The following is a 230,686-nucleotide window of genomic DNA, read 5'->3' on the forward strand; positions in this document are numbered from 1 at the left end:
TAGAGATCGATTGACCATTAATAATTACTTCACCTGATGTAGGGGACTCAAGTCCATTTAGCATACGTAATAACGTACTTTTCCCTGCGCCGCTATATCCGATCATGCCAAAAATTTCACCTGCTTCAATATTTAAAGAAACATTTTGTACTGCGGTAACTGTGCCTTTTTTACCTTTGTAAGTTTTGCTTACATTATTTATTTGAATCATACACTTGATCTCCTTTCAAAACATTCTAACAACTTATCTTTCAATTTTTTGTAAGTAAGTACTTTTTTAGTCGGATAAAACAAAAAAACCTTTCAACTCACATGAGCAGAAAGGTTTAACATACAAAAAGTATTCCTTTCTCTCATCTCTCAAAGCATATGCTTTGCAGGAATTAGCACCATTTCAATGACGAACATTGACGGTTGCTGGGTTTCACAGGGCACAGTCCCTCCACCTCTCTCGATAAGAGTTAATCTTACGATCTATTAAGTTGTTTAACGTAATTTCTTTAACGTAAGTCCAATTCTACAAACTTAGATACTAGTTGTCAACAATTTTCTAAAAGTTTTTTTTCGTTTTCAACGCTCGTATATTGAAAAATCGTTTCCATTAGTAGTAATAATCGATAATTCCCTTCAAAAGAAGCATCATTCAGTTTTAATAAAAGTCCTAACCTTTGCGAACCTGAATATAGATATTCCCATCCATCTTTTGAAAAATTAACTCTAAGTTGCGGAATCGAACGTTCAATTACCTCGATAAAAGGAGCCTTTTTACTTAACTTTATAAATACTTTTTCATTTAGACAGTTAAACTCTACAACTCTTTCTTCGATTGGTAAAATGATTTGTAAATATTCCTTTTTTATAAATAAGTTTCTTGCTTGTCCTATCCACTCCTTGATTTCCATATTAAACACCTCTTCCGATTTCTTTAATCTTATTTTCTCATAGATAAGAGGTGTATTCTTTATATTTCGCTCGACATTTACCTTGATAAAAATCTATATTTTAATTTTATTTCTACAGCATTCAACTCATTTCCCGAGAAATATGTCTAAAATCAGGAAATATTTTAAGACATATAAAAAGAGTGCAACATACTGTATGCACTCATCGTTTAATATATAAATTATATTTTTTTAACAATTCATGTAAATATGGTACCGATTGGAAAGCGTAGATTTTTTGTCTCATTTCCCCATTCTCAAAAATAAGTAAACAAGGTACACTTTCAACCTTCCAACTTTGAGCTTCTTCCACTATTTCATTAATATTCACCTTACTTATTGGTAAGTTTGGCAGAATCTCATTTACAACTTCTAGCATTTTAGAAGCTACTTGGCATGTACCACACATTGCGGTATAGATATAAATAACTGTAGTCTCTTTTGATTGAACTCTTTGCATTATTTCATTCTTTGTCCATTGCTGCATGATCTTAATTCCTCTTTAATTTGTACGTAAATAATCTGTAAATACCGAAATATCCGCTCCTAATAATACACTAGCTAAATGTTGACTCGGAGCTGTTGCCACTTCTCGATAACTTCTATCAATGTACAGATGCTCTGCCTGTGGAAATTCTCTTTTTAACAATCTTCTAAGTTTTTCACCAGCCTCATCCGCATCGACTAATACATAAATTTCTCTTAAATCTAACATTTCAGCAAGCTCATCTAGCTTTGAAGTACCAACTGTACCATTCGTACAGATAATATCTACAGGCTCCTTTATGATTGTCTGTATTTTCCTCTTATCAGTAGTACCTTCGACAATGATAACTTTTCTTTGATCTTCAATATTCACTGGGCATCACCTAATGTATAAGACTCAAAAACTTTTGACTAAAAATCTTTTGTATATAGTATATTCGATTTTGCCTTTCTTGTTTCCTTTTTTTCCCTAAATGAAAATGTCCCTTTAAATTATGTTTTATGTAAATAAGTTAAGCTTTATTACTTTTATTATACACATAAAATAAAAAAGCGCCCAAAAAGGACGCTTAATTAGATAATTAATCTTGATTAATCATTTCTTCGTATTGACCAGCAGTCATTAACTCATCAAGCTCTGAAGCATTTGTTGCTTCAACAACTACCATCCATGCTTTTTCGTATGGAGATTCGTTTACGAATTCAGGATTTTCATCTAGATCAGAGTTTACTTCAATTACTTTACCACTGATTGGAGCATATAGTTCAGATACTGTTTTTACAGATTCAACACTACCGAATGGCTCATTAATAGTAAGTTCATCGCCTACTTCTGGTAGCTCAACAAATACGATATCTCCAAGCTCTGATTGAGCAAAATGAGTAATACCGATATAGTATTTATTACCTTCAACTTTTACCCACTCATGTTCTTCTGAATAACGTAGTTCATTTGGAATTGACATTGTGAAATCCTCCTCTGATTAATTACCTTAAATTATATAGTTATTTTATAACCAAACCTTTTCAAATACTTCCTCATTAAAACCAATTGTCGCTTGATCTCCATTAAAAAGTAGAGGTCTTTTAATTAGTTTACCATCTGTACTTAATAGTTCTAAAAGCTCGTCCTCTGTTTTTGTTGGAATAACATCCTTCAATCCAAGCTCGCGATATTTAACGCCACTTGTATTAAATAATTTATTTATTGAAATTCCACTTGCTTTAAAAATATCAGCAAGTAATTCCTTTGAAGGTGGATTTAATGTAATATCAACTGCTTCTACTGGAATATTATGCTCTTTAAGCCATGAAGCAGCTTTTCGACAAGTTCCACATTTTGGATATGTATAAAAAATGATACTCATTTAGCAACTCCTCCCAAAATCTATTTTATCACAGGGAATAAGTTAGTTTAAATAGTTCCGTTCGAAAATTCTGTAATAATTTGTCGTCCAACCCATTATAGCAATATTAGTAGTACTAAACCAGTAGAACGTTCGTGTTTTTCGGTGTATTTCAACAAAAAATTTACTTTTTTAAAAAATACTAAGTAATTCCTTGATTTGCCCCAATATAGTTAAATATTATTCAACATATACTAGTATGGCACAACTCATGGGAAAAATATCCTATCTATCGAATGAATTAAGAAAAAACTGCCAATCAACAGATCGGCAGTTTTTTTAGATTAAACAGTATAACGCTCATCAGCTAATACATTAGCTGCAATTTCACGCTTCTTCGCAATTACATTAATTGGCGTATGACGTGTAAACTTACGAAGTGCTGAAGTCATCATTCTTAATGTATCACCAGTCTCAACAGCAACAAGTGTTTCCTTCGCATGAGCTTCGATTTCATTAAATGCTTCTTGGCAGAATACTTGAGTATAAAGTAATTTTTGGTTTGATTTTGCTAAGCCTACTTTATTGATCGCTTTTTCAGTACGTAGAACTGTAGATTCCATCGCGTAAATATTGCTTACGATATCTGCAATATTGACTAGGATTTCTTGCTCATTACTTAATGCTTTACCGAATTTTTGAACGGCTAATCCAGCAATCATGATTGCGATTTTTTTCGCATTACGAACTAAATATTTTTCTTGCTCTAGAGGTGCGTCTCCAACTTCCTCAGGCATTAACATCATTAGTTCTTCTTGAATTTGTTGTGCTTGTTGAAGTAATGGTAGTTCTCCGCTCATTGCTTTTCGTAGGTAAGTGCTTGGTACGATTAAACGGTTAATTTCATTTGTTCCTTCAAAGATTCGGTTAATACGAGAATCACGGTAAATACGCTCAATTTCATATTCAGCCATGAAACCATATCCGCCATGGATTTGTACACCTTCATCAGCTACATAGTCTAATACTTCTGAACAGAAGAATTTATTTAGTGAACATTCAATTGCATACTCTGCTACAGCAGCTGCTACTGCTTTTGGATCTTTTGCTTGCTCTTCAGTTAATTGACTGAAGCGATCCTCAAAAAGTCCTACAGTACGATATGCTGAACTTTCACTTGCATAAATTTTGGTAGCCATACTTGCTAATTTTTCTTGAATTAAACTAAATTTTGCAATTGGTGTTTTGAATTGTTGGCGTTGGTTAGCATACGTTGCTGATAATTCTAATGCACGTTTTGAGCCACCAACTGTACCTACTGCTAATTTATAGCGACCAATATTTAAAATATTAAATGCAATAACATGACCTTTTCCAATATCACCTAAAAGGTTTTCTACAGGAACTTTCACATCTTCTAAAATCAATGTACGAGTTGAAGATGATTTAATTCCCATTTTCTTTTCTTCTGGACCAGTCGAAACACCTTCATAATCTCTCTCAACGATAAATGCTGAGAAGTGCTCTCCATCAATTTTTGCATAGACAACAAATACATCTGCAAAAGCAGAGTTTGTAATCCATTGTTTTTCACCGTTTAAAATGTAGTGAGTTCCTTCAGCATTTAATTTAGCGACAGTTTTTGCTCCTAATGCATCTGATCCTGAACCTGGCTCAGTTAATGCATAAGCTGCAAATTTCTCACCTGATGCTAATCCAGGTAAATAACGTTGCTTTTGATCATGATTTCCAAATAATACGATCGGAAGTGTACCGATCCCTACGTGCGCTCCTTGAGAAAGTGAGAATCCACCACCACGTGCAATTTTTTCTGTAATTAATGCTGAGCTAATTTTATCTAATGCGATTCCACCATACTCTTCTGGAACATCTGCAGCTAATAATCCTAGCTCACCAGCTTGTTTTAATAATCTTACAGTGCGATCAAATTCGTGTTGCTCTAAATATTCTAATTCAGGTAAAACTTCATTAATTACAAAATCTTCAGTTGTTTTTGCAATTAATTTATGCTCATCCGTAAAATCCTCTGGTGTAAAAACTTTATCAAAAGTCACTTCTGTTGTTAAAAAGCTTCCGCCTTTAAGTAAGTTACCGATTGTTTTTTCCATCAATAATTCCTCCTATTTTCTATTTACTAGTTTGAAGACATGATACTAACAATCTATTTCCGTACATCTATTAAACTAATTCAAATACTCCGGCAGCACCCATTCCGCCACCAACACACATCGTTACGATACCAAACTGCTCTCCACGTCGCTTCATCTCATGTAATAGAGATAAAGTTAATTTAGTGCCAGTACAGCCAAGTGGATGCCCTAATGCTATCGCTCCACCATTTACATTTACTCGGTCTTCATCAAGACCTAAGTGACGAATAATTTGAATTGATTGAGAAGCGAAGGCTTCATTTAATTCAAAAATTCCAATGTCAGATAAACTTAATCCTGCTAATTTAAGAGCTTTTGGAATTGCTTCAACTGGTCCAATTCCCATCACTTCAGGAGCTACTCCGGCTACTGCAAAAGAACGGAATTTTAATAACGGACTTAGTCCTTCAGCTTCTGCTTTTTCACGATCCATTACTAATACTGCTGCTGCCCCATCACTTGTTTGTGAAGAGTTTCCAGCAGTTACAGAACCTCTCACATTAAATGCTGGTCTTAATTTAGCTAATACTTCAGAAGAGGTTCCTTCACGAACACCCTCATCTTGAGAGAAAGTAAAATTCTTCTCTTCTAATTTATTGTTTGAGTTAACCGAACGTAGCGTTACATCAACTGGAACGATTTCGTCTACAAAACGCCCTTCTTTAATAGCCGCTGCTGCGCGCTGATGACTACGTACCGCAAAAGCATCTTGATCTTCTCTTGAAATACCGTAGCGATTGGCAACTTGCTCAGCAGTATGCCCCATACCCATATAATACTCTGGTGCATTTTCTACTAATCTACTATTTAAACGAGCAACATGCCCTCCCATTGGAAGTAAACTCATTGATTCTGCTCCCCCTGCAATTATAGCTTCAGAATGACCTAGCATAATTCGTTCACTTGCATAAGCAATACTTTGTAGACCTGAAGAACAATAACGGTTCACTGTAATTCCTGGAACTGAATGCGGTAATCCAGCTAGTGCTCCAATATTACGCGCCATATTAAATCCTTGCTCGGCTTCCGGCGATGAGCAACCAAAAATGATATCATCGATTGGACCATCGTAATTTCCCGCACGTTTTAATGTTTCTTTTACAACTAATGCCCCTAAATCATCTGGACGTACAGTTGCAAGTGATCCTTTTTTCGCTTTACCTACAGGTGTTCTCGCACCCGCTACAATAACAGCTTCTCTCATGTTCTTCCCTCCATCTTTCGATTAATTACGTAACGGTTTTCCTTTTACAAGCATGTGTTGCATACGAGCTTGAGATTTCATTTCTGAAATTAAACTTAAAAATGCTTCACGTTCAATATTTAATAAATACTCTTCGTCTACTAATGTTCCGAATGGTACTTTTCCACCTGCAATGACATACGCTAGTTTCTTAGCAATTGTTAAATCATGTTCACTAATATAGCCAGAATAGTACATTGAGTTTGCACCAGCTAATAATGTTGCATAACCAGACTCACCAACTACTGGTACTTTCTCACGAATTGGCGCGCTATAACCTGCTTCATATAACTCAAGTACTCGTTGTTTTGCTTCATAAATTAAGTGATCTGCATTAAATACTTTGCGATCATCATGATTTAAGAATCCATTTTCAAATGCTTCTTGAGCAGAAGTCGATACTTTTGCCATTGCAACAGTTTCAAATACTCGATTTGCAAGACTTTGCAAGTCAAACTCAACACCTTCTGGGAACTGTTTTAATTGTTTAATATAAAGCTCTTTACTACCGCCCCCACCTGGGATTAAGCCTACGCCAACTTCAACTAAGCCCATATAAGTTTCAGAAGATGCAACTACGCTAGCAGCTGGTAAACAAATTTCAGCACCGCCGCCCAGTGTCATACCGTAAGGAGCTACAACTACCGGTTTATCTGAGTACTTAATTTTCATCATTGCTTGTTGGAATCCTTTAACAACCATTTCAATTTCAAAATAGTTGTCATCTTGCGCCTCCATTAAAATCATTGCTAAATTAGCACCGACGCAGAAGTTCTTAGCTTGATTACCAATAACTAAGCCTTTATAATTTTTTGAAACTTCATCAACTGCGAAGTTAACCATTTGCGTAATATCCATGCCAATTGCATTGCTCTTTGTATGGAATTCTAAACATGCAACTCCATCTCCAAGGTCAATTAAACTCGCACCTGAATTTTGTTTAATAATTCGACCTTGTTCTTTTAAAACACTTAATTTAACTTCTTTATCATTTCTTACTAGCTCTTCAAATTGGCCATTATGATAGAAGCTAGTCACTCCATTGTCGTTTTTATAAAATGTTTCGTTACCACTATCGATCATATTCTTAACCCAGTTCGGTACAGTTAAGCCTTCGCTTTCCATTCGTACGACTGATTTAGACACACCAATTGCATCCCAGATTTCAAATGGTCCTAAATCCCAGCCAAATCCCCACTTCATTGCTTGATCAATTCCGACGATGTTATCAGAAATTTCACCAGACAATTCAGCTGAATAGACTAATACCGGGCTAATAATGCTCCATAAGAAATTACCAGCACGATCATCAGCGTATACAAGCGCTTTCAACTTATTCGCTAAACCTTTAATTTGCTTGATGCTTTCAGTTGAAGCTGTTTTCAAGCTTTTTCTTTCTCCATATTCAAATGTGCTTGGATCTAATTCTAAGATTTCCCTACCTTGCTTTAAGAAAAATCCTTGCCCAGACTTACTTCCAAGCCAATTACGATTAGCCATTTCCTTCATAAATTCTGGAACTTTAAATACTTCTTTCTCTTCGCCTTCTACTAGCTCATAAACATTGTTTGCAACATGGATAAATGTATCTAGTCCAACTACGTCCAATGTACGGAATGTAGCACTAGAAGGACGCCCAATCATTGGACCAGTAATTGAATCAACTTCTCCAACACTGTATCCGCCTTTTAGCATTTCTTGTACAGTTACAAGTAATCCGTAAGTTCCGATACGGTTTCCAATAAAGTTTGGAGTATCTTTTGCTAATACAACGCCTTTACCTAAAACGTCTTCTCCAAAACTTTTCATAAATGTAAGTACTTCTTCAGATGTATGTTTAGTAGGAATAACTTCTAATAATTTTAAATAACGTGGTGGGTTAAAAAAGTGAGTGCCTAAGAAATATTTCTTGAAGTCATCTGAACAATCTTCAGACATTGCTTCAATTGAAATACCTGATGTATTTGAGCTCACGATTGAGCCTGGTTTGCGGTATGCATCAACACTAGCTAATACTTGTTTTTTAATTGCTAAATTTTCAACAACTACTTCAATAATCCAGTCAACTTCGCTTAAACGACTCATGTCATCTTCAAAGTTACCTGCTTGAATTAACGTTAAGTTTTTCTTAGATGCAAGAGGAGCTGGCTTTTGTTTCAATAATTTCTGAATAGCCGTTTGACTAAATCGATTACGAAATTCTTTGGAGTCTGTAGAAAGACCTTTTGCAGTATCTTCCTTAGATAGTTCTCTTGGGACAATATCAAGTAGTAATGTTGGAATACCTATGTTTGCCAAGTGTGCAGCGATACCAGATCCCATCACACCAGAGCCGAGTACAGCGGCTTTTTTAATTTTTTGGATCATATGCATTTCTCCTCCTCATATCTTGAATGAATACTCATTCACTTTCTGGATAAAACAATCCATTATCAATGAGCCCTCTTCTTCCACTATATGATAAATTCTTATTTTTCGCAATAAACAAAAAGTTCAAATTAATAAAATTTTATTTATGATGTAAAATCCTCCCTCTGCTTTTTTTATCACAATCCATTTTTTACTAATAAGTTTATTTAAATAGGTTAGTCTAAGAAATGGAGGTGATAAGATATGAAACGTGAAAGAAATCCATCAAAGGGTGGAGTTAGTGCAGCAAGTGTTCAAGGTAATGCAAGTCATGGAGATCAAAAAGAAGAAAAAGGTAGACAAAGTAACAATCAGCAGTACGGTAAAAAAAATATGGGTCAGTAAGCTTTTTTCACTCAAGTTTAATATTAAAACTAGGACCTCGTGTCTAAAGCAATTATAAGAATAATGTTGTTTTACTAATAACTACTTATCACAAAAAATCCTGTATAAAGAGAAAAAGGCTGACTAAAAAGGATCCTCACTCAATCCTTTTTAGTTAGCCTTTAATTTTAAAATTATTTACTAAACATACCTTTTAATACGAACGCAACGTTTGCAGGACGTTCTGCAAGACGACGCATGAAGTATCCGTACCAGTCAGTACCATAAGGAACATAAACTCGCATATTATAGCCTTCTTTAACAAGCTCTAATTGACGCTCTGTACGAATTCCGTATAACATTTGGAACTCAAATTGATCGTTTGGAATATTATGTTCTTTTACTAATTGTTTTGTATACTCAATCATTGCTTCATCATGTGAAGCGATTGCAGTAAAGTTGCCGTTTAATAAGTGCATTTTAATGATTTTTTTGAAGTTTTCATCCACATCTTTTTTCTCTGGGAATGCTACTTCAGCAGGCTCTTTATAAGCACCTTTTACTAAACGTAAATTTGGTTTTAAACTGTTTAAATCTGTAATATCGTTTTCAGTTCTGTATAAATAAGCTTGGATAACTGTTCCGATATTATCGTACTCAGATCTTAATTGCTTAAAGATACGAATTGTTTTTTCACAACGAGTGAAATCTTCCATATCAATTGTAACGAATACACCATTCTTTTTAGCTGCCTCTAAAATACGACGCATGTTTGATAAAACTAACTCGTCAGAAATATCAAGACCCATAGAAGTCATTTTTAGAGAACATTGTGAATTTAATTTTTCTTTTCCAATCGCTTCAATCGCTTCGATACAGTGATCAGCCATTTCATTTGCTTCTTCAACTGTGTCAACGAATTCCCCAAGATAATCAATTGTTACTTTTAAATTCTTTTTATTTAAGTCCTGAATAACTTTTGTAGCTAAATCGATTGTTTCGCCTGCAACAAAACGTCCTGCACCAAATCTTAGGCCATATTTTTTAGCCATTTTAGTCAAAAACTTATTTTTAGACATAAATAAAAAAGCATTCTTCATAACTTGTTCCATTACTCTACCCCCAAAATTAAACTTTACTTTTCTCTCTATATATTACTAATGTATCATCTATTGAAATTTGTTAAAACAATTATTTAATAATTTGTCGAATTTTGTTTATTGAAAAATGTATGCCCTTACTTAATATTATATTATCATAATTTATATGTGCCGTCATCTTTGAAAATTATGGATAAATATTATTGCTTATTTTTGTTAGCCATAGCTTCTCTATGCTGGTCATTTAACGTTTTAATCTCTTTAATTAAATTAACAACCTCATCTTTTGCTTGAGGATATGTTTCGTTCCAATGTTTTACTAATGCGGGCATTGATTTTGATATGTATGTATACATAACCCACTTTTCCACTTTTGCTTGTTTTTCCTCAGACCAATCTCCTAATAACAATTCCGTATATTTTTTTAGTAACGCATCAAATTTTGCTTCAAATTCATTTTCCAAACGAAATCACCTCTCCATATAATTATTAATTTTCAACATTCTAATTTGAATCTTTCCTTTTTTTACCTAAACCTGTTTACTATGAAATTATATTATATCTTCAACCAGTTTTAAGGTGATTATTTAAAAATGTAAAGTAAAAATAATAAATAGTATCTAACTTGTTCAATTTCATAATTTGTTCATAACTTCACAAACTTATCGTCATATTTTCTTTGTATACTATGAATGTGTTAATCAAAGAGCGCATAGGGAGTGAAACCATTTGGAACGAGATAGTATCCAATATTGTATTGATTTAGCTCTTAAAAAAAAGAAAATACTAGATCAAAGCTTATTTAAATATTTAACTCGTGCTGCCTTAGCATCTATTTATATAAGCTTTATTCTCATTGTCTGTTTAAAATTAGCTGAATTATTTAGATTGCAAAATTCACCATTTTCATCTGTAGCTTATCCACTCGTTTTCTCTACAGCATTAATTATGATTATTTATGGTGGTGGAGAATTATTTACTAGTAATACGATGTATTTTACCTTCTCAACATTAGCTAAAAAAACTTCAAAACTAGATTTAGTAAAAAATTGGATTACATGTTATTCAGGTAATATTATTGGAGCATTTATTTTTGCGATTATTTATTTTTTAACAGGTTTGGCAAAAGATTTTCCCGCCGATCATTTTTTAACAGGTGTAGTTGACCATAAAATTCACGCATCATTTTTCCACTTATTTTTTAAAGGTATTTTATGTAATTGGCTTGTCTGTCTTGCTTGTTTCTTACCGACTAGATTTAAAGATGATTTAGCAAAAATGTTACTGATCTTTTTATTAGTATTTGCTTTCTTCTTCTCTGGTTATGAACACAGTATCGCAAATATAGCTGTCTTTACATTATCCTATATTATGCCTCATAATGTAGCCTTTACATTTGGTGATGTATTGCATAATTTAATTCCAGTTACACTTGGAAATATAATTGGTGGATCAGTTGGTGTCGGAATGGCATATTACTTCTTGAATAATGAACAAAAATTAGAAGTAAAAGAATTTAAACGTGCTTCATAAAACTAATCGACCTGTCTTCTTTTTTTTGAAGACAGGTTTTTTCGTGCAAATCTAATTTTATTATGGTAATAATGATTTTATAATGAAAATTTTTCCTTTTATGGTGGTGTGAAATATGAAATACAATCATTTTGTTCGGTTTATCATGTTCATTTCATTGCTTTGTTTTCTTTTATTATCATATGGCTTCGTAAAAGGTGCTTATTCAGTTTTAAATCCTCAAAAAAGCAAACTTATCGTGAATAATAATACACAGAAAAATAATCAAAATGACATTGTTCACAAAAACAATAAACTGAAGATTGTTGCATTAGGAGATTCACTTACGCGTGGTGTCGGGGATGATGAAGGAACAGGTTATGTAGGAAGATTAAAAACCATTCTACAAAAAGAGTATAAACAACCAACAACGATCACGAATTTAGCTGTTAGTGGCGCAAAAACATCAAATTTACTTAACGATTTAAAGAAAAAAAATATACAAGAAACGATTGGCTCTGCGGACATAATCGTACTTTCCATAGGAAGTAATGATTTATTTCCTGGCGCTAATCAATTAAACGAAGAATTTTTAAAGACATATCGACCAGATGAAAAAACGTTTAAAAATAATCTACAATCAATCTTTAAACTAATACGTCAAAAAAATCCTACAGCATCTATTTATGCGTTTGGTTATTATAACCCATTTCATAATGTTCAAGGTTTAGATGCATCGTCAAGCTTTGTATCTAGATGGAACAATCTACTTGAATTATCGGTACTTCAAACGAATAATGCATACGTCATTCCAACATTCGATTTATTTTTTAACGAAGAAAAGAAATATTTGTACACTGACCATTTTCATCCGAACAAAGACGGTTATATTGAAATGGCAAATCGTTTAACTAGTAAAATAGGAAGTCAGCTTCGAGGTGAGTCAAATGAATAAAGTTCTTAAATTAGAAGGTGTTACAAAGAGCATTAAAGGAAAAATACTAGTCGATAACGTTTCATTTGAAGTTAATGAAGGTGAAGTATTTGGCTTTCTTGGTCCAAATGGAGCTGGAAAAACAACAACTATTCGAATGTTAGTCGGATTAATCAAACCAACAAAAGGAACAATTGAAATCGCTGGTTATCCAGTTAAGACTCATTTCAAAGAAGCAATGCGACAAATTGGATGTATTGTAGAGAATCCAGAATTATACGGTTATTTAACTGGATGGGAAAATCTTAATCAATTTGCGAGAATGTTAGGCATTAGAGATGATAAGAAAATAAGTGAAGTCGTAAATTTAGTAAAATTAACCGATCGAATTCATGAAAAAGTAAAGACGTATTCGCTCGGAATGAAGCAAAGATTAGGAATTGCCCAAGCGTTACTTGGAGGCCCTAAGCTTCTTATTTTAGATGAACCTACTAATGGACTAGATCCAGCCGGTATTCGTGAATTACGTGAATTTATTCATATGCTTGTAAAAGAGCAAAATATAAGTGTTTTTATTTCAAGCCATTTATTAAGTGAAATCGAAATGATTTGTGATCGCGTAGGAATTATAAATAAAGGGAAAATGGTTAGAGTTTCAACAGTAAAAGAATTAGTAAAAGAAGCTGCTGAGAGAGTTGAATGGCGAGTTTCTCCAATACAAAAAGGGCTAGATTTATTGAAAAAGGATTCTACGATTCAAGATATCTTGGTAAAGGATGAGCTTATACTGTGCAGAATGTCGCCGCTCAAAATAAATGAGGTCATTCAACAATTCGTAGCAGCAGATGTGCATGTAAATGGCGTTAAAACAATGTCTGAAACATTGGAAGATTTATTCATGGAAATGACTGGAGGCGAAGTTCGTGGCTGAACTAATAAGACTCGTCTTTAACGAAATTGAAAAAATGGTAAGGAAAAGAAGAATACTTGTTATCTTTTTCATTTTAGCAGTGCTAATCCCTATTTTTGTTTATGCTCAACTGCAGCAAACTGAAGAAACGATTAAAAGACTTGGTACTGATAATTGGAAAGTAGCACTTCAGCAAAAAATAGTCGACCAACAAAATAGATTAAACTCATCAGGAATACCTGAAGAATGGAAAAGTTGGTTAAAGGTTCAAATTGATCAAGAGCAATATTATTTAGATAACGACATAAATCCTACAACACCTGGAGCACCTACATTTATACGAAAATTAATTGAACAAAGTATTGGGTGGCTTCTTCTACCTTTATTGGTCATGGTCATCACAATCGATATTATATCTGGTGAGCGAAGCGACGGTACGATAAAAATACTACTAACCCGTCCCATCAAAAGATGGAAGGTCTTACTTAGTAAATACATATCCATTTGTTTATTAATCTCTTTTCTTCTCGTTCTATACGGCGTATTGGCATATGTCGTTTCAGGATTTGTTTTCAGCTTTAAAGGCTGGACAGTACCTGTGTTAACAGGATTTGTTATTAAAAATAACCAATTACTAACTGATTCGGTTCAACTGATTCCCCAATGGCAATACATCATAATGGCCTTTGGACTTGCTTGGTTTGTTTGTATAATAATTGGAACTCTTTCATTTATGGTATCCGTATTAGTTCGAACTACACCCGCTGCAATGGGCATTATGCTAGCCGCATTAATAACAGGAAGCGTTCTAAGCGGACTAGCTACATCATGGTCAGGAGCAAAATACTTCTTTAGTGTAAACCTTGGACTAACTGACTACTTAGCCGGTCAACTCCCTTCCATTGAGGGATTAAACATGCACTTCTCTCTTATGAATTTATCAATATGGGGAATTTCAGCATTATTAATCTCTTTCATCGTATTTATTAAGCAAGATATGAATTAAATAGAACGGGGATTGAAAAGTTTAGATTCTTTTCAACCCCCTTTCCTTTTTTATCCACCTTAATCCTTTCCTCCTCTCCCTGACCTTAATGGCTCAACATGAATGTGAGTATATTGAATACCATGTTGTTGGCTTAAAATCATTTCGATTTGGTCTGTGATGCCGTGACTTTTACTCACATCTATTCCGCCGTCTACTTCAATGATTACATCTGCAATTGTTGTATTCCCGTACATTCTTGCTCTTAAATCTACAACTTTATGTACACCTGGCACTTTATCAACTGTTTCAGTAAAAAGATTCATTTCTTCTGGATCGAATCCATCCGTTAATAGGAGAGTTGCATCATAAAAAATCTCCCAGGCTGTTTTGCAAATAATCACACCTACTAATATGGCCGCAATTGGATCGATAATAGGAAAACCAATCGAAGCACCTAGGACACCAATCGTCGTTCCGAAGCTAACTAATGCATCGGAAAAATTATCTTTTGCTGAAGCCTCAAGCCCTTTACTCTTTGTTCTCTTGGCAACTTTATTATTATAAAAATAAATGCCAAACATAAAAATTCCAGAAGCAAATGCCACTACAGCTGCTAGTCTATTCGGTGTCTCATATTCTCCAACGAAAAGTGATCGAATATTTTCAATAATAACCTGTAAACCAACCGACATCATAATAAAAGACGCAATTAAAGTAGCTATTTGCTCTGCTCTTGAATGTCCATAAGGATGATCTAAATCTCTCGGTTTTCTTGCGATTCTTATTCCGATCAATACAGCCAAAGTCGCACCAATATCAGTCACATTGTTAAGTCCATCAGCTAAAAGAGCACTAGAATTTGTATAAAAACTAACAAGTACTTTTACACTCGCAAGAACTAAGTAGGAAATAACACTTAAAAAAGCAGCAATGTCTAATTGCTTTTGAAGATTTTTATCCATGAATTCACCCCGCTCTAATAAAAAATCATATGGCCTTATCATACCCATAATGCAATTTTTCCATTTTAAGTAAAAAAAACAGATTTGAATAATCAAATCTGTTTTTTCTTATCATACCTCTTTCATTAAAGTGGCTTTGGATTATAGCTTGATCCAGTTAAATCTGTTAAGTCACAAACTGTTTGCCATAATTCAGGATAAAATTCAAATCTTACAGCACGTTCTAAAGCTTCTGCTGGTACTCCTTTTAAGCTCTTCGTATTCATACCAATCATGCGTCGAACAAGTTGAATATGTTGTCTGCGGAATGATTGGAATCTTTCATCAAAGCAAGTTAATTCTTGCATTAATTGGAATAACTCAAAGTTTTTAGCTGCATCTTGATGTAATTGAACCGGTGTAAGTAAATTTTCATCTAATAAATCTTTAAAAGGCTGCCAAAGTGTTGGACCTAATTTTAAGATTTCATTAAATCCTGGAGAATCTTGACCGCTACCTCTTCCTAAAGCTAAACGAATAATATGATAGTCACTTGGACTTACTAGTTTTACCATATCAAAAACTGCTGGTAAATGTACTAGGTGATTATTAATGCGTTGTAAATGATGTGTTGCTTTTGTAACCTCTTTTGCACGCATATGTTTATCTGCAAAATGAATAGATTGGATGATTAATTTAAAATGTAACTCAGCAATTTGATGAACCGTTTGAAACGTTAATTCATCTGGACAAAATAATTCTTCGTCAGGTTTTTGTAAACTTAATAATTCTTCTGTTCGAATATACTTCTCGTAATCTGTCAGTTTTTTTTGCTCTTGTGTCATTTCCCTTTTCCCCCTAAACTAATTTACGTAAAACTGCTCGTACTGGACTACCATCTGCATCTGATAATGGTAGTGGTAATGCAATAAGCTCATACTCACCTGGAGTTACATTTCTTAAATCAATCGATTCGAGAATATGAATACCGGCATGATGAAGAGCATGATGTGCTTCAAGCTCCTTACTATCAAGTGGGTCTACTGAAGGTACATCTACTCCAACTAATTTAACGCCTTTTTCATGTAAAAACTCTGCTGCATCCTTTTCAATGTGTGGAATTCTCTCTGGGAAAACGCTATCATTTTTCCATGAATTTGTTTTAATTAATAAACGTTCTACACCATCGAATCGAAAAGCTTCTAAATCCGACTTTTTAATGCAATCTACTTCAATCAGTTCGATTACTTTTGCAATTCCTACATATAAATTAGGATCTAAATCTATGACTCTCTTACCATTTTCATCAAAATGAAATGGCGCATCAATATGCGTTCCTGTGTGAGTACTTAAAGTTAGCTTCCCAACATTAACGGAGCCACTTTCCTCTTTTGTCCAGCTCAATTGAAATGAAAAATTTGTATCACCTGGCCATACAGGCATACCATTTTCCAGTCTTCTTGATATATCAATTAATGTCATTTGGCATACCCTCCTAAGCGATGATTTCTCTTTCATTCTTAAACTGTTCAAATTGTTTCTCAACCATGATTTTTTTTAAGATTTGTACACTATTCCAAACATCTACATAAGAAGTATAAAATGCGATTGGTGCTAATCTGATTACGTTAGGTGCTCTAAAGTCTGGAACAATCCCATTTAACTTTAATGCTTTACAAATCCTTGCAGCGTCATCATGTTCAAGACAAACATGTCCACCTCTATTTGAATCCTCGTGTGGATTACCAATTGTAAAACCTAAGCCACTTAATTCTTCATTGATTAAACTCATTAAATAAGCTGTACTGTGTAAAGACTTTTCGCGAATTCTCTCAATTGTAGCTTCTTTATACATTTCAAGTGAGCCAACAAGCGGTGCCATGCTTAAAATATGCGGAGTACCGATTTGATAAGCACCAACTGTATCAGACGGAACAAATTCATGCTTCATATCGAACTGCTTTTCTTTATTTGAACCGAACCAACCAGCTAATCCAGGCATTGTCCCTAAATGCTTTTCGTGAACGAATAGGCTTCCTACTCCACCAGGTCCACTATTTAAATATTTATAATTACACCAATAAGCAAAATCCACATCCCATTCATGGAACTGATGAGGAATTGCGCCAACAGAATGACATCCATCAAAACCAATTATTATTCCACGCTCATGTGCAGCTTTTGTTAATCTTTCTATATCTAATAATTGACCGCTTCGATATAACACAGTAGGAAGAATAATTAATGCAATTTCATCAGTCATTGCTTCGATAATATCTTCTTCTCTAATTGTTCGACCATCACGGCTTTTAACTTGAATTAAGTGAGTTGCTGGATCAAAGCCCTTTAATTTCAATTGACTTTGAATAGCATAAATATCTGACGGAAAGTTTAATTCATCCGCTAATATTTTCGTTTTTTGACCATTTGGGTGATAAAAAGATGCAATTAATTGATGAAGATTTGAAGTAGTCGAACCAGTTACGATCACTTCATTCTCTTTTGCCCCGACTAACGGTGCACTTAATGCTCCCAATTTTTCTGCAAAATAATACCATGGATGATCGCCCTGCATCCATCCATCGATTGCAAGTGTCTTCCATGAATCTAATAAATCTAGTAAACTTTGTTCTGCTCTTTTTGAAAGAAGTCCTAGCGAATTTCCATCTAAATAGATAGTACCTGGTTGTAAGTAAAACTCATCTCGATAATTTGATAATGAATCTTTTTGATCTAGAAATTCTGCAAATTCTTTTGTTGGTTGAAACATCCCCCTGTTTTACCCCCTTGCAAGAAATAACCTACTATATTAAAGGTATTGCGATTAATAATATATGTCAATATTTTCTGAATATAATATTTAATAAAAAAAGTGTCAATTAATCCAAAATATCCCTATCTTAGATTTTGACACAATTTCTTCTTCTATTTAATTGCTTTTCCCTACAAATGTAGGTCCCGTTTCTTAAACGAAACAAACGTGACAATCGTTAATATAATAATTAATCCGATCGAAATAGTTGTATAAATACCGTCAAATCCTCCACCATACATAATATCTTTCGCTTCAAAATACTTAAACGGTGTAAAATATTTCAAGCCTTCAATCTGCTCATTTAAATCAATTGCGATTGATAATATAAATGTGATTAATAGAATCCCAGTTGCATAAGAGGCAGCCTTTTTGGAATTTTTACAAACTGCAGCTATAGCCGAACCTATTACTAAAAATAATAGCTGTAAAATAAACATCCCGACCATTACCACTGCTATATCGCCATTTACATTCTCACCTTTACTATACTTTCCTACTATTAGTACACTTGATATCCACGTAATACCGTTAAAAATAAGGATGTTTACTAGAGCACTCATTAATTTAGAAGTTATGATCTTAATTCTAGAAATAGGTTTTACAAATAAAAACTCAGCTGTTTTATCTCGCTCTTCTTTAGCAATTATATTAGCGCCTAGCATTGCCGCGTGAATCGTTGCCATTAAATATAAATATAAAACTAAGATGCCAAAATATCCGCTTGCCTTTGATAAATCTAGTGCTCCTGAGCCCATGATCGCTTGAAGGGATTTCGGCATTTGATTAAAAAGGTCAGTTATTTGGCCATTGGAAGCTGTAGCTTTATATTTCGCCATTCCGCTACCTACTAAAAAAACAATTCCGATACACCAAAAAATAATCGATTTTCGATATGTCTTCATTTCTCTTAAAAATAGATTCATTTCCACCCTCCCTTTCCTTTAAGTTATACCGCGTGAATATCTCTTTTCTTATAAATCATATAGCTTGCAAAGATTGAAACGATGATTATCCCAATTGACATAATCAAAAATTGTGATTCAAATTTCGAATGAGCAATGATATATCTCGGTTCAAAATATTTAAAAGGTGATAGAAAACGTTTGACATTGCTTTCGTCTGTAGCTACTACCATACCAATTACGAAAAAACCAAAAACAATCGCAAGAGAAATTGATAGTACCGCTTTGATCTTTGGAAATACAACTGATATTAAAATACCGATTCCAAAAAATAGTAATTGTGTAATAAACAACGATACAGAGAGTAATATAATTGACTTACTACTATAATTCGCTGTTTTTACGTGCTGAGCCATCATCATAGTTGCGACTAAATAAAATATATTTGTAATCGCTAAAGAAACCATACCGGCAAATATCTTTGAAGTCATAACTTTTGTTCTAGTTACTGGTTTTGTTAGAAGAAAATCAGCTGTTTTTTCACGTACTTCCTTTGAAATAATTGAAGTACCTAGAATCATGGCCTGAATCGCTCCACAAAGAGAAATATAAATAAATACATAGGAATAAAATCCTAAAACATTTCCAAAACTCTCAATTTCAAGTCCAAGTGCTTTTCTTACCCCTTCAGGATAACCTTCTAACACTTTTGAGAATTCTACATAGTCCTTTGCAATTGCTGGAAATAAAGATAAGAAAAAAACGACGATTGCCATTAAAGAAGCTGTCCAAATAAAGGTGGATTTCCGATAAGCTTTTAATTCATGTAAAAAAATATTCATTGCTTATTAGGCCTCCTTTTCATAATAATGTAAGAAAATTTCCTCGAGGTCAGGCTCTTCAATCCACAAATTTTCAATTTCGATTTCTGCTATTTTCTTTAAAACTTTATTTATATTGCCTTTAAAAATAAAGCTAATCGTTTTCCCTTTGATTTCAATATTGTTTACCCCCGGCATATTGAAGTAATTTGGATCCAGTCTATTTTGAATATCTACTTTAAATCGTTTGTAATTATTTTCTTGTAATGTACTTATTTTTTCTACTGTCACAATCTTACCTTCTTTAATAATTGCAACTCGATCACATAAACGCTGAACTTCACTTAAAATGTGAGATGAAAATAAAATCGTTGCTCCTTTTTTGTTTTCCTCCTCTAATAAGTCAAAAAATCTTTGTTGCATTAAAGGGTCAAGACCACTTGTCGGTTCATCCAATATGATTAACTTCGGTTCATGAAGTAATCCTTGGACAATCCCTACCTTCTTTTTATTACCTAAAGATAAATCATCAATTTTCTTCGTTAAATCGAGGTCCATTACTTCAGCTAATTCTTTTATTCGTTTCGTGCAATCTTTTTTATAAAAACTAGCTGAGTATTTTAATAAATCCATTACTTTCATATTGTCATAGTAAAAAACTTCAGATGGCAAATACCCGATATCTTTTTTAATTTCTGGAGCAAACTGTATACAGTCCTTTCCAAATATTTTAGCATTACCACTCGTAGGATAAATTAACGAAAGTAAAGTTCGAATTGTAGTTGATTTACCCGCACCATTTGGACCAATGAATCCGAATATTTCTCCCTCTTCTATATTGAAGCTTATATCTGTGATTCCCCTTGAATTGCCATAGGTCTTCGTTAAATTATTAATTTCAATCGCGTACATAAATGAACCTCCCGCTTTGTTTTGAAATATTTCGTTATGATTATTACAAAACTAGTATATACCTCAATTCTAAAAAAGAGAATATGTTTTGAAATAATTTTAATAAAATATTTCAAAACATGATATACTATTGTATAGATAATGACGGAGGTATCGATATTTGGACGGTTATAAAAAACGAACTCTGCAGAAAATGGAGAGCATTGAAAAAAGTACAACTAAATTATTGTCATTACCATTAAATGATATAAAAATAGCAGATATTGCAAAGTTAGCGAATGTATCACAAGTATCAATTTACAATTATTACGGTAGTAAAGAAGCCCTACTGAAAGCTACAATTATTCGATTAATGGATCATCAATACGAAGAAACAAAACAAATGCTTTCAAGTGATATTCCTTTTAATGAAAAAATTAAGGAATTATTTATTCGTAAGAAAAACGGTCTTGATATCATTAATCTTGAGATGTTTACAGCATTAATGAAAAAAGACCCTGAACTTCAAGAATTAGTTTTAGATTTTACAATGAACAAATCATTCAAATTGCTGATTTCCCTAATCGATGAAGGACGTTCACTAGGTTTAGTTCGAAATGAGGTTCAAAACAAAACATTATTAATCTATATCCAAGTCTTGAGCCAGGCTTTTTTAAATATGGACCAAACAACCTCACAATATATCCAACAAAAAGAAGTAGTAGATGAAATTATGAATATATTCTTATATGGATTACTAAAGCAAGAGGACTAAAATAGAATAGTTATAAAAAAAGGCATCTTTGCTTAGGCAAAGATGCTTTTCTATTTGGAATATTCTTCTAGGTAAACTTATCCATAGATTTGTATTATCTTACACTCTTTGTTCATACAATGAATTACTTATCTATATTTTAAACTCTTGGAGGAGTATATGCGCAAAACTATTCTATGGCTTAAAGAAAATTGCGATGAAATTAAACGTGGCCTAATTGGTGGATTTACTATTTTTAGTCTAGCTGTTATTTTTTCCACAACAGATTCATCTGTAGAATACAACCAAAACGCATGTCTAAAATGGGAGTATAACAAATCTGCACAAGTCAACGTCTGCTCGATTTATAAAACATCTAATACTAACACCATTCCATACGGTTCAATGGTGAAGGAAAGATAAGAATAGAAAAAGGATAAGGCATGCACCTTATCCTTTTTCTATTGCCCAGCTACGTCTCTCTTCTTAAAGAGCTCTCCAGCAGTAACAAGAAATAACAAAATATAAATGACCAGTACTGCTATAGAAAATTCAATTCTCATACCGTTTTCTATATTAATCCCCTTTGTGTAAACCGTTAAATCAGTGTGCATAAATGGTAAGAACTTAGACCAGCTTTTCTCTCTTAATAATGTTCCTATCCCATCGGAAGTTGCTAGTAGGATTATGCTTATTAATAAAGAAATACTGCTTGTCCTTAAAACAGTTGATAAGAAGTAAGCAACGGCAACAAAGAACAAGTATGGTAGTAAATTTATTAAATAATCGTTTAATAAACTTGGTAAAATACCTTGCTCTACTACATGGTTATTTACATATTGTAATACCGGTTGAGCACTAAAATTTAAGCCATTTAATGCACTACCTATAATAAATGAGTAGATGATGATTGCAAAAGAAAAAATGAAATATAAGATTACCAAACTCAAAAATTTTGCATAATAGATCATTCGTCTTGTTGATGGTTTAACGAGCAAGAAATTAATCGTTTTCCATTGATGCTCTTTTGACATCATATTACTTGCAAAATAAATAAGAAGGATTCCAATAAAGTTCGTTACGATCGCACCTTTTTTCATAAAGTCCAACACAGTGTGTTGTTGAATTGGTGAAATATTATGCGCAAGTCGATACTTATTAATCTCATATGTCTCTTTTTGTTCTTTAGCAAATGCTGGTAAGTCTGAAGAGTTTTGCCCTGCTAGTACTTCTTCTATCTTTTTATTTTCTACTTTTAGTTCTGTTCTCCAGTTTTCAGCCTTTGCTGCTCCGCTTTCCTTTTCTACATAATCCCATCTTCCTAGAACAATAATCGGGATAAATAGTAAAATTAACGTTATGACAAAAGATTTTTGGACGAATATTTTACGTAATTCGTTCTCAATTAATCGTATGAAATTACTCAATGACATTTCCTCCTGTCAATTGAATGAACAAATCTTCTAACCTTTCTTTTTTACGAGTTACATAATAAATCTCTATTCCTGCCAGTACCAAATCTTTCATTAGTGAAGGAATCTCTTCTTCATCAATTTCAAAAATAATTGCGCGATCATTAATAATGTCAAATTTGTACTTGTTATCTCTATTTGTAAAACTACTTTCAAAAGCTTTCGTGCTTTTAACGACTATTTCAATGAATAAGTTCTCACCACTTTTATCATTCAGATCAATTGATTCAACGAATTGACCATTTTGAATAATAATTGAGCGATCACAAATCAATTCTATTTCAGATAATAGATGACTAGAAAGTAGGATTGCTGTTTGTTCGACCTCAGCAATCCTTTTTAAATAATCACGGATTTCCCTTACTCCAGCAGGATCCAGTCCATTAGTTGGCTCATCTAAAATTAATATTGAAGGATTATGTAATAACGCTTGAGCAATTCCTAATCTTTGCTTCATCCCTAAGGAATAGGTTGAAAACTTTTTATGTATGGCATTCGAAAGTCCAAGTAAATCAATAACCTCAAGAACTCTATCCTTTGAAACACCATCTAACATTCGAGCAAAATACATTAGATTTTTATACCCACTATAAAATGGATAAAATGCAGGAGTTTCAATCATTGCTCCGATCTGTTTGATCGATTCTTTAAAGTTTTCCTTAATCGAATTGCCTTGAATATAGATTTCACCACTCGTGATACTCATAAGCCCAACAATCATTCGCATTGTCGTAGTTTTTCCAGAACCATTTGGCCCAAGTAAACCTAAAACTTCACCTTTGTATAATTCAAAACTTATATCTTTAATAATCCTTTGATTACTTATCGTCTTATTTACGCTTTTTAGCTCAAGAACAATATCTCGATTCATCTTGAGGCCTCCTATATGTGCAATAATCTCTTATTAACCATAAAGTTTTCCCCTTCCTTTTCTGAATAATTAATGCTATTCTCATGGAAGGAATTGAAAGGAGAACTTTATGAAAAGAATACCATATTACTTAGTATTTGGCTCATTTATCCCATATTTATTAATCTTTGCTTTACCCTTTTTACCTGTTTCTGGGAGCTTTAAAGCTGGTCTGATTGCTCTATTAGTTATTCTTGGAGAAGGAATGTTTTGGATTGGTGGAGTATTTGTAGGTAAAGATGTTATGACGAACTATCGTAAAAAATTGAGCCCGGCAAAATGGTTTAAAAATAGAAGAAAGCAAGAAAATTGATGTATAAAGGGATGCTCTCATAAGGAGCCCTTTTTTTTATGCAAAATGTAGGTTGTGGATAGAATGCAACATAATGTCAAATATGTTGATAAAGTTGTGAACAATGTTTATAAAGTAGTCATAAAGTCATTGGATTCAATTTCAGTTGGATTTTGTGTGTTGATAACTAGTGAATTCAGACTGAAAAGGACTGATTTGTATTGAACATTGTTGATAAAGTTGTGAACACTTCGTTGACCTAGTAATCCTTTAAATCTGTAAGAATTTGATTAAATCTCATCATAAAACGCAAAAAACCCACAAACATTGTGGGTACACAAACATTGTTTCAGACTGATTGCAAGCGCTTGTCTTTCGAGGCGCGAAGCCTGGTGAGGAGTGGAGTTACCTTAAACGGTAATGAGCACCGCAGACAGGCGAAGCAACGAAGAAAGCGAGCGTTTGTCAACAGTCTGAAAAACTTATTTGCCTTCTAATTGCTTCCATTTATTTTCCATAACAGGTGGCTCATAGTTTTGCATTAGTTTTAGTAGGTCGTCTGCATTTTCTGCAACAACAAATAATGATAGAGTATTTTCGTTCATAAATCCTTCTTTTACAGCATGTTTAAGCAAATCTAACACAGGACTAAAGAAGTTATCAACATTTAATAAACCAATTGGCTTATTGTGGATTCCAATTTGTGCCCAACAAATAATTTCAAATAATTCATCGAAAGTTCCAATTCCGCCCGGCAGTGCAATAAACCCATCGGACATCTCGTTCATTAAAGCTTTACGCTCATGCATTGATTCAGTCTCAATGAATTGCGTTAGTCCTTTATGGGCAACCTCTCCACGAAATAATCCACCAGGCATAATGCCAATGACATTTCCACCTTGTTTTAATACTTCATTTGCGATTTCTGCCATAATCCCTAATCTTGATCCACCATATATTAAATCTATATTATTACTAGCAAATAATGAACCTAGCTTTTTTGCTTGAAGACTAAATGACTCTCTATTCCCAAGATTTGAACCAGCATAAACACAAATTTTCTTCATAAAATGTCACTTCCTTCGATGTATTTTACTTTATTTTAACATATCTTTCGATTAGGATTGTAAAGATAAAGTTAACCAATTTTTTTAGGAGTTGAAAAAATGAATTTAGGTACCATTGGAACAAGCTGGATTACAGAAAGTTTTATCGAAGCTTCAAAGGATAGTAAATTGCTTAATTTAACTGCGATCTATTCTAGAAATGAAGAAACTGCAAGAGCATTTGCTACAAAGCACAACGCTCCTAAGTTTTTTACAAATATCGAAGAATTAGCAACAAGCCCTGATATTGACGTAGTATACATAGCTTCACCGAACTCTTTGCACTATGAACAAAGCATCTTATTATTAAAGAATAAAAAACATGTTATTTGTGAAAAACCAATTTTCTCAACAATTAATGAATTAGATCATGCCTTTAAAGTTGCAGAAGAAAATGGAGTTTATTTATTTGAAGCAATTCGTAACTTCCACTCACCAAATTTTACATCTTTAAAAGAAGGTCTAGAAAAAATCGGCCAAATTAGAAGTGCTAATCTGCATTATTTACAATACTCTTCTAAATATGATGCATTTCTTAGAGGCGAAAATCCAAATGTTTTCTCTCCCGAATTTTCTGGTGGGGCATTAGTCGATTTAGGAGTTTATCCAATTTATGTAGTGATTGGTTTATTTGGAAAACCAACCTCAGTAAATTACACACCTGTTAAATTGCGTACCGGTATAGATGGTAGTGGAACATTAGTATTAAATTATGAAAACTTTACTTGTAGCATCCAATGCTCTAAAGTCTCTCAATCATATATTGAAAGTGAAATTACAGGTGAAATTGGAACTTTAGTTCTTGATAAACCATCTCCAATTTCAAAAATCACTTTAATTAACCATAAATCTAAGCAACGAGAGTCATTAGAAGTTAGCCAAGTATCAAATGATATGCTGTATGAAATCCAAAATATTACTAGCATAATAAAAGAATCCAATCAAACAGAATATGAAAAATTAAAAGAGCTTAGCAAGCTAGTATTAACAGTAACCGAATCTGCGAGAAAGCAAGGCGGAATTGTTTTTGGAGTTGAAAGAAATTAATAAAAATACCAGTTATCCAATCAGTTGGATACTGGTATTTTTTCTTATTGCTTATTAAGCAATAGTGTTTTCTTCTTAAAAGTCCAAAAAGTAAACCTTGGTTATCAATAAAATAGGCGAAATAACCCATTTGAGGTATAGATTATTTATGTAGAAGCTGATTAAAAAGATTAATCAGCTTTATGATTTTTTAATATACAACAACCCATCCAACCCCTGGCACAAAGTACCATCTTCTACCATTCAGGATATAATATCCTCCATGCCAATAACCTCCTGGTCCAGGAAACCCATGTCCCGGCCCATATCCAGGTCCGTGCCCATGTCCCGGTCCATATCCAGGTCCGTGCCCATATCCAGGTCCATGTCCTGGCACTTGGCCATATCCAGGTCCATGTCCTGGCACTTGACCGTGTCCTGGCATTTGACCGTGTCCTGGCATTTGACCGTGCCCTTGACCTGGGCCATGTCCCTGTCCTTGGCCTTGGCCTGGTTGAGCATAACCCGGTCCAGGATATCGGCTATAAAGTTCATCAAATATCATGCACTCACCACCTAAATAGAATCATATCCCTATAGCTTATTAATTCTAATAATGGCATGAGCCAGTACTAAGACATTTAACTAATTTATTTTTTAAATTGATGGTTTTGCCTATAAGTTTAACCTATACTAAATACTTACCATAATTTAAGATTCAATATATTCCTCAAGCTCTTTATATAAAGCGGTACTTTTCAATTCTAATTCTTCAAGTTCTCGATGATAATTCTGTAAAATGTTTAAATCATTTTCAAGCAACATTTGTTTATTGATTTGACTGACTGCTTCTTCTAAAGAATAGATTTCATTTTCAATGTCTTCGATCGTTCGCATTTTTGTTTTTATTTTTATTGGTTTAGAATACGAATTTGTTTTAATCACTTTTTCTTTTTCTCTATTATTTCGATAGATCGTCATTTTTTCTTTTGCAATTTGGTAATCATCAATAAATTCGAAAATCCCACCATTGTCTAGCCAATAAATTTTTGAAAATAGCTTATTAATGAAATAACGGTCATGTGAGACAGAAAGAATCGTTCCGTTGAATTTCTCTAGAGCGTCTTCTAATACTTCTCTAGATTCAATATCTAAATGGTTAGTAGGCTCATCTACGATTAATAAATTAATGTCTTGATACATAAGTTGAGCCAATCTTAATCTCATTCTCTCTCCACCACTAAGTTGACTTACTTTTCGATAGACCATATAGCCATAAAATAAAAAGCCAGCTAATATATTACGTGCTTCACCTTCTGTAACATGTACTTCTTCTCTGAATTCCTGAAGTACGGTGTGATCCGAATGGACTGGTTCGTAATGTTGTGATAAATAACCGATTTTTACGTTACTACCAAGTTTAATTTTTCCTTCCTCGATTGATGATTGACCTAAAATCATCTTCAACAAAGTCGATTTACCCGTCCCGTTATCTCCTACAATAACTGCCCTTTCGCCATAGTATAAAGAAAAGTTAAGTTGATTAAATAAAACTTTGTCTACAAAGGATTTTGAAAGATTTTCTGCAACAATTACATCCTTGCCACTTCGACCAGATTCCTCTAATTGAAATGCCATTTTCTTTTTTTGTAATACCGGGCGTTTTAATCTCTCTATTCGTTCTAACGCTTTTTCCATACTTCTAGCTCTTCTGTGCAAACCAGCATTCGGTGGATTTGCTTGATTAGCCCATTCTCTTAAGCGTTTAATCGTTTCTTTCATTTTTTGTATTTTCTTTTGCTGCTCTTCATAAGCCTGGAAATCTTTTAGTAATTTATCTTCTTTTTGAATAACATATTGTGAATAGTTCGTATGGTAGACGTTAATTTCTCCATCTTCTAATTCTAAAATATGATTGACTACCTCATCTAAAAAATAACGATCATGCGAGATGACAATAATCGTTCCTTCATACTCCTTTAAGTATGAACCTAACCACTCAATAGCAGATAAATCTAAGTGATTCGTTGGTTCATCAAGTAATAGTAAATCAGGTTGTTGTAAAAGGACGATCCCTAATCCAATTTTTGTTTTTTCTCCACCACTTAAAGAAGCAAATTGCTTAGTAAGTAAGTCGGTGATTCCTAATCCATTAGCAATTTTCGCAAGTGAAGCTTCCATCTCATAACCACCGTTATTGCTAAACTTCTCTTGTAATGATCCATAACTGACTAGCAATTGTTCTAAAGTACGTTCATCTACTGTATTAGACATTTTCATTTCTAATTGCTTCATCTCATTTTCTATTTTTCGTAATTCTTCAAAAACAGTTAATAGTACATCCCTACTAGTCATCTCATCTAGAAAAACAGGAATCTGAGCTAAGTATCCTGTTTTTAATCCTTTTTTAAAATGAATTGAACCAGTATCAGGTGATTCTATACCCGTTAAAAGTTTAAAAATACTAGTTTTACCACTTCCATTTGCTCCAACTAAACCTACACGGCTACCTTGATGTATTTGAAATGATAATTCCGTAAAAAGTGAATTTCCACCAAACATTTTTGAAATTTTTTCTATACTACATGCAATCATGTTTAATTCTCCTTCTATTTTCCGTACCAATCCATAGAAAAAAGCCATAGATTAATGAACCCATCCATGGCTTAAATAATGATTTAAATAGAAGTGTATAATCACACAATTATTTTATCAATTGAAGTCGTAGGAAAGAGTACGTTTTCGTTTTATTTGAGTTGTTAAAAATGGACAGACCTATCCCGTTAACAGCTAAAAACGCAAATTTTGCACGACAATAATATAAAAACTCTATCATTTGTGCGCAAACCATTTGAAAACGTAACATCTTTTCTACACCTCCTTTTCGAACTTAAATTTATTTAAATTATAAAATATTTTAACTTTTAGCACAATACCTATTCTATTTGGCTATACTTAAAACTGTGACTTATTGTTAGCAATACATATTTAATTATTCAAAAGAAAGAGGAGAAAAAATGAAAAATATTTTACCTCATATTTACGTTGAAAACTGTAAAGAAGAACTAGAGTACTACAAACAAATCTTTGGTGGTGAAATAAAAAACACACAAACCGGCGATGGTATGGAAATGTTCAAAGGGCACGAAGGAAAATACATACACGCAGAATTACATATCAATGAAAACTGTGTAATTTATTTTGCAGATGCTTTTAGACCATTAATAAAAGGTGACAATGTTTGGACAACGCTAGACATGAGTTCTGAAGATGAAATTAATTCAATCTATGAAAAGTTATCAAAAGACGGAGAAATACATATGGAGCTTCAAGACACATTTTGGAATTCTAGATTTGCTGTTGTAAAAGATAAAAATGGATTTACTTGGGAGTTAAATTATTCTAAGCAAGTGTAACCGAAAAAAATAAAAGCGAAGAACTTAAATTCTTCGCTTTTTCTATCCTATTACAATTGGGTTAAAATGATTGGCTCGCCTTTTGTTACAACAATTGTATGTTCACATTGTGCAACTAAGCTCTTATCTGGCGTCACAAATGTCCAGCCATCTCCTGACTCGATAATGTGGTCTGCATTTGCAGAGATAAATGGCTCTACTGCTAATACAAGACCGTCCTTTAATAACGCTTTATCCATTGGATCGAAATAGCTTAATATATGTTGCGGGCTTTCGTGAAGGCTTTTTCCAATTCCGTGGCCAGTTAGGTTTTCAATTACATTTAAACCATTTTTCATTGCTTCATTATATACTGCTCTTCCAATTTGGTTTTGCTTTGAACCTGCTTTTGTTTTTTTCATTGCAGCCCAAAATGCATCTTCTGCAACTTTACAAAGTTTCTCTTTTAGTAAGTCACCTTTCCCAACTACAAAAGAGATTCCAGTGTCTGCATAGTATCCATCTAATGCTGCTGACACATCGACATTAACTAAATCGCCATCTTGAAGTACTCTGTCTCCCGGAATTCCATGAGCAACTTCTTCATTAACACTAATACATGTTGTACCAGGAAAATCATACTCTTTTTGTGGGGCTGAAGTTGCACCATGCTCCTCTAAAACTTGTCTTCCGATTTCATCTAATTCTTTTGTTGTCATTCCAACGACAGCTCTTGCCTTCATTTCTTCTCTCGCTAATGCTACGATACGACCGATCTTTCTTAAAGCTTCTAATTCTTGTTCATTATTGATAATCATTTTACTGCTCCTGATTCTTTTAATAATTTGACTTTCTTATATTATGCCATAATATTACTATGTTATAGTCTTTTAAGCACTTATACAAGACAAAAAAGGCAGGATTAATGGAAGAGGTTTAGGGGACGAGATCGATTTTAAGTGACTAAGGCACCTTTATTTAACCTTGAAACGTATAAGGAACCGATGACTCTAATAATTTTTCAATTCCCTCCTTATGATAGGGCATTAATTGATTTGCCGTTTGGAGATCCATCCATTTAATTTGTAAGATTTCCTCTTCACGTGAAATGACTAGATCTCCACCGATTATTTTTGCACTAAATGTAATCAAGATTGCATGATGTCCTCTTTCAGGAAAAAAGGCTTCATTAATCGCTACAATATTGCCTACTTCCACTTCTAATCCAGTTTCCTCAAACGCCTCTCGTACTGCTGCCTGTTTTAACGTTTCATTATCTTCAACAGCACCACCAGGTAAAGTCCATACTTCATTTTCATTTTGTACCATTAAAACACTTTTATTTACTTCATCATAGATAAGCGTATAGACCACATTGACCTTTTTCATTTTGTCACCTCTACTAGAACCTTAATATGCTTCGCACGGAATGCCATTATAACATCAATATTCAAACTTTTCAGTAAATCAAAGTAGCAAGTATTAAGAAACCGAACTTTCTGATGGATATGTTCTTTACACAAAAGTGGTAATTGGTATTGCCACAGTGGCTGTTACGATAATGGCGCTTGTTTTCTTTTTTTAAATTTTAATAAAAAAAAGCGTTCTTCGATAAAAAACGCTTTGTGTATTTTGAATTATATAAAAGTCTGTACAATCTTACCCTTTCCACCACTTACGTCTACTTCTGCAAATGCGCCATTAATTAATGTAATTTGAGGCGGCACATGCCCACAATCAATATCGTAAATTATTGGAATTTCTAATTCTTCCTTTAACTCATTATAAACATCTTCTATTGTATAGTTATCTACAGCTTGATTTGCAGCGCTCCGTCCAAATAATATCCCAGCGCAATTTTCAAACCATCCTGCAAGTTTCATTTGTACTAAGGATCTTCTAATATCAGTTGTATTCATTTCACAATTCTCGAAATACCAAATGATTGGTTCCTCTTCAATGTATTTACTTCTAAATGAACGTACATCTCCATAAGGAGTTCCGACAAGATGTCTAATCACATCAATACATCCACCTAGCAATCTTCCTTTGATATTCTCATCTTTATTCGATGTAGTTTTCCACTTTGTTTTTTCGGACAAATGAAATACATATGGTGTTGGATTTTCATGTTGCCATTTTGCTTGGAATAATTCTGATGAAGTTTGAGTGATCGAGTCACCGGATTTAGTTGCTAATACCTTCTGCCACATAGCCGTTGTTTCATCGGAATATTCTCCTCTTAAATCGATTAAATTCGTTCCGTGTGCAGTAGCTACCCCTGTTGTTAAAGTAAATGCTAATAAAATAATACTCGTATCAGAATATCCTAAAATCCATTTTTCTTTGAAGCTTTCGAATGCCAATTGATCAAGAATTTCGATTGCAAGCTCTCCACCCCATGGAGGAAAAATGAAATCTATTTTCTCATCATTCATCATTACATTTAATTCATTTGCACGTTTGTTAGCGTTCGCTGATTTTGCTTTGTCCTGCGTCCAAACAACTTCTCCACATTCCACTTTATATCCACCTTTTTCCATGCGGTTAATGGACTGCTTCATCAATTCATGGAACTGTTCTTTTAAGCCTGATGATGGTGCGGTCACCCCTATCGTTGCACCACTTTTTAAAACTGGATACTTGATCATCTTACCACCCATTTTCTTTTAATTGATTCTAATAGAATACGAAGGGATATACAACCAAAATTTCTAAATTCTGGATTATTCATAATTCCTACCCGATTTTCATTTTACTTTCATAAAACTTGTTTACATTATATTTAAATCCAGTAAGGAGGATTATGTAATGGAATCAATTGAACAAAAGCAAACAAATAAGACAACAAGTGCACCAATACAAAATATATTTAAAAAAGTTCCAGAGGTAACAATCTTTTTCTGGCTTACTAAATTGGTAACGACTGGTATGGGCGAAGTTTTTTCCGATTATATTGTAAAAACTTTAACACCAGTAATAGGTGTTGCAGTAGCTTTAATCGTCCTAATTCTATCTTTATACTTACAATTTAAAGTCCGTAAATATGTACCTAGTATTTATTGGTTAGTTGTCGTAATGATTAGTGTATTTGGTACAGTAGCCGCAGACGTTGTACACGTTGGTCTTGGGGTTCCGTACGTGATATCAACCGTATTTTTTGCAGTCTCGTTGGCAATTATTTTTATGATTTGGTATAAGATGGAGAAAACTCTTTCTATCCACAGTATATACACACGACGCCGTGAGATTTTATATTGGTCGGTCGTTATGGGAACTTTCGCATTAGGAACTGCAGCTGGCGATATGACTGCCTCAACAATGCATTTAGGTTATTTTACATCAGGTTTACTGTTTGCAGCTTTATTGGCAATACCCGTTATTGGTAGAAAATTCTTCAAGCTAAATGAAATTTTCTCATTCTGGTTTGCTTACATTATGACTAGACCTGTTGGTGCGTCGTTTTCTGACTGGAGTTCTGTATCTCAAAAGCACGGTGGACTTGGATTTGGTGGTGGGCCAGTAAGTCTAGTATTATCAATTATCATCATTATCCTAGTTGGATATCTTTCTTTTTCAAAGAAGGATGTACAAAATGAAGATGATGTTGTCGCCCAATCTACAATCGCTTAATAACATATTAAAGAAAAGAGCTGATGTTGAAATATTGTCATCAGCTCTTTTCTAATTTTATTATTATATTAGATTGTGTATCGCAATCAACACCAATATAATTCCACTAATAATGGAACTAAATTGTCCAAGCGACCATCCACCAATTTTCACATTGGCGACTTTTTTTCCTAACAGGACCCCTAACCAAATTGCCAAAAAGCTAAAAATACTGGCCGCTATCGATATTGCAAATGGTGAAAGTCCAATTAATCCAACACCTAAGCCGTTCGTAAGTGCATTCATTGAAACAGCATTCCCTAATATGATTGCTTCAAAACTACTTATATCTCCTGAATGGTCAACATCGGCTTTCTCTGGTGAACTTAAATAATTTGTAACGATATTTGAAACTGATTCGTCATCATTATTTATTATGGTCTGTTTATCTTTTCTTGGAAAAGTAAGTAGAACAATTCTAAGTCCAATTACCAGTAAAAAAAATGCACCGATTACATTCGAAAGTGTTCCTGGAAACACTTTTGAAATATATTGACCTGAAACAATACCTGCTTCACTGAAAATAAACGCTATGATGGAAATAATTAAATTCGCTAATAAACCAACCTTTATACCTCGAATTCCATAAGTTATTCCTACTCCAAAATTATCAATACTAGATGAAAAGGCAAGAAATAAAACAGTGATCCAAATTGAATAATGCATAGTATATGCTCCTTACTTCATCCTTTTTCCGACAAAAGTTATTTGCCTAGCTTTTTATAACCTATGAAGAATTTATGATTAGTCAACTTGTTCAAAGTTTAAAAATTTACTAATAAAAAGATTATGAGAGTATAGACTTTTTAATGAACCTTATAAAAATGCTGAAACAAAAAGAGGTAAATGAGCTTTTACTCATTTACCTCTTTTTTTCTATATACTGATTTAGATGTTAATATACTTAGTTCATATAATAAAATTAACGGAATTGAGACAGAAATATGTGAAATAAAGTCTGGTGGTGAAATACAACACGCGACGATTACTAAGATAAAATATGCATATTTTCTCACTTTCTGTAAATAACTAGGCTTCACAATGCCGATTTTTGTTAAGAACATGATCACGACTGGCATATCAAAAAATGCAGCAAATGGAACGACTAGATTAAAAAGAAAAGAGAAATACTTATCAACAGTGTAGTTTTGTTCAAGCATACCTTGTCCCATTATCGTTAGGAATCTAAGGATATTAGGAAATACAAAATAATAGCCAATAACTAATCCAAAAACAAACAGAAAAAATAGCGCGGGGATATAAAATCCTATCCCTTTTTGTTCAGAAGGATGTAAACCCGGTTTAACAAATAACCAAGTTTGCCAAGTTGCAACCGGTATCGTAAAAACGGCCGCAAAAACGGCAGATATCGAAAAATAGACCCATAATATATCCCCAGGACTTAGCACGACTAGTTTATATGTTAAATCCTTTGTTAAGAATTTATAAATGGGTTCTACATAAACGAGCCCAATTATAAATAGAACAATAAAAGTAACTGCTGTAATGATAATTCTTTTACGCAGTTCCTCAAGATGATCGACTACTTCCATTTCTTTATTCATATGAATTCTCCGCTTTGTCATTTACTAGAACAATTGTATTAAATACTTTTTTATCCCACTATGATTATTTCAAACAAATACAATTAGTTCAAATTAAAATTTCTTAATAAAAAACATGATATAAAAACAGATACTAATGATAGTAAATTGATTTTTAAATATGAGTAAGTTAGATAGGAAAATTAACTCAACAAAAAATCACTAATAAAAAAATAAGTGTAATGTATTTATTTTCACTTATTTTTTTATTAGTGATATTAAACTAAAATCACAAGTTAATTATCCCTTACCTAATGGAACGACTAGTGGTGTATTGGCAACTGGATCATCAATTATTATGCACTTTAAACCGAAGACTTCTTCGACTAGTTTTGCAGTGATAATCTCCCGTGGATCTCCTTGTGCAATCACTTGGCCATCCTTCATAGCGATAATATTATCTGCATATCTCGCAGCATGATTCAAATCATGTAAAACAGCAACTAATGTATTTCCTTGTTGATTTAGATCTTTAAATAACTCTAACAACTCAATTTGATGAGCAATATCAAGGTAAGTCGTTGGCTCATCAAGTAGCAGCATTGGTGTTTGTTGGGCAAGTACCATCGCGACCCAAACTCTTTGTCTTTGTCCTCCGGATAGTTCATCTACGTATCGATGTGACAAATCGCTCGTATTTGTAAGCTCCATCGCAGATATTACTGCTGCTTCATCTTCATCAGTCCATTGTCTTATAAGACTCTGATATGGATATCGACCATGTGCAATCAAATTCGCCACCGTTATTCCGTCTGGAGCTGTTGAAGATTGAGGTAATAGACCTAGTTTACGAGCTACTTCCTTTGACTTATAAGATGTTATAGCTTTACCATCTAGTAAAATTTGCCCTTCAGATGGTTTTAACAAATTTGAAAGTGTTCGAAGTAAAGTTGATTTCCCACATCCATTAGGACCAACAATTACTGTAAATGATCCGTCTGGAATTTGTACTGAAAGGTTTCTGGATATTACCCGATTATCGTATTTGATTGTAATGTTTTCTGTCCAAAGTCTAGACTCTGTTTGTATTGTCTTTTGGCTTTGAATTTCTGCCGCTGTTAACTTCATAATTCATTTTCAACTTCTTTCAATCAGAATATCGTAATACTTGAAACCCCTTGTGAGAAAGGTCCTACTAAACCTTGTTCATTTTTATTTCGTTTAAGTTGCTGATCGAGCTTGACGAAATAATAGCCACACTAAATATATTCCACCTAATGATAAAGTTACCACACCTACCGGAAAAATTGTTCCTGGAATTACTCTTTGCGCGAGAACATCCGCTCCAAGCAAAAGAAACGCTCCCATCATTGCTGCTGGTAAAATACTCTCCTCTGATTTGGTGATACGTTTAGCGATTTGTGGTGCAACAAGCGCTACAAAACTAACTGGCCCAATAACCGCTGTCGGAGCAGCCGTCAATGCAACTGCAATAAGAATCAGTAATAGTTGGGATCGTTCAATTCGAACACCATGAGATTTCGCAGCATCCATGCCAAACTCCATTTCACGTAATGGTCTATTCATGATCCCAGCACAAATAATGAGAATAATGACAGCAATGGCTGGAGTAACTACTTGGTTCCAATCAATCCCATTTAATGAACCAACTCCCCAAGCCGCTGCAGTTAACGCAACCTCTGCATCACTTTTAATAAGGAGCATCGAATTGATACTTCCTAAGATCGCCGAAACTGCTATTCCGACGATAATAAGGCGAAAGTTCTGCGTTCCTTTTCGAAAAGCAAGCAAATAGATAAGGAGAGCCGTTGCGAATCCACCAATCAAAGCCCCACCAGCTACACTAATGTTAGAAGTCGACTTAGAAACAAGAAGCACAATAAGTGCTCCAGTATAAGAGCCTGAGGTAAAACCAATGATATCAGGAGACCCTAATGGATTCCGAGTAATTGATTGAAAGATCATGCCACTTATTGCTAAACCTGCTCCAAAAACAATCGCAGCCACCACCCGTGGTAACCGCCATTCGACCACAACTGTTCTCGTCATCCCTGTCGCTTGGCCAATTAAAGCAGAACAAACTTCATGAACACTCAATTTCAGTGTGCCTACCATTAATGCAAACATTGCAATTGCAATCGTGGCTATAAGAAGGATTGTCGTAACAATCATGCTCCTCACATCAATTCGCGCCTTTACAGGCCATTTCAGTTGTAGATAGTGCCTGCCATAATTAATGGGGCGCATAATATTCACTCCTTCTTACATTCAAACCTTTGCCACAAATCATTTTCATTTTATAATCCACTCGCTTTTCGTCTACGAACAAGAATCAGTAGAATCGGTGCACCAACTAGTCCCGTGATGATTCCTACTGGAACTTCTGAAGGTAACAATACAACTCTACCAATAATATCTGAAAGGATGAGTATGATAGGTGCTGCTACTATTGAGTATAGAAAAATCCAGAATTGGTCTGGACCGACGAACCATCGCACACAATGTGGCACCATTAAACCTATAAAACCAATTGGTCCCGCTATCGCAGTTGCCCCGCCAGCTAATAGTGTAATTGCAATCAAACCTACTGCACGAGTCACACCAACATTTACTCCTAAAGAGGATGCACGATCATCTCCGAAGGCAATCGCGTTTAATGCAGGAGTAATGACAAAAGCTAATAATGCACCAACGATTAAAATGGGTAGAACAAGCCAAAGGTCATCAAGACTTCTCCTAGCTAATGTCCCAACACTCCAGTTCAACATTCGTGCAAATGCCTTACTATTTATTAATGTCAATGATGTAGTAATCCCACTTAAGGTGGCCCCAAGTGCTACTCCAGCAAGTGTAATTTGTACAGGTGTGGGAGCTTTTTTACCAGCTCCTCCACTTATAACATACACAGCAATTGTCGCAATTAATGCACCAGTTAGTGCAAACCACATATAGGCAGACATCGATGTAACAGAAAATACACCAACTCCGATTGCAACTGCAAAGGCTGCCCCAGCATTTACACCGAGAATACCAGGGTCCGCTAATGGATTTCTAGTCAGTACCTGGATTAATGCTCCAGCAAGTCCAAATGCAGGTCCAACGATTAGTGCAATAAGTGTTCGTGGTATCCTCGAATTATGAATGATTGTGTGGTCATAGCTATTGTTTGGTGAAAACAACGCATCCCATACTACTCCAAAAGGTATGGATTTAGCACCAATCATTAAACTTAAGAACACTACAGCTACCAAAAGTAATAGTGCTACGATGAAGCCCAAAAATCGTTGCAACCGCATTGAAGTAATTGTCTTTTTATTTTCCTCAACTACTTGAGTCGTTTTGTTTTTTGGTTGCTTCATCGCTGTCACTGTTTTACTCCCCGCCTTCTAATGCTTTTTTAAACTGTTGTGGTAAATTATCGATTGCCCATAATAATGCAGGAACCGTTCCTGTTGAAAATGCGTTTGATGAATTTGTATCAAGAATAATTGATCTTCCATCTGCTACTGAAGGAATCTTCTGATATAGTTTATTATTTGTTATCTCTTTTGGATCAACAAAAATAGGTAAAACAATCGTAAGATCAGCATTTAATAAGTCTAACTTTTCGTCAGCAACTTTAATAAAGAAATTACCTTTAGCTAATTTTTCAATCTCTTCCTTGTTTTTGAATCCAAGTCGCGTTACAAAATCAACACGAGAATCGCCTTTTACGTATGCACCAAAACCTGAAGAATCGTAAGCACCAACAGCAACCGTTTTACCTGCAAATTCAGGATTTGCCTTAGCTGCTTTATCAAATGCCACATCTACATCCTTAAGTAGTTCTTCACCTTTATCAACTTTACCAAGGGCTTGTGCAATCATTCGCACCTGGTCTGTAGTAGTCGTTAAATAATTATCTCCACCCTTAGGAACCCCTACCGTTGGAGCGATCTCTGAAAGGCGTTTGTATCGTTCTTCATCACCTGAAGATTTTACATCAAGAATTAAATCTGGTTTAAGAGAAGCAATTTTCTCATAATCAAGTTCCATTGTTCCAAGAATCGTTGGTGATTTTTTATATGCACCTTTTAACCAAGGTCCTACACCGTCACCACCAAAAGCAAGCCAGTCACTTGCACCAATTGGTTCAACTCCAAGACTTAGTGCCGTCTCTGCATCTCCCCAACCTAGAGCAACAACACGTTTCGGTTGCCCTTTGATCTCTACTTTACCGAATTTAGTATCAACTGTGACAGCCGATTCATTTGAAGACTTTTTATCAGACTTTTTACTTGAATCTGACGAACAGCCAACTAGACCAATCAATAAAAATAAAGACATAAAAATCCCAAGCAATTTGGGCATTTTGATATTACTAATCATTTCGTTCTCTCCTTAATTAACATTGAAGTTGATAATCATTTTCAATCATTAATTATACTAAAGCGACTTTTAATGTCAATATATTCCCATCATTGTTACAGAACTTTCAGAATTATCCACTTATCAGCTTTAATTATTTAATTAAGTGCCACTATTCTTATCTTCCATTTATTTACAACACTATGTACTTTAGCATTAACTTTTTATTTCATCTCATTATATTATAATAACATTTTTTTAACATAAAAGAATCAAAATTTGCTAAAATGGACCTCCCCATTATAAATAAGAAGCATTAATTAATTAGTATTAAGTAAATAGTTAAGAGCCTTTCAGTTAAAACACAATAAAAACAAAAGTCAGTAGCTGAACGGCCACTGACTTTTAAAAACTATCGAAAAACCCTTAATATCTTTACTTTCCTTGCTTAAGCTTAATGTAGTTTTCTTGTAGCTGCTCTAAACGCAACTTACCTTGTTCACGTTGAATTTTATTTTCTTCTTCAATCGCTTTCGTTTCTTGCATACCTTTCATAATGATATTCCAAGTTTCTTCCATCGTCTCGATCTTAATGCTAGGAGCTCCTGATAATTTAGCAATATCTACACTTTGCTGTGAAATTGTATTGGCATTACGTAATAATAGTTCGTTTGTTCTCTTATCTAACTCATTCATTGATTGAGCTACTAAATTTTGTCTCTTAGCTGCTATTGCATTAATTAATGCAGTTTTAAATATTGGAATTGTTGTTACAAAGGCTGAGTTAATTTTACCAATCAGTTTCGTATTACCACGTTGTAATAAACGAATTTGCGGAGCTGATTGATAAGCAACTTGTTTTGCCATTTCTAAATCGTAAGTACGTTGTTCAAGTAACTCAATCGCATTTTTTAATGAATCCAACTCCATCATAGCAAGTTGATTACCTGATCCAGCTCGTTCAGTTAAAGCAGGAAGCTGTGTTTTTAACTCTTCTGCTTTCATTTCTGCAGCTACAATATATTTTTCTAAGTCTATATAATATGCTACGTTTTGCTCGTAAAGTTGTTCTAATGTATTTGTAGATGTTTTCATTTCGTGTTCATACTTTGTAATTTCTACATAGACTTTATCAATTTCAGTACCCATTGATTGATATTTATCAAATAATTTATCAATTAACTTTTGACCACGATTAAAAATTTTTGAAAGAAACCCTTTTTCTTCTGCAAAATCTTTCGCATCGAAGCGGTCCATAATTTTCCCTAATTGTTTTAATAGAACGCTAGATTCTTCCATACTTGAAGCCTTAATTGTATTTAATATTTTACCTGAGAAGGTTGAAATTTCAGTTGCTGGTTCTTTCCCGTACTCCAATAAAGCTATTTGGTTTTTATGATCTATTGAACTAGCTAAACGGTGTACCTCAGGTTCATTTCTTAATTGCAATTTCATATCATTTGCATTCGCTTGTAAAATTTCATCTTGCTTTTCTAAACTAGTAAGTGTATTTATCGACATTTTAAGTTCCCCTTTTATTTAACTATTTTTCTAAATAGATTTTTAATTAGTGACTGTCCTGATGCTCGCAACACTTGAAATTCAGTATCAAAAGTAACTTCATCTAGCCAATGGGAATCGAATAATTTGTCATCTACAAATAATTCGATATCATTCTGACCCGTAGGATTAAGTAATACTAGATCCACTCCAAACTCATTTAATAATAGCAGTAGTGCTGCGTCGTTTCTATTTAGTTCACCATCTCTTTCTGTATTATAAATAATTAATTTTGGAACTTGTTGGGTGTAATCAAACTGTTGAAGTAATCTTAATATTTCATTTGGTATATTCATAGATTGGCTAAATAAAAATAGTTGTGTCTGAGCCTTTGTTTCATTTGGTAATAACTTAATATTTGCTCGGTCAACATATCTAGATATAGCAGAAGCTAGACCAAACTGTAATCCGCTTGGAAGTTCTTTATATCTCCACCAGTTACTAGCCAACATCTTATGGGGGTCAAGCAGCCCGTCACGTCCTAAAGCATTTTGATAATGATATTGTTGGTTGCCTTTAACTAATTGAGTAAATGGAAATTTATCTATTTTAAGGGTTAAACTGCTTTCAGTTAGTTGGCCAACCTTTTCCCAATATTCACGGTGGTTTTTCGTCACACCTAAAATCTTCATAAAGAAAACCGGTATTTCAACACTATTGTCTTTTACTTGAAAATTAGGACGTAACATTGCTCTTTCTTTATGTAAAATGAAAAGTTCATCAAAGGTTGTTTTTAACGTAATTGATCTTGGAGCATAATTTCTAAATTGCCATGGTTTAAATAATAGTGAATCCTCAGTATGCAATAATTTCTCAATTTCCTTTGTTGCTCTATGAGCAACTGTACTCTTCCTAACTGGCTTTTCTAGTGGAAAAGGTACTAAAGATGTCGTTGAAGGTAGTATTTTAATTCCGTCGCTATTAGTGCCTAATAAATGCGCTAATAAATCTTTACCTTCAGGGTGAAATATAGCTACATCAAACCCTAAAAGGATTAGTAAGTAAAGGAAATAGCTTTCACTTAACGTTGTGTCACCATACCATAAGATCAGTGGAGAACGATTAGGAAAACCCTCAATCCATTCATTTACATGGTTATGCAACCATTTCACTAAATCAACTATGATCCTTCTAAAATTGCTATCAAGGAATCCATTTTTTTGTGAATCTTTAAAGGTAGATAATACAGATTTAATTTGCTCTCGAATATGTATATGTATGTTCTGATTTTCGTGCTTCGGAATTAATCGCTCACCTTCAAGGAATGCAATTAGTCTGTTCACTGACAATCCATTTTCAGCAGTATTTATTGTGACTATTCTTTGAACTGCTTGCAACATATCATTCGAAATTGTCTTGTTTAAATCATCGCTTAATAGAATGACATTTAAAGATTCGTCATGTGCTAGTTCATATAAGTTTTCAAAATACTCGTCTTCATCAATGTTTGTTCCTAAAATTCGCCATGCAATTTGATTAAACTGTATGGTTTCACCTTCTACTTGATAAGATTGTCTTAATTTCAAAGGTTGTTTCAAGATACTCAACCACTCATGTTGATTAATATCTATTGCTTTTGGGTTGATCGCAGACATATAGATACTCCTTTCCGATGTTATTATTTCATTTTTGGTTGTCCGAAAACTGCTAACATACCTTCACGAGTTACTACCCAAGAGGAACCAAATTTACGTATCGTACCTTCTGGAAAATCATTTATTCGTTTCCGTAATGTTGAGTCATTGATCCCCCATTCTTGACACGCTTGACGCGAACTAAGTAAACTTGGATCATTTAAATTTATCGTATTACTTTGTTTATTCAAAATCCCACCCCGAACTTCCAAATAATGCAACATTACATTAGAAAAACTTTTTAAACTTAAATTACAATCTAGTACATCTTTAGAAACTTTTTTTCTAACATCGCATTTTCTAAAGATGTACTAAACGATAATAAAGGGGAAATATAAACACTTTCCCCTTTTAACTATTAACCTACTTTTTTGTTAAGTAAAATTAAGCGTCTAAGCCGTAATCTCTAACTAGTGAAATTAAACCGCCTTGGTAGCCGCTACCAATCGCATTGAATTTCCATTCGCCGTTATGACGATATAATTCACCAACTACTACTGAAGTTTCTATTGAGAAATCTTCACCTAGGTCATAACGAATTAATTCTTCACCATTCGTTTCATTTAAAATACGAACATAAGAGTTGCTGACTTGTCCAAAATTTTGGTTACGTGCATCAGCTTCATGAATCGTAATAGCAAATGCGATTCTTTCTACTGAGGCAGGAACGCTTGTTAGATTAACTGTAACTTGCTCATCGTCACCATCGCCAGCACCAGTTCTGTTATCGCCGTGGTGTTCAACTGATCCATTTCCACCTACTGTATTGTTGTAAAATACGAAATCTTTTTCAGTAGCACATTTACTAGCTCCATTTAATAAAAATACTGATGAGTCTAAGTCAAAGTCATTGCCGCCACTGTATTTATTAGTGTCCCAACCTAATCCAACAACAATGTTCGTTAAACCTGGATTTGTTTTCGTTAAATCTACCTTTTGTCCTTTTAATAAATTTACTGTCATTTTAAATGCACTCCTTTTCAATTATGTTTTTTATTTATTGAAAACGTTGAACAATTTTATCTAATGCTATATCTTTTGTTCCCTCACCAACTGCAGAGAACTTCCACTCCCCATTATGGCGATAAATCTCACCAGGGTATAAGGCAGTTAATCCTGAATAATTTTCAGTGATATTGTAGTTTACTAACTCTGTGTTTGCAGACTTGTCTACTACTCGAATAAATGCGTTTTTAATCATACCGAAATCTTGCTTACGTTGAACACAAGCATAGATATTTACAACAAATACAAGTTTATGTACATAAGATGGAACCTTATTTAAATTAACAAATACTTGCTCATCGTCACCGTTGCCATCACCTGTTAAATTATCTCCAGAATGAATTACGCTACCGCATAAACTTTTTTTGTTTCCAAAATAGATTACATCACTTGCACTTCTTAACTTGTCATTTTCATCTAACATTAAAACAGAAGCGTCACAGTCAATGTTTTCTTGTTTACCAAATCCGAAGAAACCACCACTTTTTTTCACCGGATCCCAACCTAAACCTACAATTAAAGAGGAAAGTCCCGCTCTTCCTTTTGTAAGGTCGACTTTTTGACCTTTTTGTAAAGAAATTGCCATATGCTATTAACACTCCTTATCATGTATTAATCACGCTTGCGTGATTTATATTTTCATATTATCATATAAACTTTGGAAATACTATCAATAGCTTGGTGTTTTATGGAATATGTTACAATTTCTTGTCATGATGGTGAGCTTGTCTTGAGTAGTCTCGTAGATCTTCTATCCCTTAATAGAATACAAGTTCAATTGAAGTTGAGTGGCCCTACAAATAAGGAGTCTATATGTACTTATAAACTGTGGACTGCAATTAAATTCTGAAAATCGCAATTAAAAATACCGAAACTGCAATTAAATTCCAAAGAATCGCAATTAAAATTAAATATTACCCATACCAGTTAAGGTATTACTAGATAAATGGTAGCTACTTTTCAATGGAAACCTTGCAAATATATTCCAACTCTTACTAAATTCGAATAAAAGTCTGTTAATTTCCTATAAAAAGAGCAATGATTTTAACTACAATTGATAATCTCAGCTGGATACCTCCCACTAAGCGAGGCATCCACATTATTTTTTGAATTAAAAAGGGGGCCGCCCTCATGTCAGTTATCCTGACTTATGAGACAGCCCCAATCTATTCCAGTACATTTTACCGATGAATATTATCTTTTTAAACTTTATTGAATTTGACAACAGTTATAGTAGTCGTAGGACTCACATTTCCACTCTTATCCGTAGATGTTATTGTTAAAATCGTTCCAGCTTTTAAGGTAGAATTAATTGTAATCGTAAATTTACCACTACTACTAGCAGTAGTAGTTACTTCCCCAAATTTATTAGAATCACTCTTAACAACAACTACAGATCCTGGTTCAGCTGTTCCTGTAATAACGTCAGTTTTATTCGTTACCGTATTAACAGTTGGTGCTGCTGGAGGTGTTTTGTCTATTACTGTTACTTCAACTTTTGCACTACTATTTCCTGCTGAATCAGTAGAAACAATTGTTAATACTGTTCCAGCTAATTGTTTTGGAATTAATACGTCAAAACTTCCATTACTATTTGTCTTTGCTGAACCAATAGCTTTATTTCCTACAGAAACGATAATTGTCGATCCTGCTTCGGCCGCCCCAGTTACATGTATGTCAGAATCACCCACTACATTAACAACTGGTTTGATAGGAGCTGTTTTATCTACTACAATTACTTCAGTTATTGAACTATTATTACCTGCTTTGTCTGTTGAAAAAACTGATAATATTGTTCCTGCACTTTGTTTTGAAGATAATAAAACAGTGAAGTCACCATCTTGATTTGTTACTGCTTGACCTAGAATGACAATCCCTTTTGAAACTGTGATTGTTGTTCCCGGCTCTGCTTTTCCTGTTACATAAGTACTATTGTCTTGTACTTCATTTACGACAGGAGCATTCGGTGCTGTTTTATCTACTACAATTACTTCAGTGATTGAACTATTATTACCTGCGTTGTCTGTTGAAACAACTGATAATATTGTTCCTGCACTTTGTTTTGTTTCTAATAAAACGCTGAAGTTACCATCTTGATTTGTCACTGTTTGACCTAGAATTACGATGCCCTTTGAAACTGTAATTGTTGATCCTGGCTCTGCTTTTCCTGTTACATAAGTACTATTATCTTGTACTTCATTTACAACAGGCGAATTTGGCGCAGTTTTATCACTTACGATTACTTCTACTCCGTCGCTTTCATTGTTTGCTGAGTCAAGTGCTGTTACTACAATTTTCGTACCAGCTACTTGTTTTGTAATCTTTATTTCAAAGTTTCCAGTATTATCCGCTATTGCATTAGCAATTTCATTACCATTTACTTTTGCAATTACTTTTGCTCCTACTTCAGTTGTACCGGTAATTTTCTCATCTTGATCAGAAATAGCATTCACTACTGGAGCTTTTGGAGCAGCAGTATGAGTTCCAACTAATTCTTTCGTATCCCTTACTCGTATACGATTTCCTTCTGAGAATTTACCTGCTAGACCAGTTGCTTCTAACGTATCCCCAATATTCAAGTTTGGTACAGGTCCGCTTTGGTTTACAACGTATCCATCTGTGAATACCAATGTTGGTCCTGAACCATCATCAATCACATAGGAATTATCGTCATACTTAGAAACGACTTTACCAGTTACTTTAACTAATTGACCTTGATTTTCTTCATTATTTGAATCTTTTGTACTGACAACCTTTGCTTCGACTGGGGTTCCTTTTCCTAGCTTTACAACGCTCTCTGTAAAACTACCAAACTCTAATTCGAAGTTATTTTCAAATATTTTTATATGACCATAAATGCGTATCTTATCGCCAACTTGTAAACTTCCTGCTGGCACATCATTAAAGGCCATAATTCCACCAGTATCATCTTGAATATAAGCAGCGTCAAAGAATGAAATTGCTGTAACAGTTCCTTCAACAACTGCGTTCGTACCTTCTGTAAGCTTACGAGCATCACCAATTGACTTTACTTTGGTATCAAGATGCGCTAACCAGTTTACAACGTTTACTGCAAACGGGTCATTTCCTTTTGGATTATAAGTTTGATCCATTTGTTTATCATTAAAGATATTCATACCTGAAACGAATACTCGACCATTACCAACTTGTTCAGAAGCAATAATCGGAATACTAGATCCACCAGTAACTTGATCTAATGCTGGACCATTTTTCCCATTAGATGTCTGAACATTATATTTTACAGTATCTGATTTGATAGTAGATATATCTTGGAATGTAGACTCATTCCCTTGAGCTAGAACTGTAACAGTATCACTGTCAGTTAATGGCACTTTATTGCCCGAACCATCATTTTTAGCTAGACTTGATCCACTATAATACTCAATCGTTGGAACAAAATCTGTTAATGTTGTTTTTTGATTTGGTGTTGGGTGTAATCTAACTGCATAATTAGCAGTCAGTGGTGTTCCCCAGAAGTTACCATCATGTGTTTCATCAAAAATTCCATCATTGTTCACTAGAATACTTGATCCTACACCAGATAAAATGCTATTTATGTTTTGATTTGTAGCACCAAAGTTACTCTTTTCTGTCGTCAATAAAGAACCGCCATTTTTCACGAAATTATTAATATCAGAAATTTCACTAGCAGAATATGCTGTAGCTGGATGTGTAATTACTAATACGCTAACATTCTTTAATACTTGCTCTGTAAGCGGTGAAGAATTTTCTGCTACAGTATAGCCTTGTTGCTTCATTAACGTTGTAAATAATTTAAAGTTATCTTTATATGTGCCTGTGTCTTGTTTCGAGTTCTCATTATTGTGAGATCCATCAATCATAACAACTTTGTTTAATGGAGCTTTAATTGTAAATGATTGCTCGTATTTGTTATTACCAAGATCATGTCCATCAGCTGCTGATAAAACAACAATGATCTTATGTGTACCTGGAACTGGATCCGTCCATGTAACACTAGCACTTGCTGATGAATTTGATGGAAGCGAATCGATTGAAGCATCTGCAATAAAATGATTAGCATCTATACTATCATAATAGAAATGAGCAGTTACTTGTTTAACATCTAATGATCCTTGGTTACTTATTCCCGCTGTTAAATTAGCTGCAAGTCCACCAATAATCGCGCCATCTTTTGTCGTAACATCACTAACTTTTACTGCTAAGTCTTTTTGTTGTGACCAAATTGGTGAAGAGTAAATTTGGTCGCCATCCTTTTGTGTAACTTTAACAACGAACCATTGTTGTCCGCCAACTACAGTAAAGCTTGGCTTCCAATTAAATGAAGTTGAATCGTTTGTTGGAACATATTTGTCTACTACTGTTCCATGATTTGTAATTAATTCTACTTTAGCGATTGCATCGTTAGAAGCAGTTTTAATATAACTATAATCAGGATCACTAGCCTGTTCTAAAACTGGGTCTTTACCTGAAATATTAAAATCTAACGTATCAGTATCCACTGTTGATCCCATATAAAAGCCACTTGCAGATACATCTAATGAAAAGTTTGGATCCTCTGACATATAAACACGTCTGTTTTTCATTGCATCAAGTAGAGCATCTTGACTTAAATCTTTTGCTACGATTACAGTACGTTTTTTGGTTTGACCCCATGTTGCATCATGGTTATCTTCACCATAAGTTGGTGCAACATGCCAGCCGATATCAAGCGCACCATAGTAGCTATCTTCTGCGTTCGCATAAGAGTATTTTCCTGATCCATTCCCTACTTCAAGCATTGTAAATAGCTTGTCTAAATTTTTGTTATAAGGGATGAAGTTATCAAAGGCATTTGCAGACATTTTTGGATGGTTAAATTGAGCAACGATATTGTCATATGTTAATACCCATCCATAATACTTTTGTAAATTTTGATAAGCGCCACCATCTACAACACGATCAATGAAATTTTCAGTTCCGAATACATTTGAGTGACCCCATGTAGTTGATGTCATTTCAAAAGCTGGGAATACAACAAATTTACCATCTTTTGTATACTGTTTTGCTAAATCCTTTGTTAACTGCCAATCAGTGCCACCTGTTCTCTCTTTAAAACCTTTATGATCAACAGTATCTTTATTAACAAGATTTGCATCGATATCGTGAGAGTGATCCGAGAATGCAAAGAAATCATAATGATACTTTTCAGCAGCTTTTAATGCTTCTTCAGGAGTACCTGCTGCATCATGTGAAATATTCGTATGGTTATGTGTCGTTCCACGGTAATGATTCCCACCAGTAAATCTTTCTGTAACTGTGAATTTCCATGTAAAGGTAGAAGGATTATTTAATTTATCCTTTGCAGACACTGTTATTGTATGCTCACCTTCAGTTAATTCATTAGCAGTTGTAAGATTTAATTTAATTTCTGTATCAGTAATTGTTGCATTTGAAGTTTTATCTTGACCATCGATTGAAATAGTTGCTGACGAAAGATTGATTCCACTTGGATCATCCATTTTCACAACGATTTCAGGATGTCTTGAATCAGTTTTATCACCATTTGCAGGTAACTCATTAAAAAACTTAGGACCATCCTGATCATCTACTACATTCACTTCAAATGGTTTTGAAGAACTACCTACAGCTTGTTTGCCTTCTGCATTTTCCGCCTCAATATAATAGTAGAAATTTCCTTTTGGAACATCTGCTTCTAAAATTTTTCCATTGTAATTAATATGGTCTGCAGTGTCCATGATTACTGAATGATAAGAAGTCTCGTTTTCTCCTTTATAATAAAGCGTAACTGAATCTGCGTTCTTTGCAGTCGCATTAAACGAAGCGTCCATTCCTATATAAGCTTTTGTAATCGGAGTATGAGTTAACACTAATTGACCTTTTACATCATTTGCGTTTCTAGGTATAAGTAGATATCCACTAGTAAAAGGTGCAGCTTTTTTATACTGATTAACAATACCTGTAAAAGTGTAAGTCTGACCTTGTTCAATATTCCCTAGAGATCCTTTAATACGTACGATCGCTAAATTATCGCCTGATTCATCGCTTACTGTAATATCATAATTTGGACCATCTGATGGAATATTTGTTACTTTTCCAGTGAATGATACTAATTTGCCTTCAGTTTCTTCATTTAACCCACCGATTGTAATATTTGTAGTTGCCGGTAAATGATCATTTCCAACAAAATGAATAGCTGTTGGAATAAATTGTGTCATCCCCGCCGTAAATACTACTCGTCCTTCAATGCTATATTTATTTCCTGCTTGAATCGTAGTAGAAGGATTCAAATGATTAATAACATTGATTGCGCCTGCTGAATCTTGAATAAAGAAATTTGTATTCACATCGCCATTAGGGAGATTATCTGTAGTCGCTACTCCCTCAATTGTAGTTGAGTAACCATTGTTGATTGGAAATCCTTTTTCATCATTTTTTCTTAAATCACCAATTGAAGTAACTGTTGTTGACTTACCAGCCACATCTACTCTCGTGTAACCGCTTTCCTTTGGAGTAGGTTGTGCAGAATCCGTTTCCGTTAAGAAGATAGATGTCTGATCACTAGAGTCTTCAAAACTTAATGTAAAAGAGCCATCTGCAGCTGCTGTTACTTGTTGCCCGTTTGTTAATTTGCCTTCATTCTCAAAATAAGCTTTTACAGTAGATGAAGCAGGTACTGATTCAGCTTGACCTGTTACAGTTGCTGTACCATTAGATTTTGTAAAAGTTATTTTAGATCCATCTGGAGAAGACATAAATTTTGAGTTATGAACAGCCATTTCATCAGCATAGTTGGCACTTGATGGTTTATTCAGTACGAAATCTTTTGAAGGGTCTTTTGTAAACCAACCGTTTCCAATTCCGTATGCCGAACGTGGGTCTGTCCCAATATTTGTTTTACGTTGAATCGTTCCTCCACCAATTGTAGAGTCCGAAATTGGACTTCCCCAATATAAAGGATTTTTATAAACTGCTGTACCATTCGTAAATGCTAATAAATCAATTGCATCTTGATCATCAACACCTGTTACAGCTGTCGTTTTCTTTGCAAGTACTAAAGCGCCCCCAGTTGAACCACTTGGATTTAACGTAGTTGTTACATCTGGAGTCACAGGAAGCGCTTGTCCTGTCGTACCTGTACTACCTGCTACTAAGAAGTAACTATGTGCTTTAATTACACCGGATAGTGGTTGCCCTGCACCAAAGCTCATTGTTGATGCCGAAGTATAAGCAATTGACCAGCCTGTTAAATTAATATTTTTATCTGTATTATTATAAAGTTCAAAAAACTTTGTTTTGTAGAATGCTCCCCCATTACCACCATTTACATAGATTTGACTAAATACTACGTCACCTGGTGAAATACCTTTTGGGTTTTCAGTTGGACCAGAGTAGTTTACTGCAGTTCGATCACTAGGAGCTTTTTCAGCTTCCTGAGCAACTAGATTAATGACTGACTTCGATCCAGGATTTGCAAATGTTACGTTAAATGAACCATCTGCTGCAGCTGTTGTAGTTGCTACTACAGTATTGTCATCAAAATAAACATTTACAACCGCATTGCTAGCCACTGCTCCAGCAGTACCTGATACAGATGTATACGAATTATAAGAAATTTTTGTAGTAATCGGAGCAGCTGTTTTCTGAACGACAGAACCCGAGAAATTTACTGAAACTTTATCACTTTCAGCTTTTCCAGTTTCTTGTGCAGTAACATATACAACCGATTGTGAGTTTGTAATTGTAGCAGTAAATGAACCATCTGCTGCAGCTGTAGTAGTACCAGCAAGTTTATTATTATCACTATAAACCTTTACAACGGCATTACTTGTAACTGCTCCAGCATTTCCAGTTACTGTTGAGTTTGTAGAATAATTGATTTTTGTTGCGTCAGGTGTAGCGGTTTTTTCTAACGGTGTTGATCCTGTTGCGTCACCGTTAATAACGATATCAGCAATACGACTTGTACCTGTTGTCGTACTAAAATTAGTACCGTCATTTTTTGCAGCTAATGTTGAATTGACGATCCATCTTAAATAAACTAAGTTCTTATCGTTTACCTCACTTGGCAACGCTACATTATTTAGCTGTCCCCCACTTGCCCATGTAGCATTTCCAATTGAAACAGAACCATTAGTTACATCAGCCCATGTAGTTTCATCCAAACTATATTGAAGCTTGAAATCTTTTGGCCCCGTTGAAGAACTATATTGTTTAGATGAAAGAGTTATATTTTCGTAGTTTTTTGTTGATAATGAAACTTCCCAATATGAATTATTATTTGACCACGTATTTGCGTTAATAACTGTATTTCCAGATGGACCGGCATTATAACCAGTAACTTTGGAACCAGTGGTCGTTATATTACTATTCATATTTTCAGGTATTCCAGCTGATGGTGTAGTTACTTGTCCATTGCTAAAATCCCATTTCGCTAAAGTAGTTGTAGTGGCTGCTTTAGCCATTTGTGGACTAATTGTTGATAATAGCAATAGTATCGTTGCAAAAAGACCAAAATACCTTTTGTACTTATGCATTATTTTGTGCATGAAAATTTCCCCACTTTAATTTATTATTTCTAATTAACCAAAACCTTCTTTCAAAAACACAAGACTATTTTACCATCGAGTTATTTCTAAATAACCAAAACCTTTTCTCGCAAACACAGGACTATTTTACTACTGGGAAATAATTACAGAATTCTCTCCTCTCCTCACTTGAATTTTAGTTAACGCCAGTTAACTATATAATGTATATCATAGAAAATTCTACAATACTAGTCTAAATATACGAACTCTTTACAATTTAAATACAATTCTGTAACATTTACTTTGTACGATAACTATGTCTTTCTTACTTTTATTTCCCGGAGGAAACAAATGAATAATAGTATTTTTTACTTACCAAAAAATAGATTCAGTCGTGCTTTTCCCCTAGTTTTCTGCTTTCTCATTTTTTTTAGTACATCTTTTCGAACTGCAGAAGCTCATTCATTAAGCGCTAGTTACACTACACTAAATCTCTTAAAATCAAAAACTACAATGAACTTTGCATTAGATGAAGTCTCTGTCATGGAATTAACAGGCGGGGATGTTAATAAGAACGGAATGTTAGATCCAGATGAATTTGAGGCAATAAAGAATAAAATAGAATCTACGCTCCAGAGCAATCTAATTCTGAAAATGAATGGCGAAAAACAAAACTGGACAAAGGTAAATAAATTGGAGCTTAATCGTAAAGGTGATGCTACTCAGCTCATCCTTGAAGTTGATTATCCTGCAATCCAACCTTCACAATCTATTAGTCTTGCTGATCATTTGTATGAAAATGATAAAAATACTAGTACGACCTATGTTGATTTGTTGAAAGTGAACTACGGCAAAGAAAATAGTACTGCCGCTCTTTCAGATCAAAGCCGTGCTTGGTCTATGATTCTTAGTGACAGTGCTTATGAGGGATTAAGCAATCATCCAAATAATATTCAACCTGCACAACAACAGCAACAGGCCGTAATAAAAAAAGAATCCAATTCGGATTCTTCTACAAATACTTCATCTAAAGGATGGGTTACATTTTTAAAGCTTGGTATGAACCATATACTTACCGGTTATGATCATTTGCTATTTTTACTATCACTACTAATTGCAAGACAAAGCTTTAAGCAGTTTGCTAAAGTAATTACTGCATTTACAGTCGCACATAGTTTAACTTTAACACTCACTGTTTTAGGGATCATTTCAATTCCTTCTTATATTGTCGAACCTGCAATAGCACTTAGTATTTGTTACGTAGCAATTGAAAATATATTCCGTAAAAACATTGGTCATCGTTGGGTATTAACTTTTATTTTTGGATTAATTCATGGAATGGGTTTTGCAGATTTATTAACAGCTATGCATCTTTCAAAAAGCGAATTAGCAGCTGATTTAGTTAGCTTTAACCTTGGCATTGAAGTGGTCCAGCTTTCGATTGTACTATTATTATTACCACTATTAACTCAATTACATCGCTCAAAGTATTCGAGGAATGCAATTATTTCCACATCTACGATTGCTTTTATATTAGGTGGAATTTGGTTATTTGAACGCGTCATATCTTAAACAGAAAGAGTGAATCCTTTGCGAAGCATTGCTACTGAGAAACAATCGCCAGTCAATTCAAATCGACATTTTCTAATCATTATTTGCTTACTATTTGTATGCCTATTATATATTTCATCTACAACAGGATTAAGTTCAGTTTTTTCAACTACAAAACTACAAGTCTTTAAGATGATCTTTATTAGCATTATTATTGAAGCTCTGCCTTTTATTTTAATTGGTGTATTCGTTTCAGCGATCCTTCAGGTTTTCGTTACAGATCAAATGGTCCAACGATTTATACCAAAAAATCCTTTATTAGGTATAATCGCAGCAAGCGTGTTAGGCATCATCTTTCCAATATGTGAGTGTGGAATGGTACCTGCTATTCGTAAACTAATAAAAAAAGGAATGCCATTGTATGTTGCGGTCACTTTTATATTAGTAGGACCGATTTTAAATCCAATTGTATTTCTATCAACATTAACAGCTTTTCGTAATCAACCAACCGTTGCATATTATCGTATGGGACTTGCTTTTGTAGTTGCACTAATCGTAGGACTGATCGTTTTTCAATTTGTTAAGTCAAATCAGTTACGGGAACAGGTCGATCAAACGAAGCAAGATCACCACCATCATGACCATAAACACAATACTGCTTCAAATAATAAATTCATTGCAATCGTAGGCCATGCAGTAAATGAGTTTTTTGATATGGGAAAATACTTAGTTTTCGGTTCGATCATTGTTGCTCTACTTCAAATTATCATTTCTCAAAGCAGTTTAATTGAATTGGGAAAAAGTGGTCCATCAGCAAACTTCCTGATGATGGGATTAGGCTTTATTTTATCTCTTTGTTCTACATCAGACGCCTTTGTAGCTCAATCACTTCAAACAATTTTTACAAAGAGCTCTTTAGTTGGATTCATGGTTTTTGGGCCAATGATCAATATTAAAGGGATCCTGATGATGCTAGCTGTTTTCCGATCTCGATTTGTTTTATTACTTAGTACACTAGTTTTCATTTTTGTTTTTATTGGAACGCTTGTTTTACAGTCTATTAATTTATAAAAGGCAGTGATCTATTTTGAAAAATAAAATCAATTCGACTTCGATTCATCATTTTACAAAAGCTGTTATACTCTTAGGACTTGCTGTCTATATTTTTCAATTAACACTTACAGACGAGATCCTGCAATTTATCGTACCGGAGCTTGTCATTTATGTAAAAATTGCAACCGTTATTCTTTTGGGTGTCTCAATCGTTCAAATCTATATAGCTGTTCTCTCATTAAAAAGACATGTCATTATTTGTGATTGTGGTCATGATCACAGTCACGACCAAGTTTTTAGTCATGAGCATCATCATTTTTTAAAAAAGTCAGTCGTAAAAGACGTTTTTATTTACAGCCTATTTTTATTCCCTCTATTACTCGGATATATTTTGCCAAACCATGCGAGTTCTAGTTCGCTTGCTAATAACAAAGAAATGAATTTTAAAGGACTAGCTGTTCAGGCTTCTTCGAATGGTCAGGCTGTTGAAGTGAAAGGTCATGAAGACCCTGCTTTAAAAAAAATGTTCAAAACAAATGTGTATGATCAAGATTACGCTAAACTTGGAATGTTACTGTACAAACAGAGTACAATCGAGATGAAGGACAAGTGGTTTATTGAAAAACTACAATCAATGAATACATTTGTCGACAATTTCCAAAATAAACAAATTAAAATTAAAGGTTTTATCTATAGAGACCCTAAGTTAGCAGGTAATCAATTTATTATTGCAAGAATGGGTATGACTCATTGTATAGCCGATATTTCACCATTTGGTATTATTGCAGAATCAACCGATTCACAGCAATTTATGAATGATTCTTGGGTAACAATTACTGGAACAATCGGCAAAACAAACTTTAATGGTCAAACAGTTATTAAAATAAACGTTCAACAATCAGAGCCAGCTAAATCTCCAAGTGTTCAATACGTGTATCCAGATTGGAACTTTGGATCAAAGCTGTAGCTTTAAAATTAATTTAGAGGTGTTTATATGGTATTAAAGTATGGAAGTCTTTTCTTAGTACTCCTTCTTACGTATTATAGCTTTAATCATTTTTATCGAAATAAAGGGAAATTTCCTACTACTTTAAAATCAGTTATCTCTTTATTAGTCGGTGTATCTTCAGCTACAATTAGTTTCTTAATCATGTTAAATACAAATTATAATGTACTACTATCGATCATTCTCAATCTATTACTAGTTTTATTATTTTTGTTTTTATCGAAAAAACTATTTAATAATGGCATTACTGAAATGTTAGCGTCCTTGCTCGGTGCATTTGTAGGGACTATCATCGGATATATGACATTTAGTTCAAGCATAAGCGTCGTTATTGTGGATATTCTGTTTATAGTTTTCATTTATCTATTATTATTTTTCGTTGATCGAAAGCTAGTTTCAAATTTAAATCAAAAAAATAAGATTAAGAGAGATCATGCAAAATCATCAAACAGTACTGTAGTATTAACTTCAATCCTACTTATTTTGGTCATCATATTTACTGTTAATATGAATAAAGTAAAAGTTGGTGTAATTGGGCAACCACAAAAGCAAGCTGCAAAACAAGATGATCAAAATGACCTACAATACGCAACAATTCACGTAACGCCATCAGGTTTTAGTCCGAAAAATACAATCTTTAAACCTGCGACAATGACTAAAATTATTGTTGAAGTTGATCAAGATGCCGGTGCCAATGCAAGATTAGCCTCTACTGACTTAGGTATAAACATTCCGTTGAAAACTGGAAAAAATATTCTCTTATTAAATAATCCATTAAAAGGAGAATATAGCATCTCTTTGGAGCCTTCTAACTCTGTTGGTAAGTTGGTTGTTAAATAAATAATTAATTAAGAAAAATCCACAAGTAATTGGTTTTACTTGTGGATTATTTTTTTGTATAAAGCCTAATACACCGTTGAATAATCTTACTATCTAATCCAAATAAAATTTTAAAATTTATCACATTTCTATCACAATTTTACTTTAGAATTTAGAAGTTGTTTTATTTTCTAATTCACTCTAATAGATATGAGGTGACATAAAAAAATGAAAATCCGAGTTATAGGGTTTTCTTTCTTACTATTATTGATTGCTGCTACTTTATTTCCATCCTTAGCATCAGCACATGCTTATATCATCAAATCTACGCCTTCAGAGAACCAAGTTTTTATGAATTCTCCTCAACGTATTCAAATACAGTTTGATGAATCAGTACAGTCTGCATTTCATTCTTTACAAGTTTTAGATGAATTAGGTAATCGAGTTGATTTGCAAAATGGAAAAATAAATAAGGAAAATCATTCAATTTTAGAGGGGAACTTAAAACCTAATTTACCAGATGGAAATTATCATATTGCATGGAAAGTGATATCCAGTGACGGACATTCAGTAAACGGTGTAATTCCATTCAGAGTTGGAAAGGTTGATGGTTCATCAACGATTTCCAATAAAGCAAGCCAATCCTTACCAAACACAGACGTAATGGGAACCTACTGGATTGAATATATGAGTTTACTTTTATTTGTTGGACTCTTATTTTTTTGTTTATTCGTTTTCAAAAGCGATCAGAAAAATAGAATGATTGCCTTTAAAAATTCTAAAGCTTTATTGTTAATCTTCTATTTTGGAATTTTATTTAGTATTCTGTTCAGCCTTTTGGTTGAAACAAAAAACTATGCAAATGGTTCATGGCAAAGTATTTTCCACAAAGATTTGTTATTGGAAACAGTAAAGAGTACGAAATTCGGAAATGTATGGGTAATCCAACTTCTTCTGCTTATTGTTTTAGCTAATTCGTTATATATGGCATGGAAAAGTGAGCAAAAATCTTCATTTTATTGGTGGTTAAGTGCTTTATTGGTTAGCTTTTTCTTACTAATCTCAAAACCTTTCATCGGTCACGCATCAATGCAAAATGATTTTTTACCAATTTTGCTTGATTGCATTCATTTACTCGCGGTTTCGATTTGGCTAGGAGGATTAATTGGAATCAGTTATTTACTTCCTAAAATTCAAAAGAAACATGAGGGAAATGAGAATTATTGGAAAACCATTCAAAGATATTCTATTTGGGCGACTATATCTGTAACTTTACTTATAGGAACAGGAATTTATGCAAGCTTAAAGTATGTACCTAACTTTTATGCTTTATTACATACAACCTATGGCAAAGTTTTATGTGGAAAAGTTATCTTATTTGTTATCATGCTAATTTTAGGGTTTATTCATTTTATCAAAGGAAAACGTAGCAAAAATAAACTAGGAAAGTCAGTATGGCTTGAAATAAGTATAGGAATCATCGTTCTAATCCTAACGTCCTTATTAACAAACCTACCTACAGCAATGGAATCCCCTGGTCCTTTTAATGATACAAAGCAAAATAAAGGATATTCAATTTCATTGCATGCCACTCCGAACATAGTAGGTAAAAACACATTTAAAATAAATATACGTGACAAAAACAATAAACCTGTGTCTTCTATCCAACAAGTCACGCTTACCTTTAAAAACACGGACATGAATATGGGAACTAACACAACTCAAGTTAAAGAAACTTCGTCAGGTGTTTATGAAACGCAAGGATTTTTTACAGATATGGCAGGTCATTGGAATGTAAAAGTCCATATTTTAACGAATTCCCTCGATTCAGTAGATGCAGATTTTAAATATATAGTAGGAAGTAAATAGTTAATCACATTCAAAGGAGACTAACAAAAAATGAAAAAATTCATTTCAAAAACGGCTAAAATTATCGCTTCAGCGTTCGCAATGACAATGTTCTTTACTGGAATTGCGAGTGCGCATGTTGTAGTAAATCCTAAAATTTCAACCCCTGGTGCTTGGGAAACATACACAATGAAAGTACCATCTGAAAAAGAAATAGCTACAACAAAAGTTACACTTAAAATCCCTTCAAAATTTGAATTTGTTTCATATCAACCAATCCCAGGATGGAAGTTTAGCGAAACAAAAGATGCAAACGGTGTTGTTACGTCCGTTACTTGGAGTGCACAAAATGAAGGTATTTTAGCGGGGCAATTTCAACAATTCGTATTTATGGCAAAAAATCCAGACGCTGAAGTAAATGGAGCTTGGGACGCATACCAATATTATAAAGATGGCAGTATCGTTGAATGGACTGGTGACGAAAAATCAGAAGCACCACACTCGATTACGAATATTGTAAAAGATACAACTGTTAAAGGTGAAACTGTTAAAACAACGAAAGATGAAACGGTTGAGGAAAAAACTGAGAAATCAAATTCTAGTAATACTTCTTTGGTAATGTCAATTGGGGCAGCCGTCCTTTCATTAATTGCTTTATTGGTTGCGATTCTTAAGAAGAAATAAGATAAAATGAGGGTGTCCCAGAGACCCCTCATTTTTTTAATGCTTATGATGTAGCGAGCTGAGGCTCAGCTACAATTAAGTTTGTTAGAATAGCAAATAAATGAAGATATGCTGCAAATAAACAGTGGACTGCAAATAAAATCTGAAAATCACAATTAAAATTGACAAAAGTGCAATTAAATTTTGATAATCGCAAATAAATTTGGCAGAACTGCAATTAAGCTCAGATGAATCGCAAATAAACTCTACAATTACCCACACTAGTAGAGGTATTATGACCTTGAATACACTAAAAAAGAAGTTCATTTCAAATGGAAAACTAGCAAATATGCTCTGTAGAATAAAAACTTGATAAAAATCGGCTAATTATCTTTAAAAAAGAACAATATTATCAACATAAAATAATAAGCACTAGTGAAATACCTTGCACTTTAGCTATATTACTATAAAAAGATCGCTTATGTGGTAGTAAACTGACTTATGAGACCTCCCTTTTTATCAACCTTTCCAAAATTCTTATAAAAAATTAAAACCTGTTCCCGATAAGGATCAGGAACAGGTTTTGTATTATATATTAACCAATTTAAAAAATCTTCCGCTGTTGTCGATCATCTTTCAAAATTTCCACAGCTTCTCTAAATCTCTGTGAATGAACAATTTCACGTTCTCTTAAAAATCTTAAACTATCATTTAAATCCGGGTCATCAGAAAGATCAATGATCCATTGATACGTAGCCCTAGCCTTTTCTTCAGCTGCAATATCTTCATACAAATCCGCAATTGGATCACCTTTTGCTTGAATATAAGCAGTAGTAAACGGAACACCATCTGAATTATGGTAGAACAATGCACTATCATGAGATGCATAATGGGTATCTAATCCGGCAGCTTTCATTTGGTCTGGAGTTGCGTCTTTTGTTAGCTTATAGATCATCGTAGCAATCATTTCTAAATGTGCAAATTCCTCTGTTCCGATATCTGTTAAAAGTCCAATAACTTTATCTGGAATTGAATATCTCTGATTTAAGTACCTTAAGGCAGCTGCTAACTCACCATCTGCTCCACCGTATTGTTCAACTAAAAACTTGGCAAGCATAGGGTTACAGGTACTTACTTTAACTGGATATTGTAATTTTTTTTGATAAACCCACATAAATATTCCCTCCTTCTATACCTGCCATGGCCATGGGCCTTTATGCCAGTTCCAGTTTTGATCTGAATAACTGCCACCAAATTGATATAATGGTCCATATTTTGATTCGAAATTAGCTTCGATTTGTTTTTTATATTGGACGTATTGATTAAATTGGTTAATTGCATTTTGATCACCTGGATGAGTATCTAAATATAAGGTTAGTTCTACAAGTACAAAATCAACAGCTTGCAGTTCCTCTAAATCCTGATAATACTCTGGAGGAAGTTGCTCAGTCATTTTTAATCCCTCCTAGGTTTATATGGATTTTCATAAAAGTCATAAAACACTTTCCATAAAGTACCTTTTTTCAATGCCTCTTTGTATGAAAATTGCTCTAGTCCTGGTGGCTGAAATCCTAAATATAAGTGTGGAGGTGTAGAGTAATATTTTGTACCAATTGGTGGACACGGGTCATTTGGTCCATGAAAAACATTCCATGATTTCACAGGGGTAAATTGTAGTCCTTGATTACTTTCGTTCAAACTGATCACTCCCTCAAATAAAAAGACATCCACTATTTTCACTATATTCAACAGAATTATAAAAAATGAATTTTTATCGTTCAACGAAAGATCGGCTATTTACTTCAAAAGCGGACCGAATGCCTGATTCGATTGCCCCTTCTATCCATGCAGGCGCAGAAGATGTATGTTCACCAGCAAAATGAACTCTCCCCTCAGGAGTGGAAATATAAGGCGTTAGCTCTCTATTTTGTTCTGGCTTGAACATAGAAAACGCTCCCCCAGAGTATGGATAAAGAGCCCAACTATGCGTGTAACCTGTAATAAATTCTGTATAAACTTGATTACCATGGATCGTGGCCAAATTACTTAAAGCATTCATTATCCGATCATTTTCTGACATACTATCCCATATCAGTGCATCATCTTCCCATGTATAACTAGCTAATACGATTCCCGATCCATTTTTACCATTATGATTACTTGGATAATATGCAAATCGGATAGGTAAATCTGTGGTTAATTTTCCACCTAATGTCCCATTTTTTTCCCAGAATCTACTTTTAAACTGAAGTCCAATTTTAGTAGACGGAACATAGTGCAATTCTCGTATTGCTTTCCATTTATCATAAGAAAATGAATTTCTTGGAACCACTTCTATGAAGTTTAATAACGAAAAGGGGATAGTAATAATGGCATAGTCAGCAGTAGTTTGATAAGGCAGATGGCTTGTATAATGATCTGAGTGAATCGTTACTTGATTATTTTCTTGCACGATCTTATTCATTTTTTGTCCAAAGAATAGATTATCCTTCAATTGTGTTAAAAACTTTTTAGGTAGTTGATCATTTCCACCTGTAATCTCATAAAACTTAATTTCCTTTGAAAATAATACAATGAACTCTCTTAAAATAGCCGTAAAGGCAAGCTCAGGAAAACCTTCCATACCTTGAAGTACCTTTACTTTCTCTACAGCACCAAGCGACAAGGGTGTTCCGATTGGATTATATCTTAAAAATGAATCCATCGAATGCTGATCATAATTTTCAATAATAGTTTTCCAATTTTCATCTGGGTTTTGTTTAATAAAGTCCATTGCAGACTTTAGCGATCTTTCAATTAACTGGTCAACATTTACCCCTTTTTCATTGGCTGCTACACGATAACCTAAAATATCAGGATTTTGTTCATATTGCTTCTGAGTTGTTTTTATCCCGTTAACGAAGATAATATCCTCTGACTTCCCATTTACAAATTCATTTACGTTTAAGTTGAATTTTTTTATATATTCAAGTACAAGCTTGTGATTAGAAGCAATACGCATTGCACCCAATTCTAAGTATTGATCATTAATAAAAGGTGCTCTCTTCGTATAAATCCGACCACCTACTCGACCATTTGCTTCTAAAATCGTTACTTCATGTCCTGCTTCCTTTAATAAAGAACCTGCTACTAATCCTGAAATTCCCGCTCCTACTATAACAATCTTTTTCGGATTATTTGTCCGCTCTAGTCCATTTGGTATTAAAGTAACCATTTCATCCTTCGATAAACGCCTACCTGATGTACTATTCATGTTCCCTCTCCTAAAAAAATTATTTTAGTTCATAAGATTTTTATTCGTTGAAATATTTCATTAGAATAACAAATCGTTTTATGCATGAATTTTTTAGGAAAATTTTTACAGTTAAGATTAGGAAATTTTACTAAAAAAACACTCACTTCAAAAGTGAGTGTTTTCTGACATTATTCTTTCACAAATTCCTTCGTACTTCTTACAGTATCAATCTGACGTACCATTCCTTCAATTTCATCACGTTTTGGTTCTAAGAATGGAGGTAATGATAACTTTTCTCCAAGTGTTTCGTAAGGCTCGTCACCCATAAATCCTGGTCCATCTGTTGCAAATTCGAATAAGATTTGTGGAGCAACCCTTGCGTATAATGACTCGAAGAAGTGACGATCTACATAGCCAGAGTTTGGTAAACGGAATGAGTCAAGACGTTTAATCCACTCTTTTAATACGGATGTATCTTCTACGCGGAAAGCTACATGGTGAACAGTACCGAAGCCTTGGAAAGCTTGTGGTAATATTTCATTATGCTCTGCGATAATTTGTGCCCCGTTTCCACCTTCACCGACTTCGAATAAATGGAATGAACCTTCTTTATTAATCTCTTTGAATAAAAGTACTTTTTCAACTACTTCTTTAAAGAATGCGAAATTAGCTACACGAATAAAAATTGGACCAAGTCCTGTGATTGCATATTCTAATGGGATTGGCCCTTTTTGCCATGGTGTACCTGAAGCAATCCCTTTATTGTGTTCATCTGAAATTAATTGATATTGCTGGTCGTCGAAATCAACAAATGATAATGTTTTCTTACCAAATTGTGTTTTTATTCCTGAGTGCTTTACTTCTAATCTGTCAAAACGCTTTACCCAATAATCTAATGCTGCATCAGTTGGAACTCGGAAAGATGTTTTTGAAATCTCATTAGTTCCATGTACTCCTTTTTGAATTCCAGGGAAATCGAAAAATGTCATGTCCGTTCCGGCACTTCCCTTATCGTCTGCAAAGAATAAATGGTAAGTTTGAATATCATCTTGGTTGACCGTTTTCTTTACTAAACGCATCCCTAGAACATATGTGAAAAATTCATAGTTTTTTTCTGCACTACTAGTTATAGCAGTTACATGATGGATCCCTTTTAAGCCGTTCATACTTATTCCTCCAGATAATTTATTTATATAAGCTTTTTTATTTTGTGAATCTATTGATGAAGAATACTGAAAAAATTTATTAAAATTTATTTTGAATTCAATATATCTCGAATTCGAGATAAATATATCATGTAAATCATTTACCGTCAAATTGTTTTTAATATGTAAAAAAACTCTGGCAATTTTGCCAGAGTCTCCAGATTAACATCTATTCAATTACTCTAAATGGTCGATCTAGCTCAAAAAGGTTGCGATATCGTTTCTCAGTTTTGAAAAGTTCTCCATGTGAGCCTTTCATAGCGATGTTGCCTTTGTCTAAGAAGAGAATTTGATCAGCCATTTCTGCACCGATTAAATGGTGTGTGATCCATAATACTGTCTTTCCTTCTAATACTTTAAAGATCGTATGAAGTAGTTTTCGTTCTGTTATTGAATCTAAACCGACAGTTGGTTCATCCAAAATAACAATTGGTGTATTTTGAAGAAGTATTCTGGCCAAGGCAATTCTTTGACGTTCTCCACCTGAGAATCTTACACCGGTTTCATGCATAGGTGTATCATAGCCTTCTGGAAGTGATGCTATATAATCATGCAGTTCAACCATCTTCGTAACTTCTATTACCTCTTCATCACTTGCTGTCAGATTTCCTAAACGAATATTATTAATAACTGAAGTATCAAATAAATAAGGCTTTTGATTAAGTACTGATACAACTTTCGAAATATTATCTCCAAAAGCAATACTTTCAATCTCATTTATTTTAACACTTCCATCTGTAGGAGTTTCAACTCCTTCAATTAGCTTTAGAATAGTCGATTTTCCTGAACCACTCGGACCTAATAAAGCTGTTTTTTTGTTTTCCTCAATTGTAAAAGAAACATTATTTAAGATCGTTTCGTTTTCCGAGTAATGAAAAGATACATCCTTAAAATCGATTTTTCGATAATCATCGATATTACCTTCTATACTAGTTAAATTCTGATCACGATTCGCTTCTTTAATCTCTTCTAAACGACTAATAGAATCAGCATATAAAGGAACACTTCCAAGAGAATTTGATAGTGGAATAAAAGCTTCTGTTAAAGGAAATAAAACTAAAACAAATGCGGCTATAAAAGTTCTTGGAATTTCTCCAGCTAAACTTTCATTCCCCGCCCAATAAAGCATCATTAAAACTAAAATTGCTACAATACATTGAGCTATTAAATCGCGTCGTCTTCTAAATCCTTTTTCCTTGTTTTGGATGTTTCTTAACGATGCATCCATTTCTCTATAATTATTAATAAAGCTACTTTGTTTACCACTAAAAAGCCAATCACTAATACCCATAACTGCATCAGTTAAATTTTCATATAAATGACTCTTTTCCTTTTTTATTTGGTAAGTTCGTGCTTTTTCAACTAATAATGAAAAATACGGTAGGACACCTACTAAAACAAAGGCAATGACTGCTGCTAATATTGCAAATGGAATAGAGAAGAATCCAAGTGCTACTACGGATATAAAATAGATAAACAATGAAGCAATTCCAGGGAAAATAGTTTTTAAATAAATATCCTGTAAATATTCAATGTCATTTGCTAAAAGACCTAAAATATCTCCTGTTTTAAACTTCGAATTGATTGTAAGTGCATATGGTTCCAGATTACTAAATAATCTTGTTCTCATTCTAGATAAGATTTTCAAAATTGTATTGTGTCCGACTAATCTTTCAACATACTTAGAAGCCGACCTTAAAATACCAAAAGTACGTACAGCAACGATTGGTACATATATCATTAAAATATTTTCAGGTCTAGTTGCTGCTTTAGAGATTAAATAGCCGGAAGTGTACATAAGAGATGCCGCTGCAAATATAGTCAGTGCACTTAAGAAAATCACACCTATAAATAAACGACGATTTTCTTTTATATATGGTAAAATCCATCCATTTTTATTCAACATATATTAACCTTCTAACTATGAATTAATCGATAATAATGACCCTTTTTCATTAATAGTTCTTCATGGGTACCTACTTCAATGATGCTACCTTCATTCATCACAATAATTTGATCCATTTCTTTCATCCAATGTAAGCGATGTGTAGCCAAAAACACTAATTTACCAGAGAATAACTGCAGCATTGTTTGTTTTAATTCAAACTCAGTTTCAATATCAAGATGACTAGTAGGTTCGTCTAACAAAAGGATCGGACGATTTTCTAGATAAGCTCTAGCGAGCGCGACGCGTTGACTTTGCCCCCCGCTTAACGCTCTTCCACCTTCACCTATTTTTTCTTCTAATCCTTTTGGTAATTCTTCTATTAAAGATGTTAATCCAGCTTGAACAGCTGCATTTTCAATTTCTTCTGTAGTAGCATTAGGTTTATAGAAGCTTATATTATCATTTAATGATTTTGAGAAAATATAAGGACTTTGTGGAATATAGATTAACTGTTTATGCCAATCTTGTATTTGCAGATGTGAAACCTCTTCACCAGAAATATGGATAGTCCCGTTTGCTGGCTCTAAAAATCCACCTATTAAATCAATAAGCGTCGACTTACCAGAACCACTTTCTCCAACAATCCCGATTTTATGAAACCCTTTAATACTCATATCTATATTCTTTAAGATCGTTTGACCATCTTTTTCGGGTTTTACTGATATATCATTAAACTTAATTTCGCTAGCATGATTCCAATCTGAGATCGGGGCAATTTCTTGAACCTTAAATTCTTGCTCATCTAAAATATCCTGCATTGCTTTACCAGCTTCTTGACCATTTAATGTAGCATGATAATCTGCTCCAACCTCTCGAACAGGTAAGAAATATTCAGGAGCTAAAATTAAAATTGTTAGAGCTGGGCCTAATAAAATTACTCCGTCAATCAAACGAAGTCCTAAAAAAACTGCAACTGTAGCGATTGATAGCATTGTGAATAAATCTAGTGCAAAGGATGATAAAAAAGCTACTTTTAATGTGCCCATCGTTGCTTCTCTGTATCTTTCACTTACACTTTCTATCTTTTTAATATGTTTTCTACTTAATCCTAAAAATTTTAATGTTTCCAGACCACGTAATGAATCAGTAAAATGGTTCGATAATATACGGTAAGCCTTCCATTGTTTATTTGATTTCTTTTTAGCTGCCAAACCGAGTAAAATCATAAAAATAATAATGATTGGAAATGTTACGATTAGTATTAGTGCAGAAACCTTATCAACAAAGAAAATATAGATTACGATTACTGGTGAGACAATTGCTAAGTTAATCATTTTCATTGGAACAATTTCTAGGTAATTTCTTAGTTGTGTAGTTCCTTCCATAATAAGCGTTACAATATTACCTGTACCTGATTTCCTTGCAAATCTAGGTCCAAGTTTAAAAAGCTTTTCTAAAACTTTCATTTTCATTTCGGATGAAGCAATATCTGCAAAATGCTCTGAACATTTCTGCTTTATAGTCGAAATAATATAACGACAGATAAATGCAAGGATGAAGAAAATAGTAGCGTATAAAATATCGCTACTATTTTTTCCATTGAACAATCTGACAATAGCTTGTGAAAGCATATATGCCTGAATAATAATTGCCGTTACTTGTATAATTGTTAAAAAAGATAGGATCATTAATAAACGATTTATCCCTTTATATTTAATAAGATCTTTTCCCATTAATAAGTCAAATCCTTCTCATCCACTCTTTTTCTAAACACATAATAACTCCAAATTTGGTAACCTAATACGAATGGTAATAATGTACATGCAACTATTGTCATTACTTTTAACGAATAAGGACCAGATGAAGCATTATAAACAGTTAAATCATACGTACTTTTGATAGAACTAATCATGACTCTTGGGAACAGAGATGTAAACATTGTCCCGACTGTTAGTACAATCCCAAGTCCTGTCATCGTAAATGACCAGCCATCTCTTTTCTTAAAAATGAATATTGTAGCAAGAATATAACTTACTACGATTAATAAAATTAGCGGAACTGTTATTTGTGCTTTTACTTTAAACATATCCGTTTCAAAAAATGCCATGCCAGTAAATGCAACTAAGAAAAGGAATACTGGTATGATCACCATACGTGCTAGAGAACGTGCACGGTTTCTTAATTCTCCAACCGTTTTTAAAGTTAAAAACATTAATCCGTGTAACAGGCATAGTAATGTTACCGTTACACCGCCTACTACTGTGAATAAATTTACATAATCTGTAAAACCAGCAGAGATATTCATATTTTTATCGATTGGCATTCCTCTAAGGATACTTGAGAATAAGACTCCGAATAAAAATGGTGGTAATAAACTACCGAAGAAAATTACCCAATCCCAAGCTTTTGCCCATTTGGAACTTTCAACTTTTCCTCTAAATTCAAATGCAACACCACGTCCGATTAATGCCATTAGTACAAATACAAACGGAATATAGTATCCACTAAACATCGTTGCATACCAATTTGGGAATGCTGCAAATATTGCTCCACCTGCCGTTAATAACCATACTTCATTTGCGTCCCAAAACGGTCCAATTGTATTTATTAAAATTCTTCTTTCAGTATCATTTTTGGCTAGTAGCTTTGTAGATATACCTACACCAAAATCGAAGCCTTCTAAGAAGAAAAACCCAATAAATAAAACTGCTACAAGTAAAAACCATAATTCATTTAACTCAATCATACAATGGTAGCCTCCCTTTCAAACGGATCGACCGTAGGAACTTTTTCAGTTTCAACATCATGGTGTGTTCCTTTTTTAATTTCTTTCACAAACAAGTAAACTAAAACAGCTGCTAAAATTGCATACATTGTTGTAAAAGTTGTGATTGAAAAAATTAGTGATCCTTTTGAAACATTTGGTGATACAGATGCAGCAGTAGTCATTAAACCAAATACAGTCCATGGTTGGCGTCCTATTTCCGTCATAACCCATCCAGCTGTATTTGCAATGAACGGTAAAGAAATTAATAAAATTGATGCCTTTAAAAATAGATTTTTTGATTCTAATTTTTTACGATAGCTAAAATATAAACCTAGCATCGACATTAAAATCATAACCATTCCTGCTCCTGCCATAATTCTAAAGCTCCAGAAGGTTGTATTAACTGGTGGAATATAATTTCCAGGACCATATAATTTCTCGTATTGCTTTTGTAACGTATTCATACCAGGTACTTTACCTTCAAACTTCTCATAAGCTAGATAACTTAATAAATATGGTACTTCTACCTCGTATTTATTTTCTTTCTTTTTTGAATCAATTAGACCAAAGACCATCCAACTTGCAGGGTCACCGCTGTCTTTCCATAGACCTTCACTTGCAGCCATTTTCATCGGCTGTGTTTTCATTAAATGCTTCGCTTGAGAATGTCCACTAAATGCAACACCAATTCCTGCAATTAGTGCGAACACCATTGCAAGATTAAACGCTTTTTTAAATAATTCCGTTTCCTGTTTTTTTAAGATTTTATACGCACTTACACCAGCAACAAATAATGCTCCAGTTGCTAATGCCCCAGCAATTGTGTGAGGAAACTCAACTTTAAGCTGTGGATTTGTTATGATTGCTAAGAAGTCGGTCATTTCTGCACGACCATTTTTAATCGCAAAGCCTACTGGCTCCTGCATGAAAGAATTGGCTGCTAAAATCCAAAACGCAGACATTACAGTTCCGAAAGCAACTAACCAAATGCACATTAAATGAATTTTTTTATTAAGTTTTTCCCAACCAAATATCCAAATTCCTAAAAATGTAGACTCCATAAAAAATGCTAAAAGTGCTTCAATTGCAAGTGGTGCTCCAAATACATCCCCTACAAAACGGGAATATTCAGACCAGTTCATACCGAACTGAAACTCCTGGATAATACCTGTCACAACACCAACCGCAAAATTAATTAAAAATAAGTGCCCAAAGAATTTTGTTAACTTTTTATAAGCCTCGTTATTTCGAAAAACATACAATGTTTCCATAATTGCAACCATAAATACTAAACCTATTGAAAGTGGCACAAATAAAAAATGGAAAATTGTAGTCGAACCAAATTGTATTCTTGCAAGCTCTAATACACTCACAGTACATCCCCCTTAGGATAAAAATCATTTCAAAAAAATTTTCATTAAGTCCGAGCAAAACTTTGAACATTTTTTCACAAATAATTCATTAAGTAAATTTTAGAGAACCACTCAATGGTACTCCTGTTACTTATAGTTTACTTTTCCAAAGGGGTTTTTGACTTAATCTTATTTGTCTAAATCGTGTCTATAAATTGTCTATTTTGTGACATGATTCACAATTACTGTTTAAGTTAATTTTTTATGATAAAATAATCGTCACTTTTTTATTCCTTAGCTTTGAGGTGATTAAACGAAAAAAACATTATTGAAAACAACACCATATTGGCATTTTTTCAATAATGTTCTGGTTAAACAAAAAGGCAGTTCATTAATTAAGATAAAAATACTGCACCATAAACAAGTGCCCCTCCAATTACATATGCAGGGTGAATTTTCCAACGTTCTAAAAATAACAGGGAAAGTACGCTAATAATAATTGTTTGTGTTACACCTACCCCATTATATGAATCGTTAAAAAAGTCAAAGGCCATAATGCCAAGTAAAACGGCGATTAAAGGCCTAACTAGTGAAGTCATCTTTTTGACTTTTGGTGAATTTTTATGCTTCATTAATATACTTAATAAAGCAATCATCAAGATTAGAGAGGGTGCGATTGATGCGAATAATCCGACAAAGGAGCCAAATACGCCTCCCTCAACATATCCGATATATCCAGCCATCTTTGTAGCAATCGGTCCTGGGAGGGCATTGCCCAGTGCAAGTACGTTACTAAATTCAACTGAAGTTAACCATCCATACTTATCAACAACTTCATTTTCAATAAGAGGGATCGAAGCTGGTCCTCCTCCGTATCCGAATATACCTGGTAAGAAAAATGCTAAAAATATTTTCCAATAAATCATGATGCCTTCACCTTCTTCTTCTTTTCATTTTTGCTTTTAGAGAAAAAGGCATATCCAACTAAACATCCAATTAAGATAGCAGGATGTACATTTAAAAAGTATAAAAGGATAAAACTAGCAACCACGATCAAACTAGTGATTTTCCAGCCAAGAGATTCTTTCGATTTCTCAATAAATTCCCATGTTAAAGTTGCTAACATTACTCCCACTACTGGAACAACTGCATTCGACATGCCTTGTACCCAGGCAACACCTTTAAAGTGATTTAGTGTTGATAATAGTAGCATAAGTAGGAAAACAGTCGGTAGAGTTGTTGCGATGATGGCATTTAACATACCTACTACGCCACCTGTTCTCCAACCTACATATCCTGCAAGCTTTGTTGCGATTGGTCCTGGAAGAGCATTTGCGATTGCTAGTACATCTGAAAAGTCATCTTTATTTAGCCATTTATACTTGTCGACAACCTCAGTGTGGATTAGTGGTATAGAAGAAGGACCTCCTCCGTAACCTAGCATTCCTACTCTAAAAAAAGCTAAAAAAAGTTTCCATTGATTTATCATTGAATCATTCCTTTACCAAACTGCAATTGCGCCATCTGTTCTAGATTCTGTTCCCCCCATTAGCACCCCAGTCTTAGGATTGCGCCAAATAATTTGACCCCTTCCGAAACTACTACAATCTGTAGCCACTTGAATTTGATGGCCTTTTCTTGCGAGTGCCTGGGCAAGGTGATTTGGAAAATGCGGTTCTACGACCACTTTTTTTCCTTCCATCCACTGCCATCTAGGTGCATCTAATGTACTTTGAGGATTTAAGTGGAAATCCACAGTATTCATCACAACCTGTGCATGACCTTGTGGCTGCATATATCCTCCCATTACGCCAAATGGTCCTACCGCTTCACCATCTTTTGTTAAAAATCCTGGAATTATTGTGTGATATGTTCTTTTACCAGGCTTAAGTGCATTAGAATGCTCCGGATTTAAAGTAAAATCATGACCTCTATTTTGAAGAGCAATTCCTGTATCAGGAATTACGATCCCTGAACCAAATCCCATATAGTTACTTTGAATAAAGGAAACCATATTCCCCTCGCCATCAGCAGTCGCTAAATAAACTGTGCCACCTTTTGGAGGAGTATAGTTTTCTGGCTCTATTGCTTTTTCACAAATTAATTCTCGTCGTGACCCTGCATATTCTTCTGATAATAGCTCATCTATATTAATGTCCATATGCTCAGAATCTGTAATAAACGATTTTCCATCAGTAAAAGCTAGTTTCATAGCCTCTATTTGCTTATGATATGTATCGACATCATCTTTTGTAGAAAAGTTAAAACCTTTTGCAATGTTTAATGTCATTAAAGCTACCAAACCTTGCCCATTCGGCGGAATTTCCCAAACATCGTATCCACGATAATTTGTCGAGATTGGGTTCACCCATTCTACTTTATATTCACTTAAGTCCTCTGAACTAAGGTATCCGTTATGTTCTTTCATAAAGGAAACGATTTTTTCTGCCAAGTTACCGCGATAAAAACTCTCAGCATTGGTTGCACCGATTTCACGTAATGTTTCTGCATGTGCTTTTGATGACCACAGTTCGCCAATCTCTGGTGCACGATCATTTGGAGCGAATGTTTTGAACCACTCATCAAATTCAGGTGAAGTAAATTGCTTTTTAAACTTTTCGTATGCTATATTCCAAAACTTCCCTAAAATCGGCGAAAGTGGGAAGCCTTCTTCTGCAAGCGTAATAGCCGGTTGTAAAACCTCTTCTAATGGTAATTTACCAAAACGTTTTGATAATGCAGCCCATGCAGCAGGTACTCCAGGCACTGTAACTGGAATAACCCCATGAGTTGGCATCTTTTCAAGTCCTTGTTCTTTTAGCTTTTCAATCGAAATTGATTTTGGAGCAGGACCACTACCGTTTAACCCATGTAGTTCCCCATTTACCCAAACTAGTGCAAAGGCGTCTCCACCAATACCATTTGAAGTTGGTTCAACTACCGTTAAAGCAGCAGCTGTGGCGATTGCAGCATCGATTGCGTTACCACCTTTTTTTAAAATATCTAACCCCGCTTGCGCCGCTAAAGGTTGTGAAGTAGCTACCATTCCATTTTTTCCAAATGTCGTATGGCGTTGTGCTGAATATGGGTTATTTAAATGATCAAACTGCATCTGTATCTTCTCCTTTAAGCATCTACATGGTGACATGCAACAAAATGATTTTCTTCAATTTCCTTCCACTCTGGTTTTACTTGCCCACAAAGCTCTGTTGCTAGTGGACAACGAGTACGGAATGTACAACCTGAAGGTGGGTTTGCTGGATTTGGAATTTCTCCTGTCAAACGAATTTTCTCAGATCTTTTTCCTACCTTTGGACGTGGAATCGCAGATAGTAACGCCTTTGTATAAGGATGTAGTGGGTTATTATATAGCTTGTCAGCAGGAGCAAGCTCAACTGTATTTCCTAAGTACATTACTAAAACTCGATCACAGAAATATCGTACAACTCCTAAATCATGCGAGATAAATAAATAAGTTAGATTATATTTTGCTTGTAATGATTTTAATAGTTTTAATACTTGTGCTTGTACAGACACATCAAGTGCTGAAACTGCCTCGTCACAAATAATTAACGATGGGTTAAGCGCAATCGCTCGTGCAATTCCTATTCGTTGACGCTGTCCACCACTAAATTCATGAGGATATCGATCATAATGATCTTCATTTAAACCTACCTCACGAAGTAAACCGATTACTTTCTCTTTTCGTTCTTGTTTTGATAGATTCGTATGGATGACAAATACCTCTTCCAAGGCATCTCCAATTCTCTGTCTTGGATTTAATGAAGCATATGGATCCTGGAAAATCATTTGCATTTCTTTCTTAAAATCATTTCGACTCTTATTGGATAAATGTTGGATTTCTGTATCTTTAAAAAATACTTTTCCGTCAGTAATTTCTTCAAGTCCTAAAATCGTTTTTCCCAATGTAGATTTACCGCAACCTGATTCACCTACAACACCTAAACTTTCACCTTCTAATAATGTTAAACTTACTTCTTCAACTGCTTTGACGTGACCTTGAACTTTTTTTAATAAGCCTCCACGAATCGGATAATATTTTTTAACATTTCGTAGCTCTAATAAAGATTTACTTTTTGTTAGAGTCATATCGCATCCTCCTCACTAAGCCAACATTTAACTGTGTGTCCATCCTTTATTTTAAATTCTTTAGGGACTTCAACTTTGCAACGTGCTAATGCATGTTCACAACGTGGATGAAAACGGCAGCCAGTTATTTGTTCATTTAGGCTCGGTGTCGAACCTGGGATTGCTTCTAATTCAAAATCGGGATCATCTACATTTGGTACAGAGCTTAATAATCCCCTAGTATATGGATGACTTGGATGATTAAAAATCTCTTCAACTGGACCTTCTTCTATCTTTTCTCCTGCATACATAACCATCACTTTATCAGCAATTTCAGCTACGACTCCCATATCATGTGTAACCATGATGACACCCATTCCGAGTTGTTCTTGTAGCTCATGGATTAAATCTAATATTTGAGATTGAATCGTAACATCAAGTGCAGTCGTTGGCTCATCTGCAATTAAGAGTCCAGGTGTACAAGCTAATGAAATAGCAATCATAACCCTTTGCCTCATCCCACCACTTAACTCATGGGGATATTGAGTCATTCTTTTTTCAGGATATGGAATCCCGACTTGCTTTAAGAGTTCAATTCCCTTTTGATTTGCTTCTTGTTTAGAAAGCTTTTGGTGGATCATAAGTGGCTCGCGTAGCTGATAACCAATTGTGATTACCGGGTTTAATGCAGTCATCGGCTCTTGAAAAATCATCGATATTTTATTGCCTCTTATTTTTCTTAATTCATCAGTTGTTAACTTAGTTAAATCAGTTCCTTCTAATTGAATTGAACCGCTTTTTATTGATCCATTACTTGGCAATAATCCCATAATAGATAATGAAGTAATACTTTTTCCGCAACCTGATTCGCCAACTATACATAAGGTTTCACTTTTATTAACTGAAAAGGATATGTTTCGAACAGCCGGGATTTCTCCATCAGCTGTTCGAAACGTTGTTACTAAATTATTTACAGATAGAAGCTCTGTTGACATACTATTACCTACTCTCTGTGTACGTTGTATAATGACCATTGGCCAGTAGGATCAATTTCAATACCTTTCACCGATTGATCAACGGCAGATGTTACTACACCTTGATTCATAACGATTACAGGAGCATCTTTTACTAATAATTCATTTGCTTCTTTTAATTTTTCTTTTCGTGCATTTTGGTCAATCGTTTGACGAGATTCATTAACTAACTGATCAAATTGCTTATTACTATATGAAATTCGGTTTGATGATCCAACGTTGTCTGAGTGGAAGTTTGGATATAATAATTCACTACCATCCGCTGTACTATTTGCCCATCCTAAGAACGTTACATCGTATTGACCTTTCGTTGCTGCATCTAAGAAAGTTCCCCATTCCATCGTTTCAAGCTTAACTTTCAGACCAATTTCCGTCATTTGAGATTGAGCAATTTCAGCCATTTTCATATACATATCTCGATTTGGTACTAGCATCTTTACTTCTTTTCCTTCAAATCCATTATCTTTAATCAGCTTTTTAGCTTTTTCTAAATCATAAGAATAGCCCACTTTTTCTTCAGATTGATCATATCCGAAAACTTTTGGTCCAATTACACTATTACCTTCTACACCTAATCCATTTAGCTGATTAATATATGCTTTACGATCTAATCCATAAGCTACTGCTTGACGGAATGCTAAATTATTCATTGGTGCTTTTTTCATGTTAAATCCTAAATAATAAACAGGTGTTCCTTCTGCTTTTGTCACTTTTACATTTTTAATTGATTCTAGACGCTTAATTTGTTCAGATGGAAGAGCATCAATAAATTGTACTTTTCCTGTTTGTAGCATTGAAATTGCTGTGGAAACTTCAGGTACTACTTTAAAAGTAACCTTTTTCAATTTAGGTGCACCATTCCAATAATCTTTGTTTGCCTCAAGAACGATTTGGTCACCAGGTGTCCAGCTAACAAACTTAAATGGCCCAGTTCCTACAGGTGTTTTCATTAAATCACTATTTTTATCTGCCTCAGGGCTTACGATTGAAGCAGCAGTATGAGCAAGTGCAGCTAATAGTGGTCCATATGGATATTTCGTTTTAATTTCTACTTTATAATCATCAATTACATTAACTGATTGAATTGGTTCTAATAATGAAGCACGAGGAGCAGCAGTTTTTGGATCACGGAATTTATCAAATGTGTATTTTACTGCTTCTGCGTTAAAATCTGTTCCGTCTTGAAACTTAACCCCTTTTTTTAATGTAATTTCCCAAGTTTTATCATCTGGATTCGTATAAGATTCTGCTAATAAAGGTTCGATTTCCATTGTTTTTGGATTTCTTTTAAATAAAGTTTCATAAACTTGCATGATGACATTAGCTGATACAGAATCATTTGTTAAGATTGGTGACAAACCTACTACATCTGATGTTGAAGCATATGTAAGTTCTTGCGAAACATTAGCGCTATTTGATCCAGTTGTTTTACTAGAACATCCAGCAAGAAGTAGAATTGCACTAATTATGATAACCATCCATTTTTTCATTTACCCATCTCCTCAGTCATTAATATTCATATTTGGATCTAAAGCATCTCTTAATCCATCACCTACGACATTAAAAGAGAAAACGATCAGCATAATTGCGATCCCTGGTACGATTGTCATATGTGGGGAAGAAAACATATAATCTTGCCCCCCGGAGATCATTGATCCCCATTCGGCTGTTGGTGGTTGTGCACCAAGACCTAAATAACTTAATGATGCCGTTGATAAAATAGCAGTAGCCATTCTCATTGTGGCAAAAACTATGATTGGTGCCATACAGTTTGGTAAAATATGCTTCACCATAATTCTTAAATTACTTGCACCTAAAGTCTTCATTGCTTGTATGTATTCTTGCTTCTTAATAGATAAAACCGAACCACGAACAATTCTTGCACATGAAGGAATGGACCAAATACTAATCGCAACTGCTACATTTACTAGACTTGTCCCAAGAATTGCGATAATTAGCATGGCTAGTAAAATTCCAGGAAAAGCAAATAATAAATCTACTATTCTCATAAGCAAGCCATCTAGTTTTGAAAAATAGCCAGCTAGCATGCCTATTGTAATACCACCAATTAAACCAAGAATCACTGCACTGAATCCAACAACGAGTGATACTCTTGATCCGAATACAATTCGGCTCCACATATCTCGACCATAATTATCTGTACCTAACCAATGTCCACTTGAGAATAATGGCAGTTCTGTTGATGCTAAATTTTGTTTAATCGGATCGTGGATCGTAATTAGTGGTGCAAATAATGCCATTAAAATTTGTAAAATAATAATGATTAATCCAAAAACAGCTAATCTATTTTTGATTAAACGTTTAAACGTTTGGATAATAAATTTTTCTTTCTTTTTTGTACTAGCTTGCTTTGCACTTATATTATTAATGACAACTTCTGTAGACAAAATCCTTCCTCCCTTCTAGCCGATTAATCGTAGCTAATTCTCGGATCGATAAATACATATAAAATATCAACAAGTAAATTCACGATTACAAACAAAGATGCTACAAGTAATACTGCCCCTTGAACCATTGGAAAATCTCTAGCTGCAATTGCATCGATCATAAGTCTGCCGACACCGTTAATCGCAAATACTTGTTCTGTAATGATTGTTCCTCCAAGAAGAAATCCGAAGTTTAAACCAATAACAGTTATGACTGGAATCATCGAGTTTTTTAAAGCATGAATCCAAACAATTGATTTTTCTTTTACACCTTTCGCTCTTGCAGTTCGTATGTAATCAGCTCGAATTACCTCTAACATAGATGAACGACTCATTCTTGCAATCATTGCAGCCGAGGCAGTTCCAAGTGCAATGGAAGGTAAAATGATTTGCTTAAATCCTTCTACCGTCCAAATTGGTGAATCGAGTCCTCCAACGGGAAGAATTTGTAGATTAACTCCGAAAATAAGAATAAGGATGGCACCTAGCCAAAAATTAGGTACTGAAATACCTGCAAGGGCTATTATTGTACTTGATACATCCATCCACGAGTTTTGCTTAAGTGCAGAGACAATTCCAGTTATTACCCCGATTATTACTGCTACTACCATGCTCGCGATTGCTAAACTTAAAGTATTAGGAAAACGGATTGAAATTGCCTCTGCAACCGACTGTTTCGTTTGAAAGGAATATCCTAAATCCCCATGTAATACGCCTGATAAATAATGCCAATATTGGACAAAAAACGAGTCGTTCAGTCCCAAACTTTCTCGGATGGCATTTAAATCAGCTTTTGTTGCTGTAGGTCCGCCAATGATTGCAGCTGGGTCACCAGGTGCTAAATGCATAGAAGCAAAGACTAAAAAGGAGATACCTAGCAATAATAAAAACAATTGAAACAACCTTCTTAATATGAGTGACGCCATCTTTCCACCTACTCCACTTGTAAGTATATTAACTAAAATTACATACGTTTGTTAACCTTAATCACCGTATAACCTAACAATGTAAATTTTAATTATTTCCGATTATACCCCCGGTAGACAGAATATTCTATAATTTTATGAATTTTTACAAAAAATAGTAAAAAAAGACGAGGGATTACCAATCCCTCGCCATGACAACTATAATTTTAAGCCATTTCTACTCTTAAATCTTCGTAATAAAATATGACTTTCTACCCTTGTTATTCCTTCTAAAGCATATAATTCATTATTTATAAATTGTTCTAAGCTGACAAAGTCATCAACTAATACATGCATATGTAAAGTGCTTGGACCTGTCATTTGATAACAACTCGCTACAACAGGATTATCTGCAAGTGCTTCGGCTACGACTACTAAATAAGCTGGTTCACAATCTACTTCAAAGAATGCAGATACACCTTTACCTATTTTTTCTGAATTAATAACTACTGAGAATCTCTCAATAACCCCGTTTTTTATTAATTGGTTCACACGTTCACGGATCGAAACTCTTGATAAATTAAGTTCTTTTCCAATATCGGCGTATGACATTCGACCATTTTTTGTGAGCATCTCTAGAATTTTTTTATCGATGTCAGTTAGTTTCATTTATTCACCACTTTTCTATTAAATGAAAACGCTTCCTTATTTTTTTATATTTTATAGTAAAATAGAAAGTATTAAGCGCTCATGATGTACGAATATCAGATTAACCACGTTAAAATTTTAACGATAATTCCCTTACAATGTAAAGGGATTCTATACATTTCCCTTCATTATTCCCATATTCCATTACTAATTTTACAATAAAAGATTGACCTAAAGATACTGGATTTTTATTTCACTAATAGTAAAAAAGGATTGAAATCTTTTTTTATTAGACTTCAATCCTTTTTATTATTTTATCGCTTTAAACCTCAATTTCACTTAATTGTTTTTTCTTTGATAATTTAACACGAACTGCAAAAGTTACATTTGTTAGGATAATGAATAACGCTGCAAATCCACATAAATAGTAGACTTGATCCCATACAAACCCTTTGCTAACAGAACTAGAGATTAATTCTCTGAATCCTTTTATCGCATAAGTCATAGGTAAATATGGATGAATCGTTTGGAAAAATGTTGGTGTTAATGAAATTGGGAAAGTACCTGAAGTTCCACCAATTTGTAATAACATCATAACAAATACTAAATATTGCCCTATATTTCCTAATGTAACAGTTAAGAATTGTATTAATGAATAGAAAGTCAAGCTAGTGATAATTGTAAACACTACGAATAACCACACGTTTTTCACGTCAAGCCCCATACCGTAAATTAAAACCAGATCTGCTACGATTGATTGCATGATTCCCACGAAGATTAAAACACTATATTTACTAAAGAACCAAGCTAAACCAGTAGTCGGAGCAATAGAATTCTTTCTCATTGGATAAACTGAAGTGAACATTAACCCACCAGCAAATAGTCCAATAGATAATATATAAGGTGTTAATCCTACACCATATTCTTTTACATTATTCAATTTATGAGAAACTAGCTCTGTTGGTTCTGCAAAGAATTTATCAGTTTCATCACTTGTTTTAACTTTATTTACTTCATCTCCACCATCTTTCAGGGATTTATGAAGTTCAGTTGTTCCTTTTGTTAAATCTGTTGCTCCTTTTAATAAGTCTCCAGAACCATCATATAACTTATTCGTTCCATCAGATAGTTGTTTAGAACCATCATTTAATTGATTGATCCCTTGGACTAATTGGTCCCCACCTGTATTTAATTTACCTAGGCCAAATGAAAGTAACGAACTTCCTTCACTTAATTCCTTTGTACCATTGTATAAATCATTACTTCCTTGAGCTAATTGATTTGCTCCATTAGATGCTTCTTGCAATTTACTATTAAATAAACTTAAATTTGTATTTAATTCTTTTTGTCCAGCAACTAGATTATTCGAACCTTCATATAATTGACCTTGTGCTGCTGCAATTTGATCAACACCAGTTTTAATTTGATTACTTCCTTTTGAAAGTTGATCTAAGCTATTTGAGATTGCTTTTAATTTCTGTAAATCTTCTTTACTTAAAGAACCATCCTGCAATCCATTAACAATTGATTTAAGAGCATCATTAGTAGCGCCAAGATTCTCATTAAATCCTGCTTCATTTTTTTGCAATTTGGTTGCACCAGCATAAGATTGTTTTAGTCCAGCATTTAATTGGTTACTTCCAGCTTCTAGCTTAGAAGACCCAGCTTCGATTTTATTACCACCTTCAGCTAGTTGCGAAAGTCCATTATTTAAATCACTTGAACCAGCTTTTAATGTACCAGTTCCTTCTAGAAGAGCATTTAAACCAGTATTTAATTTATTAGCACCATCTTTGGATTGTTTAATACCATCTGATAATTGTGTCGCTCCACTTTTCAGTTTTGTACTTCCATTCTCAAATGTGATCATGCTGTCATTTAATTTTTTTAAATTTTTATTTAAAACATCAGTTCCATCTGTTATTTTTGCTGCACCATCATTGATTTTACCAGCACCATCAGATGCTTTTGTCATGCCATCTCCAATATCTTTGAAATTATCAAAAACTGTTTTAGCATATTGTTCTGTAATTTCCTTTGAGATAGAAGCATTTACTTCTTTCATTGCATTTGTACCAATTTGCGCGCCTACATAGTTTTTACCCGCATTCGTGTAATAATTTAATTTCATTTTCTTCGGTTTTTCGTCTAATAACGTAGCGGCATTTTTAGAGAAATCAGAAGGCAATTCGATGACTAAATAATATTTTTCATCATTTAATCCTTCCATTGCTTGTTTTTTACTAGTAACTTTCCATTTGAATGAGTTATTATCTTTCAAACCATCTACAAAATCTTTCCCTACATTAAGCTTTTTATCATTAAACTCAGTACCCTTGTCATTGTTAACAACTGCCACCGATAGCTTTTCTGTTTTATTATAAGGATTCCAATAAGCTGATAAGAAAATTAATGAATACAGCATTGGTACAAGACCAATTGCAATGATTGTTGCAATTGTCATTGGCTTCTTTAAAATATTTTTCCATTCTTGTTTAAACACATTCTCACTCCCCTTTTAGACCAATTGACCAAATATGTATTTTGGTCAATTTATTACATTTAAATAGTTTAATACTCCCTTTTATAAAAAAATAAAAGGTCATACTAAACCATCCTCCCATTAAACTCATTTTCATGTTTATTCGGGATTTTTATTTCCTATTAATCCAAATAAAATTAATTGCACCATTTTATTTATAGCGTCATCTGTAATATGCATTGGATCTTTATCTAGAACACTTTTTTGTAGATTTAGAATCGCTATAATTGTCGTAATCATACTTAAACTTAGTATCGGAATTTCTAAATGAAAATTCGTTTCTTTTGCAAGCATTCTTGACTCTATTTCTTCTTCAATTGGTGTTTTACGATAAATCTGTTGAAAGAAAATTTCTGATAACTCCGGATGTCGTAAAGTTTCACTGATCAAGATCTCAATTTGATTTCGATTCATTTCCACCCATTTAATCCTTTTCTCAACATATAATCTAAGCAATTCTTCAATCGAGAGTTTACTAAAATCTTCTTCCATCCATACGTCTTGTATATCAGGCTTCACACAAGTAATCAATACATCCAGTTTGCTTTTAAAATACTTATAAATCGTCGCTTCGGAAATTTTACTTTCCTTTGCAATTTGATTAATTGTCGTACCATCATAACCATTTTTCGCAAAAAGTTGGATAGACTTCTCTAAGATATGATGTTTTGTTCTTTCTCCCTTATTCACTACTTACCTCCTTAAAAACCGTTTTTAAAAAGGAAACCAATTACTTCGTTTTAGCATAATACAAAAAAGTAAGTGTTTATTTACTTTTCTAGTATATTAACCGAAATGGATTTCGTCAACAAAAAGTAAGTGAACACTTACTTTTTTAATCTTTTTTTAATATTAACTTTTTTTAATCAACAAAAACTAAAAAATTGTTGCCTTTGTTAACAGAATAATTTATCATTACACTTTGTAGTCGAAATTATCGAATAATTTCGCGAATATTCTTACAAAGGAGTTGGATTCATGACGGAATTGGTTTCAGTACTCAACGACTATCTATGGGCTAAATTAATTGTTATTTTATTAGTAGCAATCGGCCTATTTTTAACGGTTTATTTAGGATTTATTCAGTTTAAATTCTTTCCTGAAATGATTCGATTATTATTTGTTGATGGTCGAAACAGAGACAAAAGCAAAAAAACTGTTTCATCATTACAAGCATTTATGATCGGAATGGCTGCTCGTATAGGTACGGGGAATATTGCCGGTGTTGCAACAGCAGTAGCATTAGGTGGACCTGGTGCAGTTTTTTGGATGTGGTTAATGGCTTTAATTGGTTCAGCTTCAGCATTTGTAGAAAGTACATTAGCTCAGCTATATAAAGTGAGAGATGGTTCTTCATGGCGTGGCGGACCTGCTTATTATATGGAAAAAGCTTTAGGTAATCGAAAGCTTGGAGTTATTTTTAGTATTTTAATAACTTTATCTTTTGGTCTTATTTTTAACGCAGTACAAGCAAACACGATTGCTGCTTCTATCAATAATGAATTTGGTGTAAATACAAAAACAACTGCGATTGTACTAGCTGTTATTACAGCACTAATTATTTTTGGTGGCGTACATCGAGTTGCAAAATTCTCAACTGTTTTAGTACCAATTAAAGCTGGGGTTTATATTATTTTAGCTTTATGGGTTATGATTTCAAATTTCGATATTTTACCAAATGTTTTTGGTGCAATTTTCTCTGATGGTATTTTTACGTTTAAACAAATGTTTGGCGGTGTAATGGGTGCTGCAGTACTTCACGGAATTCGTCGTGGATTATTCTCTAACGAAGCTGGTATGGGTTCTGCTCCAAACGCGGCTGCAACGGCTGACGTAACTCACCCAGTAAAACAAGGTTTTATTCAAGCATTAGGTGTAATTGTTGATACATTTATCATCTGTTCGTCTACAGCAATGATCGTATTAGTTTCAGGCGTTTATAAAACATCTAAGCTATCTGGTATTCCTTTAACACAGGAATCTTTACGTGTAAGTATTGGAGACTTCGCTGCAACATTCGTTGCAATCTCAGTATTCTTATTTGCATTAAGTACAATTATGGGTAACTATTACTACGGTGAATCAAATATTAGCTTCATGAAGCATTCGAAAACATCAATTTATGTATACCGTTTTTCAGTGATTGGAATGGTTTTATTCGGTGCATTATATAGCGCTGAATTAATTTGGTCTTTAGCAGATATCTTCATGGGATTAATGGTACTAGTTAATCTTTACGCTATTACGCGTTTAGCAAAAATTGTAAAGGCTTTATTAAAAGATTATGTTTCACAAAAGAAACAAGGTTTGGATCCAGTTTTCTCTGCTGATAAAATCGATAACTTACCGGGTCGTGATCAGTTAGAGGCCTGGGTTGATGAGAAGGACGTTAAGAAAGACGTTGACGTTGGATAATATATTTTGACCGAATACCCTTCATCTTTTAAAGATGAGGGGTTATTTTTATAATTTTTTTATTTAAGTTCAAAAAAAAGCCACCAACAAAGTGGAGTTAATTCATAAACAATAACTTTTATTAAGCTTTCTACCATTTTTCAAAATAATTTTTAGATTTTTTGTCCCCTGCTCCTACTAAAATTTTTATCCCTAAATAAACCCCAAGTGAATTTAATAGTATATCATCAATATCAAAACTTCCTACAATATACTTTTTTTGTAGGTATTCTATAAGTATTACAAATAAAATTAAAATAAAAATACAAATAGAAACTTTTATCTTTCTATAAAAATAATAATAAACTATACATCCTAGAGGGATAAAAATTATAATATTCCCCACGATATTCGAGAAGATGTAAATAAAGTCAGCTTTGCCGAATATATATCCAAATATCGTTTTAAAAGGTACATAATTGCTTGTATAATTATTCCCTAATGAGTTTCTTGAAAAAAGAACTGAAACTAACAAAACTATATAAGAAAGTGAAAATACTCCAAAACCAAATTTACTAATATAGATTTTTTTGTTTTTCGCATAATATAAAATCATATTTACCATCGTATTAAAAATTAATACTAGACACACAAATAAGCTATATCCAAATATTACGTTTGCATATGGAATAAGTCTTGAAATAAATTCTCCTAGAAATGCTCTCATTACATATAATACGAATAATGTGGATAGTAATAGTGTAGATAGATTATATAGAATTTTTTTCATAAAAGCTAAGTTCCTTTACCAAAATTCACCTCTAACACCTACATACGATTTATCCGCTCCTTTAATAACTTCAAATGAAAGTTTATACTGACCATTACTAACTACTTTTTGATTTGTTAATGAAGTATCTCCTTTAATTGTTTGTGAAGCACTAAATACAGGTGAGTATATTCCTATTATATTTTTCTTTAATGGTGTTATTTTTATTGATTTCCCCTTTGCGCTATATTGATTGTGTTTTACATGTAACCACCCTTTTGAAGTACTGAATGCATTTTTGGATTCTAAATAACCTGTTAGTTTCCCATCATACTTCTGAGTCGCTGATGCTGATTCTACAGATTTTGCGAAAATTGGAAGAGCCAAACAGATTAAACAAATAATTTTCTTTTTCATACACAACACTCCTTGTTCATATTTTTTGTTATATTAATTTAGTATTAGTTTCAATTTAAAATCGAAATTAATAAAATATTAATATATTTTTAATGTAACATCTAAAGTAGGACATTAACTCAAAATAATCCGAAAAATTTATGTACATTCCATATTTTTCATAATTCAGTCACAATAAAGAAGTAATCCCCTCCACTATCAAATATCTCCCTAATAAAACCCTATAAATTATTTCAAAAAATCAAAAGACCGTCCAAAATATCAGACGGTCTTTCCTATTTTTATAAAATTCTTAATCTTAATAAGCAGTCCAACCAGCATCACCCGTAATCACAGTACCATTAACAAAGCTAGATTCATCTGAAGCAAGGAATAAAGCTATATCTGCAATCTCTTCAGGTTTACCTACACGTGGATTAACTCCTAAACCTGCTTGAATACGTCCCATACCAAAATGATTGATATTTGTCATGGAAGAACCAATATTTGTTTCGACTCCACCTGGGGCAATCGCGTTGCAACGGATTCCATTCGTTGCGTACATGAATCCAGTATTCTTAGTAAAACCAACAACGGCATGTTTAGAAGCTGTGTAAGCAGCTCCTGCTCTAGCTCCTTGTAGGCCACCTGCTGAAGCCACATTGATAATCACTCCATGTTGTTTCTCTAAAAAGATTGGTAAGACTTTGCGAGTTGAGCGCATCACACTTGTTGTGTTTACCGCAAAAACTCTTTCCCACTTATCATCTTCAATATCACCAGCAGGTTCAAAATTATCCATAATTCCTGCATTATTAACTAGAATATCTACTGTGTCAAAAGTATCTACGGCAGTATCGATTAAGTTTTGAATATCATTTTCGTGCGCAACATTTGCCATAACAGCTATAGCTTCCCCGCCGTTTGATTTTATTTCTTCAACGGTACTATTTGCAGCATCTACATTAATATCAGATACAACCACTTTTGCACCTTCCTTAGCATAAAGTGCAGCAATGGCTTTCCACATTCCCGAACCAGCTCCAGTTACTACTGCTACTTTGTTTTGAAGTCTCATGAAAATATTCCTCCAATAAATTATGATGTATTAAGCTTTAACTGTTACTTTTTTTAAGTTAACTGTTGCCTCTTCTGAAGCCCCTTGTTTAACCTTTTTAATAAAGAAAGAAAGTAGTAAGCCAAGAATCCCTATTCCGACAATCACAAGATAGGCGTCGTTAATTCCATTTATTGAAGCTTCTTTTATAAGTTGAGCTTGAGTTAAACCTTTAGAAGCTGCAGTAGGAATTAATTCTTGTATATGTGTTTTTGTACGATCTGTCATAACTGTAACTAGAAGTGATGTACCAACTGCTCCAGCAACTTGGCGAATTGTATTCGTAATTGCTGTACCGTGTGCATTTAATTGCTTTGGTAGTTGATTTAAACCAGCAGTCTGTATTGGCATCATCATTAATGCCATACCGATTCGGCGTCCTGTGGACATTAGAACTAGAAAAGTGTAACTCGTCGAGTCCGTTAGGTTTGTAAAGCCAAGCGTTGTTGCGATTGTAATAATCATTCCTACTATTGCTAGCCATTTAGCACCGACACGGTCGAATAATCTACCTGTAACTGGCATAAGGAATCCCATTACTAATGCACCTGGTAATAGTAGAAGACCAGACTCAACTGGTGTGTACCCTCGAGCATTTTGTAAATATAGAGGAAGTAACATCATATCTGCATACATTACCATCGTAACTGCAACATTAATAACTGTTGTTAATGAGAACATACTAAACTTGAATGCACGCAAATCAAGTAAAGGATTTTGCGAAACCAATTGTCTCCATGCGAAGAGTACTAGTGACAATACGCCAATAACAATCGTACTAATCACTTCTGAATTTGACCAACCTAAACCTCCAGCACGGCTGAATCCATAAAGCATTGCACCGAAACCAATTGTAGATAGTGTAACGCTAAGAAGATCAAATTTTGTTTTGATACGATCAGATACATTTCGTAAATAAATGAAACCCAGTACGATAACAATAATCGCAAATGGAATCATCCCGTAAAACATCGTCTCCCATTTGTAATTCTCCATAATATAGCCTGCAAGCGTAGGACCGATCGCCGGTGCGAAAATAATCGCTAAACCTACCATCCCCATTGCTCCTCCACGTTTTTCTGGTGGAAATAGTGTCAAAATAACGTTTGTTAGCAATGGCATAATAATACCCGCACCTGCTGCCTGTATTAAGCGTCCCGTTAACAATACTGGAAAATCAGTCGCTAGTGCAGAAACAATGGTCCCTGCTAAAAAAATAATCATAGATGCTTGAAATAGTTCACGTGTAGTAAATCTTAGCATCAAATAAGCAGTTATCGGGATTAACACACCATTTACTAGCATGTATCCCGTTGTTAACCATTGCGCTGTTGCTGCCTTTATATGAAAATCAACCATTAACTCAGGAATTGCAACACTCATAAGCGTTTGGTTTAAGGTTGCAATGAAGGCACCTAAAATCAAAATGAACATAATAGGACCTTTTTTTATCGAATTTGTGTCTGAAACAGAATTTTTACTCAATCCCCCATCAATCCTTTCTCTCTTTATCATGGACATAATTTACAAAGTGTTTAATAATTAACATGATATAAATTACATTATAATTCGTTAGTTCATTCTTACAACCGACAATAATTGAAGAAATGTATTGTAGTTATCACACTTATTAGTTCTGTAGTTAAAACCAAACATAATAAACACATTTAAAAAAATTGTAAATTTCATGGAAAAGGTGATTTGATTTGAAGGATAAAACAAAAGTAGATCCTAGGATCATTCGTACGCGCCAATTAATTAAAGACGCTTTTATCGAACTACTTCAAGAGATGGATCTAAACAAAATTACAGTTAATCGAATAGCCGATCGTGCAACAGTTAATCGAGTAACATTTTATCTTCATTATCGTGACATACAGGATATGATGGAGAATATGGCTTTGGAAATGGGTGAGAGGCTTGGACTTATTATGAGGGGTTCAACGACCCTTAAGTCTATAGATGAAACTGACTCAGTGCGACTTCTAAATCTACTTGAACATATAGCGGAGAATGCAAAGTTTTATAAAGTAGTTCTTGCTTCTACTAAAACGCCAATCTTCACAGAGCAATTATTAAAAATCATTACTGAAACAATCACAAAAAGAAGAGAAATTGATTCTTTACACATTAAGACGGATATTCAAAAGGATATTATTATTTGGTACGGGTCATCAGCACTGATTGGTACAATTGTATCTTGGTTAAGAAATGACATGCCTTATACTCCTCAATATTTAGCTAAGCAGTTATCTTTGCTTTTTAGAATTGGTAATAAGATCGAATAAAAAACTGTAAGCCAATTTGCTTACAGTTTTTTGTATGGACCATCCTCCTCCTACCTTTAACTCGAAAATCGACAAATTTCCTACTATTATAGAAACCTTTTGAAATAATACAATTTTGCACACATGGTCTTCCTAATAAATGTAATTAATTGAAGAATAGATAAATATTGTGTAATCAGCCCTATTTCACTCTTCATTTTCTCTTAAATTTATCGTAATTTTATTTTTCCTTAACATATCTTTAAGTATTACTTCACATACTATACGGCTTTTCTAAATATACTATTTTTGTTGTTAAATGTAGAATTTTAGTATTAGGCACTATTTTTAACATCCTGGAATGGGAGGAGGACTTAGTTATGTATGAAGGAAAAATCATTAAATTTTATCGAGAAAAGTACAAACTAACACAAGAACAATTAGGAAAAAACATTTGCTCCGTTACCCATATTAGTAAAATAGAATGTGCACAGACAAAGTACGCACCTGAAATTATAAATTTATTATCCAAAAGACTTGGAATTGATATGGAATTAGAAGTAGCTAATTTTATGAATATAAAACAACGATTACTTCACTGGCATGATGTAATTATTATGCAATTATTTGAAGAGATGGATCAAATTTACTATGAATTTGAAATGGAAGAATTAATTCAAATCTCGGAATATAATGATATGTATCAGTTACTAAGAGCGAAATATTTTCTTGCACATAGTAAATGCAATGAAGCATTTAAAATCATAAAAAAGCTACAAAAAAAAGAAGACAAATTAGCTCCTTATGAAAGAAACTTATTGAAGCATATTTTAGGAATCTATTCATTGGCGAAGCAAGAATATGGTAAAGTAATCCAAATTTTAAAGTCCATCGATAATACAGTATATAAAAACCCTGAATTTTATTACCATTTAGCATCCGCTTACCATACATTAAACGCTCCTGTGTTAGCCTATTATTATGCTGAAAAATCTCATCAATTTTTTAAACAGATCAATAACTATCTTAGAGTTATTGATGCTGAAATGTTAATGATTATTCAAATTCAAGGTGACACTTTAGATGAAGAGATTATCAGTCGTTTTAAAAATTTGATTAGAAGCTGCGAACTATGTAATGCACCTGATCGAAAAGCAAAAGTCTTGCATAATTTAGCCTATGAATTTTACAGAGGTAAAAATTATAAGGAAGCAAGAAAGTATTATAAAGACTCTATGTTACTGAAAAATTCAGAATCTTTATCCTATTTATTATCATTAGAGGGTTATATCCGAAGCTCTTTTGAAGACGGTTATTCTAACCTAGACGAATTAATAAATGATGCTGAAACTGGATTGTTCATAGCGAAAAAGAATAATTATATTTTATATATCCATTTATTCAAACTTTTACTTTATCTATTAAAATCTAAAGAAAAAGAGTACTATAATTATTTAAATAATAAAGCGTTACCAATGTTTATTAAAAATGGTTTTACTTTTTTAGTGGAGCGTTCTAAGAAGGAATTATTTAATTATTATAAAAAGATGAATTTAAATGAACAGGCAATGGAAATTGCGCAGTTAATCGTAAATGCATAAGAACTTATATATATAATTTTAATAGGCTACTATTTACAGATAAATGCTGGTCCTCACACTGAGGACCAGCTTATGATTTTTTCCAGGAGTTGCGAAAATGAACTTTAAATGAAAAAAAAGACAAGAATACTTATTTTGTATGCTTGTCTTTTTTTATTTTTAAGGGAAAGATTGAAATTTGAAAAAATTAGTCATTTTTTAAGTAGGGAGTATTTAGAAATTCTTACCAGCAAAATACTTTTAACATTATATTTATACGGATAAACAATGAAAAAGAAACCTTTTATGTCTAACTCCCAAAAATTCTATTCATTTCTCTAGCTTGACTTATCCGAAACAATCTTATAAATTCACGATTGATAAATCGCCATAGCTTACTATCTAATTGTTCTAATTAAAATTTAAAATAGGTTATTTTTATCTATAAATGAACGTACTAAAAATGAACCATATTTAATAAAACTATATTTAACTGCAGTTACTCCTAAATAGAAAAACCTCTTAAAACACTGATATATCAACGTTTTAAGAGGTTTAGAATTTATAATTTTAAGCATAAAAAAACCACCAAACAGTATGTATTGGTGGAGACGGTGGGAGTCGAACCCACGTCCAAGAATATCGGCACTTAAGCTTCTACGAGCGTAGTCACTGTATTAGAATTTCGCATACCATTTGGCCCAATGACAGGCTTCCTGATAGCTAGTCTGATTAATCTCTTCCATTCCCCTCAGACGGCGAGGTCCGGCGTAGCCCACTAATGAGTGAACCCCTCTAAGCTATGCACATGGGCGATACATAGGAGGAGCCTTTAGTGCAATTAAGCAGCTAAAGAGAAATTGTTGTTTTTGCCAGTTATTGGCTTTTGCGTTTTAACGAGGCCGACCCCTCGACTCGCAACTTAAGCTCGAACTACCCCTGTCGAATCCGTAACGTCCCCATATAAAATGCTCCCAGAACTTATTCAGATCTGTTCGCTATGAGTGACTTACGAAGCATAAAGCAAAGGCTTCATAATTTATAAAAACTGAACATCGTTCAATTTGTGTTGCTGATTAACTTACAAACTTATTATAGCATATCCTACTCAAGTTGCAATTAACAATTGTTTCTAAAAGAAATACAGAATTCCAATGCTTCAACATTTATCCAATTAGATTCGCTGACGATCTCTGAATGCACGCTCTACTTCACGTTTTGCTTCTTTTTTCTTTAAATCATCACGCTTATCATATTGTTTCTTACCTTTACCTAATCCAAGTAATAGCTTAGCATAGCCATTTTTTAAATAGATTTTTAAAGGTACTAATGTATAACCTGTTTCCTTTGTATAACCGATTAACTTCACGATTTCTTTATTATGTAGTAGTAATTTTCTAGTACGTAATGGCTCGTGATTGTAACGGTTTCCTTGTTCATATGGACTAATATGCATATTATGAAGCCATACTTCTCCGCCTTGAACACGTGCAAAGGAATCCTTTAAATTAGCTTTTCCAGCACGTAATGATTTTATTTCAGTACCTTGCAAAACGATACCTGTTTCATACGTTTCTTCGATAAAGTAATCATGATACGCTTTTTTATTTTGAGCAATTACTTTCCCTTCACCTTTTGGCATAAATAACACCTCTCTATCTTTACTTATTTTACCATAAATTATGTTTGTATACATAAAGCAGTGGACAATTTTGTCCACTGCTTTTTACTTACTATCGTTTTTTATTACCTTTTGCTACTTTTTCGTAGAAAGGTTTGTTCTTTTTACTCTTGCTTTTGCTTTTCGTAGGATTAAAACGATCATCGCGTTTATTTCTCGATGATTTTCCGCCACGTCCGCTTTCTTTCTCTTCATTTCGAGGTGAAGAACTATCTCCACCTCTTCCACGAGAACGGCCACTGCGAGAGCTATCTCCATTTCGATCAGAAGAACCTCTGCCGCGTCCACCTCGTCCTCTACCGCCACCAGAGCCGCCGCCAAGATTAACTGGGCCTTTACCGCCGCTTCTACGAGGTTTGTTCGATTTCATGCCAACAATTTCAAAATCGATTGCTCGTTCTTCTTTATTAACGTTAACTACTCGAACAGATACTTCATCACCAATTCTGAAGATTTTCCCTGTTCTTTCACCAATCATAGCGTACGTACGCTCGTCATAGTTATAGTAGTCATCTGATAAATCAGCAACTCGAACTAATCCTTCAATTGTATTTGGTAGTTCAATAAACATACCGAAATTTGTTACAGAGCTAATAATACCTTCATACTCTTCACCAATTTTATCAAGCATGTACTCTGCTTTTTTCAAATCATCGGTTTCTCTTTCTGCTTCAACTGAGCGACGCTCCATATTGGATGCATGCTCTGCGATTGCAGGTAATTTATCATCCCACTCACGCTTTGTCTCATTATCCATTTTTCCTTCGATTAAATATTTACGAATTAATCGATGAACAATTAAATCCGGATATCGACGGATCGGCGATGTGAAATGAGTATAATACTCCGCTGCTAATCCAAAATGGCCAAGATTATCCGCCTCATATTTCGCTTGTTTCATTGAACGAAGCATAACTGTTGAAATGACTGTCTCCTCTGGTTGCCCATGAACCATATCTAGAACTTGTTGCAACGCTCTCGGGTGAATATCATTTCCAGCACCTTTTACTGTATATCCAAAAGATGCAATAAATTCAAAGAATCGTTGTAATTTTTCTTCTTTTGGATCCTCATGAACACGATACATGAACGGTACATTTAGCCAATGGAAATGCTCAGCAACTGTTTCATTAGCTACTAGCATAAATTCTTCAATTAGTTTTTCAGCAGTTGAACGCTCGCGAATGACGACATCAGTTGGATGACCATCTTCATCGACTAATACTTTTGATTCTTTAAAATCAAAATCGATTGCTCCACGAGTCATTCGTCTATTACGTAAGATTTTCGCTAACTTGGCCATTTCCTCAAACATTGGGATTAACGGTTCGTAACGTTCATGTAATTCAGCATCTTGCTCATCTAATATTTTATTTACATCGCTATATGTCATTCGTTCAGTTGTTTTAATGATACTTTCAAAAATTTCATGCTTAACAACTTCACCTTTTTGGTCAATTTCCATTTCACATGAAAGTGTAAATCGATTAACTTTTGGATTTAATGAACAAATTCCATTAGACAAACGATGTGGGATCATTGGTATAACTCGGTCAACCAAGTAAATACTTGTTCCACGATCATGAGCTTCTTGATCAATCGGTGAGTTATCAGTCACATAGTATGAAACGTCTGCAATATGTACCCCTAACTTGTAATGACCATTTTCAAGCGTTGTTACTGTAACAGCATCATCTAAGTCCTTTGCATCCGCTCCATCTATCGTTACAATCTGTTCATCTCGAAGATCGCGGCGAGTACCTATCGCTGATTCATCAATCTCATCAGGTACAGCATTTGCTTGATCCATTACTTCCTTAGGGAATTCTTGCGGTAAATCAAACTTATGAATAACCGATAGAATATCAACACCAGGATCATTTTTATGTCCTAGAACTTGAACTACAATACCCTCTGCATTTTTCCCATTCTCAGGAAACTGAGTAAGCTCTACAACAACTTTGTGACCTTCCACTGCGCCTTGAGAATTACTCTTTGTTATAAAAATATCGCTTCCGAATCGCTTATCATCAGGAATAACGAAACCGAAACTTTTCTGAGCCTGGTATGTACCTACCATTTTCGTTTGACCACGTTCAACAATTTTTACAATTGTCCCTTCTCTACGTGCATCACTTTTTTCTTTTGTAATACGAGCTAAAACGATGTCTCCATGTAAAGCACCATTTAAATCTGATGGTGAAATAAATACATCCTCTGCCCCTACTTCTTCTGGAATGACAAACGCAAAGCCTTTCGCATGGCCAGTTAATTTACCTCTAACTAAATTAGATTGATCAGGTAAACTGTATTTATTATTTCGAGAACGTACAATATACCCCTCATCTTCTAACATAACGAGCGTTTTTACTACTTCTCGGAAATCACTTGCATCAGTTAACTCCATAGCCTCTTCAATTCCTTGAATATTTAAAGGCTTATAATCTTCACTTTTCATCAATTCCAATAATTTTTCTTTCCATTGTTGATTCATTCTTTTCCCTCCTTTTTCTTACTGTTAAAGGGTATTTAATTTAAGTTTGTCCAGAAAGATTTCATTCTACCATTCCAATTCATTAAGAAATGCTAGTACATCTTCATGTAACATGTCCTTTTCCTGTCCAAGCGTAATAACATGTGTTGAATTTTCGTACCACTTTAATTTTTTCTGATCAGATTGCACTTCATTATAAATAATATTTGCGCTGTCCGTATTAATCATCTCGTCTACAGTAGATTGAACGACAAACGTTGGTGCATATACAGTATCAACATTTTCACGCACTTCTTTTATTAATCCTTGAAGAGCTTTTAATGTATTCATCGGAGTTTTTTTAAACTCTTCCATTTCTACTTCAATTTGTTCAGGAGATTTCCCTTCACGTTTTTTAAACTCTCTTGTGTAAGCTAAGACACCTTCATACATAATTTCTTCACTTTTTATGTACATTGGCGAACACATTGTGACAATTCCATTCAAAGGAACAGTATAACCTAGCTTTAGTGCAAATACTCCTCCTAAAGATAGACCTACCGCTGCAATTTTTTGATGTCCTTTATCTTTTAAAAATTGATAAGCTTCCATTACATCCTTCCACCAGTCCTCTGGTCCAGTATGAACAAGCTCATCTGGTGGTACACCATGTCCTTTATAGTGCGGTGCATGACAAGTATATCCTTGTTTTTCTAAAAAACGACCAAGCATACGAACATCAGCAGAATGCCCTGTAAACCCATGTAATAATAAAACTGCTCGATCTCCACCTTCAAACGTAAATGGCTTCGGCATTGTTACTCTCATATATACTCACTCCAAAACTTTTCTATCCATTTTTCTTTCGTTACTTTTATATTATCTATAAATGATTTTGTTTATTTAAATTAATAATCGACATCTTCAATATAAATAATGAATAATAATTTTTAACTAATTTTACGTAAAGAAATTGTTCTTTTATTTTACCTTTCAATTCAATAATTTACCAATAAACAGTTTTTTTAATTAACTAGTTATGATTTAATGAAAGGTGTGGTAATAATAATGTTGGTCATTAACCAACAAAGGGAGGATACGTTATGTTTAATAATGTTGAAGAATTTATTACTGAATGGAAAATGGAAGAAGCAAACACCATCAAATTACTAAATGCTATGACAGATGAATCACTAGATCAATCAATAGGTGAAGCTTTTAGTTCATTAGGAGAATTAGCTTGGCATATAACAACAGCAATTAAAGCGATTATTTCACAATCAGGATTACAATTCGAAGCATCTATGAGCAAAGAAGAAATGCCTGCAACTGCAAAAGAAATTACTGAAAAATACGCAGAAGCTAGTAAAGCTATGGTTGAAGCTGCACAAAAAGAATGGAAAGAAAAAGATTTAAATCAAATCATTAACGCTTTTGGATTCCTTGAAATGCCTATCCATGCATTACTACGCATGGCAATTTCGCATCAAACACATCATCGTGGCCAAATGACTGTATTAATGCGACAAGCTGGGCTAGCTATTCCTGGAATGTACGGTCCAAGTAAAGAAGAATGGGCTGCAATGAAAGGTTAATATTCAAAGGCAACCTAAAATACTTAGTCTACATACTCAGACGACCTAAATTTAGGTTGTCTTTTTTATTTTCTCACAAACTTAATACAGCATTTTTTTATAATTTTAACAAAATAAAAAGCCACCCTTTTAGGCAGCTTGTTTATTACAGTTTAAAATATGTTACAGCAATCGTTAGAATGAAGAATAAAACTGCTACAACAACTGTTATTCTTTGTAAAACTAGTTCAAAACCACGAGCTTTTTGCTTGCCAAACAGTTGCTCAGCACCACCAGATATCGCACCTGATAGGCCGTTACTTTTACTAGATTGAAGTAGAACTAAAACAATCATAAGTACTGAAACAATAATTAAAAGTACAGATAAAAACGTATGCATTTCTTCACCTCCACAGTAAAAAGACTGTTACTTCCTATTCTACTATGAAGAATACTATACTTCAATATGAGAGTACAACACTTATTTAATGATTTAGTATAGTTTCTTCTATCCAAGTTTTTACATCTTGATGAACTTCATCTTTATTGGTTTCATGAAGCATCTCATGGCGACCTTCTTCATATAATTTCAACTTTACATTTGTACATCCAATCTCTTTATATAACTCATAAACTTTCTTTACACCGTCACCATTTTGACCAACTGGATCTTTATCTCCAGAAAAAATAAAAATTGGCAATGAAGTTGGTGTCTTCTGTATTTCCTCTTTACGATGTATAATTCCAATCCCTTTCAACAGTTCGCGATAATAACTTGCAGAACAAATATAACCACAAAATGGATCTTTTATATAACGATCAATCTCTGCTTCGTCTCTTGTTAACCAATCATATTTTGTTTTAGGAAACTTAAAATGATTATTGAAGTTTCCAAAAGTTAAAAAGTCTAAAATTTTACTTCTCTTATTGGCACCAATTAAAAATGCCTCTGCGCTTGAAATAAAGACCCCTAATTTTCTTAGTATTCCTGGATCGTATCCAGTTCCAGAAATAATTAGTCCATCGTATAGTCCTCCATTTAATTGAACTACTCGTCTGCTCAAATAAGATCCCATACTATGTCCAAATAGTATTAAAGGGATATCCTTTACTTCTTTTCTAATCATCTTACTTATAAAAATGATATCTTTAGCAACTTCATCCCAACCGATTTCTTCACCAAAAAATCCTAGATCATCTTCAATCGCCGCCGTTTTCCCATGACCTCTTTGATCATGAATAAAGACTGCAAACTGATTATGAACTAAATATTCAATAAATTTATCATAAGCTCCACCATGCTCTGCCATTCCATGTACAATTTGAATCACAGCAATTGGTTCAGCAGGAATATATTTTCGCAAATAGATTTTTGTTCGATCTTTCGCCGAAATTAATCCTTCCCAATTAATCATTTTTATGCCCCTTCATCTCATATGTTGTAAAAGAAACTAATAAGAAAAAACAAATGAAATAGATTATTTCTAATCGTATGTATTTAAATGTAAATTCATCACCTAATAATCTCCAAAAAACAATTACTATTGAAACAATTACAATAATAAATGGAAGTAAATATGTTTTTATAGTATACCAAATAAAATCTTTTAAGTATGCGAAAAAGTTCATAATTCTCCTCCCAACTAATTGCCATTCATATCCTTAATTCAATACTAATCCAAATTTCCTAATTCTATAGGTTAATTTTTAACATTTTTTCATCTATTTGATGAACTTTTTATGTCAAAGTTAAGCTCATTTTTGGGATTTTTAACTAATCAAGTTTTTTATTGATGTTTGATTTGAGATAAAAACAGGATGAATGGGGGATTCGAAATGAAAAGAGGCATACAAACAATTTTAAGTCTTGTCCTTGCAATTGTGATGCTTGTCTTATTTGTCATTTTTTTTATAAGAGACGATTCTTATCGATATCCAATCGCACTAGGTGGCTTCATTTGTGCACTAATGCCACTAATTTTAGATAAGTTTTTTAAAATTCGATTTGCATTTCCGTTTATACTCTCTTATTTTGCTTTTTTAATAGGGTCCCTATGTCTTGGTTCAATGCTTAGATTTTATAGTTTAGGCTGGTGGGATACGTTTTTACATTTTCTAAGTGGCACGCTAGTCGCGTTTTTAGCAATTGATTTAATGGGAAAATTAACAACCAAACAGTCTCGGAGTGAGATGTCAGCTGGCTTCGTATTTTTATTTGTTTTTGCATTTGGAGTATTCTGTGGAGCATTATGGGAAATTTGGGAATTCAATAGCGACCAATTTTTTGGAACTAATACTCAAGGCGGAGGTAACTTTGATACAATGACAGATATAATCGCAGACTCAATTGGAGCACTCATTATTGCATTTTGGTTTGCTAGAAGGTCGAAAAAAAATAAAAATTAGCATGAAATATAAAAAAGAGAAGGACAAAACCTTCTCTTTTCTTTATTATTCTTCACCATCCCACACATTATATGCCAAATTAAACAATTCACTCTGACTATTATATTTCTCTTTCCCAATGCTTTTCACATAATGATAAATACCATTTTCATCTTGCTCACGTGCCTTTGCTGTATCAAAGAGCATCATAAGTAGAATATTCATAATTCGCTTTTTTAAATGATCAGCGAAGATTGGAAAAAAGATTTCAACTCGTTTTTCCATATTACGTGTCATTAAATCCGCAGAAGATAAAAAGATTTTCTGTTCTCCGTTATGATAAAAATAATAGATTCGACTATGCTCTAGAAATCGACCAACGATACTAATGACACGAATATTTTCGCTGACACCTTTTATTTGAGGACGCAAACAACAAGTTCCGCGAACAATTAAGTCAATCTTTACCCCAGCTTTAGATGCTTCATATATCTTCATAATAATTTGCTTATCAGTTAAAGAATTCATTTTAGCAATTATTCGTCCATTTCCATACTGTTTATGAAATGCAATTTCCTCATCGATCATTCGAATAAAATCATGACGAATACTATACGGAGCGACCGATAAATGCCTAAAGTCAGGCTTCTCCATAAATCCACTTAAGAAGTTAAAAAAATTTGTAGCATCTATTCCGATTTGTCGATTAGCAGTCATTAGTCCCATATCTGTATAAATTTTTGCAGTTGCATCGTTATAGTTACCAGTACCCAAATGGACAAACCGCTCGATTCTTCCATTCTTTTTACGAACAACAAGTGTGATTTTACTATGCGTTTTTAAATGAGTCATTCCATAAATAACATGACAGCCCGCTTTTTCTAATTCCTTTGCCCAATGTACATTGTTTTCTTCGTCAAAACGAGCTTTCAACTCTACAAGAACAGTTACTTGTTTACCATTTTCCGCTGCACGTTTTAATCCTTCGATAATTGGAGAATCGCCACTTACTCGATACAAAGTTTGTTTAATCGCTAAGACGTCTGGATCATTCGCTGCATCTAATACAAAATCCAATACTGGTTCAAATGATTCGTATGGATGATGAAGCAATATATCTTGTTCCATTATTTTGCTAAATATATCCCCATCGGATTCAAAATCATGTGGAGGCTGTGGGATTAATGTTTCATACACTAGATCCTCTCTATACTTTTCTAGTTCCTTATAAAAACTAAATAAAAATGTTAAATCTAAAGGACCATCAAGCTCATATATATCTTTTCCATGTACGTCGAGCTTTTCTAATAAGTAATTTAGAATATATTCGCTTGCGCCTGGTGGTCCAATTTCAAGTCGAATCGCGGAACCCCATTTACGTTTTTTCAACTCTTTTTCTATTTCAAGAAGTAAGTCTCTAGCCCCTTCTTCATGAATTGTCAAATCAGCATTTCTAGTAATTCGAAACTGCGCTACTTCTCGTACTTTAAAACCAAGAAACAAAAGATGTATGTATGCAGTAATCGCATCTTCCAATAAAATATAACAATGCTTTCCATCAAGTGTAGGTATTGATATAAATCTTTTTAATAAAGAAGGTACTTGTACAATCGCAAATTTATTACGCTTTTCTTCTTCCTCTGCCAGATCTTCTAAATAAACAGCTAAATTTAAACTTTTATTTAATAACATTGGAAAAGGTCTATAAGCATCGATTGCCATTGGTGTTAGAACAGGAAGTACTTGCTCTTCAAAATATTTTTCTAAATAATTTTTTTGTCGATCACTAAGTTCATGATATTTTACAAGATGAACATTCTCTTGTTTTAACTTTGGTATTAATGTTTCTCGGAAAGTTTTATATTGCAAATTTACTAGTTCATGACCAGCTGTTGATATTTGTGAAAGCTGCTGTTTTGGTGTTAAACCAGCCTTATTTTCTGGCTTATTAAAACCAGCTTTTACTTGATCCTTTAACCCCGCAACGCGTACCATAAAAAACTCATCTAAATTCGAGCTAAATATAGCCAAAAATTTCAAGCGTTCAAGCAGGGGATTAGTTTCGTCCAATGCCTCTTCTAAAACACGTTCATTAAACGCTAGCCAACTTAATTCTCGATTATTATAATATTGTGGATCTGCTAACTCTATATTTCTACCACTATACTCTTTTGTCGCTATCATCATTTACACCCTTTTTGAACATATTCTAGAAATACGATCTCTTTATTTTTTAATTAATATCTACACAATAATCCTACAATAATAAAATTTACCTATTATTAACGCTATGTTAATAAATTGTAAAGATATGAAAAAAATGTTAATTACTGGCAATTTTTAATTAAAATAAAAAAGCACAATCTGATTACTCAGATTTGTGCTTTTCAAAATAGATATATGCCGATTTATTAAATAATTTTTCTAATTGTTTCTTATGCTTCTCAGATTCAATTTCTTCAACTGTTGCATCCTCAATACAGTTAAGCTTTATAATCAGATCACCATCGTTCATTTTAAACTCAATATTCTTCACTACTTCTCTTTTTGATGCGTTTAGACTATTAGCGTATTTTAAAAGAATCCCTAAAAAGCGTAGTTTTTTTAGTTCATCCGCTGTAAACCATTCAAGAAACGGTTTAACATATTGCTTAAAACTATTTTTATTTTTATATGAAGCTATTAAGGCAATTTTTATGCGATCTTTATGGCTCAATCCTTCAATTGTACGATTAGATAATATATAGAATGTATGCTGACTACTTGATTCTTCGTCTATGTATTGTCCAATATTATATACCCGTGCTGCTAGATTTAGATCTAATATATTTCCAGACTTTATTTGATTTAAATTGTATAAATTAATTTGCTCGACTAATTGGTTTACTAAAAACTTTATATGATTTACGTGATCTATATTTACTTCATAGTCTTTCTCTAAATCAGTAAAACTTTTTTCTACTACACTAGGAAGTAACTTTTCTCCGTTTAAGATAAACTCTTCCATAAAGATTCCATCTCTCAAACCTTTATTACTTAATACAAAGCTCTTCGCATTAACAATTGAATAAAGCTCTTTAAAGACCTCAATTGCAGGGAGAATGATATCAGCGCGATCTTTTGATAGACCTTCAGTTCTTAAAATATGATCAAATTCTAATGAAGAGAGATATTTTTTTATAAAGTTTATTTCTTCAAAATTCATCTCATATTGATGAATACCTGTAATAGGGTAATTAACCAAACTTTGATGCATTTGCACTACATTCCGGGCACTTCCTCCTATTGCGACAATCGGAACTTGCTTTTCTCTGAGCCAATCTAAAGAAGCAAATTGCTTTTGTATAAATTGAGTAAGTTGTTTCATTTCTTCAGTTGTTGGAATATTACTTGATACAAAGTCGTGTTTTAAAGATAATGCTCCAAAGGGGAAACTATGAAAATGGATCATTTCACGGTTTCTAAAATATGTTACCTCTGTACTACCTCCACCAATATCAATTGTAATTCCCTCTTGTATTGGAGTAGAATTTACAACAGCAAGAAATCCATAGTATGCCTCTTCATATCCAGATAAAACGCGTATTGTAAAATCAGTATTTTCAGTAACTAGTTGAATTATTTCATCTTGATTAACAGCTTGCCTAATTGTCGCAGTTGCTACACATTTTATTTCACTAATTTTATGATAACGAGTGATTTCCTGAAACATTAAAAGGGTATTAAGTAGTACTTCCTTCCCCTCAGTATCCAAGAATTCTTCATCAGTTAAATACTTCCGTAACCGGGCGACAGTTTTAATATTCTCAACTTCTTTTATTCGACCACTTTTACTTTGTTCATATATAACAAGTCTTATTGTATTTGAACCAATGTCAATGATGCCGTATTTCTCCTTCATGTTTCTCACCCTTTATCTCAATAATTAGTAGACTATTTGGTTCTTCCATTATATCAATATATAGGTAAGTAATAACCTTCTCTTTATGAAAAGGTACTTTTGGCACATTTAACAAATGAAATTTTTACACAAAGAGGCCTTCTTCAGATTTCCGCTCTAAGATGCTTTTTACATTAAACAAAAAACCTGACTATCTTTAACAGAGTAATCAGGTTTTATTTTAAAATGACTTAGTTTTATGATTTTGCTTCAACTGCTACATTTTTCATCTTAAACATCGGAACCATAATCAATATTCCAATGATGAATAGTACCGCTGAAAGTTGATAAATAGTAAATAAAGAGAATTGTTCTTTTAAAACGCCTGATAAGCTCATTGTAATGACCATAGAGCCCATAAATAATGGAGTTAATATACCGTTCACTCTACCTACAAACTTTTCATCCGTATTTTTTAAGATAATTGTATTAATTCCAATATGAAGTGCAGGCATAAATAGCCCTATAAAGAACTCGGCTAATAGCGTAAGCCAGAATAATTGAGACCAACCTATTACAAAAATTCCGATAGCATTGACAGCCATACCGATTAATAATAAAACATGCGGTGCCAGTTTATTAGAAATTACCATAATCAGGCCACCCCCAATAATCATAGCCGCACCATTTGCTGCGAACAACCATTGTAAATAATCTTTATCTAGTCCTAATCGTTCAGTAACTAGAAAAATTGCTAATGGATGAATAAAACCGATACCTAGTCCTGCTGCTGCAAAAACCCCGCCTAAAAGGACTAAAATTTTTCTTGTCCAAACATATTGAAATCCTAGTTTCATCTCTTCCCATAAAGATGAAGCATGATCAACTTTTTCCTCTTCCTGATCTTTAGGTAACTTTGTTAATACTAGAGCTGATAAAAGAAAAGCAATACCTACTATACCCATCGATACAAACATTCCAGCTTGTTGAAATACAAATGTTCCTAATACAGGACCTAATATCATAAAGATCGCCATCATTGTTTGAAATAAGGACATACCAGCTTGCATTTGCTCCATTGGTACATGAACCTTAAATAACTTCATATTAGATGGCTGTGAAAACTGTGACAAAATTGCAGAAACCAATGTTGCAAAAAATACGAACTTCCAAGTCCCATACGTTAGCGCTAGAAGTATAACAAAAATTGAAGCCGCACTTAAAAGATCGCACCAAATCATTGTACGCTTTGGTTTCCAACGATCTGCAAAAGTACCACCGATAAATGAAAAGATAAAAATAGGTGCAAACTCAGCAACTGAAATAAGTGACACAGCTGTAGCATCGCCATTCGTCTTTTCAACAACAAATAATAAAATTGCAAAATTACGAATCCAAATTCCGACTTGGATAAACAAACCTGCCGTAAGAATCGTCTGAATAAAGCGATTTTTTAGCAAGGAAGCCATTGAAGGATTTGAAGGTGTTGAAGTAGTTATCGTCATTTTTTCCTCCTCTTTTTTCAATTACTTGAAAACAAAAATTGTATAAAAAATTTACAGTTAACCGCCAAGACAGGAACGTACATTCTTAGTTATCTAGAACATATATTCTTATATTAACATTAAAATCCTTTAATAATCAATCTATTTTTTTATTTATCTACAGTTAAAAAATGTAATTGAAACTGATCATTGCATATTTTTCAACTAAATTTGTTCACATATCAACTAGTTATTCCTAAAAAAACTCTGCAAGATATAGTCAGAATATCTATGATTAATACTATTTACTACATAAATTAGGAGCAACCAATGAAATTTGCTCTTTCAAACGATTTAATCAGATATTTCAAGTATATTCATTGCTATTATTAGAACATGTAGAATTTGGTATTTAATTAAAAAGAAAAGATTTTAAACTGTGTTTTTAATGCAAAAAAAAGAGAAGGTGACGATCCTTCTCTTTTTAACGTGTCTATAATGGATTATTTTTTTGTTAATGCACTTAGTTTTGATAAAATTATTTTCTTAAGTTGTAGAAAGATTTTAATCCTTGGTATACTGCGCTGTCGCCTAACTCGTCTTGAATACGTAATAATTGGTTGTATTTAGCAATACGGTCTGTACGAGAAGCAGAACCTGTTTTAATTTGACCAGCGTTTGTAGCAACTGCGATATCAGCGATTGTGCTATCTTCAGTTTCACCAGAACGGTGAGAAACTACTGCTGTGTAACCTGCACGTTTAGCCATTTCGATTGCATCGAAAGTTTCAGTTAATGTACCGATTTGGTTAACTTTGATTAGGATTGAGTTTGCGATACCTTTTTCAATACCTTCAGCTAATTTTTTAGTGTTTGTAACGAATAAATCGTCACCTACTAATTGTACTCGGTTACCTAAACGTTCTGTTAATAATTTGTGACCATCCCAGTCATTTTCATCTAAACCATCTTCAATTGAAAGGATTGGGAAATCATTGCAAAGTTGCTCGTAGAAATCAACCATTTCTGCTGAAGATACGCCAGTGCGTCCTTCACCAGCAAGATCGTATTTACCAGTTTCTTTGTTAAAGAATTCAGAAGAAGCAACGTCCATTCCTAAGAATACTTGCTCTCCAGCTTTGTAACCAGATTTATCAATTGCTTCCATGATTACTTCTAAAGCTTCACGGTTTGAACCAAGGTTTGGAGCGAATCCACCTTCGTCACCTACAGCTGTGTTTAAACCTTTGTCATGTAGTACAGCTTTTAGGTTGTGGAAAATTTCAGTACCCATACGAATTGCTTCTTTAAAGCTTTCAGCACCTACAGGTAAGATCATGAATTCTTGAAAGTCTACGTTATTATCAGCATGAGAACCACCGTTGATGATGTTCATCATTGGAACTGGTAATTGCTTCGCATTAAATCCACCAAGGTATTGGTATAATGGTAAACCTAATTCATCAGCTGCTGCACGAGCTACTGCCATAGATACACCTAGGATTGCGTTAGCGCCTAATTTACCTTTGTTTTCAGTACCATCTAGCTCAATCATACGACGGTCGATTGAAACTTGATCAGTTACTTCGAATCCTACGATTTCTTCAGCTAAAATATCATTAACGTTAGCTACAGCTTTCTCAACACCTTTACCAAGGTAACGAGATTTGTCTCCATCACGTAATTCAACAGCTTCATATTCACCAGTTGAAGCACCACTTGGTACTAGTGCACGGCCAAAGCCACCATCTTCTGTATAAACTTCTACTTCAACAGTAGGGTTACCACGAGAATCTAATACTTCGCGAGCATAAACATCAATAATCATTGACATAATAAAATCTCTCCTTTTGTTGCGTTATACGCATAATTAAAAACTTTTTATATTAACTGATCACTTATTTAATAAGTGATTTACCAGTCATTTCTTTTGGAAGTTCTACTTTTAATAAATCAAGAACAGTTGGAGCTAAATCACCTAAAATACCATCTTCACGTAACGTAATACCTTCTTCAGTAACAATAACTGGTACAGGGTTAGTCGTGTGAGCTGTCATAGGTTCACCCTCTGGTGTAATTTCCTCATCAGCATTTCCATGGTCAGCTGTAATGATTGCTTTTCCGCCTTTAGCTAGAATTGCATCAACTACTTCTCCTAAACATTCATCAACCGCTTCAATTGCTTTAATTGTCGGCTCAAGTTTTCCTGAATGTCCTACCATATCTGGATTTGCAAAGTTTAAGATGATTACATCATGCTTGTCTGCGGCAATTTCTTTAAGTAATGCATCTTTTACTTCATAAGCACTCATTTCAGGTTTCAAATCGTAAGTCGCAACTTTTGGCGAGTTAATTAAAATACGTTCTTCACCTGGGAACTCTGCTTCACGGCCTCCACTAAAGAAAAATGTAACGTGTGGATACTTTTCCGTTTCAGCAATTCGTAATTGTTTTAAGTTATTTTGAGCCAGAACTTCACCTAAAGTGTTATCTAGGTTTGTTGGTTTAAATGCTACATAACCTTGTACTGTTTCGCTAAAATGTGTTAAACAAACGAAATGAACATTTTTCGGGAACTTACTTCCACGATCAAAGTCACGGAAATCATCGTTTGTAAATACATTTGAAATTTGAATTGCACGGTCAGGTCGGAAGTTGTAGAAGATGATTGAATCTTCATCACTTATTGTTGCAACTGGAGTACCATCTTCTTTTAACATTACAGAAGGTAATACGAATTCATCATGGATACCGTTCGCATACGAATCTTCAATTAATTCATACGGGCTTGTATAAGTTGGTCCTTCTCCATAAACCATTGCACAATAGCATTTTTCTACACGATCCCAACGTTTGTCACGGTCCATGGAATAATAACGGCCAGAAATTGTTGCAAATTCTCCGACACCATATTCTTTAAACTTTGCTTCCGTTTGATCGATATATTTTTTAGCTGTAGTTGGACCAACATCACGTCCATCAAGGAATGCATGTACATATACCTTTTTCATTCCTTCTTCAGCAGCTAATTTTAATAAAGCAAACATGTGATTAATATGGCTGTGAATACCACCATCAGACAGTAGACCAAAAATATGTAATGCTTTATCTTTTTCTTTTGCACTTTTAATTGCATCGATGAATGTATCATTTTTTTCGAATTCGCCTTCACGAATTGCCTTATTTACACGCGTTAAGCTTTGATAAACAATACGTCCCGCGCCAATATTTAAATGACCTACTTCAGAATTACCCATTTGTCCTTCAGGTAGACCTACTGCTTCACCGCTAGCAGTTAATTGTGCGTGAGGATATTTATTCCAATATCTATCATAATTTGGTTTCTTCGCTTGTGCAACAGCATTTCCAAATGTTTCATCACGCAAACCAAATCCATCTAGGATAATTAACGCTACTGGTTGTTTACTCATTACTTAACAGCCTCCAATAATGCAAGGAAAGAAGCTGGTTCTAAGCTTGCTCCACCTACTAACGCACCGTCAATATCAGGTTGAGCCATATATTCTTTAATGTTTTCAGGTTTTACACTGCCGCCATATTGTACACGTACAGCTTCTGCAACAGTTTCATTATAAAGGCTTTCTACAACATCACGAACAAATTTACATGAATCTTGTGCATCTTTTTCTGTAGCAGATTTTCCTGTTCCAATTGCCCAAATTGGTTCATATGCAATGACTAAATTCTTTACTTGCTCATCTGTAAGACCTGCAAGATCAGCTGTTAATTGAGTACGGATAACTTCCTCAAATTTGCCACCTTCACGTTCTTCAAGCGTTTCGCCACAGCAAAGAATTGGTGTAAGTCCATGTTCAAAAGCTTTTTTTGTTTTACTATTAATAAACTCATCTGTTTCGCCATAATATTCACGTCGTTCTGAATGTCCAATAATAGCATAAGTTACACCTAAATCTTTAAGTGCTACTGGGCTAATTTCTCCAGTATAAGCTCCACTATCTTGATTACTTACATTTTGAGAACCAATTTTTAATTCAGTTCCTTTTACACCATATAACATAGGTGCGATAAATAATGCAGGAGCACAAACTGCTGAATCTACTTTATCAGATGATGGAATGCTATTTTTTACTTCTTCAACGAATGTCATCGCTTCGTTAAGCGTCTTATTCATTTTCCAGTTACCTGCGATAATTGGTTTACGCATGAGAAACACCTTCCTAACAATTGGTAAGACATAACATCTTACTCTATTTCAATTACTAAATATTGTAAAGCTATTCGAATTATTTATCGTTTAATAATGCAACTCCAGGAAGTTCTTTACCTTCCATAAATTCTAATGAAGCACCGCCACCAGTAGAAATATGGCTCATTTTATCTGCTAAGCCGAATTTTTCAGCAGCAGCAGCTGAGTCTCCGCCACCGATAATTGAGTATGCGTCAGAATCTGCTAATGCTTGTGCCACACCTTTAGTTCCCTGTGCAAATTTATCGATTTCAAATACACCCATAGGTCCATTCCAAATGACTAATTTAGAGCTATTAATGACATCTGCATACAGAGCAGTTGTTTTTGGTCCAATATCAAGGGCTTGCCAATCTGCTGGAATGCTATCAATATCAACCTGTTGTGTATTAGCATCTTCACCGAATTTGTCAGCAATAATTGCATCAATTGGCATATAGAATTTAACGCCTTTAGCTTCGGCTTTTTGCATAAATTCATTTGCTAAATCAATTTTATCTTCTTCTAAAAGAGATTGACCAATTTCATAGCCTTTAGCTTTTAAGAATGTATAAGCTAGACCGCCACCAATAATTAAGTTATCTACTTTATCTAATAAGTTTTCAATTACACTAATTTTATCTCGAACTTTCGCTCCACCGATAATAGCTGTAAATGGGCGCTCTGGATTAGAAAGTGCTTTACCTAAAACGCTTATTTCTTTTTCCATTAAGAAGCCAGCTACCGCAGGAATAAATTTAGCAATACCAGCAGTTGTAGCATGTGCACGGTGTGCAGCACCAAAAGCATCATTTACATATACATCAGCTAAAGAAGCAAATTCTTTTGCTAGAGCTTCATCATTTTTCTCTTCGCCTGGGTAGAAACGAACGTTTTCTAATAATAAAACATCGCCTTCGCTCATTTTGCTAATTTCTTCTTGAACTTTTGGTCCGTATGCTTCATCAGTTTTAATAACGTTTTTACCTAATTTTTCACTTAAACGTGTAGCAACAGCATTTAAACGCATATCTTCATTTACTTGTCCTTTTGGGCGTCCTAAGTGAGATGCTAAAATAACTTTTGCTCCATTTTCTATTAAATACTGAATCGTAGGAAGAGCAGCACGAATACGAGTATCATCTGTTACTTCACCATTTGCCATTGGTACGTTGAAATCTACACGGCAAAATACGCGTTTCCCTTTTACATCGATGTCATGTAATGACTTTTTGTTCATAGTAGGTGCCTCCAGTACTGTTTTTATTCATCCATTCAATTTCACTGGTCGATCCGTCTCATACAAAGTCGTATCTATTCTGTGATATTGTCACCGCAATTTTAACAGATTATGTACATCAATTGGAATTTATTTCTAGAGTATTTTTTAATATTGTGTTGGATTAGTGACAAAAGAGGATTTTTATCAAACAAAAGAGGGGAGGAAAATCCCCTCGCCCTCATATTAATTTTTATTAAAATTATAGACCTTTTGAAGCGATGTGAGCTACTAAGTCAACTACACGAGTTGAGTAACCAGTTTCATTATCGTACCAAGAAAGGATTTTAACCATATTGCCTTCCATAGTCATTGTAGATAATGCATCGATTGTAGATGAGTTTGAGCAACCGTTATAGTCGATTGATACTAATGGCTCTTCAGAATATCCTAAGATACCTTTTAATTCTCCTTCAGAAGCAGCTTTAAATGCAGCATTTACTTCTTCAGCAGTAACTTCAGCATTTAATTCTACTACTAAGTCAACTAAAGATACGTTAGCAGTTGGTACACGTACAGCACCACCATTTAATTTACCTTTTAATTGAGGTAATACTAATGAAACTGCTTTAGCAGCACCAGTAGTTGTTGGGATCATGCTCATTGCAGCAGCACGTGCACGACGTAAATCTTTGTGTGGTAAATCTAGAATTTGTTGGTCATTTGTGTAAGAGTGAACAGTTGTCATCATACCACGTTTGATACCGAATTTTTCGTCTAATACTTTAGCAAATGGAGCTAAACAGTTAGTTGTACAAGAAGCATTAGAAATTACATTGTGGCTAGCAGCATCGTATTTGTCATCATTTACACCCATTACGATCGTGATATCTTCATTAGAAGCTGGTGCAGAGATGATAACTTTTTTAACTGATCCACCTAAGTGTTTTTCAGCATCTTTTTTATCTGTGAAACGACCAGTAGATTCTACTACAACTTCTACTCCGTAATCGCTCCAAGGTAAAGCTGCTGGGTCACGCTCAGCAATTACTTTAATTTCGCTTCCGTTTACAACGATTGAATCGCCATTAACTGCTACTTCAGCGTTTACTGAACCGTGAACTGAATCATATTTTAATAAGTGAGCTAATGTTTTAGCATCTGTTAAGTCATTAATTGCTACAACCTCTACATTTGGGTTGTTTAAAGCTGCGCGGAAAACCATACGTCCGATACGTCCAAATCCATTAATACCAATTTTAGTTGCCATTTTTAATTTCCTCCTTTTAATAGGTAGAAGCTTTTTTTTATTTTAAAGGGTACATCCTTTAATTAACTCTCTTGCTGCTCCTTCGTCTGTGACGAGGATGTTTACATGACCTTTCTTTAAGAAAGAAGCCATTGCTTTTGCTTTAGAAGATCCACCAGCTACTCCTAGAACATAAGGTATATTCTCCAATTCATTAAGTTGTAAACCGATTGTTCTTACTCTGTAAACAACTTCACCATTTTCATTAAAGTAATATCCAAATGCCTCTCCTACAGCTTCAGATTCAGTTAAGATTTCTAACTGTTCTGATGAAGATTGTCTTCGTTTAGCCATCGTAAATGCATCTCCAATGCCGTGTACGACAATAGAAGAAGATCGAATTAAATTTAGAACCTCTTTTACTCTTGGTTCTTCCATCATAGTTATATAGGCCTCTTCACTAAGTTCATCTGGCAAGTGAAGTAATCGATAATTACCTTTTGCCATTTCAGCCATTTTTGCACAAATCGTATTTGCTTGATTTCTTACTTCTTCACCTAAACCGCCTCGCGCTGGAACAAATAAGGTATTTAGATCTTTAGAATCATCATTCATCATTTCAGCTACGGCAGCTAAAGTGGAACCACCAGTAACAGCAACAATATTATTTGTTTCTATCCTTTGGTTTATACAGCCAACAGCCGCTCGACCCATCTCCTTTTTTACCCAGTCCAGCTCGTCACTATCGCCTGAAACAACGATTACTTCCTTAAGATTAAATGTTTCCTTAAGCAAGTCTTCGATATTTTTCAAACCGAATAGTTCACGCATTGGTTCTTCTAGGTCTAGAAGTAAGCTTAGTCCTTCATCCGTTAATGTCATTCCAGAAGATGCGACATTAATCAGTCTTTGCTCTTTTAATAAAGCAACTTCTGATCTAAGTACTCTTTCTGTCAATCCTACGCTAGCAGACAAATTCCTTCGACCGATCGGCTGCATAATTCGTATATATTGTAGGATTTGAAATCTTTTTTGGATAACGGGTATTAGATCAGGTAATAATTTTTGTTGTAGCTTTAAAATATGGTTCATTTTCATCTCCTCTTTCACAGAGTATTCACTTGGGTCTAAATGTGTCCCACTATGACATATTATGTCCCGCTTGTTTTAAAAAAATTACAGCGTTTTGCAACGTTGTTTTTTTGAACAAGACTTACTCCAGAAGTGAAATAACCCTGCTACATTTATATTGTAACAGGGTCATTCATTTCTTTCAACTGATAACTACCCATTTATGGCATTTAATATGTCAATCTTATGAATTTTTCCGTATGCAACAGTTTCCCCATTAATTTGAATAACAGGAATCATTAGTTGATACTCCTCTAATAATGCATCATCAGAATAAATATCAATTTCATTTACATCGATTTCATATTCAGATTGAACCAAGCGAATTGCATCTTTTGCTTCTTCGCATAATCCACAATTCTCTTTTGTAAATAAAGTTAACTTAATCGACATCCCATTCTCCTTTTTAACTAAAGCGCTTTCGTTTTGATGAACCAGGAATTCTCAGTATATCTCTATATTTAGCTACTGTTCTTCTTGAGATTTCTACTCCGTGTTTTTCAGCTAATAATTTTACTAGCTTTTGATCTGAAAATGGTTTTTCTTTGTTTTCTTCATCAACTAGTTGCTTGATGAATACCTGTACACTCGTTGATGCAAGCTCCTCACCATCTACACTTACACCTTGATGGAAGAATTTTTTCATTTCATATAAACCAAACGGTGTCTGTACATATTTGTTTTTACATGTACGGCTAATCGTCGATTCATGTAATGAAAGTTCTTCCGCTATCTCTTTTAAAGTAAGAGTTTTTAAATTTGCGGGACCTTTTTCAAAAAAAGCAATTTGCTTTCGAAGAATACAATTCATTACTGCTAACATAGTTGATTTTCGTTCTTCCAAGCTTTTCATTAACCAGTTAACTTGCGTATTTTTGTCCTTTAAATAAGTTGAAACTTCCTTCTCATGTTGACCATTTAAAATTGAAGAATATTCATTAAGTACTTTTAAACGAGGCATAATTTTATCATTAATCAGTACAACGAATTCCCCACCTATTTTTTCAACTGATAAATCAGGTGCTACATAATTTACTTGGTCTTGGAAATAATTTAAACCTGGTCTTGGCTGAAGGGTTAAAATTAAGTCAATTTGCTTTTGTAAATCGGGTAAGCTAATCTTAAGTTTCTTCGCTATTTCTTTCCAGTTTTTATTAACAAATAGATCAAAATAATCTTTAATGACCTGTTTTGCAATTGTTGTGTCAACTTCAAGGCCATTTAGTTGAATTAATAAGCACTCTTTAACGGATCTTGCACCAACTCCTGAGGGTTCAAAACGTTGAAGTGTATCAATGCAGATTTGTAATTGAACGAATGAAATATTTAATTCGTGTATAAGCTCTTCATCTGATTCCATTAAAAATCCATTTTTATCTAAGTTATAAATTAAATATTTTATAATTTTATATTCCTCATTATCAATTTTCAACTCATTTAACTGACTAACAAGTTCTTCTTGTAATGTTTCTGTTCTTCGAGTATATAACTCCATTCCTTGTCCGCTGGAAGTAGTTTGTTGTTTGATTTTTGAAGAAGTGTAATCGTTATAAGGAGTTTCGACTTCAATTAAGGGATTTTCTAATGATTGCTCAAATAAAAAATCTGTAAGTTCTTGGGCATTAAATTGAAGCATTGTAATGGCTTGTCGTAGTTCCTGAGTCATTGCAAGTTTCAATGATTGTTTTTGCATTAAATTCATTTCCATACTACTTCACTCCCTTATTACTATTTTACTCGATATTTAACTTTTTCATAGTACTTGACGAATTGTTGTACTAATTTAAATATAGTGAAAACGTTTACTTTTTCCTGTATAGTAAAAGTATACAACTCTTTATGATGGGTGGGCCATTATGAACAGAAAAAATCAGATTTATGAAGTTTTTCTTCAAAGTAAGGAGCAAGGCTTTACTGCTAATAATATTGCTCAAAAGCTCGGTTTAGATAGAGCAAACGTTAGCAGTGATTTAAATAAATTAGTTAAAGAAGAATTATTAATTAAAACAAATTCTAGACCTGTCGTATTTAAGCTCCTATCTCATACATTACAACAAACGAACCAATCTCAAATTAAGATCGCAAGTTCAGACTATAAATATGGATATTTTTATGAAGAAAATATTAGTTTAAGACCTGCCATCGAAAAAGCAAGATCAGCTATTCTCTATCCACCAAATGGTATGCATACATTAATACTCGGTGAGACTGGTGTTGGTAAATCTGCTTTTGCTAAAAGAATGCATGATTACGCAATCCGTTCAAATGTTTTAGAAAAGGATTCTCCATTCATTATTTTTAATTGCGCAGACTATGCAAATAATCCACAACTATTATTAGGCCAGCTTTTCGGTGTTAGAAAAGGTGCTTATACAGGTGCAACAGAACAAAAAGGTCTACTCGAGAAAGCAAATAACGGAATATTATTTTTAGATGAGGTTCATCGACTTACTCCTGAAGGTCAAGAAATGTTATTTACGTTCATTGATTATAAGTTGTATAGAAGACTAGGTGAGACAGAAAACGAGCGAACATCGAATGTATTAATCATTTCAGCAACAACAGAGGATCCCGAGTCCACTTTATTATCTACATTTACGCGACGGATCCCTATGGTCATTACCTTGCCAGCTCTTCGTGATCGTACATATGAAGAGAGACTGACACTGATTAAACGTTTTTTCACGGAAGAAAGTGTTCGGCTAGGAAAAGAGATCGTTGTAAGTGCAAATACTATTCGCTCATTTCTATTTTATCCGTGTCAAAACAATATCGGACAACTTAAAGCCGACATTCAATTAGCTTGTGCAAAGGCTTACGCAGATTTTATTACTCATAAACATGACAAAATACGAATTTACAGCACTGATTTGAACTGGTATGTGAAGGAAGGCTTATTCATTGAAAAAAAAGTGAAGCATGCGGTTACACTTTTAAACGAGCATTTTGAATTTTCACCAACAAAAGGTATAACCAGTAACCACCAATTGGATCATTCTGCAGATACAATTTATGACCGAATTGATACGAAGTATGAAGAACTGAAACAACGTGGCGTAGCTCAGGACGAGTTATCCTTACTAATGGAAAACGATATTGAAAGCTATTTTACGCATTATTTAACTTCTATTAATCGTAAACTATCTAGTAAAGAAAATGTCTCAAAAATAATCAAGCCTGAAATCGTTACATTAAGTGAAAAGGTACTAAAACTAGCAGAAGAAAAATTAAACAAGAGATTTAATGAAAAAATACTCGTTGCACTTAGCCTACACATTCAAACCTTATTACAACGTATACAGTCAAACAAGAAAATTTATCATCCAAATATAACGCAAATCCGAGAGCAATATAAGAATGAGTTTTCCGTTTCAATTGAATGTGTAAAAATGATTGAAGATTTCTCAAATGTTTCAATCCCATTTGATGAAGTAGCATTTATAACGATGTTTTTTGTATATGGAAACGAAGATTTTAAAGTGACTAGCTCCAATGTAAAAGTAATTGTATTAGCTCATGGTAACGGTATTGCTAAAGAAATGGCGAATGTAACAAATGAACTGTTAGAAAACGAGGAAGTTATTGGAATCGATATGCCATTAAGTGAACCACCACAAGATTTTTTAATTCGAGTAAAAGATTATATTAAATCTTTAGGTAAATTAAATGGAATTCTACTTTGTATTGATATGGGATCACTATCTTATATCGGCGACATAATTGAAGCTGAATTTTCAATTCCTGTACGCGTGATTCAAATGGTAAGTACTGCACATGTAATCGAAGCTTCTAGAAAAGCAACACTAGGTTATAATTTAGACGAGCTTTATCAGGATGTAAGAAACTTAACTACTTTCTTCATCAATTCTCATTCAAATAAAACGAAACAACCTGAATTTAATCGTTCTGTCATTTTAACTGCATGTCTGACTGGTCAGGGAAGTGCAATAGCCATTAAAAATATACTAGCGAATAACTTGGTCTATGATAAAGAGATGCTAGAAATTGTGCCAATTAGCCTTTTAAATAAAGACGAATTACAAAAAATGTTAAATGATATATCTAAAGAACGAAGTATCGTTTGTATTGTTTCAAATTTTGATATAAATGTTCCATTTAATACGTTTCATTTACAGGATGTATTAAATATGAAAGCAACAAAGACAATACAAGAATTGATAACTTATGAAGAAACGTATTTAAAAATGGCTGAAACACTACAAGAGACTATTTCTTTAAAGGATGCTAAAAAAGTAATTAGTGTGATTAGACGTGCCTTAAATGATATACAAGTCCAAACAGACAAATTTTTCAAAAATGAGGATCTAATGGGAATTGTTATTCATATGAGTTGCATGATTGATCGGATTCAAAACTCACAGCCTCTAATCCCATTTAAAGATAAAGAAGATAAAATAAATAGTGACTATATGCTATATTTAAAAATTAAAAAAATAATGCAACAAATTGAGGATGCTTGTGACATTATCATACCTGATGATGAAATATGTTATTTAATGGAATTTTATTCTAGAAACGATATAAGTAGGTTAGATGAAGACTTTTATATAAAATAAGTAAAAAGCCAGTTACTTCGATGAAGGAACTGGCTTTACTCTGTTGAAAAACATCCCTGTCAATTAAATTACCAAATTTTCGTAAAAGGAGTAGAGTGATGTTGATTTCCACAACAGGATGCTCGCTTTCCATGGGGCGAGATTCTTTAGCCTTCCCGCTAATCCCATAGGAGTCGAGCACTCCTCCGCTCCAATCAACTTATTCATCGAAAAAAGTCTCCAATAAAATCATAATCAAATAGCCTTTACTTAGAATAATCTAACTGTTGTGTATTAATCAGTTTGTAGGTCAACTAATATCGAACTTTAATTAAACTAATCAACTGAATTTGTTTTTCTAAAAATTAGCTCATAATATTTTTAACCTCTGAAAAAAATCATTACTAGTGATTATTGAAATCGTGAAATTGCTCAATATTAACATTTATAACCATTAATAAATCATCCAAAAAATGATCATTTCATCATAAATAAGTTCAATTTAATGTCTGTTTCCCTATTGACCATTTTATATTTCAATACTCTAATGCCAGTTACTTCGATGAAAGGAACTGGCTTTTTATTCTATATTAATACTTTACTAGCTCTACTCCCTCAGGAAGTTTTGAGTTCGTTAAAATGTCTAGTTCTGTTAATCTCTCAAAGCAATAGGATGTACCATTTTTTAAATGATTATCGACTAATGCTGGATGTACCATAACCTCTACTGACTCAACATTTTTATTTATTCTGTCTTCTATTGTCTCAAAATAGTTTAATGGAATATCACTACCATAAAAATCAGTTAATAATTGATCCGTGAAAGGTGTGATTCCGTCTATTTGACTCTTTGGAGAAATACGGACTGGAAGATCATACTTTTGAGATAATTTTGCAATTACTGGATGTAGAATTGGAATCATGTGTACATGGTGATGACTATCTAGATGTGAAGGATTCAATCCATAAGAAAGAAACTTTTGAATTTGAGCATCCCATTCCTTTTCAACTTCTTCAACATTAATAACGGGATTGTCATACCAGTAACTATTTTTAAGGAAATCCCCATTTTGATCTACAATTGTTTGTAGATCTGTTAATAAAGGTTTGCCCGCAGTTAATACAAGATGTACACCTAATCCTAATGTAGGATGTAATTTTGCTATTTCAATTCCATGCTCTACCGCATACATATTCATCATCATAGTCGCGGAGTTCACTATTCCATTCAAATGTGCTTCAATAATGCCATAATTTACACCTTTTGAGTACCCGAAATCATCTGCATTTACAATTAGCTTCTTCATCATTCATTCTCCTTTTTCTTTTAGGATGATAAAAAGGGATGCACTCTTTCAATCGAGCTACATCCCTCTTTTTAATCGTTAATTCGCTGCTACTTTTTCGTTTTTAAAGAATTGAGGTAAATGCTCTTTGTGAGCCTCTAACATTTCATCTAGAATTTGTTTTGCTAAATTATCAGATCCAACTAGAGGGTTAATACACATAGCAAGTAATGCTGTTTTATAATCCCCTGTTACTCCAGCTTCCGCAGCAACACGTTCGAATGATTTAATTTGTTGAACTAAACCGCGTACTGCAACCGGTAAGTCACCCATCGTAAGCGGTTTTGGACCATCTTTTGTAATAACAGCACTTACTTCAACAGCACAATCATCTGGAATTGATGCAATTGCACCATTATTCATTGTGTTAACAGGTTGGATATCACCTTTATTGTTATATAAAGATGAAATTAATCGACATGCAGCATCACTATAATAAGCTCCGTCACGTTTTTCTAATTGTGGTGGCTTAATATTTAAATTAGGATCTTTATATAATTCGAATAATGATTCTTCTAATTTTTTCACAACCTCAGCACGCGTTCCATCTTTTTTCGCTGCTTCCAGTTCTTCCTCTAGCATTACTTTCGTTTGATAGTAGTAACGATGATACGGACATGGAATCGCTCCAAGTGCTTCAATAAAATCAGGATTCCAATCCATTGCCTTAATATTTTGCATCGTCATACTTTCAGCAGGGCGTGCAAACTCACTTACAACACGACTTGTTACATCTTCACCATCTAATAATACTTTCGTTCCGTAAACCATATGATTTAATCCCATAAAATCAATGTGCACACGCTCAGCTTCTACCCCTAGACCTTTTGCAATGTTCATGTGAATATGAATTGGTACATTACATAAACCTACTACTTTACGGAAATCTGTGTATCTTAAAATCGCTTCTGTTAAAATACCTGTAGGATTCGTAAAGTTTACTAGCCAAGCATTTGGACAAAGCTCTTCAATATCCTTAACGATATCTAAAATAACCGGAATTGTACGAAGTGCTTTAAATAGACCACCTGGACCATTAGTTTCTTGTCCAATTACCCCATATTTTAAAGGAATACGCTCATCCTTCATACGAGCTTCAAGTAAACCTACACGAAATTGTGTTGTGACAAAATCAGCATCTTTAAGAGCAGCACGTCGATCAAGTGTTAAATGAATTTCCATCGGTACTCCTGCTTTTTCTACCATTCTTTTCGCAAGGTTTCCAACGATTTCAAGTTTTTCTCTACCTTCTTCAATGTCCACTAACCATAACTCTCTTACAGGTAGTTCATCATAACGTTTAATAAATCCTTCAACTAATTCTGGAGTATAACTTGAACCGCCACCAATTGTTGCTATTTTAATACCGTTTCTCATTTTCTTCACTCCTTCTATATGATAGGAGAAAAGTAGCCCGATGATACTAGGAAACTACTTTTCTATTTTCTCTTATTTATTTAATTTCTCATGTAGGAAAATTATTTCTGTTACTAAATCTCTCATCGTTAATGCATTCATTAAATGATCTTGAGCATGAATTAATAAAATACTTAATTCAACATTCTCTCCACGTGCTTCACCTTGAATTAATGAAGTTTGTGCCTGATGCGCAAGATTTAATTCTTTCTTTGCTTCTTCAATCTTACTATTTGCTTCTTCTAAATTACCTGCTCGAGCAGCCTGCATACCTTCCATTAATGAGCTTTTTGCGTTTCCTGCGTGTAAGATTAATTGGAATGCTGTTTGCTCAATTGTCGTTAATGTACTCATTTCGTATCCTCCTCAAACTGCATTACATAGCAGCACTTTGATTATTTGCTGCTTCTCTAGTTTTTTTAGATTCCATTCGTCTTTGTAGTGCAACGAAAGGTAAATAGATGACAACCGAGATAACTAGGTTAAATGCTGCTAAGGCTGCACCTGTCCAATGTCCCCCTGTAATCAGCCATCCACCTAAAATTGGTGGAGTTACCCATGGAATATTCGTAGTTACTGGGTGAACCATACCTAAAGAAATTGCTAAATATGAAATAACTGTTAAGATAATTGGTGTGCCAATGAATGGAATTAACCACATTGGATTTAACACAATCGGTAATCCGAAAAGAACTGGTTCATTAATTTGGAATAAACCTGGTGCTCCACCTAATCCAATCATTTGTTTATTACGTTTTCGATTTATTAAGATCATTGAAATGATTAACCCTAAAGTAGCACCTGATCCACCTAAGAATACAAATGCATCAAAGAACTGACCAGCCATTACATTATATTCACTCCACTTTGTAACACCTTTTGCTGCTAAATCAATATTTTCATTTCCTAAAGCTGTAAATAATGGTGTCGTAATTCCACCTAGTATATTCGGTCCATGTAAGCCAAGCATCCAGAAGAAATGAATAAAGAATGCGATACCGATTGCAAACGGTAAAGAGTCTGCAGCATTTGTTAATGGCTTAACAAGAACTGAGCTTAACCAATCATTAAAATAGACTCCATCTGATAAATATAGTCTAAATAGTAATCCAACAATCGCAATCACAAAGATTGTTAGCATACCTGGTAATAGCTTTGCAAATGCTTTTGAAACTGCTGGTGGTACACCATCTGGCAATTTAATAACTAATTGTTTTACTCTTGATAAGCGAACAAAAATTTCTGTTGCGATAATGGCAACGATTATTCCGGTAAAAAGTGCAGTTGAATTAGTATAAGTAGAGTTCACTAATCCCCAAACACTACCAGTAGCTGTTTTTCCATTTTCTAATGTAACTGTTACTGCATTTAATGATTGAGGCACTAGTACAAAATATGATGCTAATGCGACAAGCATTGCTTCAAATCCCTCATCACCATAAGAACGAGCCAATTTATAAGCAATCCCTACAACTGCAAAAACAGTCATAAATGCGAATGTTCCCCACCAGATGTCTCCACCTAATGTCTTCCAGTTTACTCCAAAAAGAGCTTCCATCATTTTGTCGTAACCTTTGATTGCTCCACCTAAATTATTAAATAATACTGCAAAAGAACCGACCATTGTAATGGCAATCATCCCGATTAACGCATCGCGTATTGCTAATAAATGACGTTGGTTACCGAACTTTGCTGCAGCTGGCATTATATATCTATCTACAAAATTCATCATTGTTTAGGACTCCTTTTTGTTTAAAATGTATGCAACGATCATGACTATTTTTTTAAACTAAGTGCTAATTCTAAAACCGCTTCACCATTCATAAGTCCATAATGCACTGGATTGATTACATCAACTGGTATCCCTTTTGGCTCGGCAACTTTTTTCATTTCAGAAGCTAAATAACGTACTTGTGGTCCTAATAAAAGAACGTCAGCTTTATCTAAATTTTCTTTTGCAGCATCACCTGAAACTGCCCAAATCTTTACGTCAATTCCTTTTGCTTTTGCTGCTTCCTCCATTTTAGTTACTAGTAAACTAGTAGACATTCCTGCTGAACAAGCTAATAAAATATTCATTGTGATTCCTCCAGTATTAGAATTAGTGTAGCGCTTACAGGTTTGTTTGAAGTAAGAAACAAATCCTTGAAGTAACTACAAATTAATTTATTTTGTACACTTTTTATATAGCAAATGGCGTGCCAACTTTTTCTGGTATATTGAAAAATATATAATTTACTCATTGAAACCTTGTCCTATAAGGAATCATCTTCATGAAATCTTTTTTCTTTACTTAAAAAGGAAAGTAACCAAAAACATCTAGTGTGTTAAATATAGTTCCTCAATCTTCTTAAATTGTTTTAGTGTGTTATTATCCTGTTAGTGTGTCGTGATTTATATAAACTATATTGTAGTGTTTTAAAACACTTTTACGATCCTTACTTAAATTATACATTTTGTTCTATGTAATCTATCAAAAAAGTGATGTAGAATTAGTCTACACCACTTTTTTTATCAATTATTAAAGTGAAATTTTTTCATGTAAGTAAATAATTTCCTCTACTAAATCTCTTGTTGTAAGAGTGTTCATTAAATGATCCTGTGCATGTACTAAAAGAATATTAATTTTGTATTGTTGCCCACCCGCTTCACTTTGAATAAGTGAAGTTTGTGAATGATGAGCTCGCTTAAGTTCCGCATTCGCTTCGTTTACTTTACTACGGGCTTCCTCGAACTTCCCATCACGAGCTTTATACATTGCTTCCATTAATAAACTCTTAGCATTACCGGAATGTAATATAAGTTGAAATGCAATTTGTTCATTATTTGTGTCGGTAGGCATTTTCACTCTTCTCCTTCACATTCTTTATACATTTAATGAATTACTACTTGTTGTTGTTTCTGTCGACTTTCTAGCTTCCATTCTTTCTGCTACTACAACGAACGGTAAGTAAATAACGATTGAAATTACTACGTTAACAAGCGATAAAACTGCACCGCTCCAGTGACCACCAGTTGCTAAATAGCCACCTATAACTGGTGGAGTTACCCAAGGGATTGTAGAAACAACCGGGAAAACAATATGTGATTGAACAGCTAAATAAGAAATAATGGTTAAAACAATTGGAGTACAGATAAACGGTATTAACCATACTGGGTTTAACACGATTGGTAAACCGAAAATAATTGGTTCATTAATATTAAATAATCCTGGAGGTGTTCCTAAAGCAATCATCTGTTTATGACGTTTACGGTTAACTAAGAACATTGCAATAAGTAAACCGATTGTAGTACCTGATCCACCCATATATACAAATGCGTCTAAGAATGGACCTGCTAAGACAGAATACTTATCTAAATCAGTCACACCTTTTGCATATAAATCGATGTTATGGTTACCTAGAGTTGTTAATAAAGGAGTTGTAATCCCTCCTAAAATATTTGGACCATGTAATCCAAGCGCCCAGAAAAAATGTACAAAAAATGCAATTGCAACTGCAAATCCTAATGAATCTGCTGCATCAGTTAATGGTTTTACAAGAACTGAATTTAACCAATCATTAAAGAATACGCCATTCGAAATGTATAATCTGAACAATAAGCCAATTAATGCAACGATAAAGATTGTTAACATACCTGGTAATAACTTTGCAAATGCTTTTGATACTGCTGGTGGAACGCCATCTGGTAATTTAATAACTAATTGTTTCACTCTAGCTAAACGTACAAAAATTTCAGTCGCAATAATCGCAACGATAATTCCTGTAAATAAAGCCGTTGAGTTTAATGAATTCCAACTAATAAATCCCCAAGTTCCACCTGTAGCTGTCTTACCACCATTTAATGTAACTGATACCGCAGCTAATGATTGTGGAACTAGTACGAAGTAACACGCTAATGCAACCAGCATTGCTTCAAAACCTTCATCACCATAAGAACGAGCTAATCTATGCGCGATCCCTACTACAGCAAATACTGTCATAAATGCAAATGTTCCCCACCAAATATCACTGCCTAGTGTTTTCCAGTTTGCACCAAAGACTGTTACCATCATTTTGTCGTAGCCGTGGATTGCGCCACCTAAATTATTAATAAGTACAGCAAAAGCTCCAATCATCGTAATGGCAATCATGCCAATTAACGCATCACGAATCGCTAACAAATGACGTTGATTACCAAACTTCGCTGCAGCAGGCATTATATACTTTTCAGCAAAACGCATCATTCAAATACACCTTCTTTTCTCTCTAGATTTTTAATTCCCCGTTTTACTTTTTCAAATTTAAAGCCATTTCCAGTACAGCTTCACCATTCATCAGTCCATAATGCACTGGATTAATTGTATCTACTGGTATCCCTTTAGGTTCAGCTAATTTTTTCATTTCTGAGACTAAATAACGAACCTGTGGACCAAGTAGTAATACATCCGCTTTAGCTAAATTTTCTTTCGCCTCATCACCAGCAACAGCCCATATTGTTGCCTGAATTCCTTTTGCTTTAGCTGCTTGTTCCATTTTTGTAACTAGTAGACTAGTCGACATTCCCGCAGAACATACCAATAAGATCTTCATCCTACACCTCCTCAATTATTCTCGCCGATGAAACGCTTACAATTTTACAAATAATGACAAAAGAATTACGCGTTACAAAGACAAGTTGTGTAATCAATTTAAATATTGCAAATACTGTGCCAATATTCTAAAAAATCTATCTTTTTAAAAATACAACAAAAAAACCTTGATAAATCAAGGTTTTCAAAACGTAACATTTATTTAAAATATTAGTGTTTTATAAGTGTGTAGGCACAATTGATACTGTGTTTGCAATTACACAATAGTGTGTTGAGAAATTCTCTAAATAGGATATCTCCTAGCCGAAGTGTGTCATTCGACAACACATTAAGATTATTCTTCAACTGTTAAATGAGTTTTACAAAATTCAAATACTTCTTTTTCCTCATCTTCTTCCAAATCAAAATCTAAATACTGATTTGACTCAGCTTCATATAAATCATATTTAATTAATTTCGACTCGTCACCATTTACTCCAAAAAGTACTTTTATATATATACCTTTTTCATTAAATAATTCATCATCCTCTGGTACATTGATATAAAGAATAAACTCATATCGATCACCTTCAATGATACCAAATGGATCTTTTATTTCTTCTACAGTGTATTCTGCAATCGTTAACACAAAAACATTCCCTTCAATTTTAATATGTACTATTATACACAAAGGAATGGACAAAAAGAAAGACGCCTGCCGCAGCAGACGTCTTGATGCGTTTGAGGCGAGAGACCGGGCGGCCACATCCGCGCGTTTAGCTTGCGCATATCTCTCGTCTTACTCAAATTAGCTCATCGCAAAGAGTAATATATCATATATTTAGGAAAAAGGATAGAGGAAATAAATAGAAGCAGCAAACAGAACCGAATAATTTTTATAAATACAAAGTCACTCAGCTCTTTTTTTAGTAAATTTAAGATGATAATAAACATTCTCTAATTTAAATACAGAATTTAATGATTTTTAGGTCGATGCAGTATTTTTTCTTTTTAGAAGTTGAATACAGTTTATAAGTTTCTTTAAATTTTAATTCTCTTTCTATTTCATCTTTATTGATTTGTGCCATTTCTTCAAGAAACCAAGAATTCATATCCATTTGAATAACCTCCCTTTATATACTTTTAATATATGAATTAAAGTACAGGGAACCCATTCTTCATTGGATGGAGTTTTAATACATCTTTAGTTGTAAGGTAAAGGTAGGATTTAAGGCTGAGATTCAGGGTTTAAAGGAGGAAAAATAAAAACCGAACGATAATATCTGATAATTAACAGATTTTATCGCTCGGTTTATTCTTTTAGCGCGCTCGACAGGATTCGAACCTGCGACACACGGTACCGGAAACCGATGCTCTATCCACTGAGCTACGAACGCATTATATAATATCTAATTAAAATAAGTATAGTGTATCTGTCGCCCCAATCTCAGCAGGTAGTTGCAAGGAGCAGCTCGATTGGTGCGCTGTAGTTTCGCTTTGTAGCTTATTCGAACGTGCTCTATCCACTGAGCTACGAACGCATTTTTAATATAAAGTTAAAATATGTATTGTGTAGCTGTCGCCCCAATCTAAGTAAGTTTATGCAAGTAGCGGCTCGATTGGTGCGCTGATGTTTCGCTTTGTAGCTTATTCGTAAGTTTATAAGAAAATCTTATGTTTTATTATATCGTTAGAATGTTCTGACCGCAATAATTTAGGTTTCTTTTTGAGTAGGAAAAAGAAGAAGATACACTTTGGAATGGTTTGTGTGCATTTTCTTTTATAAATTTAGTTTTGATGGCTTGTAAAAGCGTTAAAAACTCATCGTCTTCTATATACAGGCGACGCGATGAATTTATATTTAATATACCAACAAAAATATAGAAATTGTTTATTAAGAAGTTAAAAATATTTAGAGCAAATTTTAGATAAATAATTTCAAATGATTAGTTTATAAGTTCATGGTCGATCTTAATTGAAATACAAACTGATTAATAAACTGTTATTTTACGCTAAGTAAAGGATATTAAATTAGCCTTTTATCGTAAGCTTTTTTAATGAGCAACTTGATTGGAACGGAGGGGTGCTCGACTCCTATGGGATATGCGGGAAGCCTGAGACCCCACAGGAACGAACGTGACGAGGAGGCTCTGGTCTCGCCCCATGGAAAGCGAGCACACTGTAGTGGAAATCAACATCACTAAACTCCCTTTACGAAAATTTGGTAGTTTAACAAGGCTCTATATTTCAAACAAGAATATGCTCCAATCATTTTGTTACTAGTTTTTTAACTTATCAAAAGAAAAACTACATAAAGTTACGTTTAATAATAGGAAAAGTCGTTAATGATGTTGAAGTATTAGATAAATAAATATGTTATAAAAGGTCAAGAATTTTAAGTTTGAATAATACATTAAATATAGCATCTGTTTTATTTGACCTTTTCTGACCTTAAAGGTATTATTGTATTAATCATTCATTTGTTTTAAACAAGGAGGAGAAAAAATGAATTTAATTCCTACAGTTATTGAACAAACAAGTCGTGGTGAGCGTGCGTATGATATATACTCTCGTCTATTAAAAGACCGCATCATCATGTTAGGTAGCGCAATCGATGATAACGTAGCTAACTCAATTGTTTCACAACTTTTATTTTTAGCAGCAGAAGATCCAGATAAGGATATTTCATTATACATAAATAGTCCAGGAGGAAGTATTACTGCTGGTATGGCTATCTATGATACGATGAACTTTATTAAGCCTCAAGTATCTACAATTTGTATTGGTATGGCGGCTTCAATGGGTGCGTTCTTATTATCTGCTGGGGAAAAAGGAAAGAGATATGCTCTTCCAAATGCAGAAGTTATGATTCACCAACCATTAGGTGGTGCTCAAGGTCAAGCTACTGAAATCGAAATTGCAGCTAAGCGAATCTTGTTCTTACGTGATAAATTAAACAAAATTCTTGCAGATCGTACTGGTCAACCATTAGATACAATCGAGCGTGATACAGAGCGCGATAACTTTATGACTGCAGACCGTGCATTAGAATACGGATTAATTGATAAAGTAATTTCTAATACTGCAGCTATTAAATAGTAAGAATAAACTAGCCGAAATTTTTCGGCTAGTTTTTTTGTAAAAAAAATTGGACATCCAACTTGTGAATGTCCAATTACATTAAATTTCTTCTCCGATAAAGTCCATTACGGCTTCCATTGCTTCAACTTCATCGTCACCAGTAACAGTAATTACGATTTCTTCTCCATGGGGTACAGCAAGGCTCATAACACCCATGATACTCTTTACGTTTACTTGTTTACCTTTGTAAGCTAATAATACTTCTGAACGAAATCTCGTAGCAACTTGAACAAATTGTGCTGCTGGACGAGCCTGTATTCCAGTTTCTAATAGTACTCTCCCTTTTTTCTCAATCATTTTTTTCTTCCCTCTTAACTTTTATTTTATTTTTATTGGTTCTCCCGCTCTTAGTTTATCAGCTATTTCATCTATTTTACGTAGGCGATGATTGATTCCTGATTTACTAATTGCTCCGCTAGATACCATTTCACCTAACTCTTTTAATGTAACATCCTCATACGCTACTCGAAGTTCTGCAATTTCACGTAGCTTTGGCGGTAATATATCTAAACCAACTGAGTTTTGGATATAACGTATATTTTCAATTTGCCTGAAGGCTGCACTGATCGTTTTATTTAAGTTCGCAGTTTCACAATTTACTAGACGATTAACACTGTTTCTCATATCTCTTACAATTCGGATATCTTCAAACCTTAATAAAGCTGAATGTGCACCAACAACGTTTAAAAACTCAGTAATTTTTTCTGCTTCTTTTAAGTACGTAATATAACCTTTACGTCTCTCCAGTGTTTTAGCATTTAATCCGAACTCATTCATTAGACGACAAATTTCTTCCGTATGCTCTTTATATAGTGAAAAAATTTCTAAATGATATGAAGATGTCTCTGGATTATTTACCGAACCACCAGCTAGAAAAGCACCTCTTAAATAGGAGCGTTTACAACATTTCTTCGTAATTAGCTCTTTCGCTATTTCATTCGTAAAGGTAAATCCTTCACCAGTTATATAAAGATCATTTAAAATATGTTTCGCTTCTTCTTTTATTCGAACAATATATACATTGTTCTTTTTAAGACGCATTTTTTTACGAACGAGCAATTCAACGTCCACATCATAAACACGTTTAATTAATACATATATTCTTCTCGCAATTGCTGCATTTTCAGTAACTACATCTACTATAAATTGGCGATTCGCAATTGATAATGAACCATTCATTCGAATTAAAGAGGATAGCTCAGATTTTGAACAACAATCTTTGATCTCAATCGTTGTTAATTCTTTTTTCGTTTCTGATGCAAAGGACATTTGAATCACCCCCTCCTTCTAGCTCTAAATATTTTTTCATTATTCTTTTATTTTTGTCGGGATTAGATCACATAAAATTTCTGCTAACTTTACTGTATCATGCCTAATCACATTATCATCATATTTAACGATCGACTTATGAACAATTTCTAGATTTAAAGATTCAAGCTCATTTATATCTAGTTTTACTTGTTGAGCATGTTCTTCCTTATAAAGTTCTAAAATATTTTTAGGCATCGTGCCTTCATTTACGATAATTGTATCGATAAAACTTGAGTCTAAATGCTGGTACAGAGCCCTTACATGATCACTAGCTGTATAATGTAAAGTTTCACCCGCTTGAGTCATCACATTACATACATATACTTTTCTAGCTTTTGAATTTACAACAGCCTTCCCAATTTTAGTAACTAATAGATTAGGAAGGATACTCGTATATAAACTACCTGGTCCAATTACGATTAAGTCAGCACGATTAATTTCATCAAGCGCCTCTTTTAAAGGTTCAACATTTCCTGGTGCTAAAAATACTCTTTTAATCTTTTTACCAGAATAAGGAATTTTCGACTCACCTGAAACAATTGTCCCATCTTCTAATTCAGCTTTTAATACGACACTTTGATTAGCTGCTGGTATAACTTTCCCTCTAACATTTAATACCCTTCGCATTTCAATGATTGCACGGTAAAAATCACCTGTAATCGCAGTCATTGCGCTTAGCATTAAATTACCAAGAGAATGCCCAGAAAGGTCTCCAGATGTTGCAAATCGATGTTGGAATAATTCTTCCAACATCGGTTCCACATCTGATAACGCAGCAAGTACATTTCGTACATCACCAGGTGGTGGAATTTTTAACTCGTCACGTAATCGTCCAGAGCTACCACCATCATCTGCGACTGTTACAATTGCGGTAATATCAACGGGATGTTTTTTCAATCCACGTACTAAAACAGATAGTCCCGTTCCGCCTCCAATTATTACTATTTTTGAACGTTGACTAACCATTACTTATGACTCCTTTTTTCAACGTCCCGATGACTAACATTCGTATCATATTGATCCTTATAGTAGTTAGCTAAATACTCTGCTAAAGTAACAGAGCGATGCTGTCCACCCGTACATCCGATCGCAATGATTAGTTGTCGTTTACCTTCTCTTTTATATTGAGGTAACATAAAACTAATTAAATCAATTAATTTCAGCATAAATTCCGTTGTCTCATTAAATTTAAGAACGTAAGAGGAAACTTCCTCATCTAAGCCAGTTAAGGGACGCATTGATTCAATATAAAATGGATTTGGTAAAAATCGTACGTCAAATACTAAATCCGCATCAATCGGTATTCCGTACTTAAAACCGAATGACTGAATATTTACTGAAAAACCTTCTTGTTCATTTTCTCTAAATTGTTCAATTATTTTTTCTCGTAATATTTTAGGTTTTAAATCTGAAGTATCATAAATTAATTGTGCACGCCCTTTTACCTCGGCTAAAAGAGTACGTTCCAACTCAATTCCTTTTAATGGAGAACCCGTTGGAGAAAGTGGATGTGAACGACGAGTTTCTTTGTAGCGAGTAACGAGTGCAGCATTCGTTGCGTCTAAAAATAAAATTTGAGGGATAATTGACGGAGTAGACATTAATTGATCTAACGAACTCCCTAACTGATCAAAAAATTCTCTTCCTCGTAAATCCATAACAAGAGCAACTTTATCTGTTGTATTGTGATCCGGGTCCTTTAATAGCTCTACAAATTTTGGAAGTAGAGCAGGAGGAAGATTATCAACACAGAAGTAACCGATATCTTCTAACGCTTGAACAACGACAGTCTTTCCAGCACCCGACATTCCAGTTATAATAACCATTTTTACATGTGATCTTGTAGGCATTTAACTCAACCCTTTCTATAATTTAAGTTAACTCGGATTTAAGCGATACCTTAATAATTCAAAGTCCGGTGTATAGACAAAGGTACCATGTAAAATTTCTTTACCCTTCAGTAAATAATCAATAATATGATAGTCACCTGCTGCCATAGGAAGGTTTTTCACTTCATCTATCGCATGCCAGCGAAGAATTCCTTCTTCACACTCATCTTGATTTTCACCGTCAAACTCGGTAGCTAAAAATGAAAACATCATCCATTCATTCACTACCTTAGCATCTTCTTCTATAATAATTGTAAAAACACCTTTTAATTTTGGGTTTTTTAAGTATATACCTGTTTCTTCACGATATTCACGAACAACTGCTTCTCTAATGTTTTCACCTGGCTCCATCTTGCCGCCGGGTGCAACCCACCAGTTTCTTCTAGGTTTTTGTAGCAAGAGGATATTATTTTCATTTACCAAAACACAATGTGTAACTCTTTGCATTTCTTATACCTCACTTACAATTTGGACTTGCAGTTGGTTGAAACTGCCCAATCTATATTATACCGTTAAACTAGTCAGACAACAACTTGTTAAGAGTGGGAATTAGGGTTGACAGGTACAGGCTAAAGGAAAAGATTTTGTGGGTTCGAACTACGGTCGAGGAACAGAACCGATCATTTTCGGAGACAAATAAAGAAAACTCACCGATTGCCGAGCTTTAAAGACTAAAGGCGTAGTTGCACTTATACTTAATTGCTAAAAATTTGCAACTACGTCAGTTCCTCATTCGTCGCTGCAAATTTAAACTTTAAAGCACAAAAAAAGGGAACATGGACAAGCGCATATCCATGTTCCTATATATATTAGGGGGCTCTCTGGTTATTGTCTATATTACAGTAACTATATTTCAAGAGAGTTACACCCTAATTACATATAAGTTTCAGAATATTACAATTTTGTTCACAATTCTAAAACTTAATTTTATCGTTTTTAATCAAGATTAGTTAGTTTTAGATAATTCTTCTTTTAATTCTTCAATATAATGTTGTACTGCTTGAGCAGCAATACTTCCGTCTCCAGTAGCTGTTACAACTTGACGTAAAGTTTTTTCACGAACATCACCAGCAGCAAAAATACCTGGTACTCTTGTTTCCATTACATCATTTGTTTCAATATAACCATTTTCATTTGTAATACCTAAACTTAAGAATGGTTTTGTTAATGGCAGCATGCCAATATAGATAAATACGCCATCAGTTTTAAATTCAGATTCTTCACCATTTTGAGTATCTACAAGCGTTACGCTACTTACTTTACCATCAGTTCCGTTTACTTCTTTAATTGTTGAATTCCAAATAAATGAAATCTTTTCATTTGCAAATGCACGGTCTTGAAGAATTTTTTGAGCACGTAATTGATCTCTACGGTGAACGATTGTAACTTTAGAAGCATATCGAGTTAAATATACGCCTTCTTCTACCGCTGAATCTCCGCCACCTATAACTACTAATTCTTTATCCTTAAAGAATGCTCCATCACAAACAGCACAGTAAGATACACCACGTCCTCCAAGCTCTTGCTCACCTGGAACACCAATTTTTTTGTATTCTGCACCAGTTGAAATAATAATTGCGCGTGTTTTGTATTCTTTTTTACCAGCAATGATTGTTTTATATTCTTTACCGTCGATAATTTCTTTAATGTCTCCATAAGCGTATTCAGCACCAAATTTTTTCGCATGATCAAACATTTTATTTGATAAATCCGGGCCTAAAATACTATCAAAACCTGGGTAGTTTTCAATTTCTTCAGTATTTGCCATCTGTCCACCTGGAATACCACGTTCCATCATTAATGTAGAAAGATTTGCACGAGATGTATATACAGCTGCAGTCATCCCTGCAGGACCAGCTCCAATGATAATAACATCATAAATTTTTTCTTCCATTTCTTAATCACTCCTTGTACTTAAATGGCTAATTGCCCTACTTCATTAACTAACACTATCCTAATACGCGATGACATAAAACAACAAATCATATGCTCATGATAAAGAAAACTCTTCGACTGACGAGCCTTCACCTTCGAGTACAAATCCTTGCTGCCAATTTATACTCACCTTAATGAGAAATAAAGAAAGCTTGCATTAACACCATCTGGTATTAAAACAAGCTTCGAATGGCGCTAATGCCTTTATTTAATAAATAGGTAGAGATATTATAGTTTGCTGCAATTTTCTTTTGTGATACACGATTTACTTCATTTTCAACAAGATAATGTGTAGCAGCTAATAAAACCTCTTCACTTACAGGTAATTCTTTATATTTTACTGTAAGTTCACAAATAGCGAAAAACCATAATTGAAGATGATTACGTAGTATTATATAATCTTCTTCCCAAGTTGTCTGTACTTTCTTTGCGCCGTTAATCGCAATATTCAATGACGGATGAGGCTCTAGATAACACATATTATTTAGTAGAACTTGTTCTAATTGTTCATCGAGACCAATATTTTCTAATGGATTCAAATCTTGAAGGATTGAACTAAATTTTTGTTCATAATAATATTCCTTCATAAAATAGATTAATCCCCATCTCTCACTATTCGAATTGGAGTGTTTTGCTTGGTATTCTGTTTCAACCATTAATTGTTCAATTTCATTTGATGAATGCTTTTTTTCAGCCCATGGAGCCAATTCCTCATGATCATCAAATTCACTTGTCATTTCAAAATTCCAAATACGTTCCGCCGTTTCAATTCTTCCAGATTGATATGCTGCATCACAGAACATATAATAAAACTGTATTTCACGATCTGGTCGTTCCATGTACAGTAAATTAAATAACTTATAAGCTTCTTCATACTTCTTGAACTGATAGAAAAGTACGCCAAGCTTGTGGCGGTGCTCTTCAGAAATTGGAACAATATTTGATAAGCCTTCAAGATATTGTAGAGCAATTTCTTGTTCGTTTAATATTCTTTTTAACATTGTTAAATGAATTAAAGCTGATAAATTACCTGGATTTTGTTCTAAAACATATTGTAATACTCTTTCAGCTTCTTCAGGATTTCCTAAATGAAGCTCTACTAAAGCTAAGTTATTATAAGCTGGCCAAAATTCTTGATACTTATCAACAATATTAAGTAAAGTTGTTTTAGCAGATTTCCAATCATGATTTGCCAAATAGCTTGTAACTCGCTCTTGAAGTACTAATAAATCATCATTAATACTTAAATCATCATCTTCTTCACTATGAATAATATCTAAATAGTCTTCTAGTTCTTCTAATTGCTCTTCATCCGTGCCAATTTCTAAATACTTTTGAGCATACAAATTGGCTTTTTGGAATAATCCTAATTCAAAAAATGCAAATGCTAATAAATAATATACATCCTCATTTGTTGGATATTTATCTAAAATATATTCTAAAATAGTTATTGTAGTTTGATATTGATGTAATGATAAAAGTTTTCTAGAAATATCTATAAGAACTGTTTGATTTTCTTCATTTTCAGCAGCTTTTTTCAAATAATAAATCGCTTGCTCAGAATCGTTACTATTATAAGCTTTCATCCCTTTTTCGTAGAAATAATCTTTCGGTAACGAGAACGAAACGACATTATGAAGTTGATTTGTTTGATTCCCCAAATTTTCAGACATTCGATCCTCCAGTTTTTCAAGCTTATCACAGTATATCACATAAAAAGAGGAAATAGTCGCCGTCCAAATTATAAGAATTTTAAACGAACGTACAATTTCCACATTATCTAAATAAGTTGTCAAAGTATTATTTTAACCGAAACAAAAAATATTGAAAACCACTTTTTTTAAGAGTTTAAATAGTAGTTTCAGATTGAGGTAATGAAATAATAACCATAGGATTACCTCCAACAAATGCACCAGCTGGAACGTCCTTGTTGACAAGTGTTGCAGCTGAAACTTTCGCACCATCACCTATTGTGACCCCCGGCAGAACTGTCGTGTTTGCACCAACTAACACATTATTACCAATAATGACTTCTCCTAATCGATATTCATTAATTAAATATTCATGCGCCAAGATTGTTGTATTATAGCCGATAATCGAATTCCTACCAACTGAGATTAATTCTGGAAACATTAAATCAGGCGTTACTTTAAACGCAAAGGATGTATACTCTCCTACTTTCATTCCAATGAGATTCCGATACAACCAGTTTTTCAATCTAAAGAAAGGGATATAACGGGCTATTTCAATGACAATAGTATTTCGAAATGTTTTCCAAAATGAAACAGTCTTGTACACTTGCCAAAGTGAATTTTCACCTTCAATTAGGTACCGTTTCGTTTTCCTCAATTCTCATCAATCCCTAAAATTGGTAAGAGATCACTCATCTTTTCAAGCATATAATCAGGTTTAAAAGTAGCTAAAAATTCTCTTCCTTTTAGTGACCAAGCAACCCCTGCTGTTTTCGTTCCAGCATTTTGACCACCTTCAATATCATGGTAATTATCGCCAACCATTATACTCTCTTCAGGAATAGAATTTAATTTTTTAAGAGCTAATTGAATAGGTTCTGGATGTGGCTTTGCATTTTGTACGTCATCTATTGTGATAACAATATCAAAGAATTGCTTTAATCGACTAAAACTTAAACCCATTTCAACAACATTTCGTGCCTTTGTTGTTACAATCCCTATTTTATAGCCTAATTTGTGTAAAGTTTCGATCGTTTCATAAACCGTTTCATATTCCTCAACAAACTCATCATGCATCTTCATGTTAAAACGACGATATTCCGAGATGAACTCTTCAACTCTTTCTTCATCTACCGTAGAGAATGATTCAGTTAAAGTTGGCCCCATAAAGGGTATAACATGTTCACGTTTATATTGTTCAGGATAATATTTATTCAAAGTATGCAAGAATGAAGCAATAATTAATTCATTTGTATTGATTAAAGTACCATCTAAATCAAAAAGTATCGTATTTATTTTCATAAGATTTCCTTTCTATTTCATTTCAGCTTTTAAACTAGATTCTGTTTTTCTACCAACTCTACCTACAATTCTTGCTACGATACAAGTAACAACTAATGCGACAAAAAAACGAATTAAAAATAAGTATAAAACTGGAATCCCTAAAGGAATAAAGAGAAGTGTATCTTCTACTACAGCATGGCATGCTACTAAAAATAAGAAAACGAGGTATAAATCTCGTTTCGAAACACCATCTTCTTTAACAGCTTGAATCATAACACCTGCTCCAAAAGCTAATCCAAAAAACAATCCCGCAGCTAATGTAACTCCAGCTTTTGCTTCAACACCGATTAATTTAGTAAATGGAGATAATGCTTTCGTTATATAATTCATCCACCCAAAATCTTTTGCAATTTGAATAACTAGCATTAAGGGGAAAACAATTTTAATAAGATTAAAAATACCCATTAATGACGAAATGATAGCATTATAAACGATATCCCATCCCGACTGGTTAACGCTTTCTGCAACAGCAATGCCTTTATGAACAATTTCTGTTCCACCAGACCAAAAGAAATGGATACAAATAGCAGAAATAATTGCAAATCCAATCCTTACTAAAACAACAAAGGATGCTCGAACTCCTACAGCAGTAGCTACTGTCGTTTCAACAAATAGATTATGAGAAAAACTTAACATAACTGCTAGGATTAATGCCTCCTTAACAGTTAAATCCATCGGTAGCATTGCTCCAAGGGCCGCATATAAATTTAAAACATTTCCTAAAACTAATACTAATGCTGCATCTCCCTTTAAACCGATAAAACTCATTAATGGTTCAAGAATATTCACAAACCAGTCCATTAGTGCAGTTTCTTTAATAATCGTTAAAATGAAAGAAATAGGGAAAATTATTTTCCCTATTTTCCAAGAAGTTTGTAAACCAACTAGTAACCCTCTCTTTAAAGTTTCCAACGTGCTCCCCACTCCTGTTTTTACAAACTTATGCGTCTAAATAACGCTCCTTCGATAATCCTTTAACTCTTCGATAAACAAGAATGAAAATAGATAATATGATAATGACGACTGATATAAATTGAGCCATTCTAATTGTACTTGTTAACATTAAACTATCTGTTCTTAGTCCTTCAATAAAGAAACGACCAACAGAATACCAAATTAAATAAGTTAAAAACATTTCACCACGTCTTAGATTCACTCTTCTTAAAATTAGTAAGAAGATAATCCCTAATAAACTCCATAATGATTCATATAAAAATGTTGGATGATAATACGTTCCATCAATATACATTTGATTAATGATCCAAGTAGGTAAATGAAGACTTTCTAAAAATGATCTAGTTACTGGACCACCATGAGCCTCTTGGTTCATGAAGTTTCCCCAACGTCCAAGCATTTGGCCTACTAAAATACTTGGTGCTGCGATATCGGCAAGCTTCCAAAATGAAATGCCTCTTTTCTTTGCAAAGAAATAACTAGCTATAAATGCTCCAATTAAACCACCGTGAATAGCTAATCCACCATGCCAAATGGCCGGTATTTCACTAACATGCTTAGAATAGTAGCTCCACTCAAAGAGTACATAATAAATTCTAGCCCCTATAATCGCAGAAGGTAGAGCTACTAAAATAAGATCCAAAAATGTATCATCAGGTATTCCACGTCGTTTACTTTCACGAATTGCTAACCATAAACCTAATACAACACCTAATCCGATCAATACCCCATACCATTTTATTGAAAGAGGACCTAAGTGTAAAAATACTTTATCTAATGGCTGAATATTTGACTCCATTCCAATTTCCCCACTTTTCCATTAAATTAAATCACTAACATTATTACCGCCTTGAATTACTTTTTCTAAACGATCTGCAAATTGCTGAGCTGCATTTACACCCATATTTTTCAAACGGAAATTCATCGCTGCTACTTCAATAATAACAGCTAAATTTCGACCAGGTCGAACAGGCAATGTGATTTTCGAGATATCAGTATCTAATATTTTAAGTTTTTCATCGTCTAAACCAACTCGATCGTAAACCTTTTGGGAGTCCCAAGTCTCCAAATCAATGTTCAACGTAATACGCTTGTAATTACGTACAGATCCTGCTCCAAAAAGAGTCATTACATTGATAATTCCTAATCCACGAATTTCCAATAAATGCTCAATTAATTCTGGCGATGAACCAATTAGCGTATCCTCATCCGTTTGACGAATCTCTACAGAATCATCTGCTACCAATCTATGACCACGTTTTACTAACTCTAGGGCCGTTTCACTTTTACCAACTCCACTTTTTCCAGTAATTAATACACCGACACCGTAAATATCAACTAGTACACCATGTAACGCTGTAGTTGGAGCAAGTTTAGCCTCTAAATAACTCGTAAGTCTACTATACGCTTTAGTTGTCTTACTGTTTGATAGTAAAATAGGTACGCCAGTTTCTTCCCCAGCTTCAATTAATTCGGGTGGAATGTCTAAACCTCGCGTCACGATAATACAAGGCGTATCATCTGCACAAAGCTTTCTTAATCGACCGTGTTTTTCTTCGTCAGTTAAGTTATGATAAAAAGTTAATTCTGTTTTCCCTAATATTTGTACTCGATCAGATGGATAGTATGTAAAAAATCCTGCCACCTCTATACCTGGACGAGATAAATCAGTCGTGTTAATCGAACGATTCAAACCTGCACTTCCACTAATGACCTCTAATTTAAAATACTCAACTAAATTCTTTGTACGTAATTTAGCCATACAAGCCTCCTAAGGATTAATAATTATGTATTATCTCTCATATTGTACCATTTTTAAACTTTGTGGGAAAATGTCGACAAGTCACTAACCGCGCTAGAACGATTAAAAATCATTAATGTAAATGTGAATTTATCACGATATTTAGTAATTTCAATAGCTTTAGCATTTAATGATACCAAGTTATATAACAACAGAGTTCACATAATGTTCAAAAATCCCATTAATCTAAAAAACAAAAAAAAGAGACTCTCAAAAGTACTTTAACTTAAGAGACTCCTCTTTTTCTACCGTTGACTATTCTTTTTTTTATCCTTTGAACCAAATACAAAATATTGAATTAACATACTGAATGTACTAATTAGAATCGATGCAATAATAGCTGTTCCAAAACCATTTACTCTTAAGGCATCTCCTAATAAATAATCAGTAATTTCAAGCGTAAATGCATTAATAATAAACAGGAATAATCCCATTGTAAAAATGGTTACAGGTAAAGTTATTAATATTAAGATTGGGCGGATAATTGTATTTAAGATCGATAACACCAACGCAGCAATGATAGCCGTTGGAATATTTTTCACATAAAAATCTGGTTGCAGAAATCCTGCTACTACAATAAAAACTAAGCTATTAATAGCTAATGAAAATAACCATCTCATTTATTTCACGTCACCCTCTTCTGGTACAACAAATATCCATATTAAATATACAAATAGTAGTGCTCCAAATCCTACGAAGAATAATATAACAAACAGTAAACGGATCAATGTACTGTCCAAATTAAAATACTTACCTAACCCACCACATACACCCGCAAGCATAGAATCTTTAGAAGATCGATATAGTTTTTTCACAAAAATCTCCTCTCTATCGATACGCCCTCATTTTTTTATCATTACTAATTTTTTTATTTTCATTATTTATTCTATGTTAAAACATTAAAGAAATGTGGACTACTTTTCAAGTAAAAGGAACTATGAATGACACTAAGTCCTAAATACAAACAATTATATACTTTGACCGTTTCAACACTCTGACATAGAAAAAGAAGAATAGTTGATTTCCGTTCCAGATTACTCGCTATCCAGCTAATTTAACTGGAGTTGAGCACTCTTTTCGTTCTAATCAACTACTCTACCTCATCAATATTTTCAATAACTATAACTTATTAAAAAAGAGATTTTTTTAAGATTCCATCAATGCCAATCTTTTTTCCATTCTAGCTTTGTCACGTTCTAATACAGCTTTTAAATACTTACCAGTATGGGACGCTTCGACTTTACATAGCTTCTCTGGTGTACCGGTTGCTACAATCGTACCACCTTTGTCTCCACCTTCTGGTCCTAAATCAATTAGATGGTCGGCCGCTTTAATGACATCTAGATTATGTTCAATTACAAGTACAGTATCTCCATTATCTACTAGTCTTTGTAATACAACTAATAATCGTGCAATATCATCAACATGAAGTCCTGTAGTAGGTTCATCTAAAATATATAACGTTCTTCCATTCGTACGTTTATGAAGCTCGGAAGCAAGTTTTACACGTTGTGCTTCTCCGCCAGATAAAGTCGTAGCAGGTTGACCTAATGTAATATATCCTAAACCTACATCATTTAACGTTTGAAGTTTACGTTTAATCTTAGGAATATTTTCAAAGAATGAAACTGCATCCTCAACTGTCATATCTAAAACTTCAGAGATCGATTTATCTTTATACTTAACTTCTAAAGTTTCTCGATTATATCGTTTACCATGACAAACCTCACATGGTACGTAAACATCAGGTAAGAAATGCATTTCAATTTTAATGATTCCATCGCCTCGACATGCTTCACATCTACCGCCTTTAACGTTGAAGCTAAAACGACCTTTCTTATAACCGCGAACCTTTGACTCATTCGTAGCGGCATATACATCTCGAATATCATCAAATACACCAGTGTAGGTAGCCGGATTTGAACGAGGAGTACGACCAATTGGTGATTGATCAATATCAATAACCTTCTCCAATTGTTCAATCCCTTTTATTTCTTTATGCTCCCCTGGACGTACTTTCGATCCATTTAATTTTTGAGCTAATGATTTATATAAAATCTCATTAATTAATGTACTTTTCCCTGATCCTGATACACCTGTTACTGCAACGAACGTACCTAATGGGAATGAAGTTGAGACATTTTTTAAATTATTTTCTTTTGCTCCAACAATTTTAATTTCACGTCCATCGCCTTTTCTACGTTCAAGCGGTACAGGAATAAACTTCTCACCTGATAAGTACTTCCCTGTTAATGAATTTTGATCATTCATTACTTCACTTGGTGTTCCTTGTGAAATGACCTGTCCACCGTGAATACCAGCTCCCGGTCCGATATCAATTAAATAATCTGCTGCTAGCATCGTATCTTCATCATGTTCTACAACTATTAATGTATTTCCGATGTCTCTCATATTTAACAATGTTGAGATTAAACGATCATTATCACGTTGGTGTAATCCAATTGATGGTTCATCCAAAATATATAATACACCAGTTAGTCTTGAACCAATTTGAGTCGCCAAACGAATCCTTTGAGCTTCTCCACCAGATAATGTACCTGCAGCTCGGTTCAATGTTAAATAATCTAAACCTACATTTACTAAAAAGCCTAAACGCTCTCTAATTTCTCGAAGGATTAGATTTGCAATTTTTTCTTGTTTTGGCGTTAAATCAAGCGATCCAAAGAAATCAAATGCTTCTTTAACTGACATTTTTGTTACTTCACCGACATGCAAGCCACCAATAAAAACAGCAAGTGCCTCTTTTCTTAGACGATGCCCTTTACAAGTTGGACAATGTTGTTGAGCCATATATTTTTCCATTTGCTCACGAATAAAATCTGAAGATGTTTCTTTAAAACGTCTTTCTACATTCGAAATAACACCTTCAAATTCAATCATTGCTTCACGTACATGACCTTGCTCGTTATCATATTTAAAATAGATTTGTTCGCCATTACTACCATAAAGAATTTTATCTTGCAGATCTTTTGGTATGTCTTTAAATGGAATATTCATATCAATGCCGTAATGATTACAAACACTCTCTAGTAATTGAGGATAATACATTGAGCTAATTGATTCCCACGGTGCTATAGCATTTTCTTTAAGAGTTAATTCATCATTTGGGATAACTAAGTTTAAATCCACTTCTAATTTCGTTCCTAATCCATCACATGAATGACAAGCTCCAAACGGGCTGTTAAACGAAAACATACGTGGTTCTAATTCCCCAATTGAAAATCCACACAGAGGACATGCATGATGTTCACTAAAAAGTAATTCTTCTTCACCTATAACATCAATGATCACTCGACCTTCTCCTAGTTTTAATGCTGTTTCAAGAGAATCAGCTAATCGAGATGCTACACCATCTTTTACAACAATACGGTCAATTACAACTTCGATTGAATGCTTCTTATTTTTCTCTAATTCTATTTCATCAGATACATCAAATAGCTCACCATCAACACGAACGCGAACGAACCCTTGTTTTTTAATTTCTTCAAATACTTTGACATGTGTCCCTTTACGACCAGATACCACTGGAGCAAGCACTTGAATTTTTGTTCGTTCAGGGTACTCCATTACACGATCTACCATTTGTTCGACTGTTTGAGAAGTAATTTCAATACCGTGATTTGGACAAATCGGAGTCCCAATTCGAGCATATAAAAGTCTTAAATAGTCGTAAATCTCTGTTACAGTACCAACTGTCGAACGAGGATTTCGGCTAGTCGTTTTTTGATCAATTGAAATCGCCGGTGAAAGTCCTTCGATTGAATCTACATCAGGTTTATCCATTTGACCTAAAAATTGACGAGCATACGCAGATAGTGATTCTACATATCTGCGTTGACCTTCTGCATAAATCGTATCAAATGCTAGAGATGACTTACCTGATCCAGATAAACCTGTCACAACTACTAATTGATTACGAGGAATCGTAACATCGATATTTTTTAAGTTATGCGCTCTGGCCCCTTTAATAATTATTTCATTCATACTTTTCAAGTTCTTCACCTCTCAGACTTCAATTCTAATATCAAGTCACGAAGTTCTGTTGCTCGTTCAAAATCAAGCGCCTTCGCTGCGTCCTTCATTTCCATTTCAATTGATTGAATAAATAAATGACGTTCTTTTTTGTTCATCTTCTTATATTTAGCACTAATGCCGTTTTCATAAACTTCTTCTTCTTCAGCAACAGAAGTAGCTCGAATAACATCACGTACTTGCTTAATAATTGTTTTAGGTGTGATTCCATGTTTTATGTTATATTCTTCCTGAATCTCACGACGACGTTTTGTTTCATTAATAGCAATATTCATCGAATTCGTCATTTTATCAGCATACATAATAACATGACCATTTGAATTCCTTGCAGCTCGACCAATTGTTTGGATTAATGAACGTTCAGATCGTAAAAATCCTTCTTTATCTGCATCTAAAATTACAACTAATGAAACTTCAGGAATATCGATCCCTTCACGTAAAAGGTTAATACCAATTAAAACGTCATATTTACCTAAACGAAGATCACGAATAATTTCAATTCGTTCAAGCGTTTTTATTTCAGAATGTAAATAGTTAACTTTAATACCGATTTCTTTCAAATAATCCGTTAAATCTTCAGACATTTTCTTCGTTAATGTAGTAATTAGTACTCTCTCATTTTTAGCAATGCGATTACGAACTTCATCAATCAAATCGTCAATTTGACCTTCAATTGGACGAACATCTATCGTCGGATCTAGTAGACCTGTTGGACGAATAATTTGCTCTACTTTCTCAGGACACAACTCTAGCTCATATGGCCCAGGTGTCGCAGTTACGTAAATAGTTTGTTGAACCTTTTCCACAAACTCTGCAAACTTTAAAGGTCGATTATCCAATGCTGAAGGCAGACGGAATCCATGATCTACTAATACTTGCTTTCGAGCTTGGTCACCGTTAAACATTCCTCGGATTTGCGGAACTGTAACATGTGACTCGTCAATTACCATTAAGAAATCTTCTGGAAAATAGTCTAATAATGTATAAGGCGTAGAACCTGGTGGTCTCAGCGTCAGATGACGGGAATAGTTTTCAATTCCTGAACAAAACCCCATCTCGTTCATCATTTCCAAATCATATCTAGTTCGCTGCTCAAGCCTTTGTGCTTCTAGTAACTTACCGTTATCTCTCATTTCCTTTAATCGTTCTTCTAACTCAACTTCAATATTTTTAATGGCAATTTTCATCTTTTCTTCACGTGTAACGAAGTGGGAAGCCGGGAAAATTGCAACATGTTCACGGTCACCTAAAATTTCACCTGTTAAAGCATCCACTTCTCTAATTCGCTCAATTTCATCACCAAAAAATTCCACACGAATACAGTGCTCATCACGTGATGCCGGGAATATTTCAACAACATCTCCACGAACTCGGAATGTACCACGTGAGAAGTCAATATCATTACGCGCATACTGAATATCTACTAGTTTATGTAATAGTTCATCTCTACTAATTTCCATTCCAATACGAAGAGAACAAACTAATTCACGATATTCTTCAGGAGAACCTAAACCGTAAATACAAGACACACTCGCTACAATAATGACATCCTTACGTTCAAAAAGGGAGGAAGTCGCAGAGTGACGTAATTTATCAATTTCATCATTAATACTTGAATCTTTTTCAATATAAGTATCCGTTTGAGGTACATAAGCTTCTGGCTGAAAATAATCATAGTAACTAACGAAATACTCAACTGCATTATTAGGAAAGAACTCTTTTAATTCACTATATAATTGCCCTGCTAATGTTTTATTGTGAGCAAATACTAATGTTGGTTTTCCTACTTCTTTAATTACATTTGAAATGGTAAACGTTTTTCCCGTACCTGTAGCACCTAATAAAACTTGATGCTCTTTACCATTTTTAACCCCATCAACAAGCTGCTTAATCGCATTTGGTTGATCGCCTTGAGGTGAATAATTAGAAACTACCTCGAATTCCTGCTCCATCTTCCCCGCCTCCATTTCCAAAACATACCTATCCTTCTATTTTACCACAAAATTTCAAAAATCAATCAAAAACAGAACAAACGTACTTTAAAATTTAATTATCTTTACATATTATCGATGTTTATGGACGAATTCAAGTAATTAAACTAGAACGTATATTCTTTTAGTAAACAAGAAAGTAGTAAAGCAAAGAAAAAAGAACAGGAATAAAGAAATAAGAAGGAGTAGGAAAAGATTTATAAGTTTATAAAATCTTTTCCTATAACCAATCTCTTATCTTTTTCCTGCCCTACTTATTCAACCTGAAAATCATATACTTGTAATTTCTTTAATGCTTTACTAGATTTTCCTTTAAAATTCTTCACTTCAATCTTGCCTTCGAAAACACTTTGTCCATTTGTTAAATCAACAATAATGAAATCTTTACTGATTTCCCCTGGATTTTCAATATTCGTAATTGCATATAGTTTTCCATCAATGATTTTATAATTTGAAAGATTATTACCATTAATTTTAGAAGCAAGTACTGGTACACCTTCAACTTTTTTATTTTTAAGGTTATACTTTAATACTGAAAGATCTTTATCACCGTTCGTTATAAAATACAAGTTATCTTTATCAATGATTACATTACTTTGCTTCAATTGTTCTTTTTGTTCATTCGATAAATTTAAAGGTTCTTCTTTATCAGTTTCTAAATTAAATACGAATACTTCATTACTAATTTCTTCAGTTGTTGTTTCTCCATTCGTTTGAACCGTATCCTTTAGTTTTGCCTTTTTGTAAATACTGAATTTAGAAGGAATAGTTTGATCTGATTCTGATATCGTATTTTGTAATTCAGTATGAGTATGTGTTTTTTGGTCATTGGATGATTTATTAATCACTTTACGATTAACAATTTTCTTTTGGTTTACATTAATTCGATACATAACTAGTTCAGTTTGCTCGACATTCACATCAGGATTTGTATTATTATCTGTCATTTTATTTTGATAAGTAGTAACAACTAAATCTTTACCGATTAATTGTACATCCTCTACATTTATATATGAGTAGTTTTCTTCACCTGGGATATCTATTTTAAATTTATAACGGTCTTTATTTTGAAGATCGAGACCATCTATATACATTTTAAAATGATTATTTTGATGCGCATACGTACCATCAAGTTTTCCACCTTTTACCTCGGCGTGCCATGCAAAATCTTTATCGATATAAAATTGAGTAGAAGAAATTTTTCCGCGCATAAAGTTTCTTTCTTTCTTTTTTAAATCATTTAATTTTTTTAAGTTATAGTATTCACTATCAAGGTCACTAAGAATCGAATTATTGTCTTTATATTCACTACCGTCAGTAGTAATACTTAAACCTCTACCACCTTCTTGACCATATCCACCGCTAATCGTTAAATCTTTAACGTATTTTGAATCTCCATTTTCGGTCTTTAAGTAAAATTTAGGCAACTTGCTTTCTGACATAGCTACTTTCGTGAAAAACGTACCTAAACTGATTGTCGTGACAACGGCTATTACTGCCAAATTACGATATCGCTTCATTCTAAACTCCTCCTTACACCGATACTTTGTTTTTTAATAAATATTTACTAAATAAGATTGAACCTGTAATAATGATTGCAATAAGACCTATTTCCATATAAATGACTTCGCTTGGATAAAATGAGAAATCATTTCCAAAAACGTAAGATTGAATAATCTCTGGTATAAGAATTAAAACTACAATCGCCATAGCGTATAAAATCCCAAATAATATACCTTTCCAGCGATAACTACGTTCTAATAATATGAATGTGAAAAGAGTAAACACTAAGCCTATTCCAATAAGATATCTAAAAATAAAATCTACAAAATTACTTGGTAAAATCATTTGAAAAATATTAGGGCCCATAACAAGATCAACTGTATTCATTTTCCCTAAAAGTTCACCTGGAACTATTTGTTGAAATACGTTAATTTCAATTGGTAAAAGGATTAGTTGAAATGCCAGTAAACTCAACACCATAATTAAGATTGTAGTCGCTTTAGCAAAATAAATGGTCATTCTTGAAGTTGGTAACATAAATAAACGGTAAATAAACGTATTTTTTCCGAAATAATCTCTGTACCAAATGATAAAAACATAGAACATCATTAAAGCGACACTGATCACAATTGGCCCAATAAATAATGGATGATTAGCAACATGATTAAAGTTTAGCAATCCATTCGATGTAATAAATTCCTCCGTTGCTTTCAAAGAACTCGCGTAATTTGCTTCATTCGCTTGGCTCATATACGAGGACTTTACTACAAATAAACTTACAAACTGTGAAATAGCAACTACTATTAATAACCCTATATATAATTTAAAAAATCGATTAACTTCAAAATTAACTAGTTTTAAATATCGATTCACGATTCATACACCTCTCTCATAACGTCCATCACTGACTTACCTTCTTCTAATCGTATTTCTTCTGTATAAAACTCTTTCAGAATTTCGCCGTTATCTAATAAAACGACCTTATCAATTAAATGCTCAATATCACTAATTTCGTGCGTAGTTATGATCACGCCTCGATCTTCTATTAAGTGACTCGTAAACACTTTTGCAATTTGCTCTCTACTAAACATATCGATACCAGAAAAAGGTTCATCCATCAGAACATAATCAACATCTAACCCTAAACCAAAAAGTAAATTTGCTTTTGCAGCATTCCCTTTTGAAAGCTCACCTAGTTTTTCATCTTCCTTTAAACGGAAAAAACCAAGTAATTCTTTAGCACGCTCTGGATTCCAATTTACATAAAAATCCTTCATAAACTGCATTGCTTCTCCAACTGTAAAACTAGGTAGCATTGTAAGCGTATCTGGAATAAATGTGATATTTTCGTACATTGTATGGTTCATTTTCTTATCATCTATTACTATTTCACCGCGATCGATTGGTGTAATCCCCATTATCGCCTTCATTGTTGTAGACTTACCAACACCGTTAATACCAATTAAACAAGTGATTTCTCCTTTATTTGCTGTGAAAGATATATCACGTAAAACATTTTTCCGACCATATTTTTTTGAAACATTCTTTACTTGTATCATTTAAGCCTCTCCTTTCCCTTCTTCTTTTATCTTTTGTTCATAGTTTTGTTTCACCATCGTAAGTAACTCTTCAACCGGAACATTTATTACTTTAATTGAATCAACAAATTCATTTACTGCTTCCATAATCAATTCATTTCGTACACCATTTAACACTTTTATATCAGTCGTAATCTTACTAGGGAAATTTCGTTCAGTCGTAATCAATCCTTGTTCCTCCATTTCCTTGTATGCTTTTTGTACAGTATTTGGATTTATATTAAATTGAACAGCTAATTCTCTTCTTGATGGTATTTCTTGACCAGCTTCTAATAGTCTTTTGGCAATTTGTTGTTTAAAATGCCTAACGACCTGTAGATAAACCGGTTCACGGTTATTCACTATAAATTCCATCAATCCACCTCCTCGTTCTTAATACAATTTAATTAGTATGTGTGTGTACTACTTAGTTCATACACTTAATACATAACTATGCGTATTACTCGATTAATACACCTTATACGTGTACTATACAGGTAGTACACGTATATTGTCAAACATAAATTTAAAAATACTAGACTTAATTGAACCGTTCCAATTAGTCTAGTATTTCTACACGATCCTTAATTTAGTTTTTTTCGATCTTTTCGAACAACTAAAAAGTAAAAGAAGACACTAGGCCAAGGGAATTGAATCATTCCTAACAGCCCCCATAACCAGGCTGAACGATTTCTCTTTTTAGCGTTTGTAAAAAGTGTGATACTTTGAGTTATTAAAATTATAAAGACTAAAACTAAAATGATGATATTTTCTGTTGTCCATTCCACTTTAGATCAACTCACTTTCAATTTTCTTTTTATCTCGTTTAAAAATAATCGGTAGTGCAATAAAGCCTAAAGCTTGAATAATAACAATGCTTACTGGTGCCTCTAAAGTAATTAGAAGTGCCCCGATGAATAGACTGCAAGCTACACAAATGAATACGATTAGTTCTTTAAGATAAATGGTTTTCTTTTTTTCCTGATGAACATTAAGTTTTTCTGTAATCTCACTGATTGAAGGTTCATGTACATTCGTTAATTCATCAAACTGCTTAAATGCTGAAACAATCTCTTCTTTATCCATCTTGCATTAACTCCTTTCTTAATTCCTTCATTCCATTATGAATTCTTGATTTAACCGTTCCTTCTCGAATTCCCATCATATTTCCAATTTCTTCGTTCGTATAGCCGTAGTAATGCTTTAATAATATAGCAGTTCTCACATCTGATTTAAGCTTTTCAAAGCCCTCCATAATATCACTCCACTCAAACCCTTTATAGGCTAACTGCCAAGTTAAGGAGCGCGATAACTTTTCAGACTCATTTTTTTGCCAAAACCATTCGCGCTTTTTCCTTCTTTGTTGATCTAAATAAAGTCTAGTTGCGATTGTAATTAGCCAAGTTGAAAATTTGGATTGACCGTTGTATTTCTTAATATTGTCATAACTTTTCAACATCGTATCCTGCACTAAATCTTCTGCAGTTTGTTGATTTAGGGTCATTTTTAAAACGTATTTATATAAAAAGGAATAATGGATTTGAAAAAGTTTAGCAAATGCATCTTGGTCACCTTGCTGAGCATACTTTATAATTTCTTGTTCATCTAAATCCGCCATATCTTCCTCCCTTCTTGCTAATCTATACAATTTTTATTTGGTTTCATTTGTTATACGAATAAGTTCTGCATATCGTTCATTTTTCTTTTAATTTTTTTCAAAAAAAAAGTGAAGGGGAAATTCTACTTTCCCCTTCACTCTTATTAACCTTATTTAGGACGATCAATCGTAAACATTTCTCCAACCTTAGCATAGTCATTCCCTGCTAAACGGCTAACTGCTTTTAAGCCATCTGCATCTATACGTCCATTTTCATAAATTTCATCTTCTATATGAAAATAAACAACCTTGCCTATTAATAAGTCGCAAGCCTCATTATCTTTTCCTAATGGAATTGCCTGTTCTAAAATACATTCCATTCGAATTTTTGACTCTTTCACTCCTGGAACTGAAACCTTTACACTTTCTACAGGTGTTAATCCTGCTAACTCAATTTCACTTTCAGTAGATGGCAAAGCAGCAGCTGTTTTATTGATCGCTTCAACATTCGATTCATCAACGATATGAACGACGAACTCTTTTTTCTCAATCGCATTTCTAGCTGTATCTTTTTGTTTACCATTTTGTCGCTGAACAGATACAGATATCATAGGTGGATTAGCCGTTACGATGTTAAAATAGCTAAATGGTGCTCCATTTAAGACATTCTCATTTGATTCAGTTGTCACAAAAGCAATTGGTCTTGGAATTATACCGCCAATTAAGAACTTATAATTATCACGATCACTTAAATCTGCTGGAGAAAAAGATTTCATCATTATTGCATGCTCCTTAAAAGTTATTTTCGTACCAATCAGTTGCTGCTTCAATTTCCGATCTAGTTAAGCTATGCCCCATGTTTTCCCAATGAGTAACGACTTTTGCACCGGCACCTTCTAACAATGTTGCTAATTCTTCTGTTTCTTGTGGTAAACAGATTGGATCATTTTTTCCTGCCCCAATGAAGACTGACACATCCTTCATATTTGGCAATTCTAAATCACGAATCGGTACCATTGGATGCAATAGCATTGCGCCTTTAAATACATTTTCGTAATGGAACAGTAGACTACCAGCAATGTTTGCACCGTTTGAATAACCAATAGCAATCATATTATTTGGATCAAATCCATGTTCTGCGGACGCCGTTTCAATAAACTCTTTTAATTCTTTTGTACGGAAAACTAAATCATCCATATCAAATACACCTTCAGCTAATCGCTTAAAAAAACGTGGCATTCCATTTTCACTTACATTTCCTCTTACTGATAATACAGAAGCTTCATCATCGATCATCCCTGCAATTGGTAATAGATCAAGTTCATTCCCACCTGTACCATGTAATAATAAAAATGTTGGCTTCGATGGATTACTACCTCTATTAAATACGTGTTTCATCGTCATTCTCCTTTCACTTCTCTAACAACAATTGGTTGCAAGTGATTTTCTATTATTTCACGATTTGGTTCCTGCCACTTTGGTAGCATTAACTGTTCTCCTAAATGGTCTATATTCTCATCAATCGTAAATCCTGGTGGATCAGTTGCAATTTCAAATAATAACCCACCATTTTCACGAAAATAAATTGCATTAAAGTAATTTCGATCTTTTACTTCAGTAACTCCATAATGATTATCATATAATTTATGTTGCCATTTTACATGTTCTTCATCATTACTTGCTCTCCAAGCAATATGGTGGACAGTTCCCACTCCCATAACGCCTCTTCCTACTGCTGCTAATTCAATATCGATAATATTTCCGATGTCACTAGCAGCTTTGAAACGTAAATAGTTACCTTCTTGACCTAAGCATTCTAATTCCATTACGTTTTCCAACAGTTCAGCTGTTTTATTTGGTGCTCCAGAATATAAAACTGCACCACCAAACCCTTTAATTGCTACATCCTTTGTAACACCATTAAATTCCCAAGTATTTTCCTCGCCAGCTTCCCTTTCTACTAATTCAAGCTGTAAGCCGTGGAAGTCTTCAAATTGAAGAAATGTTTCTCCAAATCGACTTACTTTTTTTGTTTGAATTTTAAAAGATGTTAAACGGTTTTCCCAAAATTCCATTGAGTTAGCTGGGATTAAGAATGTTGTGATTCCTACTTGCCCACTTCCTACTTTTCCTCTGTATGCATTTGCCCAAGGGAAGAAAGTCATGATCGTCCCTGGTTTTGCAGTTTCGTCTCCAAAATAAAAGTGATACGTACCTGGATCATCAAAATTAATTGTTTTTTTCACAAAGCGTAAACCTAAAATCCCAGCGTAAAAATCCATATTTTCTTGTGGATCACCAACTATCGCAGTGATATGATGTATGCCTTTCATTTTCTCCATAAACTTTCCTCCGTTCTAATTCACTTTTTATTTAATTTCCTTAATAAAGTAAGTAATTGAAATTGCTCTTCTTCGGTTAATTTGCTGAATTGAGCTTGTTGAAACTCATCTTGTGAAGGTACGATTTCTTCATACATTTTTTGACCTATCTCTGTTAAAGAGAGATATTTGTTTTTCCATTCCACTTCTCTTTTAATCCACTGAAGCTCTTCCATTTTCTTTAATAGATGAGTCACATTTCCTTTTGTAACAACTAATTTATCGGCTAATTCTTGCTGAGTAAGACGCTTATTTCTCCCAACATGGACAATTACATCAAATTGAGCAGTCGTCAGTCCCCATTTTTTCAATTGATTATTTGATTCTCTAACATTTTTAAGATAAAAACGCGCTAATCGAAACCAAAGTAATACTGCTAAATTTTTTGATTTGTTTGTAGAAGCTTCATTATGACTATTTAACATTTTTGCACCTCTTTGATCGATCTTGTTATCAGTTTAATACTAAACTGATAACTTTGCAAGTAGATTGTTTGAACTAAATAAAAACCTTTTAAAAAAAAAGAAAAACTGTTGATTTCCGCTTCAGGACGTAATCTTCACTCTTTCACTATTTCTTTCTACAGTATTAAATTCCCTTTAATTTCCTTCTTTTATTCTTTTTTTAATTAGTGATGATATAATGATGTTTAATTTCAATAACTAGAAAGACAGGTAAAATAGATGAAAAAAAGACTACTGAAAATAAGTGCAAGTATTCTAATTTTATTTCTTATCTTATTTGGATTCTATAAACTAATGAATGCGAGATCTTTTCAGCTTTTTGGGGGATTAACAAATGAAGTAAACACTAACCAAAAAGTAGTTGCTTTAACATTTGATGACGGTCCAACTAAAAATGTTGATGACATACTACCACTTTTAGATCAATACAATGCAAAGGCTACTTTTTTTCTAATCGGTAATGAAATTGAAAAGAATCCAGAAGAAGCTAAAAAAATTGTAGATGCGGGACAACAGATTGGAAACCATACATATTCTCATGACAGAATGGTGCTAAAATCACCTTCATTTATCAAGAACGAAATTGAAAAGACAGATAAACTAATACGAAAAGCTGGCTATAAAGGGGAAATTGAGTTCCGTCCTCCAAATGGAAAAAAACTATTTGGCTTACCGTATTACATGCATAAACATAACCGAGAAACGATCACATGGAATTTAGAGCCAGATACTTTTTACACAAATCCTCAAGACAAAATAAACTATGTAAAGAAAAATATTAAACCGGGTTCAATTATTTTAATTCATCCGATGTATGATAAAACTGGCAAAGAATTAGAGACAATTAAAGGAATTTTGGATTTATTATCGAAAGATGGATATAAATTTGTGACAGTGAAAGAGCTTCAGAAGGTACAAAAAGACAAGTAGCATTATGCTCCTTGTCTTTTTATATATTGATTATCGGTTTTTTTCTTTATAGAGAATTTAGTGCTTAAACTAAAGACTATAACTCCTAACACAGAGCCAAATGTATTTAATAATAAATCATCAATGTCACAAGATCGATAATTATATCCAAGAATAAAACCAGTAGCTCCTTGTATTATTTCAATCCCTAAACTTACAGTAAAACCAACTAATATCACTTTATACTTCGTAATCATTGGATATAGAACTGGCAAAGCAAACCCTAACGGCATAAATAATAAAATATTTCCTCCAACTTGCTTTAAAGCAATTGAAAATGATCCATAACTTATTGAATCTACAACTACTTTAAAAGGGACAAAATTATTTGTATATCCCAAGTAATCCTCAATCATGACTTGAATTAGATATTTCTGATAAGGAAATGGGAACAAAGTAATATCCAATAGGCAAGTAATATAGATGCCAAAGATAATCCAATATAAATATTTTACTAGAGTAATATAACCTTTAACGAATCTATAACCAAAAAATAAAATGATTAAAGTCATGATAATGATACTAGGATATAAAAAATTTAACATTGCTGTCCTCCTCTTCACCTTCCAAGGAAAAAGGGTAAAACACTTGAAGCGTTTTATATCCACTTTCCATTTTTTACCATAATTCATTATTATACTATATCAAAATTACTATTTTTTATATAGTCTTATATTCTCCACATTAGTGGCATTTTCTTTAGAAAAATTACTTTCATAAATGAAATGAATGTAAAAACTTTGAATATTACTTAAAAAAAAATCCAAAATAATACTGGTATATTTTGAAAACATCTCAAAGGAGACATCTAGATGAAAAAACAATTACTAAAATTCACATCTCTATTTTTATGTTTTGCACTAATTTTATCCCCTATTAAATCCAGTGCCCAGCATGTTGATAATCGAGTTCAAGGAAGATGCATAAGTAACTCAGCATGTAATTTCAAAGCAGATATGAGAAAGCTTTGGATGGATCATTTAATATGGACTAGTAAGTATATTGTTAGTGCTGTTGCTGGAATGCCAGATAAGGACGTAGTACTAGCAAGACTCTTAAGAAATCAACAAGATATTGGGAATGCAATTAAACCATATTATGGTGCTGCCGCTGGAGATCAGCTTGCTAAATTACTAACCGACCATATTGTAATCGCCGGTAAAATTATTGATGCTGCGAAAGCAAATGATATGGCAACATTAAAAACATTGAACGACACATGGTTTAAAAATGCAGATGAGATTGCTGCATTCTTAAGTAAAGCAAATCCAAATTGGACAAATCAAGCTTTAAAAGACTTACTATATACACATTTAAAAATGGTAACAAATGAAGCTGTAACTAGAATAAAAATGGACTGGGATGGAAATATAAAAGCATTTGATGCTGGTCTTCAACATATGATCCCTATAGCTGATACAATTTCTTCAGGCATTATTAAGCAATTCCCAAATAAATTTAAATCTTAAACAAACGTTTGATTAAAAAACAAAAAAGATGAATTTAGCTCTAAACTAAATTCATCTTTTTTCTGCTTATTTTAAATCATGCAATCTTTCCATGATCCGTCTTTTTTTATAAAGCATTCTACCAGCTTCACCAACATCTTCAATTGCTTGTTTATTTACATATGCACCAAATATTAAGCCTGCAATTGGAATCATTTGAAACAGCTTCTTCCATCCCATGTTGTCACGATATGTATAAAATACTTCTCTCCAACCCTCAATTTGAGAAAAGGCTTTTTTTCCTTCAATATTTGTTAACTCTTCTAATATCGCTTTTTTACCAACTATATCAGCAGATGTAAATTGTAAGCACTTAATAATGAATACTCTCTCCATTTGATCATTTGGATCATAACCATAAGAAATCGCTATTTCTTGAAGTGTCTTTAATGTAAGTCCTAATAAGATTGGAATATCGATCGCAATTGTAAACATTCCACCAAAACCTGTGGTCGCTCCTTGGACTTTTGCAAATTGTTTACGACTAGCAATAAAATCATTCGAAACGCGATCCATTTGCTCAAGACTAAGTTGATTGACCATTTCAATTTCGGTTAGTTCCTGAATAGAAAGCTCCTTACTCATCCTATTTAAAGTTGAAGGAACACTAACTAAATATTGACCACCAGCATTCACATACTTAGATAGCTCATCTAAAATAACTCCAATCTTATCGTGAATGAACTTAGGTGTAATTTTATCCAAGATCATAAATGGAATTCTACCGATTTTCTCCCAAAAAAATACGCTTTTTTGATCTTTTTCCCATTTTTCAATTTCATTAAGCTGCGTAATTAGATACTCTTTCGTTTCCATAAACACTCCTATAATTTTTAATCTAAACATAGTAACTACTAAAACTATAAAGCTTTTTGTGAAAAAAACCAAAAATAAAAAAGGGCTGTTCTTAGACTTACACCCTTTTACTCTTTTGAGTAGTATGTTTCTTATTTTTGCTATTTTTACTTACTCATGAGTACCTTATAAGTTACTAAATTTCTTATTTTTGCTTTCGTACTTACTCATGAACCCTTTATGAGTTACTAAATTCCTCATGTTCTCTTTTTTACTTACGCATGAACCTTCTATGAGCTACTAAATTGCCCATTTTCAAATTTTTACTTACTCATGAACCCTCTATGAGTTACTAAATTTCTCATTTTCACATTTTTACTTACTCATGGACCCTTTATGAGTTACTAAATTCCTCATGTTCTCTTTTTTACTTACTCATGAACTCTCAATGAGTTACTAAATATCTTATTTTCGCTATTTTACTTACTCATGAACCCTCTATGAGTTACTAAACTTCTTATTTTCACTTTTTTACTTACTCATGAACCCTCTATGAGTAAGATGCTTTCGTTTTCTTACATCTAAAAAACAAGGTACCCCATAAAAAGTGGGACACCCTGTTCTAATGTTTAAAATGCTCTTGATCATCACCCTAAAAATCTTATTTTTTCAGGATTTCGAAGCATATAAATACTTCGATAACGGTCTCCTTCTATTTCAAAACAAATTACGGTTGGTTCTTCGCCTTCACTTTTAACAATTAAGCCAATTTGATTATTGATCAAAACAATTTCGGTTTCAGATGGAGAGTTTATTTTCTTCCTTACACCAACAAGGAAGGCAATAACATTTTTCTGTAGATTGATTGGGCGAAGAGCAGCTTTCGTTTTGCCACCAGCGTCTGTAATTAGTACGATATCTTCCGTTAAAAGTGAGATTAGCATATCTAAATTACCTGTTTCTGCAGCTTCAATAAATCGTTTTGCAATGTCTAGCTCTTGATTTAGATTTCGTTTTTCAACTACATCCTTACTTTGGACTTTGCGCTTAAGTCTACTGAATATTTTACGGCAATTCAATTCGGTCTTATTTAAAATATTTGCGATTGTTCGAAAGTCAAACTGAAAGGCTTCCCGTAATACAAATACTGCTCTTTCGGTAGGGTTTAACTGTTCAAGTAAAACTAAAAATGCATAGGTGATCGTTTCATCTAAAATCATCTTTTCCATCGGATCATCATTTAAATCTTCCGGTAATTTTTGAATAATCGGTTCTGGAAGCCATGGTCCTATATAAACTTCACGTTTATTTTTTGAGGATTTTAATAAATCTAAGCAACGGTTTGTCATTATTTTACATAAGTATGCTTTTATATTATTTGGCTCTTCTTTTGAGGTGGATTGATTCATCTGTTGAACTGTGAGAAAAGTATCCTGCACCAAATCCTCCGAATCCTCAACCGATCCTAACATACTATATCCGATTGAAAATAAAAGTGGCTTATATTGAGAATATAGATAGTCTACTTCCATGAAGTATCTTCTCCTCTATTTTAAATTAGTTGAAGTTCAAGCTTCTCATTTATTAGTTTAGTAGCATTTTTAGCACTCGTTAAAGATGCATTCAATAGAAGTTCTGTCTCCCCCACCCAGTCTCCTGCAATATAAATACCTTCTAAGCCAATATCACTATTTGATAAATGATTGTCTAATTTATGAAATGGCTTTTTTATGTCGTTAGAAACGATAAGCTTAGGAAGATAGCGACGTGAAATTACATAGTCTCTCCAACCTGGTTGAAGCAAATCAAGTAAGCTTTCTAGTTCTACCTCATCTTTTTCAGAATCTGTTTCGTTGACCGAGTTTAAATATTTCATTAGATGAACTACAATTTCGCCTTCTTTATTCGATAATTTCGCGACTGATGAATGATTTGAAAAATACCACGGTTGGTCAACTCCTAAAGCAAAGTTGAGTTTTGGATTTGGTAAACCATTCATTACAAGGTCAAGGCATGCAGCTTTTACAGGAATCGTTTGATTACATTTTTGTAAAAATGAATCTGAGATTGGCTCATCTATTAACTTAACAAAATCAATTGGATTAATTGTCGATAACAAACAGCTCGTGTTGATCCTAGTATCATTTTTCAAAATAAGATTTATGTTTGGATAAGTTCCAGTGATTTTAGACACTACTGTACTATTTTGAATCGTAACACCAAGTTGATTCGCCTTTTTAATTAGGTCATTAACAATTGATTGCCATCCTTCGTTTATATACATAACTTTCGCGCTACGAAGCTGACCAATTGCCACTCCTGCACTTATTAATTCAGAATTACTTGTAAAAGTAGATACACGTATAAAAGCTAAAATTAAATTCTTTACACGACGACTTGTTATTTTTCGATTTAAATATTCTTCTAAACTAATATGATTGATTTCCTCTAAATCCATTTTACGAATATGTCGGTAAAATCGAATAAATTCCATTTTTTCTTTCCATTTTAAATGATTACCCAAAAATAAATTAAATGCTTCGATTATTTTCATTTGACTAAATTGATCACCAAGAATAAATGCACCACTCAATTTTGGAACCCTGCCAGAAACAGTAACACCAACCTCATTTAAAATTTCGATACAGTTTATATATAATGCGTGTGCTCCAAGATTTAAATATGCATCGCCAATTGTATTCGAAATACCTCTCCCACCTAATTTAGATGCTTTATCCAATAGAAGTACTTTTTTACCTGCTTGAGCTAAGTAGATCGATGCAGTTAATCCAGCAATACCACCACCTAATACAGTAACATCCCATTTTTGATGACCATCTATTTGATTTAGTTTCATAATATTATCTCTCCCTTTCCTTTTCTTCACTAATTAAGACGAATGAAATCCAAAAAATGTGACATATAGTAGAGCAGGAATAGGAAAAATAATTTATTTAGGCTTCGGACGGGCCTATTTCATTTCCTACGAATAGTCAAAAATAGAATCACATAAAATTACTTTGACAGATAGAGTAATTATTGTTAACATTACTCTATCAGATAGAATAATCTTATAGAAGGTGAATAGGTGAATTATGGTAAGAAGTGACATTATACGCGGGCATCTTGACTCAATCATATTAAAACTTATTTCTGAGAAAGACCGCTATGGATATGAGATTTCTCAAGAAATTGGATTACGGACAGACAATCGGTTTCAAATAAAAGAAGCAACATTATACGCTGTATTTCAGCGCTTAGAAAAAAAGGAATTAGTGGAAGCTTATTTTGGCGATATTACACACGGTGGAAAAAGAAAATATTACAAAATCACTTCATTAGGTAAAGCATATTTAAGTGAATTAGTAAAAGAATGGCAAGAAGTAAAAGAAATTATTGATCTATTCATGGAGGAGAAATAATGAAAAAAATTAGAAATCATATTGAAGAACTATTTAAAGATGTTCCTAAAACTGAACAATCAGAAATAGTTAAACAAGAGATTATTCAGAACTTAGAAGAAAAAGTCATGTTTTTAATGGAAAATGGTAAGGACGAAGAAGATGCTATAAACAAAGCGATTGTAGAATTTGGGGACATTGAGGAATTAAAGAGAGAACTTGGTGTTAAAAAACCAGATAGCAAGAAAGCAAATTTTGCAAAACTAAATTTATCCTATTCAATTTGGGGTAGTGGATTACTAATTGCTTTATTCTTATTTATTAATTTTTACTACACTCCACAGACTATATGGTTTGTGTACCCAACGTTTGGTCTATTATGGTGGCCTCTTTCAATGTATTTCTACTGGCAACGTAAAAAGTGAGGTGAAGCACAGTGAAAAATTATATCGGTTTTGCAACTGCAGGCTGTATTATGACAATGGTCTTTTTTATGCTCGTTAATTTTATTACATCTCCTAGCACGATTTGGTTCATTTACCCATGTTTTTTCATTTTATTTTGGCCAATTAGTTTATATTTCATTGGAAAAAGATCGACGAAACAATTCTCAATCTTTAGTAGTATCGTACTCCTTGCTTTCTTGTTAACGGAAAACTTAATTCACTCTCCTGATTATCTTTGGTTTTTCTATGCTGCCTTTCCAATTATTAGTTGGCCAATTCTCATGCATTTAGGTAAGAATGCTAGAACATTACCGATTGCACTCCTTGGCAGTATCATTACAATCGCATACTATGGGCTTTTGAATTTTATCTCATCTCCAGATTATCTTTGGGTCATTTATCCGGCATTTGCAATTATTTGGTGGCCTTTATCCATTTATCATGCGAATAGAAAATCGTTTGTAGCATTTTCGTTTACAGCTAGCATACTAATTAGTCTTTTCTTTATCATTGTAAATATCATTTCATCCCCAGATACAATTTGGGCTGTATATCCAATTTTTGCAGTTATTTGGTGGCCTTTAAGTATGTATTTTTATAGTTATAAAAAGAAACAAATATAGGCACTAATTGGTGGACTTCATACAATGAGGTCCATTTTTTATAAATAAGAAAAAGCGATTCTCATAAAGAATCGCTTCACGGACTTATTCTGCTTCAGAAACCAAAGTAAATCGTTCGTTAATATGCTGTGGATTTTCAATCTCGTCTAATAATGCAATTGCATAGTCAGCATAACTTACGTAGCTATTACCTTTTTTATTAACAATAAAATTGTCTTTTCCTTTTTGATAAGCCCCAGTTCGTTTACCATTCGGATCAAAAAATGCTGCTGGACTAATAAATGTCCAATTAATATCAGTTGTTTTTTGTAAGTCGTGAAGACCTTTTGTCATATTTGATGCAGTAGCATAATATTCTTTTGGAAATTCAGGTGTGTCAACTAATTGAATCGTTTTTTCTTCATCAACATACAAGCTTCCAGCTCCACCAACTACGATTAATCTAGTATCGTTAACACCTTTTAAAGCATTTATTAAAACATTCCCAGCTTCAATATAAAGATTCTCTTGGCCTTCAGCTGCTTTAAATGCATTTACAACAACATCAAATTGCTTTAAGTCAGCTGAATTTAGATCTAATAAATCCTTTTCCAATACTGATACTTCTTTATTTGTTAATTTAGAAGCATTTCTTACGATTGCTGTTACCTCATGTCCTCTTTCTACTGCTTCTTTTAAAATAAGGTTACCTGCTTTTCCTGTTGCTCCAATAATACCAATTTTCATCTTTTTTCTTCCTCCTTAATTCTTTAAAAATTGTTTTGAACTCAAAGTCGTAACTAAAATAGTTACAACTAGTTTAAAAAAATATAATATATAGATGTAACAACACCAGTTACATCATTTATAAAAAAAATTGAATGATACTATCCAATTTTTTTGCTTAATACTGTAACTAATTCTTCCATAGTAACTTCATCCAGTATTTTTTCCATTGCATCTTGTGCTCGATTTAAGATTAGTTCTAGCACTGCTTGGATATTTGCACCTACTGGACATTTAGGATTCGGTTTCTCATGAAATTGAAAAAGTTCTCCTTCTTCTACAACTTCAACTGCTCTATAAACATCTAAAAGAGTAATTTCATTTAACGGCTTACGAAGTGAAGCTCCACCGGTTCCTCGACGGACTTGAATTAAGCCAGCATTCTTAAGTTTTCCCATTACTCTTCTAATTACGACTGGATTTGTATTTACACTTCCTGCAATCCATTCGGAAGTACAAAGCGCACTATTCTCAATCGTGACCAAAGATAAAATATGAACAGCAACGGTAAAACGACTACTGATTTTCATAGGATTCAACCTCCGATGTAACTATTATAGTTACAACATTTATTAATTGTCAATAATATTTATTTTACACAAATTTATGATCGATACTATATTTTTTTATTTAATAAAGCAAGTTAAACAGCAGAAAATCGTTTATGGCTACTATTAGAAGTAAACTCAGACCAGTATCTTAATGGTTAAAATTAACTTATAGATGGAAAAAAATGGTTAAACAGCAATGATAGGTAATTTATCCTTAAATTATAAGAAAGATTCATAAAAAGGGCGAAGAAAATGAATGGAAATGATATTGCTTATCTAATTTACTTTACGATAATAGGCTTGTTTTTGCTGGTCTTTGGAATTATGTATAAAAAAGAAGCACATGCAGATTTAAAAAATAGTGGAGTTGGAGGAAATGGTGTAAGTGGAATAGGTGCTATATTGTTCTTTTTGCCTCATTGGGTGTATAAAGCAATATTTATTGCATTAGGCGCATTCCTAACGATTGGAATTTGGTATGTTATGTTTTTTTACAATTAATAAAAGACTTTCTATTCAATTCTAGGAAACAGCAAAAAAAAAGAAGCTATTAGTATATAGCTTCCTTCTTTACTTAATAAATGAAATAATTCCTAAAACAACAATCATTAAACCAGCCATTTTATTTACTAAACCTAAGTGAGTTATAATTTTATTTCGAAACAAACTAACTACGCTACTTAAAATAAACCACCAAGAAACTGCACCTAAAAAAACACCTATAATTAATGAAACTGTTGATTCTATAGATGTGGAACTTTGATCAAAACCCACCCCTGCAAACATTGCTACAAAGTTTAAAATTGTTACAGGATTTGTGATCATTAATAAAAATGTAGAGATAAACATGCTAACCATGCTTTCACCCTTCAAATTCGAGGCAGTTTTAGCAGGTCTTTTTAGAAAGGTTTTAATTCCTAAATACAATAAAAATATTGCACCTACGATTCGAAGAACAAATTCCTGCTCAATTAAAAATGATGAAACAATAGAAAAACCAAACGCGGCAATACTAGCGTAAAATAAGTTAGCTGAAGATGCGCCTAATCCTGTCATAAATCCAGCTGTTTTTCCTTTAGATAAAATTCTTTGTATGCACAATAAACCAACCGGGCCTATAGGTGCTGAAACTGATAAACCTAAAATAAAACTTTTTATTAATAACATCTAAATACCCTCTTACGCTTACTTACATTAATCCATATAAAGCTATACAACCAAAAATAATAATAATAATACCTGATAAACGGTTAATTAATGTTAAAGAACGATCATTGATTCGAGTTCTAAATAGTCCCACACCACTGCTTAATATTACCCACCATAAACTTGAACCACAAAATACACCTAATACTAAAATAACGGAAGAAACAATATTGCTATTTGAATTTGAGATTCCTAATCCCGCAAAAATGGCGATAAATGATAGAATTGTCATTGGGTTTGTTAGCGTTAAAAATAAAACTGATAAAAACGCATTCATTATATTTTTCTTCTGCGTATCAGATTGAGTATAACTGGCTTTTGAAATAAGTGTTTTTACACCTAAATAACAGAGGAAGAAACCACCGATTAACTGAATCCAAAAATGCTGACCAATCAAAAAATTCATAATGACAGTTAATCCAAAGCCTGCAACTAAGCCATAAATACCATCAGCAGTAGCAGCCCCAAGACCAGAAACTAAACCAACCATTCTTCCATACGCTAGAGTTCTACGAATACACAGTACTCCAATTGGGCCAACAGGTGCAGCAATTGATAGGCCAATTATTAATCCTTTAATATAAAATTCAAAATTCATGTTGCCCTCCCTACTCTATAGAAAATTTATTTTTTTGTAATGGCAGTCGAAAGGTTTCTTTCGTTGTATCCATTACAATTGTTGTTTTTGTTCTTATTACACCCTTTAACCCTTTTATTTCATGGCTAATTACTCGATCCAAGTCTTTTGTATTTCTACTTCTTATTTTTAGTAAATAATCATCTTCACCCGCAATATGGTGACATTCCTGCACTTCCTCTAATTGATTAACAAGCTCTAAAAATGGAGCTCGATTTTCAGGTCGCTCAAGCGAGACAGCTACAAAGGCAGTTAATTCACTTCCAACTTTTTCTGAATCAACTAGCACACCAAATCCTTTAATTACACCTTGTTCAACTAATCGGTTAACTCGTTCAGCAGTAGCCGGAGCTGACAAGCCAACTTCACTAGCTAAATCCGCCCACTTTATTCTTGAATTATCCATTAAATGATTAATAATTTTTAAATCGAAAGCATCCATCTACTCAAACCTTCTTTTTGTAAGTATTTATTCCATTTTACTTATTTTATGAAAGTATTCCAATATTTCTGAGTAAAAATACAATCTAATATGCACGTTTAATAAACATATTTATTTACAAGTACTAATAAGATAAAAAAGGAAGACAATCTTTATCGAAGGGGGCGTCATTTTGTGAAAAGAGACCCGTTTGAATATCGAAAAAGACTAAGGGAAAGAGAAAAAGAAAGAGAAAGAGAGTTAAATGAAGAAAATGAAAGAGAGTCTAATGAAGAGAAAGAAGTAAAACCAAAAGAAGAAAAACCTCAAACACATGTACATGAATTTGTAGCTAGCACTAAATTGGCAGAAGAAGATGACGATCGACATAATCATCGCTTTGCTGGAGTTACAAGTGAAGTCATTCCCAAAGGAAGACATAGTCATGTACACCGAATTGTAGTAAATACAGATTTTCTAGATCATCATCACGAGGTTATTATTGAAACTGGTCCTCCTATTCCGGTAGGAAACGGTAAGCATGTTCACTTTGTCAAAGGAATGACAACGATCAATGATGATCATGAACACGATCTGGAATTCGCTACTTTAATTGATAGACCATTAGTTTAAGGCAATTGTAAATTTCAATTTATGTATATTTTATTAAGCATAATATACATAATTTATATCCTAATAAATTAAAGACCTCAGACTACACAATATTAAAACACGATGAAGAACCTTCCATAAAAGGCTCTCCATCGTGTTTTTTCGAATATGAAATCTTAAGTATTCTTCAATCCTTCAGTATTCATTAACACAACCCTCCATCTATCTGGGTCTTCGAATGTAATACCTTTTCCGCGCCAATAAGGATTCTCAGGTTCAACTGCAAAATACCCCATATTATTTAATCGATTTTTGACCAAATCTATTTCAGCTTTATTAGGTATATAAAATACTAAAAGATTATCCTTTGTTGGAGCAGGACATGGACTTCCATCAATATGTTGAGTAAATTCTAAATGGTATTCAACATCAGGTAATCCGAACATGATTCCATCATACCCATTATGATTTTGAAAACTGCCCACGGTTTTTAATCTAAGTCCTTCACCATAGAATTTACTTATTTCAGCTAATTGGTTTGTAGGTCTTGCAATTCTAAACTGAACCCAGTTTTTCAATGTTATCACCTTATCCTTTAATAATTTGATGCAACCCATTCTTCATTTAGCTTTTTTGAAATTTGAGTATAGAGCTTCAATTCTTGAAATATGCTATCTACTGAATAAGATGTATTTTCTTCTAACGTAGTACCTTCTGACATAAAGTCTGATGGGTCAATCACAACTTGTTTCGATAAAACATTTGCATATAATGCTCTTAAAACAATTCTCATATTGTTAAGTGCATTAATTCCACCCTTTCCTCCACCGGCTACAGCCAAAATTGCAACTGGCTTATCTTTAAAATGCTTACTTCCTAAAAAGTCAAAAGCGTTTTTTAATGCTCCGCTCATTCCACCATGATATTCCGGTGTTGCAATGATCATAGCATCAGCATTTTCTAGCTGTGATCTTAGTTTTTGGATAGTAGCAATTTCATTTTGCTCCTCTTGACCATTATAAATTGGTAACACTAGTTCACTTAAATCAATTGTTTTTACATTGTATTTTTTCGAGATGATTGTCGCTAATTTACCTGTACGACCTTCTTTTCTTGGACTACCATTAATCATTAAAATATTCATATTTTCCACTCCTTTAATTCGTACCTTTAGTATAGTCAATTCATAATGTCCGAACTTCGGTCATTTGATAGAACTTTTCTACACGTTTAGGAGTATATAAAAATAAAAAAAATCTACAACTAAAGTTGTAGATTTCAAACTGAAAGACGTTCGGTTTCTTGATTACTATGATCTTGATTCATTTTTTGATAAACTTTAATATTTTGATAAACTAATTCAAGTAATTTAGCAGTTATATCCTTTTTCTTTGCAAGTTCTAGTAAATGCCCTTGCAAATGGTCCCCTTCTACTAACGAATTTTTTTCCATATCCCTCTGCAAAGATGATTTCATATCATATCCAAGAGCATCGATTGATTTCATATGCTCATCCACAATATTTTCAGAAATTGGCGCACCATGGGACCTCATAATATTAGCGCATTCTTCAAATAATTCACTGATAATAGCTCTTCCACCTTCACTTTCTCTAATTGGGCCAATAGGAGCACGCATAAGAGACGTTACGCCAGACATTACAGTAATAAACAAATATTTGTGCCACATATCTCGTTCAATCTGCTTACTATGGACAAAGTCAGCTTTTGAACCGCTAAATGCATCAGCAATTTTTTTAATACGGTCAGTTTCTTTACTTAAGAATTCACCAAATACAAGTCTAGCAGCTTTACTTGTTTGAGCAACTTCCCCTGCTTCATTTAAAGTAGTTTCGATAAAACATAAACCGCCTATAACCTTTTCTTCACCAAATGCCTGCTTTAAGGGATTTAGATGAGCAATACCATTCAAAAGTGGTAAAATAACAGTTTGATCGCCTACGAATGGTTTTACATCCAGAATGGCATTGCTTAAATGATATGACTTAGTTGAGAAAAGTACGATGTCAAAAATCTCGGCAGGACTCTTTGCAGTAATTAGATTCGGTTGAAATGAAAAATCACCATTCACACTCCGAATGACTAAACCATTTTCCTCTAGCTGTTTTTTCCGATTAGCTCGTACTAGAAATGTAACATCTTCTCCCTTTTCTACTAAGCGTCCTCCAAAATAGCCGCCAATTCCTCCAGCTCCTAATACAAGAATTCGCATTACACTCTTCCTTTCTATTAAAAAGTAAAAATCTGTAACTTACTAATGTCTATTTCAAAATCCCATTTCGTACTGCATATAGTGCCAATTGAGTTCGATCTTGAAGCTGAGTCTTGGCTAAAATATTCGAAACATGGGTTTTTACAGTTTTTTCTGTAATAAATAATGATGCTGCTATTTCTTTATTGCTCTTACCCCTCGTAATTTCCTTCAATACATCCATTTCTCGCCTAGTTAATTTGTCTTGAAATGACTCATCGTTCTTCGTTTCTATCTTCCCGGTTAAAGCAGAAACTAATTGCGTCGTAACCTTCGAATGAAACTGTTTTTCCCCATCGTATATCTTTCGGATCGCGGAAACGAGCTCATCTGGATCACTATCCTTTAAATAATATCCCGCTGCACCCGCTTCAATTGCAGGTAAAATATGATCTTGATCATAAAAACTAGTTAAAATCATTACTTTAACTGCTAAGCCTTCTATTTTTATTCTTTTGGTAGCTTCAATTCCATCTAGAACTGGCATCGCTAAATCCATGATGACAATATCAGGTCTTAACTCTTTTACTAAGCTTAATGCCTCTTCTCCGTTCGATGCTTCTCCAATAACTTCGATATCATCTTGCGTATTTAAGAAAAAAATAAGTCCTCTCCTAACTACATGATGATCATCAGCAATTAATATTTTAATAGACATAAAACTCTCCTTCTTAAAAAGGGATATTCGTCGTAATTTTTGTTCCTTTATTCAAATCACTTTCAACTAAAAACGACCCTTTTATCGATTCGACTCTTTCCTTCATGCTTTTCAAACCTAATGTTGGAATTTGTACATCCTTTGGGCAGATAAAACCTACACCTTGATCTCGAATCGTCATTTTAACTTTCTTTGTACTGATTGATAACTGTAGATATACCGTATTTTGTCCTGAATGTTTTCTACAATTATTAAACGCTTCCTGACCTACGCGCCATAATGTTTCTTCTATTTTAGAAGGTAATATCGTTGTTCCTTTTACATTACTAATTACTTTTAGTCCTAGCATTTCACCATAGTTAATTAATGCACTAACTATTCCTTTTTCAATCCCTTGTGGTCTAAGCTGCCATATTAATGCTTTCATTTCTGCTTGTGCTTCTTGGGCAATTTGTTGAATATGATTAAATGTATCCTTTAACTTCGGACTGTCGGATACATTTGCACCTGCTTTGGCAGTTACATTAATCGAAAACAATAATTGACTAACTGAGTCGTGTAGGTCCTTTGCAAGGCGATTTCTTTCTTGAATCAGCCCAAACTCTTTTACCTTTTCTGTTAATTGAATTCGTTTAATTGCTGTTCCAATTTGCAATGCAACTGCACCTAGTAAATTTAATTCTTCCTGATCAAATTTTAATTTATTAGAGGCAGCTACATTTAATAAACCAAAAGATTCTTCACCTGCTTGCAATGGTACAGTCGCATGATGAGTGACACCATTTGTTTCTCCCCACTTATGAATAATTGAGTCTTCTAATCTTTTACATTCCATAATGTTTGATGCCTTATTAAGTCTTCCGGTATTATATTTATCTACACACCAACAATCTCCATTGCACATTGGCTTAGCCTCTTCGTTCATAAGAGCTGGAGGTAATTCATGTGAAGCAACTAATTCAAAGTCCCCATTTTTATCAATTAAAAAGATCCATCCTGTATCTAGCCCCGTAACTTGAACTAACTTGGCTAAGGCACAATTGAGGGTACTGTATAGATCAGTACCCTCGTTTAATATTTCGGCAATTTCTTTTAATACTTGTAGCTCTAAAAGAAATGATTCTTTTTTCATACTTATGCTAATTCCTTCATTCGACGATCAAGTTGTTCAAGCACCATCGGCCACGCTTGCTCGTGTTGGTCTCTTGATAATTCATCTGGGAATCCTGCATGTGTCAATCTAATAACTGTCGCTCCACTTTCATTTGTTGAAAACTCTACAGTGACTACAGTCTCCGTTTTAGATCCAGAAGTAAACCAAGTAATCTCAACAAGTTGATTATGCTCAAGTTTTAAAAAGCGACCATAATGAGGATGGCGTTTATCTTCAAATTGGGTCTCAAAGAAAAATACAGAATTAACCTCTGCCTTCATAATTACCGAACCAGGCGCAGCAAACCAATCACCGAATCTTTTTGTCCATGCTTCATACAAAACATCGATAGTATTTTCCATTACTCGTTCCACAGTGAGACTATGTGGTCTACTCGATAAATCAGGATAACTAATAATATTCATATTAATCCCTCCAAAAGGTATATAGTTATTCATTTTCATTAATAATAGCTAGCATTTGGTGATCTTCCCATTTCCCATTTATACGTACATTTTTCTTGGCAATTCCCTCTTTATGGAAACCCGCCTTTTCTAATACTCTTATTGAACCAATGTTATGCGGCATTACACCCGCTTCAAGGCGATGCAATTTTAATTCATTAAAGGCATATTCTACAACTAACTTTGCAGCTTCAGTTGTATATCCTTTACCATTATGTTGTTCATCTAAAGAATAACCAACAAAACAACTTTGTAAATCTCCTCTTAAAACCTCTGCTAGCATCGTAAAACCTATAAAAGCATCTGTTTCCTTTAAAAAGATACCAAAGCCATAATACAGATCATTGTCGCTTTTCTCTTTATATGACTTAATACGATCTTGCTGAGCTTCCAAAGTATAGAAACTTTCGTCTTTTATATATGTAAAAGGTTTAAAAAACTCTCTATTTCGAACTTCGTAAGATAAAAAATCTTCTGCATCTGCAACTTCTAAATGTCTTAAATATATATTATTACCAACTAATTTCATCTTTTTCCTACACTCCCTAATTTCCCTGCTTTTCCTAACCCATTAAACGCCTGTTGCCCATATAATTCTAGGATCGATTTTACGGACTAGACGGTACGCTATCGGTTTAAAACCATTTTTTGGCCAGAATCTCGAGGATTGTAAATTCGTTATTCTCCAATCTGTTTCGCAAAGTTTATAGCCTTCTTTTTCAGCAAAAGTAAGTCCATGCTGTAATAAGGCCTTACTAACACCTATTCCGCGAGAAGATTCGACCGTTGCTCCTATTACTAAACTAATGCAAGATTCAGGTGTTAATAAATTCTCATCAGATACTGTAGCTGATTCAAATACTTGAAGACCTACAATCTCATTTTGATAGAGCGCTAACCATAATGTTGCCGCTTCATCATTAATAATTTCTGCGTAACCTTCCTGATAGTCATCTCTTTCTTCAATAAACCCTGGTGCAAATACAGGTGACTTCGCTTGGTGTTCCATGATTACGGTTGCTAATTCACGGATTCTTTTTTCATCTTCACTAGTTGCCAATCGAATTTGAATATCTTCAAATACTTTATCCGACGAAACTGACAAATCACGTAAACCATGAACCTGTTCATAGGCAAATCCTAAACGAAGCCAAGCATCTAAAGTTGACTTATTTCCACTTGGTACCATTACGTAATGATTAAACGAACCAAGCTCTACCATTTTCTTGGCAAACTCTGCATATAATTCACGATATAATTCTACATCTTCACTTTCAGCTATAGCCATACCTGCATACTTAATCCATGTATGACGTTCTCGATTTTTATCTGTTTGAATTGACCCAATCATATAGCCAACTAACTCGGAATCTTTCACCGCTGCAATACCAAAACTATCCTTTTCATTAAAAAGTGCCTCAATAGCTTTCTTAGCATACGTAGCCTCTTCAAATTTAGATGGTAATTCAGGGTTGTTACTTCGGTCATACATATGACGGATAGCCAAAAGACTAGCCGCTTCTTCTAAGTGTATATTTTCGAATGCGATAAATTTCATAACAAACCTCCTTGCAACTTATACAAGTGCAACCGCTTGATAATCCAGACTATTCTAATTGTATTGATATTCACTCATTACTAGTTCCATAAAAAGAGCATTACTTCCTGCTTATAGCTGAATAATGCTCTCTCATCTAGTAAAATTCAACAACCTTCTTTTGTATTTGTTAATTAAATCATATCAATTTTCTTAAAATTAACAATTTAATTCTAACTAAGCATTCAAGTAAAAATAAAAAACCACTGTTTATATACAGTGGTTTATCAAATAATCTTTAATGAAATTCTAAAAACTCGACTCTATTCCCAAATGGATCATTAACAAAAAAGCGAGTACGACCTTCTATTGGTGGTTCCTCTTTTATTTCAAAGTTGAGTTGAAGGAGTTGCTCTCTTAATGCCTCTATGTTTGTAACAATTAAACCAGGATGAGCTTTTTTAGGTGCTATAAAATCTTCTTGAATACTAATATGAATTTCTTGATTACCGCAAATAAACCAGCATCCACCTCTGCCTTTTAAATTTTCCGGCTTTGGCAATTCCTTCATTCCTAGAATTCCATTATAAAATTTTCTAGCTTCGTCCTCTCCACCTTTTGGACAAACTAATTGAATATGATCAATTCCTTTTACTTCAAATGCCATTGACTAGCACCTCTCTCATTATGAAAAGTTTATATCTTTAGATTACCAGAAGTAAAAAATAAGAAAAGCATTACCTCTATAGAAGTAACGCTTTTCCCAATATTCCAACTTATCAAACTAGCTTTAAGCCATTTGTAATTAGATTCTTTAAAGAATCTTCTTTTCTTAATGCTTCCAATTCCGCTTTTAATGGTTCAACAATTTGCGCTAATTTAGCATTAACTGTAGCTATTTCAAGTAATTCTAAACGTAATAACCAATCACTTTGGTGTTCACGTTTAAGCTCATTATGCAAAGCAATTAATTTAGAAATACAGTCATCACAGAATGTATTCTTTTCTCTAATTACTCTAACTTCTTTATATAATTTTTCTAATTCAGTTAATGGAGCTGGTGTTTCCATTACGAACTCTACTTCTTTAATTGAATCACTAAAGTAAGATGTTGGGTCAGCTGCACCAGGGTATGCTGATTCAACTCGAGAACCAACTGCCATATCAAAAGTTCCCCACTCTTTTTTGAATAATTCTTTTCCTTCGTAAGTAACAGTGCAGTCTTCAAATGAGATTAATGCAACTTTGTCTTCATTTTTAATGATATTTACAATTCTACCGGAAGCGCTTACATTGCTTAAGAATTCTAAATCAACAAAGTTTCCTACGACAATACCTAAATTTTTAAGTGCAGCATCGTCACATTCTTCTAATTCAATATTACCTTTTAAAAGTCCAATTGGTGTTCCAAATCCTTTAGCATGGTAGTCTTTTCCGTGACCTTCTAATTGCTTATTGTTAATTGATAGTGCAGTTTCGCCAGTTGTATTGACGTAAATTGCTTCACCGTTTTCATCTTTTATGATTGCATGAACAATACCAGTTACACTTAATCCAGAATTTAATTCAAATGTAGCAACGCTTTTCGATTTAAGAGCTTTATCTAAGCTTTCTGTTCCACCTACACGGAATGCCATAGTGCTTGCTAATTCTTCTGCACCTTGCATTAACTCTTCGAAATCTTTGCATACAAATAATTGTGCTTGCATCTCAGTTATATTTTTCGGTTGTAAAGTAGAAGCTTCAATAGAAAAAGGTAGTCTTTCAACTGCATCTGTAAAGCAATGTGTGCTTTCACCTACTGATGATAATAAACCAGCACCGTAAATTTTTGGATTATCTAGTTCACCTATTAGACCATATTCAACTGTTCTCCAGAATACGCGTGAAATTTTTTCAGCTTCTGAAATTCCAACAATTGCTTTTTGTCTTTCTTCAACTAATCTTTGTGCAGCAGCTTTTTCTTCAGCTGTCGATTTTGGATCTTCCATTACAATCGTTAAATTTCTAACTGCTTCAAATAGTTCTTGTTTTTCTTTTGTAGCAAATGCCTTTGCACCAATTGATCCAATTTTTTGTACGTACTCTCTAAATACAGGATCAAATAATATTGGCGCGTGTCCTGCAGCCTCATGAATAATATCTGGAGCAGGTGTATATTCTATATTCGTAATTTGTCTAATTTCAGTTGCGATTGGTAAAATACCATTTGCTAATAGTTCAAAAAATGCAGCGCCTGGAATTAATCCATTAACGATTCCTGCGCCCCAACCGATTTTTGAAAGGCACTCGTTCATTTCAGCTACATTTGGAATTTTTTCCGTTTCAATTCCTGACATCTTAAGTCCATCGACAAATGCAGAATGTGCTCTATCTTTTAATGCGTGATGATTTTGTCTCATTACATAGCGCCATACAGCATGATCAATTGGCGTGTAAAGATCATAATTTTGCTCCGATAAGTATTGTTTCAAATGAGGTGGTATTATTTTTGTTTCAAAAGCTGCTTCTTTCATGTCATCAATTCCCCTTTTTAAAAATTATTTCACTTAAAAATCTATTACTCTACTTTCTTAAAAATACCCGTTCTATCTATATCTTGCTAAAAGCTTTTTTTTGAGCATTTTTAAGCAAGTTTCCATCATTTAACCATTTCTACTTTTTCCAAATTACTCCTTCTTTCTACAAAATCTTTTTTTATTCGGTATTTATAGTCATAATCAACCAAACACATCACTCCTTTCAAACATGAAATGTGGAAGGCGTTTGCTCAGCCCCGACAAGCATAAGACAAAGGCTGATAAAGGTTGGTTTTTACTTTTATTGGACTTTGGCTTATGACCTCGAGGGGCTAACGCCTGGAACTAGACAACTCAAAACAAGACAAGCTTGTTTTTCCTCTAAGCTCTTACCACTCTTGTAGCTTATTCCGTTACATCTATACATGCATCCAAGATTTTTGCACATAAAAAAATCCCTACTGTTTGCACAGTAGGGACGAACTTTAAATTCGCGGTACCACCCTAGTTATTAGCTGTTTTACTAAAACTTACTAATATCTTCATTTCATAACGGCTCTTCACCGTCTTCCCCTCACTATTCGTTTCGAAGAAGATGCTCATGGACTGTAATTCATGTCGTTTTATGTACTGATTTGCACCAACCATCAGCTCTCTGTCACAGGGAAAACTTCACTACTTTCGTTCCACTCATTGCTTATTATTTAATTAAATTATTTTCTTAAAATAAAAAAGTCCCTACTGTTTGCACAGTAGGGACGAAATAGTCTATTCGCGGTACCACCCTAAATTATTAGTATTAAAAACAATACTAATATCTTCATTTCATAACGGCTCTTCACCGTCTTCCCCTCACTATTTGTTTCGAGGAAGATGCTCTAGGATCGTAATTCATGTGTTCTATGTACTGGTTTGCAGCAACCACCAGCTCTCTGTTACAGGGAAAACTCCACTACTAAAATTCCTATCATTGCTTTTCGCGATTCAATTAATACATACTTTATTCCTATTTTTCGTAAATGTCAACACTTTTTATCTTTTGTTTTTTTTGAGGTTTTTATTATTTCAATATAATCAAAACCCTTACCTATAGAAATACCTAATTAGAAATATATACTTTAGACTCACAAACTAAATATTAATTACGCATCTCGTTTTATAGTAGTACCACACTTTTTCTGTCTAGCCTAAACAAGGATTTGTCAATCAATAAAACGATAAGTCTATTATATAGGTTATTTACTAGTACCATAATCTTATTCATGCCAAATATTTTCGCCCTTTAATATTTACTTAATTTCCCGTTGAAAATTCACACTTATTTTATCAGCTTCATCTTTTTGAAAGAAAAGAAAAGAAAAGATATTATATTAACAAAGTTTTTCCCCGACACATTTACTAACTTCACTAATAAATGTATAGATACCTTTTATTGAGTTAACTAACATTTGGTATCGGTGTTTGAGCAAACATACTGCAAGCTAAAATTACAAGCTCATAATTGGTCGATTAGTTTACAGAGTTTTTACAGATTAATAATTAATAAGTTTCTTTCGAATATTGAACCGTTTGGAAATATTTGGTATTGTATACTTAATTACTTAGGATTATTTATCCAATTATTTATTTTAGGAGAACTTATGTTAGGAATGGTTGTAGTTTTACCAGTTGCAATTTTAATGATTGCTGGAATTATTTATGGTGTAATCAAATTAATTAAAAGAACTCGCTATTAATTAAATTATTCGGGAAAAAAATTATAGTTTTGAAAGGAGAGTAATCGAATTCGAATTACTCTTTTTTTATTTAATTGGGGATTAGACATTTTCCTAAAGCAATACTCTCTTTAAATTTGAACATATTGACAATCTTTTTATATAAAATATAATTAATTTATAATATGTTAACTAACAAATTAAATAAGTTAACATAAAGAGAGGGAGATTTTGTAATGCAACAAGAAAGATTAAAAATGCTTATTAATTCAGCTTTATTTGCAGCAATTATTGGTATTCTATCTCAAGTATCTATTCCTTTGCCCTTTTCTCCTGTTCCAATCACAGGTCAAACTTTAGCAATCGGCTTAGCAGCTACAATTTTAGGTAAAAAATACGGAACAATCTCGTTACTTCTTTATTTAGCACTTGGTGCGATCGGAATTCCGGTTTTCGCAGGTGGTGCTGCGGGGTTTGGCGTACTAGTGGGTTCAACGGGTGGTTATTTAATTGGATTTATTCCAACTATTTTCATCATCGCTTACTATATTGAAAAAACTAAGTTCACAGTTTTAAATGCAATGATTGCAAACACAATTGGAATGTTTGTAACGTTAATTTTTGGTACTGTGTGGTTAAAAATTGCAGCTTCTCTAAGCTGGCACGATGCAATGGCTTTCGGATTTTATCCATTCATTATTCTTGGATTAGTTAAAGCCTATGTAGCATCTGCATTAGGTGTTATTATTGGAAAACGTTTAGCAAAAGCTAATTTATTAAAACGTGATGAAATTTCAGCGTAATACAAAAAGAGCTCACTCTTATGATGTGAGCTCTTTTTTATATTAAAAGGTTATTTTCATTGAACATCAACAGCTTTAACGACTGATCGATCTCCTTTTTGTTGGACTGTAACAATATACTTAGTTCCGCCTTGATTGTATTTGTCCATTTGGCTTTCAGGAATATAAAAGCGACCTAGATTATGGTTGATTACAATTTCTTCCTCTTCAGCAATATATGTGTATTGAATAGTTGCTTTAATGTATTTTGAATGTTTTGGACGATGATCGGTTACATAATCAAATTGATAAATATCGTTTTGTCCCTTTTGAAAGACAATATAAACTTTTTCCCCTTCTTTTGGTTTAGCTTCACCTTTCCAATTCTTCATTGTTATTGAGTCAAAATCATAAGATAGAGCCGCATAATGCCCTAATAAAGGTTCTACTGGATCCAAACTTTCTGACTTTATTTTAAACGTATCTGCTGACTGCTTAAAGTACATAATGTTGCCAAGTAAAGCTAGTAATAAAACAAATTGAATTATTGAAAGTAAAAGTAATTTCTTCTTATTTTGCATGTTCATCACCTCTTGCTTTTTTCGATTGGGTATAGACAAAATATAGAACTACTGCAAGGATGATAAACACAATTGACTTACTTATAAATGAAACGGCAAATCCTGTATAAATTCCAATAACGAGTGAGGCAAATGTAATAAAACCTATAATGATGCTTCCTTTTTCCTGACCTGAAACACCTTTAAATAAACGGATACATGAATAAGCAAATAATATTAGTACGCCTACGATCATATTAGCTAATTTATCTTGAACCCCTAGTATCGGTAATAAGAATATGAATAAGAAGATCCAAAGATAATTATTAAACGGTTCATGGTCCTTCCACTTCTTGTACACAGTATAGATTGCTAGTAAAAGGATTAATAGAATAATCGTATTAAACAGTGGCACTGCAATTGGCTTTAAAAATCCATGAGAAAATTCCTTTTGTAACTCGTGAACTGCATCATATGATCCTCCGAATAATGAAGTGAAAAATGTGAATAGCCATATGAATATAGTAAATACAGGTAGTAGTATATAATCAATAATTCCACGTTCATTTAAATACCAAAGAATAAACACTACTAGAATAATTGGCATCATATATTGGCGATCTGAAAATGTCTGGAAAAACATAATGATAATATAGCCTAGAAATGTGTAATTAAAGCTGGTATTCCATCGATTCTGCATTAATCTCAAGAAATAAATTGAACAAAGTAACAATGGAAATTGAAGTAGATAAACATGTGCCGTTTCTATTCCAGCACTATAGCTCAAACTAAAAAATCCGATTCCTAAGAAAAGATAATAGAACATATTATGCTTTAATACATAATAGTAAAGAAACGCGAGCAACGTCCAAGTAATTAGAAATACTGGACTATCACTAGAAAATTGATACATTTGTACAATTAAAACGAAAGCACATGCGTATCCAATTACATTAATAAAGTTTAAACAATGCCCAAACAACTCTTTACCCTTTTGATAGCTTATAAATGCAACTGTATGGAAAACCAATAGTGTTACAAAAATAATGACTAATCTCATAGTTTGGCTAAAGTCGTTCCAGTTACTGCCCACAAGCGCTAAAATTGCAAATGCTACAAGTAATGCAATTAAAAATGGCACAATATCCCCTAAAAACGATTGCTTTTCAGCTTTCGTTCGGTGCCTTTCATATTCTAGTATTCGATTTAAAGAGTCTTCATCTAGTAAGTTCTGTTTGTGCCATTCTTTTAGCTTTTGATCTAATTTACTCATTTAACTTCCCCCCTTTTAGTAACAGCTTAATAAACTACTTCCATTATTATTATAATTTCTTAATAATATATAAATTACCTCTAAATCTAAAATTTTATTGAATATATCTATTAATCTACAAGGAAATGATGAATCAAACGTTTGTTTAATTCATTTATTCCCCCTTTAGGCTTTGACAGATTGACTAAGTGACGACAGTAGATTACCTCATTTAATATCAATAAAAAAAACAGCCCTATGTTTTGGGCTGTTTCTCTATAACTTATACCGGATAAACACCATGCTTTTTCGTAGCAGGAGTTTCATATGATTCTGAGTAATAAGCAAAACGTTTAATTAGCTCTGTACGTAGCTCTTCTGGTTGAATAACTACATCTACTACTAATTCAGATGCTAAGCGGTAAATATCGATATCTTCAGCATACTCTTTACGTTTTTCTTGGATAAAGGCAGCTTGTTCTTCTTTTGGTAAGCTTGCAATTTTCTTTGCATACACTGCGTTTACTGCTGCTTCAGGACCCATTACAGCGATCTGAGCAGATGGGAATGCAATGACACAGTCTGTTTCAAATGCAGGGCCAGCCATTGCGTATAGTCCAGCACCATAAGCTTTACGAACGATAACTGAGATTTTTGGAACAGATGCATTACTCATGCTATAAAGCATTTTTGCACCATGGCGGATAATTCCTGCACGCTCTACTTTAGTACCAATCATGAAACCAGGTACATCCATTAAGAATAATAAAGGAATATGGTAAGCATCACATAAATTAATGAATTTAGCTGCTTTATCCGCTGAATCATGGAATAATACGCCACCTTTAACTCTCGGTTGGTTAGCAATAATTCCTACACTACGTCCATCTAATCTAGCAAAACCAGTCACTAGTTCAGGTGCAAATAGCTTTTTAATTTCAAAGAATGAATCTTCATCAACTACTCGGTCGATAAATTCATAAATAGAAAATGGTACGTTTTGATTGCTTGGTATAATTTCTGCTAAAGACTTTTCCTTTTGAACAGGATTTTTAGCCTCAACAATAGGAGCCCCTTGCTTGAAATTAGTTGGTAAGTAAGATAAATAATCTTTTAACTTCGCAATTGCTTCTTCTTCTGACTCACACAATACATCTCCGCAGCCTGAAACTGAACAGTGCATTCTAGCTCCACCCATTTCTTCGAGTGTAACTTTTTCACCAATTACCATTTCAGCCATACGAGGTGATCCTAAGTACATTGAAGAATTACCTTCAACCATAAATACTGAATCACAGAATGCAGGAATATAAGCTCCCCCTGCAGCAGAAGGTCCAAATAATAAGCAGATTTGAGGTACTTGACCTGATAGCTTAATTTGGTTGTGGAATATACGTCCAGCACCACGTCTACCAGGGAACATGAATACTTGATCCGTAATACGTGCTCCTGCAGAATCCACTAAATAAATTAGTGGTACTAGCATTTTTAAACATGTTTCTTGAATGCGGATGATTTTTTCTACTGTTTTTTCGCCCCATGAACCTGCTTTTACAGTTGAATCATTCGCCATTACACATACAGTACGGCCATCAATTTTACCAATACCTGTTACGATGCCATCTGCTGGAAATTCGTCATTCATACAGTTCGCAAAGAAACCATCTTCCACGAAACTGTCTTTATCTAAAAGTTGATTAATTCTTTCTCTTGCAAAGAGCTTACCAATTTTGGCATTGCTCTCATGATATTTTTCTTTCCCACCAGAAAGTATTTGTTCTTTTCGAGCTTGATATGTTGCTTCGTTTGACATGCAATTACTCTCCTTTATATTGCGGCTTACGCTTTTCTTGAAATGCTACTAAACCTTCCATACGGTCGTTTGTATGCAGTAAAGTTTCATATTCATAAGTTTCTAATCTTAGTCCTAAATCTAATGGAAGATCGAAACCGCGTTGAATTGCCTTTTTTGCTGCACGGATTGCAAGAGGACCTTTACTTGCGATTGTTTCGCATATTTCAAGCGCCTTATTTTGTAATTCATCTATTTCAACAACATGTTCTAGAATGCCGTAGCCTTCAGCCTCATGTGCATTTAAACGTTTGCCAGTAAAGATTAGTTCTTTCGCTCTCCCAAGTCCAATTAAACGTGGAAGTCTTTGTGTACCACCAGCACCCGGAATAATCGCTAAAGATGTCTCCGGTAAACCGACAATTGCTTCTTTATGAGCAATTCTTAAATCACACGCTAAAGCAAGTTCAAGTCCTCCACCTAGGGCAACTCCATTGATTGCTGCTATTGTTGGCATAGGTAATCTTTCCACTTTTTCAAAAAGTGTCCCGATTTTTTCTACAGTTTCTCGAGCCTCACTCTCAGTCATGCCTCTTCTTTCTTTTAAATCAGCACCACTGCAGAAGTAAGATGATCCACTACCAGTAAATATGACAGCACGCACAGAAGATTTCTTTAACTCATCCATTTGTCCATGAAGAGCATCTAGTAACTCACGTGATAATGAATTAGCTGCATTTGTACGATTTAAAGTAAGAATTCTAATATGACCGATATCACTTACTAATAAACTTGATTCCATTTAAATACTCTCCTTTGAACCATTCCATACGGAAAATAGCTTACTAACTGGTTTTAAGTTCATTTGTTCAGAGATATATGAAGTAGCTTGATGAAGTTTCTTTTCATCCACATTAGTTGTAATACCTAAATTATGAAGTAATGAAACAACATCTTCCGTAGCTACATTACCACTAGCTCCTGGTGCATATGGACAACCACCTAGTCCACCATTTGATGAATCAAATTTTTCAATTCCAAATAGTAAAGAAGTATATAGGTTTGCAATAGCACGACCATATGTATCATGGAAATGCATTGCAATTCGATTAACTGGTACTTCTTTAACTAGATTTTCTAAAAATTGATTTACCTGAAGCGGATTAGCAATTCCAATTGTATCGCCTAAGGAAATTTCATCTACTCCACAATCTAGTAATTGGTTTGCCAGATTGATCACCTTCATTTGGTCTACAGCACCCTCATATGGGCAACCAAATACAGTTGAAATATATGCTCTAGTAGTCTTTTTATTATTTTTACATTCTGTAATCATTGAGCGAATATCGCTCATTGAATGCTCGGTACTCGCGTTTTTATTTTTTAAATTATGTGTTTCGCTAGCAGAAACAAAAAAATTAATTTCATCTGCATCTACTTCAAATGCACTCATTAACCCTCTTTTATTAGGAACAAGAGCTGCATAAGTAACCCCATCTTTTTTCTTAAGTCTCGTAAATAGATCTACCGAGTCACTTAATTGAGGAATCCAGTCTGGTCTCACAAACGATGAAACTTCTATATAAGACAAACCACTCTCTACTAATAAATTGATCCACTCAAGCTTCTTTTCAGTGGAAACAAACTGTTTTTCATTTTGCAAACCATCACGTGGACCTACTTCTCTTATAAAAGCCGATTGAGGTAGCTTCATCACTAATAACTCCTAACCTAGTTTTTCAACTTGAATTAAAGAGTCGCCCTCGTTTACAAAATCGCCTTCGTTAACGAACACATTTACGACTTTACATTTATAAGGAGCAGCATGCGGAATTTCCATTTTCATAGATTCTAAGATTACATAATCTTGATCACTACTAATTTCGTCTCCTACAGATACAAGACATTTCCATACGCTTCCAGCCATCATTGCAGTTAAGTTTTCCATTTTTAATTACCTCATTTCACTTTTTGATATTCGCTAATAAAACTTGTTGTATAGTCGCCTTCTTGGAATGCATTCGTTGAAAGAATATCAATCAAAAACGGCAGATTTGTTTTAATACCTTCAATTTCTACCTTTTTAAGATAATTGTGCAGTTGAACTACTGCTTCTTTTCTTGTATTAGCCGTAACAATTACTTTCGCTAATAGTGGATCATAAAATGGTGATACAACCCATCCATCATAAAGATGTGTATCAATACGTACACCAATCTCCTCTGGGAAGTTACAGTGATGAACTGTTCCTGGCGATGGGAAGAAAGTTTTAGGATCCTCAGCATACACTCTTACTTCGATAGAGTGACCATTCATTTCTACATGAGTTGGGCGAATTGGAAGTGTTTCACCAAATGTGATACGGAACTGCCATTCAACTAGATCAATTCCTGTAATTCCTTCTGTTACACCGTGCTCAACTTGTAATCTAGTATTCATTTCTAAGAAGTAAATATTTTCTTTTTCATCAACTAAAAATTCAATTGTTCCCACGTTTACATATTTCATTTGATTAGCAATTGTGAGGGCATATTCTTCAAGTTTCTTTCTACCTTGTGGAGAAAGGAATGGTGATGGTGCTTCCTCAACAACTTTTTGGTTTCTTCTTTGAATTGAACAATCTCTTTCAAATAAGAAAACAGCGTTGCCATGAGTATCAGCAGCGATTTGTGCTTCAATATGTCTCGGTTTAATAATCGCTTTTTCAATGAATACATCATCATTTGCAAAAAATTGGAGAGCTCTCGTTTGTGTTGTTAAAAATTCTTTTTCTAGCTGTGCTTCGTTTTCGATTAACTTCATACCAATTCCGCCGCCACCACTAGAAGCTTTTAACATAACAGGATAGCCAATTTGTTCTGCTATTTCTCTTGCTTCTTCAACTGATTGAATTGGGTGAGAATTTCCTTTAATTAATGGAATGTTTAATTGTTCCATTATTTGTCTAGCTCTAATTTTTTCGCCCATCATCTCTAGATGCTCTGGCTTAGGACCAACAAATAAAATGCCCGCTTCTTTACATTTTCTAGCAAAATCACTATTTTCTGATAAGAAGCCATATCCTGCATGAATGGCTGTTACATTATTTTCTTTTGCAATTTTTATAATTAAATCAGCGTTTAAATACGTATCTTTTGTATGATTCCCTTTTAAAGAAAAAGCTTCATCACTTAACTTAACATGCAAACTTTCTTTATCAGCATCTGAGTAAACTGCCACAGTTTGATAACGAAGCTTTTTACATGTTTCGATAATTCTACATGCGATTTCCCCGCGGTTTGCAATAAGTATTTTGATCATATTCTCTCTCCTTATCGGCATCCTAATTGACGTGCAATTACCATACGTTGAATTTCTGATGTACCTTCACCAATTTCAAGTAACTTAGCATCACGCACTAAACGTTCAATGCCATACTCTTTCATGTAGCCATATCCACCATGAATTTGTAATGATTCATTCGCAATTTTGGAAGCGATTTCAGATGCGTATAACTTAGCGAATGCCGCTTCTTTCGTAAACGGTTTTCCATTGTCTTTTAACCATGCAGCTTTGTGTACCATATTTCTTGCTAACTCAATTCCCATAGCCATATCAGCTAATTTAAATTGAATAGCTTGGAAACTAGATAAAGGTTGTTTAAATTGTTTACGTTCTTTTGCATATACTAATGCTTTATCAAAAGCCTTTTGTGCAATTCCTACAGCAAGTGCTGCAATTGAAATTCTACCACCATCTAATGTATATAAGAATTGGCCAAAACCTTTATCAGGATTGCCAAGAATATTATCTTTTGGAACACGTACGCCATCTAATACAATTTGTGTCGTATTAGAAGCACGAACACCCATCTTGTCGTAAGGATCTGTAATTGTTAATCCTTCTGAATCAGTTGGTACGATAAACGCACAAATATTTTTCTTTCCTTTTTCATCAATAGAAGTATAAGCAGTTACGATAATTGTGTTAGAATACTGAGCATTTGTAATCCAGCATTTTTCACCAGTAATCACATACTCATCACCGTCTAATACTGCTTTTGTTTGTGTCCCACCAGCATCAGAACCCGCATTTGGCTCAGTTAAACCGAAAGCTCCAAGCGTTTTTCCTTGTGCCATTGGAACTAAGTATTTTTGCTTTTGTTCCTCTGTACCAAAATAGTAAATTGGAGAAGCACCTAATGAACAAGTTGCAGCAAAACTTAAACCTGTTCCTCCACATGCACGTCCTATTTCCTCTACAGCTAACGCATAACTAATTGTATCGCCACCGCTACCGCCATACTCTTCAGGGAACGGAATTCCTAATAAACCTAATTCACCCATTTTTTTGAACGTTTCAATTGGGAATTTGCTATCACGATCAAGTTCCTCTGCAAAAGGCTCAATTTCCTTCGCTGCGAAATCTCGTACCATTTCTTGAATCATTTGCTGTTCTTTAGATAATAAAAAATCCATGTGTTAGTCACTCTCCTTTTAATATTTAGGTACGTTTTAAAAAACGTAAGAATGTCTCCAACTGCAGCACATAGCAGTGGAGTCTCATATTTCGTGTATAAGAAATAAATATTTTAGTCTTACAATTGATAATATTCGATATTTTCTACCATTTTCCTTTAATCTATGTTCGACAAATTGAGACAAGAAAGGAAATGTTAGGAAAAGTGGGAGGATCGTGGGGATGTAGTCTGAATTTCTATTGAATGGTGAGTTGCAGATATGTCTTAGAGGGGGTGCAATTAAGCTGTTCTTAGTGCAAATAAGTCTCAGAGGAGTGCAATTAAGCTGTTCATCAGTGCAAATAAAAGGCGAGCTACAAATAAAAATGGCAATACTGCAATTAAAATAACGATATCTGCAATTAAAATCATCAAAACTACAATTAAAATCATCAAAACTACAATTAAATTCGTTAAAAATGCAATTAAGATGAAAAGTTACCCATACCAGTTAAGGTATTACACACTAAAAATGGCACAACTGTTGATTTTTCAAATGGAAAAATAGCAAGTTGCTCTAATATTGTTTAAATCAATTAAAAAAACTGATACGAATCTATTAAAAACGGTTTATTTTTACTATAAATGAAAAGTATCTTTCATTTACTACTACTTTTTAACCAATTCTTAATACATAATAGCGAAAATTAAAAATGGTAAAATATTACTTTATTAGAATAAAATGGTAGTTTTATTAAAAAATACTAATTATAATAGAAAATGTTCTTAATGAGAATGACTCCTTGTTCTTAATTAAGAAACAACATCTACGAGGTGATAGAATGAAAATGAAGAATGTTTTAGGAATTTCAATTGGAGCGTTACTAGCTTTAGGTGTTCAAAATCCTACTTTTGCAGCAGCAATAAAACTTTCAAAAACAGATGCTTTAGTTTCAGAAGTTTCTAAATTTGAAAAAGGCTTAACTACTACTCAAATTTTGAAAGATGCAAAAGAGGTTGCTAGAACTCAACATATGTCAGTAGACGATGTACTAGCACAAATGAAAAAAGAATTATCCGCTGATAAAGCAAAAGCTAGTAAGGAGCGATCAAATGTTATTAAACCACTAGGAGGTTCCGGTGGTACGGTTATAATTGGCTCAAGTACTAAAGGAAATTTCTATTATACAGATTCACAAACGGCATACTTAAATCATGGTCATGTTGGAATGTACTATACAACTACTACAATTGTAGAGTCTATTCCAGACAAAGGAGTACGTACGATTTCATCTAGTTCTAGAAAGGTAGATACAGGAGCTGTTATTAAGTCAGTTAATACTACACAGGCTAAAAGAGATGCTGCAGCTAACTGGGCATACGGTGAATTAGGAGAAGATTATTCTTACAATTTTGCTACAAACCGTCAAACAAGCACTAGTGGAGCAAAAAACTGCTCTAAATTAGTTTGGTCTGCTTTTAAAGAAAAAGCAGGTTTAGACCTTGACGTAGATAAAGGACTTGGAGTATATCCGAGAGATGTACGTGATGCAAAGGATACTACTAAAGTTAAAACATTATAAGATATTATACATAGGATAAAAAGGTGTAAGTATGGGAATAGCGAATATTTAACATATTCGCTATTCCCATTTATTACTAATATCTGTTGGAGGAATTATGAAATTAAAAATTATACTATCAACCCTAATAGTGGCACTCATTTTAAGTGGAGGATATAGTTTTTATGTGTACGCATGGGACCCAAGTGAAAAGGTTTCAGTAAAAGAAGATGAAATGACAAATATTGATTTCTTAAAAGATAAACGAGCTGTAATTTACTTTTCAACTACTGCTGATCAAGATTCAAATGATGATGGTATGAGTTATGCGATGTTCGTTGATGAGAAAGGGCAAGCGAACAGTATTAAAATGGAAGGTTTAGAGTTAGGGAATATCACTAAAAGTACGAATCAAGTCTTTATAGAGGATAAAAATCGAATACAACTTTTAGGTGGGAAGTATGAGGATTTTCATTTAAAGAAAAGTCAGTATACGGGAGAGCGCTCCGGTTATTTACCAGGTAAAGATTTATTCTTTAGCATTTATAATACGGGATTTAATAAAAAAGGCGGATATGATTCTGATGTTCGCTATGGAAATGAAAATGGATTTAAAACAGGTACCATACCTAATTACCTTGTGTCTTCTGGCGTTGTAGGAGACAATGTATACGTTTTGGCGAACGATCAAACTAAGCCAAAAGTGTTTGTGTTAAAAGAAGTAATCCTCGATAATAAATTTGATGTAAAGGATCTAGCTAAGATTGAAACTCCTAATGAAGTAGCTGCAGAATCGGAAGTGTTAGCTGATCAAAATTATTTTTATTTTATTATGGGCGCTACAACAGATGACCATAATAAAGACGACCTTTTAATAAGGGTACATAAACAAACAAAAAAACAAGATATCTTTCCACTTGTACATTATGCGGGAGTGGACGACATAATTGAAACGATCGTATTTAATGTTAGGCAATCTGCATACCTCTACAAGGATGAGTTATATTTCGTTGATGGTCTAGGTGATGTTTATACATTTAATACAAAAACAGAACAAATTCAAAAAAAATTCTCATTTGTTGATGCTGATAAAACTAAAGTTGGTTATAACGAGCAAGTTTACTTCCAAGATGATCATGTTTATTATTTTAGATTTAATCCAAAAAGCGAAAAGTACACAATAGATGTATACAGTCTTCTAACAGGGAAACAAGAATCCCAACAAGAAATCACTGGTATAAAAGAGGTTATGAACCAAGTGCAAAAGAGAGGAAAATCTATTTACTCCTATGGTTTCATGATGTTAAGTAAATAATGAAAAACAAAAGGGCCTACGTTGGTCCCTTTTTTAATTCTAGCTTAAACCCAATAATTTAGGACACTATTTACATTATTGGCTACTGCAAAGAACGGAACATAACTTGATATATATCCCCCATATTTAAATTAGAACTGTCCTTATTTACAGTACTTTGAACACGCAAACCATACATAAATGTCAGAAATATAGAAGCCATTTTTTCTGCATTAACTACTAAAGGAATTGCACCTTCCTCTTGCCCTACTTCGATCCATTTTGTTGATATCGCTAAACTATGTGAATATACATCTTTTAAGATTTCTTCAACCTTCTGATTATCCATGCGACCTAGTAAGTAAATGAAAATTTTATTCGTTACATCATGCTCTGTCGAATGTTTCGCTACGCCGTTTGCAATTACATTGAGTGGGTCATTAATCCCTACTGTTTCTTCTTTCGAAACGATTTCAAAAAACTTTGTATTTATTTGTTCAGTGCGGGCTTTCAATATCAATCCAAACAGTTCATCTTTTCCAGTAACATAATGATAAATGGCCCCTTTAGAAAGTCCTGTTCGACCAATAATATCTTGCATCGTTGTTTGTCTACAGCCCTTTTCCTCGATGAGCTGTTCTGTAGCTGATAATATCAATTGAAAACTTGAATTTAGCTGTGGATTTTCTTTCATGTTTACCTCCTGTGGTAAATCCATTGTTATCTATTTAATTGCTTTTCCATACAGTAGTATGGGTATTTTCGTAAAGGAAATTCGATTTCTCCCTTTTTGACGTAACCATATTTGGTATACATCCCTACTGCCCCTTCATTAGCAGAATAAACATCTAATCTAATGCTTGTATAGCCTCTTTGTATTGCCAAATGTTCCACATAATTTAATAGTAATTTTCCAATTCCTCTTCCTTGGTAATGGGGACTTACAGCAAGTCTGTGTATACAGACAGGGTTTCCATTTTTGTCATTCCAATCTATTTGTTTATACTTTTCACTCTGGTTTTCGTCGAGTACTACAGCTCCAATAATGACGTGATTTTCTACTATACCGTATAAATTATGATTACTTAAATCACTTTGAATAACGAAAACATTCGGATAAAGTAAATTCCACTGATCATTATTCATACTAAGCAAATGCTTCGTGACAGTTTTATAAAGGCTTAAGACACTTTTTTGATGTGCCTTTTGAATAGGAATAATTTCCATCTCTACTGCACTCCTTTTATAGATTACTTTGTTAACTGTGATTTAATTTCTTGAAGCCTTGTTGCTGACTTTCTTCGATAAATAATAGTCCATAAAATTGCAGCACCAATAAATCCATAAAGAACATAATTTGAGAAAAATAGATATCTTTCAGTTGATAGATTATAAACCATAATTACCCGAACGATTGCTTCTGCTAGTAGCATAATTCCCCAGACAAAAGTCATTAATCGCATAACAAAACGAAAATATCTTATACTCCAGTTTTCTGCGAAACGATTGTTTTGAATAAATCGCATTCCTAAGTAGAATATTAAAGGGCGTTTAAATAAGAGCGAAACTAAAAAGATTATTCCGACTGAAGCAGTTATTAATGATTCTCTTACAAGTAAAATCTTTTCACTACCACCTAGGAAAACTAATAAAAGTGTCAGAACAATGGTAAAAAGCATTAATCCACCAAAAACATCAAGTTTCTTATACTTCCACAGATGAACTGCATTATCTACTAATGGAAGTAGCATTGCGATCGAGAGAGCTAAAAGACTGCTCATATAGTCTGATAACACTACATAAATAACCCAAGGTAAAATACCGTTAATTACTAATGTGAAAATGACATACATACTTTTAGACATATAATCATCCCTTTGATTTATTTTTTAAATAGAGAGTTTGTTTGAGTGAGATTAGAGGAGTGACAAATATAAAGGTGACAAATACCTACGTAATAGCAAACTTCGATACCTCCATTCTAAATGAGCTATCTGAATTTAAAGACCGACTGACGGTTTGTGTTTCTATAAAATTATATTATGTACCGACTGTCGGTATGTTAATGAAAATAAGTCTTTTTTTGAAAATAGGCTATGGACACATTTAATTTTTATAAATATGGATAAATAAAAAGGGCGCCTATCCATCAAATAACGATGTAATAGACAACCCCAGTAATTTATTATTTATTAACCAGCATACTCAAATGTTCAGCCGCCGATCTAATATCTTCTTTCCCTAAAATTGCAGAAACAATTGCAACACCATCAATATTTGTTTCCATTAATTCTGAAACATTTTTTTCATTAATACCGCCGATCCCCACGATTGGAATTTTTACTGCCTCACGTATTCTTCGCAACTCATCTGGCGCTAAATATTTTGCATCTAGTTTTGTACTCGTCGGATACACTGAACCAATTCCAACATAATCCGCACCTTGTTCCTGTGCAATCATTGCTTCTTCTAATGTTGATGCAGATACACCAATAATCATATCTTCTCCAACAATCTTTCTAGCCACAGTTAAAGGTAAGTCTTCTTGACCGATATGCAATCCATCAGCCTTTATCGCCAAAGCGATATCTAAACGGTCATTAATAATCAATGGTACATTATATTTTGAAGTTACTTCTTTTACTTGCATAGCGATTTTGTAAAAATCTAGACTACTACAATTTTTTTCTCTTATTTGTACGATTGTTGTTCCACCTTTAATTGCTTCCTCAACAGATTGAACTAAATCCCTTGATCCTAATACATCTCGATCCGTTACTAAATAAAGCTTATAATCTATTTTACTTTTTGTTATAGCCATTCGATTTTTCCTCCTGTTAGAAGTGTATCAACAGAAGCTTTAGATACCTCATCAAATAAGTTTACTTTAAATGTACCGATTCCTTGCCCTTCAGTTAGTCGAGCTTTAGCGAGCTCTCCACATAGTCCCATTGTAGTAATTCCTGAAACTGCAGCAAGGAAATAATCATTCGTTGCACCAGCATAAGTTCCGATTAATGATGTACTCATACATCCAGTTCCAGTTACATCAGCTAGCATTTTATCTCCATTTGAAATGGTACATACTCGGTCTTGTTCTGCAATAATATCTACCGCACCTGTAATTGCAACTACTGAGCCTAATTTCGCTGAAAGAGATTTTGCTATTTCAACACCGTCTTCTTCACCAGCTACAGAATCAACACCTTTAATTTGTACATTTAAGCCAGCAATCATTTTAATTTCTGACATATTTCCACGAACTACGGCAAAACGTACTTCTTTCAATAATTTAGCAGTCGTTTCTGTACGTAGAGTTGTTGCCCCTACTCCAACGGGATCTAATATAACTGGTACGCCTAATTGATTAGCTTTTTTACCAGCTTTAATCATTGATTGAATTGTTCTTTCATTTAATGTTCCAATATTAATAACAAGAGCTGATGCAAAAGATACCATTTCTTCTACTTCGGCTAAATCATCTGCCATAACTGGTGATCCACCTAGAGCTAACACCATATTTGCACAGTCATTTACAGTTACATAATTTGTAATGTGGTGAACTAAAGGCTTTTTCTCTTTTACGCTTTCAAGAATTTGACTCATTTCATTCATAGTTAACATTTTTTTCTCCCCCGATTTGCTTTCGAACAAGCTTATTAATAACAAATTGAACAACAATATAAATGACACAAATTAAAATCATACTTGGAACAGTAGCTCCAAGGAAGAAGTCTAATTGTACGAACTTACGATAAATAAAAACGCCTAAAATCCATGTAATAAATGCGATCCAATCAATCTTCAACGATTTACTTATACTTGTTCTTTTTAGAATAAAATAGTCCGTTAATAAAATTGCATATAACGGCGCAAAAAATGAACCAATTGTATATAAAAATCCTTCATACTTCTCAATAGGGAAAATAACGGCCAATAACGTTCCAATAGCTGTAACGATAAGGGCAATATGTTTTCCATTTAGCTTTGGAAAAATGGTTGTAACTGATATTCCTGCAGAGTAAGCATCCATGAAAGTCGTTGTAACAGTCGCTAAGACGACAATACCAACTGCAAATAATCCTAGATTTGCACTCATTAAAACAGCAACCGGGTCTACTTGATTAAATGCTAATGCTGCGCCAAGCCCAATAATATACATCCAAGAGCTACCAAACATATAGCCTATAAAACTACCGATTGCACCATCCTTTGTTGTCTTTGCAAATCGAGTATAATCACTAATTAATGGAATCCACGATAATGGCATAATCACTGATAATTCAACGGCTTCACCAAAAGATAATCCAGAAGTGCTTGGTTGTGTTAAGATTTTATCGCTTTTAAAAATGACAAAACAAAGTACAATTGTTAAAACAAACAATAAACAAACAGCTAAACTATTTAGTTTTTTTGAAGCATTTTGTCCAAAGTACAACCAGATTGCTATTAATACTCCAATTACTAAACACCAAACCCATAGGTGGTCAAACCCGTAATCCTTTATTGTAACTAAATTGATTGAGCGAGCTCCTGTTAAAATCATAATTGCTGTCCAGCCTAGTAACTGTAAAACATTTAAAATCGAAAACAAATAGCTACCATAATTACCAAATGAAATTTTTGTAGATTCCATGGCCGATAATCTTTGCTGAGAACCAATGACCCCACCTAAGATAAGTAATAATGTTCCAAGTAAATGCCCTACTAAAATGGCGGTCAAACCTTTCTTAAAACCTAGTGGTGCTACTAGGGCACCCGTCATAATTTCTGCTACAGAAACTGCCGCACCAAACCATAATGTTGTAAAGTTCCACTTCGTCATTTTTGCATTTGGATTAGACATGTTGTACTCCTGCCTTTTCATACAACGAGTAGAAATGATGTACAGGACCTACCCCTTTTCCAATCGAAAAAGAATGTTGGATTGCTAATGTTATATAGTTTTTTGCCTCTCTAATTGCCTCAATTAATTCAAGTTCATTTGCTAAATTAGATGTAATAGCTGAAGATAAAGTACAACCTGTACCGTGAGTATTAATTGTATTAATTCTAGCGCTATTAAAGCTTGTAAACTCCTCACCATTAAAACAAATATCAGTAGCTTCACCTTCTAGATGACCACCCTTTACAAGGACGTTTTTAGCACCTAATGAATGAATTTGAGTAGCAGCTTCCTTCATCTCTTCAATGGTTGTAATTTTTCTTCCAGTAATAACTTCTGCTTCAGGAAGATTTGGCGTAATAACCGTTGCTAACGGAATCAATTCTTTAATTAAAGCTTCCTTTGCATCAGGACTTAATAAGTCAAATCCGCTTTTTGAAACCATAACTGGATCAACCACGACTTGCTTTGGTTTATATTGCTTTAATTTCTCAGCAATGACTTTAATCGTCTCTATTTGAGATACCATTCCAATTTTTACAGCATCTACTTCAATATCAGTAAAAATTGCATCTAACTGACTAGCAATAATCTCTGGTGTCATATCTTGTACTGCAAACACTCCTTGCGTATTTTGAGCAGTTACTGCTGTAATTACACTCATTCCAAAAACACGATGAGCTGAAAATGTCTTTAAATCAGCTTGAATACCTGCACCACCACTTGAATCAGAGCCTGCTATCGTTAATACTTTCTTCAATTCTCTTCCCCCTATTTCATGAATAGAACTCTTTGATCTTACAGATAGAAGATGAAACTTGATTTTAAATACAAAAAAGCACAAATCCCATAAGGACTTGTGCTCGAACAAATCAATGTTATGAATACAAAATATGTATTCTACCGTTCACTTTCCTACGCTGGCATTATCCAGATCAGGTTAAAGGGTCAAAGACTTATGTGTCTTAATCTCAGCCGAACATTTACGGCACCCCTAGTACTATTCAATTATTAAAGTAAATTACTTTATCATCTTAATTAATCCTTCTACTTTATTCAAGTATTTAGACAGATTACTTTAAATTTTATCTTTTTAGTTTACGTTATACTTCTATTTTGAATAATTTGTATCACAATTTGAACTACAAGTTTTTGCGATTGAACAAGAACCACATTTACCTTTTTTTGTTTTCTTTATATATCGTAAAAGTGTCCAACCTGCATATCCAAAAATAAGAGCTCCTATTATAATATTGACAATCATAAGTAGATACCCCTTTCTTTAGTAGCCTAATAGACTTCCAACCTGATAGATAATTAGCGCTAAGATATACGCAATAACTAGTGCATATCCAACTGAGAAATACGTCCATTTAGCTGAACCTGTTTCTTTACGAATTGTCGCAACAGTTGCAAGACATGGTACATACAATAAGACAAATACCATAAAGCTAAATGCAGAAAGTGCAGAAAACTGTGTCGACAATATTCCTTGTAAAGAATTTGCATTTGACACGTGATAGATAATATTCATGGCAGATACAACAACCTCTTTAGCCAAAAATCCTGTTAGTAAAGAAGCACCTGCTTGCCATGTCCCGAACCCTAACGGTGCAAGTATTGGTGTAAGTATTCCGCCAATCATTGCTAAAAAGCTATCATCCATTGAAACACCTAAACCACTTGGTCCCATATAAGATAATAACCAGATTACTACAGAACCACCAAAAATAAACGTACCTGCTTTTCGAATAAATCCTTTACCTTTATCCCATGTGCTTCTAAACAAAGCTTTACCTTGTGGCATACGGTATGGTGGGAGTTCTACAACAAATAATGAAAACTCACCTTTTAATATAGTAGATGAAAAGACCTTAGCTAGTACTAATGCAACAACTATTCCGAGTATATACAGTGAAAAAACAACTATTGCTTGATTTTTCGCAAAAAAAGCGCCAACGAATAGTGCATATACCGGCAAACGTGCCGAACAAGACATTAATGGTGTTAACAAAATCGTGAGTAGTCTCTCTCTAGGCTGTTCAATCGTTCTAGCTGCCATAACTCCAGGTACATTACAACCAAATCCAATAATCATTGGAATAAATGCCTTTCCGGTTAAACCAACCATTTCCATCGAACGATCCATTACTAAAGCCGCTCGCGACATATATCCAAAATCTTCAAGGAATGATATTAGTAAAAACAAAATAAAAATTTGTGGAACAAAGACTAAAACTCCACCAACACCGGCAACAATACCATCAAGAACAACTGCTTTTATAAAACCAGATGCATGTATTGCATTTAAGCCGTTTGTTAGCCAGTCTGTTATAGGTCCAGATAAAAACCCATCTAATGCGTCAGATAAGGGTAAGCCCAACCAATCAAAAGTAAGCTTAAACATTAAAAACATTGTCACTAGGAAAATAGGAATACCCAATATTGGGTGTGTCACAAATCGATCAATTCGATCAGTTAACGTAACTGCTTCATTAGATTCTTTCTCCACGGATCTACCAATTAAATTTGAAATGACTTCTTTTCTTACAGAATAAATCCATTTTGAAGGTGAGACACCTTGTTCACTGTTTAATTGTTCCTCTGTTGTTTTAATTACTTGGTCAATTTTACTAAAATCGTAGGATGAAGCTATAAATTCTATTACCTCTTTATTGCCCTCTAAGATTTGTATTGCAGTCCATCTTTTAGGAATAGATAAAGTTGAAGGTAATAGAGTCATAATATTTTTAATACCTTCTTCAATAATTAATCCATAATCAATTTCAAACTCAACTTCAGATTGAGGAATTGTCTCTAATAATTCATTTACCTCGTTTGTTCCCTTACCCGATCTAGCATCAATTGGAATAACTGGTACTTGTAATATCTTTGAGATACTAGAAGGATCAACTGAAATTCCTCTCCTTTTAGCAACATCAACCATATTTAGACCAATAATCATTGATTTATTAAACTCTAGAAGTTGAAGTGTGAGCATTAAATTTCTCTCTAATTGAGCAGCGTCAACAATATTAATCATTCCATCAAATGTTTCATTTACAAAAAAATGTGAAACAACGGCCTCATCTTTTGAAAGAGGGCTTAGAGAATAGATACCTGGTAAATCAATTAGATTTCCAAGTTTATTTTTAATAGTCCCTACCTTTTTTTCAACGGTAACCCCACTCCAATTTCCTACGTATTGGTATGTACCTGTTAAATTATTAAATAGAGAAGTTTTTCCTGTATTTGGATTTCCAATAAGCGCTATATTTAACATATTTTTTCTACCTTTATCCCCGATGCATCTAGAAATCGAATACCAAGTGATTGTCCACAATTTTCTATCATACAAGGTCCCTTAAATGGCATTGTACATTGTAGGCAGACCATAGACCCTTCACTTATCCCTAAATCTAAAAGACGTCTCTTCACTGCATCAGCTAGTGATGACAAATCTGTTATTTTTGCTTTTTCGCCTTTTTTTAATTCTGAAAGTAACATAAGTGATTCCCCCGGATCAAAACTTATTATATATAAACAATCAATAATGATAATCTTTATCAATATCTTTATCTTAAGTCAATACTAGTTAATTGTCTACCTGCTTTTATGAAAAGGTTTACCTAAGAAAAAAATTCCAAAACCGAGCAAAAAAAACAAGAAAAAACCCACAAAGAAAATTCTATGTAGGCTTTTTTGAAAACAATGATTAATTAATTCTTTATTATTTTAAGTCTTTAACTTCTTTTAATACGCTTTCTAATTCGTCACCAGCTTGGTTAAGTGTATCTGCATTCAATGGAGATACCTTTACTCCTGCTTCAATAATATGAAGTGGCGTTTCTACTTTTTCATAAAGTGATTTGTCTTTATCTTTTACTGAGTCTTCGAATTTTTCCCATGATTTTTCAAGGGCTTCTCCGCTATCTTTTGCCTTTGCTTCATCATTATTTGAAATTTGTGTTTTTAATTCTGAAATCGTTTTGATCATATCATCAGAACCAGTTTTAATTGCATCGTCTGTTTTCGTTCCACATGCAGATAAAGTTAAAGATAGTCCTAATGCCATTGCTGCGACTAGTTTTTTATTAGATAACATTTTTAGTTCCCCCTGAGTTTTTACTACTTTTTTTATTGTTTTTATTTGAGAATCTATTATATATTACGGCAATACAAGCTATTAATAACAAGATCATTTGAGGTATAAAGCTCTCCCAAGTTGAATAGATCGCAAAGAAATCAATTGTTGGAATAGGAGCTTGTGTCGCTGGAAGTAATCCAGAAAGTTGTAAACCATGAATACCCATGCCGGCAAATTTAAAGCATAAATAGAACATTAATATACTTGAGACAAGGAAAAACGGTCTCATTGGAATTTTCAGTCCAACCTTTAAGATTAAGAAGCTTAGGATTGCTAAAATTGCGAAGCCTAAACCAATTCCTATTAATAATGACGACAGTTTAATTGATGACGCCATTCCAATAAAGAATAATACAGTTTCAGTTCCTTCACGAAAAACCGCTAAAAACGCAAGAATTGATAACGATAATAAGCTACCAGTATTTAATGCTCGATCACTCTTAGTTTTAATATACTGTTGCCATTGCTTTGTATTAGATTTGCTATGTAACCAATAACTCATATATAAAAGCATGACAGCAGCAAATACTCCAGTCCAGCCAGCGATTAAGAAGTTGTTACTTCCAAAAGTACCTGCTGAAAATAAAATATTTACAATGACACCTAGTATGATGCTGACGCCTAATCCAGCACCAACGCCAAACCAGATCCACTTACTTTTCTTTTCTTGTCCAGACTTTTTAATAAATCCTAGTAATGCAACTACTACTAGTAATGCTTCTAAACCTTCTCTAAGTAAGATTGTAATAGCATCAATCATTGTATAACTAGTTTTAGATGCTAACGGTAATAAATAATCACGCATATCAGTAATTGTTTTTGTAGCCGCTTTTACATCTGGTGTTTTAGCAGTAAGCATTGCATAGGACGTAACCATATCTCTTTCAGCATCCGTGTAAACTGTTTGAGATTGTGTTAATACAACACCTTCAATATTGATCCAAGATTTTCTAAATTGATCAATCTCCGAAGTTGCTCCTGATACATTATTATCTTTTAAATCTGCTAAAGCTTTGTTTAATATTTCGATTAAATCTTCAACACTACCTGTACTTTTTGAATCTAATTTTGAACTAGCGAACTGATGAGAAATAAACTTTTCATTTACCCCTTCTAATTCTTTAAGTGCAGTTACTAGTGCATTTTGATTCACTGTTTTTTGTGCTAGGTTATACTGAACCATTCCCATAGCTTCCTCGATTTTGCCATATGCTTCAATCGATTTATTTTTTATTCCATCCTCTTTATCAAGCCACTCGTCATTAAATTTTTTATATTCCTGCTCAGCAGATTTAAAATCTCCTTTTTGTGCAGATTGAATTGCACTTTCTACAAAAGAATTTGCATGTGTTAAATCCTCTTCAGGGCTTGCAGCAAAGGTTTTAAACGGTAAAACTAATAATAGTAAAGCTGTTAAAGTTATTTTAATAAGAGCCTGCTTCATCGTTGAATTTCCCCTTAAATATAAATGATAATCATTATCACCTCTTGATAATAAGGGTATTTCAAGTAATAGTCAATTATATTTTTATTAATTATTTCTAATGTGTATATCAACATTCGACTAAATAAAAAAAACTGAGGAAAAGTTCCCCAGTTCAGTCGATAATCAATTTTTTAAGTTTTCGCCTCAAAAGACATTCCTTCATTTACAAAGCCATACTGTTTAATTAAAGAATCACGGTCTAAATAAATTCGTTCTGGATGTGGATGACTTAGAAAATTATGATGTGAGATCGCCCAGCCATACGCTCCCGCATAGCTAAATAACAAAATGTCTCCTACCCGTAATTTAGAAATGATGACTTCTCTAGCTAATACGTCATTTGGTGTACAAAGTTCTCCTGCTACTGTAATCTTTTCATCGATAACTTCAGGTCTTTCAAAAGAATATGGCCACTTTTCTACTGGGATGACGGTAAATGGATGGCTTTGCTTCCAAGCTGCAGGAAGTCTTAAATGATGACTTCCACCTCGTAGAATACAAAAATACTCACCGTGATTTTGTTTAATGTCTAGAACTTCCGCTGCGTAATAGCCACAGGAAGAAGTAATATACCGACCGCACTCAAATAAAGTATTCCAACTTTTGTCATTATGTTTTTCAAGTACTTTTTCCAATTGTTCCGTAAAATCTTCCCAATCAAATTGCTTATCTAACTGTAAGTAATTAATACCAATTCCTCCACCAACATTTACATATTTAATGTCTAACTCCCACTTGCTACTCCAGTTTTTTGTCAATTCATAGCAATGATCTACAAAAGAAGCATGCGATTTTGAATCAGTATTATTCGACATGGCATGGAAATGGAACCCTTGTAATTCTAAGTTGGGTAATCCTTCTATTAAGGAAATTGCCATATCTATTTCTGTCTCATCAATACCAAATTGTGTTGGCACTCCAGCCATTTTTAATTTAGCTGACGGTACAGAGTGACGTAAATTAACTCGTAATAATATTGAAACGGAGACTTTTTTTTGCATTGCTATATAATTAACGAGTTTTATTTCATGTAAGCTTTCAACATGAAGCAAGGTTACTCCATACTCTATTGCCATTTCAATTTCATGATGTGTTTTTCCAGGGCCGCCAAATAGAATTGGTATAGTACGATCAATATTTCTTACCTTTTCAATTTCTCCTAACGAGGCTACTTCAAAACCATTCACAATTGGTGCCAATGCTTTAAGAATCATTACATCTGAATTTGCTTTTATTGCATAAAATAATCGACAGCTTGAAGGAAGAGTTGTCATTAATGAATTTACATGATTTCGTAATTTTGTTAGGTCATATAGATATGCACAAAATGGACGATCTTGCTCCTGACTTTGTGTTTGCACAATTTTTGCGATCATTTTCATACACTCCTAAGAATAATAAAGTTATACTTTTAAGATTTCTCTTCTTTTCAACACAATCATTAAAGTGGTTAAGATGCAGCCAAGCCCCATTACACTTCCCGCCCAAAGAATTCCCAAACTTGATGCTATTGCTCCAATTAATAGTGCACCTAGTGGAATAAATCCTCGATCCATTAAAGCTATACTCATAATTCTTCCCCGGAGATGATTTGGAACTTGCTTTTGTAGAGTAATTCGACTTAACGTTCTATATGTTTGACTCGTTAAACCAACTAGGAACATTGCCAAACCTGCAACTAGATAATTATTTGTGCCAATAAATAATAGCAGTGATAGACCGAATCCAATAATTGAATAAATTAGCCATTTACCCGTTTCAATAATCTCTTTTCCAACGGATAACCAGCTTGTCCCAATTATTGCACCAATGGAAGAAATCGATAATAAAACACCAAATCCTTCAGGACCGAGATGCAATAACTCTTTAGCAAACAGTGGCGTCATTGTCGTATATGGGAAACCAAATACCATTGGAACAATTGCTAATATAAGCAAGGACTGAACTGATGGCTTCTTCTTTACGAAATCGACAGCTTCTTTTATTGTTATTTTTGCATCTTTATCTTTATATTTAATCGATTGGTAGTCTGCCCGAATAATAGCTAAAGAGATTAAGACAGCAAATGTACCCCATGCATTTATATAAAATAAATTTGCTATATTTGTAATTCCTAACAAGATACCAGCAATTGCAGGCCCAATAATTCGCGATAGATTAATAATCATTGTATTAACCGCAAGAGCGCTCGCCATTGAACTTTCTGGTACAAGGTTTGGTATTAGCGCATTTCGAATTGGTGGATCCATAGCTGCAAGCATCGACCGTATCGTCACAATTAGTGCAAACAGCCAAAATGCTGGACCTTTTGCAACAAGAAATCCTATCACAAATGTTAACAGCATCATTCCTACTTGAAGCCATATTAACAATTTACGACGATCTAACCTATCAGCCATGATTCCCGCTGGAACACTTAATAAAAATGTTGGAACTAATCTACAAGCGTTCATAATGCCTAAATGAATTGGAGAATTTGTAAATTGCAAGACAGCCCAATTTAATGCAACTAAATCCATCCAATCTCCAACTCTTGAAATTAAGCTTCCCGCCATAAAAGTATTGAAGGATTTTGATTGAAAAGCAAAACGCGAATTCTTTTTATTCTGTACTTCAATTTGTGCCATTTTAAATTCGTTCCCTTTTACTTAAATTCATGAAGAGGATTTGGTACTATTGCGTAAGAATATCCTTTCTTTGTAGGATCTAGTCGCATTTTTGTAAGTGCCTTGTGCTCAACCTTCATTTGATAAAGAGCTTCGCGGTCACATGCCACATTTTCTGTCAACGTCGGGTCTGCCTTTAATTTGTCAAAAACTCGATTACAGATTTGATGAATTTCTTGCCAAAGGTCACTCTCATTAAGACCGAACTCCTTACAAACTTGTAAAATTAACTCTCCTAAATGGTTTTGAAATACTGTATAAAACAATTTATTGTGCACTTCTTTCAAATCATCTGTCGCCGTTATCGAACCGGGATAAAGCTCTACATGTAAATTGTTTTTCTTAAGCCTTTCTTTATAAATTCGTAGACCACCCCAATCACGGAATAGCATTCGGACAGGTTGACCGTTCTTAAATACCATCACACTATTTTGCAAATGTCCCTCTAAACCGATGCCATATTTAACTAATAGTGTCAAAAATCCAGGTAACGCAATATTTGCATATTCTGAAACAAATTGATAAGCAGCCTGTCTAATTGAGGATTCATTTGTAGCTTTAGCATATTGGTCAATTAATTCCGAGACGATGGTCTTTTCTGAAATTGGTGATTCTGAAAATAGTGAACTTCCGACAATTGCAACTTCATCATTGTAAGTAAATGACTCAATATTTTCGCGTAATACTGCAGATAAATTACTATTTTTTTGCTTATCATTTTCTTTTTTGAAATTGTAACCAGCAACCTCATAAACTGGTACAAACTGTTTTCTTAACACTTGTTCATTTTCCATAATGGACTTTATTAATCTAGTAAAAATTGTAGAATTATTTGTTGTATTTGCAGAAATCGTACGAACAGTTGAGGTCATTTGACTATTAACCGCAACTTTAATTGCATAGTTCATGCACTCCTGGCTCCCAAGTGGTACAACAGTTCGGAAAGAAGATGTTGATCCACAAGGAACGTGAAATGATCGGATTGGAACAATAGTCTGTTCATTCAATTCTTGCTTATAAACTACAGGAATAGCGTTTTCTAATTGCCATGGATGCACTGGAACGATGACATATTCTTCTATACGATGGCCTTGTAGCTGAAATTGTTGCTCAACTACTTTTCTTAATTCAGGGTAAACCTTAAATAGTAGTTTATTTGCATCCTCTTCAAATTCATCTTTCACACACCATTCAACACGATCTTTTAAAATGCCGACAAATTGAATTGTAGCCACTCCACCAAACTCAGGTGCATATTGAAAAACATCTTCAGCTTTCATATCGACTTTCGTCTTTGTACCTGGATGAAGATTATGCCCTTCAACCGAAAGCTGTTCAAAAAATAAGCTACTGTCAAATGCTGAATCTAATTTTTTCTGTAACAGTACCCAGTCTAAAACATTCGTAATCTTAAATTCTGAAGCTCTCTTTTGAAGCTCTTTTTTCTTTTGATCCCAATACGCATAGGATAATGCAAGATTTGCACTCCCATTAATTAGTTCCTTAGCAAGCTGCTCCCAAGCAAACTTTTCACCTTCGTATTGGAACTCTTTTTTGTGACGAACAATTTCCAACAGTTCAACCGAGTGATTTATTGGTCTTACTTCCTTCTCAGTAACAAATAATATTTCACCGTCGACCTCAATTCGATTAAACGCATAAGTACGACTTACCGGAATAACCAAACATTCATGCTCATTAAGAGAATATAGTTTATAAGCTTTGCCTGATTGTAGGTTATAAGATTGTACCTGTTGAATAACCATTCTCCAAAAGCTTGTGATAGCTGGTACATTTAATGCATAGATCGAATCAATAACATATAAATCATGTGAGTTTGTAGAAAAATTAAGTATGTTTTCTCTTAACATTGAACCGACGAGTCGGTTTAAAATACCACGTCTTCCTTTTTCCAGGTTTACCATATAATTTGGAATTAGATTTGGCGTATGACCTACTAAAAAAGTAAGATTCTCTGCTTCATCTGCCAAAAGTTCTCCGTTACGTAGTTTTTCAAATGATTCATATAAAAAACCTTTTTCTAATAATACTTTGGTTAGACTTGTACTCATTCTCCGACTTCTCCTTTCCAGTACTTCATTGGATTTGGAACTTTCATAAATGAATAAGCAGTACTATCTCCTTGTAGTCGCATCGTTGCTAAAGCCTTTAGGTTAATCAATGGTTGAAAAAATGCTTTTTCATCCGAAGCTGCTTGTACATTAATCGAGGGGTCCTTTTTTAATTCCTTGAATATCTCTTTACTAACGTTAACAATTTCTTCCCATAGCTCTACTTCATCGAATTCTAATGTACGAACTATACAAGTTATTAACTCAGCAAAATGATTCTGCATAACTGAATACGATATGATATTATGTAACTGGCTTTCCTCATCAGTAACAATTGATGAACCAGGATAAAATTCTGCTTCAAATCCTTGTTTCCACATTCTTGACGGAAGTATTCGAATTCCACCAAAATCTCTCACTAATATGCGTACTAGCTCACCTTCTCTAAAGACCGTAACACTATTTTGCATATGACCTTCCAAGCTAATTCCATAACGTACCATCATTGTTAAAAAGCCAGGTAACGACGTTCTTGCATATTTACGAATAAATAGTTTAGCAGCCTCGTTCAGATCATCTAAATGATTTACAATAGCTAATTTTTCAATTAACTCGATCACAATTGGCTTTTTACTTATTGGAGATTTTGAAATTAATGATGCTGCAGCCATTGGAATTTCATCCTCAAATAGAACATAGTTTTCGGGATTTTCTCTTAAAATAGATGCTAAATTTGCTTGAAGTTTCCATTGCTCTTCCTCAGAAATATTTATACTTTCGGGCTTAAAATGAATTCCCGCTCGTTCTTCTAGCACAATAAATCTCCCATCAAATCCATATTCCTTTTCTTGGATTGCTTTAAATATTTTTGAAAGTATCGGACCATTTACGACAGAATTAGGTGATACAGTACGAATAGCACTTGTTGTTTGCACGTTAACTGCCGTTTTTATATGATGTTTTTTCTCTCCTAAATTTTGAATTGGAGCTAAAGATCGAAATGACACTAATGATTGAGTTGGAATAACAAAATCACTGATTGGAATTATTTTTCCTTGCATAATCTCTTTTTCATAAAATGCATTTAATGTATTTTCAAATTGCCATGGATGTACCGGTATCAATTCAAAATCACTAAGCTGTAAGCCTTTATTATGTAAAACCGCTTCAACAACAGGTTGTAAATTTTCATACTCTTTAAATAACCAATTTGTAATAGTAGTTTCATCAATGGATGTCGTTCGACAAAAGTCTTTTGATACTGCAATAACGACTACTTCTGGTTTGCCACCCCATTCCGGTGAGTATTGAATTACCTCTTCGACACTAAGGCCAAACTTTGTTTTTGCTCCAGGATGTAAAGGATGCCCTTCAACTACACATTGTTCAAAAAATGCAAGTGGACTAAATTTTTTGTCCTGTTTCTTTTGATGTAGAGCCCATTCTATTGAAGAATCTATCGAAAATTGTTTTGCCTTTTCCGCTAATTCTTGATGATTGATTGTAGCACCCGTTAGAGCCAACGTTAGATTAGCTACACCATTTTGAATTTCGTGCTTAAATCGTTCATACTGCTCTGTAGTTGCTTTCTCCAACATACCTTCATTCTTTAATAACTCAATCAGTTCAACAGGATGCATTAGTTCGTTAGATAATGAATTGTCAATTACACTTACATCACCAGTTAGATCGAATCTTCCAAGTGAGTGTAATTTGCCAACAGAAACTTGCAGAAGTCTTCCATTAGGTAGATTTACGTTAATTTTTGACACTTCACCATTTATCCAATTAATTCTTTCTTCTGGTATCAACTTTTCTCTTATAAACGCTTGTAAAAGACGTTGAAAAATTCCTCTTCTTCCGGCTTTCACATTAGAAAGATAACCTACCAATAATTCAGGTTTTTCACTTTTAAGATAGTTCAAAGTTTTTAACTCTTCCTGATCTAAATGATCATAATTTGTTAGTTCATCTTTGTTCTGAATATTAATCATTTCTACACATCCTCTAATGATTTTCATTTAAATTCAAGAAAATGATAATGATAATTATTATCAATATAAAACACATTATCATATTAAGTGATAATGATTATCAGTGTCAATAATTTTTATTCCAATATTTTCTAATTTATAAAAAATAAAAAAGCAAAAAGTATATAACTTTTCGCTTTTAGTGTGTAGAAAACGTTCAAAAATCAACTATACAATTGAGTGAAAACTTTGTTTTTAAGAGGTATTAGTTAGAAGATGTAACTAATACCTTCTCTTCAATATTTAATATGTTATAAAGTTCATCTAGTTTTTGGATTTCATAAGTTGGAACTACATCTGAGTCATTTGAATGCATTTTTGGATTGACCCAGCAAGTATCGATTCCTGACCCTGCCCCACCAATTATATCCGCGCTAAATGAGTCGCCAATAATCAATGTCTTTTCTAATTCAATATTTGGAATTCGATCAAATACATATTGAAAGTATTCTTTCATTGGTTTTTGATAACCAGTATCCTCAGAAACGAAAATGTCTTTAAAGAAAGGATAAATACCCGCCGCATTCAAACGTTTATATTGTGTCTTTGAAACTCCGTTCGTGACAATATATAACTCGAATTCATGCTGAAGACTTGTCAGTAATTCATACGCACCTTCAACTAATTGATTTCCCTCTCCTAAATAACTTTGGTAAGACTGTTCCAGCAGAAAACCGTCAACTTCAATACCAAACTCTTTAAATAAGGTTGAAAAACGTGTGTTCACCACATCATCTCGACTTATTTTACCTTCTTCAAATGACTTCCATAGTCCATGGTTTATTTCTTTGTACCTTGACTTAACTTCATCCGTTAATGGTAATTTTTGATCTTTAAATAGAGACTGCAATGCTACTTTTTCTGCTGCACCAAAATCTAATAATGTATCGTCTACATCTAATAATAATGTTTTGTATGTTTTCATAACATTTCCCCATCTCTATTTATTTAATTCATATTTTACTAGATTGATTTTTAACTAGCTTAATACGTTTCATACTTATTCCGCTTAATTTAAAAATTAATATACCACTTATAATAAGCAAAACACCAATTAGATGCTTAGAAGAAAACGGAACTTTCTCAAGACCTAGCCATCCCATAGAATCAAATAACATTGCAAACAATAATTGAGATGTGAGAACAATTGATATCGCATAAGTTGGTCCAAGAATTTTAGTACTATTCGTTAAGCAGAAAACAACACCTACACCGACTATTCCGCTAATCCAATACCAATTTTTCATATTATGCAAAACAAATAATTCCTTACCTTCAAATAAAAGCCCCATTCCGAAAGAGGCTAAAAAGCCCATTCCTAATACAAATGTAGTTGTTACCCATATTCCTGCCCGTTCATTAACTTTACTATTGAATATGTTTTGTAAACCAATTAGTGATCCTGCTATTAAAGATAATATTAATCCATAAAGCATAAATTACACCTCCAAAAAAATTCTGTATGAGTCCTAAAATTATCATTCGTATATATTATTCCTTGCAAGAATACTCAATCCGGCTCGATCTTTAATAAGGATACTCCCATTTTTTCGCTCTACTAGGTCATCCTTACAGAACTGTTGAATAACTCGATTAACATGTCGATAACTCGTTCCAATTAGATTTGCTGCGTCTTTAAGATTGATCGGATTTATATTATCGTTTTGTAAAGAATTCGCTTCATGGTATGAAACCGATAATAAGTAACTTGCTAGTCGAACTTCTACTGGATACATTAAATTAAAGCTCATTGAATTCGACTTAATAAGAAACTTTTCCGTTATGATTTCTAATAAGAATTGAAGAAACGGTGCATAGTCTTTACCAATTTTTTTTAACCAGCGATATTCTACAGCAATCATCTCAACTGCAGATATGGCTTGAACCGTATTTATATAGTTAGAGCCTCTTACATATTCAATATCTCCAATTATTTCAAGAGGCGTTTTAAATGATAGAATTAACGTTTTACCCTCCGCTGAAGAAGTATAAACTTTGATTTTCCCTTTTACTAAAATAAACAAAGTTTTTGGTGAGTCTCCTTGAGAACAAATAAGTTCTCCTTGCATGAATCGTTTAAGAGTTAAATGAGCTTTTAAATCCTCATTAAAGACTGCTTCAATATTATGTTCAGCTAAAAAACGATTAATTTGTTCAATATCACTAGTGATTTTCAAGTTAACTTCACCTCCTGTAAATTTACTTTTAAGACCCTAACACAATCACACCGATTATCATCATACCAATTCCAATAAATTGTGACGGACTAATAGTAAGCTTTTTGACTCCGAACCAGCCTCTACTATCAATGATAAATGTTAAACTTAGCTGTGCGATTAAAAGTACAGAAATTGAAAATGTCACACCAATAATATGAATTGAGGTCACATTACAAAATATAACAAATGCTCCAAGTGCCCCACTTAATAAATAAATTGGATTCACTTTCTTAACTTCAGCTAATTTTTTATCTTTTATTAATAGTAGTACGAATAAAGCTACAATAAAACCTGTAAACTGTGTAATTGTAGCTGCTTGCCAAGTACCTATATCACTACTTATTTGAGAATTGGCAACTCCCTGTAGTGTAATGAATGCTCCGCCGATAATTGCTAATAAAATTCCTTTCATATTTTTCACTCCTGACATATTGATTTCTTCATTATTAAACGATATTGGAAGGTTGTTTGGGAAGGACATATGTCCTAAAGGAAAATTGAACGATCTTTGCAATTGTGAAAAACTTTTTAGATTATATAAAATTTCTGTGGATAGTTTGTAGATATAGTTTTGGGAGTGTGAGATTTCTGTGGATATTCTGCTATTATGTGGAAAACCCTATATAAAAATGTGGAGAATTGTAACTATTAGTGGATAAATTGATGATGCATTTTTTGGGAAAGCTTCTAGTTTTGTGGATATTTTGTTACTAAATAGATGAAGTCGGATACTTTAAGAAGAAATTAAAATCTGATATAGTGAAAAAACACTGCCAATAAAGTATATTGATTCGCAATTAAATCCCCTTAGTCTGCAATTATTTGAGGAACTGCAAATATTTTTCGATAATCGCAATTAAAATGATCAAATCTGCAATTATATTTCTGGAATCACAAATAAAAATAGCACATCTGCAAATAAAATTAAGAAAACCGCAATTAAACGTTTATTATACCCATACCGCTTACCGTATTTCACGTGTAATTCCACTAAAATCAGATGATAATATCAATCTTATTCAAACTTTTTCATCTAAAAAGGTTAACACAGACCAATTATGTATCTACGTCAATAAAACGGACACATTAAAATGAGTTTTTTCTTTAAAAAATCCTGTTATATTTTAACTGAAAGTCTCTTTATATCCCTATTGAATCATTTTTGATTCAATAGGTTTCTATGAGATTTGCCTATATTGCACTTTTTCATTTCCATTTCAACTAGCTTTATTGTCCATTTCATTTGGGGTTAAGTATCCAATTGCTGAATGGATCCTTTTTGCATTATAAAAACACACAATATATTCGAATATTCGTGCTTCTGCGGTTTCTCGAGTTTCGTAAGTTTCTCTGTAGATTAACTCCCTTTTCAAAATACTATGAAACGCCTCAATACAAGCGTTGTCATAACAGTTTCCCTTTCGACTCATACTTATTCTGATATTAGCTTTTTCCAAACATTGAATATACTCCTCAGAACGATATTGGCTACCCTGATCTGAATGGTGAATTAAGCCTTGTTTTGGTGGTTGAGACTTCATAGCTCGCTTAAGTGCCATTAGTGGTAAAGCTGTGGTCATTCGGGAACTAGTTGAAAACCCAATAATTTTTCTTGAATATAAATCCATAACTGATGCCAGGTATAACCATCCTTCTCGAGTCCAAATATAAGTAATATCACTTACCCATACTTGACCAGGAGCACTGGTCTTAAAATTTTGATTTAATATATTCGGTATTTTGCTTCTTGTTGTTTTTCAGTTTGTTTAGCTCTGTACTTTTTGACAGTGATGGATCGTAAACTATTTGCTTTCATGAGACGTTGCACTGTTTTTAAGGATATGATCGAACCATGTTTATTTAGAGTTCGAAGAATTTTAATAGCTCCATATCTTTTATTAGACTCAAGATAGATTTCCTTTATTTGTTTAGATAACTTCTCTTTGATTAAAGTCCTTTTCGATTGTGGTCGCTTCAACCAATCATAATATCCACTTCTTGATACACCTAGTACCTTGCACATCTTTGAAACACGAAATTCGTGTCGGTGTTGATGGATAAATCGAAAAATTACTTCGGGTCTTTCGCAAAGATGTGCATTGCCTTTTTTAAAATCGCATTCTCTTCTTCTAGTTCCTTAATTCGTTTCTCTAAATCAGACATTTCCTTGTGTTCAGGAGATAAATTCCCACTACCAATAAAGCTAGTCTCTTTAGAATCTTTATATTTTCTAACCCATCGAGTGAGTGTACTATAATTTATTTCTAAATTTCTAGCGACTTCTCTAGCACTCTTCCCCTCCTCAACAACTAATTTAACTGCCTGTAATTTGAATTTTTTATCATGATGACTCATAAAACACACTCCCGACCTAAGATACTAAATATAATTTTACATTAGAATCATTTCAGTGTGTCCGTTTTTTAGTCTACATGCATTATTACCTAGAATCAGCTATTTTTCAGAGCTAAGCATGGTTAGGCTCGAAAGAATACCCTAAAAAAATAAAAAATCAGGCCACTGAGCTAGCCTGATTCACTTTTTATTAAATTACTTCTTCACTTACTAAACTTGATTCCATTAAAAGTTTAATTTCATTAATCTTATTTTGATTAAATAAATCAACAATTTTACTTCCAACAATAACTCCATCACAATCTTGGCTTAATTCCTTTACTTGTTCTGGATTAGATACACCGAATCCAGCTATTACAGGTTTATTACTAATTTCTTTAACACTTTTTAAAAAGGATGATAGGCTATCATCTAGCTCATTTCGAACACCAGTAATCCCTTTTACTGTTACTGTGTATAAGAATCCTCTTCCTTTTTCAGCAATATTAATGATTCGATCTTTTGGTGTAGCCATTGTGACTAATCGAATTAGTTCTACTCCACATTCTTCAAGTTGATGAATGATAATTTCTTCTTCTTCGATTGGTAGGTCAGGAATAATACATCCATCTACCCCTGCTTGCTGTAGGTCAGATACGAACCTGTCAATTCCATAAGCTAAAATGGGATTCATATAGGTCATGACGATTAAAGGTACAGAAATTAACTTACGAACTTCTTTTATTTTTTCGATTACAGCTTTTAACGTTGTACCAGCTTGTAATGCTCGAATACCTGCTTGTTGAATTACTGGTCCGTCTGCTACTGGGTCTGAGAATGGAATACCTATTTCGATTGCTGATGCGCCAAATTTTTCTAGTAAAGCAAGTCTTCCCCCTAATACTTCAAGACCACCATCTCCTGCCATTACATAAGGAATAAAAAGCTTTTCCCCTTTTTTAAGTCGTTCTGAAAATTGGAATTCAATTCGATTTAACATATTATTTACCCTCCTTTAATCGCTCACGAACGGTATGAACATCTTTATCGCCTCTACCTGATAAACAAATGACTAAACTTTCATCTTTCTTCATTGTTGCTGCTAGCTTTATTGCATAGGCAACAGCATGTGCACTTTCTAATGCTGGAATGATTCCTTCTAATCTTGCTAGTAATTGGAATGCTTCAAGTGCTTCTTCATCTGTGATCGATTCGTATTTTACTCGTTCAATATCTTTTAAATAACAATGTTCAGGACCTACCCCTGGGTAGTCAAGCCCCGCAGAAATTGAATGGGCTTCTTGTATTTGACCATCTTCATCTTGTAGTAAATACATTAATGCACCGTGTAATACGCCTGGTACACCTTTTGTTAAAGATGCTGCTTGCTTATCTGTATGGATTCCATGCCCAGCCGCTTCTACTCCAAATAACTTTACACTTTCATCCGTTATAAATGGATGGAACATACCAATTGCATTACTTCCTCCGCCAATACAAGCTACTACTGCATCAGGAAGTTTACCTTCCTTTGCTAAAAATTGTTGTCTTGTTTCTTTTCCAATTACACTTTGGAAATCTCGTACCATCATAGGAAAAGGGTGCGGCCCCATCACTGATCCTAATAAATAATGTGTGTCATCTACATTTGCAACCCAGTAGCGAAGTGCTTCATTTACTGCATCCTTTAGTGTCGCACTTCCGGATTCAACACTAATCACTTTTGCACCTAGTAATTCCATTCGGAAAACATTCAGTTCTTGTCTTCGAACATCCTCCGCGCCCATGAAAATAACACATTCTAAATTTAATAAAGCACAAACAGTTGCAGTTGCTACACCGTGTTGTCCTGCTCCTGTTTCAGCAACGATTTTTCGTTTACCCATTCGAATTGCAAGTAATGCCTGACCAATCGCATTGTTAATTTTGTGAGCACCAGTATGATTTAAGTCCTCACGTTTTAAATAAATGCTAGCTCCGTTAGCATGCTTAGTTAAGTTTTCTGCAAAGTAAAGAGGTGTTTGGCGACCTACATAATCCTTTGACAATCTTTCAATTTCCTCATTAAATGCTGCATCATCTTTAATTTTTGAATAAGCTTCTTCTAATTCAGTTATGGCTTGAACAAGCGTTTCGGGTATATATTTCCCTCCATACATACCGAAATGACCTTTTACATCTGGAAGTGTATACGTAGACATTTAAATTCCTCCTAATTTTACTTTTTTTATAAAACTTTTTATTTTTTCTTTATCTTTTTTTCCGTTTGTTTCAACCCCACTACTTACATCAACCATTATTGGTTTTACGACGCTACATGCAGGTATTACATTCTCAATCGTCAATCCACCGGCTAAAATCAAATTATCTACTTTCTTTGATCTAACAAGATTCCAGTTAAATGTTGTTCCGTTTCCTCCACGATATTTTCCACTCGGGCTATCAACTAAAATATAATCACAATCATATTCTGCTATTTTTTCAACGTCCTTTTCCGATTGAACTCGTAATGCTTTGATTACTGGAAAAGATAATGAACGACAAAATTCTGGCGTTTCATCCCCATGTAGCTGAAGATGTGTTAAACCAACTTCCTGGTAAATGGATTCTAATGTCTCCTTTGTTTCATTTACAAAAACGCCAATCTTCATTACCGAATCTGGCAATGATTCGATGATCTTTTTTGCCTCATTAATTTCAATTTGACGTTTACTTTCTGCAAATACAAATCCAATTGCATCAGCTCCGGCATCTATTGCACTTTTAGCTGTTATTAAATCGGTAATGCCACAAATTTTCACTTTCACTGTTTAGTCTCCTTAAGAATAGGAACCATCAGCTCTCTCATGTTTGATGATAATTCATTGCTCCTCATTAATGCCTCTCCGACTAAAATTCCGTTTGCCCCAACATCTCTTACACGTTTTGCATCATACTGATTGAAAATTCCACTTTCACTAATAATGAACCCTCCATCTGCTTGAATAAGTGGTGCTAGTCTTTCTGTCACACCCAGATCCACTTCAAATGTTTTTAAGTTTCGGTTATTAATGCCATATAGACCAGGCCTAATTTTTAGTGCTTTTTCTAAATCTTCCTCGTCATGTACTTCCATCAATACTTCAAGATTTTGCTGCTTAGCATACTGATATAAATGATTTAATGCTGTAAATGGTAACGCAGCAGCGATTAGTAAAATAATGTTTGCTCCATGCTCTTTTGCGATATCTATTTGAACTGGATCAATAATAAAATCCTTACACAATATCGGAATATTAACGGAATCACGTACGATTTTCAGATCTTTAAAGGAACCTTTGAAGAAAGTTGTATCTGTTAAAACAGATATTGCAGCTGCTCCATTTTCTTCGTATTTCTTTGCTTGTTCTGCAGGATTGAGATTTGTATTAATGTCCCCTTTTGATGGTGACGCTCGTTTAAACTCCGCAATGATCGATAAATGGTCTGCAACTTTTAATTGCTCAATTAATGATAAATTCGTTGATTGATTCTTTATTTTCCGACTAATCGCTCTTAAACTTTTAATTTCGATTTGTTTTTGAGAAATAATTCGATCTAAAATGGTTTCCATTTAAATAACCTCTCTTTTTAGTTTGCTAGTTTTTTCGACTAGTTTTTGTAATTTCTCATAAGCTGCACCAGAATCAATGCTCTCTTCAGCCTTCCTAATACCATCCGTAATTTGATTGACCATACCTGAAGTATAGATTGCTAAACCAGCATTTAATAAAACTGTATCTCTAAAAGCTCCTTTTTCCCCTTTTAATACTCGAAGAAGAATATCTGCATTCCTCTTTGCATCTCCACCTTTTATTTCTGTATTTGGATAATAAGTTAATCCAACTTCTTCTGGATGAAGTGTCATCTTTTTCAGTTCATTATTTTCAAGTAGGACGATATGATTTTCGCCGGCTAACGATGCTTCATCTAAATGCCCTGCACCGTTTAATACAATCGCTCGTTTACGTCCTAATTTATTTAGTACTTCTGCAAATACCTCTAAATAATCTCTTCTGTAAATTCCTAATAGTTGGGTCTCTAACTCAACAGGATTTGTTAAAGGTCCTATTAAATTAAAAATGGTCGGGATTTGCAACTCACGTCTAACCTTCATAACTTTTTTCAACCTTGGATGAACATATGGAGCAAATAAAAAGGCAATTCCTATTTCATCTAAAAGCTCCTCGGAAGCTTGTGTTGGAATCGATAGCTCCACACCTAATTGTTCTAATACATCGGCACTACCTGTTTTACTGGACATGCTACGGTTTCCATGTTTTGCAATTGGAATTCCACTTCCCGCAATAACAAACGCTGATGTTGTACTCACATTAAAGCTCGATGAGTTATCTCCACCTGTACCACAGTTATCAATGACATTATGAAACTTCCTAGTAAATCCTACCGTATGATTTCGAATTGCGTTTACTAGTCCTGCGATTTCGTTTACTGTTTCACCTTTTGTTTTTAAAGCAACTAGAAATGCTGCGATTTCACTATCTGATATTTGATCATCCTGTAGAATCCTACCGACAGCTACTTGCATTTCTTCTACTGTAAACGACTCTCGATTAGCTAAGCGTTGAAGGTACTCTTTCATCTTTTAATTCCTCCTTTATTTCATTTAAAAAATTTAGTAAAAGTTGTTTTCCGTATTCTGTTCCAATAGATTCCGGATGAAATTGCATGCCGTAGATTGGATATTTTCGATGTTTAATGGCCATGATTTCTTGATCGTCCATAGCAAATGCTAAAGTTTCAAATAATGGCGGTATAGTTTCCTTTTCAATTACCAGTGAATGGTATCGCATAACTTCTAACGGTTGGGACATGTAGGCAAATAAATTACTGCCATCATGCCTAATTTTCGATGTTTTTCCATGTTTGATTTGTCCAGCTTTAATGATTTTTGCGCCAAATGCATAACCGATTGCTTGGTGCCCTAAGCAAATGCCTAGTATTGGCACAGTCTTATGAAAAGTTTGTATGAGTTCATTCGTTTCCTGCTTCTCTTCGGGCTTACCTGGTCCTGGAGAAAGAATAATTGCTTTTGGATTCATTTCTTTTATTTCATCAATCGAAATTTTGTCATATCTAGCGATTTTCATTTCTTCGCCAAGCTCTCCTAAAAATTGATAAAGATTGTAAGTAAAAGAATCATAGTGATCAATTATTAAAATCATGATTTTCCTCCAAAAAAGCCTTTAGTTTATTAATGGTCTCTTCATATTCGTTTTCAGGTTTGCTGTCATAAACAATACCTGCTCCTGCTTGAATATAGGCCATTTGATTTTTTAAAATCATCGTTCGAATAGCTAATGCAAAATCAAGGTTTCCATTTACGGATACATAACCGACTGCACCGGAATATACCCCTCTCTTTGAACTCTCTAATTCATTAATGATTTCCATTGCTCTAATCTTAGGTGCACCCGATACAGTTCCAGCTGGTAAGCAAGCAATTAGAGCATCAAGTGAGGTATGTGGTTTTTTTAATTGCCCGCTAACTTCGGAAACGATATGCATGACATATTTGTATCTTTCAACGTTCATATATTTTTCTAATTTGATTGTTCCAAACTCGCAAACTTTGCCTAGATCATTTCTACCTAAATCAACAAGCATTTTATGTTCGGCAAGTTCCTTTTCATCCTGTAATAAATCCCTTTCGATCATTAAGTCTTGTTCATCCGTTTTCCCTCTTCGTTTCGTACCGGCAATTGGATTCGTTATGACCTGATTATCTTTAACTTTTATTAAACTTTCAGGGGAAGTACCAGCAACAACGCTATCACCAAAATCGATATAATACATATATGGTGACGGATTTTGGATTCGTAATTTTCGATAATAATCAAATGGATTCCCTTCAAATTTTGCTCCCATTCGATGTGATAGAACGACTTGAAAAATATCTCCTTTTTGAATAAATGACTTCGCCTTTTCTACTTTGGACATATAGTCCGATTTACTAACTTCAGATTCGAACGTAGAAAATACAACTGGTTTTACTTCCTCCTCTTGATTTGAGTTAGATAAAATTAGTTGCTTATACTTTTGAATTTCGCTCTTCAAATCTTCTAATGTTGTTTCATCCGTAAGCCTTGTTCCAACCAAATGAATTTTCTGTTCCAAATGATCAAATACAATAATGACTTCAAAAAACATTAAATGGAGATCTGGCATTCCGATAACATCTTCCAGTTCATCACCGATCTCTTCAAACTGGCGAATCATATCATATCCTACATACCCAATTCCCCCTCCAATGAAAGGGATATCCAATATCTTTAAGCAATCCTGCTTTGGTATTAACTCTTTCAGTTTTAAAAGAGGATTTCCAACAAACTCTTCTTTCTGGCCATTTTTATAGATGATTTGACCACTTTGATTTGTCCCAATCAATTCAAAAGCAGGTTTTGAACCAACAAATGAATAACGGCCAGAATCTTTATGCTTAAATGAACTTTCAAATAAAAACTTTTTGCTAGCAGTCAATTTCTTAAATAATAAAATCGGTGTAAACAAATCCCCCATTATCGTTTCAATGACTATTTCTGCTTTGTTTTGTACTGACAATTTGTTCGACCTCCAAAAATTTAATGTTGAATATAAAAAAAGTCCCCTATACGCACAAAGATTGTGCATATAGAGGACGATTAGTTGCTACCGCGGTACCACCTCAGATTGGATCAGATTTATCTGAATCCCACTTTTCGGATACGGGAATAAGTTACTAATCTAATTCCGATATCCTATCCTTTTAACGGTGGAAATCCGTGCATCCCTACTATATTGTTCAAGATGCCTCTCGTAAGCCCATTCGATAAAGGTTCCTGTATTAGACTCCCACCATTGTCTAACTCTCTGTGACATTCACCAATATTTACTCTTCTTACTCAGCGATTTAATTTTATTTAATTTTAAAGAAATACAAAAAGGGCCCCCCGTCTTAAAAAGGACGAGAGACCCGTGGTGCCACCTTCATTAGCTGATTAACAGCTCGCTTTGTCGGTATCCAATCAACTTTCCATTGAATACCCGTCTTTTGTAACGAGAAGACTACTCGCCAAAGCCTACTACTTATTTAAGGTTCGGTTTGAATGCTCAGAAGTCCATTCGCGATTACTTTCACACTGATTCGCACCAACCATCAGCTCTCTTTAGTTTCCGTAATCGTTACTACTCTTCGTCAACGCAAAGTAATTATAGAAGTTTATTTAAATTAATTGTCCTTATATTATTATGCAAAAAATAAAAAGTCAACAAGTTTAATTCTACAAGATTCGATTTTTCTACTTTTTATAAAACTGATATTTTACGTTTTTGTTAATCTAAAAAACGGAATCATAAATGATTTATCATATGAGTCTTCATTGCATACACAACCTAATTTTGGAAAGAATAAACCCAATTAGACCTTCCATCAAAGAGGTATCAATATGAGAACAAATACAACAACGATGAGTTCAAATAAAGATGAAGTTTTAACAAAAAATCTAAAAAATAATATTGAAATGATACAAGATTACTTATGTCTAACAGAAGATTTAGTCGTTAAGATTATTCATAAAAATGCTCAGATTTTTGCTATTTTGTTTCTTGAATCGATGATAAAAATTGAGGCACTCCAATCATTTATTATTGAACCTATTTTAAGAGAAACAAAGGATGAAACAGGTAATATCGTCAAATCATATGAGATTAAAAACTCAACAAATATCTCAGAATTAGGGGATAGTTTATTAGACGGATTTTGTCTAATTTTAGAAGAAAATTGTTTAAATGGAATATTAGCAGCAGCAGCAGATGATAAGGAACGTACAATTTCTGAACCTGCTAATGAACAAAATATTAATGGTCCTCACGATGGTTTTGTCGAAAGTATAAATACAAATATACAACTACTAAGAAAAAGAATTCGTACACCTGAGTTAAAGATTAAGTATTTTACGATTGGTACGATTACGAATACTAAGGTTGCTATGGTTTATATCGATTCAATTGTAAACCGAAAACTTGTCGAGGTCATTGAAGAAAGAATTTCAGGTCTTAAACTAGACAGTCTTCGTTCAACAGGACAACTCGAAGAATTGATTGAGGATAATACGTTTTCACCTTTTCCACAAGTATTAAATACAGAAAGACCAGACCGAGCTGCATCCTATCTTTTAGACGGAAAAATAAATTTACTTGTAGATGGGAATCCAACTGTTTCTATTGTTCCAATTACCTTTTTCGCTTTTTATCAAGCTCCAGATGATTATAATCATAGATGGTTGATTGGTTCATTTTTTCGAATTATTAGGGTATTTAGTTTTATAGTTGCAATTAGCTTACCTGCCATATACATTGCAATCGTATCCTTCCACTCTGAAATACTACCCATAGGCCTTCTTTATTCAATTAGGGTTTCTTTAGAGTTCGTACCATTTCTCCCTCTCGTCGAAGCTTTTGCGATGCAAATCATATTAGAATTGCTCAAGGAAGCTGCTATTAGACTGCCTTCTCCCATTGCTCAAACAATTGGTATAGTTGGTGGGCTAGTAATTGGTACAGCTGTTGTAGAAGCGCATTTAGTATCAAACACGATGATCGTCGTAATTGGTTTTACAGCAATTGCTTCGTTTGTAGCTCCAGTTAGTGAGATGGGTACTAGTATGAGGCTATTGGGCTTTCCGACGATGATCATGGCTTCAATACTAGGTTTCTTTGGAATTACACTAACTTTAATGTTAATTTTTATGCATATGTGCAAATTAAAATCTTTTGGCATGCCTTATTTTTCTCCTATGGCGCCTTTTCGAAAGGAAGATATAAAGGATACTTTCTTTAGACTCCCTTCATGGAAACAAAATACTCGACCAACTGATGCAGTTCCCCAAAAGATTGTACAGCAAAGAATATCTAGGGTGTGGAAGAAAAAATGATAACGAATAGTAATTCGATTTCTAAATTACAGCTCTACTTTTTTATTATCCAAAGTCAAATCGGTATTGGACTTCTCTCATTACCAAATGCAGTTCAAAGTACAGCCAAAGGTGATGGGTGGATTTCTACCTTAATTGCAGGAGTAGCAGTCCAAATTACATTATTCATTTACTGGCTTTTACTAAGAAAATATCCAGATGCAACATATACAGATATTACAAAAAAAATTTTAGGTAAATATGTAGGAAAGCTCTGTAACTTATTTATATATATCTATTTTATTATGATTGGAAGTCTGGCTTGTGCTCTTTTTATCAGAAGCATAACTCTTTGGTTATTACCGTTAACTCCTATGTGGTTACTATCGCTAATTATTATTTTATCAAGCATTTATTTAACAATTAGTGACCTAAGAATCATATCAAGATTTTTTGTATTAGCATCGGTTTTAATCATCCTTCTTTTTTTATTATCGTTCTTTACCTTTTATTTACCAAATGATTTTCACTATATTCAACCGATTGGCCAATCAGGAGTAAAAAATATAATTTTAGGAAGTCATAAATCATTACTCTCGATATTAGGATTTGAAAGTCTTTTACTAATTTTCCCTTTTGTGCTTGATACTGAAAAAGGAATATTAAAAACTGTAAGTCTTGCCAATTTCTCTGTGACATTATTCTATACATATTTTACCTTTATTTGTCTAATAAGCTTTAGTCCGACACAACTTCTGCAAATTAGAGAGCCTGTTTTATATTTATTTAAAGCCCTTTCGTTTGAAATGATTGACCGCTTAGATTTGATCTTTTTATCGGTCTGGATTGTACCAATGACAACCTCGGTAATCCTTTATTTATTTTTATCAGCTAAAACTATCAGTAATGAAAGATCATTTAAAAAAAATGTATGTCTTAGTGGAATCTTAATTTTTTTCATAACAATCATACCATTGGATGAGGATCAACTAGCTATCTTTGATAAGTATGTAACTTACTTAAGCTATGTGGTTGTTTTTGGACTTCCCATCATTCTGTTATGTTTATCCTTCATTATTTCAAAAACTGAAAGGAGTGAACAATTATAAGAAAATCAATTTTGATAACCTTATGTTTGTTTACCTTTTTTTTAGCTAGCTGTTGGGATCAAAATCTATTAGTAAATAAAAAAATGGTCAATGGCATTAGCTTCGATTTAGATCAAAACGATAATGTTTTAGCTACAGTTAGAGCTTTAAATATTGAAAATAAAGGTGGAGGACAGTTTGAAGTTAAGGACGAACTTGTTAAAGTAAACCGCCCTAGTGTATCCGGGATGGAAGTTGACATTAACAATAAACTACCTGGCTTAATTGATGTAAGTAAAGCACATATTATCTTAATCGGAAGAGAACTTGCTAGAAAAGGAATTTACCCTTATTTAGAGCTTTTTTATCGCCCTAGACAAGCCTATATTTCTACTAGAGTTGTAATAGCAGAAAATAAGGCTTCAGACATTATTACACTTAATCCTGGAACTAGCCCTATAGCATTTGTTATTTTAAAGGGGCTAGAAGCTGCTGAAGATACTACAAAGATTCCTAAAGAAACTGCTTTTACAGCATGGACACAAATTACAGATACAGGTCGAGATATCGTTTTACCTTTTGTAACAAAAGACGAAAATGATAGAATTACAATCGGTGGAATAGACCTATTTAATGGGGATAAATTTTCAGGAATTAGCTTACCTAATGAAAAAGGAAGTCTTTTATTGTTATTAATGGATCGATTAAATAAATATGCTGAAATGGCTGTACAGTTAGGAGACCATCGTTCAATTTCATATAGAGTAAAAACAATGAAAAGAGATTTAGATTTAAAAGTAGATAAAAAAACTAAAAAAATAACTTGTAGAATTAATTTAACTCTTGATTTAACAATTACTAGTTATACAGGTAAGGTAGGAGAAAAGCTTAACAAAGACAAATTAAATAAAGATGTTTCAAAAATTCTTACTAAACAGTCTGATGAAATCACTAAATCACTATTGGAAGCTAATTGTGATGCTTTAGGAATTGGAGGAATCTTATCTAGCTCTTATCCAGATATATGGAAAAAAATAAATTGGGACAAAGAATATAAGAATGTTAAGTTCAAAACTTCCGTAAAGGCAAAAATTGATCGAACTGGACCTGTTTTTTAAGAATCATATTTATAAAATTTCATACTCTTGAGCAACATAATGTAAGGATTAGAATCAATCTGTTTTTTAGGAGGAACTATACTTGAGACTAGGTAAAAAAAATGATACATTCTTTGAAATGCTCTTAAATATTGCAAATAATTTAAATGAATGTTCGATTTATTTTGATGACTTTAAAATAAAAAATGCTACTGATTTAAAAACATTTTCTGCAGAAATGAAGGCTTATGAAACAAAGGGTGATACATATATTCATCAAGTTATCGTTGAATTAAATAAAACATTTATTACACCAATTGAACGTGAAGATATACTAGAACTGGCAAATAAAATGGACGATGTACTAGACGGAATGGAGCAATGTTCAGCAACATTCGAAATGTACTCCATCATTCAAATAGATGAATTCATGGTGAAGTTCGTTAAAAATATTCGCAGTGCTGCGAATGAAATATTAAAAGCAATTCAGTTACTTTCGAGGAAAAAATTATTAGAAATGCGCGTACACGCAATCCAAGTAAAGGATTATGAGTCACAGTGTGACGCGTTATTACGCACTTCCATTAAAGAGTTATTTAAAAATGAAAAAGATCCAATCAAAATCATTCAGTTCAAAGAGATTTATGAAATGCTAGAAGCAGTTTCTGATAGTGCACAAGATGTAGCAAATACACTTGAACAAATTATTATGGGTAATGCGTAATTAAATACTAACTAAAAAATACAGCCTAATTAGACTGTATTTTTTTATCTCTCATCTAATAGTTTTTTTGCAAGTTTTCTAACGATTGATCGTGGGATGAATCGAACAGATTGCGCTAAAATTTTATTCTTAATACCTGTAATAACAACCGTTTTCTTCTTACTAACTGCCTCATAAGTCAACTTCGCAACTTTTTTGGGGGTCATAATTTTACCTTTAAATAGCTTTGAATTATTTCCACCGGATGAATTTATGATTCCCGTTCTAGTTGGTCCTGGACATACAGCTGTTACACTAACTCCTGTGTGTCTTAATTCCTCTGAAAGAGCTTCACTAAATGATAGTACATACGCCTTTGAAGCTGCATAAACAGACATTTTTGGCCCTGGTTGGAAAGCTGAAGTAGATGCAATATTAATAATTTGGCCCGATTTTTTTTGAAGCATATTTGGTAAAAAGTATTTTACTATCTCTGTTAAAGTAACAATATTTAGCTGAATCAACTTTAACTCTTTAATTAAATCAGTCTGACCAAATTCCCCGTATAGGGCAACCCCAGCATTATTTACTAGAATATCAATCTCCGTTTGTGATTTTGTAACTTGATCAAAAATGGACTTAGCAGAATTTACTTTAGAAAGGTCTTCTGTAATAACTAGTACTTTTATATTGAACTGCTTCTTCAATGAAATAGCCATTTCTTCTAATTTAGTTTTATTCCTAGCAACTAAAACTAAGTTGTAATGATCTTTTGCAAATAATTTAGTTAACTCATAGCCGATTCCTTCCGTTGGACCGGTAATTAATACTGTTTTACCTTTTTGTTTTTTGACCATCATTTTGATTATCCTTTATCTTTTTATCGTTTGAACACTTTTCGTTTTACTATATGTTCAACTTAATAAAAAAAGGAATCTTACTTTATTTTTCATAATATTTCTTAACTAACTCAATAAATATTTCCATCGATTTCGTTTGCAGTTCGATTTTATCAGTGATAATTGAAAAATTCCGTTGAATAGGTGTCCCCTCTACTTTTAGGTAATCAATGGTATTTAACTGTTTTTCTTTTTTTATTGCTAGCTCGGATAGATAGGTAATTCCCATGCCAGCTTCTACAGCTTCTTTAATTAATTGTGTACTACCAAATTCAATTATATTTTTAGGACGTATCTTTAATAATTCAAATAATCGTTCAGTCGCTTCCCTTGTTCCAGATCCTTCTTCCCTAACAATCCAAGTTTCATTTTCAATTTGATTCAATGTCACAGCTTCAATGGAATATATTTCACTCTTAGTTCCAGAAATAATATACATTTCATCATTTGCAAAAGGCTGTATATTTAAATTTGAATGAGTCGCTTCTCCTTCAACTATACCAATATCAATTTGATAACTTAGTGCGGCCTGAACAATTTCTCGAGTATTCCCTATTTGTACTGATGGTATGACATTCGGGAAAAGCCTCTTCATTTCAGCTAAAATTTGCGGTAATACATATTCACCAAAAGTATAACTTGCACCTATTTTAAGATGACCACTAGCCTCATTCATCAGATCATTCACAAGAGTTGACATACGCTTGTATAAACTAGTTATTTCCTTAGCATGCAAATAAACAATTTCTCCAGCTTTCGTTAACTGAACATATTTATTCGTTCTAATTAAAAGCTTTGCACCGATATGCTTCTCAAGTAATTGAATTTGCTGACTAACAGATGGTTGAGTCATATGTAACTCTTCAGCCGCTCTTGAAAAGTTTCTTTTTTCAGCGACCGCCATAAAAACCAAAAGAATTTGATCCATACTCAATCTCCTAGTATTAGATTTACTTATTATCAATATTATCATCATTTATTTTTCTTATAATAAGAAATTGATAAAACAGGTAAATAGAAAAGACTGATTCAAAATGAATCAGTCTTCTTTGACGCCTTAACTTTTCGAATTAAGTTAATTGCCAAGTATGCTAAAACCATAAAGACAAGATAGATTGATGCATAAAACCAGTACTCTTTATTGGTAAGTTTATTACTTAGGAGACTTAATATGAAGAATGTTGTAAATGAACCTAATAATAGCCCAATTAATGTTTTTAACTTCATTACAATGCACTCCCATTAAAGTAATTTTAAGTATTTAAACAAACCCTTTTACAGTCTATATAGTTCATTATTGGTAAGAATATTCCATTCTAACCTTTTAAAGTGCAAACTAAGCCCTTTCTATACACGATTTCCAATAAAAAAGGCTGAATTAATCGGTCAATAATCCGATACTCTTTTACTATATTGAACTCCGACATCAATTAGATCATTTATAAACTCTTTAATATTTCCTACTAGGATTCCTCCATGTCCAGTACACATAACATTACTATCAAACTGATTTATTTTTTTTAGTCCACTTAGAAAATGATCTAAGTGTTCTATTGAGACTCCACCATCTCTCAGATACTTTACCCACTCATTTCTAAGGTCATCTCCTTTAGAAACTAGCCCATCTTTTGATAAAGGATCACCGAAGAAACATAAGAAATCACCCGTAAAAACTGTTTTTGATGGGCGCTGATAAAAAACGACCGAACCTGGAGTATGGTATCCAACTAATTCATATTCAAACTCATTAATTACTTCAAATACTTCTAGGTCATTACTAAACTGAGTTAAATCAAGTGAATCCATCAAATCATTATCATTTGAATGGATAAACTTCTTAGCATTTTTAAAAATATTAGAACCTTCAATATGATCTTCATGTCCATGTGTAGCTAAAAAGAGATGGACGTCTTCTGGTGTTTTACCCAGTTCAACCAGAGCTTTCCTAAGATACTTAGAGTGGATCCCTTTTCCTGAGTCAATGAGAGTAACTCCATTATCTTGAATTATAAAATAGCAATTATTATATGACTTCCATTCAGTATCCCATATCGCTAAAGCGTATATGTTATCTACTACATGTTCAAAAGAAACTTCCACGTCTTCACCTCCAGAATAGATAGCATTCCACAATTAACAAAAAATCGGTCTGAAATACCTAAATTATAGTGTTCGATCTTTACGACTAATAACCTTTTATCAATAGGTTATCTAGTCATAATGAATAAATTTTATGAAAGATTCATCAGATTTAATGGGTCTTATCCACTATATCAAAATCACATAAGACATAATTTTAATTTTTCAGAAAAAAACAGATTGGAAAATTAATATGCTATAATCTTTCTAATTTTATAAATATAGTCCTGGAAGGAGCGTTTAACGTGGAAAAAGAACTAAATTTAAAGAAAAATATTGGCTTTTTCGTATCAACGTCTTTAGTAATCGGTACAGTAATCGGTTCTGGAATCTTTATGAAACCTGGGATCGTGCTGTCTTCAACTGCTAACTCCACTATGGCTCTTCTAGCGTGGATTATCGGTGGCGTTATTACACTAGCAAGTGGATTAACAATCGCTGAAGTAAGTGTAAAAATCCCAAGAACTGGTGGATTATATGCTTATATAGAAGAGGTTTATGGTGAGAAGTGGGGATTTTTGTGCGGTTGGGTACAAACCCTCGTCTATGGACCTGCTGTTATGGGTGCCCTTAGTCTTTATTTCGGCTCTTTATTGGCAGATTTTTTCGGTTTTCAGGGAAGTAGTAAAGTTATTGGTATTATCACGATTATATTACTAGGTGGTCTAAACATACTAGGCACTCAACTTGGTGGATTAATTCAAACAATTTCTACTGCAGGTAAACTTGTTCCTATTATTTTAATTGCTGTTTTTGGTATCCTTCAAGGGGACGTATCAGTTTTTAATGCAGATAGTGGTAGTTCTACTCAAGCACTTAGTATGGGCGCAGCAGTATTAGCGACTTTATGGGCATATGACGGCTGGATGAATGTAGGTTTTATGGCAGGAGAAATGAAGAATCCTTCAAAGACTCTTCCTAGAGCTATTATTTCTGGTATTGTTATTGTTATTTTAGCTTATCTTTCTGTTAATATCGCAATGCTACATGTTTTATCTGCAAGTAAAATTGTTGAATTAGGTCCTAATGCAGCTACAGCGGCGGCTTCTTCACTTTTTGGTAGCATTGGTGGAAAAATTCTTGCCATCGGAATCTTAATTTCTATTTTTGGCTGTTTAAATGGCAAAATTCTCACATTCCCAAGGGTTACATTTGCAATGGCAGAACGAAACTTTCTACCTGGTTCAAAAGTATTATCTAGTATTCACCCTAAATTTAATACGCCAGTAGGCTCAACAGTTTTTCAAATTGTTTTAGCTTTAGCAATGATGATATTCTGGAACCCAGATCGACTTTCTGATATGGCTATATTTGCAGTGTTCTTATTTTATGGACTAGCATTTAATGCAATCTTCATATTACGTAAAAAAGATAAAGGTGGAAATAAATTATATAAAGTGCCTTTATACCCTATCACTCCGATTGTGGCAATATTAGGTACACTTTACATCATCTGTAGTACGATTATAAATGCACCAATGGATGCACTTGTATCAATTGGTATTGCAATTGTTGGTTTACCTGTTTATTGGAGATTAAAATCGACTATTAGAAGTGACGAAAAATATAAAGCAAGTTGATATATAAGTATATTTAAGATTAATAAAAAGCAGGAAAAGACTTCAGTGTCTTTAACCTGCTTTTTATGTTCTCTATTATTTATGTGCAAAAAATACTAATTGAACTAAAAATAATACTGCAAATAAATAAACAAATGGGTGTACATCTTTAAATTTACGTTTTACGATTTTCATGATTGGATAAGAAATAAAGCCTAAAGCAATACCGTTTGCAATGCTTGATGTTAATGGCATACTAACGATGACTAAAAATGCCGGGAATGCTTCTTCAAAATCATCCCATTTAATCTCCGAAATACTTTTAATCATAAAACAGCCAACAATAATTAAGCTAGGCGCTGTAATTGCAGCAACTTCTGAAACGGAACCAATCATTGGGCTAAAGAATGCTGCGATTACAAATAGGACTACAACCGTTAATGAAGTTAAACCAGTTTTTCCACCAGCACCAACACCAGCAGAGGATTCTACAGTTGCTGCAGTCGGACTTGTTCCTAACATTGCACCAACAATTGTTCCAATTGAATCAGCTGAGAATGCACTTCCTCCCTTTTCTAACTTCCCATTTTTGATAAGACCCGCTTGTTTAACAATTGCTAGTAAAGCTCCTGTTGTATCGAATAACATGACAAGTAAGAATGAGAAAATTACACTATAAAGTCCATATTGAATAATGTCTTTCACTGAATCAATTGGGTTGTATACTAAAATTCCTTTTGGTAAATGAGGCATAGCAACAAAGCCATTTGCAAAATTTAATTGACCTGTAAAATAGGCAATTAGCCCCGTCGTAATCATCCCTAGAAATAACGCACCATTTAAGTTAAGTGCCATAAATACAATTGTTATTAGTAAACCAATCAATGTAAGTGCAACCTTAGGGGAACTAAAATCACCGATTTGAACTAGATTAGTAGGGTGATCTGTGACAATACCTGATAAACGTAAGCCAATAAAGGTAATGAACAAACCAATTCCAGCAGCAATTGCATGCTTTAAGTTTGCAGGAATTGCCTGAATCAATTTTGTTCGGAAAGATGTTAAAGAAAGTAGTAAAAATAAAATTCCAGTAATAAAAACAGCAGAAAAACCTACTGAGTATGGGAGATTATGTCCCCCAATTACAGAATAAGTAAAATAGGCATTTAACCCCATTGCAGGCGCAATAACGATGGGATAATTAGCAATCAATGACATGGTTAAAGTCCCAATAATTGTTGCTAGAATAGTAGCTAGGAATGCCTGGTTAAAAGGTACACCTGCGTCCTTTAAAATCATAGGATTGACAATAATGATGTACGCCAATGTTAAAAATGTAGTTAAACCAGCTAATACTTCAATTTTAACTGAAGTATTTCGTTCTTTAAGTTGAAACATATGATGACTCCTTTATTATATTGAAATAAAAAAACTGCCCGCTTTTCATGAGAAAAAGCAGGCAGTTTTACATTGTAAAGAAAACAAAAATCCAGAGCTCTTCCTCATAGTCTAGCAGTTTACGGGCGCTAGGTAGAAACTCTTGAACCTTATTTTCAAGTTTATATGAGAAAATATTAATATATTTTTTCTATCATACGACCTGACTTACAGTCTGTCAATAAAAAACATTTTTGTTATATAATTTAGAAAATAATATAATGAATGTGGATAAAATAGTAGTAAACAAAAATAATTTAAAAGTACTTTTCGTTATAGTCGAATGGTATTCTCATTAAAAAGCTATATATGTTATTCTGAAAGTATAATTTAGAATTTAAGGGGTTGTTTAACATTCGTTTAAATAAATTTATTAGTGAGTCTGGAAAGGCTTCGAGACGTGGAGCGGATAAGTTAATTAGTGAAGGACGAGTAAAATTAAATGGTAGAGTAGCAAAAGTCGGCGATCAAGTTGAGCCTGGTGATGAAGTAATTGTAAATGGTGAACATATTAGACTAGCCCGCAATCATGTTTATATAGCCTTGAACAAGCCAGTTGGTATAACAAGTACTACTGAAAAAGGTGTTAAAGGAAATATTGTTGATCTAGTAAACCATCCATTACGTATCTTTAATATCGGAAGATTGGATAAAGATTCTGAAGGTTTAATTCTCCTTACAAATGATGGCGATATTGTAAATGAAATTTTACGAGCTGAAAATAGGCATGAAAAAGAATATATTGTATCTGTAGATAAACCAATAACTCCTGAGTTTTTAACAAAAATGTCTGAAGGGGTAAAAATATTAGGTACAAAAACATTACCATGTGAAGTTAAACAGCTTTCAAAATATGATTTCCAAATTATTTTAACACAAGGTTTAAACCGTCAAATTCGTCGTATGAGTGAAGCGCTTGGATATGAAGTTTATCGATTACAAAGAACTCGAATTATGAATATCACTCTAGGTAATCTACCAATGGGTCAATGGAGAGACTTGTCTAAGAAGGAAAAAACTCAATTGTTTAGAGAATTAAATTATGAACCTAATGAATGGTGATTTTTAAAAGACTGATTCGATTGAATTAGTCTTTTTTTATGATGGGTTAGTGAGTTTCATCTTATCAATTTTTTGCTTACTCATGAACCATTTATGAGTTACTATATTTCTTCTTTTTCCTTTTTTACTTACTCATGAACCCTTTATGAGTCATTATATTTCTTCTTTTTCCTTTTTTACTTACTCATGAACCCTTTATGAGTTACTATATTTCATCTTTTTCCTTTTTTACTTACTCATGAACCCTTTATGAGTTACTATATTTCTTCTTTTTCCTTTTTTACTTACTCATGAACCATTTATGAGTTACTATATTTCTTCTTTTTCCTTTTTTACTTACTCATGAACCATTTATGAGTTACTATATTTTCTCTTCTTCCTTTTTACAAAAAACAAGGTTTCCCATAAAAAAAGAAACTACTATTAAGTATTATTTAATAGCAGTTCCTTTGGGAATTAAGATTATAAGCCTAATTGACTCTTAATCGTTTCTAATGTTTGGTTTTTGTAGATCGTTTTCGGTGTCGGCGCATTTTGTACTGATGGATTTTTCTGCAAGTAATTTTTCTCAATCAAAGCGAAATCTTTTGCATCTACTGTTCCGTCAAAATTGATATCAGCACTTCGTTTATTTGTTCCCCAGTAAGTTTGAACGTAAAGTGCATCTTGTACATCGATTACGTTATCTTGGTTAACATCTCCACCAACTAAATCAATGTTTGTTGATTCGGATTTTCCGTATAATTCGCCTTTATATTCAAAACCGAATTTCTGTGTTTTCTTCGTAATAAAGTGCCCTGGTACATTCACTTCAAATGTGTATGCATCTTTGCTTAGAGGAAGTGGTTCTATCTCAAAACGCCCACCACTTTTAATTAAATTAGTTCCGTCAAGATTATAGGCCCCATCTGTTACCTTCAATGATGCACCTATTTTTGTCCAATCACGGTATCCAGTATATGATTGACCTTCAACTAGGTACCCTTCTGGTATTATATTACCTTGCACTCGATTAAATCTTGGTTTTAACTGGAATCGTTTACCTGCGTTTAATAGCTTCACTGATTGACCGTTAGCATCTACTATATTAGCAGATGGGTTAATATAACCTATTGGATAGAAAAGTTGGTCTTGTACTTTTACTTTTACATTTACGATTCCTGCACGATCAAATACCATCGCTTCTTTAAATGTCACTTTAATTTTATTACCAGTTACTTGAATAGTTGCTTTATCTTTGAATTTATCCGTTAAAGCAGCATCTACAAGATTAACATAAGGAATCCCCGCAGCTTGAGCATCATCAAAATTCCAAGTAACTTCTTTTACACCTTGTAAGTTATCTAATACTAGAGATGCTGGCAATATATCGCCTGATCTAGCTAGCTCTACATTATGTTTAGCGTAGGAGACAGGTGTACCTTCTTTTACAAAGTAGTATTCCTTCCAGTTTGCTTGATTTCCAGCTGCATCGTAACCAATTAAGTTAAATGATAATGCTGGAACTGTTTCAATCATTTCTACTTCATCAATCCACTTGCCGTTTTTGTCCATTTTAATTGGTCCATTTGGAAAAGGAGCACCATACGTATAGACTGCAAAATTCGATGTTTCGTCTAGATCAATACCAGCCTTCTGCATTTCAGTTAAAGCGTCATCTTTTATATCCATTTCAAAAGGATATGTTTTTTGTCCCGATTTATACTCTATAAACGGTGAATCTCCATCTAATGAACTTTTTACTTTAGGTGTGTCGATATCAATAAATACATCATCAAAGCTTATTTTTTGTTTCCCACTTGGTAAAGTAGTAACGTATTTTAATTTGTAGTGTCCAGGTTTAGCAATCGTTGTTTCTTCAGAAATAGGATGTTTTTTATCTCCAGTAAACTCGTTATATGCACCACCAAACGCTTGAAGGAAGTAGTCTTTGTCCGTTGGTCTTCCTTCTAAATTAAGAGTACCGACTAACCCTAGATCTTCATTCGTTTTTCCGTCTTGTAAAATTACATCTAATGTATTAATTGGTGAACCTAAGTTGAATTTTAACAAGGCTGTTGTGTTACGATAGCCGTCATACGCATGATTATAGTAAGAAGGCGTAATAGCAGGCGTTAGTAAATCAAGCATATCAAAGCCTTCATCTGATTTTTTGAAACTAAATGGGATACGATATTGCTCTGTTTTATCTTCACTATTTGTGATTAAAACATAGCCTTCATAAAAACCTTTTTTTGCTGTGGATGGGACAGTTAATGTTGCTTTGATTGTTTTAATGGTGTTCTTGTCCACTTTAAATGAATTACTTATATCTAGAACCACTCCGTTATCTTGTAATCCATTCTTACCATTTGCATTATCTACTATTTTTACATCAAATGTTTTCTTTTTATTACTATTGTTTGTAAACTCAATGTCTTTCTTTACTTTAACTTGTGAGTCATCTTTTACTACTTGTTTACCGAAACTCAACCCACCTGTTTCATTCTCAGCTTTTAATAACTTATCACCGACGGGGATTAGTGTTTCATCTTGTACTTTTATTTCTGTTTGAGTATGAAGAGCTTGATATGGATCTACACGACCTGCTCCTACTTCAAAAACGCTATAGTCTCCATTAAGTTGATCAGCAGTGTTCATCAGAATTGATTTAACGTCTGCTGGCTCAAGGTTTGGATTCTGTCCGATTAATAATGCTGCCACACCAGCTGCAAATGGTGATGCCATAGACGTTCCATCCATTCTTTGGTATGCATATCTATAGTCTTCTGGTGTATCATGATTTGCAATATAAGAAGGAACCGTAGATAGAACACTTACACCAGGTGCAGTAATCTCTGGCTTCATTTGGAAATTACCATTAACTGGTCCTCTTGAACTGAAGTCAGCTAATTTATCTCCTCCAGTTAAGATTTCCTTCAGGTTCGTAAACGTGAACGTTGTATTTCCGCTCGCAATTTTTTCTTTTAATTCTTCTCCTGCTTTCTTTGTCATAGAGAACGCAGGAATATATTCCATTGATTCACCTAAGTTATATCCAACATGGCCATCAACATTATTGTACATAATGACAGCTTTTGCTCCATTTTGCTTTGCAAACTTCACTTTATCTACTAGAGCAAAATTTCCACGTTGAACGAAAGCAATTTTCCCTGCAACATTTTTATTCTTGTATTCATCTAGTGTTCCTAAACCAACATCTACTAGTTCAAGAGATTTTCCTTCTAAACTATTGAAGGTATCAGCAAAGCTTCTAGCCATACTAACAAGATCAGTTGACCATCCACCTGCTATTTTCCCTTCAAATGTTAAAATTGAAGTTGGGACATCACTAGCTCCAACCGTTAGAGCAAATGCTGCTGTACCTGGTGAGCCTAAGGTATAAGCGTTAGGTCCACTGTTACCTGCTGAAACCACCGCTGTTACGCCATTTAGTACAGCATAATTTATTGCCGTACTAGTTGGATAATATGGATCGTTTATTGCTGCTCCTAATGAAAGGTTAATAACATCCATACCATCTTGAACTGCTTTATCAATACCTGCAATTACATTTTCAGATGATCCGCTACCGTATGGACCAAGCACACGGTACATATATAGATCCGCGTCAGGAGCAACTCCTTCTACCGAAACTTCACTATCATTTTTATTTTGTCCAACAATTGTCCCTGATACATGCGTACCATGCTCTGTATAGTAAGAGCCACCGCCATTACTTTCTGGTTGGTTTGATGCCTTCCAATCCTTATATGTAGTTTCCATTGGATCATTATCATTATCTACAAAATCGTATCCGCCTTTATACGCGTCTTTTAAATCAGGGTGGTTATAGTCAATACCAGTATCTAGTACCCCTACTTTAACGCCTTTTCCTGTTATTCCTTCTTTATGTAGCTTGTCCACATTTAAATAAGGAATGCTATCTACTGATGAAGTTGTTTTACTAGCAACATCTGTTGGAACCTCTTCTTTAATTGGATCTACATTAAAAGTTACATCTTTATATATCGTTTTAACAGCATCTGATTTTAAAAGTTCTTTTACTTGATTTGCAGGAAGTGTAATCGCTGCACCGTTAAATGCTGTTTTATATGTTTTTGTAATAACAGGTGCCTTTTTCTTTTCTTTCACTTTTACAAACTTTCCAACGTCTTCTTTAAAAGTATTGTGCTCTTTGTCTACCTGAGCTTGTGCTGATGCTTTTGTTAATGACTTTCCGTCAACTGCTGCTTCTAATACTGCGACATTACTTGGATCTGAGTTAAACTGAACGATGACAGAGATGTTTTTATCAGAATTCAATTCACCTTCTTGAAAGCCCTGAAGCCCATCTTGATCGTTTAATTCTAATTGTTTTAGTGCTTCTCTTTGCTCTGGTGTAATTGATGCTAAAATTTCTTCAGCTTTAGAAGTTGCTGCTTTTGCCGTTAAATATGACTTTGCACTGATAGGTGAAATAAGCAGACTTGTTGAAAGGGCAAGTACTGCCGAGTGCTTTGCCAATGTTGTTGCCTTCATATTCTTCATCCCCCATTATTCTCTATATAATTAAAAAATTCTTACTATTTAAATAGTAATCGCATTTAGGAAAAAAGCATATTGTGTTATTTTTAATCGAAATTTTGGTTATTTTGTAGGATTTTTTTACTAAAAAGTATTGAAATCTGAAAGAAAATTTCATTAAATATTAAAAAAGCATGAAATTTTGATAAAAAAATTGTGTTATTTTTAATTTAAATTGAAAGTATTTGACTTTACCAATTTCTAGCTATAATGAAATTAATAGGTATTTCAAAGTCATTGTACTTTCTAGTTTCTTAGATTTGCGTTTCAAAATGAACATTCGCAAATTGTAGGAATGCAATCTTGCATTGACGAAAAAACTTCATAGTTAAGCAACTGGAATTAGAAAAGGAGAGCACATATGCTTGAAGGCGAAATCATTAAATTTTATCGTAAAAAAGCGGGATTGACCCAAGAGGAATTAGGAAAAGACATTTGTACCGCTACCCATGTAAGTAGAATTGAAAGAGGGGAAACTCGATATTCTGAAGAAATTATTCAACTGTTCTCTCAACGTCTTCAGATTGACATTAAAAATGAGATAGCCGCTGTTCAAAATATTGAAAAGAAACTCCAAAAATGGCATAACGCAATTATATTAGAGCGAATGAAGGACGTTATCATCATAAAAGAAGAATTAGAAAGCATTCACTATATTAGTGCGTCTAACTATGCCATCTATTTTCAGCTTTTATTAGCCCGATACTTTATTTTATGTAAAAGCATTGAAAAAGCAGAGCGTATTATAAAACGGATTGAAAAAGATTCTCCTCCTATGTCAACTTATGAAAAGAACCTATTCCACCATGTCAGAGGAATATATTATTTAGTCCAATATACCCGTCTAGAAGATGTAAATAAACAAATTGCCTTACAAGAATTAAAGAAGGTTAATATAGAAGAATACGGAAATAAAGAATATTACTATCATCTAGGAACAGCCTATCATTGGACACGCTCTAAGGTTATGGCATATTTCTATGGTGAAAAAGCTTTTAGATACTTTAATAAAACAAATAATTATGCAAGGGCAATTTTGGCTGAATCCTTGATGCTAGTACAATTAAAAGACAGTA

217 protein-coding genes, 1 tRNA gene, 1 other RNA gene, 1 pseudogene, 3 riboswitches and 4 other annotated features (2 of these 227 only partly in view) are annotated in these 230,686 nt (G+C 33.6%); of the genes and pseudogenes, 41 read left to right on the forward strand and 179 right to left on the reverse strand.

Annotated features, from left to right (window positions below):
• The 9 genes from BED47_RS18290 to BED47_RS18330 form a co-directional block, all read right to left on the reverse strand.
• Positions 1-211: the 5' end (the start) of a methionine ABC transporter ATP-binding protein gene (locus BED47_RS18290; protein WP_069034844.1), read on the reverse strand. The gene continues 794 nt to the left of window position 1, outside the view; 211 of the gene's 1,005 nt are visible here — the first part of the coding sequence; its start codon is at positions 209-211; its stop codon lies beyond the left edge, outside the window.
• A gap of 139 nt (positions 212-350) precedes the next feature.
• Positions 351-461, reverse strand: a riboswitch (SAM riboswitch).
• A 78-nt stretch (positions 462-539) separates the two neighbouring features.
• On the reverse strand, positions 540-902 hold the full coding sequence (locus BED47_RS18295) for a hypothetical protein (protein ID WP_069034845.1): 363 nt from the start codon (positions 900-902) through the stop codon (positions 540-542).
• Positions 903-1,104: 202 nt separating this feature from the next.
• Positions 1,105-1,428, reverse strand: coding sequence for a thioredoxin family protein (locus tag BED47_RS18300; protein ID WP_069034846.1), 324 nt, complete (start codon positions 1,426-1,428; stop codon positions 1,105-1,107).
• Between the two features lie 15 nt (positions 1,429-1,443).
• On the reverse strand, positions 1,444-1,794 hold the full coding sequence (locus tag BED47_RS18305) for a toprim domain-containing protein (RefSeq protein WP_091023583.1): 351 nt from the start codon (positions 1,792-1,794) through the stop codon (positions 1,444-1,446).
• A 214-nt stretch (positions 1,795-2,008) separates the two neighbouring features.
• Entirely contained in the window at positions 2,009-2,392 is a 384-nt protein-coding gene (gcvH, locus tag BED47_RS18310) for a glycine cleavage system protein GcvH (RefSeq protein WP_069034848.1), read from the reverse strand.
• A gap of 45 nt (positions 2,393-2,437) precedes the next feature.
• Positions 2,438-2,794: an arsenate reductase family protein gene (locus BED47_RS18315; RefSeq protein WP_069034849.1), complete on the reverse strand. Its 357-nt coding sequence runs from the start codon at positions 2,792-2,794 to the stop codon at positions 2,438-2,440.
• Positions 2,795-3,117: 323 nt separating this feature from the next.
• Entirely contained in the window at positions 3,118-4,902 is a 1,785-nt protein-coding gene (locus BED47_RS18320) for an acyl-CoA dehydrogenase family protein (protein ID WP_069034850.1), read from the reverse strand.
• A 70-nt stretch (positions 4,903-4,972) separates the two neighbouring features.
• Positions 4,973-6,148 carry an acetyl-CoA C-acetyltransferase gene (locus BED47_RS18325; RefSeq protein WP_069034851.1) on the reverse strand — a complete coding sequence of 392 codons (1,176 nt, stop codon included), beginning with the start codon at positions 6,146-6,148 and terminating at the stop codon, positions 4,973-4,975.
• A 21-nt stretch (positions 6,149-6,169) separates the two neighbouring features.
• Complete coding sequence (locus tag BED47_RS18330; protein ID WP_175403527.1) at positions 6,170-8,551, reverse strand: 3-hydroxyacyl-CoA dehydrogenase/enoyl-CoA hydratase family protein; 2,382 nt, start codon at positions 8,549-8,551, stop codon at positions 6,170-6,172.
• Positions 8,552-8,800: 249 nt separating this feature from the next.
• Here BED47_RS18330 and BED47_RS23480 point away from each other — a divergent pair, with 249 nt between their 5' ends.
• Positions 8,801-8,941, forward strand: a complete 141-nt coding sequence (locus BED47_RS23480; protein ID WP_091023494.1) for a YuzL family protein — start codon at positions 8,801-8,803, stop codon at positions 8,939-8,941.
• A 173-nt stretch (positions 8,942-9,114) separates the two neighbouring features.
• Here BED47_RS23480 and BED47_RS18335 read toward each other — a convergent pair whose 3' ends face one another.
• Both BED47_RS18335 and BED47_RS18340 read right to left on the reverse strand, forming a co-directional pair.
• Entirely contained in the window at positions 9,115-10,032 is a 918-nt protein-coding gene (locus BED47_RS18335) for a proline dehydrogenase family protein (RefSeq protein ID WP_069034853.1), read from the reverse strand.
• A 188-nt stretch (positions 10,033-10,220) separates the two neighbouring features.
• Positions 10,221-10,484, reverse strand: a complete 264-nt coding sequence (locus BED47_RS18340; protein ID WP_069034854.1) for a DUF2573 family protein — start codon at positions 10,482-10,484, stop codon at positions 10,221-10,223.
• Positions 10,485-10,749: 265 nt separating this feature from the next.
• On the opposite strand from BED47_RS18340, the gene BED47_RS18345 reads away from it, so the two are divergent.
• The 4 genes from BED47_RS18345 (at position 10,750) to BED47_RS18360 (ending at position 14,382) form a co-directional block, all read left to right on the forward strand.
• A complete protein-coding gene (locus tag BED47_RS18345) occupies positions 10,750-11,553 on the forward strand; it encodes a formate/nitrite transporter family protein (RefSeq protein ID WP_069034855.1) in 804 nt (267 codons plus the stop codon).
• A 115-nt stretch (positions 11,554-11,668) separates the two neighbouring features.
• The gene (locus BED47_RS18350) at positions 11,669-12,487 is read left to right on the forward strand and encodes a GDSL-type esterase/lipase family protein (protein ID WP_069034856.1); all 819 of its coding nucleotides are present in this window, start codon (positions 11,669-11,671) and stop codon (positions 12,485-12,487) included.
• On the forward strand, positions 12,480-13,397 hold the full coding sequence (locus BED47_RS18355) for an ABC transporter ATP-binding protein (RefSeq protein ID WP_069034857.1): 918 nt from the start codon (positions 12,480-12,482) through the stop codon (positions 13,395-13,397). Before BED47_RS18350 ends, BED47_RS18355 begins: the two co-directional genes overlap by 8 nt.
• Before the next feature lie 25 nt (positions 13,398-13,422).
• Entirely contained in the window at positions 13,423-14,382 is a 960-nt protein-coding gene (locus tag BED47_RS18360) for an ABC transporter permease (RefSeq protein ID WP_286141630.1), read from the forward strand.
• Positions 14,383-14,441: 59 nt separating this feature from the next.
• Here BED47_RS18360 and BED47_RS18365 read toward each other — a convergent pair whose 3' ends face one another.
• The 7 genes from BED47_RS18365 to BED47_RS18395 form a co-directional block, all read right to left on the reverse strand.
• Positions 14,442-15,326, reverse strand: a complete 885-nt coding sequence (locus tag BED47_RS18365) for a cation diffusion facilitator family transporter (RefSeq protein WP_069034996.1) — start codon at positions 15,324-15,326, stop codon at positions 14,442-14,444.
• Between the two features lie 125 nt (positions 15,327-15,451).
• Positions 15,452-16,150 carry a tryptophan 2,3-dioxygenase family protein gene (locus BED47_RS18370; RefSeq protein ID WP_025672328.1) on the reverse strand — a complete coding sequence of 233 codons (699 nt, stop codon included), beginning with the start codon at positions 16,148-16,150 and terminating at the stop codon, positions 15,452-15,454.
• 13 nt (positions 16,151-16,163) lie between these two features.
• Positions 16,164-16,787: an arylformamidase gene (gene kynB, locus BED47_RS18375; RefSeq protein ID WP_069034858.1), complete on the reverse strand. Its 624-nt coding sequence runs from the start codon at positions 16,785-16,787 to the stop codon at positions 16,164-16,166.
• 13 nt (positions 16,788-16,800) lie between these two features.
• Positions 16,801-18,075 carry a kynureninase gene (gene kynU, locus BED47_RS18380; protein WP_069034859.1) on the reverse strand — a complete coding sequence of 425 codons (1,275 nt, stop codon included), beginning with the start codon at positions 18,073-18,075 and terminating at the stop codon, positions 16,801-16,803.
• A gap of 173 nt (positions 18,076-18,248) precedes the next feature.
• The gene (locus tag BED47_RS18385; protein WP_069034860.1) at positions 18,249-19,043 is read right to left on the reverse strand and encodes an ABC transporter permease subunit; all 795 of its coding nucleotides are present in this window, start codon (positions 19,041-19,043) and stop codon (positions 18,249-18,251) included.
• Between the two features lie 23 nt (positions 19,044-19,066).
• Positions 19,067-19,864: an ABC transporter permease subunit gene (locus BED47_RS18390; RefSeq protein ID WP_069034861.1), complete on the reverse strand. Its 798-nt coding sequence runs from the start codon at positions 19,862-19,864 to the stop codon at positions 19,067-19,069.
• 6 nt (positions 19,865-19,870) lie between these two features.
• Positions 19,871-20,755: an ABC transporter ATP-binding protein gene (locus BED47_RS18395; protein WP_069034862.1), complete on the reverse strand. Its 885-nt coding sequence runs from the start codon at positions 20,753-20,755 to the stop codon at positions 19,871-19,873.
• 160 nt (positions 20,756-20,915) lie between these two features.
• On the opposite strand from BED47_RS18395, the gene BED47_RS18400 reads away from it, so the two are divergent.
• Entirely contained in the window at positions 20,916-21,509 is a 594-nt protein-coding gene (locus tag BED47_RS18400) for a TetR/AcrR family transcriptional regulator (protein WP_069034863.1), read from the forward strand.
• 159 nt (positions 21,510-21,668) lie between these two features.
• Positions 21,669-21,911, forward strand: a complete 243-nt coding sequence (locus tag BED47_RS18405) for a hypothetical protein (RefSeq protein ID WP_069034864.1) — start codon at positions 21,669-21,671, stop codon at positions 21,909-21,911.
• Positions 21,912-21,949: 38 nt separating this feature from the next.
• On the opposite strand, the gene BED47_RS18410 is transcribed toward BED47_RS18405, so the two are convergent.
• Together BED47_RS18410 and BED47_RS18415 are read right to left on the reverse strand one after the other, a co-directional pair.
• On the reverse strand, positions 21,950-22,915 hold the full coding sequence (locus BED47_RS18410; RefSeq protein ID WP_069034865.1) for an ABC transporter permease: 966 nt from the start codon (positions 22,913-22,915) through the stop codon (positions 21,950-21,952).
• Entirely contained in the window at positions 22,908-23,831 is a 924-nt protein-coding gene (locus BED47_RS18415) for an ABC transporter ATP-binding protein (RefSeq protein ID WP_069034866.1), read from the reverse strand. Before BED47_RS18415 ends, BED47_RS18410 begins: the two co-directional genes overlap by 8 nt.
• A 109-nt stretch (positions 23,832-23,940) precedes the next feature.
• Here BED47_RS18415 and BED47_RS18420 point away from each other — a divergent pair, with 109 nt between their 5' ends.
• Complete coding sequence (locus BED47_RS18420; RefSeq protein WP_025671225.1) at positions 23,941-24,183, forward strand: transporter suffix domain-containing protein; 243 nt, start codon at positions 23,941-23,943, stop codon at positions 24,181-24,183.
• A gap of 461 nt (positions 24,184-24,644) precedes the next feature.
• On the opposite strand, the gene BED47_RS18425 is transcribed toward BED47_RS18420, so the two are convergent.
• Entirely contained in the window at positions 24,645-25,229 is a 585-nt protein-coding gene (locus BED47_RS18425) for a TIGR00730 family Rossman fold protein (protein WP_069034867.1), read from the reverse strand.
• A 99-nt stretch (positions 25,230-25,328) separates the two neighbouring features.
• Here BED47_RS18425 and BED47_RS18430 point away from each other — a divergent pair, with 99 nt between their 5' ends.
• Positions 25,329-26,315, forward strand: coding sequence for a Gfo/Idh/MocA family protein (locus BED47_RS18430; protein WP_069034868.1), 987 nt, complete (start codon positions 25,329-25,331; stop codon positions 26,313-26,315).
• Between the two features lie 190 nt (positions 26,316-26,505).
• Here BED47_RS18430 and BED47_RS18435 read toward each other — a convergent pair whose 3' ends face one another.
• The 3 genes from BED47_RS18435 to BED47_RS24450 all read right to left on the reverse strand — a co-directional run bounded on the left by BED47_RS18435 (position 26,506) and on the right by BED47_RS24450 (position 29,160).
• The gene (locus BED47_RS18435) at positions 26,506-26,859 is read right to left on the reverse strand and encodes a hypothetical protein (RefSeq protein ID WP_069034869.1); all 354 of its coding nucleotides are present in this window, start codon (positions 26,857-26,859) and stop codon (positions 26,506-26,508) included.
• Between the two features lie 146 nt (positions 26,860-27,005).
• Complete coding sequence (gene abc-f / locus BED47_RS18440; RefSeq protein WP_069034870.1) at positions 27,006-28,889, reverse strand: ribosomal protection-like ABC-F family protein; 1,884 nt, start codon at positions 28,887-28,889, stop codon at positions 27,006-27,008.
• 109 nt (positions 28,890-28,998) lie between these two features.
• Entirely contained in the window at positions 28,999-29,160 is a 162-nt protein-coding gene (locus BED47_RS24450; RefSeq protein WP_368072860.1) for an RAxF-45 family protein, read from the reverse strand.
• 151 nt (positions 29,161-29,311) lie between these two features.
• On the opposite strand from BED47_RS24450, the gene BED47_RS18445 reads away from it, so the two are divergent.
• Positions 29,312-29,710, forward strand: coding sequence for a VOC family protein (locus BED47_RS18445; protein WP_069034871.1), 399 nt, complete (start codon positions 29,312-29,314; stop codon positions 29,708-29,710).
• Positions 29,711-29,760: 50 nt separating this feature from the next.
• Here BED47_RS18445 and map read toward each other — a convergent pair whose 3' ends face one another.
• The 3 genes from map to BED47_RS18460 form a co-directional block, all read right to left on the reverse strand.
• Positions 29,761-30,507: a type I methionyl aminopeptidase gene (gene map, locus BED47_RS18450; RefSeq protein ID WP_025671231.1), complete on the reverse strand. Its 747-nt coding sequence runs from the start codon at positions 30,505-30,507 to the stop codon at positions 29,761-29,763.
• Positions 30,508-30,667: 160 nt separating this feature from the next.
• Positions 30,668-31,078, reverse strand: a complete 411-nt coding sequence (locus tag BED47_RS18455) for an NUDIX hydrolase (RefSeq protein ID WP_069034872.1) — start codon at positions 31,076-31,078, stop codon at positions 30,668-30,670.
• Between the two features lie 248 nt (positions 31,079-31,326).
• Entirely contained in the window at positions 31,327-32,340 is a 1,014-nt protein-coding gene (locus BED47_RS18460; protein ID WP_069034873.1) for a S66 family peptidase, read from the reverse strand.
• 160 nt (positions 32,341-32,500) lie between these two features.
• On the opposite strand from BED47_RS18460, the gene BED47_RS18465 reads away from it, so the two are divergent.
• On the forward strand, positions 32,501-33,322 hold the full coding sequence (locus BED47_RS18465) for a COG4705 family protein (protein ID WP_069034874.1): 822 nt from the start codon (positions 32,501-32,503) through the stop codon (positions 33,320-33,322).
• Positions 33,323-33,385: 63 nt separating this feature from the next.
• On the opposite strand, the gene ytaF is transcribed toward BED47_RS18465, so the two are convergent.
• The 12 genes from ytaF to BED47_RS18525 form a co-directional block, all read right to left on the reverse strand.
• Positions 33,386-34,027: a sporulation membrane protein YtaF gene (ytaF, locus tag BED47_RS18470; RefSeq protein ID WP_069034875.1), complete on the reverse strand. Its 642-nt coding sequence runs from the start codon at positions 34,025-34,027 to the stop codon at positions 33,386-33,388.
• 188 nt (positions 34,028-34,215) lie between these two features.
• Entirely contained in the window at positions 34,216-34,926 is a 711-nt protein-coding gene (tatC, locus tag BED47_RS18475) for a twin-arginine translocase subunit TatC (protein WP_254664620.1), read from the reverse strand.
• 279 nt (positions 34,927-35,205) lie between these two features.
• A complete protein-coding gene (locus BED47_RS18480; protein ID WP_069034877.1) occupies positions 35,206-36,033 on the reverse strand; it encodes an ABC transporter ATP-binding protein in 828 nt (275 codons plus the stop codon).
• Between the two features lie 93 nt (positions 36,034-36,126).
• Positions 36,127-37,173 (reverse strand): FecCD family ABC transporter permease, encoded by a 1,047-nt coding sequence (locus tag BED47_RS18485; RefSeq protein ID WP_069034878.1) that lies wholly within the window; start codon positions 37,171-37,173, stop codon positions 36,127-36,129.
• Between the two features lie 50 nt (positions 37,174-37,223).
• A complete protein-coding gene (locus BED47_RS18490) occupies positions 37,224-38,285 on the reverse strand; it encodes a FecCD family ABC transporter permease (protein WP_254664627.1) in 1,062 nt (353 codons plus the stop codon).
• Between the two features lie 13 nt (positions 38,286-38,298).
• Positions 38,299-39,294 (reverse strand): iron-siderophore ABC transporter substrate-binding protein, encoded by a 996-nt coding sequence (locus BED47_RS18495; RefSeq protein ID WP_069034880.1) that lies wholly within the window; start codon positions 39,292-39,294, stop codon positions 38,299-38,301.
• Between the two features lie 414 nt (positions 39,295-39,708).
• Positions 39,709-40,794: a toxic anion resistance protein gene (locus tag BED47_RS18500; RefSeq protein ID WP_069034881.1), complete on the reverse strand. Its 1,086-nt coding sequence runs from the start codon at positions 40,792-40,794 to the stop codon at positions 39,709-39,711.
• Between the two features lie 14 nt (positions 40,795-40,808).
• A complete protein-coding gene (locus tag BED47_RS18505) occupies positions 40,809-42,428 on the reverse strand; it encodes a YceG family protein (RefSeq protein WP_069034882.1) in 1,620 nt (539 codons plus the stop codon).
• A gap of 23 nt (positions 42,429-42,451) precedes the next feature.
• Positions 42,452-42,658 carry a helix-turn-helix domain-containing protein gene (locus tag BED47_RS18510; protein WP_254664621.1) on the reverse strand — a complete coding sequence of 69 codons (207 nt, stop codon included), beginning with the start codon at positions 42,656-42,658 and terminating at the stop codon, positions 42,452-42,454.
• Positions 42,659-42,851: 193 nt separating this feature from the next.
• Positions 42,852-43,430, reverse strand: a complete 579-nt coding sequence (locus tag BED47_RS18515) for a TerD family protein (RefSeq protein WP_069034884.1) — start codon at positions 43,428-43,430, stop codon at positions 42,852-42,854.
• Between the two features lie 34 nt (positions 43,431-43,464).
• A complete protein-coding gene (locus BED47_RS18520; protein ID WP_069034885.1) occupies positions 43,465-44,058 on the reverse strand; it encodes a TerD family protein in 594 nt (197 codons plus the stop codon).
• 616 nt (positions 44,059-44,674) lie between these two features.
• On the reverse strand, positions 44,675-52,021 hold the full coding sequence (locus BED47_RS18525; protein ID WP_069034886.1) for an Ig-like domain-containing protein: 7,347 nt from the start codon (positions 52,019-52,021) through the stop codon (positions 44,675-44,677).
• A gap of 330 nt (positions 52,022-52,351) precedes the next feature.
• Here BED47_RS18525 and BED47_RS18530 point away from each other — a divergent pair, with 330 nt between their 5' ends.
• The 6 genes from BED47_RS18530 to BED47_RS18555 all read left to right on the forward strand — a co-directional run bounded on the left by BED47_RS18530 (position 52,352) and on the right by BED47_RS18555 (position 58,961).
• Positions 52,352-53,572 carry a HupE/UreJ family protein gene (locus BED47_RS18530; protein ID WP_069034887.1) on the forward strand — a complete coding sequence of 407 codons (1,221 nt, stop codon included), beginning with the start codon at positions 52,352-52,354 and terminating at the stop codon, positions 53,570-53,572.
• 18 nt (positions 53,573-53,590) lie between these two features.
• The gene (locus tag BED47_RS18535; protein WP_254664622.1) at positions 53,591-54,622 is read left to right on the forward strand and encodes a permease; all 1,032 of its coding nucleotides are present in this window, start codon (positions 53,591-53,593) and stop codon (positions 54,620-54,622) included.
• Positions 54,623-54,638: 16 nt separating this feature from the next.
• Positions 54,639-55,571, forward strand: coding sequence for a TIGR03943 family putative permease subunit (locus tag BED47_RS18540; protein ID WP_069034888.1), 933 nt, complete (start codon positions 54,639-54,641; stop codon positions 55,569-55,571).
• A 27-nt stretch (positions 55,572-55,598) separates the two neighbouring features.
• Positions 55,599-56,450 (forward strand): hypothetical protein, encoded by an 852-nt coding sequence (locus BED47_RS18545; RefSeq protein WP_069034889.1) that lies wholly within the window; start codon positions 55,599-55,601, stop codon positions 56,448-56,450.
• 207 nt (positions 56,451-56,657) lie between these two features.
• Positions 56,658-58,298 carry a copper resistance CopC/CopD family protein gene (locus BED47_RS18550; protein ID WP_069034890.1) on the forward strand — a complete coding sequence of 547 codons (1,641 nt, stop codon included), beginning with the start codon at positions 56,658-56,660 and terminating at the stop codon, positions 58,296-58,298.
• 30 nt (positions 58,299-58,328) lie between these two features.
• Positions 58,329-58,961 (forward strand): YcnI family copper-binding membrane protein, encoded by a 633-nt coding sequence (locus BED47_RS18555; RefSeq protein WP_069034891.1) that lies wholly within the window; start codon positions 58,329-58,331, stop codon positions 58,959-58,961.
• Positions 58,962-59,544: 583 nt separating this feature from the next.
• Here the strand turns inward: BED47_RS18555 and BED47_RS18560 are convergent.
• The 20 genes from BED47_RS18560 to BED47_RS18655 all read right to left on the reverse strand — a co-directional run bounded on the left by BED47_RS18560 (position 59,545) and on the right by BED47_RS18655 (position 81,742).
• Positions 59,545-60,114 carry a manganese catalase family protein gene (locus BED47_RS18560; protein ID WP_025569244.1) on the reverse strand — a complete coding sequence of 190 codons (570 nt, stop codon included), beginning with the start codon at positions 60,112-60,114 and terminating at the stop codon, positions 59,545-59,547.
• A gap of 15 nt (positions 60,115-60,129) precedes the next feature.
• Positions 60,130-60,393 (reverse strand): spore coat protein CotJB, encoded by a 264-nt coding sequence (locus BED47_RS18565; protein WP_025569246.1) that lies wholly within the window; start codon positions 60,391-60,393, stop codon positions 60,130-60,132.
• 2 nt (positions 60,394-60,395) lie between these two features.
• Positions 60,396-60,602 carry a spore coat associated protein CotJA gene (locus BED47_RS18570; RefSeq protein WP_029715400.1) on the reverse strand — a complete coding sequence of 69 codons (207 nt, stop codon included), beginning with the start codon at positions 60,600-60,602 and terminating at the stop codon, positions 60,396-60,398.
• 109 nt (positions 60,603-60,711) lie between these two features.
• Positions 60,712-62,193 carry a flavin monoamine oxidase family protein gene (locus BED47_RS18575; RefSeq protein WP_069034892.1) on the reverse strand — a complete coding sequence of 494 codons (1,482 nt, stop codon included), beginning with the start codon at positions 62,191-62,193 and terminating at the stop codon, positions 60,712-60,714.
• 170 nt (positions 62,194-62,363) lie between these two features.
• Positions 62,364-63,341 carry a ring-cleaving dioxygenase gene (locus tag BED47_RS18580; protein ID WP_069034893.1) on the reverse strand — a complete coding sequence of 326 codons (978 nt, stop codon included), beginning with the start codon at positions 63,339-63,341 and terminating at the stop codon, positions 62,364-62,366.
• 208 nt (positions 63,342-63,549) lie between these two features.
• Positions 63,550-65,283, reverse strand: coding sequence for a thiol reductant ABC exporter subunit CydC (cydC, locus tag BED47_RS18585; RefSeq protein WP_254664628.1), 1,734 nt, complete (start codon positions 65,281-65,283; stop codon positions 63,550-63,552).
• Positions 65,284-65,297: 14 nt separating this feature from the next.
• Positions 65,298-67,001, reverse strand: a complete 1,704-nt coding sequence (gene cydD, locus BED47_RS18590; RefSeq protein WP_069034895.1) for a thiol reductant ABC exporter subunit CydD — start codon at positions 66,999-67,001, stop codon at positions 65,298-65,300.
• The gene (gene cydB / locus BED47_RS18595; RefSeq protein WP_069034896.1) at positions 67,001-68,014 is read right to left on the reverse strand and encodes a cytochrome d ubiquinol oxidase subunit II; all 1,014 of its coding nucleotides are present in this window, start codon (positions 68,012-68,014) and stop codon (positions 67,001-67,003) included. The genes cydD and cydB overlap by 1 nt, the downstream gene beginning before the upstream one ends.
• The gene (locus BED47_RS18600; protein WP_069034897.1) at positions 68,011-69,408 is read right to left on the reverse strand and encodes a cytochrome ubiquinol oxidase subunit I; all 1,398 of its coding nucleotides are present in this window, start codon (positions 69,406-69,408) and stop codon (positions 68,011-68,013) included. Before BED47_RS18600 ends, cydB begins: the two co-directional genes overlap by 4 nt.
• Before the next feature lie 374 nt (positions 69,409-69,782).
• On the reverse strand, positions 69,783-70,313 hold the full coding sequence (locus BED47_RS18605) for a chromate transporter (RefSeq protein ID WP_069034898.1): 531 nt from the start codon (positions 70,311-70,313) through the stop codon (positions 69,783-69,785).
• Positions 70,310-70,873 (reverse strand): chromate transporter, encoded by a 564-nt coding sequence (locus BED47_RS18610; protein ID WP_069034998.1) that lies wholly within the window; start codon positions 70,871-70,873, stop codon positions 70,310-70,312. The genes BED47_RS18605 and BED47_RS18610 overlap by 4 nt, the downstream gene beginning before the upstream one ends.
• Positions 70,874-70,888: 15 nt before the next feature.
• Positions 70,889-72,499 (reverse strand): gamma-glutamyltransferase, encoded by a 1,611-nt coding sequence (gene ggt / locus BED47_RS18615; protein WP_069034899.1) that lies wholly within the window; start codon positions 72,497-72,499, stop codon positions 70,889-70,891.
• A 14-nt stretch (positions 72,500-72,513) separates the two neighbouring features.
• A complete protein-coding gene (locus tag BED47_RS18620) occupies positions 72,514-73,497 on the reverse strand; it encodes an ABC transporter ATP-binding protein (RefSeq protein ID WP_069034900.1) in 984 nt (327 codons plus the stop codon).
• On the reverse strand, positions 73,494-74,471 hold the full coding sequence (locus tag BED47_RS18625; RefSeq protein ID WP_069034901.1) for an ABC transporter ATP-binding protein: 978 nt from the start codon (positions 74,469-74,471) through the stop codon (positions 73,494-73,496). Before BED47_RS18625 ends, BED47_RS18620 begins: the two co-directional genes overlap by 4 nt.
• An 8-nt stretch (positions 74,472-74,479) precedes the next feature.
• A complete protein-coding gene (locus BED47_RS18630; protein ID WP_069034902.1) occupies positions 74,480-76,000 on the reverse strand; it encodes a glutathione ABC transporter substrate-binding protein in 1,521 nt (506 codons plus the stop codon).
• Between the two features lie 12 nt (positions 76,001-76,012).
• Entirely contained in the window at positions 76,013-76,918 is a 906-nt protein-coding gene (locus tag BED47_RS18635) for an ABC transporter permease (protein ID WP_254664623.1), read from the reverse strand.
• 23 nt (positions 76,919-76,941) lie between these two features.
• A complete protein-coding gene (gene nikB / locus BED47_RS18640) occupies positions 76,942-77,883 on the reverse strand; it encodes a nickel ABC transporter permease (RefSeq protein ID WP_069034903.1) in 942 nt (313 codons plus the stop codon).
• A 198-nt stretch (positions 77,884-78,081) separates the two neighbouring features.
• Positions 78,082-78,531: an Lrp/AsnC family transcriptional regulator gene (locus BED47_RS18645; protein ID WP_069034904.1), complete on the reverse strand. Its 450-nt coding sequence runs from the start codon at positions 78,529-78,531 to the stop codon at positions 78,082-78,084.
• A 301-nt stretch (positions 78,532-78,832) separates the two neighbouring features.
• A complete protein-coding gene (locus BED47_RS18650) occupies positions 78,833-81,013 on the reverse strand; it encodes a YhgE/Pip domain-containing protein (RefSeq protein ID WP_084006985.1) in 2,181 nt (726 codons plus the stop codon).
• Positions 81,014-81,151: 138 nt separating this feature from the next.
• A complete protein-coding gene (locus tag BED47_RS18655; RefSeq protein WP_069034905.1) occupies positions 81,152-81,742 on the reverse strand; it encodes a TetR/AcrR family transcriptional regulator in 591 nt (196 codons plus the stop codon).
• 288 nt (positions 81,743-82,030) lie between these two features.
• Here BED47_RS18655 and BED47_RS18660 point away from each other — a divergent pair, with 288 nt between their 5' ends.
• Positions 82,031-83,467, forward strand: coding sequence for an alanine/glycine:cation symporter family protein (locus tag BED47_RS18660; protein WP_069034906.1), 1,437 nt, complete (start codon positions 82,031-82,033; stop codon positions 83,465-83,467).
• A 130-nt stretch (positions 83,468-83,597) separates the two neighbouring features.
• On the opposite strand, the gene BED47_RS18665 is transcribed toward BED47_RS18660, so the two are convergent.
• From BED47_RS18665 to BED47_RS18680, 4 genes are all read right to left on the reverse strand, one after another.
• Positions 83,598-84,062, reverse strand: coding sequence for a VanZ family protein (locus tag BED47_RS18665; RefSeq protein ID WP_175403523.1), 465 nt, complete (start codon positions 84,060-84,062; stop codon positions 83,598-83,600).
• Positions 84,063-84,251: 189 nt separating this feature from the next.
• Complete coding sequence (locus BED47_RS18670) at positions 84,252-84,632, reverse strand: hypothetical protein (protein WP_069034908.1); 381 nt, start codon at positions 84,630-84,632, stop codon at positions 84,252-84,254.
• Between the two features lie 298 nt (positions 84,633-84,930).
• A complete protein-coding gene (locus tag BED47_RS18675; protein ID WP_069034909.1) occupies positions 84,931-85,689 on the reverse strand; it encodes an SDR family oxidoreductase in 759 nt (252 codons plus the stop codon).
• A gap of 30 nt (positions 85,690-85,719) precedes the next feature.
• Positions 85,720-87,162, reverse strand: a complete 1,443-nt coding sequence (locus BED47_RS18680) for a DHA2 family efflux MFS transporter permease subunit (RefSeq protein WP_439097796.1) — start codon at positions 87,160-87,162, stop codon at positions 85,720-85,722.
• Positions 87,163-87,434: 272 nt separating this feature from the next.
• On the opposite strand from BED47_RS18680, the gene BED47_RS18685 reads away from it, so the two are divergent.
• Positions 87,435-88,016 carry a TetR/AcrR family transcriptional regulator gene (locus tag BED47_RS18685; protein WP_069034911.1) on the forward strand — a complete coding sequence of 194 codons (582 nt, stop codon included), beginning with the start codon at positions 87,435-87,437 and terminating at the stop codon, positions 88,014-88,016.
• A 359-nt stretch (positions 88,017-88,375) separates the two neighbouring features.
• Positions 88,376-89,596 (forward strand): helix-turn-helix domain-containing protein, encoded by a 1,221-nt coding sequence (locus BED47_RS18690; RefSeq protein WP_069034912.1) that lies wholly within the window; start codon positions 88,376-88,378, stop codon positions 89,594-89,596.
• A 582-nt stretch (positions 89,597-90,178) separates the two neighbouring features.
• On the opposite strand, the gene ssrA is transcribed toward BED47_RS18690, so the two are convergent.
• The 4 genes from ssrA to BED47_RS18710 all read right to left on the reverse strand — a co-directional run bounded on the left by ssrA (position 90,179) and on the right by BED47_RS18710 (position 94,557).
• Positions 90,179-90,536, reverse strand: a transfer-messenger RNA (tmRNA) gene (ssrA, locus tag BED47_RS18695).
• Positions 90,537-90,749: 213 nt separating this feature from the next.
• On the reverse strand, positions 90,750-91,217 hold the full coding sequence (gene smpB / locus BED47_RS18700) for an SsrA-binding protein SmpB (protein WP_025569157.1): 468 nt from the start codon (positions 91,215-91,217) through the stop codon (positions 90,750-90,752).
• 91 nt (positions 91,218-91,308) lie between these two features.
• Entirely contained in the window at positions 91,309-93,750 is a 2,442-nt protein-coding gene (gene rnr, locus BED47_RS18705) for a ribonuclease R (RefSeq protein ID WP_069034913.1), read from the reverse strand.
• A gap of 66 nt (positions 93,751-93,816) precedes the next feature.
• Positions 93,817-94,557 carry an alpha/beta hydrolase gene (locus BED47_RS18710; protein WP_056469924.1) on the reverse strand — a complete coding sequence of 247 codons (741 nt, stop codon included), beginning with the start codon at positions 94,555-94,557 and terminating at the stop codon, positions 93,817-93,819.
• A 275-nt stretch (positions 94,558-94,832) separates the two neighbouring features.
• Between BED47_RS18710 and BED47_RS18715 the strand changes: the two genes are divergently transcribed.
• Complete coding sequence (locus BED47_RS18715; protein ID WP_069034914.1) at positions 94,833-95,324, forward strand: DinB family protein; 492 nt, start codon at positions 94,833-94,835, stop codon at positions 95,322-95,324.
• A 145-nt stretch (positions 95,325-95,469) separates the two neighbouring features.
• Here the strand turns inward: BED47_RS18715 and secG are convergent, their stop codons facing one another.
• The 3 genes from secG to BED47_RS18730 all read right to left on the reverse strand — a co-directional run bounded on the left by secG (position 95,470) and on the right by BED47_RS18730 (position 96,932).
• A complete protein-coding gene (gene secG, locus BED47_RS18720; RefSeq protein WP_025569105.1) occupies positions 95,470-95,703 on the reverse strand; it encodes a preprotein translocase subunit SecG in 234 nt (77 codons plus the stop codon).
• An 85-nt stretch (positions 95,704-95,788) separates the two neighbouring features.
• Positions 95,789-96,718 (reverse strand): alpha/beta fold hydrolase, encoded by a 930-nt coding sequence (locus tag BED47_RS18725; protein ID WP_069034915.1) that lies wholly within the window; start codon positions 96,716-96,718, stop codon positions 95,789-95,791.
• Positions 96,711-96,932, reverse strand: a complete 222-nt coding sequence (locus BED47_RS18730) for a hypothetical protein (protein WP_025569102.1) — start codon at positions 96,930-96,932, stop codon at positions 96,711-96,713. The genes BED47_RS18725 and BED47_RS18730 overlap by 8 nt, the downstream gene beginning before the upstream one ends.
• Before the next feature lie 207 nt (positions 96,933-97,139).
• Between BED47_RS18730 and BED47_RS18735 the strand changes: the two genes are divergently transcribed.
• Entirely contained in the window at positions 97,140-97,709 is a 570-nt protein-coding gene (locus BED47_RS18735; RefSeq protein ID WP_025569101.1) for a hypothetical protein, read from the forward strand.
• A gap of 45 nt (positions 97,710-97,754) precedes the next feature.
• Here the strand turns inward: BED47_RS18735 and BED47_RS18740 are convergent, their stop codons facing one another.
• From BED47_RS18740 to rpoN, 11 genes are all read right to left on the reverse strand, one after another.
• Positions 97,755-99,872, reverse strand: a complete 2,118-nt coding sequence (locus BED47_RS18740; protein ID WP_069034916.1) for an RNA degradosome polyphosphate kinase — start codon at positions 99,870-99,872, stop codon at positions 97,755-97,757.
• A 184-nt stretch (positions 99,873-100,056) separates the two neighbouring features.
• Positions 100,057-101,589 (reverse strand): Ppx/GppA family phosphatase, encoded by a 1,533-nt coding sequence (locus BED47_RS18745; protein ID WP_069034917.1) that lies wholly within the window; start codon positions 101,587-101,589, stop codon positions 100,057-100,059.
• Positions 101,590-101,825: 236 nt separating this feature from the next.
• Positions 101,826-103,073 carry an MFS transporter gene (locus BED47_RS18750; RefSeq protein WP_069034918.1) on the reverse strand — a complete coding sequence of 416 codons (1,248 nt, stop codon included), beginning with the start codon at positions 103,071-103,073 and terminating at the stop codon, positions 101,826-101,828.
• Between the two features lie 517 nt (positions 103,074-103,590).
• Positions 103,591-104,886, reverse strand: a complete 1,296-nt coding sequence (gene eno / locus BED47_RS18755) for a phosphopyruvate hydratase (protein ID WP_069034919.1) — start codon at positions 104,884-104,886, stop codon at positions 103,591-103,593.
• 64 nt (positions 104,887-104,950) lie between these two features.
• The gene (gpmI, locus tag BED47_RS18760) at positions 104,951-106,483 is read right to left on the reverse strand and encodes a 2,3-bisphosphoglycerate-independent phosphoglycerate mutase (RefSeq protein ID WP_069034920.1); all 1,533 of its coding nucleotides are present in this window, start codon (positions 106,481-106,483) and stop codon (positions 104,951-104,953) included.
• Positions 106,483-107,238 carry a triose-phosphate isomerase gene (gene tpiA / locus BED47_RS18765; protein ID WP_069034921.1) on the reverse strand — a complete coding sequence of 252 codons (756 nt, stop codon included), beginning with the start codon at positions 107,236-107,238 and terminating at the stop codon, positions 106,483-106,485. Before tpiA ends, gpmI begins: the two co-directional genes overlap by 1 nt.
• A 79-nt stretch (positions 107,239-107,317) precedes the next feature.
• On the reverse strand, positions 107,318-108,499 hold the full coding sequence (locus BED47_RS18770; RefSeq protein WP_025569249.1) for a phosphoglycerate kinase: 1,182 nt from the start codon (positions 108,497-108,499) through the stop codon (positions 107,318-107,320).
• Positions 108,500-108,740: 241 nt separating this feature from the next.
• Entirely contained in the window at positions 108,741-109,748 is a 1,008-nt protein-coding gene (gene gap / locus BED47_RS18775; RefSeq protein ID WP_069034922.1) for a type I glyceraldehyde-3-phosphate dehydrogenase, read from the reverse strand.
• Between the two features lie 42 nt (positions 109,749-109,790).
• Positions 109,791-110,819 carry a sugar-binding transcriptional regulator gene (locus BED47_RS18780; protein ID WP_069034923.1) on the reverse strand — a complete coding sequence of 343 codons (1,029 nt, stop codon included), beginning with the start codon at positions 110,817-110,819 and terminating at the stop codon, positions 109,791-109,793.
• A gap of 192 nt (positions 110,820-111,011) precedes the next feature.
• On the reverse strand, positions 111,012-111,251 hold the full coding sequence (locus BED47_RS18785; protein WP_029715405.1) for a glutaredoxin family protein: 240 nt from the start codon (positions 111,249-111,251) through the stop codon (positions 111,012-111,014).
• Positions 111,252-111,264: 13 nt separating this feature from the next.
• The gene (gene rpoN / locus BED47_RS18790) at positions 111,265-112,566 is read right to left on the reverse strand and encodes an RNA polymerase factor sigma-54 (protein WP_069034924.1); all 1,302 of its coding nucleotides are present in this window, start codon (positions 112,564-112,566) and stop codon (positions 111,265-111,267) included.
• A gap of 148 nt (positions 112,567-112,714) precedes the next feature.
• Between rpoN and BED47_RS18795 the strand changes: the two genes are divergently transcribed.
• Positions 112,715-115,435, forward strand: a complete 2,721-nt coding sequence (locus tag BED47_RS18795; RefSeq protein WP_069034925.1) for a sigma 54-interacting transcriptional regulator — start codon at positions 112,715-112,717, stop codon at positions 115,433-115,435.
• 569 nt (positions 115,436-116,004) lie between these two features.
• On the opposite strand, the gene chbG is transcribed toward BED47_RS18795, so the two are convergent.
• From chbG to BED47_RS18845, 11 genes are all read right to left on the reverse strand, one after another.
• Positions 116,005-116,721 (reverse strand): chitin disaccharide deacetylase, encoded by a 717-nt coding sequence (chbG, locus tag BED47_RS18800; RefSeq protein ID WP_069034926.1) that lies wholly within the window; start codon positions 116,719-116,721, stop codon positions 116,005-116,007.
• 78 nt (positions 116,722-116,799) lie between these two features.
• Positions 116,800-118,137 (reverse strand): 6-phospho-beta-glucosidase, encoded by a 1,338-nt coding sequence (locus tag BED47_RS18805; RefSeq protein ID WP_069034927.1) that lies wholly within the window; start codon positions 118,135-118,137, stop codon positions 116,800-116,802.
• A 72-nt stretch (positions 118,138-118,209) separates the two neighbouring features.
• A complete protein-coding gene (locus BED47_RS18810) occupies positions 118,210-118,530 on the reverse strand; it encodes a PTS lactose/cellobiose transporter subunit IIA (RefSeq protein WP_029715362.1) in 321 nt (106 codons plus the stop codon).
• Between the two features lie 22 nt (positions 118,531-118,552).
• A complete protein-coding gene (locus tag BED47_RS18815; protein WP_069034928.1) occupies positions 118,553-119,908 on the reverse strand; it encodes a PTS sugar transporter subunit IIC in 1,356 nt (451 codons plus the stop codon).
• Between the two features lie 44 nt (positions 119,909-119,952).
• Positions 119,953-120,255, reverse strand: coding sequence for a PTS sugar transporter subunit IIB (locus BED47_RS18820; RefSeq protein ID WP_025569051.1), 303 nt, complete (start codon positions 120,253-120,255; stop codon positions 119,953-119,955).
• A 442-nt stretch (positions 120,256-120,697) separates the two neighbouring features.
• Positions 120,698-121,018, reverse strand: a complete 321-nt coding sequence (locus BED47_RS18825) for a PTS lactose/cellobiose transporter subunit IIA (RefSeq protein WP_069034929.1) — start codon at positions 121,016-121,018, stop codon at positions 120,698-120,700.
• 24 nt (positions 121,019-121,042) lie between these two features.
• Positions 121,043-122,401: a PTS sugar transporter subunit IIC gene (locus BED47_RS18830; protein WP_025569049.1), complete on the reverse strand. Its 1,359-nt coding sequence runs from the start codon at positions 122,399-122,401 to the stop codon at positions 121,043-121,045.
• 43 nt (positions 122,402-122,444) lie between these two features.
• On the reverse strand, positions 122,445-122,747 hold the full coding sequence (locus tag BED47_RS18835; RefSeq protein WP_025569048.1) for a PTS sugar transporter subunit IIB: 303 nt from the start codon (positions 122,745-122,747) through the stop codon (positions 122,445-122,447).
• A gap of 333 nt (positions 122,748-123,080) precedes the next feature.
• A complete protein-coding gene (locus BED47_RS18840) occupies positions 123,081-123,374 on the reverse strand; it encodes a DUF6509 family protein (protein WP_025569047.1) in 294 nt (97 codons plus the stop codon).
• A gap of 313 nt (positions 123,375-123,687) precedes the next feature.
• Complete coding sequence (locus tag BED47_RS23805; RefSeq protein WP_175403524.1) at positions 123,688-123,843, reverse strand: hypothetical protein; 156 nt, start codon at positions 123,841-123,843, stop codon at positions 123,688-123,690.
• A 206-nt stretch (positions 123,844-124,049) separates the two neighbouring features.
• Positions 124,050-124,122, reverse strand: a tRNA-Arg gene (locus BED47_RS18845).
• A gap of 1,108 nt (positions 124,123-125,230) precedes the next feature.
• On the opposite strand from BED47_RS18845, the gene clpP reads away from it, so the two are divergent.
• Entirely contained in the window at positions 125,231-125,824 is a 594-nt protein-coding gene (gene clpP / locus BED47_RS18850) for an ATP-dependent Clp endopeptidase proteolytic subunit ClpP (RefSeq protein ID WP_025568718.1), read from the forward strand.
• 81 nt (positions 125,825-125,905) lie between these two features.
• Here the strand turns inward: clpP and BED47_RS18855 are convergent, their stop codons facing one another.
• The 26 genes from BED47_RS18855 to BED47_RS18985 all read right to left on the reverse strand — a co-directional run bounded on the left by BED47_RS18855 (position 125,906) and on the right by BED47_RS18985 (position 150,318).
• Positions 125,906-126,163: an HPr family phosphocarrier protein gene (locus BED47_RS18855; RefSeq protein ID WP_025568719.1), complete on the reverse strand. Its 258-nt coding sequence runs from the start codon at positions 126,161-126,163 to the stop codon at positions 125,906-125,908.
• A gap of 21 nt (positions 126,164-126,184) precedes the next feature.
• Positions 126,185-127,135 (reverse strand): DNA-binding protein WhiA, encoded by a 951-nt coding sequence (gene whiA / locus BED47_RS18860; protein WP_025568720.1) that lies wholly within the window; start codon positions 127,133-127,135, stop codon positions 126,185-126,187.
• Between the two features lie 39 nt (positions 127,136-127,174).
• A complete protein-coding gene (locus BED47_RS18865; protein ID WP_025568721.1) occupies positions 127,175-128,143 on the reverse strand; it encodes a gluconeogenesis factor YvcK family protein in 969 nt (322 codons plus the stop codon).
• Positions 128,143-129,027 carry an RNase adapter RapZ gene (rapZ, locus tag BED47_RS18870; protein ID WP_025568722.1) on the reverse strand — a complete coding sequence of 295 codons (885 nt, stop codon included), beginning with the start codon at positions 129,025-129,027 and terminating at the stop codon, positions 128,143-128,145. Before rapZ ends, BED47_RS18865 begins: the two co-directional genes overlap by 1 nt.
• Before the next feature lie 27 nt (positions 129,028-129,054).
• Entirely contained in the window at positions 129,055-129,513 is a 459-nt protein-coding gene (locus BED47_RS18875; protein WP_025568723.1) for an NUDIX hydrolase, read from the reverse strand.
• Between the two features lie 499 nt (positions 129,514-130,012).
• The gene (gene trxB / locus BED47_RS18880; RefSeq protein WP_025568724.1) at positions 130,013-130,960 is read right to left on the reverse strand and encodes a thioredoxin-disulfide reductase; all 948 of its coding nucleotides are present in this window, start codon (positions 130,958-130,960) and stop codon (positions 130,013-130,015) included.
• A 214-nt stretch (positions 130,961-131,174) separates the two neighbouring features.
• Complete coding sequence (locus BED47_RS18885) at positions 131,175-132,674, reverse strand: tetratricopeptide repeat protein (protein WP_025568725.1); 1,500 nt, start codon at positions 132,672-132,674, stop codon at positions 131,175-131,177.
• Between the two features lie 175 nt (positions 132,675-132,849).
• Positions 132,850-133,350: an acyltransferase gene (locus tag BED47_RS18890; RefSeq protein WP_069034930.1), complete on the reverse strand. Its 501-nt coding sequence runs from the start codon at positions 133,348-133,350 to the stop codon at positions 132,850-132,852.
• Positions 133,347-133,994 carry a pyrophosphatase PpaX gene (gene ppaX, locus BED47_RS18895; protein WP_025568728.1) on the reverse strand — a complete coding sequence of 216 codons (648 nt, stop codon included), beginning with the start codon at positions 133,992-133,994 and terminating at the stop codon, positions 133,347-133,349. Before ppaX ends, BED47_RS18890 begins: the two co-directional genes overlap by 4 nt.
• Positions 133,995-134,006: 12 nt before the next feature.
• Positions 134,007-134,948 carry a nucleoside recognition domain-containing protein gene (locus BED47_RS18900; protein WP_025568730.1) on the reverse strand — a complete coding sequence of 314 codons (942 nt, stop codon included), beginning with the start codon at positions 134,946-134,948 and terminating at the stop codon, positions 134,007-134,009.
• A gap of 28 nt (positions 134,949-134,976) precedes the next feature.
• Positions 134,977-135,789 (reverse strand): prolipoprotein diacylglyceryl transferase, encoded by an 813-nt coding sequence (gene lgt, locus BED47_RS18905; RefSeq protein ID WP_025568731.1) that lies wholly within the window; start codon positions 135,787-135,789, stop codon positions 134,977-134,979.
• A gap of 21 nt (positions 135,790-135,810) precedes the next feature.
• Positions 135,811-136,752, reverse strand: coding sequence for an HPr(Ser) kinase/phosphatase (gene hprK, locus BED47_RS18910; RefSeq protein ID WP_069034931.1), 942 nt, complete (start codon positions 136,750-136,752; stop codon positions 135,811-135,813).
• Positions 136,753-137,036: 284 nt separating this feature from the next.
• Complete coding sequence (locus tag BED47_RS18915) at positions 137,037-137,411, reverse strand: phage holin family protein (protein WP_025568733.1); 375 nt, start codon at positions 137,409-137,411, stop codon at positions 137,037-137,039.
• Complete coding sequence (locus BED47_RS23810; protein ID WP_025568734.1) at positions 137,412-137,606, reverse strand: PspC domain-containing protein; 195 nt, start codon at positions 137,604-137,606, stop codon at positions 137,412-137,414.
• 331 nt (positions 137,607-137,937) lie between these two features.
• Positions 137,938-140,796, reverse strand: a complete 2,859-nt coding sequence (uvrA, locus tag BED47_RS18925; RefSeq protein ID WP_029715322.1) for an excinuclease ABC subunit UvrA — start codon at positions 140,794-140,796, stop codon at positions 137,938-137,940.
• A gap of 14 nt (positions 140,797-140,810) precedes the next feature.
• Positions 140,811-142,796, reverse strand: coding sequence for an excinuclease ABC subunit UvrB (uvrB, locus tag BED47_RS18930; RefSeq protein ID WP_025568737.1), 1,986 nt, complete (start codon positions 142,794-142,796; stop codon positions 140,811-140,813).
• 293 nt (positions 142,797-143,089) lie between these two features.
• On the reverse strand, positions 143,090-144,355 hold the full coding sequence (locus BED47_RS18935; protein WP_069034932.1) for a hypothetical protein: 1,266 nt from the start codon (positions 144,353-144,355) through the stop codon (positions 143,090-143,092).
• Between the two features lie 13 nt (positions 144,356-144,368).
• Positions 144,369-145,211: a hypothetical protein gene (locus tag BED47_RS18940; RefSeq protein WP_069034933.1), complete on the reverse strand. Its 843-nt coding sequence runs from the start codon at positions 145,209-145,211 to the stop codon at positions 144,369-144,371.
• Complete coding sequence (locus BED47_RS18945; protein WP_025568296.1) at positions 145,208-145,897, reverse strand: ABC transporter ATP-binding protein; 690 nt, start codon at positions 145,895-145,897, stop codon at positions 145,208-145,210. The genes BED47_RS18940 and BED47_RS18945 overlap by 4 nt, the downstream gene beginning before the upstream one ends.
• Positions 145,898-146,290, reverse strand: a complete 393-nt coding sequence (locus BED47_RS18950) for a GntR family transcriptional regulator (RefSeq protein WP_025568295.1) — start codon at positions 146,288-146,290, stop codon at positions 145,898-145,900.
• A gap of 414 nt (positions 146,291-146,704) precedes the next feature.
• Positions 146,705-147,001, reverse strand: coding sequence for a DUF5345 family protein (locus tag BED47_RS18960; RefSeq protein WP_069034934.1), 297 nt, complete (start codon positions 146,999-147,001; stop codon positions 146,705-146,707).
• Entirely contained in the window at positions 146,994-147,533 is a 540-nt protein-coding gene (gene sigY / locus BED47_RS18965; RefSeq protein ID WP_069034935.1) for an RNA polymerase sigma factor SigY, read from the reverse strand. The genes BED47_RS18960 and sigY overlap by 8 nt, the downstream gene beginning before the upstream one ends.
• A 149-nt stretch (positions 147,534-147,682) precedes the next feature.
• Positions 147,683-148,288 carry a flavin reductase family protein gene (locus BED47_RS18970; RefSeq protein ID WP_025568291.1) on the reverse strand — a complete coding sequence of 202 codons (606 nt, stop codon included), beginning with the start codon at positions 148,286-148,288 and terminating at the stop codon, positions 147,683-147,685.
• 16 nt (positions 148,289-148,304) lie between these two features.
• The gene (locus BED47_RS18975) at positions 148,305-148,910 is read right to left on the reverse strand and encodes an alpha/beta hydrolase (RefSeq protein ID WP_025568290.1); all 606 of its coding nucleotides are present in this window, start codon (positions 148,908-148,910) and stop codon (positions 148,305-148,307) included.
• Between the two features lie 2 nt (positions 148,911-148,912).
• Positions 148,913-149,854: a ring-cleaving dioxygenase gene (locus BED47_RS18980; protein ID WP_025568289.1), complete on the reverse strand. Its 942-nt coding sequence runs from the start codon at positions 149,852-149,854 to the stop codon at positions 148,913-148,915.
• Between the two features lie 20 nt (positions 149,855-149,874).
• Positions 149,875-150,318 carry a MarR family winged helix-turn-helix transcriptional regulator gene (locus BED47_RS18985; protein WP_069034936.1) on the reverse strand — a complete coding sequence of 148 codons (444 nt, stop codon included), beginning with the start codon at positions 150,316-150,318 and terminating at the stop codon, positions 149,875-149,877.
• A 258-nt stretch (positions 150,319-150,576) separates the two neighbouring features.
• Between BED47_RS18985 and BED47_RS18990 the strand changes: the two genes are divergently transcribed.
• The gene (locus BED47_RS18990) at positions 150,577-151,287 is read left to right on the forward strand and encodes a polysaccharide deacetylase family protein (RefSeq protein ID WP_069034937.1); all 711 of its coding nucleotides are present in this window, start codon (positions 150,577-150,579) and stop codon (positions 151,285-151,287) included.
• A 2-nt stretch (positions 151,288-151,289) separates the two neighbouring features.
• Here the strand turns inward: BED47_RS18990 and BED47_RS18995 are convergent, their stop codons facing one another.
• Positions 151,290-151,871: a VanZ family protein gene (locus BED47_RS18995; RefSeq protein ID WP_069034938.1), complete on the reverse strand. Its 582-nt coding sequence runs from the start codon at positions 151,869-151,871 to the stop codon at positions 151,290-151,292.
• 267 nt (positions 151,872-152,138) lie between these two features.
• Between BED47_RS18995 and BED47_RS19000 the strand changes: the two genes are divergently transcribed.
• Entirely contained in the window at positions 152,139-152,795 is a 657-nt protein-coding gene (locus tag BED47_RS19000) for a glycosyltransferase (protein WP_069034939.1), read from the forward strand.
• A 66-nt stretch (positions 152,796-152,861) separates the two neighbouring features.
• Here the strand turns inward: BED47_RS19000 and BED47_RS19005 are convergent, their stop codons facing one another.
• The 3 genes from BED47_RS19005 to BED47_RS19015 form a co-directional block, all read right to left on the reverse strand.
• Positions 152,862-153,650 carry an EcsC family protein gene (locus tag BED47_RS19005; protein WP_025568284.1) on the reverse strand — a complete coding sequence of 263 codons (789 nt, stop codon included), beginning with the start codon at positions 153,648-153,650 and terminating at the stop codon, positions 152,862-152,864.
• A gap of 626 nt (positions 153,651-154,276) precedes the next feature.
• Positions 154,277-155,161: an RNA polymerase sigma factor SigJ gene (sigJ, locus tag BED47_RS19010; protein WP_069034940.1), complete on the reverse strand. Its 885-nt coding sequence runs from the start codon at positions 155,159-155,161 to the stop codon at positions 154,277-154,279.
• A 20-nt stretch (positions 155,162-155,181) separates the two neighbouring features.
• Positions 155,182-156,486: an FAD-dependent oxidoreductase gene (locus BED47_RS19015; RefSeq protein WP_025568282.1), complete on the reverse strand. Its 1,305-nt coding sequence runs from the start codon at positions 156,484-156,486 to the stop codon at positions 155,182-155,184.
• Positions 156,487-156,724: 238 nt separating this feature from the next.
• Between BED47_RS19015 and BED47_RS19020 the strand changes: the two genes are divergently transcribed.
• Genes BED47_RS19020 through BED47_RS19030 form a run of 3 tightly spaced genes read left to right on the forward strand, consistent with a single transcriptional unit; the run spans position 156,725 to position 158,099 of the window.
• Positions 156,725-157,051, forward strand: a complete 327-nt coding sequence (locus BED47_RS19020; RefSeq protein WP_025568281.1) for a PadR family transcriptional regulator — start codon at positions 156,725-156,727, stop codon at positions 157,049-157,051.
• Positions 157,051-157,455, forward strand: coding sequence for a permease prefix domain 1-containing protein (locus BED47_RS19025; RefSeq protein WP_025568280.1), 405 nt, complete (start codon positions 157,051-157,053; stop codon positions 157,453-157,455). The genes BED47_RS19020 and BED47_RS19025 overlap by 1 nt, the downstream gene beginning before the upstream one ends.
• Positions 157,456-157,466: 11 nt before the next feature.
• Complete coding sequence (locus BED47_RS19030) at positions 157,467-158,099, forward strand: hypothetical protein (protein ID WP_025568279.1); 633 nt, start codon at positions 157,467-157,469, stop codon at positions 158,097-158,099.
• A gap of 84 nt (positions 158,100-158,183) precedes the next feature.
• Here the strand turns inward: BED47_RS19030 and BED47_RS19035 are convergent, their stop codons facing one another.
• Both BED47_RS19035 and BED47_RS19040 read right to left on the reverse strand, forming a co-directional pair.
• A complete protein-coding gene (locus tag BED47_RS19035) occupies positions 158,184-158,825 on the reverse strand; it encodes an NAD(P)-dependent oxidoreductase (protein ID WP_025568278.1) in 642 nt (213 codons plus the stop codon).
• A gap of 140 nt (positions 158,826-158,965) precedes the next feature.
• Positions 158,966-159,394: an Rrf2 family transcriptional regulator gene (locus BED47_RS19040; protein ID WP_025568277.1), complete on the reverse strand. Its 429-nt coding sequence runs from the start codon at positions 159,392-159,394 to the stop codon at positions 158,966-158,968.
• Between the two features lie 273 nt (positions 159,395-159,667).
• Between BED47_RS19040 and BED47_RS19045 the strand changes: the two genes are divergently transcribed.
• Positions 159,668-159,916, forward strand: coding sequence for a hypothetical protein (locus tag BED47_RS19045; RefSeq protein ID WP_025568276.1), 249 nt, complete (start codon positions 159,668-159,670; stop codon positions 159,914-159,916).
• A gap of 69 nt (positions 159,917-159,985) precedes the next feature.
• Here BED47_RS19045 and BED47_RS19050 read toward each other — a convergent pair whose 3' ends face one another.
• Genes BED47_RS19050 through BED47_RS19060 form a run of 3 tightly spaced genes read right to left on the reverse strand, consistent with a single transcriptional unit; the run spans position 159,986 to position 161,700 of the window.
• Positions 159,986-160,582: a LysE family translocator gene (locus BED47_RS19050; RefSeq protein WP_025568982.1), complete on the reverse strand. Its 597-nt coding sequence runs from the start codon at positions 160,580-160,582 to the stop codon at positions 159,986-159,988.
• A gap of 22 nt (positions 160,583-160,604) precedes the next feature.
• Positions 160,605-161,219 carry a LysE family translocator gene (locus BED47_RS19055; RefSeq protein WP_025568983.1) on the reverse strand — a complete coding sequence of 205 codons (615 nt, stop codon included), beginning with the start codon at positions 161,217-161,219 and terminating at the stop codon, positions 160,605-160,607.
• Positions 161,220-161,229: 10 nt separating this feature from the next.
• Positions 161,230-161,700, reverse strand: coding sequence for an Lrp/AsnC family transcriptional regulator (locus BED47_RS19060; protein ID WP_025568984.1), 471 nt, complete (start codon positions 161,698-161,700; stop codon positions 161,230-161,232).
• 174 nt (positions 161,701-161,874) lie between these two features.
• On the opposite strand from BED47_RS19060, the gene BED47_RS23335 reads away from it, so the two are divergent.
• Positions 161,875-162,312: a YmaF family protein gene (locus tag BED47_RS23335; RefSeq protein ID WP_025568985.1), complete on the forward strand. Its 438-nt coding sequence runs from the start codon at positions 161,875-161,877 to the stop codon at positions 162,310-162,312.
• Between the two features lie 155 nt (positions 162,313-162,467).
• Here BED47_RS23335 and BED47_RS19070 read toward each other — a convergent pair whose 3' ends face one another.
• The 10 genes from BED47_RS19070 to BED47_RS19115 all read right to left on the reverse strand — a co-directional run bounded on the left by BED47_RS19070 (position 162,468) and on the right by BED47_RS19115 (position 170,890).
• Positions 162,468-162,869, reverse strand: a complete 402-nt coding sequence (locus BED47_RS19070; protein WP_025568986.1) for a VOC family protein — start codon at positions 162,867-162,869, stop codon at positions 162,468-162,470.
• Between the two features lie 17 nt (positions 162,870-162,886).
• Positions 162,887-163,435: an NADPH-dependent FMN reductase gene (locus tag BED47_RS19075; RefSeq protein ID WP_069034941.1), complete on the reverse strand. Its 549-nt coding sequence runs from the start codon at positions 163,433-163,435 to the stop codon at positions 162,887-162,889.
• Positions 163,436-163,569: 134 nt separating this feature from the next.
• On the reverse strand, positions 163,570-164,523 hold the full coding sequence (locus BED47_RS19080) for a ketopantoate reductase family protein (RefSeq protein ID WP_025568988.1): 954 nt from the start codon (positions 164,521-164,523) through the stop codon (positions 163,570-163,572).
• 49 nt (positions 164,524-164,572) lie between these two features.
• On the reverse strand, positions 164,573-165,220 hold the full coding sequence (locus BED47_RS19085) for a response regulator (RefSeq protein ID WP_069034942.1): 648 nt from the start codon (positions 165,218-165,220) through the stop codon (positions 164,573-164,575).
• A gap of 13 nt (positions 165,221-165,233) precedes the next feature.
• A complete protein-coding gene (locus BED47_RS19090) occupies positions 165,234-166,352 on the reverse strand; it encodes a GAF domain-containing sensor histidine kinase (protein WP_069034943.1) in 1,119 nt (372 codons plus the stop codon).
• Between the two features lie 2 nt (positions 166,353-166,354).
• Positions 166,355-166,798, reverse strand: a complete 444-nt coding sequence (locus tag BED47_RS19095; RefSeq protein ID WP_069034944.1) for an SRPBCC family protein — start codon at positions 166,796-166,798, stop codon at positions 166,355-166,357.
• A gap of 25 nt (positions 166,799-166,823) precedes the next feature.
• Positions 166,824-167,366, reverse strand: coding sequence for a GNAT family N-acetyltransferase (locus tag BED47_RS19100; RefSeq protein WP_025568992.1), 543 nt, complete (start codon positions 167,364-167,366; stop codon positions 166,824-166,826).
• A 42-nt stretch (positions 167,367-167,408) separates the two neighbouring features.
• Positions 167,409-168,395, reverse strand: a complete 987-nt coding sequence (locus BED47_RS19105) for a GNAT family N-acetyltransferase (protein WP_069034945.1) — start codon at positions 168,393-168,395, stop codon at positions 167,409-167,411.
• Positions 168,396-168,672: 277 nt separating this feature from the next.
• Positions 168,673-169,041: a VOC family protein gene (locus tag BED47_RS19110; protein ID WP_025568995.1), complete on the reverse strand. Its 369-nt coding sequence runs from the start codon at positions 169,039-169,041 to the stop codon at positions 168,673-168,675.
• A 112-nt stretch (positions 169,042-169,153) separates the two neighbouring features.
• Positions 169,154-170,890, reverse strand: a complete 1,737-nt coding sequence (locus BED47_RS19115; RefSeq protein ID WP_069034946.1) for an aromatic amino acid hydroxylase — start codon at positions 170,888-170,890, stop codon at positions 169,154-169,156.
• 474 nt (positions 170,891-171,364) lie between these two features.
• Positions 171,365-171,596, reverse strand: a binding site (T-box leader).
• 48 nt (positions 171,597-171,644) lie between these two features.
• Positions 171,645-171,873 (reverse strand) — a binding site (T-box leader).
• Positions 171,874-172,844: 971 nt separating this feature from the next.
• Here BED47_RS19115 and BED47_RS19120 point away from each other — a divergent pair.
• Entirely contained in the window at positions 172,845-173,411 is a 567-nt protein-coding gene (locus tag BED47_RS19120) for a biotin transporter BioY (protein WP_069034947.1), read from the forward strand.
• Between the two features lie 56 nt (positions 173,412-173,467).
• Here BED47_RS19120 and BED47_RS19125 read toward each other — a convergent pair whose 3' ends face one another.
• The 8 genes from BED47_RS19125 to BED47_RS19160 form a co-directional block, all read right to left on the reverse strand.
• Positions 173,468-173,971: a GDYXXLXY domain-containing protein gene (locus tag BED47_RS19125; protein WP_069034948.1), complete on the reverse strand. Its 504-nt coding sequence runs from the start codon at positions 173,969-173,971 to the stop codon at positions 173,468-173,470.
• Entirely contained in the window at positions 173,961-175,223 is a 1,263-nt protein-coding gene (locus BED47_RS19130) for a DUF2157 domain-containing protein (protein WP_025568299.1), read from the reverse strand. Before BED47_RS19130 ends, BED47_RS19125 begins: the two co-directional genes overlap by 11 nt.
• Positions 175,224-175,485: 262 nt before the next feature.
• The gene (locus BED47_RS19135; protein WP_069034949.1) at positions 175,486-177,015 is read right to left on the reverse strand and encodes an acyl-CoA carboxylase subunit beta; all 1,530 of its coding nucleotides are present in this window, start codon (positions 177,013-177,015) and stop codon (positions 175,486-175,488) included.
• A 4-nt stretch (positions 177,016-177,019) separates the two neighbouring features.
• Complete coding sequence (locus BED47_RS19140) at positions 177,020-177,796, reverse strand: enoyl-CoA hydratase-related protein (protein WP_025671249.1); 777 nt, start codon at positions 177,794-177,796, stop codon at positions 177,020-177,022.
• Positions 177,797-178,708: a hydroxymethylglutaryl-CoA lyase gene (locus tag BED47_RS19145; protein ID WP_069034950.1), complete on the reverse strand. Its 912-nt coding sequence runs from the start codon at positions 178,706-178,708 to the stop codon at positions 177,797-177,799. It lies immediately after the preceding gene.
• Between the two features lie 12 nt (positions 178,709-178,720).
• Positions 178,721-178,942, reverse strand: a complete 222-nt coding sequence (locus BED47_RS19150) for an acetyl-CoA carboxylase biotin carboxyl carrier protein subunit (RefSeq protein ID WP_025568303.1) — start codon at positions 178,940-178,942, stop codon at positions 178,721-178,723.
• 11 nt (positions 178,943-178,953) lie between these two features.
• Complete coding sequence (locus BED47_RS19155; RefSeq protein ID WP_069034951.1) at positions 178,954-180,294, reverse strand: acetyl-CoA carboxylase biotin carboxylase subunit; 1,341 nt, start codon at positions 180,292-180,294, stop codon at positions 178,954-178,956.
• Between the two features lie 11 nt (positions 180,295-180,305).
• Entirely contained in the window at positions 180,306-181,451 is a 1,146-nt protein-coding gene (locus tag BED47_RS19160) for an acyl-CoA dehydrogenase family protein (RefSeq protein ID WP_025568305.1), read from the reverse strand.
• Positions 181,452-182,274: 823 nt separating this feature from the next.
• Here BED47_RS19160 and BED47_RS19165 point away from each other — a divergent pair.
• Positions 182,275-183,015, forward strand: a complete 741-nt coding sequence (locus BED47_RS19165; RefSeq protein WP_025568306.1) for a YiiX/YebB-like N1pC/P60 family cysteine hydrolase — start codon at positions 182,275-182,277, stop codon at positions 183,013-183,015.
• 97 nt (positions 183,016-183,112) lie between these two features.
• Entirely contained in the window at positions 183,113-184,309 is a 1,197-nt protein-coding gene (locus tag BED47_RS19170) for a hypothetical protein (RefSeq protein ID WP_025568307.1), read from the forward strand.
• Positions 184,310-184,391: 82 nt separating this feature from the next.
• Here BED47_RS19170 and BED47_RS19175 read toward each other — a convergent pair whose 3' ends face one another.
• The 28 genes and pseudogenes from BED47_RS19175 to trpE all read right to left on the reverse strand — a co-directional run bounded on the left by BED47_RS19175 (position 184,392) and on the right by trpE (position 212,688).
• The gene (locus tag BED47_RS19175) at positions 184,392-184,982 is read right to left on the reverse strand and encodes a TetR/AcrR family transcriptional regulator (RefSeq protein WP_025568308.1); all 591 of its coding nucleotides are present in this window, start codon (positions 184,980-184,982) and stop codon (positions 184,392-184,394) included.
• Positions 184,983-185,008: 26 nt separating this feature from the next.
• Positions 185,009-185,515: a GNAT family N-acetyltransferase gene (locus BED47_RS19180; protein ID WP_069034952.1), complete on the reverse strand. Its 507-nt coding sequence runs from the start codon at positions 185,513-185,515 to the stop codon at positions 185,009-185,011.
• 23 nt (positions 185,516-185,538) lie between these two features.
• The gene (locus BED47_RS19185) at positions 185,539-186,153 is read right to left on the reverse strand and encodes a VC0807 family protein (RefSeq protein ID WP_025568310.1); all 615 of its coding nucleotides are present in this window, start codon (positions 186,151-186,153) and stop codon (positions 185,539-185,541) included.
• Positions 186,154-186,473: 320 nt separating this feature from the next.
• Complete coding sequence (thiE, locus tag BED47_RS19190; protein ID WP_069034953.1) at positions 186,474-187,109, reverse strand: thiamine phosphate synthase; 636 nt, start codon at positions 187,107-187,109, stop codon at positions 186,474-186,476.
• On the reverse strand, positions 187,100-187,912 hold the full coding sequence (thiM, locus tag BED47_RS19195) for a hydroxyethylthiazole kinase (RefSeq protein ID WP_069034954.1): 813 nt from the start codon (positions 187,910-187,912) through the stop codon (positions 187,100-187,102). Before thiM ends, thiE begins: the two co-directional genes overlap by 10 nt.
• Entirely contained in the window at positions 187,896-189,134 is a 1,239-nt protein-coding gene (gene cytX / locus BED47_RS19200; RefSeq protein ID WP_084006989.1) for a putative hydroxymethylpyrimidine transporter CytX, read from the reverse strand. The genes thiM and cytX overlap by 17 nt, the downstream gene beginning before the upstream one ends.
• Positions 189,127-189,933 carry a bifunctional hydroxymethylpyrimidine kinase/phosphomethylpyrimidine kinase gene (thiD, locus tag BED47_RS19205; RefSeq protein WP_069034956.1) on the reverse strand — a complete coding sequence of 269 codons (807 nt, stop codon included), beginning with the start codon at positions 189,931-189,933 and terminating at the stop codon, positions 189,127-189,129. Before thiD ends, cytX begins: the two co-directional genes overlap by 8 nt.
• A 135-nt stretch (positions 189,934-190,068) precedes the next feature.
• Positions 190,069-190,179: riboswitch (TPP riboswitch) on the reverse strand.
• A 105-nt stretch (positions 190,180-190,284) separates the two neighbouring features.
• Positions 190,285-190,437 carry a FeoB-associated Cys-rich membrane protein gene (locus BED47_RS19210; protein WP_025568315.1) on the reverse strand — a complete coding sequence of 51 codons (153 nt, stop codon included), beginning with the start codon at positions 190,435-190,437 and terminating at the stop codon, positions 190,285-190,287.
• An 18-nt stretch (positions 190,438-190,455) separates the two neighbouring features.
• Entirely contained in the window at positions 190,456-192,456 is a 2,001-nt protein-coding gene (gene feoB / locus BED47_RS19215; protein ID WP_069034957.1) for a ferrous iron transport protein B, read from the reverse strand.
• Positions 192,450-192,680: a FeoA family protein gene (locus BED47_RS19220; protein ID WP_069034958.1), complete on the reverse strand. Its 231-nt coding sequence runs from the start codon at positions 192,678-192,680 to the stop codon at positions 192,450-192,452. The genes feoB and BED47_RS19220 overlap by 7 nt, the downstream gene beginning before the upstream one ends.
• A gap of 223 nt (positions 192,681-192,903) precedes the next feature.
• The gene (locus tag BED47_RS19225; protein WP_025568318.1) at positions 192,904-193,278 is read right to left on the reverse strand and encodes a hypothetical protein; all 375 of its coding nucleotides are present in this window, start codon (positions 193,276-193,278) and stop codon (positions 192,904-192,906) included.
• Entirely contained in the window at positions 193,268-194,764 is a 1,497-nt protein-coding gene (locus tag BED47_RS19230) for an FTR1 family iron permease (protein WP_025568319.1), read from the reverse strand. Before BED47_RS19230 ends, BED47_RS19225 begins: the two co-directional genes overlap by 11 nt.
• A gap of 173 nt (positions 194,765-194,937) precedes the next feature.
• Positions 194,938-196,182, reverse strand: coding sequence for a type III PLP-dependent enzyme (locus tag BED47_RS19235; protein WP_069034959.1), 1,245 nt, complete (start codon positions 196,180-196,182; stop codon positions 194,938-194,940).
• Positions 196,183-196,209: 27 nt separating this feature from the next.
• Positions 196,210-197,433, reverse strand: coding sequence for an MFS transporter (locus tag BED47_RS19240; RefSeq protein WP_069034960.1), 1,224 nt, complete (start codon positions 197,431-197,433; stop codon positions 196,210-196,212).
• Between the two features lie 17 nt (positions 197,434-197,450).
• Positions 197,451-199,544, reverse strand: a complete 2,094-nt coding sequence (locus BED47_RS19245; RefSeq protein ID WP_069034961.1) for an IucA/IucC family protein — start codon at positions 199,542-199,544, stop codon at positions 197,451-197,453.
• Positions 199,541-201,538, reverse strand: a complete 1,998-nt coding sequence (locus tag BED47_RS19250) for an IucA/IucC family protein (RefSeq protein ID WP_069034962.1) — start codon at positions 201,536-201,538, stop codon at positions 199,541-199,543. The genes BED47_RS19245 and BED47_RS19250 overlap by 4 nt, the downstream gene beginning before the upstream one ends.
• A gap of 244 nt (positions 201,539-201,782) precedes the next feature.
• Positions 201,783-202,502: a YjjG family noncanonical pyrimidine nucleotidase gene (locus tag BED47_RS19255; RefSeq protein ID WP_069034963.1), complete on the reverse strand. Its 720-nt coding sequence runs from the start codon at positions 202,500-202,502 to the stop codon at positions 201,783-201,785.
• A gap of 28 nt (positions 202,503-202,530) precedes the next feature.
• Positions 202,531-203,013 carry a DMT family transporter gene (locus tag BED47_RS19260; protein ID WP_069034964.1) on the reverse strand — a complete coding sequence of 161 codons (483 nt, stop codon included), beginning with the start codon at positions 203,011-203,013 and terminating at the stop codon, positions 202,531-202,533.
• Between the two features lie 42 nt (positions 203,014-203,055).
• Positions 203,056-203,754: a Crp/Fnr family transcriptional regulator gene (locus tag BED47_RS19265; RefSeq protein WP_069034965.1), complete on the reverse strand. Its 699-nt coding sequence runs from the start codon at positions 203,752-203,754 to the stop codon at positions 203,056-203,058.
• A 28-nt stretch (positions 203,755-203,782) separates the two neighbouring features.
• Positions 203,783-204,208 carry a DMT family transporter gene (locus BED47_RS19270; protein ID WP_069034966.1) on the reverse strand — a complete coding sequence of 142 codons (426 nt, stop codon included), beginning with the start codon at positions 204,206-204,208 and terminating at the stop codon, positions 203,783-203,785.
• 805 nt (positions 204,209-205,013) lie between these two features.
• A pseudogene (locus BED47_RS24590) lies at positions 205,014-206,151 on the reverse strand (IS3 family transposase).
• Positions 206,152-206,341: 190 nt separating this feature from the next.
• Positions 206,342-207,130 carry a tryptophan synthase subunit alpha gene (trpA, locus tag BED47_RS19285; protein WP_069034968.1) on the reverse strand — a complete coding sequence of 263 codons (789 nt, stop codon included), beginning with the start codon at positions 207,128-207,130 and terminating at the stop codon, positions 206,342-206,344.
• Between the two features lies 1 nt (position 207,131).
• Complete coding sequence (gene trpB / locus BED47_RS19290; RefSeq protein WP_069034969.1) at positions 207,132-208,331, reverse strand: tryptophan synthase subunit beta; 1,200 nt, start codon at positions 208,329-208,331, stop codon at positions 207,132-207,134.
• Positions 208,332-208,937 (reverse strand): phosphoribosylanthranilate isomerase, encoded by a 606-nt coding sequence (locus tag BED47_RS19295; protein ID WP_069034970.1) that lies wholly within the window; start codon positions 208,935-208,937, stop codon positions 208,332-208,334.
• Positions 208,934-209,722, reverse strand: coding sequence for an indole-3-glycerol phosphate synthase TrpC (trpC, locus tag BED47_RS19300; RefSeq protein WP_069034971.1), 789 nt, complete (start codon positions 209,720-209,722; stop codon positions 208,934-208,936). The genes BED47_RS19295 and trpC overlap by 4 nt, the downstream gene beginning before the upstream one ends.
• Entirely contained in the window at positions 209,723-210,751 is a 1,029-nt protein-coding gene (trpD, locus tag BED47_RS19305; RefSeq protein WP_069034972.1) for an anthranilate phosphoribosyltransferase, read from the reverse strand.
• A complete protein-coding gene (locus BED47_RS19310; protein ID WP_069034973.1) occupies positions 210,723-211,334 on the reverse strand; it encodes an anthranilate synthase component II in 612 nt (203 codons plus the stop codon). Before BED47_RS19310 ends, trpD begins: the two co-directional genes overlap by 29 nt.
• Positions 211,318-212,688 carry an anthranilate synthase component I gene (gene trpE, locus BED47_RS19315; protein ID WP_069035001.1) on the reverse strand — a complete coding sequence of 457 codons (1,371 nt, stop codon included), beginning with the start codon at positions 212,686-212,688 and terminating at the stop codon, positions 211,318-211,320. The genes BED47_RS19310 and trpE overlap by 17 nt, the downstream gene beginning before the upstream one ends.
• 111 nt (positions 212,689-212,799) lie before the next feature.
• Positions 212,800-213,063: a binding site (T-box leader), on the reverse strand.
• Between the two features lie 42 nt (positions 213,064-213,105).
• Positions 213,106-213,356, reverse strand: a binding site (T-box leader).
• A 237-nt stretch (positions 213,357-213,593) separates the two neighbouring features.
• On the opposite strand from trpE, the gene BED47_RS19320 reads away from it, so the two are divergent.
• The 4 genes from BED47_RS19320 to BED47_RS19335 all read left to right on the forward strand — a co-directional run bounded on the left by BED47_RS19320 (position 213,594) and on the right by BED47_RS19335 (position 217,969).
• On the forward strand, positions 213,594-215,081 hold the full coding sequence (locus tag BED47_RS19320) for a spore germination protein (protein ID WP_084006994.1): 1,488 nt from the start codon (positions 213,594-213,596) through the stop codon (positions 215,079-215,081).
• Positions 215,078-216,169: a GerAB/ArcD/ProY family transporter gene (locus tag BED47_RS19325; protein ID WP_069034974.1), complete on the forward strand. Its 1,092-nt coding sequence runs from the start codon at positions 215,078-215,080 to the stop codon at positions 216,167-216,169. The genes BED47_RS19320 and BED47_RS19325 overlap by 4 nt, the downstream gene beginning before the upstream one ends.
• An 11-nt stretch (positions 216,170-216,180) precedes the next feature.
• On the forward strand, positions 216,181-217,266 hold the full coding sequence (locus BED47_RS19330) for a Ger(x)C family spore germination protein (protein ID WP_069034975.1): 1,086 nt from the start codon (positions 216,181-216,183) through the stop codon (positions 217,264-217,266).
• A gap of 82 nt (positions 217,267-217,348) precedes the next feature.
• A complete protein-coding gene (locus BED47_RS19335; protein WP_286143774.1) occupies positions 217,349-217,969 on the forward strand; it encodes a DUF47 domain-containing protein in 621 nt (206 codons plus the stop codon).
• Positions 217,970-218,013: 44 nt separating this feature from the next.
• Here BED47_RS19335 and BED47_RS19340 read toward each other — a convergent pair whose 3' ends face one another.
• From BED47_RS19340 to BED47_RS19355, 4 genes are all read right to left on the reverse strand, one after another.
• On the reverse strand, positions 218,014-218,808 hold the full coding sequence (locus BED47_RS19340) for an SDR family NAD(P)-dependent oxidoreductase (RefSeq protein WP_069034976.1): 795 nt from the start codon (positions 218,806-218,808) through the stop codon (positions 218,014-218,016).
• 82 nt (positions 218,809-218,890) lie between these two features.
• The gene (locus BED47_RS19345; protein WP_069034977.1) at positions 218,891-219,775 is read right to left on the reverse strand and encodes a LysR family transcriptional regulator; all 885 of its coding nucleotides are present in this window, start codon (positions 219,773-219,775) and stop codon (positions 218,891-218,893) included.
• Positions 219,776-219,876: 101 nt separating this feature from the next.
• Complete coding sequence (locus BED47_RS19350; protein WP_069034978.1) at positions 219,877-220,074, reverse strand: hypothetical protein; 198 nt, start codon at positions 220,072-220,074, stop codon at positions 219,877-219,879.
• A gap of 159 nt (positions 220,075-220,233) precedes the next feature.
• Positions 220,234-220,947, reverse strand: coding sequence for an MBL fold metallo-hydrolase (locus BED47_RS19355; protein WP_069034979.1), 714 nt, complete (start codon positions 220,945-220,947; stop codon positions 220,234-220,236).
• Positions 220,948-221,231: 284 nt separating this feature from the next.
• Between BED47_RS19355 and BED47_RS19360 the strand changes: the two genes are divergently transcribed.
• Positions 221,232-222,566, forward strand: a complete 1,335-nt coding sequence (locus tag BED47_RS19360) for an APC family permease (protein WP_069034980.1) — start codon at positions 221,232-221,234, stop codon at positions 222,564-222,566.
• Positions 222,567-222,641: 75 nt separating this feature from the next.
• Here BED47_RS19360 and BED47_RS19365 read toward each other — a convergent pair whose 3' ends face one another.
• On the reverse strand, positions 222,642-223,943 hold the full coding sequence (locus BED47_RS19365; protein ID WP_069034981.1) for an NCS2 family permease: 1,302 nt from the start codon (positions 223,941-223,943) through the stop codon (positions 222,642-222,644).
• 87 nt (positions 223,944-224,030) lie between these two features.
• Positions 224,031-224,132: riboswitch (purine riboswitch) on the reverse strand.
• A gap of 195 nt (positions 224,133-224,327) precedes the next feature.
• On the opposite strand from BED47_RS19365, the gene rluF reads away from it, so the two are divergent.
• The gene (gene rluF / locus BED47_RS19370) at positions 224,328-225,044 is read left to right on the forward strand and encodes a 23S rRNA pseudouridine(2604) synthase RluF (RefSeq protein ID WP_175403526.1); all 717 of its coding nucleotides are present in this window, start codon (positions 224,328-224,330) and stop codon (positions 225,042-225,044) included.
• Positions 225,045-225,506: 462 nt separating this feature from the next.
• Here rluF and BED47_RS19375 read toward each other — a convergent pair whose 3' ends face one another.
• Positions 225,507-229,565, reverse strand: a complete 4,059-nt coding sequence (locus tag BED47_RS19375) for a S8 family serine peptidase (RefSeq protein ID WP_069034982.1) — start codon at positions 229,563-229,565, stop codon at positions 225,507-225,509.
• A gap of 406 nt (positions 229,566-229,971) precedes the next feature.
• Here BED47_RS19375 and BED47_RS19380 point away from each other — a divergent pair, with 406 nt between their 5' ends.
• Positions 229,972-230,686, forward strand: the 5' portion of a protein-coding gene (locus tag BED47_RS19380) for a helix-turn-helix domain-containing protein (protein ID WP_069034983.1). The gene runs 533 nt beyond the window's last position; 715 of the gene's 1,248 nt are visible here — the first part of the coding sequence; its start codon is at positions 229,972-229,974; its stop codon lies beyond the right edge, outside the window.

The organism is Gottfriedia luciferensis, from assembly GCF_001712755.1.
Taxonomy (GTDB): Bacteria; Bacillota; Bacilli; order Bacillales; family Bacillaceae_G; genus Gottfriedia; species Gottfriedia luciferensis_B.

Excerpts from the sequence above, each read along its gene's own strand:
- BED47_RS18295 (WP_069034845.1), bottom strand. The coding sequence starts at position 902 with ATGGAAATCAAGGAGTGGATAGGACAAGCAAGAAACTTATTTATAAAA.
- BED47_RS18300 (WP_069034846.1), bottom strand. The coding sequence starts at position 1,428 with ATGCAGCAATGGACAAAGAATGAAATAATGCAAAGAGTTCAATCAAAA.
- gcvH (WP_069034848.1), bottom strand. The coding sequence starts at position 2,392 with ATGTCAATTCCAAATGAACTACGTTATTCAGAAGAACATGAGTGGGTA.
- BED47_RS18315 (WP_069034849.1), bottom strand. The coding sequence starts at position 2,794 with ATGAGTATCATTTTTTATACATATCCAAAATGTGGAACTTGTCGAAAA.
- BED47_RS18320 (WP_069034850.1), bottom strand. The coding sequence starts at position 4,902 with ATGGAAAAAACAATCGGTAACTTACTTAAAGGCGGAAGCTTTTTAACA.
- BED47_RS18325 (WP_069034851.1), bottom strand. The coding sequence starts at position 6,148 with ATGAGAGAAGCTGTTATTGTAGCGGGTGCGAGAACACCTGTAGGTAAA.
- BED47_RS23480 (WP_091023494.1), top strand. The coding sequence starts at position 8,801 with ATGAAACGTGAAAGAAATCCATCAAAGGGTGGAGTTAGTGCAGCAAGT.
- BED47_RS18335 (WP_069034853.1), bottom strand. The coding sequence starts at position 10,032 with ATGGAACAAGTTATGAAGAATGCTTTTTTATTTATGTCTAAAAATAAG.
- BED47_RS18350 (WP_069034856.1), top strand. The coding sequence starts at position 11,669 with ATGAAATACAATCATTTTGTTCGGTTTATCATGTTCATTTCATTGCTT.
- BED47_RS18355 (WP_069034857.1), top strand. The coding sequence starts at position 12,480 with ATGAATAAAGTTCTTAAATTAGAAGGTGTTACAAAGAGCATTAAAGGA.
- BED47_RS18365 (WP_069034996.1), bottom strand. The coding sequence starts at position 15,326 with ATGGATAAAAATCTTCAAAAGCAATTAGACATTGCTGCTTTTTTAAGT.
- BED47_RS18370 (WP_025672328.1), bottom strand. The coding sequence starts at position 16,150 with ATGACACAAGAGCAAAAAAAACTGACAGATTACGAGAAGTATATTCGA.
- kynB (WP_069034858.1), bottom strand. The coding sequence starts at position 16,787 with ATGACATTAATTGATATATCAAGAAGACTGGAAAATGGTATGCCTGTA.
- kynU (WP_069034859.1), bottom strand. The coding sequence starts at position 18,075 with ATGTTTCAACCAACAAAAGAATTTGCAGAATTTCTAGATCAAAAAGAT.
- BED47_RS18385 (WP_069034860.1), bottom strand. The coding sequence starts at position 19,043 with ATGAATCTATTTTTAAGAGAAATGAAGACATATCGAAAATCGATTATT.
- BED47_RS18390 (WP_069034861.1), bottom strand. The coding sequence starts at position 19,864 with ATGAATATTTTTTTACATGAATTAAAAGCTTATCGGAAATCCACCTTT.
- BED47_RS18395 (WP_069034862.1), bottom strand. The coding sequence starts at position 20,755 with ATGTACGCGATTGAAATTAATAATTTAACGAAGACCTATGGCAATTCA.
- BED47_RS18405 (WP_069034864.1), top strand. The coding sequence starts at position 21,669 with ATGCGCAAAACTATTCTATGGCTTAAAGAAAATTGCGATGAAATTAAA.
- BED47_RS18415 (WP_069034866.1), bottom strand. The coding sequence starts at position 23,831 with ATGAATCGAGATATTGTTCTTGAGCTAAAAAGCGTAAATAAGACGATA.
- BED47_RS18420 (WP_025671225.1), top strand. The coding sequence starts at position 23,941 with ATGAAAAGAATACCATATTACTTAGTATTTGGCTCATTTATCCCATAT.
- BED47_RS18425 (WP_069034867.1), bottom strand. The coding sequence starts at position 25,229 with ATGAAGAAAATTTGTGTTTATGCTGGTTCAAATCTTGGGAATAGAGAG.
- BED47_RS18430 (WP_069034868.1), top strand. The coding sequence starts at position 25,329 with ATGAATTTAGGTACCATTGGAACAAGCTGGATTACAGAAAGTTTTATC.
- BED47_RS18435 (WP_069034869.1), bottom strand. The coding sequence starts at position 26,859 with ATGATATTTGATGAACTTTATAGCCGATATCCTGGACCGGGTTATGCT.
- abc-f (WP_069034870.1), bottom strand. The coding sequence starts at position 28,889 with ATGATTGCATGTAGTATAGAAAAAATTTCAAAAATGTTTGGTGGAAAT.
- BED47_RS24450 (WP_368072860.1), bottom strand. The coding sequence starts at position 29,160 with ATGTTACGTTTTCAAATGGTTTGCGCACAAATGATAGAGTTTTTATAT.
- BED47_RS18445 (WP_069034871.1), top strand. The coding sequence starts at position 29,312 with ATGAAAAATATTTTACCTCATATTTACGTTGAAAACTGTAAAGAAGAA.
- map (WP_025671231.1), bottom strand. The coding sequence starts at position 30,507 with ATGATTATCAATAATGAACAAGAATTAGAAGCTTTAAGAAAGATCGGT.
- BED47_RS18455 (WP_069034872.1), bottom strand. The coding sequence starts at position 31,078 with ATGAAAAAGGTCAATGTGGTCTATACGCTTATCTATGATGAAGTAAAT.
- BED47_RS18460 (WP_069034873.1), bottom strand. The coding sequence starts at position 32,340 with ATGATCAAGTATCCAGTTTTAAAAAGTGGTGCAACGATAGGGGTGACC.
- BED47_RS18465 (WP_069034874.1), top strand. The coding sequence starts at position 32,501 with ATGGAATCAATTGAACAAAAGCAAACAAATAAGACAACAAGTGCACCA.
- ytaF (WP_069034875.1), bottom strand. The coding sequence starts at position 34,027 with ATGCATTATTCAATTTGGATCACTGTTTTATTTCTTGCCTTTTCATCT.
- tatC (WP_254664620.1), bottom strand. The coding sequence starts at position 34,926 with ATGAATAAAGAAATGGAAGTAGTCGATCATCTTGAGGAACTGCGTAAA.
- BED47_RS18480 (WP_069034877.1), bottom strand. The coding sequence starts at position 36,033 with ATGAAGTTAACAGCGGCAGAAATTCAAAGCCAAAAGACAATACAAACA.
- BED47_RS18485 (WP_069034878.1), bottom strand. The coding sequence starts at position 37,173 with ATGCGCCCCATTAATTATGGCAGGCACTATCTACAACTGAAATGGCCT.
- BED47_RS18490 (WP_254664627.1), bottom strand. The coding sequence starts at position 38,285 with ATGAAGCAACCAAAAAACAAAACGACTCAAGTAGTTGAGGAAAATAAA.
- BED47_RS18495 (WP_069034880.1), bottom strand. The coding sequence starts at position 39,294 with ATGATTAGTAATATCAAAATGCCCAAATTGCTTGGGATTTTTATGTCT.
- BED47_RS18500 (WP_069034881.1), bottom strand. The coding sequence starts at position 40,794 with ATGTCGATAAATACACTTACTAGTTTAGAAAAGCAAGATGAAATTTTA.
- BED47_RS18505 (WP_069034882.1), bottom strand. The coding sequence starts at position 42,428 with ATGTCTGCGATCAACCCAAAAGCAATAGATATTAATCAACATGAGTGG.
- BED47_RS18515 (WP_069034884.1), bottom strand. The coding sequence starts at position 43,430 with ATGACAGTAAATTTATTAAAAGGACAAAAGGTAGATTTAACGAAAACA.
- BED47_RS18520 (WP_069034885.1), bottom strand. The coding sequence starts at position 44,058 with ATGGCAATTTCTTTACAAAAAGGTCAAAAAGTCGACCTTACAAAAGGA.
- BED47_RS18525 (WP_069034886.1), bottom strand. The coding sequence starts at position 52,021 with ATGCACAAAATAATGCATAAGTACAAAAGGTATTTTGGTCTTTTTGCA.
- BED47_RS18530 (WP_069034887.1), top strand. The coding sequence starts at position 52,352 with ATGAATAATAGTATTTTTTACTTACCAAAAAATAGATTCAGTCGTGCT.
- BED47_RS18545 (WP_069034889.1), top strand. The coding sequence starts at position 55,599 with ATGGTATTAAAGTATGGAAGTCTTTTCTTAGTACTCCTTCTTACGTAT.
- BED47_RS18550 (WP_069034890.1), top strand. The coding sequence starts at position 56,658 with ATGAAAATCCGAGTTATAGGGTTTTCTTTCTTACTATTATTGATTGCT.
- BED47_RS18555 (WP_069034891.1), top strand. The coding sequence starts at position 58,329 with ATGAAAAAATTCATTTCAAAAACGGCTAAAATTATCGCTTCAGCGTTC.
- BED47_RS18560 (WP_025569244.1), bottom strand. The coding sequence starts at position 60,114 with ATGTGGGTTTATCAAAAAAAATTACAATATCCAGTTAAAGTAAGTACC.
- BED47_RS18565 (WP_025569246.1), bottom strand. The coding sequence starts at position 60,393 with ATGACTGAGCAACTTCCTCCAGAGTATTATCAGGATTTAGAGGAACTG.
- BED47_RS18575 (WP_069034892.1), bottom strand. The coding sequence starts at position 62,193 with ATGAATAGTACATCAGGTAGGCGTTTATCGAAGGATGAAATGGTTACT.
- BED47_RS18580 (WP_069034893.1), bottom strand. The coding sequence starts at position 63,341 with ATGAACGGCTTAAAAGGGATCCATCATGTAACTGCTATAACTAGTAGT.
- cydD (WP_069034895.1), bottom strand. The coding sequence starts at position 67,001 with ATGGGAAAAGATCTTATTAAATATAAAGGGATAAATCGTTTATTAATG.
- cydB (WP_069034896.1), bottom strand. The coding sequence starts at position 68,014 with ATGATTGAGTTAAATGAATTATGGTTTTTACTTGTAGCAGTTTTATTT.
- BED47_RS18605 (WP_069034898.1), bottom strand. The coding sequence starts at position 70,313 with ATGATTTATTGGAAAATATTTTTAGCATTTTTCTTACCAGGTATATTC.
- ggt (WP_069034899.1), bottom strand. The coding sequence starts at position 72,499 with ATGCAGTTTGATCATTTAAATAACCCATATTCAGCACAACGCCATACG.
- BED47_RS18620 (WP_069034900.1), bottom strand. The coding sequence starts at position 73,497 with ATGACTCTAACAAAAAGTAAATCTTTATTAGAGCTACGAAATGTTAAA.
- BED47_RS18625 (WP_069034901.1), bottom strand. The coding sequence starts at position 74,471 with ATGTCAACAGAGCTTCTATCTGTAAATAATTTAGTAACAACGTTTCGA.
- BED47_RS18630 (WP_069034902.1), bottom strand. The coding sequence starts at position 76,000 with ATGAAAAAATGGATGGTTATCATAATTAGTGCAATTCTACTTCTTGCT.
- nikB (WP_069034903.1), bottom strand. The coding sequence starts at position 77,883 with ATGGCGTCACTCATATTAAGAAGGTTGTTTCAATTGTTTTTATTATTG.
- BED47_RS18645 (WP_069034904.1), bottom strand. The coding sequence starts at position 78,531 with ATGAAACTAACTGACATCGATAAAAAAATTCTAGAGATGCTCACAAAA.
- BED47_RS18660 (WP_069034906.1), top strand. The coding sequence starts at position 82,031 with ATGACGGAATTGGTTTCAGTACTCAACGACTATCTATGGGCTAAATTA.
- BED47_RS18665 (WP_175403523.1), bottom strand. The coding sequence starts at position 84,062 with ATGATTTTATATTATGCGAAAAACAAAAAAATCTATATTAGTAAATTT.
- BED47_RS18670 (WP_069034908.1), bottom strand. The coding sequence starts at position 84,632 with ATGAAAAAGAAAATTATTTGTTTAATCTGTTTGGCTCTTCCAATTTTC.
- BED47_RS18675 (WP_069034909.1), bottom strand. The coding sequence starts at position 85,689 with ATGAGACTTCAAAACAAAGTAGCAGTAGTAACTGGAGCTGGTTCGGGA.
- BED47_RS18680 (WP_439097796.1), bottom strand. The coding sequence starts at position 87,162 with ATGTTCATTTTGATTTTAGGTGCCTTCATTGCAACCTTAAACCAAACG.
- BED47_RS18690 (WP_069034912.1), top strand. The coding sequence starts at position 88,376 with ATGTATGAAGGAAAAATCATTAAATTTTATCGAGAAAAGTACAAACTA.
- smpB (WP_025569157.1), bottom strand. The coding sequence starts at position 91,217 with ATGCCAAAAGGTGAAGGGAAAGTAATTGCTCAAAATAAAAAAGCGTAT.
- rnr (WP_069034913.1), bottom strand. The coding sequence starts at position 93,750 with ATGAATCAACAATGGAAAGAAAAATTATTGGAATTGATGAAAAGTGAA.
- BED47_RS18710 (WP_056469924.1), bottom strand. The coding sequence starts at position 94,557 with ATGAGAGTAACAATGCCGAAGCCATTTACGTTTGAAGGTGGAGATCGA.
- BED47_RS18715 (WP_069034914.1), top strand. The coding sequence starts at position 94,833 with ATGTTTAATAATGTTGAAGAATTTATTACTGAATGGAAAATGGAAGAA.
- secG (WP_025569105.1), bottom strand. The coding sequence starts at position 95,703 with ATGCATACGTTTTTATCTGTACTTTTAATTATTGTTTCAGTACTTATG.
- BED47_RS18725 (WP_069034915.1), bottom strand. The coding sequence starts at position 96,718 with ATGATTAATTGGGAAGGATTAATTTCGGCGAAAGATCGAACAAAAATC.
- BED47_RS18730 (WP_025569102.1), bottom strand. The coding sequence starts at position 96,932 with ATGAACTTTTTCGCATACTTAAAAGATTTTATTTGGTATACTATAAAA.
- BED47_RS18735 (WP_025569101.1), top strand. The coding sequence starts at position 97,140 with ATGAAAAGAGGCATACAAACAATTTTAAGTCTTGTCCTTGCAATTGTG.
- BED47_RS18740 (WP_069034916.1), bottom strand. The coding sequence starts at position 99,872 with ATGATAGCGACAAAAGAGTATAGTGGTAGAAATATAGAGTTAGCAGAT.
- BED47_RS18745 (WP_069034917.1), bottom strand. The coding sequence starts at position 101,589 with ATGAAGGAGAAATACGGCATCATTGACATTGGTTCAAATACAATAAGA.
- BED47_RS18750 (WP_069034918.1), bottom strand. The coding sequence starts at position 103,073 with ATGACGATAACTACTTCAACACCTTCAAATCCTTCAATGGCTTCCTTG.
- eno (WP_069034919.1), bottom strand. The coding sequence starts at position 104,886 with ATGTCAATGATTATTGATGTTTATGCTCGCGAAGTATTAGATTCTCGT.
- gpmI (WP_069034920.1), bottom strand. The coding sequence starts at position 106,483 with ATGAGTAAACAACCAGTAGCGTTAATTATCCTAGATGGATTTGGTTTG.
- tpiA (WP_069034921.1), bottom strand. The coding sequence starts at position 107,238 with ATGCGTAAACCAATTATCGCAGGTAACTGGAAAATGAATAAGACGCTT.
- BED47_RS18770 (WP_025569249.1), bottom strand. The coding sequence starts at position 108,499 with ATGAACAAAAAGTCATTACATGACATCGATGTAAAAGGGAAACGCGTA.
- gap (WP_069034922.1), bottom strand. The coding sequence starts at position 109,748 with ATGGCAACTAAAATTGGTATTAATGGATTTGGACGTATCGGACGTATG.
- BED47_RS18780 (WP_069034923.1), bottom strand. The coding sequence starts at position 110,819 with ATGAACCATATTTTAAAGCTACAACAAAAATTATTACCTGATCTAATA.
- BED47_RS18785 (WP_029715405.1), bottom strand. The coding sequence starts at position 111,251 with ATGTCGATTAAGTTAACTTTATTTACAAAAGAGAATTGTGGATTATGC.
- rpoN (WP_069034924.1), bottom strand. The coding sequence starts at position 112,566 with ATGGAAATGAATTTAATGCAAAAACAATCATTGAAACTTGCAATGACT.
- BED47_RS18795 (WP_069034925.1), top strand. The coding sequence starts at position 112,715 with ATGAACAGAAAAAATCAGATTTATGAAGTTTTTCTTCAAAGTAAGGAG.
- chbG (WP_069034926.1), bottom strand. The coding sequence starts at position 116,721 with ATGAAGAAGCTAATTGTAAATGCAGATGATTTCGGGTACTCAAAAGGT.
- BED47_RS18805 (WP_069034927.1), bottom strand. The coding sequence starts at position 118,137 with ATGAGAAACGGTATTAAAATAGCAACAATTGGTGGCGGTTCAAGTTAT.
- BED47_RS18810 (WP_029715362.1), bottom strand. The coding sequence starts at position 118,530 with ATGAGTACATTAACGACAATTGAGCAAACAGCATTCCAATTAATCTTA.
- BED47_RS18815 (WP_069034928.1), bottom strand. The coding sequence starts at position 119,908 with ATGATGAATTTTGTAGATAGATATATAATGCCAGCTGCAGCAAAGTTC.
- BED47_RS18820 (WP_025569051.1), bottom strand. The coding sequence starts at position 120,255 with ATGAATATTTTATTAGCTTGTTCAGCAGGAATGTCTACTAGTTTACTA.
- BED47_RS18825 (WP_069034929.1), bottom strand. The coding sequence starts at position 121,018 with ATGCCTACCGACACAAATAATGAACAAATTGCATTTCAACTTATATTA.
- BED47_RS18830 (WP_025569049.1), bottom strand. The coding sequence starts at position 122,401 with ATGATGCGTTTTGCTGAAAAGTATATAATGCCTGCTGCAGCGAAGTTT.
- BED47_RS18835 (WP_025569048.1), bottom strand. The coding sequence starts at position 122,747 with ATGAAGATCTTATTGGTATGTTCTGCGGGAATGTCGACTAGTCTACTA.
- BED47_RS23805 (WP_175403524.1), bottom strand. The coding sequence starts at position 123,843 with ATGGATATGAATTCTTGGTTTCTTGAAGAAATGGCACAAATCAATAAA.
- clpP (WP_025568718.1), top strand. The coding sequence starts at position 125,231 with ATGAATTTAATTCCTACAGTTATTGAACAAACAAGTCGTGGTGAGCGT.
- BED47_RS18855 (WP_025568719.1), bottom strand. The coding sequence starts at position 126,163 with ATGATTGAGAAAAAAGGGAGAGTACTATTAGAAACTGGAATACAGGCT.
- whiA (WP_025568720.1), bottom strand. The coding sequence starts at position 127,135 with ATGTCCTTTGCATCAGAAACGAAAAAAGAATTAACAACGATTGAGATC.
- BED47_RS18865 (WP_025568721.1), bottom strand. The coding sequence starts at position 128,143 with ATGGTTAGTCAACGTTCAAAAATAGTAATAATTGGAGGCGGAACGGGA.
- rapZ (WP_025568722.1), bottom strand. The coding sequence starts at position 129,027 with ATGCCTACAAGATCACATGTAAAAATGGTTATTATAACTGGAATGTCG.
- BED47_RS18875 (WP_025568723.1), bottom strand. The coding sequence starts at position 129,513 with ATGCAAAGAGTTACACATTGTGTTTTGGTAAATGAAAATAATATCCTC.
- trxB (WP_025568724.1), bottom strand. The coding sequence starts at position 130,960 with ATGGAAGAAAAAATTTATGATGTTATTATCATTGGAGCTGGTCCTGCA.
- BED47_RS18885 (WP_025568725.1), bottom strand. The coding sequence starts at position 132,674 with ATGTCTGAAAATTTGGGGAATCAAACAAATCAACTTCATAATGTCGTT.
- ppaX (WP_025568728.1), bottom strand. The coding sequence starts at position 133,994 with ATGAAAATAAATACGATACTTTTTGATTTAGATGGTACTTTAATCAAT.
- lgt (WP_025568731.1), bottom strand. The coding sequence starts at position 135,789 with ATGGAGTCAAATATTCAGCCATTAGATAAAGTATTTTTACACTTAGGT.
- hprK (WP_069034931.1), bottom strand. The coding sequence starts at position 136,752 with ATGGCTAAATTACGTACAAAGAATTTAGTTGAGTATTTTAAATTAGAG.
- BED47_RS18915 (WP_025568733.1), bottom strand. The coding sequence starts at position 137,411 with ATGAGATGGTTATTTTCATTAGCTATTAATAGCTTAGTTTTTATTGTA.
- uvrA (WP_029715322.1), bottom strand. The coding sequence starts at position 140,796 with ATGAATGAAATAATTATTAAAGGGGCCAGAGCGCATAACTTAAAAAAT.
- uvrB (WP_025568737.1), bottom strand. The coding sequence starts at position 142,796 with ATGGAGCAGGAATTCGAGGTAGTTTCTAATTATTCACCTCAAGGCGAT.
- BED47_RS18935 (WP_069034932.1), bottom strand. The coding sequence starts at position 144,355 with ATGAAGCGATATCGTAATTTGGCAGTAATAGCCGTTGTCACGACAATC.
- BED47_RS18945 (WP_025568296.1), bottom strand. The coding sequence starts at position 145,897 with ATGATACAAGTAAAGAATGTTTCAAAAAAATATGGTCGGAAAAATGTT.
- BED47_RS18950 (WP_025568295.1), bottom strand. The coding sequence starts at position 146,290 with ATGGAATTTATAGTGAATAACCGTGAACCGGTTTATCTACAGGTCGTT.
- BED47_RS18960 (WP_069034934.1), bottom strand. The coding sequence starts at position 147,001 with ATGGATAAAGAAGAGATTGTTTCAGCATTTAAGCAGTTTGATGAATTA.
- sigY (WP_069034935.1), bottom strand. The coding sequence starts at position 147,533 with ATGGCGGATTTAGATGAACAAGAAATTATAAAGTATGCTCAGCAAGGT.
- BED47_RS18970 (WP_025568291.1), bottom strand. The coding sequence starts at position 148,288 with ATGAAATCTTTTTCTCCAGCAGATTTAAGTGATCGTGATAATTATAAG.
- BED47_RS18975 (WP_025568290.1), bottom strand. The coding sequence starts at position 148,910 with ATGAAACACGTATTTAATAGAGGTAGTAATCCATCGAAGCCAACATTT.
- BED47_RS18980 (WP_025568289.1), bottom strand. The coding sequence starts at position 149,854 with ATGGAGAAAATGAAAGGCATACATCATATCACTGCGATAGTTGGTGAT.
- BED47_RS18985 (WP_069034936.1), bottom strand. The coding sequence starts at position 150,318 with ATGTTAAATAGTCATAATGAAGCTTCTACAAACAAATCAAAAAATTTA.
- BED47_RS18990 (WP_069034937.1), top strand. The coding sequence starts at position 150,577 with ATGAAAAAAAGACTACTGAAAATAAGTGCAAGTATTCTAATTTTATTT.
- BED47_RS18995 (WP_069034938.1), bottom strand. The coding sequence starts at position 151,871 with ATGTTAAATTTTTTATATCCTAGTATCATTATCATGACTTTAATCATT.
- BED47_RS19000 (WP_069034939.1), top strand. The coding sequence starts at position 152,139 with ATGAAAAAACAATTACTAAAATTCACATCTCTATTTTTATGTTTTGCA.
- BED47_RS19005 (WP_025568284.1), bottom strand. The coding sequence starts at position 153,650 with ATGGAAACGAAAGAGTATCTAATTACGCAGCTTAATGAAATTGAAAAA.
- sigJ (WP_069034940.1), bottom strand. The coding sequence starts at position 155,161 with ATGGAAGTAGACTATCTATATTCTCAATATAAGCCACTTTTATTTTCA.
- BED47_RS19015 (WP_025568282.1), bottom strand. The coding sequence starts at position 156,486 with ATGAAACTAAATCAAATAGATGGTCATCAAAAATGGGATGTTACTGTA.
- BED47_RS19020 (WP_025568281.1), top strand. The coding sequence starts at position 156,725 with ATGGTAAGAAGTGACATTATACGCGGGCATCTTGACTCAATCATATTA.
- BED47_RS19025 (WP_025568280.1), top strand. The coding sequence starts at position 157,051 with ATGAAAAAAATTAGAAATCATATTGAAGAACTATTTAAAGATGTTCCT.
- BED47_RS19035 (WP_025568278.1), bottom strand. The coding sequence starts at position 158,825 with ATGAAAATTGGTATTATTGGAGCAACAGGAAAAGCAGGTAACCTTATT.
- BED47_RS19040 (WP_025568277.1), bottom strand. The coding sequence starts at position 159,394 with ATGAAAATCAGTAGTCGTTTTACCGTTGCTGTTCATATTTTATCTTTG.
- BED47_RS19045 (WP_025568276.1), top strand. The coding sequence starts at position 159,668 with ATGAATGGAAATGATATTGCTTATCTAATTTACTTTACGATAATAGGC.
- BED47_RS19050 (WP_025568982.1), bottom strand. The coding sequence starts at position 160,582 with ATGTTATTAATAAAAAGTTTTATTTTAGGTTTATCAGTTTCAGCACCT.
- BED47_RS19055 (WP_025568983.1), bottom strand. The coding sequence starts at position 161,219 with ATGAATTTTGAATTTTATATTAAAGGATTAATAATTGGCCTATCAATT.
- BED47_RS19060 (WP_025568984.1), bottom strand. The coding sequence starts at position 161,700 with ATGGATGCTTTCGATTTAAAAATTATTAATCATTTAATGGATAATTCA.
- BED47_RS19075 (WP_069034941.1), bottom strand. The coding sequence starts at position 163,435 with ATGAATATTTTAATGATTAATGGTAGTCCAAGAAAAGAAGGTCGTACA.
- BED47_RS19080 (WP_025568988.1), bottom strand. The coding sequence starts at position 164,523 with ATGCGAATTCTTGTATTAGGAGCTGGAGGAATTGGCGGCTATTTTGGA.
- BED47_RS19085 (WP_069034942.1), bottom strand. The coding sequence starts at position 165,220 with ATGTCTATTAAAATATTAATTGCTGATGATCATCATGTAGTTAGGAGA.
- BED47_RS19090 (WP_069034943.1), bottom strand. The coding sequence starts at position 166,352 with ATGAAAAAAGAATCATTTCTTTTAGAGCTACAAGTATTAAAAGAAATT.
- BED47_RS19095 (WP_069034944.1), bottom strand. The coding sequence starts at position 166,798 with ATGAATATTATTAGTTATCCTGATTTATCGAGTAGACCACATAGTCTC.
- BED47_RS19100 (WP_025568992.1), bottom strand. The coding sequence starts at position 167,366 with ATGAAATTAGTTGGTAATAATATATATTTAAGACATTTAGAAGTTGCA.
- BED47_RS19105 (WP_069034945.1), bottom strand. The coding sequence starts at position 168,395 with ATGAAATTTATCGCATTCGAAAATATACACTTAGAAGAAGCGGCTAGT.
- BED47_RS19110 (WP_025568995.1), bottom strand. The coding sequence starts at position 169,041 with ATGGCATTTGAAGTAAAAGGAATTGATCATATTCAATTAGTTTGTCCA.
- BED47_RS19115 (WP_069034946.1), bottom strand. The coding sequence starts at position 170,890 with ATGAAAGAAGCAGCTTTTGAAACAAAAATAATACCACCTCATTTGAAA.
- BED47_RS19120 (WP_069034947.1), top strand. The coding sequence starts at position 172,845 with ATGCAACAAGAAAGATTAAAAATGCTTATTAATTCAGCTTTATTTGCA.
- BED47_RS19125 (WP_069034948.1), bottom strand. The coding sequence starts at position 173,971 with ATGCAAAATAAGAAGAAATTACTTTTACTTTCAATAATTCAATTTGTT.
- BED47_RS19130 (WP_025568299.1), bottom strand. The coding sequence starts at position 175,223 with ATGAGTAAATTAGATCAAAAGCTAAAAGAATGGCACAAACAGAACTTA.
- BED47_RS19135 (WP_069034949.1), bottom strand. The coding sequence starts at position 177,015 with ATGTCAAACGAAGCAACATATCAAGCTCGAAAAGAACAAATACTTTCT.
- BED47_RS19140 (WP_025671249.1), bottom strand. The coding sequence starts at position 177,796 with ATGGAATCAAGTTTATTAGTAAGTGATATCGGTCATATTAGAATTCTT.
- BED47_RS19145 (WP_069034950.1), bottom strand. The coding sequence starts at position 178,708 with ATGAAGCTACCTCAATCGGCTTTTATAAGAGAAGTAGGTCCACGTGAT.
- BED47_RS19150 (WP_025568303.1), bottom strand. The coding sequence starts at position 178,942 with ATGGAAAACTTAACTGCAATGATGGCTGGAAGCGTATGGAAATGTCTT.
- BED47_RS19155 (WP_069034951.1), bottom strand. The coding sequence starts at position 180,294 with ATGATCAAAATACTTATTGCAAACCGCGGGGAAATCGCATGTAGAATT.
- BED47_RS19160 (WP_025568305.1), bottom strand. The coding sequence starts at position 181,451 with ATGGATTTTTTATTATCTAAAGAACAGCAAATGATTCAAGAAATGGTA.
- BED47_RS19165 (WP_025568306.1), top strand. The coding sequence starts at position 182,275 with ATGAAAATGAAGAATGTTTTAGGAATTTCAATTGGAGCGTTACTAGCT.
- BED47_RS19170 (WP_025568307.1), top strand. The coding sequence starts at position 183,113 with ATGAAATTAAAAATTATACTATCAACCCTAATAGTGGCACTCATTTTA.
- BED47_RS19175 (WP_025568308.1), bottom strand. The coding sequence starts at position 184,982 with ATGAAAGAAAATCCACAGCTAAATTCAAGTTTTCAATTGATATTATCA.
- BED47_RS19180 (WP_069034952.1), bottom strand. The coding sequence starts at position 185,515 with ATGGAAATTATTCCTATTCAAAAGGCACATCAAAAAAGTGTCTTAAGC.
- BED47_RS19185 (WP_025568310.1), bottom strand. The coding sequence starts at position 186,153 with ATGTCTAAAAGTATGTATGTCATTTTCACATTAGTAATTAACGGTATT.
- thiE (WP_069034953.1), bottom strand. The coding sequence starts at position 187,109 with ATGGCTATAACAAAAAGTAAAATAGATTATAAGCTTTATTTAGTAACG.
- thiM (WP_069034954.1), bottom strand. The coding sequence starts at position 187,912 with ATGTTAACTATGAATGAAATGAGTCAAATTCTTGAAAGCGTAAAAGAG.
- cytX (WP_084006989.1), bottom strand. The coding sequence starts at position 189,134 with ATGTCTAATCCAAATGCAAAAATGACGAAGTGGAACTTTACAACATTA.
- BED47_RS19210 (WP_025568315.1), bottom strand. The coding sequence starts at position 190,437 with ATGATTGTCAATATTATAATAGGAGCTCTTATTTTTGGATATGCAGGT.
- feoB (WP_069034957.1), bottom strand. The coding sequence starts at position 192,456 with ATGTTAAATATAGCGCTTATTGGAAATCCAAATACAGGAAAAACTTCT.
- BED47_RS19220 (WP_069034958.1), bottom strand. The coding sequence starts at position 192,680 with ATGTTACTTTCAGAATTAAAAAAAGGCGAAAAAGCAAAAATAACAGAT.
- BED47_RS19225 (WP_025568318.1), bottom strand. The coding sequence starts at position 193,278 with ATGTTATCTAATAAAAAACTAGTCGCAGCAATGGCATTAGGACTATCT.
- BED47_RS19230 (WP_025568319.1), bottom strand. The coding sequence starts at position 194,764 with ATGAAGCAGGCTCTTATTAAAATAACTTTAACAGCTTTACTATTATTA.
- BED47_RS19235 (WP_069034959.1), bottom strand. The coding sequence starts at position 196,182 with ATGATCGCAAAAATTGTGCAAACACAAAGTCAGGAGCAAGATCGTCCA.
- BED47_RS19240 (WP_069034960.1), bottom strand. The coding sequence starts at position 197,433 with ATGGCACAAATTGAAGTACAGAATAAAAAGAATTCGCGTTTTGCTTTT.
- BED47_RS19245 (WP_069034961.1), bottom strand. The coding sequence starts at position 199,544 with ATGAGTACAAGTCTAACCAAAGTATTATTAGAAAAAGGTTTTTTATAT.
- BED47_RS19250 (WP_069034962.1), bottom strand. The coding sequence starts at position 201,538 with ATGATTAATATTCAGAACAAAGATGAACTAACAAATTATGATCATTTA.
- BED47_RS19255 (WP_069034963.1), bottom strand. The coding sequence starts at position 202,502 with ATGAAAACATACAAAACATTATTATTAGATGTAGACGATACATTATTA.
- BED47_RS19260 (WP_069034964.1), bottom strand. The coding sequence starts at position 203,013 with ATGCTTTATGGATTAATATTATCTTTAATAGCAGGATCACTAATTGGT.
- BED47_RS19270 (WP_069034966.1), bottom strand. The coding sequence starts at position 204,208 with ATGAAAGGAATTTTATTAGCAATTATCGGCGGAGCATTCATTACACTA.
- trpA (WP_069034968.1), bottom strand. The coding sequence starts at position 207,130 with ATGTTAAATCGAATTGAATTCCAATTTTCAGAACGACTTAAAAAAGGG.
- trpB (WP_069034969.1), bottom strand. The coding sequence starts at position 208,331 with ATGTCTACGTATACACTTCCAGATGTAAAAGGTCATTTCGGTATGTAT.
- trpC (WP_069034971.1), bottom strand. The coding sequence starts at position 209,722 with ATGGAAACCATTTTAGATCGAATTATTTCTCAAAAACAAATCGAAATT.
- trpD (WP_069034972.1), bottom strand. The coding sequence starts at position 210,751 with ATGAAAGAGTACCTTCAACGCTTAGCTAATCGAGAGTCGTTTACAGTA.
- BED47_RS19310 (WP_069034973.1), bottom strand. The coding sequence starts at position 211,334 with ATGATTTTAATAATTGATCACTATGATTCTTTTACTTACAATCTTTAT.
- trpE (WP_069035001.1), bottom strand. The coding sequence starts at position 212,688 with ATGGGGGATTTGTTTACACCGATTTTATTATTTAAGAAATTGACTGCT.
- BED47_RS19320 (WP_084006994.1), top strand. The coding sequence starts at position 213,594 with ATGAGAACAAATACAACAACGATGAGTTCAAATAAAGATGAAGTTTTA.
- BED47_RS19325 (WP_069034974.1), top strand. The coding sequence starts at position 215,078 with ATGATAACGAATAGTAATTCGATTTCTAAATTACAGCTCTACTTTTTT.
- BED47_RS19340 (WP_069034976.1), bottom strand. The coding sequence starts at position 218,808 with ATGATGGTCAAAAAACAAAAAGGTAAAACAGTATTAATTACCGGTCCA.
- BED47_RS19345 (WP_069034977.1), bottom strand. The coding sequence starts at position 219,775 with ATGGATCAAATTCTTTTGGTTTTTATGGCGGTCGCTGAAAAAAGAAAC.
- BED47_RS19350 (WP_069034978.1), bottom strand. The coding sequence starts at position 220,074 with ATGAAGTTAAAAACATTAATTGGGCTATTATTAGGTTCATTTACAACA.
- BED47_RS19365 (WP_069034981.1), bottom strand. The coding sequence starts at position 223,943 with ATGTTTCAACTTAAAGAACGAAATACTTCAGTTAAAATTGAAGTATTA.
- BED47_RS19375 (WP_069034982.1), bottom strand. The coding sequence starts at position 229,565 with ATGAAGGCAACAACATTGGCAAAGCACTCGGCAGTACTTGCCCTTTCA.